This window comes from Streptomyces sp. Xyl84 (assembly GCF_059731885.1).
In genome coordinates, this window is sequence record NZ_AP029182.1 from 6998995 (window position 1) to 7211145 (window position 212151).

General features: G+C 70.7%; 194 protein-coding genes and 24 pseudogenes (1 of these 218 only partly in view). 102 read left to right on the forward strand and 116 right to left on the reverse strand.

The annotated features are described in order from the left end of the window. Nucleotides 1-333: the beginning of an aldo/keto reductase gene (locus AC6I72_RS30470; RefSeq protein WP_498004353.1), read on the reverse strand. It extends 657 nt beyond the left edge of the window; 333 of the gene's 990 nt are visible here — the first part of the coding sequence; it begins with the start codon at nt 331-333; its stop codon lies off the left edge, out of view. A 594-nt stretch (nt 334-927) separates the two neighbouring features. Here AC6I72_RS30470 and AC6I72_RS30475 point away from each other — a divergent pair. Further along, complete coding sequence (locus AC6I72_RS30475; protein ID WP_498004354.1) at nt 928-1455, forward strand: transglycosylase SLT domain-containing protein; 528 nt, start codon at nt 928-930, stop codon at nt 1453-1455. Between the two features lie 129 nt (nt 1456-1584). Here AC6I72_RS30475 and AC6I72_RS30480 read toward each other — a convergent pair whose 3' ends face one another. From AC6I72_RS30480 to AC6I72_RS30515, 8 genes are all read right to left on the reverse strand, one after another. Further along, a complete protein-coding gene (locus AC6I72_RS30480) occupies nt 1585-2235 on the reverse strand; it encodes a GNAT family N-acetyltransferase (RefSeq protein WP_498004355.1) in 651 nt (216 codons plus the stop codon). 182 nt (nt 2236-2417) lie between these two features. Further along, nucleotides 2418-3143, reverse strand: coding sequence for a shikimate kinase (locus AC6I72_RS30485; protein WP_498004356.1), 726 nt, complete (start codon nt 3141-3143; stop codon nt 2418-2420). 146 nt (nt 3144-3289) lie between these two features. Continuing rightward, entirely contained in the window at nt 3290-4474 is a 1185-nt protein-coding gene (aroC, locus tag AC6I72_RS30490; protein ID WP_498004357.1) for a chorismate synthase, read from the reverse strand. Beyond that, nucleotides 4471-6549 (reverse strand): anthranilate synthase family protein, encoded by a 2079-nt coding sequence (locus tag AC6I72_RS30495; RefSeq protein WP_498004358.1) that lies wholly within the window; start codon nt 6547-6549, stop codon nt 4471-4473. Before AC6I72_RS30495 ends, aroC begins: the two co-directional genes overlap by 4 nt. After that, entirely contained in the window at nt 6546-7223 is a 678-nt protein-coding gene (locus AC6I72_RS30500) for an isochorismatase family protein (protein ID WP_498004359.1), read from the reverse strand. Before AC6I72_RS30500 ends, AC6I72_RS30495 begins: the two co-directional genes overlap by 4 nt. A 213-nt stretch (nt 7224-7436) precedes the next feature. Continuing rightward, nucleotides 7437-8639 (reverse strand): 3-deoxy-7-phosphoheptulonate synthase, encoded by a 1203-nt coding sequence (locus AC6I72_RS30505; RefSeq protein ID WP_498004865.1) that lies wholly within the window; start codon nt 8637-8639, stop codon nt 7437-7439. A gap of 409 nt (nt 8640-9048) precedes the next feature. Beyond that, nucleotides 9049-10317 carry an IS701 family transposase gene (locus tag AC6I72_RS30510; protein ID WP_498004360.1) on the reverse strand — a complete coding sequence of 423 codons (1269 nt, stop codon included), beginning with the start codon at nt 10315-10317 and terminating at the stop codon, nt 9049-9051. 665 nt (nt 10318-10982) lie between these two features. Continuing rightward, nucleotides 10983-12368 (reverse strand): MFS transporter, encoded by a 1386-nt coding sequence (locus AC6I72_RS30515; protein ID WP_498004866.1) that lies wholly within the window; start codon nt 12366-12368, stop codon nt 10983-10985. A gap of 325 nt (nt 12369-12693) precedes the next feature. Here AC6I72_RS30515 and AC6I72_RS30520 point away from each other — a divergent pair, with 325 nt between their 5' ends. The 3 genes from AC6I72_RS30520 (at nt 12694) to car (ending at nt 18211) form a co-directional block, all read left to right on the forward strand. After that, complete coding sequence (locus tag AC6I72_RS30520) at nt 12694-13290, forward strand: TetR/AcrR family transcriptional regulator (RefSeq protein WP_498004361.1); 597 nt, start codon at nt 12694-12696, stop codon at nt 13288-13290. Between the two features lie 105 nt (nt 13291-13395). Continuing rightward, nucleotides 13396-14211, forward strand: coding sequence for an aminotransferase class IV family protein (locus tag AC6I72_RS30525; RefSeq protein ID WP_498004362.1), 816 nt, complete (start codon nt 13396-13398; stop codon nt 14209-14211). Nucleotides 14212-14701: 490 nt separating this feature from the next. Then, entirely contained in the window at nt 14702-18211 is a 3510-nt protein-coding gene (gene car, locus AC6I72_RS30530; protein WP_498004867.1) for a carboxylic acid reductase, read from the forward strand. 168 nt (nt 18212-18379) lie between these two features. On the opposite strand, the gene AC6I72_RS30535 is transcribed toward car, so the two are convergent. After that, complete coding sequence (locus tag AC6I72_RS30535) at nt 18380-19561, reverse strand: serine hydrolase domain-containing protein (RefSeq protein ID WP_498004363.1); 1182 nt, start codon at nt 19559-19561, stop codon at nt 18380-18382. Nucleotides 19562-19840: 279 nt separating this feature from the next. Beyond that, on the reverse strand, nt 19841-20704 hold the full coding sequence (locus tag AC6I72_RS30540) for an alpha/beta fold hydrolase (RefSeq protein ID WP_498004364.1): 864 nt from the start codon (nt 20702-20704) through the stop codon (nt 19841-19843). Between the two features lie 96 nt (nt 20705-20800). Here AC6I72_RS30540 and AC6I72_RS30545 point away from each other — a divergent pair, with 96 nt between their 5' ends. Further along, on the forward strand, nt 20801-21730 hold the full coding sequence (locus AC6I72_RS30545; protein ID WP_498004366.1) for a LysR family transcriptional regulator: 930 nt from the start codon (nt 20801-20803) through the stop codon (nt 21728-21730). A gap of 141 nt (nt 21731-21871) precedes the next feature. On the opposite strand, the gene AC6I72_RS30550 is transcribed toward AC6I72_RS30545, so the two are convergent. Next, nucleotides 21872-22312: a VOC family protein gene (locus AC6I72_RS30550; RefSeq protein WP_498004367.1), complete on the reverse strand. Its 441-nt coding sequence runs from the start codon at nt 22310-22312 to the stop codon at nt 21872-21874. Between the two features lie 631 nt (nt 22313-22943). Between AC6I72_RS30550 and AC6I72_RS30555 the strand changes: the two genes are divergently transcribed. Further along, nucleotides 22944-23165 (forward strand): hypothetical protein, encoded by a 222-nt coding sequence (locus tag AC6I72_RS30555; protein ID WP_037851448.1) that lies wholly within the window; start codon nt 22944-22946, stop codon nt 23163-23165. Between the two features lie 460 nt (nt 23166-23625). Here AC6I72_RS30555 and AC6I72_RS30560 read toward each other — a convergent pair whose 3' ends face one another. Then, nucleotides 23626-25095 (reverse strand): MFS transporter, encoded by a 1470-nt coding sequence (locus AC6I72_RS30560; protein WP_498004368.1) that lies wholly within the window; start codon nt 25093-25095, stop codon nt 23626-23628. Between the two features lie 148 nt (nt 25096-25243). Here AC6I72_RS30560 and AC6I72_RS30565 point away from each other — a divergent pair, with 148 nt between their 5' ends. Continuing rightward, a complete protein-coding gene (locus AC6I72_RS30565) occupies nt 25244-25810 on the forward strand; it encodes a TetR/AcrR family transcriptional regulator (RefSeq protein WP_498004369.1) in 567 nt (188 codons plus the stop codon). A gap of 179 nt (nt 25811-25989) precedes the next feature. On the opposite strand, the gene AC6I72_RS30570 is transcribed toward AC6I72_RS30565, so the two are convergent. Together AC6I72_RS30570 and AC6I72_RS30575 are read right to left on the reverse strand one after the other, a co-directional pair. Next, complete coding sequence (locus AC6I72_RS30570; protein WP_498004370.1) at nt 25990-26808, reverse strand: isocitrate lyase/PEP mutase family protein; 819 nt, start codon at nt 26806-26808, stop codon at nt 25990-25992. 473 nt (nt 26809-27281) lie between these two features. Continuing rightward, complete coding sequence (locus AC6I72_RS30575) at nt 27282-28400, reverse strand: FAD-dependent oxidoreductase (protein ID WP_498004371.1); 1119 nt, start codon at nt 28398-28400, stop codon at nt 27282-27284. A 53-nt stretch (nt 28401-28453) separates the two neighbouring features. On the opposite strand from AC6I72_RS30575, the gene AC6I72_RS30580 reads away from it, so the two are divergent. Further along, nucleotides 28454-29146: a TetR/AcrR family transcriptional regulator gene (locus AC6I72_RS30580; protein WP_498004372.1), complete on the forward strand. Its 693-nt coding sequence runs from the start codon at nt 28454-28456 to the stop codon at nt 29144-29146. Nucleotides 29147-29299: 153 nt separating this feature from the next. Here AC6I72_RS30580 and AC6I72_RS30585 read toward each other — a convergent pair whose 3' ends face one another. Both AC6I72_RS30585 and AC6I72_RS30590 read right to left on the reverse strand, forming a co-directional pair. Beyond that, entirely contained in the window at nt 29300-30223 is a 924-nt protein-coding gene (locus tag AC6I72_RS30585; protein ID WP_498004373.1) for a PhzF family phenazine biosynthesis protein, read from the reverse strand. Nucleotides 30224-30294: 71 nt separating this feature from the next. Beyond that, entirely contained in the window at nt 30295-31689 is a 1395-nt protein-coding gene (locus AC6I72_RS30590) for an MFS transporter (protein WP_498004375.1), read from the reverse strand. Between the two features lie 151 nt (nt 31690-31840). Between AC6I72_RS30590 and AC6I72_RS30595 the strand changes: the two genes are divergently transcribed. After that, the gene (locus AC6I72_RS30595; protein WP_498004376.1) at nt 31841-32602 is read left to right on the forward strand and encodes an ArsR/SmtB family transcription factor; all 762 of its coding nucleotides are present in this window, start codon (nt 31841-31843) and stop codon (nt 32600-32602) included. A 347-nt stretch (nt 32603-32949) separates the two neighbouring features. Here the strand turns inward: AC6I72_RS30595 and AC6I72_RS30600 are convergent, their stop codons facing one another. The 4 genes from AC6I72_RS30600 to AC6I72_RS30615 all read right to left on the reverse strand — a co-directional run bounded on the left by AC6I72_RS30600 (nt 32950) and on the right by AC6I72_RS30615 (nt 39169). After that, on the reverse strand, nt 32950-35097 hold the full coding sequence (locus tag AC6I72_RS30600; RefSeq protein ID WP_498004377.1) for a bifunctional serine/threonine-protein kinase/ABC transporter substrate-binding protein: 2148 nt from the start codon (nt 35095-35097) through the stop codon (nt 32950-32952). 1 nt (nt 35098) lies between these two features. Further along, complete coding sequence (locus AC6I72_RS30605) at nt 35099-37228, reverse strand: bifunctional serine/threonine-protein kinase/ABC transporter substrate-binding protein (protein WP_498004378.1); 2130 nt, start codon at nt 37226-37228, stop codon at nt 35099-35101. Further along, nucleotides 37225-37995, reverse strand: coding sequence for a hypothetical protein (locus AC6I72_RS30610; RefSeq protein ID WP_498004379.1), 771 nt, complete (start codon nt 37993-37995; stop codon nt 37225-37227). The genes AC6I72_RS30605 and AC6I72_RS30610 overlap by 4 nt, the downstream gene beginning before the upstream one ends. Nucleotides 37996-38284: 289 nt before the next feature. Next, complete coding sequence (locus AC6I72_RS30615; RefSeq protein ID WP_498004380.1) at nt 38285-39169, reverse strand: TIGR04222 domain-containing membrane protein; 885 nt, start codon at nt 39167-39169, stop codon at nt 38285-38287. A 770-nt stretch (nt 39170-39939) separates the two neighbouring features. Here AC6I72_RS30615 and AC6I72_RS30620 point away from each other — a divergent pair. Further along, nucleotides 39940-40608, forward strand: coding sequence for a Type 1 glutamine amidotransferase-like domain-containing protein (locus AC6I72_RS30620; RefSeq protein ID WP_498004868.1), 669 nt, complete (start codon nt 39940-39942; stop codon nt 40606-40608). 469 nt (nt 40609-41077) lie between these two features. Here AC6I72_RS30620 and AC6I72_RS30625 read toward each other — a convergent pair whose 3' ends face one another. The 6 genes from AC6I72_RS30625 to AC6I72_RS30650 form a co-directional block, all read right to left on the reverse strand. Beyond that, complete coding sequence (locus tag AC6I72_RS30625; protein ID WP_498004381.1) at nt 41078-41584, reverse strand: GNAT family N-acetyltransferase; 507 nt, start codon at nt 41582-41584, stop codon at nt 41078-41080. A gap of 62 nt (nt 41585-41646) precedes the next feature. Next, nucleotides 41647-43065: a sulfatase family protein gene (locus AC6I72_RS30630; protein WP_498004382.1), complete on the reverse strand. Its 1419-nt coding sequence runs from the start codon at nt 43063-43065 to the stop codon at nt 41647-41649. Nucleotides 43066-43291: 226 nt separating this feature from the next. Next, nucleotides 43292-43387 (reverse strand): putative leader peptide, encoded by a 96-nt coding sequence (locus tag AC6I72_RS30635; protein ID WP_420709875.1) that lies wholly within the window; start codon nt 43385-43387, stop codon nt 43292-43294. A gap of 126 nt (nt 43388-43513) precedes the next feature. Beyond that, nucleotides 43514-43717: a hypothetical protein gene (locus tag AC6I72_RS30640; protein WP_498004383.1), complete on the reverse strand. Its 204-nt coding sequence runs from the start codon at nt 43715-43717 to the stop codon at nt 43514-43516. 122 nt (nt 43718-43839) lie between these two features. After that, the gene (locus AC6I72_RS30645) at nt 43840-45162 is read right to left on the reverse strand and encodes a caspase family protein (protein ID WP_498004384.1); all 1323 of its coding nucleotides are present in this window, start codon (nt 45160-45162) and stop codon (nt 43840-43842) included. Continuing rightward, nucleotides 45159-45569: an effector-associated constant component EACC1 gene (locus AC6I72_RS30650; RefSeq protein ID WP_498004385.1), complete on the reverse strand. Its 411-nt coding sequence runs from the start codon at nt 45567-45569 to the stop codon at nt 45159-45161. The genes AC6I72_RS30645 and AC6I72_RS30650 overlap by 4 nt, the downstream gene beginning before the upstream one ends. A gap of 311 nt (nt 45570-45880) precedes the next feature. On the opposite strand from AC6I72_RS30650, the gene AC6I72_RS30655 reads away from it, so the two are divergent. Together AC6I72_RS30655 and AC6I72_RS30660 are read left to right on the forward strand one after the other, a co-directional pair. Continuing rightward, nucleotides 45881-46345: a hypothetical protein gene (locus AC6I72_RS30655; RefSeq protein WP_498004386.1), complete on the forward strand. Its 465-nt coding sequence runs from the start codon at nt 45881-45883 to the stop codon at nt 46343-46345. A gap of 581 nt (nt 46346-46926) precedes the next feature. Further along, on the forward strand, nt 46927-47409 hold the full coding sequence (locus AC6I72_RS30660; protein WP_498004387.1) for a TspO/MBR family protein: 483 nt from the start codon (nt 46927-46929) through the stop codon (nt 47407-47409). A 115-nt stretch (nt 47410-47524) separates the two neighbouring features. On the opposite strand, the gene AC6I72_RS30665 is transcribed toward AC6I72_RS30660, so the two are convergent. The 4 genes from AC6I72_RS30665 to AC6I72_RS30680 are packed head-to-tail and all read right to left on the reverse strand — an operon-like array spanning nt 47525 to nt 51790. Continuing rightward, nucleotides 47525-48532 carry a DUF5914 domain-containing protein gene (locus tag AC6I72_RS30665; protein ID WP_498004388.1) on the reverse strand — a complete coding sequence of 336 codons (1008 nt, stop codon included), beginning with the start codon at nt 48530-48532 and terminating at the stop codon, nt 47525-47527. Then, nucleotides 48529-49563, reverse strand: coding sequence for a phytoene/squalene synthase family protein (locus tag AC6I72_RS30670; RefSeq protein WP_498004389.1), 1035 nt, complete (start codon nt 49561-49563; stop codon nt 48529-48531). Before AC6I72_RS30670 ends, AC6I72_RS30665 begins: the two co-directional genes overlap by 4 nt. Continuing rightward, nucleotides 49560-51326, reverse strand: coding sequence for a phytoene desaturase family protein (gene crtI, locus AC6I72_RS30675; protein WP_498004390.1), 1767 nt, complete (start codon nt 51324-51326; stop codon nt 49560-49562). The genes AC6I72_RS30670 and crtI (AC6I72_RS30675) overlap by 4 nt, the downstream gene beginning before the upstream one ends. Beyond that, a complete protein-coding gene (locus AC6I72_RS30680) occupies nt 51323-51790 on the reverse strand; it encodes a hypothetical protein (RefSeq protein WP_498004391.1) in 468 nt (155 codons plus the stop codon). The genes crtI (AC6I72_RS30675) and AC6I72_RS30680 overlap by 4 nt, the downstream gene beginning before the upstream one ends. A 335-nt stretch (nt 51791-52125) precedes the next feature. Here AC6I72_RS30680 and AC6I72_RS30685 point away from each other — a divergent pair, with 335 nt between their 5' ends. From AC6I72_RS30685 to AC6I72_RS30695, 3 genes are read left to right on the forward strand one after another with little or no spacing between them, the layout of a single operon-like run. After that, nucleotides 52126-53409 carry a lycopene cyclase family protein gene (locus AC6I72_RS30685; protein ID WP_498004392.1) on the forward strand — a complete coding sequence of 428 codons (1284 nt, stop codon included), beginning with the start codon at nt 52126-52128 and terminating at the stop codon, nt 53407-53409. After that, on the forward strand, nt 53406-54134 hold the full coding sequence (locus AC6I72_RS30690) for a class I SAM-dependent methyltransferase (protein ID WP_498004393.1): 729 nt from the start codon (nt 53406-53408) through the stop codon (nt 54132-54134). Before AC6I72_RS30685 ends, AC6I72_RS30690 begins: the two co-directional genes overlap by 4 nt. Next, the gene (locus AC6I72_RS30695) at nt 54131-55753 is read left to right on the forward strand and encodes an FAD-dependent oxidoreductase (protein ID WP_498004394.1); all 1623 of its coding nucleotides are present in this window, start codon (nt 54131-54133) and stop codon (nt 55751-55753) included. The genes AC6I72_RS30690 and AC6I72_RS30695 overlap by 4 nt, the downstream gene beginning before the upstream one ends. Before the next feature lie 88 nt (nt 55754-55841). Here the strand turns inward: AC6I72_RS30695 and AC6I72_RS30700 are convergent. Then, a pseudogene (locus tag AC6I72_RS30700) lies at nt 55842-55986 on the reverse strand (DUF3140 domain-containing protein); the annotation flags it as partial. A gap of 86 nt (nt 55987-56072) precedes the next feature. Between AC6I72_RS30700 and AC6I72_RS30705 the strand changes: the two are divergent. After that, a pseudogene (locus AC6I72_RS30705) lies at nt 56073-57076 on the forward strand (IS5 family transposase). Nucleotides 57077-57095: 19 nt separating this feature from the next. Here AC6I72_RS30705 and AC6I72_RS30710 read toward each other — a convergent pair. Continuing rightward, entirely contained in the window at nt 57096-57608 is a 513-nt protein-coding gene (locus AC6I72_RS30710; protein WP_498004395.1) for a carboxymuconolactone decarboxylase family protein, read from the reverse strand. Between the two features lie 182 nt (nt 57609-57790). Here AC6I72_RS30710 and AC6I72_RS30715 point away from each other — a divergent pair, with 182 nt between their 5' ends. Next, complete coding sequence (locus tag AC6I72_RS30715) at nt 57791-58687, forward strand: RNA polymerase sigma-70 factor (RefSeq protein WP_498004396.1); 897 nt, start codon at nt 57791-57793, stop codon at nt 58685-58687. 229 nt (nt 58688-58916) lie between these two features. Here AC6I72_RS30715 and AC6I72_RS30720 read toward each other — a convergent pair whose 3' ends face one another. Next, the gene (locus AC6I72_RS30720; protein ID WP_498004397.1) at nt 58917-59300 is read right to left on the reverse strand and encodes a hypothetical protein; all 384 of its coding nucleotides are present in this window, start codon (nt 59298-59300) and stop codon (nt 58917-58919) included. Nucleotides 59301-59657: 357 nt separating this feature from the next. Between AC6I72_RS30720 and AC6I72_RS30725 the strand changes: the two genes are divergently transcribed. Then, nucleotides 59658-59954, forward strand: a complete 297-nt coding sequence (locus AC6I72_RS30725) for a hypothetical protein (protein WP_498004398.1) — start codon at nt 59658-59660, stop codon at nt 59952-59954. 137 nt (nt 59955-60091) lie between these two features. Further along, a complete protein-coding gene (locus AC6I72_RS30730; protein WP_498004399.1) occupies nt 60092-60259 on the forward strand; it encodes a hypothetical protein in 168 nt (55 codons plus the stop codon). 129 nt (nt 60260-60388) lie between these two features. Here AC6I72_RS30730 and AC6I72_RS30735 read toward each other — a convergent pair whose 3' ends face one another. Together AC6I72_RS30735 and AC6I72_RS30740 are read right to left on the reverse strand one after the other, a co-directional pair. Continuing rightward, a complete protein-coding gene (locus AC6I72_RS30735; RefSeq protein WP_498004400.1) occupies nt 60389-61603 on the reverse strand; it encodes a glycosyltransferase in 1215 nt (404 codons plus the stop codon). 116 nt (nt 61604-61719) lie between these two features. Next, nucleotides 61720-62304 (reverse strand): TetR/AcrR family transcriptional regulator, encoded by a 585-nt coding sequence (locus AC6I72_RS30740; RefSeq protein WP_498004402.1) that lies wholly within the window; start codon nt 62302-62304, stop codon nt 61720-61722. A gap of 139 nt (nt 62305-62443) precedes the next feature. On the opposite strand from AC6I72_RS30740, the gene AC6I72_RS30745 reads away from it, so the two are divergent. After that, on the forward strand, nt 62444-63310 hold the full coding sequence (locus AC6I72_RS30745) for a class I SAM-dependent methyltransferase (RefSeq protein ID WP_498004403.1): 867 nt from the start codon (nt 62444-62446) through the stop codon (nt 63308-63310). Between the two features lie 401 nt (nt 63311-63711). On the opposite strand, the gene AC6I72_RS30750 is transcribed toward AC6I72_RS30745, so the two are convergent. Next, the gene (locus AC6I72_RS30750) at nt 63712-64104 is read right to left on the reverse strand and encodes an ArsR/SmtB family transcription factor (protein ID WP_498004404.1); all 393 of its coding nucleotides are present in this window, start codon (nt 64102-64104) and stop codon (nt 63712-63714) included. Nucleotides 64105-64216: 112 nt separating this feature from the next. On the opposite strand from AC6I72_RS30750, the gene AC6I72_RS30755 reads away from it, so the two are divergent. The 5 genes and pseudogenes from AC6I72_RS30755 to AC6I72_RS30775 form a co-directional block, all read left to right on the forward strand. Continuing rightward, nucleotides 64217-66196, forward strand: coding sequence for a heavy metal translocating P-type ATPase (locus AC6I72_RS30755; RefSeq protein WP_498004405.1), 1980 nt, complete (start codon nt 64217-64219; stop codon nt 66194-66196). Beyond that, nucleotides 66193-66600, forward strand: coding sequence for a (2Fe-2S) ferredoxin domain-containing protein (locus AC6I72_RS30760; RefSeq protein WP_498004406.1), 408 nt, complete (start codon nt 66193-66195; stop codon nt 66598-66600). The genes AC6I72_RS30755 and AC6I72_RS30760 overlap by 4 nt, the downstream gene beginning before the upstream one ends. A gap of 661 nt (nt 66601-67261) precedes the next feature. Then, on the forward strand, nt 67262-68416 hold the full coding sequence (locus AC6I72_RS30765; protein WP_498004407.1) for a PLP-dependent cysteine synthase family protein: 1155 nt from the start codon (nt 67262-67264) through the stop codon (nt 68414-68416). Next, nucleotides 68413-69666 carry an MFS transporter gene (locus tag AC6I72_RS30770; RefSeq protein ID WP_498004408.1) on the forward strand — a complete coding sequence of 418 codons (1254 nt, stop codon included), beginning with the start codon at nt 68413-68415 and terminating at the stop codon, nt 69664-69666. Before AC6I72_RS30765 ends, AC6I72_RS30770 begins: the two co-directional genes overlap by 4 nt. Nucleotides 69667-70117: 451 nt before the next feature. Beyond that, nucleotides 70118-70426 (forward strand): annotated as a pseudogene (locus tag AC6I72_RS30775) (amidohydrolase); the annotation flags it as partial. Between the two features lie 48 nt (nt 70427-70474). Here AC6I72_RS30775 and AC6I72_RS30780 read toward each other — a convergent pair. Then, nucleotides 70475-70601 (reverse strand): annotated as a pseudogene (locus AC6I72_RS30780) (MerR family DNA-binding transcriptional regulator); the annotation flags it as partial. Between the two features lie 442 nt (nt 70602-71043). Between AC6I72_RS30780 and AC6I72_RS30785 the strand changes: the two are divergent. The 3 genes from AC6I72_RS30785 to AC6I72_RS30795 all read left to right on the forward strand — a co-directional run bounded on the left by AC6I72_RS30785 (nt 71044) and on the right by AC6I72_RS30795 (nt 73601). After that, on the forward strand, nt 71044-71781 hold the full coding sequence (locus AC6I72_RS30785; protein WP_498004409.1) for a dienelactone hydrolase family protein: 738 nt from the start codon (nt 71044-71046) through the stop codon (nt 71779-71781). Nucleotides 71782-72115: 334 nt separating this feature from the next. Continuing rightward, complete coding sequence (locus AC6I72_RS30790; RefSeq protein WP_498004410.1) at nt 72116-73030, forward strand: aminoglycoside phosphotransferase family protein; 915 nt, start codon at nt 72116-72118, stop codon at nt 73028-73030. A gap of 136 nt (nt 73031-73166) precedes the next feature. Next, the gene (locus AC6I72_RS30795; RefSeq protein ID WP_498004411.1) at nt 73167-73601 is read left to right on the forward strand and encodes a VOC family protein; all 435 of its coding nucleotides are present in this window, start codon (nt 73167-73169) and stop codon (nt 73599-73601) included. Nucleotides 73602-73655: 54 nt separating this feature from the next. On the opposite strand, the gene AC6I72_RS30800 is transcribed toward AC6I72_RS30795, so the two are convergent. Beyond that, nucleotides 73656-74054 carry a nuclear transport factor 2 family protein gene (locus tag AC6I72_RS30800; protein ID WP_498004412.1) on the reverse strand — a complete coding sequence of 133 codons (399 nt, stop codon included), beginning with the start codon at nt 74052-74054 and terminating at the stop codon, nt 73656-73658. Between the two features lie 314 nt (nt 74055-74368). On the opposite strand from AC6I72_RS30800, the gene AC6I72_RS30805 reads away from it, so the two are divergent. Further along, the gene (locus AC6I72_RS30805) at nt 74369-74794 is read left to right on the forward strand and encodes a hypothetical protein (RefSeq protein WP_498004413.1); all 426 of its coding nucleotides are present in this window, start codon (nt 74369-74371) and stop codon (nt 74792-74794) included. An 87-nt stretch (nt 74795-74881) separates the two neighbouring features. Here the strand turns inward: AC6I72_RS30805 and AC6I72_RS30810 are convergent, their stop codons facing one another. From AC6I72_RS30810 to rpmG, 6 genes are all read right to left on the reverse strand, one after another. Beyond that, nucleotides 74882-75631, reverse strand: coding sequence for a TIGR03943 family putative permease subunit (locus tag AC6I72_RS30810; RefSeq protein WP_498004414.1), 750 nt, complete (start codon nt 75629-75631; stop codon nt 74882-74884). After that, entirely contained in the window at nt 75628-76662 is a 1035-nt protein-coding gene (locus AC6I72_RS30815) for a permease (protein WP_498004415.1), read from the reverse strand. The genes AC6I72_RS30810 and AC6I72_RS30815 overlap by 4 nt, the downstream gene beginning before the upstream one ends. A gap of 237 nt (nt 76663-76899) precedes the next feature. Further along, nucleotides 76900-77130: a 30S ribosomal protein S18 gene (gene rpsR / locus AC6I72_RS30820; RefSeq protein ID WP_498004416.1), complete on the reverse strand. Its 231-nt coding sequence runs from the start codon at nt 77128-77130 to the stop codon at nt 76900-76902. Nucleotides 77131-77166: 36 nt separating this feature from the next. Further along, a complete protein-coding gene (locus tag AC6I72_RS30825) occupies nt 77167-78321 on the reverse strand; it encodes a CobW family GTP-binding protein (RefSeq protein ID WP_498004417.1) in 1155 nt (384 codons plus the stop codon). Next, nucleotides 78321-78575 (reverse strand): type B 50S ribosomal protein L31, encoded by a 255-nt coding sequence (locus AC6I72_RS30830; protein ID WP_498004418.1) that lies wholly within the window; start codon nt 78573-78575, stop codon nt 78321-78323. Before AC6I72_RS30830 ends, AC6I72_RS30825 begins: the two co-directional genes overlap by 1 nt. Nucleotides 78576-78616: 41 nt before the next feature. Further along, a complete protein-coding gene (gene rpmG / locus AC6I72_RS30835; protein ID WP_498004419.1) occupies nt 78617-78781 on the reverse strand; it encodes a 50S ribosomal protein L33 in 165 nt (54 codons plus the stop codon). A 67-nt stretch (nt 78782-78848) separates the two neighbouring features. Here rpmG and rpmB point away from each other — a divergent pair, with 67 nt between their 5' ends. The 6 genes and pseudogenes from rpmB to AC6I72_RS30865 all read left to right on the forward strand — a co-directional run bounded on the left by rpmB (nt 78849) and on the right by AC6I72_RS30865 (nt 80721). Continuing rightward, nucleotides 78849-79085 carry a 50S ribosomal protein L28 gene (rpmB, locus tag AC6I72_RS30840; protein WP_376366585.1) on the forward strand — a complete coding sequence of 79 codons (237 nt, stop codon included), beginning with the start codon at nt 78849-78851 and terminating at the stop codon, nt 79083-79085. Beyond that, complete coding sequence (rpsN, locus tag AC6I72_RS30845; protein WP_498004420.1) at nt 79085-79390, forward strand: 30S ribosomal protein S14; 306 nt, start codon at nt 79085-79087, stop codon at nt 79388-79390. Before rpmB ends, rpsN begins: the two co-directional genes overlap by 1 nt. A gap of 80 nt (nt 79391-79470) precedes the next feature. Further along, nucleotides 79471-79650, forward strand: coding sequence for a hypothetical protein (locus AC6I72_RS30850; protein WP_498004881.1), 180 nt, complete (start codon nt 79471-79473; stop codon nt 79648-79650). 43 nt (nt 79651-79693) lie between these two features. Further along, a pseudogene (locus tag AC6I72_RS30855) lies at nt 79694-79801 on the forward strand (hypothetical protein); the annotation flags it as partial. Nucleotides 79802-79859: 58 nt separating this feature from the next. Then, nucleotides 79860-80069, forward strand: a pseudogene (locus tag AC6I72_RS30860) (aminoglycoside phosphotransferase family protein); the annotation flags it as partial. Between the two features lie 262 nt (nt 80070-80331). Further along, on the forward strand, nt 80332-80721 hold the full coding sequence (locus AC6I72_RS30865) for a VOC family protein (protein WP_498004421.1): 390 nt from the start codon (nt 80332-80334) through the stop codon (nt 80719-80721). A gap of 649 nt (nt 80722-81370) precedes the next feature. Here the strand turns inward: AC6I72_RS30865 and AC6I72_RS30870 are convergent. From AC6I72_RS30870 to AC6I72_RS30895, 6 genes and pseudogenes are all read right to left on the reverse strand, one after another. Beyond that, complete coding sequence (locus tag AC6I72_RS30870; protein WP_498004422.1) at nt 81371-81541, reverse strand: hypothetical protein; 171 nt, start codon at nt 81539-81541, stop codon at nt 81371-81373. A 569-nt stretch (nt 81542-82110) separates the two neighbouring features. After that, nucleotides 82111-83034: a myo-inosose-2 dehydratase gene (gene iolE / locus AC6I72_RS30875; protein ID WP_498004423.1), complete on the reverse strand. Its 924-nt coding sequence runs from the start codon at nt 83032-83034 to the stop codon at nt 82111-82113. Further along, nucleotides 83034-83597 (reverse strand): hypothetical protein, encoded by a 564-nt coding sequence (locus AC6I72_RS30880; protein WP_498004424.1) that lies wholly within the window; start codon nt 83595-83597, stop codon nt 83034-83036. The genes iolE and AC6I72_RS30880 overlap by 1 nt, the downstream gene beginning before the upstream one ends. Before the next feature lie 22 nt (nt 83598-83619). Beyond that, a complete protein-coding gene (locus AC6I72_RS30885) occupies nt 83620-84726 on the reverse strand; it encodes a ferritin-like domain-containing protein (protein WP_498004425.1) in 1107 nt (368 codons plus the stop codon). 116 nt (nt 84727-84842) lie between these two features. Continuing rightward, a complete protein-coding gene (locus AC6I72_RS30890) occupies nt 84843-86756 on the reverse strand; it encodes a GMC family oxidoreductase (protein ID WP_498004426.1) in 1914 nt (637 codons plus the stop codon). Nucleotides 86757-87222: 466 nt separating this feature from the next. Beyond that, nucleotides 87223-87333: pseudogene (locus AC6I72_RS30895) on the reverse strand (IS5/IS1182 family transposase); the annotation flags it as partial. 344 nt (nt 87334-87677) lie between these two features. On the opposite strand from AC6I72_RS30895, the gene AC6I72_RS30900 reads away from it, so the two are divergent. Then, a complete protein-coding gene (locus tag AC6I72_RS30900; RefSeq protein ID WP_498004427.1) occupies nt 87678-88361 on the forward strand; it encodes an alpha/beta fold hydrolase in 684 nt (227 codons plus the stop codon). Between the two features lie 226 nt (nt 88362-88587). On the opposite strand, the pseudogene AC6I72_RS30905 reads toward AC6I72_RS30900, so the two are convergent. Then, nucleotides 88588-88796 (reverse strand): annotated as a pseudogene (locus AC6I72_RS30905) (IS5/IS1182 family transposase); the annotation flags it as partial. Between the two features lie 261 nt (nt 88797-89057). On the opposite strand from AC6I72_RS30905, the gene AC6I72_RS30910 reads away from it, so the two are divergent. Further along, the gene (locus AC6I72_RS30910) at nt 89058-89954 is read left to right on the forward strand and encodes an alpha/beta fold hydrolase (RefSeq protein WP_498004869.1); all 897 of its coding nucleotides are present in this window, start codon (nt 89058-89060) and stop codon (nt 89952-89954) included. A 5-nt stretch (nt 89955-89959) separates the two neighbouring features. Here the strand turns inward: AC6I72_RS30910 and AC6I72_RS30915 are convergent. Beyond that, nucleotides 89960-90064, reverse strand: a pseudogene (locus AC6I72_RS30915) (IS481 family transposase); the annotation flags it as partial. A 4-nt stretch (nt 90065-90068) separates the two neighbouring features. Between AC6I72_RS30915 and AC6I72_RS30920 the strand changes: the two are divergent. From AC6I72_RS30920 to AC6I72_RS30935, 4 genes and pseudogenes are all read left to right on the forward strand, one after another. Beyond that, nucleotides 90069-90897: pseudogene (locus tag AC6I72_RS30920) on the forward strand (APC family permease); the annotation flags it as partial. 353 nt (nt 90898-91250) lie between these two features. Further along, nucleotides 91251-91550, forward strand: coding sequence for a hypothetical protein (locus tag AC6I72_RS30925; protein ID WP_498004428.1), 300 nt, complete (start codon nt 91251-91253; stop codon nt 91548-91550). A gap of 190 nt (nt 91551-91740) precedes the next feature. Next, nucleotides 91741-92202 carry a DoxX family protein gene (locus AC6I72_RS30930; protein WP_498004429.1) on the forward strand — a complete coding sequence of 154 codons (462 nt, stop codon included), beginning with the start codon at nt 91741-91743 and terminating at the stop codon, nt 92200-92202. Between the two features lie 547 nt (nt 92203-92749). Further along, entirely contained in the window at nt 92750-93274 is a 525-nt protein-coding gene (locus tag AC6I72_RS30935; protein WP_498004430.1) for a hypothetical protein, read from the forward strand. 336 nt (nt 93275-93610) lie between these two features. On the opposite strand, the gene AC6I72_RS30940 is transcribed toward AC6I72_RS30935, so the two are convergent. The 3 genes from AC6I72_RS30940 to AC6I72_RS30950 form a co-directional block, all read right to left on the reverse strand. Then, complete coding sequence (locus AC6I72_RS30940; protein WP_498004870.1) at nt 93611-94576, reverse strand: endonuclease/exonuclease/phosphatase family protein; 966 nt, start codon at nt 94574-94576, stop codon at nt 93611-93613. A 423-nt stretch (nt 94577-94999) separates the two neighbouring features. After that, nucleotides 95000-95956, reverse strand: coding sequence for an aldo/keto reductase (locus AC6I72_RS30945; protein WP_498004431.1), 957 nt, complete (start codon nt 95954-95956; stop codon nt 95000-95002). Further along, on the reverse strand, nt 95953-97848 hold the full coding sequence (locus AC6I72_RS30950; RefSeq protein WP_498004432.1) for a DUF8034 domain-containing protein: 1896 nt from the start codon (nt 97846-97848) through the stop codon (nt 95953-95955). The genes AC6I72_RS30945 and AC6I72_RS30950 overlap by 4 nt, the downstream gene beginning before the upstream one ends. Nucleotides 97849-98021: 173 nt before the next feature. On the opposite strand from AC6I72_RS30950, the gene AC6I72_RS30955 reads away from it, so the two are divergent. From AC6I72_RS30955 to AC6I72_RS30965, 3 genes are all read left to right on the forward strand, one after another. Next, complete coding sequence (locus tag AC6I72_RS30955) at nt 98022-98840, forward strand: amidohydrolase family protein (protein WP_498004433.1); 819 nt, start codon at nt 98022-98024, stop codon at nt 98838-98840. Nucleotides 98841-98941: 101 nt separating this feature from the next. After that, the gene (locus AC6I72_RS30960) at nt 98942-99937 is read left to right on the forward strand and encodes an acetylxylan esterase (RefSeq protein ID WP_498004434.1); all 996 of its coding nucleotides are present in this window, start codon (nt 98942-98944) and stop codon (nt 99935-99937) included. Nucleotides 99938-99986: 49 nt separating this feature from the next. Next, nucleotides 99987-100745: a GntR family transcriptional regulator gene (locus AC6I72_RS30965; protein ID WP_498004435.1), complete on the forward strand. Its 759-nt coding sequence runs from the start codon at nt 99987-99989 to the stop codon at nt 100743-100745. A gap of 69 nt (nt 100746-100814) precedes the next feature. On the opposite strand, the gene AC6I72_RS30970 is transcribed toward AC6I72_RS30965, so the two are convergent. The 5 genes from AC6I72_RS30970 to AC6I72_RS30990 form a co-directional block, all read right to left on the reverse strand. Then, the gene (locus AC6I72_RS30970) at nt 100815-102788 is read right to left on the reverse strand and encodes a right-handed parallel beta-helix repeat-containing protein (RefSeq protein WP_498004436.1); all 1974 of its coding nucleotides are present in this window, start codon (nt 102786-102788) and stop codon (nt 100815-100817) included. Nucleotides 102789-102829: 41 nt separating this feature from the next. Further along, nucleotides 102830-103744 (reverse strand): carbohydrate ABC transporter permease, encoded by a 915-nt coding sequence (locus tag AC6I72_RS30975; RefSeq protein WP_498004437.1) that lies wholly within the window; start codon nt 103742-103744, stop codon nt 102830-102832. Between the two features lie 10 nt (nt 103745-103754). Further along, nucleotides 103755-104681 carry a carbohydrate ABC transporter permease gene (locus AC6I72_RS30980; protein ID WP_498004438.1) on the reverse strand — a complete coding sequence of 309 codons (927 nt, stop codon included), beginning with the start codon at nt 104679-104681 and terminating at the stop codon, nt 103755-103757. Beyond that, nucleotides 104660-105904 (reverse strand): ABC transporter substrate-binding protein, encoded by a 1245-nt coding sequence (locus AC6I72_RS30985; protein WP_498004439.1) that lies wholly within the window; start codon nt 105902-105904, stop codon nt 104660-104662. Before AC6I72_RS30985 ends, AC6I72_RS30980 begins: the two co-directional genes overlap by 22 nt. 179 nt (nt 105905-106083) lie before the next feature. Further along, nucleotides 106084-107385 carry an alpha-L-fucosidase gene (locus tag AC6I72_RS30990; RefSeq protein ID WP_498004440.1) on the reverse strand — a complete coding sequence of 434 codons (1302 nt, stop codon included), beginning with the start codon at nt 107383-107385 and terminating at the stop codon, nt 106084-106086. 182 nt (nt 107386-107567) lie between these two features. Between AC6I72_RS30990 and AC6I72_RS30995 the strand changes: the two genes are divergently transcribed. Continuing rightward, nucleotides 107568-108305, forward strand: a complete 738-nt coding sequence (locus tag AC6I72_RS30995; protein WP_498004441.1) for an RraA family protein — start codon at nt 107568-107570, stop codon at nt 108303-108305. An 83-nt stretch (nt 108306-108388) separates the two neighbouring features. On the opposite strand, the gene AC6I72_RS31000 is transcribed toward AC6I72_RS30995, so the two are convergent. Together AC6I72_RS31000 and AC6I72_RS31005 are read right to left on the reverse strand one after the other, a co-directional pair. Beyond that, complete coding sequence (locus tag AC6I72_RS31000; RefSeq protein ID WP_498004442.1) at nt 108389-109675, reverse strand: BNR-4 repeat-containing protein; 1287 nt, start codon at nt 109673-109675, stop codon at nt 108389-108391. Nucleotides 109676-109706: 31 nt separating this feature from the next. Continuing rightward, the gene (locus AC6I72_RS31005; RefSeq protein WP_498004871.1) at nt 109707-111050 is read right to left on the reverse strand and encodes an MFS transporter; all 1344 of its coding nucleotides are present in this window, start codon (nt 111048-111050) and stop codon (nt 109707-109709) included. A 173-nt stretch (nt 111051-111223) separates the two neighbouring features. Here AC6I72_RS31005 and AC6I72_RS31010 point away from each other — a divergent pair, with 173 nt between their 5' ends. Beyond that, complete coding sequence (locus tag AC6I72_RS31010) at nt 111224-113509, forward strand: FAD-dependent oxidoreductase (protein ID WP_498004443.1); 2286 nt, start codon at nt 111224-111226, stop codon at nt 113507-113509. 212 nt (nt 113510-113721) lie between these two features. On the opposite strand, the gene AC6I72_RS31015 is transcribed toward AC6I72_RS31010, so the two are convergent. Next, entirely contained in the window at nt 113722-114516 is a 795-nt protein-coding gene (locus AC6I72_RS31015) for an IclR family transcriptional regulator (RefSeq protein WP_498004444.1), read from the reverse strand. A 135-nt stretch (nt 114517-114651) separates the two neighbouring features. Here AC6I72_RS31015 and AC6I72_RS31020 point away from each other — a divergent pair. Then, nucleotides 114652-114789 (forward strand): annotated as a pseudogene (locus AC6I72_RS31020) (IS21-like element helper ATPase IstB); the annotation flags it as partial. A 328-nt stretch (nt 114790-115117) separates the two neighbouring features. On the opposite strand, the gene AC6I72_RS31025 reads toward AC6I72_RS31020, so the two are convergent. Next, nucleotides 115118-115981 carry a hypothetical protein gene (locus tag AC6I72_RS31025; protein WP_498004882.1) on the reverse strand — a complete coding sequence of 288 codons (864 nt, stop codon included), beginning with the start codon at nt 115979-115981 and terminating at the stop codon, nt 115118-115120. A gap of 278 nt (nt 115982-116259) precedes the next feature. Between AC6I72_RS31025 and AC6I72_RS31030 the strand changes: the two genes are divergently transcribed. Next, nucleotides 116260-116655 carry a group I truncated hemoglobin gene (locus AC6I72_RS31030; RefSeq protein ID WP_498004445.1) on the forward strand — a complete coding sequence of 132 codons (396 nt, stop codon included), beginning with the start codon at nt 116260-116262 and terminating at the stop codon, nt 116653-116655. A 258-nt stretch (nt 116656-116913) separates the two neighbouring features. Here the strand turns inward: AC6I72_RS31030 and AC6I72_RS31035 are convergent, their stop codons facing one another. The 3 genes from AC6I72_RS31035 to AC6I72_RS31045 form a co-directional block, all read right to left on the reverse strand. Next, a complete protein-coding gene (locus AC6I72_RS31035; RefSeq protein WP_498004446.1) occupies nt 116914-117690 on the reverse strand; it encodes an SDR family NAD(P)-dependent oxidoreductase in 777 nt (258 codons plus the stop codon). An 82-nt stretch (nt 117691-117772) separates the two neighbouring features. Further along, nucleotides 117773-119209: an MFS transporter gene (locus tag AC6I72_RS31040; protein WP_498004447.1), complete on the reverse strand. Its 1437-nt coding sequence runs from the start codon at nt 119207-119209 to the stop codon at nt 117773-117775. A gap of 112 nt (nt 119210-119321) precedes the next feature. Then, nucleotides 119322-119609, reverse strand: coding sequence for an Atu4866 domain-containing protein (locus AC6I72_RS31045; protein WP_498004448.1), 288 nt, complete (start codon nt 119607-119609; stop codon nt 119322-119324). A gap of 138 nt (nt 119610-119747) precedes the next feature. On the opposite strand from AC6I72_RS31045, the gene AC6I72_RS31050 reads away from it, so the two are divergent. Continuing rightward, on the forward strand, nt 119748-120599 hold the full coding sequence (locus AC6I72_RS31050; RefSeq protein ID WP_498004450.1) for a helix-turn-helix transcriptional regulator: 852 nt from the start codon (nt 119748-119750) through the stop codon (nt 120597-120599). A gap of 315 nt (nt 120600-120914) precedes the next feature. On the opposite strand, the gene AC6I72_RS31055 is transcribed toward AC6I72_RS31050, so the two are convergent. Further along, nucleotides 120915-121508 carry a TetR/AcrR family transcriptional regulator gene (locus AC6I72_RS31055; RefSeq protein ID WP_498004451.1) on the reverse strand — a complete coding sequence of 198 codons (594 nt, stop codon included), beginning with the start codon at nt 121506-121508 and terminating at the stop codon, nt 120915-120917. 101 nt (nt 121509-121609) lie between these two features. Here AC6I72_RS31055 and AC6I72_RS31060 point away from each other — a divergent pair, with 101 nt between their 5' ends. The 4 genes from AC6I72_RS31060 (at nt 121610) to AC6I72_RS31075 (ending at nt 126778) form a co-directional block, all read left to right on the forward strand. Further along, a complete protein-coding gene (locus tag AC6I72_RS31060) occupies nt 121610-122455 on the forward strand; it encodes an SDR family oxidoreductase (RefSeq protein ID WP_498004452.1) in 846 nt (281 codons plus the stop codon). A 1-nt stretch (nt 122456) separates the two neighbouring features. Continuing rightward, on the forward strand, nt 122457-123233 hold the full coding sequence (locus AC6I72_RS31065) for an SDR family NAD(P)-dependent oxidoreductase (RefSeq protein WP_498004453.1): 777 nt from the start codon (nt 122457-122459) through the stop codon (nt 123231-123233). Between the two features lie 536 nt (nt 123234-123769). Beyond that, nucleotides 123770-125347: a serine/threonine-protein kinase gene (locus tag AC6I72_RS31070; RefSeq protein WP_498004454.1), complete on the forward strand. Its 1578-nt coding sequence runs from the start codon at nt 123770-123772 to the stop codon at nt 125345-125347. Between the two features lie 249 nt (nt 125348-125596). Continuing rightward, the gene (locus tag AC6I72_RS31075; protein ID WP_498004455.1) at nt 125597-126778 is read left to right on the forward strand and encodes an alpha/beta hydrolase family protein; all 1182 of its coding nucleotides are present in this window, start codon (nt 125597-125599) and stop codon (nt 126776-126778) included. 36 nt (nt 126779-126814) lie between these two features. Here the strand turns inward: AC6I72_RS31075 and AC6I72_RS31080 are convergent, their stop codons facing one another. From AC6I72_RS31080 to AC6I72_RS31100, 5 genes and pseudogenes are all read right to left on the reverse strand, one after another. Next, the gene (locus tag AC6I72_RS31080; protein ID WP_498004456.1) at nt 126815-127066 is read right to left on the reverse strand and encodes a transposase; all 252 of its coding nucleotides are present in this window, start codon (nt 127064-127066) and stop codon (nt 126815-126817) included. A gap of 31 nt (nt 127067-127097) precedes the next feature. Beyond that, a pseudogene (locus tag AC6I72_RS31085) lies at nt 127098-127559 on the reverse strand (DinB family protein); the annotation flags it as partial. Nucleotides 127560-127644: 85 nt separating this feature from the next. Further along, entirely contained in the window at nt 127645-128532 is an 888-nt protein-coding gene (locus AC6I72_RS31090) for an NmrA/HSCARG family protein (protein WP_498004457.1), read from the reverse strand. Between the two features lie 83 nt (nt 128533-128615). Continuing rightward, the gene (locus tag AC6I72_RS31095) at nt 128616-129056 is read right to left on the reverse strand and encodes a MarR family winged helix-turn-helix transcriptional regulator (RefSeq protein WP_498004458.1); all 441 of its coding nucleotides are present in this window, start codon (nt 129054-129056) and stop codon (nt 128616-128618) included. Nucleotides 129057-129174: 118 nt separating this feature from the next. After that, nucleotides 129175-129859 (reverse strand): annotated as a pseudogene (locus AC6I72_RS31100) (phosphotransferase); the annotation flags it as partial. A gap of 27 nt (nt 129860-129886) precedes the next feature. Here AC6I72_RS31100 and AC6I72_RS31105 point away from each other — a divergent pair. The 4 genes from AC6I72_RS31105 to AC6I72_RS31120 all read left to right on the forward strand — a co-directional run bounded on the left by AC6I72_RS31105 (nt 129887) and on the right by AC6I72_RS31120 (nt 131886). Then, nucleotides 129887-130186: a hypothetical protein gene (locus AC6I72_RS31105; protein ID WP_498004459.1), complete on the forward strand. Its 300-nt coding sequence runs from the start codon at nt 129887-129889 to the stop codon at nt 130184-130186. Nucleotides 130187-130424: 238 nt separating this feature from the next. Continuing rightward, nucleotides 130425-131039, forward strand: coding sequence for a hypothetical protein (locus AC6I72_RS31110; protein WP_498004460.1), 615 nt, complete (start codon nt 130425-130427; stop codon nt 131037-131039). A gap of 66 nt (nt 131040-131105) precedes the next feature. After that, complete coding sequence (locus tag AC6I72_RS31115) at nt 131106-131504, forward strand: hypothetical protein (protein ID WP_498004461.1); 399 nt, start codon at nt 131106-131108, stop codon at nt 131502-131504. A 1-nt stretch (nt 131505) separates the two neighbouring features. Then, nucleotides 131506-131886, forward strand: coding sequence for a hypothetical protein (locus tag AC6I72_RS31120; protein ID WP_498004462.1), 381 nt, complete (start codon nt 131506-131508; stop codon nt 131884-131886). A gap of 55 nt (nt 131887-131941) precedes the next feature. On the opposite strand, the gene AC6I72_RS31125 is transcribed toward AC6I72_RS31120, so the two are convergent. Beyond that, nucleotides 131942-132127 (reverse strand): hypothetical protein, encoded by a 186-nt coding sequence (locus tag AC6I72_RS31125; RefSeq protein ID WP_498004463.1) that lies wholly within the window; start codon nt 132125-132127, stop codon nt 131942-131944. A gap of 968 nt (nt 132128-133095) precedes the next feature. On the opposite strand from AC6I72_RS31125, the gene AC6I72_RS31130 reads away from it, so the two are divergent. After that, nucleotides 133096-133299, forward strand: coding sequence for a cold-shock protein (locus tag AC6I72_RS31130; protein ID WP_498004464.1), 204 nt, complete (start codon nt 133096-133098; stop codon nt 133297-133299). A 49-nt stretch (nt 133300-133348) separates the two neighbouring features. Here the strand turns inward: AC6I72_RS31130 and AC6I72_RS31135 are convergent, their stop codons facing one another. Beyond that, on the reverse strand, nt 133349-134005 hold the full coding sequence (locus tag AC6I72_RS31135) for a reverse transcriptase domain-containing protein (protein WP_498004465.1): 657 nt from the start codon (nt 134003-134005) through the stop codon (nt 133349-133351). Between the two features lie 220 nt (nt 134006-134225). On the opposite strand from AC6I72_RS31135, the gene AC6I72_RS31140 reads away from it, so the two are divergent. Next, nucleotides 134226-137456: a TIM-barrel domain-containing protein gene (locus AC6I72_RS31140; protein WP_498004466.1), complete on the forward strand. Its 3231-nt coding sequence runs from the start codon at nt 134226-134228 to the stop codon at nt 137454-137456. A 351-nt stretch (nt 137457-137807) separates the two neighbouring features. On the opposite strand, the gene AC6I72_RS31145 is transcribed toward AC6I72_RS31140, so the two are convergent. Both AC6I72_RS31145 and AC6I72_RS31150 read right to left on the reverse strand, forming a co-directional pair. After that, nucleotides 137808-138500, reverse strand: a complete 693-nt coding sequence (locus AC6I72_RS31145) for an HNH endonuclease family protein (protein WP_498004467.1) — start codon at nt 138498-138500, stop codon at nt 137808-137810. Between the two features lie 300 nt (nt 138501-138800). Further along, a complete protein-coding gene (locus AC6I72_RS31150; RefSeq protein WP_498004468.1) occupies nt 138801-139721 on the reverse strand; it encodes a LysR family transcriptional regulator in 921 nt (306 codons plus the stop codon). A 70-nt stretch (nt 139722-139791) separates the two neighbouring features. Between AC6I72_RS31150 and AC6I72_RS31155 the strand changes: the two genes are divergently transcribed. The 7 genes from AC6I72_RS31155 (at nt 139792) to AC6I72_RS31185 (ending at nt 147131) form a co-directional block, all read left to right on the forward strand. Continuing rightward, nucleotides 139792-140769 (forward strand): amidohydrolase family protein, encoded by a 978-nt coding sequence (locus AC6I72_RS31155; protein WP_498004469.1) that lies wholly within the window; start codon nt 139792-139794, stop codon nt 140767-140769. 454 nt (nt 140770-141223) lie between these two features. Further along, complete coding sequence (locus AC6I72_RS31160) at nt 141224-142219, forward strand: GNAT family N-acetyltransferase (protein WP_498004471.1); 996 nt, start codon at nt 141224-141226, stop codon at nt 142217-142219. A gap of 217 nt (nt 142220-142436) precedes the next feature. Next, on the forward strand, nt 142437-142928 hold the full coding sequence (locus tag AC6I72_RS31165) for a nucleotidyltransferase domain-containing protein (RefSeq protein WP_498004472.1): 492 nt from the start codon (nt 142437-142439) through the stop codon (nt 142926-142928). A gap of 294 nt (nt 142929-143222) precedes the next feature. Next, nucleotides 143223-143681 (forward strand): DUF6924 domain-containing protein, encoded by a 459-nt coding sequence (locus tag AC6I72_RS31170; protein ID WP_498004473.1) that lies wholly within the window; start codon nt 143223-143225, stop codon nt 143679-143681. A 1140-nt stretch (nt 143682-144821) separates the two neighbouring features. Further along, complete coding sequence (locus AC6I72_RS31175) at nt 144822-145766, forward strand: SDR family oxidoreductase (RefSeq protein ID WP_498004474.1); 945 nt, start codon at nt 144822-144824, stop codon at nt 145764-145766. After that, nucleotides 145763-146188, forward strand: a complete 426-nt coding sequence (locus tag AC6I72_RS31180; protein WP_498004475.1) for an ester cyclase — start codon at nt 145763-145765, stop codon at nt 146186-146188. Before AC6I72_RS31175 ends, AC6I72_RS31180 begins: the two co-directional genes overlap by 4 nt. 25 nt (nt 146189-146213) lie before the next feature. Beyond that, nucleotides 146214-147131 (forward strand): NADP-dependent oxidoreductase, encoded by a 918-nt coding sequence (locus AC6I72_RS31185; RefSeq protein ID WP_498004476.1) that lies wholly within the window; start codon nt 146214-146216, stop codon nt 147129-147131. 971 nt (nt 147132-148102) lie between these two features. On the opposite strand, the gene AC6I72_RS31190 is transcribed toward AC6I72_RS31185, so the two are convergent. Further along, on the reverse strand, nt 148103-148723 hold the full coding sequence (locus AC6I72_RS31190; protein ID WP_498004477.1) for a TetR/AcrR family transcriptional regulator: 621 nt from the start codon (nt 148721-148723) through the stop codon (nt 148103-148105). Nucleotides 148724-148864: 141 nt separating this feature from the next. Here AC6I72_RS31190 and AC6I72_RS31195 point away from each other — a divergent pair, with 141 nt between their 5' ends. After that, nucleotides 148865-149575 (forward strand): zinc-binding dehydrogenase, encoded by a 711-nt coding sequence (locus AC6I72_RS31195; protein WP_498004478.1) that lies wholly within the window; start codon nt 148865-148867, stop codon nt 149573-149575. Here the strand turns inward: AC6I72_RS31195 and AC6I72_RS31200 are convergent. Continuing rightward, nucleotides 149553-150625, reverse strand: a protein-coding gene (locus AC6I72_RS31200; RefSeq protein WP_498004479.1) for an IS630 family transposase whose coding sequence is annotated in 2 segments (ribosomal slippage) — nt 149553-150115 and nt 150115-150625 — 1074 coding nt in all. Because the reading frame shifts where the segments join, the coding sequence is not laid out codon by codon here. The genes AC6I72_RS31195 and AC6I72_RS31200 overlap by 23 nt on opposite strands. A gap of 105 nt (nt 150626-150730) precedes the next feature. On the opposite strand from AC6I72_RS31200, the gene AC6I72_RS31205 reads away from it, so the two are divergent. After that, a complete protein-coding gene (locus tag AC6I72_RS31205) occupies nt 150731-150970 on the forward strand; it encodes a hypothetical protein (RefSeq protein ID WP_498004480.1) in 240 nt (79 codons plus the stop codon). A gap of 518 nt (nt 150971-151488) precedes the next feature. On the opposite strand, the gene AC6I72_RS31210 is transcribed toward AC6I72_RS31205, so the two are convergent. Beyond that, the gene (locus tag AC6I72_RS31210; RefSeq protein WP_498004481.1) at nt 151489-152568 is read right to left on the reverse strand and encodes a protein kinase family protein; all 1080 of its coding nucleotides are present in this window, start codon (nt 152566-152568) and stop codon (nt 151489-151491) included. Nucleotides 152569-154434: 1866 nt separating this feature from the next. On the opposite strand from AC6I72_RS31210, the gene AC6I72_RS31215 reads away from it, so the two are divergent. Beyond that, on the forward strand, nt 154435-154560 hold the full coding sequence (locus AC6I72_RS31215) for a hypothetical protein (protein WP_498004482.1): 126 nt from the start codon (nt 154435-154437) through the stop codon (nt 154558-154560). A 32-nt stretch (nt 154561-154592) separates the two neighbouring features. Here AC6I72_RS31215 and AC6I72_RS31220 read toward each other — a convergent pair. The 6 genes and pseudogenes from AC6I72_RS31220 to AC6I72_RS31245 all read right to left on the reverse strand — a co-directional run. Then, nucleotides 154593-154966, reverse strand: a pseudogene (locus AC6I72_RS31220) (ATP-binding protein); the annotation flags it as partial. Nucleotides 154967-155075: 109 nt separating this feature from the next. After that, nucleotides 155076-155279 (reverse strand): hypothetical protein, encoded by a 204-nt coding sequence (locus AC6I72_RS31225; RefSeq protein ID WP_498004883.1) that lies wholly within the window; start codon nt 155277-155279, stop codon nt 155076-155078. A 62-nt stretch (nt 155280-155341) separates the two neighbouring features. Further along, nucleotides 155342-155473, reverse strand: a pseudogene (locus AC6I72_RS31230) (hypothetical protein); the annotation flags it as partial. Then, nucleotides 155467-155643, reverse strand: a pseudogene (locus AC6I72_RS31235) (transposase); the annotation flags it as partial. The pseudogenes AC6I72_RS31235 and AC6I72_RS31230, both read right to left, overlap by 7 nt. Nucleotides 155644-155910: 267 nt before the next feature. Beyond that, entirely contained in the window at nt 155911-156303 is a 393-nt protein-coding gene (locus tag AC6I72_RS31240) for a VOC family protein (RefSeq protein ID WP_498004483.1), read from the reverse strand. 248 nt (nt 156304-156551) lie between these two features. After that, on the reverse strand, nt 156552-157562 hold the full coding sequence (locus tag AC6I72_RS31245) for a TIGR03564 family F420-dependent LLM class oxidoreductase (RefSeq protein ID WP_498004484.1): 1011 nt from the start codon (nt 157560-157562) through the stop codon (nt 156552-156554). 84 nt (nt 157563-157646) lie between these two features. Here AC6I72_RS31245 and AC6I72_RS31250 point away from each other — a divergent pair, with 84 nt between their 5' ends. Beyond that, on the forward strand, nt 157647-158213 hold the full coding sequence (locus tag AC6I72_RS31250) for a TetR/AcrR family transcriptional regulator (RefSeq protein ID WP_498004485.1): 567 nt from the start codon (nt 157647-157649) through the stop codon (nt 158211-158213). Nucleotides 158214-158275: 62 nt separating this feature from the next. Beyond that, nucleotides 158276-158566: pseudogene (locus AC6I72_RS31255) on the forward strand (Tn3 family transposase); the annotation flags it as partial. Between the two features lie 256 nt (nt 158567-158822). Here the strand turns inward: AC6I72_RS31255 and AC6I72_RS31260 are convergent. Continuing rightward, nucleotides 158823-159313, reverse strand: a pseudogene (locus AC6I72_RS31260) (IS110 family transposase); the annotation flags it as partial. A gap of 130 nt (nt 159314-159443) precedes the next feature. Here AC6I72_RS31260 and AC6I72_RS31265 point away from each other — a divergent pair. Then, nucleotides 159444-159845 (forward strand): annotated as a pseudogene (locus AC6I72_RS31265) (nucleotidyltransferase domain-containing protein); the annotation flags it as partial. 64 nt (nt 159846-159909) lie between these two features. Here the strand turns inward: AC6I72_RS31265 and AC6I72_RS31270 are convergent. Continuing rightward, nucleotides 159910-160701 carry an SDR family NAD(P)-dependent oxidoreductase gene (locus AC6I72_RS31270; protein ID WP_498004486.1) on the reverse strand — a complete coding sequence of 264 codons (792 nt, stop codon included), beginning with the start codon at nt 160699-160701 and terminating at the stop codon, nt 159910-159912. A gap of 109 nt (nt 160702-160810) precedes the next feature. Here AC6I72_RS31270 and AC6I72_RS31275 point away from each other — a divergent pair, with 109 nt between their 5' ends. After that, nucleotides 160811-161293, forward strand: coding sequence for a MarR family winged helix-turn-helix transcriptional regulator (locus AC6I72_RS31275; protein ID WP_498004487.1), 483 nt, complete (start codon nt 160811-160813; stop codon nt 161291-161293). A gap of 172 nt (nt 161294-161465) precedes the next feature. Here the strand turns inward: AC6I72_RS31275 and AC6I72_RS31280 are convergent. Further along, nucleotides 161466-161777, reverse strand: a pseudogene (locus AC6I72_RS31280) (Tn3 family transposase); the annotation flags it as partial. On the opposite strand from AC6I72_RS31280, the gene AC6I72_RS31285 reads away from it, so the two are divergent. After that, nucleotides 161773-162282 carry a hypothetical protein gene (locus AC6I72_RS31285; RefSeq protein WP_498004488.1) on the forward strand — a complete coding sequence of 170 codons (510 nt, stop codon included), beginning with the start codon at nt 161773-161775 and terminating at the stop codon, nt 162280-162282. The pseudogene AC6I72_RS31280 and the gene AC6I72_RS31285 overlap by 5 nt on opposite strands. A 162-nt stretch (nt 162283-162444) precedes the next feature. Here the strand turns inward: AC6I72_RS31285 and AC6I72_RS31290 are convergent, their stop codons facing one another. Further along, entirely contained in the window at nt 162445-163323 is an 879-nt protein-coding gene (locus AC6I72_RS31290; RefSeq protein WP_498004489.1) for a hypothetical protein, read from the reverse strand. An 86-nt stretch (nt 163324-163409) separates the two neighbouring features. On the opposite strand from AC6I72_RS31290, the gene AC6I72_RS31295 reads away from it, so the two are divergent. From AC6I72_RS31295 to AC6I72_RS31310, 4 genes are read left to right on the forward strand one after another with little or no spacing between them, the layout of a single operon-like run. Next, a complete protein-coding gene (locus tag AC6I72_RS31295) occupies nt 163410-163694 on the forward strand; it encodes a RapZ C-terminal domain-containing protein (protein WP_498004490.1) in 285 nt (94 codons plus the stop codon). 44 nt (nt 163695-163738) lie between these two features. Next, nucleotides 163739-164644: a site-specific integrase gene (locus AC6I72_RS31300; RefSeq protein ID WP_498004491.1), complete on the forward strand. Its 906-nt coding sequence runs from the start codon at nt 163739-163741 to the stop codon at nt 164642-164644. Continuing rightward, nucleotides 164577-164873, forward strand: coding sequence for a RapZ C-terminal domain-containing protein (locus AC6I72_RS31305; RefSeq protein WP_498004492.1), 297 nt, complete (start codon nt 164577-164579; stop codon nt 164871-164873). Before AC6I72_RS31300 ends, AC6I72_RS31305 begins: the two co-directional genes overlap by 68 nt. 44 nt (nt 164874-164917) lie before the next feature. Continuing rightward, the gene (locus AC6I72_RS31310; RefSeq protein WP_498004493.1) at nt 164918-166159 is read left to right on the forward strand and encodes a tyrosine-type recombinase/integrase; all 1242 of its coding nucleotides are present in this window, start codon (nt 164918-164920) and stop codon (nt 166157-166159) included. Between the two features lie 362 nt (nt 166160-166521). Here AC6I72_RS31310 and AC6I72_RS31315 read toward each other — a convergent pair whose 3' ends face one another. Then, nucleotides 166522-167250: a hypothetical protein gene (locus tag AC6I72_RS31315; RefSeq protein WP_498004494.1), complete on the reverse strand. Its 729-nt coding sequence runs from the start codon at nt 167248-167250 to the stop codon at nt 166522-166524. A 138-nt stretch (nt 167251-167388) separates the two neighbouring features. Then, nucleotides 167389-168039: a hypothetical protein gene (locus AC6I72_RS31320; protein WP_498004495.1), complete on the reverse strand. Its 651-nt coding sequence runs from the start codon at nt 168037-168039 to the stop codon at nt 167389-167391. 19 nt (nt 168040-168058) lie between these two features. On the opposite strand from AC6I72_RS31320, the gene AC6I72_RS31325 reads away from it, so the two are divergent. After that, the gene (locus tag AC6I72_RS31325; protein ID WP_498004496.1) at nt 168059-168661 is read left to right on the forward strand and encodes an integrase; all 603 of its coding nucleotides are present in this window, start codon (nt 168059-168061) and stop codon (nt 168659-168661) included. On the opposite strand, the gene AC6I72_RS31330 is transcribed toward AC6I72_RS31325, so the two are convergent. Together AC6I72_RS31330 and AC6I72_RS31335 are read right to left on the reverse strand one after the other, a co-directional pair. Further along, a complete protein-coding gene (locus AC6I72_RS31330; protein ID WP_498004497.1) occupies nt 168642-170003 on the reverse strand; it encodes a hypothetical protein in 1362 nt (453 codons plus the stop codon). The genes AC6I72_RS31325 and AC6I72_RS31330 overlap by 20 nt on opposite strands. 192 nt (nt 170004-170195) lie before the next feature. Next, the gene (locus AC6I72_RS31335; protein WP_402404551.1) at nt 170196-170690 is read right to left on the reverse strand and encodes a DUF4265 domain-containing protein; all 495 of its coding nucleotides are present in this window, start codon (nt 170688-170690) and stop codon (nt 170196-170198) included. A gap of 344 nt (nt 170691-171034) precedes the next feature. Here AC6I72_RS31335 and AC6I72_RS31340 point away from each other — a divergent pair. The 3 genes from AC6I72_RS31340 to AC6I72_RS31350 all read left to right on the forward strand — a co-directional run bounded on the left by AC6I72_RS31340 (nt 171035) and on the right by AC6I72_RS31350 (nt 173010). After that, nucleotides 171035-172113, forward strand: a protein-coding gene (locus AC6I72_RS31340; protein ID WP_498004872.1) for an IS630 family transposase whose coding sequence is annotated in 2 segments (ribosomal slippage) — nt 171035-171536 and nt 171536-172113 — 1080 coding nt in all. Because the reading frame shifts where the segments join, the coding sequence is not laid out codon by codon here. 253 nt (nt 172114-172366) lie between these two features. Next, the gene (locus tag AC6I72_RS31345) at nt 172367-172666 is read left to right on the forward strand and encodes a CBS domain-containing protein (protein ID WP_498004498.1); all 300 of its coding nucleotides are present in this window, start codon (nt 172367-172369) and stop codon (nt 172664-172666) included. 140 nt (nt 172667-172806) lie between these two features. Beyond that, nucleotides 172807-173010 (forward strand): hypothetical protein, encoded by a 204-nt coding sequence (locus AC6I72_RS31350; RefSeq protein ID WP_498004499.1) that lies wholly within the window; start codon nt 172807-172809, stop codon nt 173008-173010. 984 nt (nt 173011-173994) lie between these two features. Here AC6I72_RS31350 and AC6I72_RS31355 read toward each other — a convergent pair. Then, nucleotides 173995-174603 carry a sigma-70 family RNA polymerase sigma factor gene (locus AC6I72_RS31355; protein ID WP_498004500.1) on the reverse strand — a complete coding sequence of 203 codons (609 nt, stop codon included), beginning with the start codon at nt 174601-174603 and terminating at the stop codon, nt 173995-173997. 161 nt (nt 174604-174764) lie between these two features. On the opposite strand from AC6I72_RS31355, the gene AC6I72_RS31360 reads away from it, so the two are divergent. From AC6I72_RS31360 to AC6I72_RS31380, 5 genes are all read left to right on the forward strand, one after another. Next, nucleotides 174765-175772: a MerR family transcriptional regulator gene (locus AC6I72_RS31360; RefSeq protein ID WP_498004501.1), complete on the forward strand. Its 1008-nt coding sequence runs from the start codon at nt 174765-174767 to the stop codon at nt 175770-175772. 231 nt (nt 175773-176003) lie between these two features. After that, complete coding sequence (locus tag AC6I72_RS31365; RefSeq protein ID WP_498004502.1) at nt 176004-177263, forward strand: NAD(P)/FAD-dependent oxidoreductase; 1260 nt, start codon at nt 176004-176006, stop codon at nt 177261-177263. A 239-nt stretch (nt 177264-177502) separates the two neighbouring features. Continuing rightward, the gene (locus AC6I72_RS31370) at nt 177503-178720 is read left to right on the forward strand and encodes a lycopene cyclase family protein (protein ID WP_498004873.1); all 1218 of its coding nucleotides are present in this window, start codon (nt 177503-177505) and stop codon (nt 178718-178720) included. After that, nucleotides 178717-179457 carry a methyltransferase domain-containing protein gene (locus AC6I72_RS31375; RefSeq protein ID WP_498004503.1) on the forward strand — a complete coding sequence of 247 codons (741 nt, stop codon included), beginning with the start codon at nt 178717-178719 and terminating at the stop codon, nt 179455-179457. Before AC6I72_RS31370 ends, AC6I72_RS31375 begins: the two co-directional genes overlap by 4 nt. Next, nucleotides 179454-181022, forward strand: a complete 1569-nt coding sequence (locus tag AC6I72_RS31380; RefSeq protein WP_498004504.1) for an FAD-dependent oxidoreductase — start codon at nt 179454-179456, stop codon at nt 181020-181022. Before AC6I72_RS31375 ends, AC6I72_RS31380 begins: the two co-directional genes overlap by 4 nt. Nucleotides 181023-181035: 13 nt before the next feature. On the opposite strand, the gene AC6I72_RS31385 is transcribed toward AC6I72_RS31380, so the two are convergent. The 9 genes from AC6I72_RS31385 to AC6I72_RS31425 all read right to left on the reverse strand — a co-directional run bounded on the left by AC6I72_RS31385 (nt 181036) and on the right by AC6I72_RS31425 (nt 191355). Continuing rightward, nucleotides 181036-182046, reverse strand: a complete 1011-nt coding sequence (locus AC6I72_RS31385; protein WP_498004505.1) for a Rieske (2Fe-2S) protein — start codon at nt 182044-182046, stop codon at nt 181036-181038. Further along, a complete protein-coding gene (locus AC6I72_RS31390) occupies nt 182043-183038 on the reverse strand; it encodes a phytoene/squalene synthase family protein (protein WP_498004506.1) in 996 nt (331 codons plus the stop codon). Before AC6I72_RS31390 ends, AC6I72_RS31385 begins: the two co-directional genes overlap by 4 nt. Further along, nucleotides 183025-184596 (reverse strand): phytoene desaturase family protein, encoded by a 1572-nt coding sequence (gene crtI / locus AC6I72_RS31395; protein WP_498004507.1) that lies wholly within the window; start codon nt 184594-184596, stop codon nt 183025-183027. The genes AC6I72_RS31390 and crtI (AC6I72_RS31395) overlap by 14 nt, the downstream gene beginning before the upstream one ends. Then, entirely contained in the window at nt 184593-185735 is a 1143-nt protein-coding gene (locus AC6I72_RS31400; protein ID WP_498004508.1) for a polyprenyl synthetase family protein, read from the reverse strand. Before AC6I72_RS31400 ends, crtI (AC6I72_RS31395) begins: the two co-directional genes overlap by 4 nt. A gap of 136 nt (nt 185736-185871) precedes the next feature. Beyond that, nucleotides 185872-187368: a cryptochrome/photolyase family protein gene (locus AC6I72_RS31405; protein ID WP_498004509.1), complete on the reverse strand. Its 1497-nt coding sequence runs from the start codon at nt 187366-187368 to the stop codon at nt 185872-185874. Nucleotides 187369-187379: 11 nt separating this feature from the next. Then, complete coding sequence (locus tag AC6I72_RS31410) at nt 187380-188753, reverse strand: cryptochrome/photolyase family protein (RefSeq protein ID WP_498004510.1); 1374 nt, start codon at nt 188751-188753, stop codon at nt 187380-187382. Between the two features lie 48 nt (nt 188754-188801). Beyond that, nucleotides 188802-190373, reverse strand: coding sequence for an SDR family oxidoreductase (locus tag AC6I72_RS31415; protein WP_498004511.1), 1572 nt, complete (start codon nt 190371-190373; stop codon nt 188802-188804). Between the two features lie 47 nt (nt 190374-190420). After that, nucleotides 190421-190585, reverse strand: coding sequence for a hypothetical protein (locus tag AC6I72_RS31420; RefSeq protein WP_498004512.1), 165 nt, complete (start codon nt 190583-190585; stop codon nt 190421-190423). Continuing rightward, on the reverse strand, nt 190582-191355 hold the full coding sequence (locus tag AC6I72_RS31425; protein WP_498004513.1) for a hypothetical protein: 774 nt from the start codon (nt 191353-191355) through the stop codon (nt 190582-190584). The genes AC6I72_RS31420 and AC6I72_RS31425 overlap by 4 nt, the downstream gene beginning before the upstream one ends. A 165-nt stretch (nt 191356-191520) precedes the next feature. Here AC6I72_RS31425 and AC6I72_RS31430 point away from each other — a divergent pair, with 165 nt between their 5' ends. Beyond that, nucleotides 191521-192123, forward strand: coding sequence for a DUF4383 domain-containing protein (locus AC6I72_RS31430; RefSeq protein WP_498004514.1), 603 nt, complete (start codon nt 191521-191523; stop codon nt 192121-192123). Between the two features lie 334 nt (nt 192124-192457). Here AC6I72_RS31430 and AC6I72_RS31435 read toward each other — a convergent pair. Both AC6I72_RS31435 and AC6I72_RS31440 read right to left on the reverse strand, forming a co-directional pair. Beyond that, nucleotides 192458-192601, reverse strand: a pseudogene (locus AC6I72_RS31435) (winged helix-turn-helix domain-containing protein); the annotation flags it as partial. Nucleotides 192602-192625: 24 nt separating this feature from the next. Continuing rightward, nucleotides 192626-192976: pseudogene (locus tag AC6I72_RS31440) on the reverse strand (transposase); the annotation flags it as partial. Nucleotides 192977-193150: 174 nt separating this feature from the next. Between AC6I72_RS31440 and AC6I72_RS31445 the strand changes: the two are divergent. Then, a complete protein-coding gene (locus AC6I72_RS31445; protein WP_498004515.1) occupies nt 193151-194368 on the forward strand; it encodes a PP2C family protein-serine/threonine phosphatase in 1218 nt (405 codons plus the stop codon). A gap of 365 nt (nt 194369-194733) precedes the next feature. Here AC6I72_RS31445 and AC6I72_RS31450 read toward each other — a convergent pair whose 3' ends face one another. The 4 genes from AC6I72_RS31450 to AC6I72_RS31465 form a co-directional block, all read right to left on the reverse strand. Next, the gene (locus AC6I72_RS31450; RefSeq protein WP_498004516.1) at nt 194734-194883 is read right to left on the reverse strand and encodes a hypothetical protein; all 150 of its coding nucleotides are present in this window, start codon (nt 194881-194883) and stop codon (nt 194734-194736) included. Continuing rightward, nucleotides 194880-195050, reverse strand: coding sequence for a hypothetical protein (locus AC6I72_RS31455; RefSeq protein ID WP_498004517.1), 171 nt, complete (start codon nt 195048-195050; stop codon nt 194880-194882). The genes AC6I72_RS31450 and AC6I72_RS31455 overlap by 4 nt, the downstream gene beginning before the upstream one ends. Nucleotides 195051-195351: 301 nt before the next feature. After that, on the reverse strand, nt 195352-196179 hold the full coding sequence (locus AC6I72_RS31460; protein ID WP_498004518.1) for an alpha/beta fold hydrolase: 828 nt from the start codon (nt 196177-196179) through the stop codon (nt 195352-195354). 76 nt (nt 196180-196255) lie between these two features. Next, nucleotides 196256-197701 (reverse strand): catalase, encoded by a 1446-nt coding sequence (locus AC6I72_RS31465; RefSeq protein ID WP_498004519.1) that lies wholly within the window; start codon nt 197699-197701, stop codon nt 196256-196258. A 452-nt stretch (nt 197702-198153) separates the two neighbouring features. Here AC6I72_RS31465 and AC6I72_RS31470 point away from each other — a divergent pair, with 452 nt between their 5' ends. The 6 genes from AC6I72_RS31470 to AC6I72_RS31495 all read left to right on the forward strand — a co-directional run bounded on the left by AC6I72_RS31470 (nt 198154) and on the right by AC6I72_RS31495 (nt 202121). Beyond that, the gene (locus tag AC6I72_RS31470; RefSeq protein ID WP_498004520.1) at nt 198154-199293 is read left to right on the forward strand and encodes an alpha/beta hydrolase; all 1140 of its coding nucleotides are present in this window, start codon (nt 198154-198156) and stop codon (nt 199291-199293) included. A 222-nt stretch (nt 199294-199515) separates the two neighbouring features. Next, a complete protein-coding gene (locus AC6I72_RS31475; protein WP_498004521.1) occupies nt 199516-200115 on the forward strand; it encodes a sulfite oxidase-like oxidoreductase in 600 nt (199 codons plus the stop codon). Beyond that, nucleotides 200115-200858: a ferredoxin reductase gene (locus AC6I72_RS31480; RefSeq protein WP_498004522.1), complete on the forward strand. Its 744-nt coding sequence runs from the start codon at nt 200115-200117 to the stop codon at nt 200856-200858. Before AC6I72_RS31475 ends, AC6I72_RS31480 begins: the two co-directional genes overlap by 1 nt. A gap of 29 nt (nt 200859-200887) precedes the next feature. After that, nucleotides 200888-201175 (forward strand): DUF6510 family protein, encoded by a 288-nt coding sequence (locus tag AC6I72_RS31485; protein WP_498004523.1) that lies wholly within the window; start codon nt 200888-200890, stop codon nt 201173-201175. A gap of 182 nt (nt 201176-201357) precedes the next feature. Further along, nucleotides 201358-201753 (forward strand): fluoride efflux transporter FluC, encoded by a 396-nt coding sequence (locus tag AC6I72_RS31490; RefSeq protein WP_498004524.1) that lies wholly within the window; start codon nt 201358-201360, stop codon nt 201751-201753. Next, nucleotides 201750-202121 (forward strand): fluoride efflux transporter FluC, encoded by a 372-nt coding sequence (locus AC6I72_RS31495; RefSeq protein WP_498004525.1) that lies wholly within the window; start codon nt 201750-201752, stop codon nt 202119-202121. The genes AC6I72_RS31490 and AC6I72_RS31495 overlap by 4 nt, the downstream gene beginning before the upstream one ends. A 609-nt stretch (nt 202122-202730) precedes the next feature. Here AC6I72_RS31495 and AC6I72_RS31500 read toward each other — a convergent pair. Then, nucleotides 202731-203606: a sigma-70 family RNA polymerase sigma factor gene (locus AC6I72_RS31500; protein WP_498004526.1), complete on the reverse strand. Its 876-nt coding sequence runs from the start codon at nt 203604-203606 to the stop codon at nt 202731-202733. A gap of 84 nt (nt 203607-203690) precedes the next feature. Between AC6I72_RS31500 and AC6I72_RS31505 the strand changes: the two genes are divergently transcribed. The 3 genes and pseudogenes from AC6I72_RS31505 (at nt 203691) to AC6I72_RS31515 (ending at nt 205030) form a co-directional block, all read left to right on the forward strand. Then, complete coding sequence (locus AC6I72_RS31505; RefSeq protein WP_498004527.1) at nt 203691-204149, forward strand: carboxymuconolactone decarboxylase family protein; 459 nt, start codon at nt 203691-203693, stop codon at nt 204147-204149. Nucleotides 204150-204284: 135 nt separating this feature from the next. Further along, nucleotides 204285-204506: pseudogene (locus AC6I72_RS31510) on the forward strand (IS5/IS1182 family transposase); the annotation flags it as partial. 239 nt (nt 204507-204745) lie between these two features. After that, nucleotides 204746-205030: a RapZ C-terminal domain-containing protein gene (locus AC6I72_RS31515; RefSeq protein ID WP_498004528.1), complete on the forward strand. Its 285-nt coding sequence runs from the start codon at nt 204746-204748 to the stop codon at nt 205028-205030. Between the two features lie 328 nt (nt 205031-205358). On the opposite strand, the pseudogene AC6I72_RS31520 reads toward AC6I72_RS31515, so the two are convergent. Further along, nucleotides 205359-205814, reverse strand: a pseudogene (locus tag AC6I72_RS31520) (ATP-binding protein); the annotation flags it as partial. Between the two features lie 147 nt (nt 205815-205961). Between AC6I72_RS31520 and AC6I72_RS31525 the strand changes: the two are divergent. Further along, nucleotides 205962-206087, forward strand: a complete 126-nt coding sequence (locus AC6I72_RS31525) for a hypothetical protein (protein WP_498004529.1) — start codon at nt 205962-205964, stop codon at nt 206085-206087. Nucleotides 206088-206763: 676 nt separating this feature from the next. Next, nucleotides 206764-207015: a hypothetical protein gene (locus AC6I72_RS31530; protein ID WP_498004530.1), complete on the forward strand. Its 252-nt coding sequence runs from the start codon at nt 206764-206766 to the stop codon at nt 207013-207015. Nucleotides 207016-207026: 11 nt separating this feature from the next. Here the strand turns inward: AC6I72_RS31530 and AC6I72_RS31535 are convergent, their stop codons facing one another. Continuing rightward, nucleotides 207027-207827, reverse strand: a complete 801-nt coding sequence (locus tag AC6I72_RS31535) for an alpha/beta hydrolase (protein ID WP_498004531.1) — start codon at nt 207825-207827, stop codon at nt 207027-207029. Between the two features lie 191 nt (nt 207828-208018). Between AC6I72_RS31535 and AC6I72_RS31540 the strand changes: the two genes are divergently transcribed. Beyond that, nucleotides 208019-208564, forward strand: a complete 546-nt coding sequence (locus AC6I72_RS31540; protein ID WP_498004532.1) for a helix-turn-helix domain-containing protein — start codon at nt 208019-208021, stop codon at nt 208562-208564. A gap of 1328 nt (nt 208565-209892) precedes the next feature. Then, the gene (locus AC6I72_RS31545; RefSeq protein ID WP_497998431.1) at nt 209893-210123 is read left to right on the forward strand and encodes a hypothetical protein; all 231 of its coding nucleotides are present in this window, start codon (nt 209893-209895) and stop codon (nt 210121-210123) included. Nucleotides 210124-210213: 90 nt separating this feature from the next. On the opposite strand, the gene AC6I72_RS31550 is transcribed toward AC6I72_RS31545, so the two are convergent. Together AC6I72_RS31550 and AC6I72_RS31555 are read right to left on the reverse strand one after the other, a co-directional pair. Further along, nucleotides 210214-210507, reverse strand: a complete 294-nt coding sequence (locus AC6I72_RS31550) for a helicase associated domain-containing protein (RefSeq protein ID WP_498004533.1) — start codon at nt 210505-210507, stop codon at nt 210214-210216. Continuing rightward, nucleotides 210426-211457: a helicase associated domain-containing protein gene (locus AC6I72_RS31555; RefSeq protein ID WP_498004534.1), complete on the reverse strand. Its 1032-nt coding sequence runs from the start codon at nt 211455-211457 to the stop codon at nt 210426-210428. The genes AC6I72_RS31550 and AC6I72_RS31555 overlap by 82 nt, the downstream gene beginning before the upstream one ends. Nucleotides 211458-212151 lie beyond the last annotated feature (694 nt).

Sequence of the window (212151 nt, forward strand, 5' to 3'; positions counted from 1 at the left end):
GCCGTGGACCGAGCTGCGCACGTGCTCGGCGGAGCCGTCCTGGCGGCCGATGCTGCTCATGTCACCCGGTACGGCGTCGTCCATCCGGTAGTTGAACTTGGTGGCGATGACGTACTCGTCGCGATGCCCCCTGATCGCCTCGCCGACCAGGGACTCGTTGGTGAGCGGGCCGTACATCTGGGCGGTGTCGAGGAAGGTGATGCCGAGTTCGAGGGCCCGCCGGATCGTCGCGATGCCCTCGTCCTGGTCGGTGGTGCCGTAGAAGGCGGACATCCCCATGCATCCGAGCCCGATGGCCGATACCTGGAGGTCCCGCAGACTGCGCTCCCGCATGAGGGTCCTTTCTCGCACTCTTGTTCGTCGTCCGTCCGGCGCGAGGGCCTTCTCCCGGCCGGCGGCCGATCCCGCCCACCCGCATCCTGCGCGAGGCGCACGGCCTCCGGTGCCCCGGCACGCCGGACGACTGCGACGCTACGAGCTGAAGCGCGCTCGAAGTCAAACCGCACTTGGCGCCGCGTTCCCCGGGGGTGGGACCCAGGCCCGGTGCACGGCCTCGGGCGACACCGCGTTCTGCTGCTTCACGGTCGACCCGGGGTGGCGCAGGAGGGTTTCCGGAGCATGAGAGCGTGACGCCTGCCATGCGAGGGGGATCACATCCTAAAGAGGGTCGTATATCGGGAAGCCCCTCAAAAGGGCTTATGCATGGCTAGCGACCCCTTTGGGGCATTTCTCCGTAGGTGCGTAGTAGGTCACATCATTGCGTCCCGGGTCGGCCGCCGCTAACCATGGTTGTCGTCGCTGCGAGCCGGACGGCCGGACGCCGGCGACTCCCTGTGGGCCTGCTGCGTGATCGCGGCTGCCCCGACGCCGCCGCGAGCACGACAGCGGCCGGCACTGATGCTGCCCCCTACGGAAGGTTGCCTTCGCATGACCATGACCACCCGCACCCGCACCGCCCGCCTGCGCTCCATCGGTCTCACGGGCCTCGCCACGACCGGCGTCGCGGCCGTCGCCCTCACCCTGATGCCGACCGGCGCCCAGGCCGCCGACATGACGACGCGGGTGCCCGCCGCCACCGCGGCCAAGGCCTCCACCCACACCAGCCACTCCGCCGACCGCCAGAAGGCCGGCGCCGGCAACAATCTCGACGGCTGGATCACCGAGTCCTTGAAGGTCATGAAGGCCAAGGGAATCCCCGGCAGCTACGAGGGCCTCAAGCGCAACATCATGCGCGAGTCCGGCGGCAACCCGAACGCCCAGAACAACTGGGACGTGAACGCCAAGAACGGTGTCCCGTCCAAGGGCTTGCTCCAGGTCATCGACCCCACCTTCAACGCCTACCACGTCGCCGGTACCGCGCAGAGCATCACCGACCCGGTGGCGAACATCACCGCGGCCGCCAACTACGCCGCCCACCGCTACGGCTCCATCGACAACGTCAACTCCGCCTACTGACCAGGCCGTCCACTTAGGGCGTCCGGGCAAGGCCCGGAGGAAGACGGCCCTGACCGGCGGTCTGCCGGGCAGCCCGGGATTCGGTGCGCACCAGATGGACCGCACCGGAGGGGCCGCCCGGCCGACGTCCTACGACGAGGTGCCCGCCTCCCGCCTGCCGATCGGCTGAGTCGTACGGCCGAGGTAGGTGAGCGGTCCGGGATCGCCGACCGGCAGGACGGAGAAGCCGAGCCGGTCGTAGAAGGCGCGGGCGGCCGTGTTCGTGGTCAGCATTCCGAGATGGACCCGCTCCACACCGCCTTTGGCCAGCGCGGCCAGGAAGGTGTCCATCAACTCCCTCCCGTAGCCCGCGCGTTGATGGCTCGGTAGCAGGTCGATGTGCAGGTGGGCCGGATGGTCGGCGATCTCGGGCACGAGCATCCGCTCGGGAGTGTGCATCAGACGCAGCATCATCTCGGTGGGGGTGCTCGCCTCGCCCGCCGGGGCGGGATAGCGGTCGGCGAGCCGGGGCAGCCACTCGTCCCGGAAACGCCGTACGAAGGTGGGGGTGTCCGCTGTGCCGAGGACGTACCCCACCGCGCGGTCGCCGTCGTCCACGACGAACGCCAGCTCGGGCTCCAGCTCGGCGTAGGGCGCGGCGAAGATGTTGGGCAGCAGTTCGAGGTCCGGGTGGACGTGCCGGGAGTCGCCCCCGTTCTCGGCCGTCCGCACGCAGATGTCGAAGAGGGCGTCGCGGTCGCTGGGGCGGTAGGGCCGGATGAGTGCACGAGGCTTGGTCATGGGGGACATGCTGCACCGCACGGGAGCGCTCCCACAATGTGCTCCGGCGAAACCTCCCTGCTCACCGTCCCCCGGCGCGCTGGCCGGGCTGAAAGCCGGCCTGCGCAGGCGAGCGGAAGGTGACCCTGCCCCTCCCGGGCCGGAACCGGGCACGCCGTCAGTGACCGGCGACCTGTCGGACATCAGGTCACGCGCGTTCGCGGGGACCGCGGGGGATCGCCCGCCCAAGCCGTCCGAAGGACCTCACCGCCTCGGTGGCGAGCCTGTGCTCCGGTCCGGGGTCGCGTTCTGCGCTCACCACGCACCGCGCGGCGGTGCGGGACGCGCGAACCCACCACCGCGGAAGCCATCCGCCTCGCAGGGCGGACGGGCGGCTCACGGCTCCGGGAGGCGGCACTCCGCCGCGGCAGGGTCTCCAGGACGGCTGCCACCACCTGCGCGGGCGTGAGGCCGTCGGTTGGCACGGTGCAGGCCGCCACCTCCGCGTACAGCGGGCGCCGGGCGCGGGCCAGTGCGGCCCAGCGCCCTGCCGCGTCGCCCGCCAGCAGGGGGCGCGTCCCTTCGTCCGCGAGGCGCCGCACGGCCTCCGTCCCGGCCATGGACAGCCAGACCACGTGCCGTCCGGCCAGCAGCGACCGGGTGTCCTGCTCCAGGACCGCGCCGCCGCCGAGCGAGAGGACGCCGTCGTGCTCGGCCAGCGCCACCCGCACGGCTTCCTTCTCCAGCGCCCGGAACCCCGCCTCGCCGTACTCGTCGAACAGCTCCGCGACGCTCCGTCCCTGCCCGGCGACGAGGTCGTCGTCGGTGTCCCGGTGCGCCACCCGCAGCCGCTCGGCGAGCAGGCGGCCCACGGTGGACTTGCCCACGCCCATCGGCCCCACCAGCACCACCAGCGGTCCCGTGGCCACCGGCCGCGGCACTGCCCGTGGCTGCGGCCGCGGCTGCGGCTGCGGCACCGGCCGTGTCTCCGGCCGCGGCCGCCCGCCGTCGTGCCGCGTGCCCGCCCTCGAGGATCCCCCTTCGTCGTACGCTCCCGCCGGTCCCGGCCGGCCGCTCACCGCACCGTCATGCCGTCGAGATACGACCGCACGTTGCGGCGGGTCTCGGTGACGCTGTCCCCGCCGAACTTCTCCGCGACCGCGTCGGCCAGCACCAGCGCGACCATCGCCTCCGCCACGATGCCGGCGGCCGGCACCGCACACGCGTCGGACCGCTGGTGATGGGCCCGCGCCGGCTCGCCGGTGGCCACGTCCACGGTCCGCAACGCCCGCGGCACCGTCGCGATCGGTTTCATCGCCGCCCGCACCCGCAGCAGCCCGCCCGTGCTCAGACCGCCCTCCGTGCCGCCCGAGCGCCCGGAAGCCCGCCTGATGCCCTCCGGCGTGCTCACCATCTCGTCGTGCGCCCGGGAGCCCGGCACCCGCGCCAGGCCGAAGCCGTCACCGACCTCCACGCCCTTGATCGCCTGGATGCCCATGAGCGCCGCCGCCAGCCGGGCGTCCAGCCGCCGGTCCCAGTGCACGTGCGAACCCAGCCCCACCGGCACACCGTAGGCCAGCACCTCCACCACACCGCCCAGGGTGTCGCCCTCCCCGTGGGCCCGGTCGATCAGTGCCACCATCGCCTTTGAGGCGTCCGCGTCCAAACAGCGCACCGGGTCGGCATCCAGCACGGCCACGTCGGCGGGGGAGGGGTGAATGCCGTCGGGCGCCCTGGCTCCGCCCAGCTCGACGACATGGCTGACGATCTCGACACCGGCCGTCTCCCTCACATACGACCGGGCCACCGCGCCCAGCGCCACCCGCGCCGCCGTCTCCCGCGCCGAAGCCCGCTCCAGGACCGGGCGGGCCTCGGTGAAGCCGTACTTCTGCATCCCCGCCAGGTCCGCGTGCCCCGGGCGTGGCCGGGTGAGCGGAGCGGCCCGGGCGGACCCCGCCGGCACCTCGGCTCCGACCGGGTCGGCCGCCATCACCCGCTCCCACTTCGGCCACTCGGTGTTGCCCACCATCACGGCCACCGGGGAGCCCAGGGTCAGCCCGTGGCGCACCCCGCCCAGGAACGTGACCTCGTCCCGCTCGAACGTCATCCGCGCGCCGCGGCCGTGGCCGAGCCGCCGGCGCGCCAGGTGGTCCGCCACCGTCGCGGTGGTGATGGGCACACCGGCGGGAAGACCCTCCAGCGTCGCGACGAGTGCGCGACCGTGGGACTCGCCCGCGGTGAGCCAGCGCAGCCTGCTCACCGCTGCTCCCCTGCCAGTCCGGTGCGCGGGCTCCGGGCGGCCGCCGGGGAGGGCCGTGCGGGGCCGGTGCCGGGCCCGTCCTCCGGGCCGCCGCCCGTGGTGGCCCGGGGGGCGACGATGCCGCTCGCGAGCGTGCCGATCAGGCGGACGCCGTCCTCGGTGAGCAGCGACTCGGCGTGGAACTGCATCGAGGCGAAGTGCGGCCCGCGCAGTGCGTGCACCTCGTCGGTCCCCGGGTCCCGGCTCACCCGTACCGTGCCGGCCCCGGCGCAGTGGATCTCGTCGGCGGGGCTGCGGGCGGCGAACGTGTTGTAGCAACCGACGCGTTCACGGCCGCCGAAGAAGTCGATCTCCCGCTGGACGCCCTGGTGGGGGACGTCCCGGCGGACCAGCGGCAGGCCCAGCCGGGTGCTGAGCACCTGGTGGCTCAGACACACGGCGAGGAACGGGGTGCGGTCCCGGAGCAACCGGTCGACGGCACCGCGCAGATGGGCGATCTTCGGGTCTGCCGCCGCCCTGGGGTCGCCGGGTCCCGGGCCCATGACGACGAGGTCGTGGCCGGTGAGGGAGTGGGGTTCGTCGAAGCGGCGCACCGTCACCTCCAGGCCCAGGGAGCGCAGTTGGTGGCCGAGCATCCAGGTGAAGGTGTCCTCCGCGTCGACCACCAGCACCTTGCGGCCCGCCAGTTCGGGCAGCGGATGGTGCCGGGCGGTGTCCTTCGCGAGCCAGAACCCGGCGAGTGTCGCGTTGCGCCGCTCCAGCACCGCCCGGATCCGCGGATGCGCGGCGAAGCGGGGTCCCGCCGTCCGCGCACCGTCCGGCGCGGCCCCCACGGCGTGGGATGCGGCCGGGGTGCCGGAGCGCAGGGCGGCGAGCAGGCCGGCCGCCTTGGCCCGGGTCTCGGCGACCTCGGAGGCCGGGACGGAGTGGCGTACGAGGGTGGCGCCGACGCCGACCCGCAGCCGGCCCCCGGCGTCGATGTCGGCGGTCCGGATGAGGATCGAGGAGTCCAGCGCGGGTGCGCCGGTCGTGTCGCGTCCCAGGAGGGCGAGGACACCGCTGTAGTAACCGCGGCCGTGCGGCTCGTACCGGCTGATGACCCGGCAGGCGCTCTCCAGCGGGCTGCCGGTGACCGTCGGGGCGAACAGGGACTCGCGCAGGATCAGCCGCGGGTCCAGCGCACTGGTGCCCTCGATGAAGTACTCGGTGTGCGCGAGCCGGGCCATCTCCTTCAGCTGAGGGCCCACCACCCGGCCGCCGTCCTGGCAGATCCGGGCCATCATCTTCAGCTCCTCGTCCACCACCATGTACAGCTCGTCGGCCTCCTTGCGGTCGGCGAGGAAACCGAGGAGACCGGTCAGGGTGGGGCCGGTGGCCGGATAACGGTACGTGCCGCTGACCGGGTTCATGACGGCGGTGCCGTCGGTGACGCTGACGTGCCGCTCGGGGCTGGCCCCGACGAGCGTGCGCTCGCCGGTGTGGACGACGAACGTCCAGTACGCGCCCGTCTCCCCGAGCAGCAGCCGCCGGAACAGGGACAGCGCGCTGCGGTGGGTGTAGCCGGTGATGTCGGCCACGAACGAGCGCTTGACGACGAAGTTGGCGCCCTCACCGGTGCCGATCTCGTCCGCGACGACCCGGCGGACGATGTCCGCGTACTCGTCGTCGCGGACGTCGAAGTGCTCGCCGGTCAGCGTGATCGGATCGTCCGGCAGCCGCTCCAGCACCTCGGCGACCGGCAGGCGGCCCTGGCCCGTCACGGTCATCGCGAGGAGGGGGGCACCGTCGTCCACGTGGGCGAATCCGCGTTCACCGATCTGCCGGTAGGGGATCAGCGCGAGCACGTCGTGCCGGGCGGCGCCGGCGTCGCCGGCCGCCGGCCGGGCGGGGAAGGGGAGATCGGCGAGGGTTTCCGGGGCGGACATGTCGCCGACGAGCACGTCCAGGGTGGCCGGGCCGGTCGCCTCCGGCCGGTGCAGCAGTGCGAAGGCCGGCGGCCGGGAGGCGAGCACCCGGTCGAGCAGTTCCGCGGCCGATGCCTCCGTCCGGGCCCCGGACGTCCGCCGCGCGCTCACGCGGCCGCCTCACGGGCCGCGGGCGCCGGACGGACGCCGGCGGGCGGGGTGGCCGCGGTGAGCGAGTCGGTGGTGGTGACCACCGCGCAGCGCTGGGCCGCGTACTCCAGGGCGAGCCGGTGCCGGGCGGCGGAGAAGTCGCCGACCGCGTCCGCCACCAGGAACGGCTGGATGTCGTGGGTGAACGCCTCCACCGCGGTCATCAGCACCCCGACGTGCGCGTAGACGCCGCAGACGATGAGCTGGTCGCGGCCGTTCGCGTGCAGCCAGTCCAGCAGCCCGGAGCGGAAGAAGGCGCTGTAACGCCACTTGGTGAACACCGCGTCCCCCGGCGCGGGCGCGAGCGGCTCGACGACCTCCCGGTCGGCGGGGTCGACGCGCATGCCCGGCCCCCAGAAGTCCTTCAGCAGGCCGCGCTCGGGCTCGGTCATGCCGCCCGGCTGCGCGGTGTACGCCACCGGGAGGCCCAGCGCGACGGCCCGGCGCCGCAGTCGGGCGGCGTTGTCCACCAGCGGACGGCGGACGGCCTCGGGGAACGGGCGCAGGAAGTAGCGCTGCATGTCGTGGACGAGCAGGGCGGCCCGGCGCGGCTCCACGGTCCAGTGCGCGGTGTTGCCGGGCAGTTCGTGAGCCGAGGGCAGCGAGTAGGGCTCGATGGGGGGTATGCCCGCCATGAGGTTCCTTTCCTGGGACGTGCGGGATCCTGGGACTGCGGGGCGGTGCGGTGCGTGGCGCGCCGTGCGACGCGCGGGGGTGCCGCGACGCGACGTGCCGGGCGGGTGAGGCACCGGCGTCGGCGCGCGGCGCTGGGGCGGGGAGTCCACCCGGGGCCGGGGCACGGTGAGGCGGCGGAATCGGTGAGCGCCGGGGTCGGTGCGGCGCCGGAGTCAGGCGGCGACGGGCGAGACGCCCGCCCGGCTCGCAGACCAGGCGCCGACCGCCGCGAGGGCCTGGGCCGGGTTGAGCCGCGGGTCGCAGAAGGTGGTGTACGCCGTGCCGACCGTGTCGAGGGCGGACTCGTCCGCCACGCACTCGCTGACGTCGTCGGGGGTGGTCTCCAGATGCAGCCCGCCCACGACACCCCCCTCGGCCATGACCGCGGCCAGGAATTGTTCGATCTCCCGCGTGACCGTACGCACCAGACGGGTCTTGAGTCCGCCGGGAGCGGTGACGGTGTTGCCGTGCAGGGGATCGCTCAGCCAGATCACCGGGTGTCCGGCCGCACGCACCGCGGCGACCAGCCCGGGCAGCCGCTCGGCGACCGTGTCGGCGCCCATCCGGGCGATCAGGGTCAGCCGGCCCGGCGTGCGGGCCGGGTCGAGCCGCTCGCACAGCGCGAGCAGCTCCTCGGCGGTCATGGCGGGACCCACCTTGCACGCCACGGGGTTGGTGACGGAGGCGAGCAGAGTGACATGCGCGCCGTCGGTCTGCCGGGTCCGCTCCCCGATCCACGGCCAGTGCGTCGAGGTGAGCAGCAGACGTCCGTCCTCCCGCCGGCGCACCATGGGCAGCTCGTAGTCCAGCAGCAGCGCCTCGTGGCTGGTCCACACCGGTGCGCCGATGGGGGTGCTGCTGCGGGGGCCGTGCCAGCCGAGGTGGCGCATCACCCGGTGCGCGGCGTCGTAGCCGGTCAGGATGCGCAGCGGGTCGGGCCTGCGCGACTGCGCGTCCGGGACGGGACTGTTGACCATGTGCCCGCGGTAGGTAGGCAGTTCGAGGCCGCCGACGCGCTCGAAGGGCTGCGAGCGGGGCTTGCCGTACTGGCCGGCGATCCGGCCCACGCGCACCACCGGCCGGCCGCTCTCCATCTCCAGGGCACCGGCCAGCATGTTGAGCAGGCCCGTCTTGCGCGCCACGTCGTCGGCGGTGCTTTCCGCGAAGTCCTCGGCGCAGTCGCCCGCCTGCATCACGTGGGCTTCGCCGTCCGCCACCCGGGCGAGCAGGGTGTGCAGCCGGTCCACGTCCTCGGCCGCCACCAGCGGGGTGCGCCGCATGAGTGCGCCGCGGACCTCAGCCACTTGTGCGCTGTCCTCCCACGGCGGCTGATGAAGGGCCTTCTCGTCCTCGAGGTCGAGCAGTACGTCGTCCACTGGTTCTCCGATCACGGATCGTCGGCATGGACCACGGCCTTCGCGCGCCGTGTTCCATTCACGTGGGATCAAGAGCGGTGGACGGGGAAAAAGAAAAGCGAGCATGAGAGAACGGCGGTGACGCCGTGCTGGGACTACCCCCGTCCGAAGGCCGACTCTCATCGGCACGACTGATCATGTCGGTGTGTGAATGCCGTGCCAATGATTTGCGCCGCGATGTGTCAGGTGTTCCGTGATCCGTCAAGTCCGGCGGTGACGCGGGGGTGAACGGAAAAAGTCAGGCGGCCGAATGGGCCGCCTGACCGGCGACGAAATCAGATGGGAAATGCGGGGGGACACGGAAGGGCGGCCGAGGGAGCGGGGACCGGAAAGGCGGAAAGAGGGCGGGGACCGGTCGGGACAGAATCCTTCAGGACACCCTCCTGTGGCTTTCGACGCACGGCACCTGCCCGCGCTCCCTGATCCGGCCCGACGCGGACGAAGTCCCCTGGCGGGCGCGGCCGGCCAGGGACACGATCGCGTGCGCCGCCGAGGCGAGGGTGACGTGCCGGTGCCAGCCGCCGAAGGAGCGCCCCGTGAAGTCCCGGATGCCGACCTCCTCGGAGATCTCCGTGAAGTCCGTGCCCACCTTCTCGGTGAGCCCGGTCAGCCGCACCAGCAGGGCGGGCTGCACACCGGTCATGTTGGTCAGCCACAGCTGGGCCGGTCCGCGCCCGCGCGCGTCCTCCACACCGAGCAGGGCCAGTTCGCCCCGGCTCGCGGCCCACCCGCCCGGGTCCGGCAGGGCGACGCGGACGGTGGCGGCCAAGTGGGTGTGACGGGTGGTGTCCGCCCGCGCGTCGCCCCGGTGGGCGGGCCGCCGCAGGTCCCGGGCCATCCCCATGATCTGCTCCGCGACCATCGTCTGGCCCTCGCCCGCCGGCAGCAGCGGGTCGGTGACGGTCAGGGCCAGGCCGTCACAGGCCCGCACCAGCAACGGGATGCCCGACTCCGCGAACTCCCGAAAGAGCGTGGCCGCGTGCACCTCGTCGCTGTCCACGACGAGCGGGCGCGGGGGCAGGTTCCAGCCGAGGAGCGTCTCGGCGCAGACCCTGGCGAGGGACTCCGTCAGGGTCTCCGGACCGGCGCCGTCGGGTATGGCGACCTGGCTGCGGCGCTGGTGGTCCTTGAGCCAGGTCCCGGGCAGGTGCAGTCGCCAGTTGACCGGCGCCGTCGCCTCTTCGGACGCCGCCCACACCCCGATGGCGCGCTGCGCGTTGAGCACTTGGCCGAGTGACGGGAAGAAGTGCCGGCCCACGCCCACGGAATGACGGCCGGACTTCGGGATGATCATGAGCCGGGCCACCCAGGCCTGCGGGTGCGTCACGCCCGTCAGATGCTCCGCGAGCGCCCGCCGCATGGGCATCCAGTCCCATGTGGAGGACGACACGAAGTGGTGCAGGTTCTGTTCGGAGACGTCGTCGCCGAACAGTGCGGCGATGGCGCGGATGGACTTGCGCCCCTCGGCCTCCAGCAGCCCGCGTAAGTAATACAGAGCCTTGCGGTGCTGGTCGCTGCGGACCAGGGAGGCGAAGAGGCGGGGCGTCAGCTGGTCGAACACCACGTCACGCGGGTGTGGCGCCAGGGAAGGGAGAACAGCTCGTCCGGAGATCTCGGGATGCACGTCGACGTAGGTCATGGGTCTCCTTGGGATCCGGTTAAGACGCGCAAGACACGCACGCGAGTGCCACGGCGGGCAGTCGGGTACGGAATTCGGCGACCTGGGGGAGTCAGCGCCGTGGGCGGGGACATCGGGCGGACCGCCCGGCGCGCGCCGCGGGAGTCGCGCATGTCCGGGTTCCGGGCGCCCTTCGCTCGACGCGCGATGCCATCCCCGACCTCCGTGGACCGTCGTGACGCCCTCCCACGAGAGCCCTGCCGACTGTAATGGTCGCCCACGGTGAGGACCACTGTACGGAGAGAGAGTGTCAAGTCGTCGACGGGTAAATTGACTCTCAAGCGTCGGTCAAGCTGCTATCGCGCCAGTCTGATGGAGCGGCAGCCGCCCCGGTGTGGGCGCCGGACGGCCCGGGCGGCGGCGAGGATGCGCGCAGATGGTGGCCTGCGGTGTCACCCGCGAGCGGCTGCCCGCCGGCACCGTCCTGCCTCGCCGGCCGCCCGCGAGAGACGTGTCCGGTGCCCGCCACGAGCGCCGCCCGCCGCATACCACCGCCCGTCGTGCTCCGTCGCCCGCCGTGCCCCGCCCCGCCTGCCGCCGGTCGCCGTACTCGGCACATCCGGCGGTATGCCGCGCCCCGCTGGGGTGCCGCACCCGCCGGTACGCCACACCTGGCGGCGCGCCGCCTACGCGGCCGGCGCCTTCTCGCGCGGCACCCAGCGCACGGCGAGGTAGCCGAGCCCCAGCGAGAGCAGACTCGCGACGGCGATCGCCACGTGCATGCCGGAGACGAAGGCGTTCTTGGCGTCCTCGACAGCGGCCGCACTGACGCCGGGCCGCTCCAGGGTCTCCGGCAGCGTCCCCGCGAGGTCGGGACCGAGGAGCCGGAAGCACACGGCGGCCAGGGAGCCCAGCAGGGAGATGCCGAGCGCGTTGCCGAGTTCGTTGCTCATCTCGGCGATGGAGGCCGCCGATCCGGCCCGTTCGGCGGGCACCGCCGCAACGGCCGTCTCGGCGACGAGGCTGAAGGACAGGCCGTAGCCGATGCCCGCGATCACGGTGGAGGCGACGAACGCCGTGACCCCGCCGAGAACCCCGGTGAGCAGCATCAGGGAGAGGCCGATGCCCATGGCGAAGTGTGAGGTGATCAGGGCCGCGCGCTTGCCGACACGGTCGACGATCGCGGTGGTCCCGACACAGGTCACGGTGAGTACCGTCGCGCCGGGCACCGCCAGCAACGCCGCGCTCAGCACGCTGTGCCCGAGGACGGACTGGAGGTAGACGCCGCTGAGATAGCCGGCGGCGGCCCAGGCCACCAGGGAGAGCAGGCCGGTGAGGATCGCGACGGTGAACACCCGGTCGCGGAAGAGCCGCAGGTCCAGCAGTGGCTGCGGCAGACCGAACTGCCTGCGCACGAAGAGCGCCACGATCGCTACGCCGACGATGCCGGTGCCCAGCTGGGTGGGGGAGAGGCCCGAGGCGGCGGCCGACTTCACGGAGTAGACGGTCAGCAGGATGCCGACCGCGGACAGCAGCACGCTGAGCGCGTCCACCCGGCCGGGGCTCGACTCGCGCACGTCCTTGAGCAGGAAGGGCGCGAACGCGAGGAACAGGATGACGACCGGGATGTTGATGAGGAAGACCGAACCCCACGAGAAGTGGTTGAGCAGCAGTCCGCCGACGATGGGGCCGATCGCGAAGCCGGCCGCGAAGGTCGCCGCGAAGATGCCGATGGCCTGGGCGCGCTGCTTGGGGTTGAGGAAGAGGTTGCTGATGATCGCGAGGCCGGAGGGCAGCAGCGTCGCGCCGCCGAGTCCCATGAGCGCCCGGCAGCCGATGAGGACCTCCGGGGTCGGCGAGAGCGCCGCGCCGACTGAACCGGCCCCGAAGACCGCGGCGCCCGCCAGGAGGAACTTGAGCCGGCCGTAGCGGTCACCGAGATTGCCGAACGCGATGAGCAGCGACGCGACCACGAAGCCGTAGATGTCGAGGATCCACAGCGCCTGGTCCGTGGTGGGGGTGATCGCGGAGGTGATGCTCGGCATCGCGAGGTAGAGCACGGAGCCGTCCATCGCGACGAGGGCGACCGGGCCGAGCACGATCAGCAGGCCCAGCCAGGCGCGCCGGTCGGCGCGCTCCGCGACTAAGTCCAGGGAAGTCACAGGGAACCTTTCAGGAGGCGGTGCGCGGTGGTGCGCACCGTGGTCGTCTCGTTCGGCATACGGTGCGTACGATGTACGCACAAGGGTGCGCGAAGGGGAAGGGGGGTGCGATGCGCGTCGGGAAAGGCGTCCGGCGGGTGCCGGGCGGGCGTGTGTGCCGTACGCGAGACACGTTGCGTACGGTGTACGCGTGTGAGTGCGTACAGTGTACCCACGCCGCTGGTTAGACTACAGCATGGCCATCAAGACGCAAGGCCGTCAGGCGAGTTCACCAGGGCTCACCCGGCGCGCCATCATCAACGCCGCCATCCGCATCGCCGACGCCGAAGGCATCGCGGCGCTGTCCATGCGGCGGCTCGCGAACGACCTCGACTCGGGCGTCATGTCCCTGTACCGGCACATCGCCAACAAGGACGAACTGCTCACCGCGATCACCCGCGCGGTCTGCGAGGAGCACCCCTATCCGACCCCGGCGCCGCCGCAGTGGCGCGACGCGGTCCGGCTCGCGGTCGCCCTCGACCGCGAGGTCTACCGCAAGCATCCCTGGACCCTGGTCACCCAGGCCTCCGCCCGTCATTTCAGCGACACGACGTGTCTGGACTGGATGACGGACGCCCTGGCGGGCCTCACGGACGACCCGCAACTGGCCCGCACGCTGACGCTGACCGTGTGGTCCTACGTCCAGGGCGCCTCGATCCAGAGCGTCGCGCAGCAGCTGCTCCCCGGGGACGACGAGCCCGCGCAGTCACCGATCCGGCCCACCGAGGCCGATGTCGAGGCGGGTCTCGAGGTACTCCTCGACGGGCTCGAACGGCAGGCGAAGGGAGCGTGACCGGTGAGTGACACCGGAGAGGCAGGGGCCTGACGCCTAGTCAGGTCGCGTCACCCGTACGGCGCTTGATCGTGTCCTCCCGGAAAGGGCGTCGTTCTCCGGGACATGACCCGAACGACCCCCCGCCACCTCGCATGGCGAGACGGCGAGACGCCCACCGCCGCGGACCTCGTCCCGCTCGCCTTCATGGGATTCGCCCACTTCACGGCCATGCAGGTGCGCGACAGCCGGATCCGCGGACTCGACCTCCACCTGGAGCGGCTGCGCCGCGGCTCGCTCGAGCTGTACGGCCACGCCCTCCCCGACGACCAGGTCCTGGCCCAGCTGCGCGTGGCGCTGAAGGAGGCGCCCGCCGACACCTCGCTCGTGGCCACGTGCTACCTCCCGGGCGGCGAGTTCACGGCGGCCGGCCCGGAGACCGCTCCCGCCCTGCTCATCCGCACCGCACCGCCCTCCGACGGCCCCGAGGGGCCGCTGGCCCTCATGGCCGTACCGCACGAACGCTTCCTGCCGTCCGTCAAGCACGTCGGCGAACCGGCCAAGACGTACTTCCTGCGGCAGGCCGCCGCACAGGGCTTCGACGACGCCGTCTTCCTCGACCGCCGGGGACGGCTGAGTGAGGCCTCCATCTGGAACCTCGCCTTCTGGGACGGCTTGGCCGTGGTGTGGCCCGTCGCAGAGATGCTGGGCGGCATCACCATGGGCATCGTCCGGCGGCAGCTCGCCCTCCTCGGCGTCCCGCAGCGCGAGGCGGAACTGACCGTGGACGATCTGCCCGAGCTGGCCGGCTGCGCCCTGCTGAACTCCTGGACCCCCGGAGTCGCCGTGCACCGCATCGACGGCGTACGGCTGCCCCGGGCCCAGGCCTTCCTCGACCTCCTGCACGACGCCTACGGCCGCGAACCCCTCAGCGCCGTCTAGGGCGTGTTCCGAAAGTCCCGCCTGCCCCGCGACGCCTGGCACGCGCGCTCGCCGCGTTGTCGGGATCGTCCACGTACGCCCAGCACGAGGACGACCCTCCGCCTCGCGATCACAGCACCAGACGCCGCGGGGCCCGCCCTGACAGCGCCACTTTCGAAACACGCCCTGGCGCCCCGCCCCTTCTCCGTGTCCACCGGCCCAGGGCTCCCGCGCGGCCCGCCCGCGGGAGCCCCCAGCGGCAGCGGTGGGAGGAATCCGCCCGGACCTCCCGCGCGGCACGCCCCGGTAGCCCCCCGCCCACCGGCGCTTGCTTCGGCCCCCCGAGCCGACGTCCCACCGGACACGCGCCGTCACGGGAGGGCCGGGCCGACGACCTGACAGAACCTCACCGTCTTTCTCACCGCACCCGACTCCCCGCGCATAGCATCGCGCCAGGATCCCCGGTGCGGCGCCGCCCGCCCGGGCCGTTCCTCACACGACGCGCGTCCCCCTGCCTCGCACCCCGCGCCCCTTTCCGGCTTCTGTAACACGTCCGTGCACGCCCCACACGTCCGTCCACCTATGCGACGCGGAGACCACATTGCGACTCGCGCAAGTCATGGAAAACGTCTTTGAGCGCCACGCGGACCGGCCGGCGGTCGGTGAACGCTCCAGGGAATTCGTGCGCGACGCCCGGACCGGGCGCGTGTCCGCCCGATTGCTGCCCCGCTACGAAACCACCACCTACCGCGAGCTGTGGGACCGGATCCGCGCGGTGGCCGGCGAATGGCACCACCACCCCGAGCACCCGCTGAACGCCGGCGACCGCGTGGCCCTGCTCGGCTTCACCAGCCGCGACTACGCCACCCTCGACCTCGCCTGCATCCATCTCGGCGCCGTCACCGTCCCGTTGCAGACCAGCGCGCCCTTGGACCAGCTGGCGTCGATCACCGCCGAGACCGAGCCCACGCTGATCGCCGCGAGCAGCGAGCGACTGGCCGAGGGAACGGAACTGGCACTGAGGACGCCGTCGGTGCGCCGCCTCGTCGTCTTCGACCACCACCCCGGGGCCGACGACGAGAAGGAACGTTTCCTTGAGGCACGTGAACGCCTCACCGGCTCCGGCCGGAACATCGATGTCACCGCGCTCACGGACCTCCTCGACCGCGCCGAGACCCTGCTCCCGGCCCCGCTGTACACACCCGGCGACGACGAGGACCCGCTCGCCATGCTCATCTACACCTCCGGCAGCACCGGCACCCCGAAGGGCGCCATGTACACCGAGAGGCTGGCCCGGGCGATGTGGGGCGGCGCCTGGTCCAAGCTCTTCGCCGGCACCGACGTCGTCACCGTCAACTACATGCCGATGAGCCATGTCGCCGGCCACTCCTCGCTCAAGAACGCGCTGGTGCGCGGCGGAACGACCTGCTTCACCGCCTCCAGCGACCTGTCCACGTTCTTCGAGGACATCGCGCTCATCCGGCCCACCGAACTGTCCCTGGTACCGCGCGTGTGCGAGCTGCTGCACCAGCGCTACCAGAGCGAGCTGAGCCGCCGCGTCGACGAGGGCGCACACCCCGAGGCAGCGGCGGACGAGGTGCGCCGTCACCTGCGCGAGGACGTCCTCGGCGGCCGCGTCACCTGGGCCAGCAACAGCTCGGCCCCCCTGTCGGCCGGACTCACCGAGTTCACCGAGTCCCTGCTCGGCATCCCCCTGCACAACGTGTACGGCTCGACGGAGGCCGCCGGCATCTCCGTCGACGGCGAGCTGCTGCGCCCCCCGGTGACCGACTACCGTCTCGCCGACGTACCGGAGCTGGGATACTTCAGCACCGACACCCCCTACCCGCGCGGTGAGTTGCTGCTCAAGTCCGACTCCGTGGTCCCCGGCTACTACCGGCAGCCGGAGCTGACGGCCGAACTCTTCGACGCCGACGGCTACTACCGGACCGGCGACATCGTCGCCGAGCTGGCACCCGACAGGATCGCCGTCGTGGACCGCCGCAAGAGCGTCCTGAAGCTCTCCCAGGGCGAGTTCGTGGCGACCGCGCGCCTGGAGGCGGTCTTCGCCGCCGCCCCGCTGGTCCGGCAGATCTTCGTCCACGGCAACAGCGAACGCTCCTACCTGCTCGCCGTCGTCGTCCCCACCGAGGACGCCCTGGCCCGGTACGGCGACGACCCGCAGCGGCTCGAACAGCTCCTGGAGGCCTCCTTCCGGGACATCGCCCGCGAGCGCGGCCTGAACTCCTACGAGATACCCCGCGGCCTTCTCCTGGAGACCGAGCCGTTCAGCCAGGCCAACGGGCTGCTCTCCGACCACCGCAAGCTGCTCTGGCCCAGACTGCTGGAACGCTACGGCGAGCGCCTGGAGCGGCTGTACGCCGACATCGCCGCCCGCGAGAACGACGAACTGAACGAGGTCCGCCGCAGCGGCGCCACCCGGCCCGTGCTGGAGACCGTTCAGCGAGCCGCGCGAGCGGTCCTCGCCGGCACCTCGGCCGAGGTGAGCCCCGACGCGCACTTCCGCGACCTGGGCGGCGACTCGCTGTCGGCGGTGTCCCTGTCCGACCTGCTCCAGGGTGCCTTCGGATTCCGGGTGCCGGTCGACGTCATCATCAGCCCCGCGCACGATCTGCGGCAGCTCGCCGCCTACATCGAGGCCAAGCGCACCACCACCGCGAACCGGCCGGCCTTCGCCTCGGTGCACGGCGCCGGCGCCACCCACGTGCACGCCAAGGACCTCACCCTCGACCGGTTCCTCGACGCGCGCCTGCTGGACGCCACCCGCGAACTGCCGCGGCCCACCGGTGAGCCGCGCCACGTCCTGCTGACCGGCGCCAGCGGATACCTGGGACGCTTCCTCACCCTGGAGTGGCTCCAGCGGCTCGCCCCCGTGGACGGCCGGCTGACGGTCGTGGTCCGCGGCCGGGACGCCGTGTCCGCCCGCCGCCGGCTGACCGACGCCTACGGCAGCGCGGACGCGGAACTGACACACACCTTCAAGACATTGGCCGACGGACACCTGGAGGTCCTCGCCGGTGACATCGCCGAACCCGGCCTCGGACTGCAGGAGGCGGACCGGGAACGCCTCGCCGCCGACGTGGACCTGATCGTCCACGCGGGCGCACTGGTCAACCACGTACTGCCCTACGACCACCTCTTCGAGGCCAACGTCGTCGGGACCGCCGAGGTGATCCGGCTCGCCCTGACCACGAAGCTCAAACCGGTCACGTACATCTCCAGCGTGGCTGTTTCCACGTCCCCCGCCGGCGACCCGCTGGACGAGGACTGCGACGTACGCACCGAACTGCCCGTCCAGCCCGTCGACGACGGTTACGCCGGCGGCTACGCCACCAGCAAGTGGGCGGGCGAGGTGCTGCTGCGCGAGGCCCACGAGCTGCACGGCCTGCCGGTGACGGTGTTCCGCTCCAACATGATCCTCGCCCACAGCCGGTACGCCGGACAGCTGAACGTGCCCGACATGTTCAGCCGGCTGCTGTTCAGCGTCCTCGCCACAGGACTCGCCCCGCGCTCCTTCTACCGCACGGACGGCGACGGCGCGGCCCGGCCGCACTACGACGGCCTGCCGGTGGACTTCACCGCGGCCTCCGTGGCCGCCCTGGGCGGGGCCACCTCGGGGTACCGCACCTACAGCCTGGTGAACCCGCACGACGACGGGGTCTGCCTGGACACCTTCGTGGACTGGCTGGCCGCGGACGGCCACGGCATCGAACGGATCACCGACTACGACGACTGGCTGGTCCGGCTGGAGGCGGCCCTGCGCGCCCTCCCGGAGAGCCAGCGGCAACACTCCGTCCTGCCGCTGCTGCACGGCTACCGCACCCCCGAACGACCGTACCCCGGCTCGGTCATCCCCTCGGCCCGCTTCCAGGCAGCCGTCCGGCGGACCGGCGTGGGAACGGCCCACGACATCCCGCACCTGTCACCCGGCCTCATCCGCAAATACGCCACGGACCTCCAGCCGCTGATGAACACCCGGGCCCCCGCGGCACAGGACTGAAGGGAACCCCCGGACGAACCCATGACGCGTTCGGGGCGGCTCCCGCCGCCCGCCGCGGGAACACGCAGCCGAAAGGGGCCATGAGAGGCAGGGGCAGGCGGCGCCGATCCGCGGCACCAGGGGAGCGCCTCGCTGTGTTCACCGCCCACAGCGAGGACACCTCCGCGCTCACCGGGTGCCGGGGCTCCCGGCGCACAGTGCGTGGTCGATGAGGACGCCGGCCGCGTTCTCCTGCTCCAGGATGTGCTTCGGGGTGTCGCCGCGTGCCTCGGACATGGAGACGACAGCGCTTCGACGCCCGTCCTCGGTGACACCGTTGAGGGTGATGTAGCCGCCGTCCCCGCCCTCATGGCTCCAGTAGGTTCCTCCGCAGGTCAGAGGGCGCTCGACCAGACCGAGCCCGTATCGGCCGTGGGGCCAGAGCCGTTCCGCCTCCGCGCTCACGGGGCGGGTCTCCTTCATCTTGGCCAGCTGCCGTGCCGGTAGCAGGCGGCCGCCGAGCAGCGCGCGGAGGAAGCGGTTCTCGTCCCGAGTGGTCGTGACCCACGAGAGGTTCTCGTGGTCCACCGGTATCTGGTCGGTGACGTCCACCCGGGAACCGGGACCGAAGAACTGGTAAGCACGGGCGTGCGGCTGGGGCAGGGCGGGCGAGGTGCCCGTCCACCGGGTCTGGTCGAGACCCAGCGGGCGCAGGACGCGGTTGGCGATCTCTTGGCGGGCAGGGTGCCCGGAGGCCTTCTGGACGATCATGTCGAGCAGGACGTAGCCGGTGTTGGAGTACGCCCAGCCCTTGCCGGGCGGGAAGTCCGGCTCGTGGGCCATGGCGAGGTCGACCAGCTGCTCGGGTTCGTAGACGTCGTGGCGCTGCTGGTAGTACTCCTCCGGCGTGGTGTATCCGGGCAGGGCGTCGTGGATGCCACTGGTGTGCTGGAGCAGTTGGCCGAGGGTGATCCGACTGCCGTCGTTGCCGTTGCCCCGCACCACTCCGGGCAGCCAGTGGTCGACCGTGTCGTCCAGGGACAGCCGCCCCTCGGCCTCCAGTTGGAGGACCACGGTAGCGATCAGCGTCTTGGACGTGCTGGCCATGCGGAAGTAACCGCCGGAAGAGACCGGGCGGCCGGTCTTCAGGTCGGCGGTACCGCTAGTGGCGACCGACTGCCGGCCGTCGGGCGCGACCACGCGGGCCTGCACCCCACTCACACCGAGGGCGTGGATCGCCTCGGTGTCACGGCGTAGCCGCTCCGCGGGAGAGGGGCCGGCGGGCTGAGCGACGGCGGGGGCCACCCCGGCGGTGAACAGCGTAACGACACCGAGCGCCATGACCAGGTGCTTGCGCAGAGTCGAAGTCATGGCTGGACGCTAGTTCCGCCGCCCGACGGGGCGCGATCCGGCGCACCCCACGATCGGAACGGGGGATACCCCCAGCGTGGGCCGTCGCCGGTCCGGCCTCACCACATCGACCCCGGGCACGCGTACGCGAGGGTGTGCCGGACCGGCACGAGCCGCCCCGCCGGGACCCCCGCCCACGCCGGACTGGATGGCCGGAGCGGCGATCTGCGCGGTCGTGACGTCGAGCCCCTGCACCGAGGTGGCGCTCAGCCCGCACCGGCAGCAGGAAGCGGCGGCCGTTCACCGGACCAGGGCCTCGGCCAGTTCCCGCGGCCGGGCGGCGAACGGGCTGTGGCTGCCCGGCAGGGTGCGGACGGTGAACGGCTCGCCCGGCATGGCCCGGTCGGCCTCCGCGATCATCAGATCCTGTACGGCCGGCGTCAGCGCCCGGTCCTCCGCACAGCGCACAAAGGTGCGCGGGACACGCCCCCACCGTCCCGCGGTCAGGATCACGGGGGTCGCCGGTACGGCCAGCGGCAGGTCGGGACTGAGCGCGAGGCGCCAGCGGTCGAAGCGGTCGGCGGGCGTGTCGTGGTAGTGGGTCTGCCGCAACTCCTCGACGTAGGCGGGGTCCGGTGAGAGGGGGTCGATCCGTACGGCGCCCAGCGCGGCGGGATCACCGAGGTTGAGGCCCTGACCCCGTGCGGTGGAGTTCTCCGGGGCGCCGAGGTAGTCGAAGAACCGGGCGCGGGCGGCGGGGACGAACGCGGAGAGGTAGACGAGGCGGTCGACCAGCTCGGGCGCACGCTCCGCGGCCAGTGACGCGGGGCCGCCGCCCGCGCTGTGGGCGACGAGCACCACACGGCCGTAGCGGCGGACCCGGCGCAGCGTGTCCAGGACCGCATCGGCGCAGTCGTCCATCGTCACGTCGGCGAGCTGCGACCTCTCGGTCGGCAGCCCCGGCCGACCAGGCAGCAGGTACCCGCTGGGCACAGGAGCGTCGAAGCCGTGGCCGGGCAGGTCGACGGCCACACTCGCGGCCCCGAGTCCGGCGAGTGCGCGCTGCGTCGCCGCCCACTGCGACGAGCCGTGCCAGGCGCCGTGGACGAGAACGAAGACGGTGGTGTGCAGATCGGTGTCCGCGGTGTTCAGAGTGGGTGTCACGCCTCCCATCCCAGCCGGTGACGGCTGGGTCATCCAGCGGAAGAGATGACACACTGGGCGGCGATACTTTTTGTGTATGGAGGGTGGTACACGGTCGTGGAGGCGCGGCATCTTCGGTATGCGCTCGCTGTCGCCGAGCACGGACACTTCGGCCGGGCCGCCCGCGCGCTGGGCATCGCGCAGCCTCCGCTGTCCAAACAGATCGCCGACCTGGAGCGCGAGACCGGGGCCCGGCTGTTCGACCGTACGCGCCAGGGGGTGTTCCCGACCGCCGCGGGCGAGGCGTTCCTCGCCCGGGCGCGGCGGGCCTTGGAGGAGATGACGGCGGCCATGGCCGACGCAGGCCGGGCCGCGCGCGGCGAGACGGGCCGGCTGCGCCTGGGCTTCGTGGCCTCCGCGCTGCTCGACCCGCTGCCGGAGGTTCTGGGCCGGTTCGGCCGCGAGCGGCCCGATGTACGGCTGGAGCTGCACGAGATGGCATCCGGCCGCAGCGCCACCGCCCTCATCGCCGGAGAACTGGACGTGGCCGTCACCCTGGGACCGCCCCGCGGGGCCGGGGCCGAGCACCTGGTGTCCGTCCCGGTAGGGCACGACCGCCTGATCGCCGTCGTCAGCAGCGCGCATCCCTACGCCGGACAGGCGTCGGTGAGCGTGGACCAGTTGCGGCGGCAGCCGCTGATCGTGGCCGCCGGAGAGGACGAGCCCGCGGTCGCCGCGGGGTTGCGCACCCTGCTGGACGAGGACGCCGCCGCACTGGACGGTGCGACCACCGCCAGAGACGTGCACACCATCATCGGTCTGGCCGCCTGCGGGATCGGCGTGGGCCTCGGTCCCTCCCGCATGCTGTCGGCCCCGCGCCCGGGGATCTGGTTCTGTGAAGTGACCCCGCGCACGGCACTTCCCGACCTGGTCCTGTCCTTCGCCGACCGGGACCGCTCGCCCGTGCTGGGCGCCTTCCTCGACTGCGTCCGCAGGAACTGCCCCGACGTCGGTGCCGCGCTCGATCGCCGGTTGGACCGCCCGTGAGACCGGACACGGTTCCGCCTGCGCCCTTCGACCGGTCCACCGCACACCGCGACCGGTCCAGGCCCGGTGCCCGCCCACCACAGCCGGACCGGGAGGCCGTGGACGTCCGGCTGATGGATGAGCCGGGCCCTGAGCGAAGACTCAGCGCAGTTGTTGGGCCAGTCCCACGATGATGCCTTCCGGGCCCCGGAGGTAGCAGAGCAGATAGCTGTCCTCGAACCGGGCGATCTCGCCGAGGAGTTCGGCGCCGTGAGGCCGCAGGCGGGCAACGGTGTCCGCGAGGTCGTCGACGGCGAACATGACGCGGTGGGTGCCCAGGACGTTGTGCGGCCGGTCGCGCGGTTCGGTGCTGATCACCGCGGGGCTGCGGTACTTGGCCAGCTCGAGCCGGCTGTGACCGTCCGGGGTCCGGAGCATCGCGATGTCGCAGCGGACGCCGTCGAGTCCGGTGCACTGGTCGGCGAAGCGGCCCTCGACCTGCGCCCTGCCCTCCAGCTCCATACCGAGTTCCACGAAGAACGCGACGGCGGCGTCCATGTCCTCGACGACGATACCGACGTTGTCCATCCGCTGAATCGCCATGCTGGTTGCTCCTTCTTCTTTCGCGTGCGGCCGACGGCGGCCCCTGACGTGCGCGGGGACCTGGCAGGCGGTACGTCCTCGGCATCGTATGTCGACGACCGGAACGGCAGCCCGTCCACAAACTCCCCGTGCTCGATGGTCAAGGATGGCGCTTCTGCGCCTCACCGAGGGGGAGGGGGCACCCGGCTTGTGGTGACGCCTGACGCGCGGGCGCCACCGCACATCGGACGCCAGGCCCCCCGGCGGAGCGCGACGAGCGGCCGGGTCGTCGGGTGGCGCCGGCCGTCGATCCTCGTCATCCATGGAAGCCCCGGACTGCGGACGAGCGTGACCTTCCCTCACGCCGGGCCTTCTGTTCGAGGGGCGCCGGGGGATGGTGTGCCGGCCTTGGTCCGTTGCCCACGGTCCCACCGTCGGGGAATTCGCTCCCCGGTTCCCGTCGGGTGCTTCTCGCCCGACGGGCAGACTGCGGGCCACCCGTCCGTCACGGTCGACTCCGGTGGTTACTGGCCGAATTGGTTTGGTCCAGACCATTGCTCTTCGGTCGGGTTGTGGAGGAGGCTGCTCACCAAGCGCCGGATCACCACGACCGGAGCGCTCGTCACCGGGACAGGAAGGCAGCAACACACCCATGCGCAAAGCGATTTCGACCCTGGGCTTGACCGGACTGCTGGCCGCGGCCGCGCTGCTGCTCGCTCCTTCCGCGCAGGCTGCCGGATACGTCTACGTCGGCATGTACCCGAGCGCCGCCGCCTGCGACGCAGCGGGCAAGGCCTATGTGGCCGGGGGTCAGGCGGTCAGCTACTTCTGTGACGCCACTCCCACCACCGCCCGCCTCTCCATCTGGGTCTGACCGGCCTCAGCACCGGGCGTCGGCCTGCCTGGCAGTGAACGGGCCCGGCGGCCGTCAGGACTCCTGGCCGACGGCCCTCTTCCTCCACCCGCCGTCGACGGCCCGCAGGGGGCCGTTCGCCGAACGCACCCGATGTTCCGGTCGACCGAACCTGACCTGTGCCGCAGCCACCTGGCGCCGCCGGCCGTATCGTTCGGATCAGCCGGTCGGCGGTCCAGGTGTGCCGTTCGATGTGCACAGGTGTGCCGTTCGGTGCGCAGTGGGAGTGGATCGAGCCGTTACTCCTGGAGCGGACCCCGGAACGCACCGACCCGGCCTGCCACCGCCTCGATGCCCGCCGCAGCGGCTCCTCTCCGCACACACGGAGGTGGGGCCGCTCGGTGATGCTCGGTGAGGTGCGTGAGGGGGCGGGCAGCGGGAGACACGCAGGCGCTCCTCCTGGCCAGGGCGGTCGTCGGTGTCAACGGCCGTTCACGGAAGCCTTCTTCGAGATGCTGACCGCACTCGGATCGGTGGGACGTCGCGGGGCCGCGGAGCCTCCCATGGGCTCGGACCTCGTCAGCCACAGGCCGGTGAACACGGCGGTGGCCACAGTGACGGTGCCGGCAGCGAGGAAGGCGCTGTCGAGGCCGGTCTCGAAGGAGGCGCCCCCGGATTGCCGGGTGCGGACGATGGCTCCGAGCAGCGCCACGCCGAGCACCGCGCCGATCTGCCGGGTGGTGCTGCTGATGCCTGATGCGAGGCCGCCTTCCTGCGGGCTGACCGCTTGGATGGCGGCTCCCGTCAGGGGGGACATGGTCAGGGCGAAGCCGATGCCGGTGAGTCCCAGCCGCCACCACACGTTCCCGTAGCCCGTGTCGGCGTGCACCATGCCGAGCGTCAGCAGCCCCAGGCCGGCCAGGGCCAGGCCGGTGGTGACCACGATGCGGAAGCCGTACCGGGCGGCGAGCCGGCCCGCGTACGGGCTGACGATCACCATGGCGAGGGACATCGGCAGGGTCTGCAGGCCGGCACGCAGGATCGAGCTGCCCTGGACGTACACGAAGAACTGGGAGAAGAAGAACGACGAGCCCATGAGCGCGAACCCGACCACCACCATGGCGGTGTTGGACACGGTGAACAGGCGCCGCTGGAACAGCCGCAGCGGCAGCATCGGTGCGGAGCGACGCGCTTCGACGGCGACGAAGGCGGCGAGGAGGATCACCGCGGCGGCGAAGCTGCCCAGGATGACCGGTGAGGTCCAACCACGGGCACCCCCCTCGATCAGCCCGTAGGTCATCACCCCCACCGCCAGAACGGACAGCACCGTGCCCGGGACGTCGATGGCGGGGGCATTCGGGTTGCGGGACTCGCCGAGGTGGCGCAGGCCGAGGAGCAGCAGGACCGCGCCGATGGGCAGGTTGACCAGGAAGATGGCGGGCCAGCCGAAGGCCTGTGTCAGTACGCCGCCGGCCACGGGGCCCGCGGCCAGGCCGATTCCGCTGAGTCCGGCCCACAGCCCGATCGCCTTCATTCGTTCTTGCGGCACGGGGTAGGCGGCGGCGAGCAGGGCGAGTGAGGCAGGGCTCAGCGCCGCGGCCCCGATGCCCTGCAGCACCCGTCCGGCGACCAGCCAGCCGAGTGAGGGCGCGAGGCTGCACAGCAGTGACGCGGCGGTGAACACCGCCACGCCGGTCAGGTACACCCGCTTGCGGCCGAACCGGTCGGCGAAGACGCCGCCGGACAGCAGGAGCATGGCGACCAGCAGTACGTACGCGTCGACGATCCATTGCAGGCCGGTCAGCTGAGTGTGCAGCCGGTGCTGCATGTCGGGCAGTGCCGCTCCGACGATCGTGTTGTCGAGCAGGACCATGAACTGGCCCAGGCAGGTCACCGTGAGCAGCACGGCCCGGTGTGATCGACCGCCTGCGGTCGCATGCGATGCAGCCATGGAATCCCCTCGATCGTCCGTTGCGCCCGGTCGCGGTCGACGCGGGTGGCGACACACCTGAGCGCTCTAATGCAGTCAATGACTGCGTTAGGCGACTATAGGGAGGCCTTCTCGCAAACGCAAGTGCCGACTGCGTTAAGGTGGGGGCATGAACGAGCGACAGCGAGCCCGGCGGCCGGGCGGGCGCAGCGCCCGCGTCGGCGCGCAGGTGCACCAGGCCGTCACCGAACTGATCAGTGAGCGGGGCTACGGCAACTTCACCGTCGGTGAGGTCGCCGCCCGCGCAGGCGTGGCCGACAGCAGCATCTACCGCCGGTGGGGCAGCCTGGAAAGCCTGCTCAGCGACGTGGCGCTCACCCGTCTCAACGCGCGGTCGCCGATGCCCGACACCGGGAGCCTCGCCGGCGACCTGCGTACTTATGCGGCCCAAGTGGCCCGGGAGATCACCGGACCCGACGGTCCGGCGGTGCTGCACCTGGCCGTCGCCCTGTCGAGCAGCGGTCAGCAGGGACTGCAGGCCGGCGCCGACCTCCGCGCCGAACGCACCCGGCAGCTGCAGTCCCTGCTCGATCGCGCCCGTGACCGTGGGGAGCACGCACCCGACGTGTTCGACGTGCTGGACCACATCCTGGCCCCGATGTACATCCGCGTCCTGTTCGGCATGGTCCCGCTCACCCCGGAGTACGTCGACGGGCTGGTCGACCGGCTGCTGTGACCTCAGCCCGGTTCCCGCGATCAGCCCTCGGCCGCGGTGGCGCGGCCCCGCGAGGTGCTCGCGGGGCGGCTGCCGTCCCGGAGTCGAAGCTGCCCAGAAGACTTCCCGCAGCACCGCCCTGGACTCAGGTCCCGGGCGGACGGGGTGGTCCACGCCAGGGGGTGTGCCGAGCCTGGTGGTCAGTGGTGGCCGAGGAACAAGCCGTTCAGTTCGGAGAAGGGGATGGTGTCGGTGAGCGAGTGGTAGTCACCGGTGCCGTACAACTGCTGCGCGGTCAGGCGGGCGGCCGCGTAGGCGGCCTGGGCGACGCCTGAGCCGAGGCTGACGCGGGCGACGCCGAGGCGGCCCAGCTCGGCGACACCCGGTGCGCCGGGGCCGGCCATGATGTTCAGCGGTACGGAGATGCCCGCGGCCAGTTCCGCGATGGTGGCGGGATCGGTGACCCCGGGCACGAAGATGCCGTCGGCGCCCGCCTCCACGTACCCCCGTGCGCGTTCCAGGGTGTCCTTCAGCCGCGTGGCGGGGTCGCCGAGACCCAACAGGTAGGTGTCGGTGCGGGCGTTGAGGAAGAGGGGCACGCCTGCTCGCTCGGCCGCACGCCGGGCCGCCGCCAGCCGTGCCCTGAACTCGGCCGGAGGCCGGGTGCCGTCCTCGATGTTGACGCCTGCCGCGCCTGCTTCCAGCACCCGTGTGACGGTCTCGCCGGCACCGGCCGCGTCCTGTCCGTACCCGCCCTCGATGTCCGCGGTGACTGGTACCTCGACCGCCGCCACGATACGGGCGATCAGTTGCGCCACGTGATCGGGAGAAGAGGTCTCCCCGTCCGGATGACCGAGGGACCAGGCGATCCCGGCACTGGTGGTGGCGATCGCGGGAGCCCCTGCGGCCTCGATGACACGGGCACTGGCGATGTCCCAGGCGTTGGCGAGCGCGAGAGGGCTCGCGCCGTCGTGCAGGGAACGGAAGAGGAGGGCCTTGTCCATCTGCGTTGTGATCATGCAGTCAGCCAACCAACGATCCAGGGTCCTGTCCGGCAGGAATCCGACACCACGGTCACCCAGCCTCGGCCCCTCGCATTCGCCGGGCACCAGCCGCCGCAGTGGAAGGCGCAGCGGCATCACTCATTCCTGCCGACCACGGCGCTCTCCCCGCTCAAGAAGAACCTTCCTGGGCAGGGCCGGAAGAAGCTCGTCAGCCGGCGCGGTGCCGTCCTTCTCCGGTGAGCAGGCGGGTACCCGATCCGGTGAGTACGCGCCCGCACCTGGTGGTGTACGTCGTTGCGGCCGGTGACGATCAGGGTGAGGTGCCGGGAGGACCGGCGGTTGGGGGCGGCAAGCGTCCGCAAGGACCAGTTCGTCGAGCGTGTCAACGGCGCTTTCGTACGGCCCGCCTGACGACAGGAGAGCCGTCCCGCACGGACGGCGGCGGCCCCCTGCCTCCCTGTCGGCGCTGCTGCTCTCGCGTTCGGCAGTCAGGACGGCTGGACCTGGTCGAAGAGGGCGAGGGCTTCGGCGGGGTCCGGGCTCACGAGGCGTTCCAGACCGGCTGTCGTGATCTTCGCCCATCTGCCGGCCCGTGCCCACATCTGTTCCTCGAAGGCGCGGATGGCCTCGTCCAGGTCATCAGGGCCGGTGGCGATGGCCTCGGCGAGTTCGGCGCCTTCCAGCATCGCGAGGTTCGCGCCCGCCCCCAAGGGGGGCATCAGGTGGGCGGCGTCGCCCAGGAGAGTCACCCCGGAGACGTGGGTCCAGGTGTGGGACACCGGCAGGACGTAGAGGGGGCGGTGGACGAAAGCGGTGCTGTGGCGAAGGAGGTCGAGGACGGGAGCGGCCCAGCCGTCGAACAGAGCCAGCAGGCTCGATCGGACGGCCCCGACGTCGGCCGCGTCCAGGTTCGTGTGCCAGTCCCCCGGCGCGCGGAACTTGGCGTACACCTTGACGTGGCCGCCGCTGTTGCGCTGGGCGACGAGGGAGCGGTTCTCGCCGTACACCGCCACGGAACCGTCGCCGATCAGCCGGGCGAGGCCGGGGTGGCGGGTGTCGACGTCGTCGAGGGAGGTCTCGACCGAGGTGACGCCGGTGTACTGCGGCGTCGCGGACGATACCGCCGGGCGGACCCGGGACCAGGCGCCGTCCGCGCCGATCACGAGGTCGAACGTCTCCTGTCGCCCGTCCGCGAACTGGACCAGTACGCCGTCCCGGGTCCCTGGCACCACCTGGGTCACGCTCCGGCCCCACTGGACATCGAGAGGGCCGAGCAGCAGGTCACGGAGTTGCCCGCGGTCGATCTCGGGATTGGCCCGCTCGTCCGGACGGGGGCGCCAGTCGCGCAGGACGGTCCCGTCCGTGTCCAGGATGCGCATGGCCTGCCCCTCGGGACGGGACAGCGCCCGGAACTCCGCCAGCAACCCCGCCTTGTCCAGCGCGAGCTGGCCCAGACCTTCGTGCAGGTCCAGGGCGCCGCCCGGAGGACGGGCGTCGGGCGCGGGGTCACGTTCGAGGACGGTGACGGCGTGGCCGCGGCGGTGCAGGACGCGGGCGAAGGTGAGGCCGCCGGGACCGCCCCCGACCACTGCTATACGTCGTCTCATGGCGATACACCGTATCGATATGAGACGACGTATAGCAACAGTACGATGTCGCCATGACTGTGTGGGACCGGCCGGAGCCGTCGCCTCGCCCCGTGCCGCTCGACCGGGAGCGGATCGTCGCCGCCGCCATCGCGCTCGCAGACGAGGGCGGGCTGGAAGCGGTGTCGTTGCGCAAGGTCGCCGCCCGGCTGAACGCCGGCCCGATGCGGCTGTACGGATACATCTCCACCAAGGAGGAACTGTTCGACCTCATGATGGACCACGTCCAGGCCGAGATCCTCCCCGAGGAACAGCCCGGTGACTGGCGGGAGGCGCTGCGCGTCCTCGCCCACCGCACCAGGCGGACCGCTCTTCGTCACGAATGGCTGGCCGACCTGCTCGGCCGCCGCCCGGCCCTGGGCCCGAACGGCCTCGCCGTGACCGAGGCCACGCTGGCCGCCCTCGACGGCCTCGCCGACGGCGACACCGTCATGCGCGCTGTGGAGACTGTCAGTGCCTATTCCACTGGCGCGATCAGGCGCGAGATCGCGAACCTGCGGGCCGAGCGCGCCACCGGTCTGTCCAAGCGTGACTGGCAGCGCGCCTCCGGCCCGCATGTGACGAGGATGTTGGCCACGGGTCGCTTCCCGGCGCTGGCCAAGGCGGTGCACGACGGCACGGACGTGGCCGCCGAAGAGTCCTTCGCGACCGGTCTGGAGTGGGTCCTCGACGCCGTGGCCGTCAGACTCACCACGCCGCCACAGTGACGCTCGGCTCTTGCGCGAGCGTCAGTCGTCGGCATGATGCCGGTGGTGCTCCACCTCCTCCCCGGAACCCGGTCGGACAGGGAACTGGTCCGAGCGGCTGCCCGGCGACGGCGAGGGCGCCGTCGCCGTAGGGGAGGCGGCGGCGGGTTCTCCTCACTCTGCTCCCCGGAGCTGGCGCTCTTGCCGAATGCCGGTCGCCGCTCCGGTGACGCGTATCCGCGCATCGCCGGCGTGCAGGTCGACCTCCAGCAGTGACGGGCGGCCCATGTCGTGGCCTTGGTGGAGGGTGAGCCTCGCGTCCGCCGGGACGAGGGCCAGGTCGCGGGCGTAGGCGCCGAAGGCCGCGGCCGCGGCGCCCGTCGCGGGGTCCTCCACCACGCCGCCGACCGGGAACGGGTCGCGGACGTGGAAGACGTTCGATGTCTCCCGCCACACCAGCTGCACCGTCGTCAGGTCGAGACGTCGCATCAGCTTCATGAGCCGGTCGAAGTCGTAGTCCAGGTCGGCCAGTCGCTCGCGGGTCGCGGCCGCAAGCACCAGGTGGCGCACGCCCGCGAAGGCGATCCTCGGAGGCAGCGCGGCATCGAGCTCGCCGGGCTGCCAGCCGAGCGCCGCCAGGGCCTCCGCCACATCGGCCGGGGCGGCGTCGTGGACGGAGGGCTCGACGCTGGTGAGAGTGGCCTTCAGCGTGCCGTTGTCCTCGTGGACGGTGACGGGCACGTGGCCCGCGGCGGTGTGGAAGCCGAACTCGCCTTCGCCGAGACGTTCGCCGAGCGCCACCGCGGTGGCGACGGTGGCGTGGCCGCAGAAGCCGACTTCGGCCTTGGGGCTGAAAAATCGCAGCGTGAACGACCGGCCGTCGTCCGGGTCGGGTCCGGCGGTGACGAAGGCGGACTCCGAATAGCCGAGTTCGGCGGCGATCGCCACCATCTCGGCGTCGTCGAGGCGGGAGGCGTCGAGGATGACCCCGGCTCCGTTGCCGCCGGTCGGACCGGCGGGGAAGGCGGTGTAGTGCAGCACCTCGGAGGTGAGGGGGCGGGCCGGTCCGGTCGGCGTGGATTCCGTCGGGTGGGTCATGGTCGAGTGTCCTGTTCTGTGGGAGGTTCTTCCGGGTTCCTGATGAGGGGCTTCTTGCGGCCTGCCGGCCGTCAGACCGGCGCCGCCTCTTCCGAGGTGGGGAGGCCGGCACGGCGGCGGGCGGTGAGTGCGAGCACGCCGCCGGTCGCGAACGCGGTCGCGGCGAGGCCGGTGGACAGCCGCAGTCCCGCAGTGAAGTCGGACGCTGTGGTGGTGAAGGTACCGAACAGGGCCACCCCGACGGCGCTGCCGATCTGCCGGGCGACGTTGAAGACGGCGGAGGCGATGCCCGCGCCCCCGGCGGGTGCGGCGTCGATGATCGCGGCGGTGGCGGCGAGGGCCGTCAGCGTCTGGCCGAGGCCGGTGGCGACCAAGGCGAACAGCAGCACGGGATAGGGGGTGTGGGGACCGGCCGGCAGCCAGCCGAGGAAGCCGAGCGCGCCCAGTGCGAGGCCGGCGGTCATCGGCACGTACGGACCGGTGCGGGCGGTGAACCGGCTGAGCAGCGGGGCGGCTGTCAGCCCCATGCACACCGACGGCAGCAGGGCGAGGCCCGTGGCCAGCGCGCTGAATCCACGCTCCTGCTGGAAGTACAGGGTGGCCAGGAACAGCATGCCGTAATAGCCGAGGCTGATCAGCAGGCCGATGGCTGCGGTGCGGGTGAAGACAGGGGAGCGGAACAGGGACGGCGGGAGCAGCGGCGCACGCCGGCCCTCGGCGGGGACGCGTGCTTCGAGAGTGCGTTCCACGACGGCGAAGGCCGCCAGGGCGGTGAGGCCGGCCCCGAACGCGCAGAGCACCAGGGGCGAGGTCCAGCCGCGTGAACCCGCCTCGTTGAGGCCGCCGGCCAGTGCGATGAGGCCGAAGACGCCGAGGAGTTGGCCGAGCGGGTCCGCTTTGGGCGCCGTGTGCCGCGGCCGGGAGGAGGGCGGGTGGTGCCGCAGGGTGAGGGTGATCGCGAGGGCGGCGACGGGAAGGTTCAGCCAGAACACCGCGCGCCAGCCGCTGCCGGAGACCAGCAGTCCGCCGACGACGGGTCCGGCGCCGAAGGCCACCGAGGCGACCGCGCCCCAGATGGCGACGGCGCGGGCACGCACCGCCCGATCGGGGTAGGTGGCCTGGAGAAGACCGAGGGACGCGGGCACCAGGAGTGCCGCACCCGCGCCCTGGGCCAGCCGGCCGGCGATCAGCGGCAGGGGTGATCCGGCGAGAGCGCAGGCCAGCGAGGCGACGGTGAAGACGCCGAGTCCGGCCAGGAACGTCCTGCGGTGGCTCATGCGATCGGCGAGAGCGCCGCCGAGCAGCAGCAGACCGGCGAAGAGGGTGCTGTAGCCATCGATGATCCACTGCAGGGCGGTGGCGCCGGTGCCGAGTGAGGCGCGGATGTCGGGGATGGCCACGTTGACGACCGTGACGTCGAGCATGACGAGGAAATAGCCGAGGCTGAGCGCGATCAACGGAGCCATGACGAGCGTGGGCGGACGGGTGCCGGTGGGCCGTGCGGCTGCCGGCCTCGTGGCCGGCCCGCCGCGGGCGGCAAGGTGCGTTGCTCTCATGGAGAGATCATGCGAGTCGGATACTTCGTCGCACGTAAAAGTGTCGATGTATGCTGCGGTGATGATGGAGGAGCCGCCCAAGCAGCAGACCGACATCGCCCGCGCCGCGGCGCTGATCGCGGACCCCTCGCGGGCCCGGATGCTCAAGAGCCTGGCCGACGGCCGCGCCCTGCCGGCCGGCGTCCTCGCCGACGAAGCCGGTGTCAGCGCCGCGACCGCCAGTGTGCACCTGGCCAAGCTGATCGAGGGCGAATTCGTCACGGTCGAACGGCAGGGCCGGCACCGCAACTACCGCCTGGCCGGCCCGGACGTCTGCGCCGCCCTCGAAGCCCTGGCCCTGATCGCGCCGGCGCTGCCCGTCACGTCACTGAAACAGAGCAACCGTGCGGGCGCCCTGCACCGCGCCCGTACCTGCTACGACCACCTGGCCGGACAACTCGGCACCGCCCTGATGGGCGCGCTGCTCGACCGCGGTGTGCTGACCGGATACGACGGCATCCACCGCCCCGACGAGGCCCTGCGCGACCGGCCCGCCTCCTACGGCAGCGACATCAGCTACGAACTCACCGACAGTGGCCGGGCACAGCTGCGCGAACTGGGTGTCGACACCGACCGGCTGCCGCCGCGCCGCCCCGCGGTGCGCTACTGCGTCGACTGGAGCGAACACCGCCACCACCTCGCCGGCGGACTCGGCGCGAAGCTGACGGCCCGGCTGTTCGAGCTGGGCTGGGTGCGCTGGGGAGCGTCACCGCGCGTGGTCCACGTGACGGACGAGGGGACAGAAGGCCTGAAGGCCTCGCTCGGTCTGACACTCGCCCGGTAACGAGATGACCCGCCACCGACGACGACGCGAGTGATCCGGCCTGCCTTCTGGTCGAGAACGGCCGCACCGCCGAAGCGGTCACCACCCGACGCGCGTGCGGACTGTGCGAAGTCCTGCCCTCGCACGCCCCGCCGCGTCCCACAGTGATCGACGGCGAAGAGCCGGGAAAGGCTGACCGAACCTGCCCGGATGCGCCCCCGCACACGGTCGCGCCGCCACAACCCCGGAACACGTCGGCCCGGCCTTCTGCACGCAGGCCGGGCGTCGTGTCGAACGGCAGGACCGGACCCGCCCGGCCGACGAGGGCATGGGCGAGAACGAGGAACCGGTGGCCGCCGGCCCTTGGACTAGACCCTCACCTCCTGGTACTGGCCCAGGAAGAGCGGCGTCCCGTGCTCCACCCGCCACAGGAACAGCCCGGGTTCCTCCTTCACCTCCCCGGTACCGGTTCGGAAGGCGATCGTCCGGGTGATGCCCCGGTAGGACACGGTCCGCAGCCGGTGGGTGAGGCTGCTCCGGTCCACAGGGACCGTTCCGACGGTGGCCAGAACGTGCGCGACGAGACCGACGGCGTCGTACGCTTCGGCCGCTCCCCGACCGACGTTCCGTACGCCGTACCGTTTCTTGAACGACCGTACGAAACCGGCGGCCGATGTCAGACGGGCCGGGTCCACGAACGTCGCCGAGAAGACCCACCCCTCGGCCGCCGCGCCGGCCGCTCGCAGGAACTCGGGTGTGAGGACGGCCTGGGTCGCGGCGGGCGTGCCGGTGAACCCCGCCGCCCGCAGCGCCCGTGCGCAGGAGGCCGCGCGCCGCGAGGAGTCGCCGCAGTAGACGACGGCCTGTGCGCGTGCCGCGAGGGCGGCGGCGACGGCCGGACCGAAGTCACCGGTGTCGGCGGCGACCTGGTGCCGGGTGACCGTGCCGTGGGACGGAGGGTTCTCGGCCAGAGGACGGGCGATCAGCCAGCTGTAGTCCCCCGCCGCCTGGTCCTCGACGAGAAAGGTGCGGCGGGCCGGGCGCAGGCTCGTCAGATAGCGGACCAGGGGCGCGCCGATCGCGGTGTCGGAGGGGCGCAGCTGGAACACGGACGACGTGGGGTTCTCCGTGTCCACGGCGGCGTACAGCGAGTCCGAGCCCGCCCAGGCCGTCACCATCGGCAGCAGTGCCTTCTTGTACCGGTCCTGGGCCGCGAGGGCCGTGGCGTCGGACGTCGGCCCGATCACCGCGCACACGCGGCCGTCCGCGACGACGCGCCGGGCCACCTCCTTGGCCCGGCCGGCGTCTCCCGCGTCGTCGAGGACCGTGAGGACCAGGTCGAAGCGACGGTCCGCGCGCGCGTTGTGCTCCTCCACCGCCAGCCGGACACCGCGCTCGACCGAGGTACCGAGCGCCTTGCCGGAACCGGAGAGGTCGGCCTGCACGGCGACGGTACGGCGTGGACGGGAGGCGGCGGCGGACGGCCCGTTGCCGCGGCCGGTCAGCCAGGCGGTCGTGGAGCCGCCGGCGGCCAGCACGACGGCGGCCGCGCCGCCCAGGGCCAGCAGGCGCCGGCGGCTCGGCGCGGGCGGCTCGTCCACCAGGGTCCCGGGCACCGTGGGCCGCTCGGGCTCGGGCAGGTGCAGTACCTCGGCCGAGCGCTCGGCGATCACCGCGGGCAGCCCGGGCGGCAGCCAGTCGTCGGTGCCGAAGTCACCGAGTCCGGTGCGCAGTTCCGCCACGGTCGGGCGGACGGCCGGGTCCTTGGCGAGACAGCGGGCGACCAGGACCCGCAGGCCGTCCTCCGTGATGCCGTCGAGGCGGGGGTCCTCGTGGACGGTGCGGAAGATCACGGCGGGCACCGTTCCGCCGCCGAAGGGCGGCCGGCCGGTCGCCGCGTAGGCGAGGACGCAGCCCAGGGAGAAGACGTCGCTGGGCGGACCCACCTCCTCGTCGCGGGCACGGGCCTGTTCCGGTGAGAGATAGCCGGGCGTGCCGATCACCACGTCGGTCGCGGTCAGGGCCGTGGCTCCGCCGGCCCGGGCGATGCCGAAGTCGATGAGGCGGGGCCCGTCCAGGGCGAGCAGCACATTGCCCGGCTTGATGTCGCGGTGCACCAGTCCGGCCGCGTGGACGGCGGCGAGCGCCTCGGCGAGCCGCGCCCCCAGCGCCCGTACGGTGTCCGCGGGCAGCGGCCCGTGCTCTGCGACGGTCTCGGCGAGCGAGGGCCCGGGAACGAAGGCGGTCGCGATCCAGGGTTCGGCCGCCTCCGGGTCGGCGGCCGTGACGGGCGCGGTCCAGCGGCCGTCGACCCGCGCGGCGGCCTGCGCTTCGCGGCGGAAACGGGCCCGGAATCCCGCATCGGCGGCGTGTTCGGCGCGGATCACCTTCAGGGCGGCCAGGGCGCCGCCGTCGGAACGGGCGAGATAGACGACGCCCATGCCGCCCGCGCCGATCCGCGCGAGCAGACGGTACCCGCCGACCGAATCCGGGTCCTGTGCGGTGAGTGGACGCATGTCACTTCGCCTTCGGCTGCGGAGCCCTGTCAGGGGCGGGCCCCAGGTAGTGGAAGGCTCCGTCACGTACCTGGTGGACGAAGCTGGCGGGGGTGCTGAGCTGCAGGAGCTTCGGGTCGAAGGCGAAGTCCCGGGTGATGCCCCGGTACTTGGCGGCCTTCAGCGGAGCGAGCAGCTCCTGGCGCGCCGGGCGCTTGCCCCTGGTGGCGGTGAGCTGCCGTATCAGCAGGTTCGCCGCGTCGTAGCCCTCCGCCGCCCAGAACCCGGGCGGGCGGCCGTACCGCTTGCGGAACGCCTGGGCGAAGGAGCGGACCTGGGCCGCGCCGGGCCCGATCGCTCCGGCCACGACCGTCCAGCCCGCCGCGCTCTCCTCGGCGGCGAACCGGGGGTCGAGCGCGGGTTCGGCCGCGTATTTCGGTCCGTGGAAGCCGGCCAGTCCCTCGGCCGCCCGGATCGCCCCCTCCAACGGCCCCGCGTAGACGAACGCCTTGATGCCGGCGCCTCGCATCTCGTCCAGGACGGGCCCGAAGTCGGCCGTGCCGGCGGGAACGACGCGGGGGTGCGTGGCATCGCCGTACTTCCGGACGATGAGGTTGACCATCTGGACGGTCTGCCAGGACACGTCACCGGCGGTCCGGTCCAGCAGGATGCCGACGGGGGTGGCCGCACTGGTCGCTTCCAGGTGGAAGGCCAGCTTCATGGCGACGGTGCCGTGCAGGGGGCGGCCGCGGACGAAGGAGCGGGTGTTCTGGTAGAGGTTCTGCCCGGCGGACATGCTGATCACGGGCAGCAGGGCCGCGTCGTAGGCGGGCAGCGCGGCCTGGGTCGTCTCGTCGGTGCTCGAGCCGAGCACGGCCAGCACGTCCGGGTCGTCCGCGAGCCGCTGGGCCGCGGCGGCGGCACGGCCGGCCAGGCCCGCGTCGTCCGAGGTCTTCAGCCGGAGCGTGAACGGCTTGTCGCGGCGGGCGTTGAACTCCTCCACCGCGAGCCGTGCTCCCTGCTCCTGGGCCCGCCCGGCCGCCCGGCCGGCACCGCTGAGGTCGGCCTGCACGCCGAGCGCCCAACCGGGCGGTGCGGCCTGCTTCTTGCCGGTGCCGCCGTCGTGGCGCAGGGCGGCCCAGGCGGCCACGCCCCCGCCCGCGGCGAGCACGGCGGCACCGCCGGAGGCGACGGCGAGGAACCTGCGGCGCGACGGGGCGGCCGCGGGCGGTGCCTCGGCGAGCGTGGCCTCGATCTCGGGCAGGGCCAGCATCTCGGCCGACCGTTCGGCGACCATGCGCACGATGCCGGCGGGCAGCCACCCGGCGGTGCCCGAAGACGCGTCCTCCACCAGGGCGGCGTCCAGTTCGGCCGCGGTGGGGCGGTCGGCGGGGTCCTTGGCCAGACAGCGCAGCAGGACGGCCGCCGTGTCCTCGTCCACGCCGTCGAGGTCGGGGCTGTCGTGGACGGCGCGGTAGAGCAGGGCGTCGACGGCACCCCCGCCGAAGGGCGGCCGGCCGGTCGCCGCGTAGGCCAGCACGCACCCCAGGGAGAAGACGTCGCTCGCGGGCCCGAGGCGCTCGCCGCGGGCCGTGGCCTGCTCCGGGGACAGGAAGCCGGGGGAGCCGACGACGAGGTCCGCGGCGGTGATCGCGGTGTCGTCCAGCGAGCGGGCGATCCCGAAGTCGATGAGGCGGGGGCCGTCGGCGGCGAGCAGGATGTTGCCCGGTTTGACGTCCCGGTGCACCAGACCGGCGTCGTGCACGGCGGCGAGCGCGCGGGCCAGCATCTTGCCGAGCAGACGTACCGTCCGCGCGGGCAGCGGGCCGTGCCGGCCGACCGCGTCGGCGAGGGACGGGCCGGGCTCGAAAACGGTGGCCAGCCACGGCTGTTCGGCGTCGGGGTCGGCGCCGGTGACCTTGACCACCCACGGGCTGTCCACGCGTCGCGCGGCATCGGCCTCGCGGCGGAAGCGGGCGCGGAAGGCCTCGTCGTGCGCGTACCCGGCCTGGATCACCTTGACGGCGGCGAGCGTGCCCGACTCCGTACGGCCGAGGTAGACGACGCCCATGCCGCCCTCGCCCAGACGGGCGAGCAGGCGGTGGCCGCCGACGAACGACGGGTCGGAGGGGCGCAGGGAACGGTCGGTCACTTCTGGACCCCCAGTCCGGTGCGCACCTTGGTCTCCATCCCGGCCACCGCGCGTGCCTGGACGGTCAGCAGGTCGCCCTGGCCGAAGCCCTTGCCGCCCTCGACCACGACGGCGATCGTCACCGGGCCGAGCCGGACCTGGTTCCAGATGTAGTACGTCGACCCCTTGCCGAGCGCGGGATCGTCGTACGTGCCCATCTCGATGAGGTAGTCGTCGGCGGAGGTGTTGCCGTTCGTGCCGTAGCCGGAGCCCATCGAATTCAGGCCGCTGATCCGCTCGGTGGCACGCAGTTGCTGGTCGGGGCAGCGCAGCGCCTCCTCCAGCGTCTCGGCCATCTCCTGGTCGGCCTGCGCGGCGGTGCGGTGCAGGGTGACGGTGGCGGCGGTGCGCACCTCGCCCTTCGAGCCCGCCGCGGGCAGCCGGCTGTAGCGGGTGAAGGTGGCCAGGACGTCACCCGGCAAGGAGCTCTGCCGCCAGACGCAGTCGGCGCCGAGGACGGGCCAGGCGGCCGGGTCGCTCTCGTACGGGGGGCGCTTGACGTAGCCCGGGCCGTAGCTGTCCGGGCCCGCGGTGACGGCGCGGACCAGGTCGAGGGCGGCGGACGGGGTGGTGGGGACGCGCGCGGGGTCGACCGTGAAGCGCACGGTGGCGTCCCCCGTCCCGCGCTGTCCGGCCGGTGAGGACACGGCGGGGGAGGAGACGCTCGGACCGGCCCGGTGCGCGCCGTCGCTCGAGCCGGAGCAGCCCGAGAGCACTACCCCGCACACGGCCAGCACCGTGTATCCCCGCCGTGTGCGACAGCGCGTCGCCGCGTACCTCATGAAGCCCCCACTCACCATGCGTCCGTGCCAGTGTGCGACCGCAGCGAGTCTAGGGGACCTTGGTCAACTCGCCGGGCTCAGTAGGCGGTTGTCATGCCTGACGTTGCCCGGCGTGCGCCGGTGAGTCATCCGCCGGCTCCGTGAGCGCGGACGGCGGGGGACAGGCGCGGTCCCACGGGAATCGTCCCCGACGCCCGCCCGGGCCGCCGGCCGATGCCGAAACCCGGCCGGGCCGTCATCCGCCGCACCCTCCGCCGCCGCCACCACCGCACCCGCCGCCGCAGCTGCTGCCGCCCCAGCCGCCTCCGGAGGACGACGAGGACGAGGAGGACGAGGAGGAGGAGGACGAGGAGGAGAACCCGCTGAAAAGGGACGAGCGGAGTGTCGGGTCGGGGATGTTGATCCAGCCTGTCATGGCGACGGTGAGTATCGTGGCCGGCACCTTCGGACCGTCGCCGGCCGGTCCCCAGTGCACCGGGTGGCTCGACCTTCCGGAGTTGCGCACCGCGTACCAGCCCGCGGGGGTGATCCGGGGCGGGGTGCAGACGAAGACCGCCGCCACCACGAGGGAGACCAGTAGGAAGGTCACCAGCCAGCCCACCGGGCGGCCCAGGTGGACACCGTTCACCACCCGGGCGATGCCGACCCCGATCAGCGCCAGCATCGGCAGCCCGGCCAGCCGCCCGGCCAGACGGCGCAGGCGGCTGGGCAGCAGACCGAGCCTGCGCGCGTTGTCCCCGACCCGGCGGATCTCCGGCAGTCGCCGGGCGGCCTCGTGCACCAGCGTGGTGCTGGTGGCCTCCCGGCTCCGTGCGGCCTCCAGGACGGCCCGCTGCACCGGTTCGTCGGGGACGCTGCCGCAGAAGGTGAGGGTGCCGTCCGGGGCCGTGCGCAGATGGCCGCGCTGGCTGAGGGCGAAGAGGGCGGTGCGCACCACCTGGTACGCCCCGCCGACGATCCAGGCGATGGTGTAGACGTCCGGTACGAAGCTGGTGTCCGTGGCGGGGTGGAAGCGGCGGGCTGCTTGCCGTACGGCCATGCCGAGCAGCACGGCGACCGCGAAGCCTGCGGCGTACAGGCCGAGGAACTCGGGGCCGGTGAAACCCCAGGGGGCGTTCATCGCTGCCTCCTTGAACGGTGTCGAAGCGCTGTCGGGCGATACGGTGCGGGCAATGCCGTCGAACACGACGTCGACGGGCATGCGGGTGGTTCCCGCGCCGCGGCGGGTGAGCCGGATGCCGGGATGGGCGGCGCTCCGGGTCGGGCACCGCCCGCGCGGCGCGGAGCCCGGGGCGGAGAGCGAGGCCCTCTGCGACGTCCTGCGGGTCAGCGGCCCTGAAATCCTGGGTGGCCGTCCAGGACGTGGGGGACAGCGGGTCCGGCCGGGGCACTTCGTCGAGTATGCGGCGGACTGCCGTCGCCGAACGGCTGCTCCCCGGTGAACGGAGCGAACACGACGCTGCCGAGGGTGCGGGGTCGGAGCGTTCGTCACCCCGCTGGTCCCAGAACTGCTCCGGAGTTCCAAGTACTGGGCGGTGCCCAGCGGCCAGAGCACGCCGGCCGGCGCGACCGTGTGGGTGTGGGTGTGGGTGTGGGTGTGGGTGTGGGTGTGGGTGAAGCCCGCGATGCCGAAGTCCATGACCTGTCGCGCACCGCCACATCGACCACCCCGTCCTGCCCGCGTCCGGCTGTCACCCGCTACGGCGAAGGGGCGGCCCGGCCGCCACACGATGACCGGGCCGTCCCTTCGGCGTGTTCGCGGTTTGTGTTCAACCCACCCCAGAACGGCTGCCACGCGTGAGTGCGTGTTCCTGATGCGCCCATGCCATGACCGTGCTGGTGGATCCCAGGTTTGTTGCGCGGGCGCGTGCGTCGTGTTTGGCTCGCCCGATGGACTTTCTGTTGACGGCGAGCGGTCTGCGTAACGAGTCGCAGCGGGATGCGCTGCGGGACATGCTGGGCAGGCCGTTCGGATCGGCGAACGTCGTGTACGTTCCCACGGCATCGGTCGCCGAGCCGGGGGACCATGGGTGGCTCCTCGCGGACATGAACCGGCTGCACGGTCTCGGCTGGCGGGAGTTCGACGTCCTGGAGCTCAATGGCCTGCCCCGGCAGACGGTGCTCGACCGGCTGCTGCACGCCGACGTCATCTATGTCGGGGGCGGAAGCCACTACCACCTCGCACGCAGCATCACCGGCAACGGCCTGGCCGACGGCTTCCTGGAGGCGCTGGAGAGCCGGGTCTATGTGGGGTTCAGCGCCGGATCAATGATCTTCAGCCGTAACCTCACCGGACACTCTGCCGACGTCATCGGGGACACCACGGACCTCCACGTCCTCGGCGCGACGACCGTGGAGCCGCCGTTCGGCCTCTTCGACTGGTATCTCAAGCCTCACCTGTACTCACCGGATTTCCCCGAGCGGGACGACGCCTGGGCTGATCGCATCGCTGCGCGGGCGGACTTCCCGATCTACTTCATCGACGACGAGACGGCTCTTCGTGTCAGGGACGGCGAGGTGGACGTCGTTTCTGAAGGCCGGTGGCGGTTCCATCCGTGACTCAACGTGTGGTGGGGGCTTCGGACAGGGCGGTTCGGCGGCCAGGGGCCCACTGATGCGGAGCTGCCGGGGGAAGCACCTGCTCAGGCGGCTTGTGTGAGGTGGTCGCAGACCGCCGCGGAGACCTGGGCCGGCCTGCGCCGGCACCCCCACCCGAACCTGCCGGTCGGCACGGTCGGCTTCGCCGGCAGCAGGCCCTACGCCGACCAGCGCGGCCACGGTCACGAGATCGGGCGGGTGAGCTATGACGGCGGTGAGGTGCGGTCGGTGAACGTGTGCGGGCGGCCCGCGGGCAGCGAGGTGCCGCTCACCGCACCGCCCGGCCCCCAGGGAGCGGACCCGCATACTGTCTGCCGCCCTGCGCTGACCCTGGGCCGCCTCGGCGGTTCACGGGTGGTGCGGTGGCGCCGGGACGGCGCGGTGGGCCGAGCGGCAGCCCTTCTGCCCGCGGCGGCCGCCCCCCCCGGCGTCACAGATCTCTGCGCATGCACACGCGCGGCCACCGGTCCAGGCCGTGGGCCGCCTCGCGCTCCCGGATCTCCCGCAGGCCAGGTGTGAGCATGCTCTCGGCCAGGACCCGGAAGCCGCAGCGCGTGTAGTAGGAGGCGTTCCACGGGACGTCGGCGAACGTGGTGAGGGTCAGGGCGGGCGCCCGCCGGCTCCTGGCGTGGTCGGCCAGATGTTCCAGCAGGGACCTGCCCACCCCGCGTCGAGCGCTGCCCGGGTGCACCGAGACCTGCTCGACATGGAAGTTGCCGTCGACGCGGTCGGCGATCAGGTAGGCGACCGGCACGTCGGCCGCGTCGACCGCCACCCAGGCCCTCCCGTCGCGCTGGTACCGGGCGAGCTCGTCCAGCGCGGGCGGCTCGTCCTCGGCGATCTCCGGCATGCCGATGTCGTGGTACCGCTGACCGGCGGCCCTCTCGATGTCCTGGAGAACGGGCAGCTCGCTCACACGTGGGGATCGAATGTCCATGCGCTCATTGTCCGGGACGGGACGGGCGCTCCGGGTCGCGCTCCGCCCCCCGGAGCGCCCGGTCAGGCCGCCGCGTACGGCAGGAGTTCGCCGTCGATCCGCTCCCAGGCCGACTTGAGCTCGGCGAGCAGCGCGGGCCGGTCGGCGGCGAGGTCGGCCTGCTCGCGGGCGTCCGCGGCAAGGTCGTACAAGTGGTCCTTGCCCTGGGCGTCCTGGTAGTACTTCCAGCCGCCGCGCCGCAGCGCGCGGTTGCCGCGCACCCGCCAGAACAGGTCGCGTTGCGGGAGGTTCTCCCCGCGCAGCAGATAGCCGGCGAGGCTGTGCCCGTCCAGCGGGTACGCCGGGTCCGGCCGGGCCCCGCCCAGGTCCAGCAGAGTGGCGGTCCAGTCGGGGGAGTAGACGGGTTCGTGACTGACCTGGTGACCGTCGACGGCGGCCGGCCAGCGCAGCACGGTCGGCACCCGGATGCCGCCCTCCAGCAGTTCGGACTTGCCGCCGCTGAGCGGCCACTGGTAGGAGAAGCGCTCGCCGCCGTTGTCGCTGGCGAAGACGACGACGGTGTTCTCCTCCTGCCCGGAGCGGCGCAGCGCGGCGAGCACCTCGCCGATCGACGCGTCCAGGTTCTCCACCATCTCCCTGTACTTCTCCACCGAGCCGCCGTCGGTGTGCTGAAGGGCACCGAGGACGTTCCCCGCGCGGATCTTCGCGGCGATCCCGGCGGCCGTCTCCTTGTCCTCCTCGGTCAGCCACGGCCAGTGCGGGGTGGTGAAGTTGAGGTTCAGCAGCCAGGGCCGGTCGTGGCGGCGGCCCACGTAGTCCACCGCCCGCTCGGTCAGGACGGTGGTGTAGTAGCGCAGGTCCTTGTAGGTGGCGTCGCCCTCGTACAGGTCGTAGTCGCCGAGCTGGCCGAGTTTCGAGAAGTACTCCAGTGCGCCGCCGAAGTTGCCGAAGAACTCGTCCCAGCCGGACCTGGTGGGGCTGTAGTCCGGAAGCCAGCCGCAGTGCCACTTGCCGATCAGCGCGGTCGCGTATCCGGCCCGCTTCAACAGCGAGGCCAGGGTGGGGTGGTGGGGGTCGAGGCCCTGCGTTCTGCTGCCGATGGGCTCGGCCAGCCCGCCCTTGGTGCGGCCCGGATAGCGGCCGGTGTAGAGGCTGAACCGGGTGGGGGAGCAGGTCGCCGAGCCGGAGTAGGCGTCGGTGAAGCGCACCCCCTGGCGGGCCAGCCGGTCGAGGTTCGGGGTGCGGATGTGCGGGGCGCCGTAGCAGGAGAGGTCGGCCCAGCCCATGTCGTCGCCGAGGATGAACAGGAAGTTGGGCCGCCGTCCGGGCCGGTACCCGCTCCTGGCCCGGAAGGGCCGCTCGGCCTCCTCCCGCTCGGCAGCGGAGGACGCCGCGGCGGCGGGACCGGCGACGGCGGTGAGCGCACCGCCGCCCATCAGACCGCCGAAGGTGCGACGGGAAACACGTGATATGTCGGGCATGAGGCATCCTTGCTCGGGCGGCCCTCGTGGCGGGACGCGGATCAGCGGGCGGCACACCACCACGCACACCTCACGGCGCCGGCGGCCACACGGCCGCGCACGCACGAGGGACGCGGAGGGAGTGTGCGAAACAGCCCCCCGTGAGCGCGGCTCTCGGATCACCAGGGGCTATCCGGAGACTGGCTGGCCGTGGTTCCCCGGGGGGCCGGGGGGAAGCTGTGTGGGCTCAGCGACAGAGGGCGCTGGACTGCCGGCACAGGTCGACGTGCCGCCGCTCCACGAGCGTGGCGCGCGCACGTCGACGATCGGCGGGCAGTCTCATGGCCAGGGAGGCTGCCAGCGGGCGAAGCGCCGCGTCAAGCGATGTCCGCACAGTGGGACGTCCGGCCGAAGCGCGGAACCCAGGTCACGAGCGCATTGCACTCGTGACCTGGAACTCCCGTTCACGTCAGACGCGTTCCTCGTGAACCTTGCCCGGTTCGCCGAGGGTGCGGACGGCGAGCACATGGATCAGCATGACGCGGTGAAGGCACTGGAGGGTGTCGCTGTGGTGGTGGGCCGCCTGGCGGTCTTTCAGCGTGCTGAGTTCCGGCAGGGGAACGAGGCAATGACCGAGGTCGAGACAGATCCCGGGCGCCGTGAGTTCCTGCATTCGTTCCCGGACGGCTTCGGGCTCGTCGAGCAGGTGACGCCTGGCTCAGGCTCAGGACATGAGGAGACAGCGGGTGATCGGCACCATCGCGCCGTGGGCGGCCCCAGCGGGAGCGGGTGACGTCAACGCAGCCGTGGGTCCATCTCGAGGAGTTGCTGGTCGGTTCGGTAGACGCCGCCGGCGAAATGTTCGATGGCCGAGCGCAGGCGCACCGGGTCGGCTCCGTAGAGGGCCAGTGTTCCCACGACCACGTAGCGCTGGTCGGGAAGGTTCTTGTTGAGCCCTCTGCGGAAGCCTTGCGGGCGCGGTGCGCCGGCCTTCAGCCGAACGATGAGCGCGTTGGGGAAGACTGTCGTTCCAGGTGCCCGGCGTACGACGCCCACGCACTCGATGTCTTTCCAGGGCACGTGAGCGGAATGCGTGCCATGGTCGATGCCGAGGCCGTGCCCGTTGACGACGAGCTCGTGGTGGACGTCTCGCCGGAGGAAGTTCAGCAGGAGGACCAGCCCTACGAGCAGAGTCTCTGCGGCAACTGCGATCAAGGCCGTCTGCCATCCCCCGAACACCGCCATCAGCACCAACAGGGCCATGGCACCCATGCCCCATAGGCCGGCCTCCACGGTGTCCCGGCGGCTCCTGGCGGGCGGCCCGGAGAGCTGTTCACGGAAGCGGATCTCTTCCGCGCCGGTGCTCGGAGCGGTTCCGCGCACCGGGACGGGGCCGCGGGCCAGGGCGAGGTCTCCGGCGGCGTTGACGGAGCGCCTTTGCGGCCTGGGCAGCCCCGCGCCGTGCAGCAGGGTGTCGATGTGCTGGTGGATACCGTCCAGGGTGAGCGGCGTGGGCTGACTCAGTGCGTCGAGCAGGGCAGCGGTGAAGGCGGTGTGGCGCTGGCCGGGTGGCGCGTGTGAGGGGGCGGTGGCTGTGGTGGAGGTGAGCGTGTAGGTGCCGCTCACCTCGAGTTGGGCCGAGAGCAGGCTGCCGGATTCGGTCATGGCGGCTACCGCGCGGCCGGAGAAGCAGCAGTCCAGCACCAGGACGCGCAGGCGCGCCCGAGCCCGGCCGAGGTAGCGTTTGACCAGGTCGACAGGGACGCCGGTGAAGGCGGCGTGGGCAGGGTCGGTGGAGGACAAGGCGAGGTGGAGCAGCCCGTCCTCATCCAGCAGCCCGTGACCGGAGTAGTAGACAAGCAGCAGATCGTCCGCGTCGCGCGCCGCGGAGGCAAGTGCCATGCCGACGCTGCGCTGATCGGCTGGATCGGCCAGCAGCCGGCAGTGCTCGGCCGGCAGGATCCCGTGCGTCTCCTCCGTGAGCGCCGCCCGCAGGTCGGCGAGGTTGGACTTCACGGCGGGGATCGCCGGCAGCCCGATGTCGGCGAAGTCGCCGCACCCGATGAGGACCGCACGAGAAGCGGCACGGTCGGGGAGGCGGAGGCCGCCGTGGCTCACTCATCACCGCCGTCCAGCAGGTGACCGACCGCACGGATCACCGCTTGCGGATCCGTCGCCCGCTGGACCTCCACGGTGACCTCTCGCCCGTCCTGCCGAATGAGCCGCACAGTGACGTCCGCACGGCGCTGTACCAGCCAGGTCGACAAGGACTGGGCCAGCACGGCCCCCGCCCCGCCGGAGCCCAGCGCCACCGCCAGCACGTCGAGTGCGGATCCCATCTGCCCCGGCTGCGGCGCCTGGGCGCGCAGTTCCACCCGGCCACGCAGCGCTTCCTCCGCAGCGAGCCAATCCCGCAGCGAGACCAGACTCCTCTCGACGTCCACGCCCGGCCCGGCGCTCACCCGCACCATCAGCGTGCCCTGCCCGGAGGAATCTTCACTACTGCTGCCCCTGCACTTGTCCATGGGAACAGCATTCTGCCAACAACACGGCGCACACAAGCCAGTTGTGGTCATACTGCCTTCGCATCCCCTGATCCCCCGCTTGCGCGTCAGCAACGGGCAAACCTCGCGCGAGAGGCGTGCGCAGGTGGGCTGTTGTGGGGAATTCGGAGGAAGGAACCCGGTGGCCTGGCCCGAGGAGCGGTGACCGTCTTCCTGGATCGGGCCAGGGAGACCGTCACGGTGCACGGGACGTGTCCGCCGTGTGGGTGGAATCCCCCGGCCCGGGAGCTGACCGCTGGTGCGCGGTCCGCCGGGTGGGGGAGAGGTCAGGCATGAGCACTCAGCACGTTGACGGCCCCGACGGTGCGCACCGGCGCCCGCCGGGTGTGTCGGACACCCTTGTCCAGGCCCTGGGGGCGTTGTCGGAGGCGCTGGAGACGACCGAACGCGCCCGCGGGCACCTCTACTCCTTCCACCAGCTCACGGGAGGCGCCGACTTCACGCTGGACCGTGCTGTGGCGCTCCTGCGGGAGGCCGGCCAGCACGGGTGGGCGGAGCGGGTGGAGCGGGACATCCTGGGCCGCAACGTGATCCCCGGGCACTGGACGTTCCAGATCGTCGAGGCCTACGACGCCACCTACTACCAGCCGTTCAAGGACGTGGAGGCCCAGGCGCGGCAGGAGCTGGTGGCGGGCAAGCCCCACTTGTACGAGGCGGAGCTGAAGGAGAAGCGCCGTACGAGAGACCACCCCGACCACACCGCCCTCCCGGACGCTGTCCGCTCGCACGGCGTGTAGGCATGCCGGCCTACGCGCCGGAAGGGTCTGTCTCCTCTCCGGTGTGGTCGAAGCCGCGCAGCAGGGGGATGATCTCCTGCGCGCACCCGCACAGCGTGCACAAGCCGGGTACTCCGCGCCGATCAGAGCGCGCTCAGGCCGAGCACCGGGGCGCCGGACGGCACCTCTCTCATCGAGCGCGGTCGTCAACCGGCGCGGGGGTGATCTCCGGTCCTGCTGCCGAGCGATCGCCGGGGCCCGGCGCGGCCGGCCCTCACCCGCACCATCCGCTGGGTCATGAGCCCGCCTGCCTGACATCCCTCTTGATCGGTGGGGGCGCGGGTGCGGGAGCCGCGGCATGCCGCACGCGCATCGGCGGTGGTCCCGTAGGCCGTTGCAGCCGGCGACGTGCTGGGGCGCCGCGGTCTGCCCGGGGCGCCGCGGTAGCCGGGGTGACCGCCACGGCCGCCGTGACGAGCGGGTGCACCGACTGGAGCAGCAGGCTGCCGGTCCTGCGCCGGACCGCCGGATGATTCCCACGGTGAGGATGGCCGGGAACCGGGAAACCGTTGAACATGATGCGGAGAGGCGAGCGGGACGGCATGGAACGACCGGCCCCCGGGTGGCTGCGCTACGGCGTGGCCGCCGCGGCGGTGACGGGCACCGCCGTCACCGGAACCAGAGCCGTACGCCTGAGCAGTGCCTGGTACGCCGCCCTGCGCAAACCGTCCTGGCAGCCGCCGCCATGGGCGTTCGGCGCGGCGTGGACGCCGTTGTACGCGACGATCGCCGGGGTCGCCGGACACGCTTTCGGCAGGACGACGACGCGCCGGGAGGAGCGTGCGTTGGCCGCGAGCCTCGCGGTGAACCTGTCGCTGAACGCGGGCTGGAGCCTGCTGTTCTTCGCCCGGCGCAGTCCGGGGGCAGGGCTGGCGGGCACGCTGCTGCTGGACCTGAGCAACGCCGATCTGATCCGCCGGACCGCACGCACCGATCCGACGGCCGCCCGGCTCCTGATCCCGTACGCGGCGTGGTGCGCGTTCGCCACCGCGCTGAACGCCGCCATCGTCCGCCGCAACGCCTGATGTTCCGCAGCCCGCTCCACCGTGCCGTGCCGTGCTGAGGCCGGGAGCCGGCCCGCTTGCCGGCGCCGAGCCGGATCGCCGGGAGGGGAAGGTCCGCGGCCGCCTCGTGCGCTGCTCAGCCCGGGAAGCGGCCCGTGGAGCGGAGATGCCGGCGCCGCTCGGCGTAGGACAGGTCGTCGCGCCACAGCCTTGCGGCCGCCGCGCGGACCAGGGGCCGCAACAGGGGCGCGGCCCGGCGGACGGCGGCGAAGCCGGGGCGGTGCGACACGGCGACCACCGCCTCGGTGACGGCGGTGCGCGGCCGGCCGGCCGCGTCGGTGCCGAGCGGGGTCGCATGGGTCTCCACGACGGAGCCGGCGCCCTCGCCCCGGGTGATGCGCATGACGACCGTGCGTGGTTCGGGTGCGGTGAAGACCGCGCGGACCGGTACGACCAGCCGGCCCGCGACCTTGAAGGACACGTCGACGGTCAGGGAATCAGGGCCGTCGTCCACCGCGTCCACCAGGCCGCCGGGCGCGTCCACCACCGTCAGGTCGACGAAGGAGTGCGGGTGGAACCACCCCCCGTGCCAGGGATCGAGCCGGTTGGCCACGATGTCCTGCGGATCGCACACACCCACGTCCGTGTGGACGGCCGTCAGGGCGAGTGCGGGCCGGGGCCGCTGCGGTACGACCGGTTCGTCCGTCGGCTCCTCTCCGCCCACCGCGTCCAGGCGTGCCCACACCAGCACTCCGTCGTCGTGGACCGGCAGCGGTGACCAGCCCGCGTAGGGGCGGCCGTCCAAAGCCAGGCCGTGCCAGTGGCACACCAGCGTGCCGCAGCGCACGGGACTGTCGCGCAGCGGTGCCCCCAGGTGCGGGCAGACACCCGGGCCGCCGACGAGGCGCCCACCGGGGCCGCGCCACACCACGACCTCCTGTCCTGCCACGGTCCGTGCCAGCTTGCCGTCCCCGCGCAGGGCGCGGGAGGCACCGAGGACGTACCAGTTGCCGGACGGGAGGGCCTGTGCCCGCTTCAGGGCGCCGGCGATGACCGCGGGCCGCGCCTCACTCCAGGTGGGCCGTTGACGCTCCCAGGGCACCGCGGAGCGGCGCAGCGACAGCGGCAGGCGCCGGCGGTTCACACGACCTCCTCGGCCGGGCGCACGGCCGCCGGCGGCGCGAGGAGCGCGGTGCCGGGCAGGGAAAGGGCACGAACGGGCGGCCGGTGCTCCCGCCCGCTGCGCGAGCGCAGCCGGGCCGCCGCCAGCCGGGCCAGCCCGTCGGCAGCGACCACCGCCCGGCGCCGTCGCTGCACCACCGACCGCCGGTGCAGCACCGCGTAGCCGTCGCGGGCCACGGCGTCCAGGATGCCGCCGTACAGGACGGCCGCGGTGCGGATGCAGGGCCGCGCCACCGGGTCGAGCAGTTCGATGCCGGGCGTCGCCGTCGCGTACACACCGCGCGTCAGCGCCTCGAACTCCCTGAGCGCGGCGGTGATGCGGCGGTCCGGCCGGCCTGTCGCGCGGCTGTGGAGCAGCAGTTCCCTGTGCACGCCGTGACCCTCGAGCAGGTCGGCGGGCAGGTACACCCGCCCACGGTCCAGGTCCTCGCCGACGTCCCGCAGGAAGTTGCTCAACTGGAAGGCGACGCCCAGCGCCGCGGCGTACGGTGCGGCCTCCTCCCGGGGTACCACCGTGCCCAGCACCGGCAGCATCTGCAGTCCGATCACGGCGGCCGAGCCGTGCATGTACACGCGCAGGTCCGCGTAGGTGGCGTAGGACGTCACGACCAGGTCGGAGCGCATCGCGGACAGGAAGTCCCGGAAGTGGGCGTGCCCGATACCGTAGCGGCGCGCGGTGTCGGCGAGCGCGCGTACGACCGGCTCGCGGCTGACGCCCCGCCGCAGACCGTCCTCCAGCTCCTCCTGGAGCCGGATCAGCGCCCGCTCTCGCACGTCCGCGCCGGCGTCGGCGTCGAGGCGGTCGACGATGTCGTCGGCCCAGCGGGCGAAGCCGTACAGGGCGTGCACGGCGGGCCGGCGTTCCACGGGCAGCAGCCGGGTGGCGAGGAAGTAGGTCCTGCCGTGCCGGGCGTTGAGGGCGCGGCAGCGGCGGTAGGCCCCACGCAGTGCCGGATCGGTGATCCCCGCCGCGTCCAGCTCTCGATCGGTCATCCTGTCCTGCCTTCGCTCGTGGGGGCCGTCGGACCTGCGGGGGACCCTTCGGTCGCTCGGGGCCGCCGCGCGGCGCCGCGACGGTCCGGCGGGGAGGCCGGGGACCGCGGCACGGCGGCGGCGCGGTCGCGGGGTGCCGCCTGCCCCGGCGGTTCGGGCGCCGGATCCCGCCCGGCGGTCCGCCGCCCGCCCGGGGCCGGTGGGTTCCCGCCGGCCGGGGCCCCGGCCGGCCCCGGGCGCGCGGCGGACGCCAGGAGGCGCGAGCGGCCGGCCCCGCGCCCGGGCGGGCCCGTGACGCGGGCCGCGGCCAGTTTCCCCGACAGCAGCACGGTCGGCACACCGACACCGGGGGTGGTGCCGCAGCCCGCCAGGACGGCATTCTCCGTTCCGCGCACCAGGTTGCGCGGCCTGAACGGGCCGGTCTGCGCGAAGGTGTGGGCGGCGGAGAAGGGAGTGCCGGCGGCGTGGCCCTGGGCGTGCCAGTGGGCCGGGGTGATCAGGCACTCCTCCTCGATGGCGGCTTCGAAACCGTCCAGACCGCGCCGCTGCAGTTCCCGCAGCAGCGTGTCCCGGTAGCGGGGGCCGAGGTCGGACCAGGCGGCCGCGGGCGGCCCGGTCTCGGTGTTGGGGCAGGGGGCGAGGACGTAGTGCAGGTGGCGGCCCTGCGGCGCGAGTCCGGGGTCGGTGGCGGTGGGACGGGTGACGAGCAGTGACGGGTCGCTCATCAGCTCTCCGGTGCGGGTGAGCTGGTCGAAGGTGGTGCGCCAAGCCGCGCCGAAGGACAGTGTGTGGTGGGCGAGCTGGGGCCAGGTGCGGTCGGTGCCGGCGTGCAGGACGACGGCGGAGGGGGAGTGGCGCAGCCCGAGCGGTCTGCGCGGCCGGCGGCCGAGCAGCCGGTAGGCGACGGGCAGGTCCGGGGTGAGGACGACCGCGTCGCACGCGATGCGTTCGGTGTCGGTGACCACGGCGGTGACGCGCTCGCCCGACCGTTCCAGACGGGTCACCCGCCGGCCGAACCGCAGCTCCGCGCCCGCCTCTGCGGCCGCCTGCGCCATGGCCCGCGGCAGGGAGTGCATGCCGCCCCGCGGGAAGTACACACCGGCGACGGTGTCCATGTAGGCGATGACCGCGTAGGCGGCCAGTGCCCGCGCCGGGGGCACGCCCGCGTACAGCGCCTGGAAGGAGAACACCCGGCGCAGCCGCTCGTCGCCCAGGAAGCCGGAGATCCGGGCGTCGAGGCGGCCGAAGCCGCCGAGGGCGGCCAGCCGCGCGAGGTCGGCGTTGAGCAGACCGAGCGGCGAGTCGAAGTTGGCGTCGATGAACCGGCGCATCTGAACCCGGTACGACCGCTGGAGCCACCCGCGCAGCCGCAGGTAGCCGCCGGCCTCGGCCGCTCCCGCGAACCGCTCCACCTCCGCGGCCATCGCGTCCGCGCCGGTGTGCACATCGAGGCTGGTGCCGTCCGCGAAGCAGGCGCGGTAGGCCGGATGCAGGGGGACCAGCTCCACCCGCTCGTACAGGCTGTCGCCCACGGCGGCGAACGCCTCGTCGGCCAGTTCCGGCATGGTCAGCACCGCGGGCCCGGTGTCGATCCGGTAGCCGGCCAGGTCGAGGCGTCCGGCCCGGCCGCCGGGCCGGTCCTCGCGTTCGACGACGGTGACGCGGCGTCCCGCGCCCAGCAGGTGCAGCGCCGCCGACAGCCCCGCCAGTCCGGCGCCTACGACCACCACGTGGTCGGTGGGCCCGGACAGGGCGCGGGTCACCGGCCGGTCCCCGCGCTGGGGCGGGCGTGAGCCGTGCACGGACCTGGCGGGGGCCGCAGACGCAGGGAGACGTCCCCCGCCGGTCGCGCTCCGGCGGCAGCGAGCAGCAGCCGGCGCAGCGGCGCCGCCCCCTGCGCGTCGACCACCGCACCGCCGAAGTGCCGCAGGCCCTGCGCGTCGACCACGGCACCGCCGAAGTGCCGCAGTCTCTGCGCGGTGAGCCGGCCGGGCCCGCCTTCCACGGTGGAGCGCGCCCCCGTCCCGGTCAGCACGGCCCGCACCTCCCGCAGACGGTGCTCGGTGAGGTCGGCGTCACCGGGCCACCCGTCCGGCCCGGCCCTTCCGAAGCCCTCACCGTCGCCGGCCGCCCGGTCACCCGTGGGCGACCCCATGGCCGCCGACGCGGTCGGAGCCCCAGGCGGCACTGCGGTCGCCGGATGGGCCTTCGCCTGACTGGGACGCATCCCCGTTCCTCCGTCCTGTCCGTGCATGCCGTCACCCGTCTGCTGCGCCTCGGTCGGCGCGGACGGACGCGCCGTCGCCCCGTGCGATCGCGGCGGGTGCGGGGATCTGCCCCCTTCACCGTGCCGTGCCCGGCGCTCGTCCGCTCGCCGCCGGGGGGCGTCCTGCGCCCACTGGGGTACACAATCCGGAACACCGAGGGAATTCATCCGAAACCGGACCATCGCGCCGGCCCCCTGACCACCGGTCGCAGGCCCGGCACTGCGGAAACCGGCCGCGGCGAGTCGTCTCCGGACCGGATCGAGGACCGGGAACCCAGCGGGGAAGGGAGGACACCGTGCCGGAGACGGACGTGGCCGTCGTAGGTGCGGGCGCCGCCGGACTGTCGCTGGTCCACCGGCTCGCCGGGTGCGTTCCCGGCCTGCGCACACCGTCCGTGGTGCTGGTGGAGGCCCCGCCCGGACCGCTGCGCCCGCCACCGCGGACCTGGTGCTACTGGGCGGAGGGACCCGGCCGTTTCGACGCGGCGGTGCGGGCCGAATGGCGGCGGCTGAGGGTGCGCCCGCCCGCCGGCGCCCCGGTCGGTGGGGACGCAGGCCCCCTGCGGTACCGCATGATCCACTCCGAGGACTTCGAGCGTCTGGTCCTGCGGGACCTGGCCCGCAGCCCCGGTGTGCGGCGCCTCGAAGCGACCGTCGAGGCGGTGGAGGACGTGCCCGGCGGCGCACACGTCCATCTGAGGGACACCGCCGGCCGGGCACGGGTGCTCAGCGCCCGCTGGGTGTTCGACTCCCGCCCCCCGGGCAGTCTGCCGGCCGGCCGCACCACCCTGCTCCAGCACTTCCACGGCTGGTTCGTGCGCACCGCCCGGCCCGCCTTCGACCCGGCCACCGTGGAGCTGATGGACTTCCGTACCCCGCAGCCCGGCCACGGCCTGTCCTTCGGCTACGTCCTGCCCACCGGACCGTGCGAGGCCCTCGTGGAGTACACCGAGTTCTCCCGCGACGTCCTCACACCGGAGTGCTACGAGAGCGCCGTACGGCACTACGCCGACGAGGTTCTGGGACTGGGCGCACGGGAGGTGCTGGCCACCGAGACGGGCGTCATCCCGATGACCGACGCGCCGATCCCGCGGCAGACCGGAGCCTCGGTGTTCCGCATCGGGGCCGCCGGCGGAGCGACCCGTCCCGCCACCGGCTACACCTTCGCCGGGCTGCAACGCCAGACCCGGGCCGTCGCCGACGCCCTGCGCCGCGGGCGCCGTCCGGTACCGCCGGCCGCCCACTCGCGGCGCTCCCGGGCGATGGACGCCGTTCTGCTGCGCGCCCTGGACAGTGGCAGGGTCGACGGCCCGGAAGTGTTCAGCCACCTGTTCGACCGCGTGCCCGTGCCGCGGCTGCTGCGCTTCCTCGACGGGACCACCCGCCTGCTCGAGGACCTGTCCGTCGGCCTGCGCACGCCCGTCGGACCGATGCTCCGCTCCGCGGTGGAGCTGCCCCGCCTGCCCCGCCGCCCCTTCGACCTGCCCGCGCCGCCGCAACCGCCGACGCCCCGCGCCACCCCGCCGCCTGCCGCTCCAAACCCGTCCGTCCCGCTGCCGCCCCCGACGGAGACCGCATGACACTGCTGCGCGACGAACATCTCGCCGCCGCCTTCGACCACGCCTCGCGCAGCTACGACACGTTGGTGGCCGCCAATCCCGGCTACCACGCCCACCTGCGCCGCTCGGTGCGCCGGCTCCGCCTGCCCGGACCGGGACGCGGACTGCGCCTGCTCGACCTCGGCTGCGGCACCGGCGCCTCCACCGCCGCGCTGCGGTCCGTCCTGCCCGCCGCCCACATCACGGCGGTGGACGCCTCCGCCGGCATGCTCAGGCGGGCGGCGGCCAAGCCGTGGGCGGACGGGGTGACCTTCGTGCACGCTCCCGCCGAGCGGTTGCCCGAGGCCGGGGTCTCCGGCCCCTTCGACGCGGTGTTCGCGGCCTACCTCTTCCGCAACGTCACCGACCCCGACGCCGTCCTCGCCACCGTCAGGGCCCTGCTGCGGCCGGGCGGCCGGCTCGGCGTCCACGAGTACACGCTCCGCGGCCGGTACGCCGACCGTGCGGTGTGGACGCTGGTGTGCCGCGGGCTCGTACAGCCCGTCGCGACCCTGCTGGGGGACGGGCGGCTGTACCGGCACCTGTGGCGCAGCGTGCTGGACTTCGACACCGCCGGGCGCTTCTCGCGGCGGCTCGGCGCGGCCGGGTTCGACCAGGTCCGCGTCCTGCCGCTGCCGGGCTGGCAGACCGGCATCACCCACACCTTCGTCGCCCGCCGCGCGTACGACCAGGAGCCGGACGCATGAGGAACCCGCGCCGGGGCACCGCACGCCGGGGACGCGACCGGCGGGCCCGCGTGCTCCCCGCCCGGCCCGGTACCGACCGGGTCGGCGGCCCCCCGCCGTCGGTGGCGGTGGTGGGGGCGGGCATCGCCGGGCTGGCCGCCGCCACCGCACTGGCCGAGCGCGGGATGGCCGTCACCGTGTACGAGAAGCAGGCCTGGCTCGGTGGGCGGGCCGGCGGATGGCCGACCGGACTGCGCGACGGCACGACGGTGACCATGAGCCGCGGCTTCCACGCCTTCTTCCGCCAGTACTACAACCTGCGCGGACTGCTGCGCCGGACCGACCCCGGCCTGGAGCGGCTCACCGCCCTGCCGGACTACCCCCTGCTCAACGCCGACGGCCTGCACGACAGCTTCCGTCACCTGCCCCGCACCCCGCCGCTCAGTGCGCTCGGCTTCGTGGCGCTCAGCCCCACCTTCCGGCCCGCGGACCTGCCCGCCATGAACGCGCGGGCGGCCCTGCCCCTGCTCGACGTGCGCGTGCCCCAGGTCTACGACGACCTGGACGGCACCAGCGCCCAGGCCTTCCTCGACGCCGTGCGTTTCCCCGAGAAGGCCCGCCACCTGGCCTTCGAGGTGTTCTCACGGAGCTTTTTCGCCGACCCGCGGGAGCTGTCGGCGGCCGAGATGGCACTCATGTTCCACATCTACTTCCTCGGCTCCGCCGAAGGGCTGCTGTTCGACGTGCCCCGAGCGCCCTTCCCGGCCGCCCTGTGGGACCCGCTCGCCGGCTACCTGGCCCGCCACCACGCCGAGGTGCGCACCGGCACGGCCGTCGAGCACATCGCGCCCACCGGGCAGGGCCACCTCGTGGTCGCCACCGACTGTGACGAGCGCCGCCACGACGGAGTCGTCCTGGCCCTGGACAGCGCGGGGCTGCGCTCACTGGTCGCGCGGTGCCCGCAGTTGGGCGACGCGCCCTGGCGCGAGCGGATCGCACGGCTGCGCACCGCCCCGCCCTTCCTGGTGAGCCGGCTGTGGCTGGACCGGCCGGTCGCCGCCGACCGGCCCGGCTTCCTCGGCACCAGCGGCTTCGGGTCCCTCGACAACATCAGCGTGCTGGACCGCTACGAGAACGAAGCAGCCCGCTGGAGCGCGCGCACCGGTGGCTCCGTCGTCGAACTGCACGCCTACGCCGTACCCCCCACGGCCGCCCGCGACGTCGAGGAGAAACGCCTCCTCGGCCAACTGCACCGCGTCTACCCGGAGACCGGCCCGGCCACGATCGTCGACGCCCGCCACGAGTGGCACGAGGACTGCCCCCTCTTCCCACCGGGCGGCTACGCCGACCGCCCCACCGTCCGCACCCCCCACCCCCGGCTGGCGGTGGCCGGTGACATGGTCCGCACCGGCCTGCCCGTGGCCCTCATGGAACGGGCGGCGACCAGCGGGTTCCTCGCGGCCAACGCCCTGCTCGAGCAGTGGGGGGTGCGGGGCCAGACGCTGTGGACGGTGCCGGACCGGGGACGGAACGCGCTGCACAGAGCCCTCGCCGCCCGAAGGTGGACGCCCGCCGTCCCAGGGGCCCCGGTTGAGGGCCCTGGACCGGCGGCTCCCGGGCCGAGACGACTCCCCGGCTGACACCCGGGGCGGCGGGCCCCGCCGCTTCTCCGGCAGGGCACGCAGCACCGGTTGCTTCACGAACGCGGAGCGAGCACGGCGCTACCGCAGGGGCGTGGCCCCAGTTCATCAGCGAGTGCCGCCGACGTGACCCGCGCACGTCACCGGACGGTCGCCGCGCGAGGTGGCGGCGGATGCAACCGACCACCTTGCGCTTGTGTTCGCAGTCCGGCTCCTGACAGATCCGCCTTCTTCGCTTCGGACTAGGGCACGTATCGAGTCGTGATCAATCTGCGGGATGTGCCTTCGTGGCATGGTCTGGTCCGGTAGACCGTCGTACGTGACACGAGTGCAACTGACTGACCCGGAGTGGGAGTTCATCGAGCCGTACCTGCCGATTGGCGAGTACGGCCCGTACCCCGAGCGGCTGCGGCAGCAGTTCGAGGGAGTGATCTGGCGGTTCAAGACGGGCGGCCAGTGGCGGGAGATGCCGACAGAATTCGGTGCATGGTCGACCGTCCACAACCGCTTCCGGCAGTGGCGTGACGCCGGGGTCTTCGAGGCGCTGCTGGAGGGCCTGATCGCGGAAGCCGCGAAGCGCGGTGAGGTGGACCTGTCCTTGGTCAGCATCGACTCCACCACCACCCGTGCCCACCACGACGCGGCCGGGATGCACCTCGGTGAGGACGTTGTCACTGCCCTGGAGAAAGCCGCCGCCGAGGAGGAGAAGGCCAGGTCAAAGGGGGCGGCCTCGAAGAACAAACAGGGCAGGAGACCGAAAGCGGTCCCGCGCGGGAAGAACGACGACGCGTCCGGCGTCGGCACAAACTCCGGCTGAAGGCCGCCCTCCTCGGACGCTCCAGGGGCGGACAGACCAGCAAGGTCCACCTCGCCGCCGACCGCAAGTGCCGCCCGCTGGCGTTCATCCTGACCGCGGGCCAGGCAGCCGACAGCCCACAGTTCATCCCCGTCCTGAAGAAGGTGCGGGTGCGCGGGCCCGTCGGCGGCCCCCGCACCCGGCCGGACGCAGTCGCCGGAGACAAGGCTTACTCGTCTCGCGGCAACCGCGCCTACCTGCGCAAACGCCGTATCAAGGCAGTCATCCCGGAAAAGAAGGACCAGGCCGCCAACCGGAAGAAGAAGGGCAGTGGAGGCGGTAGGCCCGTCAGTCACGACACCGGGCTCTACAAGGAACGGAACACCGTCGAGCGGGCGATCAACAGGATGAAAGCATGGCGAGGCATCGCCACCCGCTACGACAAGACCCCGGCGAGCTACCTCGCCGGACTCCACCTCCGGGCCTCCGTGATCTGGATCAAGGACCTCACACGAGCAGCCCCTTGATCACAACCGAATACGCTCCCTAGTTCCCCGCCGTTGCTCCACGGGCGGGACCGGTGACGGTGGTCAGGTTGCCGGGCACGTAGGATCCGCCCTGGTTGTTGAGGATCACGCCGAGCCGGTTGGTCGCGTTGATCATGGCGACGAGGGAGACCAGAGCGATGGTCTGTTCCTCGTCGTAGTGCTCGCGTATGCGGGTCCATGTCTCGTCAGTGACTCCTGCGTATCCGTCGATGATGCGGGTGCCTTCCTCGGTGAGGGCCAGTGCCGCCCGCTCGGCTTCGGTGAACACGGTGGAGTGCCGCCAGGTGGCGACGAGGCTGAGCCGGGCCGCGTCCTCGCCGGCCGCGGTGGCGTCCTTGCTGTGGATGTCGACGCAGAAGCCGCAGCCGTTGATCTGGCTGGCTCGCAGCTGCACCAGCTCCTGGGTGGATCTGGGCAGCGGTGACTCCTGGATGACCTGGCTGACGGCGTAGATCCGCTTGCCGATCTTCATGCCGAGCTCGGTGCCGAACAGGTTCATACGGGTTTCCATCGGGGACTTCCTCCCTCGTGGGATCGTGTGGCTGACGCCCATGAGGCGCCGGTGGCCGCGCTTCTGTGACACGGGCCGGGTGTGACGTGGGCCACGGGGGACGGCTGTCACAGAACCGGGGTCAGCGGCGTCCCGTGTACGACACGCACCACACGTAGCGAGACGGAAGTCGGGAGCTGACGATGGCGGACAGGGATGCCGGTACCGATGCGCGGGCGGCCACGGCCACGGACAGCTTCGTCGCCCACCGTAATCTGCTGTTCACGGTGGCCTACGAGATGCTGGGCTCGGCGGCCGACGCCGAGGACGTCCTCCAGGAGACGTGGCTGCGCTGGTCGGCCGTCGAGCACACCACAGTCCGCGACCCGCGCGCCTTCCTGGTCCGCATCACCACCCGCCAGGCCCTGACCCGCCTTCGCACACTCCGCCGCCGTAAGGAGTCCTACGTCGGCCCGTGGCTGCCCGAGCCGCTGCTCACCGCGCCCGACGTGGCCGAGGACGTCGAGCTCGCGGACAGCGTCTCCATGGCGATGCTCCTCGTACTGGAGACCCTCGCGCCGACCGAGCGTGCCGTGTTCGTGCTGCGGGACGTCTTCGACCTGGACTACGACGAGATCGCGCAGGCCGTCGGCAAGACCCCATCCGCCGTCCGCCAGATCGCGCACCGCGCCCGCGCTCACGTCGCCGCGCGCCGCCCTCGCGAGACGGTCTCCCCGTCCCGGACCCGCGAGGCGCTCGCGGCCTTCCAACAGGCGGTGGAGACAGGAAACCTGACCGGCCTCCTCGACATGATCGCCCCGGACGTCGTCCTCCTGACGGACGGCGGCGGAGTCGTCCGGGCCGCCGTGGAACCGGTGGTGGGCGTGGCCGACGTGACCGAGGTCCTGGCCAGGCTCAGCGGCGCCCTGCTGCAACCGACCCTGGTCAACGGCCACCCGGCCCTGATCATCCGCCGCGACGGCCGGATCGACACGATCGTGGCCCTTCGTCTGGACGCCGGCCTCATCACCGGCCTCTACGCCGTCCGCAATCCCGAGAAGCTGTCACGCATGGACCACGAGACGGCGATGGCCCGCTGACGCCGGGATCACCACCGCAACGCGCGTGGCACCGCGGAGAACCGGAGGTCCGCTCCGCCGGTACGCCCGTGGGAACAGGACCAGCGCGTTCGCGTCGGCCCGCGGCTCGGTGACCGTCTCGCCGTCCTCCGTAGCGACCATGGCGTCCATCAGGGCCGCGACGCCTGGGCCCGCCCGGCCGAGGCGGATGTTTCCAAGCTGGTGGCCTGCCGGTCAGGCCGGTGGGACATCACACGTTGGGATACTCGATCCAGTAGTGATCGTTCGCAGCCGTCGTACCGAGCGAGGCGAACTTCCGCCCCGACGTGGTGGAACTCATCCAGATCTCAGCACCATTGCCTGCGGTTCTCATGAGGAAGGTGTCCCCGGAGGTGTTGTAGTGCCCTTCGACGGAGAACCTCCACAGGTTTCCGAAGTCAGGCACGGAAAGGGTCGCGCACTCACCGGGGTTGACCCAGCCGCCGTATGCGTTGCCGTACTGCGCGTTCTCGTAGAACCATCGTGAGGCGTAGTTGCCCTGTGAACAGAGCTGAATCCGTCCCGCTCCGATGGCGGCAGATGCCGGGCCGGCCGGCACGATCGCCACTCCGAGGCCGGCGGCCAGGACCGCCACCGCCGAAACCAGTCTATGTCTGCGCATTGAGAACATCCCCGACCTCGTTCAGAACATGTGTGTTCTTCCTGTGAACAGGTGTCACCGTAGTGTGCACAACATGTCTCACACAAGCCACTCTCTGCGGCCCGTCCGAAGGGTGTGTGTTCCCGTGGGGAACAACGTGGTTGACACCAGCCCCTTGATACTGAAGCAGAAGACGCGAACCTGTTTGCTGTGGAACACGTGCTGTCGACCGCGAACAACATCGTCGATGACCCGCCCACACCGTTCCCTGGAGGCTCGCCCAGGAGTCCCCCGGCCGGGAGATCTACGCCGGGCTGCACCATTGTGGTTCTTCGGGGTACACGGCCCGGCATGGCACCGAAGACCGAACGTATCCAGTTCCTGCGGGCCGTGCGGCAGTTGCACCGCATCCGCTCCTTCTACGCCGGGGGCGCCCTGCTGTGGGCGGCGTCTCTGGCCTGGACGGGCTGGCAGGCTCCCGGGAGCCGGCAGATGTGGGTGTGCGCCCTCCTTCTGGCCGTCTTCATCGGCCTCCTTGTCACCGCGGCTTTGTCCCTGCGGCGTCTGCCCGTTCCCGCGACGGGCCGGCCCGCGCACCACGCCGCCCCGCGCAGGACGGCGGCCAGCACTCGCCACGCCCCCGCCTGAAAAATCTGTCACCCCAACCCGCACGAGCCGTCGGGCTTCGCGCGAGGCGGGCGTGCGCGGTACCGGAGGTGCCGTCCGCGTCTACGGGGGCGGTGCCCGGGCATACGGACTTCACTTCCTTCGGAGAGGGGCTTGTCATGCTCGGCATAGTCGCGGCAGTGCTGTTCTTCATCGCGTTCCTCATCAACGCGGCCGACATCAGCACCGATCAGACGTTCTCGTCAGTCAACGTCATGCTCCTCGGCCTGACCGCCCTTGCCCTGCACGTTGCGGGAATCGGCAGCAGCCGGCCCCGCAGACGCTGACCCGCGCCAACTCCAGCCGTCCGTCTCGACGGTGGGTGCGCCGGAGGGTGGTCGTGGCCGCTCCGTGCCGTCTTTCGGCGGGGTGGCGTTCGCATCGTCCGCGCGTTTCGGCAGCCACCGGATGCGGCTTCACCCGGCATTCGTTGAGCCGATGTGGGCAAGCAGCGATGCGGTGCCGTCCTCTGTGGCGATGCCGCGGGCGAGTGCGGCCGCGCGGCGACGGTGGGACGGCTCGGACAGACAGGCCGTGATCGCGTCGCCGAGGGCTTCGGCGGTGAGTTTCTGGAACGGTACTGGCCGCGGGGCAACTCCCAGCGCGTAGAGGCGAGACGCCCAGAACGGCTGGTCGGCCATCACGGGAACGGGCACCGCGGGCACGCCGGCCCGCAGTCCGGCCGCGGTGGTGCCTGCCCCGGCATGGTGGACGACCGCGGCGGTGCGAGGGAACAGCCAGTCGTGCGGGACATCGCCGATGGTCAGGACATCGGCGCCGCGGCCGTTCAAGTCGGCCCACCCCGCCTGTACCACCGCACGCACGCCTGCCCGCTTCACCGCCGCTGCCACCAGCTCACTGAGCCGTTCCCCCTGCCCCGCCGCCATACTGCCGAATCCGATGAACACCGGGGGCGGACCGGCCTGGAGGAAGTCGACCAGTTCGGCCGGGGGTTGCCAGCCGTCCGGCCGTGCGGGCCACCAGTAGCCCGCCACTTCGACCCAGGAGGGCCAGTCCTCGGGGCGCGGCACCACCAGCGGGCTGAAACCGTGGAAGACCGGCCGGACGTCCGCCGGTGCCGAGGGCGCGCCCGCGGGCAGGCCGAGGCGCGCACGCAGGCGGGTCACAGCGCCGGCGAAGACGCCTTCCGCGCGCTTCAGCACATCCCGGCCGGCGGCGAGGTTGCCCTCCGGCCCCAGGTCATCGGCGCTCCGGGCGTTGGGCAGCGGGAACTGTCCGGTGGCGAAGGACGGTGCGAGGTAGGTACCGACGACGGGGATGCCGAATGCTTCGCCGGCCGTCCGGCTGAGCGGTGCCGGGCCGAAAGCAGTGAGCAGCAGATCGGCTCCGCCCGCCACGGCCTCCGCCACCCCATCGGCGAGCCCGTCCGCGTACGCCCTCGTCAGCGCCCGAGCCTCATCCCGCGACGCCGTCCGGGCCAAGTCCCGGATCAGCCCCTGCGGGTCTCCCGGCACAGGCCGGTGGTCGAGACCGCACCCGCCGACGAGGGCGGCGAAGGACGGGTGAGCGGCCACGGCGACCTGATGGCCCGCATCCGACAGACGCCGCCCCAGTCCCGTGAAGGGCGCGACGTCTCCGCGGGAACCGGCGGTGATGATCAGAATTCGCATGCAGCGATTCTCCTCGGCGAGTCCCGGCCGGTCACCTGGCTACCGTAACCGAGAGCGTGACCGTCGCTGCCGTACGTCTCTGGATCCGCTCCTCGCTTCGCCGGACACGACCGGACCTAGCCGTCCACCAACGCGGCCACCAAGCGCGTCATAGGGAGCCGTGGGTCAGGCGTGCCCGGCCAGCTGGTCATCAGGAGATGGTGGGCGGTGCCGACGATGGCGAGGCTCACCGTGCGCGGGTCGACAGTCTCCGCCACCCGGCCGAGCTCCTGCTCGTCCTTCAGGTAGCCGGCGAGGGCCTCCTGGATCGCGGTGAACCCGGGCGCCCCTCCTTCCAGGGCCTTGCGGATGCGCAGCGCGGCGGCGGGGCGTGTCAGGGCCAGGCCCGAGATGGCGGGTCCCCCGGAGTCGAACAGCGCGAGGGCGACAGCTTCGAGGTTCCGTGCCACCGTGCCCTGCCCGGCGAGCCCCGACAGTGCCTGCGCCTTCGCCGCCGTCCGTGCGAACCGGTCGAGGCAGAGTTCGGCCACGAACTCGTCGAGCCCCGCGAAGTGCGCATGCAGCAACCCCTTGGCGCAGCCCGCCTCGGTCGTGACGGACCGGCTGGTGAGCGCGCCGGGCCCGTCCCGTTCCACGACGCGCTCGGCGGCAGCGAAAAGCCGCTCGCGTACGTCCGGCGTCGCCACTCCGCGCGGTGACATGGGCCTCCTTCCGTTCCGCCTCAGCCGCCCTCACACGGCGCCACCCCTTGGATGGTAGCGGGGGATTGCCAGTATGGGCATACGCCCATACTGTTTGGGCAGATGCCCATTCTCGGTCGTCCGCCACCAGGAGGCACCCGTGCCAGACATCGTCAACACCGAGCAGGCCCAGGCGTGGAACGGCCCCGAAGGAGCCCACTGGGCGCGCAACCAGGACCGCTGGAACGCCGTGAACGAGGGTTTCAACAAGCCACTCCTCGACGCCGCCGGAATCACCGGGGATCACCGGACCCTCGACCTGGGCTGCGGCTCCGGGCAGACCACGCGCCTCGCTGCGCTCCGTGCGGCCCGAGGGCGCGCGCTGGGCCTGGACCTGTCCGGCCCGATGCTGGCCGAGGCCCGGGCCTGTGCGGAGCGCGAGGGCATCACCAACGTCTCCTTCACCCAAGGCGACGCGCAGGCGCACCCTTTCGAGGCGGGCGCGTTCGACGCGGCGATCAGCCGCTTCGGGGTGATGTTCTTCGCCGACCCCGTAGCGGCATTCGGCAACGTCGGCCGGGCGCTGCGACCCGGCGGGCGCCTGGCGTTTGTCTGCCCGGCCGATGCCGCGCTCAACGACTGGATGACGGCGATGGCCGCCCTGCGCGACGTCCTGCCGCTCGGCGGCTTCGGGCAGCCGGGGCTGCCCGGCATGTTCTCCCTGGCCGCACCGGACCGTATTCGTGACGTCCTCACCACGGCCGGATTCACCGGCATCACCATCAACCAGACGCACGCCTACGGGGTGTGGGGAGCGGGAGCCGAGGACGCGGCGGAGTTCCTGCTGGGAACCGGCCCTGGTCGTCACCTGATGGAGCAGGCCGGCGCCACTGCACGAGCCCTCGCCCGCCGCACCCTGATGGACCATCTGCGCGGCCACGAGGCGACGGACGGCACGGTCCGGCTGCGCAGCACGTCGTGGCTGGTGAGGGCGGACCGCCCGGCCGACTCATCGGACAGGCCCTGATCCCGCGATGTGAGGCCGGCGCGCACCTCGTTCATGGCCTGCTGCGCCTTGAGAGATCGTCGGGACAGGCGTACGTCGTCACGGCCCAGGAGCAGTTCGACCCGCCGACTGGTGTGCGGCGCACGGTACTTGGCGTGTCGGCGACGCGTCACTGCTTGTCAGCCCCGAGCGTTCCATCACGGAGGGCGGCGTTGTTGCCCGACAGTCGGCGGATTCGGAGTCGCGTGGGTACCAGGCCCCGGTGTGGAGGGGTGAGGCCCGGTCGTGCGCCACGTCAGCCCACGTTTCATGCACAGCTGCCGGTGGTCCGGGCGCCGACCCGATTCGGGCGGAGCAGTACGGACTCGAGGTCGTGTGGCTGTCTGCCGGAGCTTCGAGATGCACCGCGAGCCGGTGGGGGCTCAGTCGCTCGGGGCGGCGGCGGTCTCGCGCTCGGGAAGCGCGGTGTCGCTCAGGCCGAGGCGGAGGTGTTCGACGTGGTAGAGGGCCTGGTCGAGGAGTTCGGCGACGTGGTTGTCGTAGAGGGCGTAGACCACTGAGCGGCCCTTGCGGGTGCCGGTGACCAGGCCGAGGTTGCGCAGGAGCCGCAGCTGGTGGGAGCAGGCGGACTGCTCCATGCCGACCTCGGCGGCCAGTTCGGTGGCCGGCAAGGGGCCTTCGCGCAGGCGGGCGAGGATGAGCAGGCGAGAGGGGGTGGCCAGTGCCTGCAGAGTGGTGGCGACCCTGGCGGCGTTCGTCGCGTCCAGGGACGTGCGCGGGACGCTGTTGTCGGATGGTGCGGCTCCGTGACCCATGCCGTCATCGTACGCCGCCCATGAACACATGAATCGATGTTCAAGCATTCCTGTTACGGTGGTGGGGTTGGACGCTGTCCTCTCGTCGTCTGCGCAAAGGACCCCTGTCTCCATGTCTTCCACCCTGACCCGCCCGGCGCCTGCGGGCGATGCGGCCCTGCGTGACGCGGTGGCCCCCAGGCGGCGTACCCGGATCCTCGCGCTGCCCGAGGCCCGCTGGGCGGCAGCCGCCCTGGTGCTGTTCCTGATCGCGCTGCCGCTCCACCTTCTGGGAGCGCCGGCATGGTGCTGGGGACCGCTGTTCGCGCTCGCCTACGCCACCGGCGGATGGGAGCCCGGCTGGGCCGGACTGCAGGCCCTCAAAGACAAGACGCTGGATGTGGATCTCCTGATGGTCGTCGCGGCGCTGGGTGCGGCGGCGATCGGGCAGGTCCTGGACGGCGCGCTGCTGATCGTCATCTTCGCCACCTCCGGGGCCCTGGAGGCGATCGCCACCGCCCGCACCGCCGATTCGGTGCGCGGCCTGCTCGACCTCGCCCCCACCACCGCGACCCGCCTGGCCGGCGGCGGCACCGAGGAGACGGTTCCCACCGAGCGGCTGGTCGTGGGCGACGTCGTCCTGGTGCGGCCGGGGGAGCGGATCGGTGCCGACGGCCGGGTGCTGGAGGGGGCCAGTGAGGTCGACCAGGCCACCATCACCGGCGAGCCGCTGCCGGTGGCCAAGCAGGAGGGCGACGAGGTCTTCGCCGGCACGCTGAACGGCACCGGGGCCCTGCGGGTGAAGGTCGAGCGTGACCCGTCCGAGTCGGTGATCGCCCGGATCGTGGCCATGGTCGAGGAAGCATCCCAGACCAAGGCCCCCACCCAGCTGTTCATCGAAAAGGTCGAACAGCGGTATTCCCTCGGGATGGTGGCCGCCACGGTCGCGCTGTTCGCGCTGCCGCTGCTCTTCGGTGCGGCACTGCAGCCCACGCTGCTGCGGGCGATGACGTTCATGATCGTGGCCTCGCCGTGCGCGGTGGTGCTGGCGACCATGCCCCCGCTGCTGTCCGCCATCGCCAACGCGGGCCGTCACGGCGTGCTGGTGAAGTCCGCCGTGGTGATGGAACAGCTCGGCCAGGTCGACGCGGTCGCCCTGGACAAGACCGGAACGCTGACCGAAGGCACCCCGCGCGTGACCGACATCCGGCCGCTGGCCGCCTCCGGCCTGAGCGAGGAGGAACTGCTGCGGCTGGCGGCGGCCGCCGAGTACCCCAGCGAGCACCCGCTGGCCCGCGCGATCGTGGACGCCGCCCTCACCCGCGACCTGGACATCCCCCCGGCCCAGGACTTCACCTCCGCCCCCGGCACCGGCGTGACGGCCACCGTCGAAGGCAGGGCCGTCGCGGTCGGTAGCCCCGCACGCCTGCTGAACGGCCGCGACCACCCGGCCGTCGCGGTCGCTGCACGGCTGGAGGACGAGGGCCGTACCGCCGTCCTGGTCGAGGCCGAGGACACCCCGGTCGGGGTGCTGGGCATCGCCGACCGGCTGCGCGAGGAAGCCGCCGCCACCGTCACGGCCCTGACCGGCCTGACCGGAACCGCTCCCGTGCTGGTCACCGGCGACAACCCGCGCGCCGCCGCCCGCCTCGCCGAGGAGGTCGGCATCACCGACGTCCGCGCGGGCCTTCTCCCGCAGGACAAGGTCACCGCAGTCAAGGAGCTGGAGCAGGCCGGCCGCAAGGTGCTGGTGGTCGGCGACGGCGTCAACGACGCCCCCGCACTCGCCGCCGCCCACACCGGCATCGCCATGGGCCGGGCCGGCTCCGACCTGGCCCTGGAGACCGCCGACGCCGTCGTCGTCCGCGACGAACTGGCCACCGTCCCCACCGTCGTCGTACTCTCCCGCCGCGCGCGGCGCCTGGTGGTGCAGAACCTGGCCATCGCCGCGGTCTTCATCACAGGCCTGGTCAGCTGGGACCTGGCCGGAACCCTCCCGCTGCCGCTCGGTGTCGCCGGGCACGAGGGCTCCACCGTCATCGTCGGTCTGAACGGCCTGCGCCTGCTGGCCGACGGCGCCTGGCGCCGCGCCCGCAGCGGGAACGCCCGGTGAGCCGCCGCAGCCGCAAGGACGCCCCCGCGGGCGCGGGTGCGGCCCGCTGCACGGTCACCGTCTGCCGCGGCTGCTGCTGCGGCACGGCGAAGATCCCCGGCCTGGACCATCCCGCCCAGCTCGACCAGCTCCGCTCATCCCTCGCACAGCTCGCCCAGGTACGCGTCACCGGCTGCCTGGACGCCTGCGAGCACGCCAACGTCATCGTCATCCAGCCCTCCGCCGCCGGTCGCGCGGCCGGCGGCCGGCCCGTCTGGCTCGGCCTGGTCAACGACCGCGACGCCGCCGACGACATCGCGGCCTGGGTCGAAGCCGGCGGTCCGGGCCTGGCCGACCCGCCCGGCGTCCTCGACCTGTACGCCTTCAGCCCGTCCCGCCGCGTCCGCCAAGCCGTCGAACAGTGACCCGTGCGAAGAACGACCGGAGAAGATGCCGCCCCGACACCCTGATGAGAACTTTACGTAGTCCTTCGGCTACTTTGAGCGAATGATGATCGCTGCGGGGAATCGACGGCGCGCTTGGGCCTGCGCGTGGTCGGTGGTGCTCGCGGTGATGGTGCATCTGGTGGGCTGTGCCCACGGCCCCTTGGCGTCCGCTGCCGGACGGGTCGACTCGCTGGGAATCCAAGGGGCCGGTGCGGCGCCCCCTTCCCCGAGTACCGCACAGGTGGTCTCCCCGGGTACCGCACAGGTGGTCGCCGGGGACGGCGAGTGCGAGCGGCATCACGGTGGGACACACGCATGTGTGGGCCTCGACCAGCCGGTCGTAGCCCAGGCGGAGCCGGGCAAGGCGTTGCCGCCGCCGTGCGATGTGCCGAGGTGCGGGGCGGATGAGCGGCCGGGGTTCGTGCGCGGCCCACCGTCCGGCGAGGCGGTGGCACCCGGTGCGGCCAGGGCGCGGGCGGTGCTGCAGGTGTGGCGGAACTGACCGGGACGCCCGCTCCGGCCCCGCGGAGATCGATCCGCGTGGGTGGATGCCTCCGACCGTGTTCCTACCGCTTCGACCTGTGGACCGCCTTGCCGCGCCGGCGTGCTGCCGTGGCGCGCGGGTGGTGGGAGAGCCGTCATGAATCATCTGTCTTCTGTCCTTGCTGTCCCGTCTTCTCCTGCTCAGTTCCTGGCCGCGGGGGCGCGGTCGGCGCCGTCGCCTGCCGCGCTGGTGGGCGATACGCCGGTGTTGTGGGTGGGGGAGCCGTTCACCGCTGCGGGCCGGGGGTTCTGGGCCAAGCTCGAGGGCCACAACCCGGGCGGGATCAAGGACCGCACCGCGCTGCACATGGTGCGCGCCGCCCGCGAGCGCGGCCGGCTGCTGCCGGGGGCGCGGATCGTGGAGTCCACCTCCGGCACCCTCGGACTCGGGCTGGCGCTGGCCGGTGTGGCGTTCGGGCATCCGGTGTCGGTGGTCACCGACCCGGGAATGGAGCCCCAGGTCGCCGGGCTGCTGCGGGCCTACGGCGCCGAGGTCCACACCGTGACCGAGCCGCACCCGGCCGGGGGCTGGCAGCAGGCCCGGCGCGAGCGGGTGGCCGAGCTGCTGGCCCAGCACCCGGACGCCTGGTGCCCGGACCAGTACCACAACCCCGACAACGTGGCCGCCTACGCCCCCCTGGCGCATGAGCTGGTGGCGCAGCTCGGCCGGATCGACTGCCTGGTGGTGTCGGTGGGCACCGGCGGGCACTCCGCCGGGATCGGACGAGTGCTGCGCGCCTTCTTCCCCGGCCTGCGGGTGGTGGGGGTGGACACCTGCGCGTCCACGATCTTCGGGCAGCCGGCCGGGACCCGGCTGATGCGGGGGCTGGGGTCGAGCATCTACCCGGGCAACGTCGCCTACGACCTCTTCGATGAAGTGCACTGGGTGGCTGCCCCGGAGGCGGTCTGGGCGGCCCGGGCGTTGGCGCGGACCCGGTATGCCACCGGCGGGTGGAGCGTCGGTGCGGTCGCGCTCGTAGCGCGGTGGGTGGCGCGGTCCTCGCCGGTCGAGCACCGGATCGCGGCCGTCTTCCCCGACGGCCCGCACCGCTACGTCCAGACCGTCTTCGACGACGGCTGGTGCCGCCGGCACCGGCTGCTCGGGCACGTGCCGGCCGATGACCCGCAAGAGATCGGACGGGCGGCCGAGGCGGTCGTCACCCGCTGGACCCGCTGCCGCACCGTGGAGCGGCCCGCCGCCGCCGGCGGCGGGGAGAGCCCTGCCGGGCAGACGGCGGGGGCCGGCCGATGAGGAACCTGCTGGCCCAGACCCGCTCCTTCCCCGCGCCGGCGCGGCTGCTGATGGTCAACCAGTTCGCCATCAACCTGGCCTTTTACATGCTCATGCCCTACCTCGCCGCCCACCTGTCGGGCGAGCTGGGACTGGCCGCGTGGACGGTCGGGCTCGTGCTCGGGGTGCGCAACCTCTCCCAGCAGGGGATGTTCCTGATCGGCGGCACGATCGCCGACCGGTTCGGCTACAAGGCGCCCATCCTGGCGGGCTGCGTGCTGCGCACGTTCGGGTTCGCCCTGCTGGGCTGGGTGGACTCGCTGCCCGCCCTGGTCGCGGCGTCGGCGGCGACCGGGTTCGCCGGCGCTCTGTTCAATCCGGCCGTACGCGCCTACCTCGCCACCGAGTCCGGTGAGCGGCGGGTGGACGCCTTCGCCACGTTCAATGTCTACTACCAGGCCGGGATGCTGCTGGGCCCCCTCGTCGGGCTTGCGCTGCTGACGGCCGACTTCCGCCTGGTGTGCACGGTCGCGGCAGCCGTCTTCGCCGCACTCAGTGTGCTGCAGGCACGCGCCCTGCCCCAGCGCCGCGGCACCGGCGACAGTGCGCGCGAGGCGGGCGGAGTGTGGGCGCAGTGGCGCCAGGTTGCCGCGAACCGGCCGTTCCTGCTGTTCTCCGCGGCGATGATCGGCTCCTACGTGCTGACCTTCCAGGTCTACCTCGCCCTCCCGCTCGCCGCGGACGCGGCCCTGGGCGTGGACGGCACGAAGGTGACCAGCGCCCTGTTCGTCGTGTCCGCCGCCGTGGCAGTGGCCGGGCAACTGCGGCTGACCGGCTGGGCCAGGCAGCACTTCACCCCTCAGCAGGCCCTGATCGCGGGGCTGGGGGCGATGGGCGCAGCGTTCCTGCCCCTCGCCCTCGCCCCGTCCTCCTCCACACCGGCGGTGCTGGGAGCGCTCGTGGCCGCAGTCGCACTCCTGGCCGCCGCAGGCGCGGTGGTCTATCCCTTCGAGATGGACACCGTCGTCGCCCTGTCCGCGAACAGGCTGGTCGCCACCCACTACGGCTTCTACAACACCGTCTCCGGCCTGGGCATCACCCTGGGCAACCTGGTGTGCGGGGCGCTGTGGGACTACGCCCACGCCCGCGGAGCGAACTGGCTGGTGTGGCTCACCCTGACCGCGACCGGCGTCGGATGCGCGACCGCGGTCGCGGCCCTGGCCCGCACCGGACGCCTCACCCACCCCATGCCGCAGCCGTCCACGGCCTGACCCGCCACCGACGATCGAAGACGCGCACGCACACGTCGTCCCGGGCGCCGTGTTCTCGGCTCCTACGTCGGCTCATGACTGTCGGCGCATGCCGGGGCAGCAGCGCATCCGTACGCCGAGCTGCCCGGGCTCGCGAAATGGTGCGCTCGACCAGGGTGGTGGCCCACATCGCCGGGACCGGACCGCGGTGACGGAGGTGACCGTCGACTCGATTCGCCCGGGACGGTGCCGGCGGTGCCGGGCCCCCGTGCGCGGAGGGTACGGGCGCCGGTGCACTGCGGGCGCCGGCCCCGGACTCACCGCGGCGGCAAGAAGCACGGGCACGCGCCAGGGGAGCGGGCCGCCTGCGTGCGGGCCTGCCGGGTGGCCGACCAGACGCGCCCGCCCAAGCGTACGGAGCTGCTGTCACTGACCGAGTTGCGCAACCTCGCACGACTACGCCGCCACCGGCATCGGCACCGTCCGCGACACCAACACCTCCCTCGCCGACCTCGAAAGAATCCAACGCGTACGGGGCAGAGGTCAGTTGGGCTGCCGGGTGCGGGTGCTGCCGACCACGACGGGGTTCACGACCGTCGAGCAGGTCGAGGAGGTCCTCGACGGCATGGAAGCGTGGAAGTACGCCGCCGCCCCGGGGCTGAGAGTTTGGGGCGTGAAGTTCTGGATGGATGGCGGCATCGAGTCCGGCGCCCTGGACGATCCCTACTGCCCCGCACATCGGCCCACCCCCGGTTACACCGGCCAACTCGCCTGGGAACAGAACGCATTGGAGGAATCCGTGGAGCGCGTCGTGCGGCGCGGCTGGCGTGTCGGCATCGCCCGCCGAATATGCCCGGTACCCGGGCGGTCCGCGTCGACGGCCGAACGAGCCCGATCTGGTCATAGTGATGCAGCGTGCGGACGCTCACGCCGGCTCGATCAGCCACGCGTCCCACGGTCCAGTGATCTTCCACGGCACCGACTATGGAGCCTGACGCCACGTGAGGGTCAAGAGCCGGACGTCGATTCCGACCCGATGTCCGTCAGGGCCGCCTGCCAACCCTCACCACACGGAGGCCGAACCTCACACCTGTACGAGATGGACGGCGGGACAGGCCCGCCCCATCTCCCAGGCGGACCCTGTGGCGAGCACCACCGGCGACCCCGAGCAGCCCCCTTGACCAGGCCCAGAAGACCCCTTCCGCAGGCCCCCATCTGGAGGTGTCTATAAGGACGCGCGCCAAAGCCCACCAGCGCCTCGGGTCCCTCTGAAACACGAGGGCCGAGCGCTCGGGGCTTCGAGATCATCTCGTTGCCCCTTTGGCGGACACGCACCCTGTTCTGCCAGCGGCAGAACACCGACCGAACCGGGCTCGACGATCACTACAGTCCCGTCTCATGACGACGATCACGACGCGTACGGTCGAGTACCCGGCGGACGGGTTGACGATGATCGGGCACCTCGCGCTCCCGGCCGGTGTCGGTCGCCGGCCCGCGGTGCTGCTCGGACCAGAGGGCATGGGACTCAGTGACGTCGAGCGTCGCCGGGCCGATGCTCTCGCCGAGCTGGGATACGTAGCGCTGGCCTTCGACCTTCACGGTGGGCGCTATCTGGGCGACCCCGAGGAGATGCTGGCCCGTTGCATGCCGCTGCTCGCCGGCCCCGACCGGATGCGGGACATCGGCCATGCGGCACTCGACGTGTTGCGCACCGAACCGCGGACCGCCCCCGACCGGATCGCCGCCGTCGGCTACGGCACCGGGGGTGCCATCGGGCTGGAACTCGGGCGCGACGGCGTCGACCTGCGCGCGATCGGGACAGTCAACGCACTGACCACGGGGCGGCCGGGCGAGGCGGCACGCATTCGCTGCCCGGTGTGGGCCGGGGTCGGGTCGGAAGACCCGATCATGCCGCCCGCGCAACGGGAGGCGTTCACCGCGGAGATGCAGGCCGCGGGCGTCGACTGGCGCCTCGTGGTCTACGGCGGCGCCTTGCACGCCTTCCACCACCCGCCGGTCGACCACCCCGCGGTCCCCGGCGTCGGCTACCACCCGCAGCACGCGCAGCGAGCATGGCGCGACGTCGTCGACCTGCTCGCCGAGTGCCTGCCCGTGACGGAGGATCTGGGGGCATGACCCAGGCAAGCAGCCTGGCGCCGGGTTTGGTCCGCGGCGGGCACTGACAGTCGCCTCCCCTCAAGTCCGCACAACAGAAGGACATGAGGGCGGGCGCTCGATCGCGGAGACGCGTCCGTGACTGCCGCAGAAATACCGGATCTACTACGGCAGGCCCTCCTACCGTGATCATCGCGACCTGCGACGGGTTCTCCGGTCGCCGCAGGCGAGGTGTCCGCATTTGCTGCGGCGGCATCGGAGGGAAGGACGGGCGTGGCGATCGGCGGCTGGTCGAAGCGGCACAGAGTGCTGGGCGTCACGAACGACGAGCGCCGCCCGGCTACTGTGGCTGCGCATGACCCACACGGAGATCGAGATCACCGCAGAGCTGGTCCGGGACCTGCTGCTCGACCAGCACCCCGACCTGGCCCATCTCCCGGTAAGGCTCGGCGCGCGAGGCTGGGACAACCAGCTGTGGCGGCTCGGCGACGATCTCGCCGTACGGATGCCCTACGCAACGCAGGACGCGGACGATCTGCTGCGCAAGGAGCACGCATGGGTGCCCGATCTCGCCCCCCGCCTTCCGCTGCCGGTCTCCGTGCCGCAGCGTCTCGGCGAGCCGTCCGCACGGTTTCCGCGGCCCTGGATCGTCACCACCTGGGTGCCGGGCGATGCGGCCGACCGCGCCCCTGCCACCCGCGGTGAGGCGGCCGACGTCTTGGCCGCCTTCCTGACGGCTCTTCACCAGCCCGCTCCCACCGAGGCACCCGTCGGCCGGTGGCGTGGGGGACCGCTGGCCGACCACGCCGACGGCTTCGCCAAGGGGTTCGCCTCGTCGGCCGAGCTGCGGCTGATCCCCGACCCGGACGCCGTCCTCGCCATCTGGGAGGACGCCCTCGCGGCACCCGCCTGGAAGGGCCCACCACTGTGGCTGCACGGCGACCTGCATCCGGCCAACGTTCTCACCGCGGCCGGCACCTTCTGCGGGGTGATCGACTTCGGCGACCTCTGCGCGGGCGATCCGGCCTGGGACCTCGCCGCCGCGTGGATACTGCTGCCGGACGGCGCCGCCGACCGCTTCCACGGGGCGTACCGACCGACCCCGGACACCGCGACCCTGCGCCGCGCCCGCGGGTGCGCCGTGCTGAAAGCCCTCGCCTGTATCCACATCGGAGACGCCGGCGTCCACGGCCGCCCCGGTGGCAAGCCCACCTGGGGCCCACCCGGCCGGGCCGCGCTTCGACGCCTCATCGCAACGGCCGACCGCTGACCGTGCCCGCAGTTGGATTGGGTAGGCATGCCGGCCACAGCGCGTCCAGCAGTGTCCGACCGGTCAAGGGGGTATCAGCAGCCGTCTCTCCTGCGGCTCAGCCGCCACTGTCAGTGGTGGGCACTACGGTCCTGCTATGGCAGCCAGAATCGATCTGACCCTTGATTGCGCGGACGCGAAGCTCCTCGCCGAGTTCTGGAAGACGGCCCTGGGATACGTGGACGAGCCGCCGCCCGCTCCCTTCAGAACCCGTGAGGAGTGGCTCGCGCAGTTCGGCCTTCCCGAGGACGACTCCGCGGACGACGGCGCGTGGCTTTGTGATCCTGACGGAGCCGGTCCCCGGCTCTGCATCCTCAAGGTCCCCGAGCCGAAGACCGCGAAGAACCGACTCCACATCGACGTCCGGGTGCCGGCAGGCGGCAGCCCCGGTGAGAAGTGGGCGCGGATCAGGGCGGAGTCCGAGCGGCTGGTCAAAGCGGGCGGGGCCGTTCTGGAGGAGTTTGAGGGGCACCATATGGTGATGGCCGACCCGGAGGGCAATGAGTTCTGCGTCGCCGCCGCCTCGGCTTGACGTTGACCGGGTGCGGGATCACCCCGCCGCCGACCTTCCCGCGGGCTGCTGCGCTCAGGACCGGTCGTACCAGGAGAACGCCGCGATCCTCCAGCCCTCCGGGGTGCGGACGAACTGGAAGGTCTTGGTCCCGCCGCCCTCGAACGGCTTGCCGTCCAGGACGCCGGCCTTGCGGTACTCGCCGAAGCGCGAGGCGATGTCACCCGCGATCTCGGTCCGCTCGGATGTCTCCCACTCCGAGAACTCGACCAACCGGCCGTCGGAGAGCAGGCGTTCGCGAGGCTCGATGAACTCGTCCCTGGTGTAGACCGTGTACTTCGGCCCGGTCAGCACGATCACGCCACCCGGAATGACCAGTCGGCGGATTCGGGCCACGTCCGCGGCCTTGCTGCCGCGGTTGTCGAAGGCTCCGAAGAGCTCGGCGGTTATGGCGTCAATCTCGGTCTTGGACATCGTGCGACGGTAACACCGATAGGGGGCAACGGACATGGCGTCGGGGCAGCCTCGGTCCAGCACGCCCACGAGATCACGCGACTTTGCAACAGAACCTTGCCAGTCAGATGCGGGCTGGGCCTGCTGTGCTTCCGCCCGCGCCAAACCTGGCGGGTAAACCCTGGCGGTATCCACAACGCAACTTCTGACGTATAGGGAAGGCCCCTGGGCAGCGGTAGCGTGGCGACGCTCGCGGGGCGCGCACACGCCTCATACATGCACGGTTGCGCGGGGGTCACTCGGTATCGCGCGCCCCACCACCAGAGGAGGTAACAATGGTGAACGGACACACGAAGATGAAGGGTGCGGCGCGTGCCGCGGGAGTCATGCTGGCGGGGGCGGCCCTCGCGGTCAGCCTCTCCGGGTCGGCCCACGCCGCCGGAGGTAAGTACGTCGCCTACACGAAGACCCCGGAATGCGGTTACGCCATGGGGACGTACTACTGGAACTCGGTTGCTACGTACCAGGGGAAAAGGGCCTACAACACGCAGTGGAAGTTCCGAATCGGCCGCATCTCCTGCAACAACGTGTCCCTCTACGCCAAGTACAACAAGTGGGACAGCGGAAAGAAGAAGTGGGTGTCTCAGCGCTCGTACAAGCGCATCAACAGCTCCGGGACCGGTTCCGCTGTGGCTGATGTCCGTATCTTCGTCTGTGAAGTCGGCAACGCCAAGTCATGTGGTGAAATCCAGCCGGCGTAAGACGTTGCCTTACGGCGTCGGCACACAGTACCCGCTGAAACTCACGGCCGCGCCCCGCACGGTCCATTGCCTGGTCCATCGCTGTGTTCATCTCGTGGGGGTGAGCGGAAGGGCGTCGGTATACGCGTTCACCGGCTTGTCGATCCTCTCCACGGAACGGGCGTCGAGCGCGACGGGTGCGGAGTCTGTGCCCAGAATGCCGTCGGGGTGCCAAGTGCCGGTGACGGTCACCCAGGTGTCGGCGGACGGGGCTGGGGTGCCGTAGACCTTCACCTTCACGGACTGGGCGTCCGCCGCGCAGCAAGAGATGATGATCCGGTTCAGGAACCAGCCGTCGCCCTGTTCGCCGGCGGCGACGAAACCTGTCATCTGCACGGTGCGCGCCTTGATGGCCTGTGTGTGGTCCTGCTGCACGCGGCGGGTGAAGTCCGAGAGGGTGATAGGGAGTGGCGAGGTCGCGGGCAGCGGGTCGAAGTCGTCCTGGTGTGTGACAGCCTCGGGCGGCTGACGGGAGGCGGTGTACGCGCCGAGGGCGGGTGGGGCGTAGCACAGCAGGCTCAGCGCCGGAAGGAACAGCAGCCATGCGGCACGCGGTGCGCCGGAGTGGTGGTGCCCGTGGCCGTTGTCGCTGTGGTCGGGGTGCCCGTCGCTCTTGGGCCGTCGCGCGTAGGCGACCGCGTCCGCCGCTCCGAGCAGGATCAGCAGGGCGCCGGAGGCGATGAGCAGCGGGCGCATCCCCTCCTTGACGTACCGCAGGTACAGGTCGGTGAAGAGGGCGACGCGCAGCAGGCCGGCGCCGCTGAGGACGAGCAAGGCCGTCTGAAGCGGGCGTCTCACAGCAGGGTCCCTCCGATCAGCGCACTGGACAAGAGCGCCACGACGGCCGTGGCGGCGGAGAAACGGGTGGCGAAGGCCCGGCCGAAAGTGCCCGCCTGAAGAGCGATCAGCTTCAGGTCGACCATCGGCCCGACCACCATGAACGCCAGCCGGGCGACCGGCGAGAAGCCGCTCAGCGAGGCCGCCACGAACGCGTCCGCCTCCGAGCACACCGCCAGCACGATCGCCAGCCCGGCCAGGAACAACACCGACAGCCAGGGCGAGCCGGAGAACGCGTCCAGCAGCGAGCGGGGCACGGCCACATTGAACGTGGCCGCCGCCATCGCACCCACGACCAGAAAACCGCCCGCATGCAGGAAGTCGTGCTGGAAGCCGACCCGGAACTCCTGCCACCGGTTGCCGCGCGCCTGATGCCCGCTGTGCCGCACGACGGGCCGCAGCCACTCGGCCCGCCCCCGCCACAGCCACAGCCAGCCCATCACCGACGCCGTGACCAGCGAGGCCAGAAACCGGGCGATGACCATGCCCGGGTGACCTGGGAAAGCGACCGCGGTGGCCATCAGCACCACCGGATTGACCGCAGGAGCCGACAGCAGGAACGCGAACGCGGCCGAAGGTGTGACACCCCGGCTGATCAGACTGTTCGCCACCGGCACCGACGCACACTCGCACCCTGGCAGCACGACTCCCGCCGCACCGGCCACCGGCACGGCGAGTACAGGCCGCCGCGGCAGCACACGACTGAACACCCGTGCCGGAACGAACGCGTTGATGGCACCGGACAGGGCCGTGCCCAGCAGGAGGAAGGGCAGCGCCTGCACGGTCACGGCAAGGCATACGGTCCGCCACGCCTGCATCGCCGGCGTCTGCATCCACCGGCCCCCGAGGTAGAGCACCAGTCCAGGAACGGCGGCCGCCCCCAGCAGCAGAAGCGGCCACCACCGCGGCCAGCCAGAAGCAGCGTCGCTTTCCGCGGCTCCGTCCGCGTCGGTGACCTCGGCCTCCACGGCGCGTTCCTCGGTTGACCGCATGCAAGCTCCGCCCATCAGATGATCACGTCAACATACTGACTTCGGCTCGACAGGGTGAACTTTCACGAAGTCCGTGATGATCTCGAGTGGTGGCGTGAGGAGCCCCCTGCCGGCTGCTGCTCAGGAGCCGTACCGTCGCCGCTCAGGGCGTCATGGGACTGGCCGGAGAACCGGTACCGACGAGGAGGGCCCGTGCTCAGGGAGTGAGGTGCGGAGAGTTCGTGAATAGGGCTGTCGTTACCGATGGGGAAGGAGCGCCATCTCACGGGCGTTCTTGATCGCCGCGGCGATCTGTCGTTGCTGCTGGGCCGTGACACGAGTGACACGGCGGCTGCGGATCTTGCCTCGGTCGGAGATGAACTTCCGCAGCAGATCGGTGTTCTTGTAGTCGATGTAGGTGATCTCGGCCGCATCCAGCGGGTTGGGACGGGACTTCAGCGGCTTGCGTGGGCCTTGGCGGGGGGCCATGGTGCTCCTTCTGTGTCGGGGCGGACGGGACCGGTTCTACGCAACGGGGTCGAGGAGAGAGTCGAACGCGGCCGGGAGCTGTTTCCACGCTTCGGGGCCTGCGGTGTACTCGGCGTCGGTGAGCAGGCAGGACTCCAGCAGCCGCGCGAGCCCGTCGCGGTCCAGGCCGGGTGAGGTGAAGACGAGGTGCTGGCAGCGGTCACCGTGTTCGGGGTGCCAGTCCAGCGCGGCAGCCGCTCGGCGCACGGGCGGGACCATCTCCCAGGCGGCGTCCGGCAGCGAGGCGAGCCACGGGCCGGCGCTCTCCACACACAGGGCTCCGCCCGCGGCGTCCCAGGCGAGCAGGGTGTCGGGGCGGTCGGCGAGCCAGAACCGTCCGCGGCTGCGGGCCGCGGCGCAGCAGAGGTCTTCCAGCGCCTGGTAGAGGCGTTCGGGATGGAAGGGGCGGTGCCGACGCCAGACGAATGTGGTGACGCCTGCCTCGTCGGCTTCCTGGGGGAGCAGCGCGCAGGCAGGGTGCTGGGCTGCGGCGGCCGCTTCGGCGTCGAAGCCGGCGAAGGCCAGCCGGCCGAGCTCCGCGGAGTCGGCGCTCACCTGACGGGCGACGGGGTGGAGTTGGCTGAGGAGCACCCGGTCCTCGTCGTCGGCGTCCTCGCTCTCCACGACGGCGAGGACGGGGGCGTACTCCACTTGCCTGGCCCAGGTGTCGCCGACCGTGCGTTGGTCGCGGGCTGCGGCCGCGAGGCCCGCCTCGGTCAGGTCGTCGCCGTTGCCGAGGCAGGGGAGTACGAGAGCCGGGTCCACCGCCGTGATCACGTTGGTGAGCCGGACCGAGTCGGCGCCGTGCCGGACGACGACCTCGGCCATCCCCTTGGGTTCGACGGAGTCCCACAGTTCGACGACGGCGAGCCGGGTGAGGCCGGCGTCGGCGAGTCGTTCCAGCTCGGGCACGAGGTCTTCGCGCATCGCGCAGCACGCGCAGTCGTTGACCAGCGGGGCGTCGCCCCGGGACAACTCGCCCGAAGCATCGCGCACCTGGCGCAGGACGGTGCCGCCGGCCGCCGTGGACAGGTCGTGATGGAGGGCGACGCTGCCGGGTACGAGGCGCAGCAGGTGGTCCACTACCTGCCGGCGAGCCTCGGAGTGGAGCCCGGCGACGATGACGACGGGCAGTCCGGCCTCGTCCCGCATCAGTTGGCTCCGCGTCGGCCGTACCGGCGCTCGAAGCGCTCGACGCGCCCGGCGGTGTCCAGGACCCGGGCGGTCCCCGTGTAGAAGGGGTGGCTGACGTCCGAGATCTCGACGTCGATGACCGGATAGGCGTTGCCGTCCTCCCACTCGATCGTCTTGTCACTGGTCATGGTGGAGCGGGTGAGGAACGCGTGGTTCGCGGCACGGTCGCGGAAGACGACGGGACCGTACGCGGGGTGGATTCCGGGCTTCATGGGGCGTCCTTGGGATCGGGCGGCGGCGGAGGGGCGGGAGGTCAGCGTTCTTCGCGGAAGTCGACGTGGCGCCGGGCGATCGGGTCGTACTTGCGCAGCACCATGCGGTCGGGGTCGCTACGGCGGTTCTTGCGGGTGACGTACGTGTAGCCGGTTCCCGCCCTGGAGCGGAGCTTGATGATCGGGCGTACCTCGTTGCGTGCCATGGGGTTAGTATATGGCAATGATTTCCATTACCAAAAGCTGGTCGTCCGATGAGAGGTAGGTAAGACCTTGTCCGCCCACTGCCAACTGACCGGCGCCCAGCCGGGCTTCGGCAACACCATCTCCCACTCGCACCGGCGCACTTCGCGCCGCTTCGACCCCAACATCCAGCGCAAGCGCTACTGGCTGCCCAGCGAGGGGCGGCATGTCCGGCTGACGCTCAGCGCGAAGGCGATCAAGACGGTCGACACCATCGGCATCGAGGCCGCGGTGGCCCGCATCCGCGCCCGAGGGGGAAAGGTCTGATGGCCAAGAAGAGCAAGATCGCGCAGAACGAGAAGCGCAAGGCGACCGTCGCGCGGTACGCGGCCCGCCGTGCCGAGCTGAAGGAGATCATCCGCCGGCCGGCCTCCACCGACGCCGAACGCCGGGCCGCAGCGGAAGAACTACGACGCCAGCCCCGCAACGCGAGCGCTACCCGAGTACGCAACCGGGACGCTGTGGACGGGCGGCCGCGCGGTCACCTTCGGAAGTTCGGCCTGTCGCGGGTCCGCATGCGTGAGCAGGCCCACGCCGGCTTCCTGCCCGGGGTCACCAAGTCCTCCTGGTAACCGCGCCGCTCGCGCGACGGGTCCCCTCCGGCCGTGACTCGGCGGAGTCACGGCCGGAACCGGCCGCGGAGCGTGCGCGGATGTCAGCGCAGACGCGGGAGGCCGAGCCGACGGATCTCGGCCTGGGGGAAGCCGCTGCGCGGCGATGGCGGACACCGCCCCGGCGCGGGAAGAAGATCCGCACCACTCTCCGCGACGACGGCCACGAGCGGGCCGCTGACCTGGCCAGGCGCGACTTCACCGCGTCTCTGCCCGAATGAGCGGTGGGTCGCCGACTGCACCTGTGTCGCCACCTGGTCCGGGATCGTCTACGTCGCCTTCGTCGTGGACGTGTACTCCCGGGCGATCGCCGGCTGGTCGCCCGCCGCCACCAGCAAGCAGGCCAAGCTCGTCCTTGACGCCCTCGACATGGGGTTGTGGTGCCGTGACCGAGCCGGAACTCCTGCGGGACCAACTGCCGACCGAGGGGCCGGCCGGTGCCGACAGTGCCCGGATCACCGGTGTCGTCGACTGGGCGGCGGCCTCGTGGGGCCCGGCGGATCTCGACGTGGCGCACTGCTCCACCAGTCTCGCGCTGCTGCACGGCCCGGCGTGGGGCCTGCGGCAGAGTTCCCGCCAGGGGACGGCGACTTCCTCCGCGTTCGGGGCGAACGCCGGGGCATCGATGACCCGCCAGTACAGGTGCGGCGCACACGCTCGGCGAGGCGCCCGCCCGCGGCGAGGTACCGGTCCGCGAAGGTCATCCCGAGGGAGACCCCGTGGAGCAGGGACAGAGCCGTCGAGCAGTGGACCACATCTTGACTTCGCCGGTACAGCCGCAGTCCTCGTCAACTACGGTCGACTTCCCACGGGAACAGGACTACGATCTACGGCGACATCGCGTGTCGGTCACCGGCTGGGTGAGGCATGGAGGTGTCGGGACATGCCTTCGGAGGCATTCCTTGTCAGTCGAGTTGAACCACACGATCGTCCACGCCCGGGACAACCGGGAGTCCGCGGAATTCTTCGCGAACCTGCTCAACCTCGAGATCACCGCCGAATGGGGTCCGTTCATCGCGGTCGGCCTGAGCAACGGCGTCACGCTGGACTTCGCTACCGTCCCAGCGGACAGCATCACCCCCCAGCACTACGCCTTCTTGATCTCCGAGGAGGAGTTCGACGCGGCGTACACGCAGATCAGACAGCGCAGCATCGAGCACTACGCCGACCCCCACCGGAAACAGCCCGGCACGATCAACCACAACGACGGCGGCCGCGGCGTGTACTTCATGGACCCCGCGGGCCACGCCATGGAACTCATCACCGTGCCGTACGGCGGCTGGACGTCGTAACCACAGCACCGAGGGCCGCACCCCCAGTACGGAGTGCGGCCCTCCGTAGCCGCGCCCGGCCGGGCCCGTCCGGCAGCTTGGCAGGGAACGCGGGGAAACCCTTGCCCGGGCGCTGACCGATGGTGCGTGGTCCGCCGGGTGGGGGAGAGGTCAGGTGTGAGCACTCGCCGCGTTGTCGGCCTCGACGGTGCGCACCCAGCGCCCGCGGGCTGTTTCGGACACCTCGTCCGGGCTCTGGGGGCCGTGCGCTCGTTGGGCGCCCTCTCCACCGGGCACCCCGCGGTGCCCTCCGCTGATTCCCGTTTCGGTATCGGTTACCGGCCGCCCTTCACGCGGGCTGCGCCGCCAGCGCGGTGCGCGTCTCTCCCACGAGACGGCGCGAGCCGATGATCAGGCCGCCACGCTCGGTGAGTTCGGCAGCCCTGTGCAGCGCCGTCGTGGCGTTCCGGGCAGTCAGGCAGGGCCCCTGGCGGCGGGAGGAAAGCTGCTTGTGCAGGGTGACGCAGCTCGCGGCGCGCGAAGCGTCGGTGCGGGTGAGGACCCGGGATCAGTGAGCGGGGAGCGGGGAGCGGGGCGAGCATGCCGGCGGGCACGCCTGCCAGATCCGTTCTCAAAGCGCTGGCTGCGGTTTCTATCGTCCAGACCCTTCCTACCTGCCGGCGATCGAGGATGCCGGCAACAGCCTGCGAGCCGATCGGGAACGGCACTGGCGGATGTCGCGGCGGTACGTTTCCGGGCCGCTGCTGCCGAGGACGACGTGGGAGCTGTCCTCGCACACGCCGATATGCGGACTGCGCACGTCGGCGAGGAAGTCGAGCACGTAGCGCACCATGTTCGGGGCTGGTGTCTCCCAGTGGTCGACGGGTTCGATGGCGACCTGGACGCCCTTTTCCGCCGCGTATGCGCCGAGCCGCTCGAAGAGCGGCTGCGCGATACCGTACCGGGGCCGCAGCCAGTCCTGCAGCGCGTCGCTCCACAGCGGTCGGCCGTTGAGGGTGGGAAATACGGTGCAGGGGGAACAGGACGGGGCCCGCCATGATGGTGCCGCGCAGGGCCGCTGATGTCCACCCGGGACTTGAGGTAGACCAGGGGCGCCTCGCGTTCCTCGGGGATCAGCGATGTCGGATCGTAGGCCGGCGTCGTGGCCACGTTGGTGGTCAGCCCTACGTCCTTCAAGCCCGCTGCGTCGAGAGCCTTCCTGAGCTGTTCGTAGCGGGGTACGTCCGGTTGGGAGTCGCCCGCGCCGTTCGGGAAAACGGGCATGTCGAAGCCCGTGTACCCGATGTCCTGCAGTTTCCTCATGTGCCTGACGACGACCTCGGTGTACTGGGTGTCATCGGGTGCAGGTTGAGGTGAACATGAAGAAGCTGAGGTAGATGTCGCCTGCACTCATCGTTGCCATCCCAGGACTTCGACGAGGTAATCGTGGGCCATCTTGGCGTACTTCAGCGGGCATGCCGTCGCCGGGTTCTGTTCGGCCTCGACGACCAGCCATCCCTCGTAGCCGGCTTCCCCCAGCGTCGAGAGGATGGGCTTGAAGTCGACCACGCCTTCTGAGTCTCCGGGCACGGTGAAGACGCCCTGCAGGATTCCCTCCTGGAAGGACAGGTGGTCGCTCCTCACCTTGTCGGCTACGGACTGGCGGACGTTCTTGAGGTGAACGTGCTTGATCCGCCGCTTGTGCCGTTCCGCGGTCTCGAGCGGGTCGTCGCCCGCGAACTGGAGATGCCCGGTGTCGAACAGCAGATGCACGTGGTCGGGGTGGGTGTCCTCCATCAGCCTGTCGATGTCCTCGGCCGTCTGCACGCCAGTGCCCATGTGATGGTGGTAACAGAGCCGCATCTTGTTGTCCGCGGCCAGCTTACCGATTTCGTTGAGCCCGCTGGTGAGGAGATCCCACTCCTTGTCGGTGAACTCGGGGCGGTGCTCGAAAACCGGGATGGGCTGCAGGTGCGACGACAGCCCGAATTCTGCGACCACGATGTCCTTGCCGCCCACTTTCTCGAGGAACTTCAGTTGCCTCTTGAAATTCTCGACGGTCCGATCTCTATCGCCGATGGTGAAGTAGGTGCTCACCCAGGGCTCGGACACCTTCAGGCCGCGCAGGTCGAGTGCCTCTTTCAGTACGGCGGGGTCGGCCGGGTACTTGTGACCGATGCTGCAGCCCTGGAACCCCGCGAGCGCCATCTCGCTCACGCATTGCTCGAACGGGATCCCGATGTCGATCAGCGGAAAGTCGTCGTTCCACCACAGTGTCGGCGTTACGCCGAGCGATACCTTGTCGCGACCCAGGTTCGGGACCGTGCTCGTCATTACACTTTCTCCTCTTGCAAGTCCTCGAATACGGGCGGATTGGCCCACGACCCGTAGCCCGGCGCCTTCGCGCCGGACGGGTGGGCGCCGATCGCCCGCCACAACAGCCCCTCGGTGTAGGCGTCGGGGGAGACGACGAAGAGCGGTTTGCGTCCGTCTCCGCCGTGCGCGCGATCTTCCCCGGCCTGGTGTTGTCCGTACATGGCCCGCCAGGGCCGGCTTCCCTCGGGCTGGCTGTCGTCCGGGACGGCAGGTTTCGCTCCGCTCCGCCCGGGCGCCGTCCAGGCCGCCACGTCCATGCGTCCCGCCAGTTCCGGGCCGTACCAGACGCCGACATACCAGAGCTTGATGATGCTTCCCACCACTGGATCGGCGGGAACAACAGAGGGGTCGGAAGCCATCGCCTTCTCGATCGCATCCGGCCCTTCTTGATTCACCGCCGTCGTGTAGTACACCTCCGCCTGACCAGTTCCCCACAGGTCGAACTCGCTGAATCCGGTCACAGCGGCAGAGAACTTCACGAAATCGCGCAGCTTCTCTTCGGCGTCCGTGCTTTGCGTCATGATCCCGTCTCCTTCGACGGTCTTAGAGCTCGAATGTCGGGCCGGCATTCGCCCCTGGATGCCTTGTGAGCGGGTTGCGGAGGAGTCGGTTCATACTGTCGCGCATGCGGAACATCTCCCAAACCGCCTTGAGCAGAAGGTCGGGTTGACCGTTGTACGCCAGATTGATGCTGGTCAGGAAGGTGGCGTAAAACTGGTTGAACTCCTTGGCCGCCGCCAGGACTTCCGGGTCTCCCGCGAGGTCCGCCAGCTTGATGTCCGGCTTCACCGGATAGACGGCACCCCAGTCGACGTTCAGATCCGGACCGGAAGGCTCGCCCGGCTCATCGCCCTTCTGGTAGAACCTTCCCATGTCCAGCTGCTGGAACCTGTAGTAGTGGGCGATTTCATCCTGGCTGTCGAAGATGCCGCCGTGCAGCCCTTCGCCCTGCTCCGCGACGAGGGTGAGCGCCGCGACTGCGGTGTCGCGGCCGGTCACCTTGATCACGTCGCCGCCACCGGAGTAGAAGTACTCGGGAGTCACCTGGCGAGCGGGATCGCCGGTGAAAATCGTCTTCCCTGCCTTGCGGGCCTGGTCCTCCAGGTGGTTGATGCCCCGGATGATCTCCTCGTAGAACTCACCGATGCTCAAGAAACGCTTGGTGGGTTCTCCGGGGACGAGGCCGAGGACTGCCCCGGACTCCTCGAGTTCCGCCAGTTCCTCCGGTGGCGGCACCGCGCCGTCGGACGTCAGTCCGAGGGCCGCCCAGTCCATCGGTACGAACCTGCCTTCCTCGGTATCCGCCTGCGCGGGCTTCTCGATCTTCAAGAACGTGTCGAGAGCCTCGTGCGAGAACGGCCCGAGATGCACCTCGAAGTAATCGGGACCACACGGCAGGCGCGTCGGATAATTCGGCACGAAGTCCGGCTTGGTGAGGTCCGGCGTCCCGCCCACGGCGTTCATGACGTTGGCGACCAGGGTGAGGTGCAGCATCTCCTCGACGGCCACGACCCTGATGACATGCCAGGCATCCGAGTTCTTCCCCGGATGCAGGGAGTAGAGCGCGGTCAGGTAGGGCGGGAGCGTTGCATGCTCCAGCTGGAGCCCCTTGTAGAGGTACTCGTGCAGCTCCTCGATGGTCTGGATCATGGGAGCAGGATCTGATGCTGAAACGGACATGGTCCCCCGATCGTGGGCGGTGAGCGGTGAGCGGTGGGCGGTGGGCAGTGGACGGTGTCGCGTTCAATCCCCGGTAGGTAAGTCGTCTACCTGCGGACGGCGGCCGGCGCCTTCGCGGCGCGCAGGTGCCTGACGATGTGGGCCGCACTGCGGAAGGCGAGCGCCGCCATGGTCAGGCTGATGTTGGACGTCCCGATCGAGGGCATGCTGCCGGGCCCGACAAGGTAGAGGTTCTCGTGGTCCCACGAGTGCTGGGTGTGGTCGACCACAGAGTTCGCCGGGTCAGTCCCCATGATGTGAGTGCCCGCCAGATGGTTGCCGCCCACGATGTTGTACCACTGGCCGTCGTGCTCGACGGCGCTGTAGTGGTCCTTGTGGTACGCGGTCCTGTCCTCGGCACCAAGCTTCTCGAAGATGCCGGTCGCGAGCTTGCGGGCGAAGGCGGCGCCCCGCATGGTGTAGGGCGGGATCTTGAACGACACGACCGGCTTCATGTTGCCGAGGGCATCCCTGTATCGGTCGTCCACGGTGACCCGGTTGCTCCTGTCGGGCAGCAGGTCGATCATGAAGGCCAGCAGAAGCTGCCGGGAGATCTGGTTCCCGAGTGTCCTGCGCAACTCCGCCCCGCGCAGGCCCCGCTTGTCCACGAGTTCGACCAGGTCCGGGTAGGGCGAGCCGGTCGCCCACCCCCAGCCGTCGTTGTGGATGTCCACGCCGAATCCGGCCTGGGTTCCGCGGAATCGTCCGCCGCGCAGGTCGGTGATCCCGCTCGTGCAGGTGGTGCCTCGCATCGTGCCCGCCGGCTTGGGCAGCAGGCCCCAGGACAGCAGGTACGCATGGTCCATCAGGTTGCAGCCGATCAGCTTGCTGCGGCTCATACGCTGCATGTCGGAGGCCAGCATGAGCCGGGCGTTCTCGATGGCGTGCGCGCAGAGAATGTAGACGGCTCCCTTCACCGTGTACTTCTCGTACCTCTCGGAGTCGAGCGCCTCGTAATTCTTGATGGTGATACCGGTCACCCGTTGGTCATGCTCGTCGATCTCGACCTTGGACGCGACGGCTTGCGTCACGATCTTGACGTTTCCCTTGCGGAGCGCCTTGGCCAGCGTCTTTCCCGCGTGATATTTGGCCTGTACGGGGCAGATCGGGACGCAGTTGGTGTTGCCCTGACAGCGCTCGCCCTCTTCCACCTGGCTCGTGCTCACCGCACCGACCGGGACGAAGCCCTTGCCGCCGTCGTACGCGGAGTTCGGCACGCCGTTACGGGCCTGCGGAAAGCTCCGCACCCGGAGTGTGTAATCATCGTCCGCCAGGTTGACCCGCATGCCGTCCACGCCCCGGGCGACCACCTGGTCGAGATAGGACGGCGGCATGCGGTGCATCGGGAACACGTATCCCTCCGGGAAATGCATTCCCAGGTACGTCTGGTCCTCGACTTCGGCGGCTACGCCCAGTTCGGCCTCAGCCTGCCGGTAGTAGGGTTCCAGGTCGTCATAGCTGAGCGGCCAGTTCAGGCCCTGGCCGTACTTGGTGCGCAGGTCGAAGTCCTCGGGAAGCATGCGCAGCGCTTTCCCCTCCCAATGCATGGAGGTGCCGCCGAGGACCCGAGTGAAGGTGGTGTCCGTGCAGTACTTGTCCTCTTGCACGAGGTAGAAGTCGTCTCGGGGTGTGTCCGGACGCACCGGCATGGTGTCGGTGCTCCTCGGCATCCGTGCATTCGGGTTGAACGGGTACGGAGACTGGTTGTCCTTGATGACTGCGCCGTAGAACCGCGACAGGTACGACTCGTACTCGGCGAGGTCCAGGTCCTTGCCCGGGCCGGCTTCGAGAATCACTACCTTGTAGCCTGCCTGGCCCAGTTGCTCGGCGACGATGGAACCTGCCATGCCGCCACCGACGACAACGGCATCCCACTCGTCCTGCGCAGCCTCTGCGGCGCTGGTCTGCGTCGCGGCGCCGGCTGGAAAGATCACCTGGTCCGTACCGTCGTAAGACATCATTGATGCCCCTTGTCGTGTCTGGGGGTGACCTCACCCCGGTTATGGGCAGAACAGCCCGATGGCAGATCGGGCCAGTCGTCGGAACGGATGATGACCGAATGACTGTCGAAGGACCGCCGCTGCCACAGGCAAAAGAGAACCAGCTCAAAATCCGAGTTCAAAACTGGAGAACCAAGGCAAGCAAGCATCGCGGCGCTCACCGATGAACCGCTGAGGGCTTCCCGTGCTCCCAGCGGGTCCCACCGTTAACTGCGGCCGCGCACCGCATAGTCGGATCGTCCGCGTACGTCACATTCGAGGACCACCCTCCGCTTTGCGATTGACCACATCTGACGCCGCTCGCTGACCGCCTGGAGATCGGGGGAGGGGCCTCAGTACGAGGCTTGCATATGACGCTGTCATTCCGCTCTACCGCATCGGGCGTCTTGTCGGTAAACCCCCGTTCGGCCGTAATTAGTGAGCCTTTTCAGCGTTGCCTCTCCAGGGCGAGGACGGCCTTGGCGATGGCGGTCATGCGCTTGGGGCTGATGCGTGACCTGCGGAAGACCCGCCAGGACTTCAGCCGTGCCATGCCGCGCCGCGTTCGACGGGAGTCCGGGCCCATGTCCTTGAATGTGTGATGTCGTCACGGTCGCTGGCGTCGGAGGCCGGCGTCGGTGAGGCAGCCGTCGAGGACGTCGGGGCGGTACTGGAGCTGGCGTAGGCCGGGCCGCCGCGCTGGACTGCGCTGATCAGGCGTCGGGATCGGCAAAGGCGCGGTTGGCTGTGGTGGTGCGTTGCAGCACCGACCTGATGCCCTTGGCCGGTTGCAGCCGAATGGGAGGGCTTGCCCGGGTTGAGGTGGCCTGAGCCTGTTGTCAGAGCCTCCCGATAGCGTGCGGGCAGCCAGCTCTGCTCCAACTCCTCTTCGGGAGAACAAACATGGATATCCTGCTCATCGCCGGCCTGTGGCTCGACGGATCCGCATGGGAGGACGTCGTGCCCGAACTCACCGCACTCGGCCACCGTCCCGTGCCGATCGCCCTCCCCGGTCAGGGCGACGACACCGCCTCCGTGACGCTCGACGACCAACTGGCAGCAGTGCTCGCTGCCGTTGACGCGGCGCCCGGCAGACCCCTGGTGGTGGGGCACTCCGCCGCGTCGAGCCTGGCCTGGCTGGCCGCCGACGCGCGACCGGACAAGGTGGCCAAGGTCGCGCTGATCGGCGGCTTCCCCGCCGCCGACGGGCGGGCTTACGCGGATTTCTTCCCGATCGACAACGGCGCCATGCCCTTTCCGGGCTGGGGCCCGTTCGAGGGAGCGGACTCCGCCGACCTGGACGACGAGGCCCGGCACCGCTTTGTGTCCGCCGCTGTTCCTGTCCCCGAGGGGGTCGCCCGGGGAGTCGTGCGCCTGACCGACGAGCGCCGATTCGACGTCCCCGTCGTGGTCGTCTGCCCCGAGTTCACCCCCGCCCAGGCCAAGGAGTGGATCGCCGCCGGCGAGAGCCCTGACCTCGCCCGCGCCGCTCACCTTGAGTACGTGGATCTCGACTCCGGCCACTGGCCGATGGTCACCCGCCCCCGCGAGCTCGCCCGCGTCCTGGCGGAGGCCGCGAACTCGTAGTGCCGGGGCGGAGGTAGGCCGTCAGGCTGCTGCCCGTAGTGATCTGCCGCTCCGGAGGACCTTTCACCGCGGATGCGGGCCGGCGCAGCACGGCCGCTTCTGCACCAGGCTCGGTGCGGAGATCCCTGCTTCGTTCCCGGGCGGGCGACCGCGGCTGAAGACGCGGCTGCGGTCCCCGGCGGCGCGGTGGCAACGGACGTATCACCTGCTGGACGGGCCGCTGCTGGCCCTGGAAGACACAGGCTCTCTTGTCGTAACGGGTGGCGACCGCCCGGGAGTTCCTGGGCCGGTTGATGGTCCGCTCGACTTCGTTTCGGCGCCGGTAGTGCTCCTGGTCGAATCCGGCGGGCCTGCCGCCCGCGCTGTACTGCGCCGGCGGTAGTGCGCCTGGTCCCTCGGCTCCGGGGTCGGGTGCTTGATCCGGCGTCTTCGCAGGCAGGCAACTGCGGTTGCGGCGGGAAGGTGCGGGGGCGGTTGGGGCAGTCCGGGCGGTCCGGTCGCTCACGGCGCGGGTGGCGGGCCCTGTGAGCCGCGCGGCAGGGTGGTTCTGGGTCCACCCCTGTGGGGGTGCTGGACCGCTGGTGGGCCGAACGGGCCGTTCATAGCGTTGTGTTCATGATGGATGACACGAACGAAGAACGAAAAGGTGCCACCCGGCGGACTGCGCTGCGTGGGCTGGGACTCGCGGTGGGCGGCATGGCGCTGGCCACCGGGCTCGGCAGCTCGCCGGCCGAGGCGGCCCCGCGTCGCGGGCCCGGAACTTACGTGTTGGTGCACGGTACCCACAGCGCCGGCGCGTTCTGGATGCCGATTGCGCGGGAACTGGTGCTGCGCGGCCACCGCGTCGTCATGGTGGACCAGCCGCGGCACGGCGCGGAGGCTTTCGTGGCGGAGTCGTACCAGCGGCAGGACCTCACAGCGATGGCGGTCGAGCCCTCCCCGCTGAAGGGCCTCGGGCTGGACGACTACGAGGCGCGCGTGACGGGAATCGTGCGCCGGGCCGCACGGAACGGCCCGGTGGTGCTGGTCGGGCACAGCCTGGGTGGTGTGTCGGTCAGCCGTGTCGGCGACGCCGTCCCGCACCTGCTTCACCACATCTGCTACATGGCGGCCTTCTGTCCCAGCCGCGCCCTGCCCACGGCGGACGCCTGCACGGCGGCACCCGAGAACGCGAACGCCGTCAGCCCGGTGGAGCTGACGGTGGGTGACCCGGACCGGCTCGGGGTGTTGCGGCTGAACTTCCGTACAGGTGTCAGCAGTGAGTTGGCCCTCCTGAAGGAGATGATCTGCGCGGACTACCCCGACGCCGACTTCCGCCGGATACTGGCCGGCATGCAGACCGACGAGCCCGTCGCCGCCTATGCGGGCCGGGCGGTCGGCCGGGCCGGCACCTGGGGACGCATTCCCCGGACGTACCTGCGTTTCGGCAGGGACCGTACGATCGCCACCGCGCTCCAGGACAGAATGATCGCGGAAGCCGACGCGTCCACACCCGGCAACAGCTTCCGCGTGCACGATTTCCCGGGGGCGTCACACGTCGGCCCTCTGGATCCCACCCCTGTTGCGGACGTCCTGGACACGCTCGCAGGGTAGGGGCGCTAGGTGTGTTGTTCGGGCAGGTTGGTGACGCGGCTGGCTGGTGGTTGGCCGCCGGTGCCGGTGTGGGGTCGGTGGTAGTTGTACCAGTCCAGCCAGTCGGGGAAGGTGTGGCTGAGCCGGGCGATCGTCGTGCTCGTGCTGGCCGTTCTCACCGCCGTCGTGACGGTCGCACTGACCTCCGGCGCCGCGAGCCTCACGCATGTGCAGGGGGCCCCGCGCGTCGTTCGGCGGGGTGCTGCAGGCGGGCGGACTGCTGTTCTTCGCCTTCGCCGGCTACGCGCGGATCGCCACGCTCGGGGAGGAGGTGCGCGATCCGGCGCGGACCATCCCCCGTGCCGTCCGCCTCTCGCTGGGCACCACCGTCGTCGTCTACGCGCTCGTCGCCGCCTGCGCCCTGACCGTCCTCGGCCCGAGCCGCCTGGCCGAGGCTTCCGCGCCGCTGGTGGAGACGGTGCGGGCCGCGGGCGCCGGCCGGCTCGCACCCGGGTCCGGGCGGGCGCTGCGGTGGCGTCGCTGGGGTCGCTGCTCGCGCTCGTCCTCGGCGTCTCGCGCACGGTGCCGGCCATGGCGCGGGACCGGCACCTGCCCCCGCCCTGTCCGCCGTTCACCCTCGGTTCATGGTGCCGCACCGGGCCGGAGCGGCGGTCGGCGCGGTGGTGGCCGTCGTCGCCGCGGTGACCGACGTGCGCGGAGCGATCGGGTTCTCCTCCTTCGGCGTGCGGTCTACTACACCGTCGCCAACGCCTCGGCCTGGACCATGCCCGTAACCGGAGGCGGCCGGGCCAGGATCCTTCCCCCCCGGTGGGTCTGGCGGGCTGCCTGGCACTTGCTCTCGCGCTGCCCGCCGCCTCGGTGCTGAGCGGCGTGGCCGTGCCCGCCGTCGGCGCCGCGGCCAGGCCTCCGCCACGCCCACGCCGGCCGCCGGACCACCGCCTGAGCCGTGCCGCGGCCGCCCGCCCGGCGGCATGAGGGCCGCGCTCCGCGGCCGTGCCCGCCCTCCACGGGAGGTGCCCTCCTGCGGAGCGCTGCACCGGCGCACCGCGCAGGCGGCCCCGGCGGGTGGGACCGGGCCCCGCGTGCCGGTCCGCGCCGCGTCCTCCTGCGTTCCCTCCCCGGCCCGGACGTCCGTCCCGCACGAGACACGGACGGCTTCCCTGGCCGGGCCCGGGCCCGGCCACGGGCGCGCCCGCCGGCCGCGTCGTGCGGCAAGCCCCTGCTGCGGGACTCCGCCTGGTGTCGCCGGGTGGCCGACCGTGAACGCTCGGCCTTCGAGAAGCACCCCACCCGGCCATGCTGAGCACACGCGGGGACATCCTGGCGGACTGGCTGGTCGCGGGCCAGGCACTGGAACGCGGCCCGCTGGAGGCGGCCTCGGCCGGGCTCGCCACGTCCCCGACGTCCCATCCGCTGCAGAGCGCTGACCTGCCTCTGCTCGCCCGCGATCCCGCCGCCGGTCACGGTCGTGTCCAGATGGAGGGTCAGATGGTGCTGCGCCTCGGCCACGGACCACCGGGAGCGGTGCCGCCCCGCCGCCCCGCCGAGGACGTCCTCGAGGTCCTGGCTGGCGCAGAGGGCACGCCGGGCCGCTGAGCCCTGCTGGCCGCCCCCCCCGACGGCAGTGGTGACCGCGACTTCCCGGAATACCGGCTCAGAGGAAACGCAGAGCTTTCGAACACTGGTGCGGGAGAAGCGCACTGAGCACCATGGGACTGTCATGCCCATTGCCAGGAGCTCGCCGCGCCCGCGGTCAGGTTCCGGCGTACCCCGAGGAGCAACCCCCATGAACTTCTCATCGGCGCTGCCCTTACGCAGCGCGCGTCCGTTCGCCCAGGGCGTGTTCCGCCTGGTGACCGGCTTCCTCTTCGCCTGCCACGGCGCGGCGTCCTTGTTCGGTGTCCTGGGCGGGGCACACGGCGGCGGCACGGTGCCCGCCCTCCAGTGGCCCGGATGGTGGGCCGCCGCCATCCAGCTGGTCGGCGGAGCCTTCGTCGCCCTCGGCCTGTTCACACGGGCGGCAGCCCTCGTCTGCTCCGGATCCATGGCCTATGCCTACTTCAGCGTCCACCAGTCGCACGCCCTGCTGCCGATCGAGAACGGGGGTGAGCCGGCGGTGATGTTCTGCTGGACGTTCCTCCTCATCGCCTGCCTCGGCCCCGGTGCATGGGCGGCGGAGTCCCTGCTGAGAAGGAGGACGACCGCCACGGCGGACACCGACAGCCCGGCGCCCGTGCCCACCTCGTAGTCTCCTCTGCCGCACCGTCGCGGGCCCGGGCCCGTCACGATGGGGCCTGACGTGCCGCGGCGCCTTCCTTCCTCGTACGCTCACCGCACCGACGCCGACTGCGGCTGGTGGGACGGCGACCGCGGCCACGCGGGCGGCCGCTGATCGCCACACGCGTTGTCGGTCGCCGAGGCGGCGGCGGATGCAGGGCCGCCGGCGAGCACCCACGCACTCGGACTCGGGGAATGTTCTCCCCTGGCCAAGGCACTGGACCGGCGTGGGATGGAATCTGAAAGGCCGTCGCTTCCCCAGCGGAACATGGCTGTGCATTCAATACGATCGTGCCGACGGGAACCCCTGAGCCCGGATCCACCCCGAGTACTACGGCTACAACTCCCACACCGACGTCAAGACTCTGACCGACAGCGGTGACACCAAGGAGACCTACGGTTACACAGCCTACGGCTCCGACGAATAATCCGAATTCACCGGCATCGACAAGCCCGAGGTAACCTACCCGACGAAGCCACTTCAACCTTTCTTCTTCCGTCTCGGGAAGGCGTATTCAATGGTATGGGTAAACAGGATCGCTCAGCTTGCCGGGCATGAGCCGCTTGGCCTGAACAGCGATTGGGGAACCGTTGAGCAGGAGATTGGTGCGACGCTCCCGGCGGACTTCAAGCAACTGGTGGACACCTTCGGCATGGGGGTGTTCGGCGAGTACCTGTACCTTCTCGGGGACACTTCAGGAGAATTTAGCGTTTCCGGCAATTTGTCCATGCTCAGGCAGACGCTGATTCGTCATCCGGACGCGGCCAGTGTTTATCGCCCCCACGCGGTATTTGAACCCGGCAAGGAAGGGCTGCTTTCGTGGGCTCAGTCCACGGCGGGGGAAGCCGAGTTCTACTGGCTTGCTCAGGACGGAGGGAATTCGGACCGATGGCCGATCGTGGCACGCATCGATTCGACCGATGATTGGCGTCGTTTCGAGATGCCGGTGTCCGAATTCATTTTCCGGATTCTTACCGATGACAGTGTCCACCCGTTCGGTGTTCCGGCGGATCTGGGGTTGCTGCCGTTCAGGGCCTGGTGACATCGATGAGGCACGAGCCTCCGCGCGGTCCTGAGCCTTTCCGGCGTCCCGTGCATCCGGTGCAGGTCACTCACGCCGCACACGGTACGAATGGCGACGCTCGCGCAGATCAAGGCTCTGCTGGAGAACCCCGGTGGAACTGGTCCGATCCGGCTCCGTGGGAGGAGCCCTCTGATGTTCGAGCCGTCTCGCACACCCGGCCCGCGACGCCTCAACACCCCATCAAGAAGTCCTGCTCGAATACACTCCAGCCGTAGATCGTGATCGTGTTGGTGGAGTGAGCCGAAGCACGACAGGTGTCACATAGGCAGGCTTGTTGTCAGTGAGACCACTCCTTCAGCGCAGTCTGATCTGGGCGGCGATCGGTAGATGGTCGCTGCCTGTGGCGGGCAGGGTGCGGGTGTGGACGACGGTTGCCGAGCGGGCCATGACCTGGTCGATCCGGGCCAGCGGGAAGGCGGCGGGGAAGCTGAAGGCGAAACCCCGCTCCGCCACGTTCATCCGTGAGGTCAGCGGGGCCAGCCCGCGGTCGTCGACGGTGCCGTTGAGGTCGCCCAGCAGGATCACCGTTTTCAGCTCCTCGGCGGCGACGGCCTTGCCCAGCAGGCCCGCGCTCTCGTCACGCCAGGAGGATGCGAGGCCGCTCGCCCGGATGCGGACCGAGGGCAGGTGCGCGACGTATGCCGCGATCTCGCCGTGCGGCGTGTGGACCACGGTCCGCAGTCCGCGACTCCAGGGTCCTGCGATTTCCTGCGGTTTGATGTCCAGCAGCCGGGCATCGGTGAGCGGATGCTTCGACCACAGTCCGACGGTGCCCCGGACCGCGTGGTACGGGTAGTCGGGGGCGAGGGTCTTCTCGTAGACCGGCAGCGCCGGGGGCACCAGTTCCTGCAGCGCGATGAGATCGGGCCCGGCGTCAGCCAGGGCGCGGGCCGTGCCCGCCGGGTCGGTGTTCTCGTCGCTCACGTTGTGCTGCACCACGAGCAGGTCGTGCGGGCCGGCCTTCACCTCGGGCAGGAACAGCCCGCCGAAGAGGTACGTCCAGGCCGCCACCGGCAGGAGCAGGGCCACCAGGGCGATGGCTGAACGGCTCAGCAGGGCCAGACCGAGCAGCACCGGGACCACCAGGCCAAGCCACGGCAGAAAAGCTTCCAGCAAACTGCCCAGGCGGCCCGCAGAGTTGGGCACCGTCCGGTGGAACGCCAGCAGCCCGGCCGTCAGCACCGCGAACCCGGCGGGCACCCGCCCCCGCGTCCAGACCCACCGACGCCCTGCCGTACCCTTTCCGTCCTCGCCCGGCATCACCTGCCCGCCCCAGCGCCGCGCCCACCGGGGCACCGCTGTCTTTCCCGTCGACGTCACACCGTTGTCCGCCCGCTCCACCTGGCTTCCCATCCGCTCGGCTCGTTACCCGAGACGAGTCGCCAGGTGAATCAGTTCCGCTTCCCCGTCAGCGCGTGCCCATCCTCCTCCCGCACGGAGAGGACGAGCCACCACCTCCTGCGAGCTGGGAGAGGGAACCATCGCCTGGTTCTTCAAGGGCAACCAGTACGTGCGCTGCGGTCTGAAGACGGACGAGGGCGTCAGCGGCCGAGGCCGATCGCAGGCAACTGGCCGGGCCTGCCGGAGTCCATCACCCCGGGTATCGACGCCGTGCTGAACTGGCGGAACCAGACCGACGTCGGCTACCTGATCCCGGCGGGGGCGGGGAGAGCCCCGCCCGCCTCAGCCCTCCAGCAGCGACCGCGGCACGAACCCGGCGTCGGCCAGCCGCCACCACAGCTCGTCCGGCACGGGGAAGCGTGCAGCCGCCGCGTTCGCGCTCACCTCGGCCGCGGAGCGGCAGCCGACGACCACCGAGCCGACCGCCGGGTGCAGGAACGGGAACTGGACCGCGGCCGCGGACAAGGGCACCCCGAACCCGTCGCACAGCGCCCGGCACTCCTGCGCCCGGGCCAGCTCCCGCCGCGGAACCGGACGGTAGTTGAACATCGCGTCGGGCGACGGGTCCGCAAGCAGACCGGTGTTGAAGACGCCGCCCACGACCACCGCCGTCCCCGTCCGCGCGCACAGCGGCAGCAACGTCGACAGTGCCTCGTGGTCGAGCAGCGAGAACCGGCCCGCGATCAAAACCACGTCCACCTCGAACGCGGCCACGTACGCGGCCAGGGGCGCGCTGTGGTTCATGCCGAACCCGATCGCGCGCACCAGCCCCTCGTCACGCAGCTTGCGCACCGTCGGATAGGCCGTGCGCCTGACTTCCTCCGGGTGGTCGTCCGGGTCGTGCAGGTACAGGACGTCGACCGAGGACCGGCCCAGCCGGGCCAGGCTCGACTCCAGGGACCGGCGGATCCCGGCCTCCGTCCAGTCCGTGACGACCTCGCCCGGCGCACCGCCGGGACCGGTGCGCAGCAGCCACCCGGCCTTCGTGGAGATGACCGGCTCGGTGATCCCGGCCGGCGCCAGCAGCCGGCCGAGGCGCTCCTCGGCCTGGCCGTGCCCGTAGCGCGGCGCGGTGTCGAAGTAGCTGATCCCTGCCTCGGCAGCGGTGCGCAGTGTGGCGGCGGCGTCCTGCTCGGACACCTCCTCGAACAGCCCGCCCAGCGGCGCTGTCCCGATGCCGATGCGGGGGAGGGCGAAGGGTGTCCGGGACGCGGCCCGGCCGGTCGTGGACGCGGTCATCGCGCCTCCTGCCAGGGGGAATTGTACGCGGGCCGGCCGGCCCGCAGGGTCATGGTCAGCGTCAGCCGCACCCGCGTGCGGCCGGGCAGTTCCACACGGCAGTACGGGCCGTCCACCTCGTGCGCGGGCCCGTCGTCGACGCGGACGGTGTGCACGACGTGTTCGGCGAAGGAGCCCGCCTGCACGACCACCGAGCGCGCCGCGTCTCCCAGGTTGACCAGCTCCGCGACCGTGTGGTCCGGACGGATGTCCGTGACGAGTGCGGCGACGTCCGGCGGCAGCCCAGGGCGCCGTTCCTCGGCGTCGTGGTAGCGCAGATGAAGATGGGCGAGTCCGCCGTTGTAGAGGACCTGCGGAGAGCCGGTGGTCAGCTGCAGCAGTGCCTCGGTCAGCACCGGATTGAGGTGCTGCCAGTGGTGGATGCCGAGGGCGTCCGGCCCGACGGCCGGGTCCACCGGGTCCCCGGCGATGGCGTCGAGCCGCTCCTGGCACGAGGCGAGCGCGCTGCGCAGCATCCGTTCGGGGAAGTCCGGATTGCGGCCCTGCAGGAACTCGTACCAAGGCTCCTCGTGTCCCGCCTCGTCCTTGATGCGCTGGGTGTGCACCGTCGTCCAGTCCCAGTGCGAGCCGGCCCGCAGCGCCTCGATCCGCTCCCGGTCCGCCTCCGCCCGACTGAAGTGCCACAGGGACATGGGGAGTTGCCCCGGCATGACGGTGAAGTCGAACCAGCCGGAGTCGTTGTGGCGCTGCGGGACCATCAGGGTGCGGTCGGCGGTCATCGCCGCAAGCTGGGGGTCCCAGCGTTCGCCGAGGGTGCCCCGCTCGTCCGCGCCGCGCTGCTCGGCCCGGCGCAGCACCGCGTCCAGCGGGTTGCGGGCCAGGTCCAGGTAGGCCGCGTCGCCGGTCAGCAGAGTGGCGTTGGACGCGCCGACCAGGGTGCCGCTGGCGACCGGGGACAGTCCGTGCGGCCACGACCATCCGTAGTGCCCGCCGTACCACCGGCCGTCCAGGTACTCGCCGACCTGCCCGCTCAGCCCGGCGTTGTCCGGGACGACGTCGTGCCCGGTGAGCCGCTCGAGCCAGACGCCGGCGTACTCGGCCACCCAGTCCGCGTAGTGCGGACCGCCGCCGAGCAGAAACGCGTTGGTGGCGAGCCCGGTCGCCGCCAGGTTCACGATCGTGTCGCCGCGGCCCATCCGGTCCCACATCGCACGGCCGTAGGCGCGGGCCCGCTCGGGGGACGCCGCCAGCTCGTCGAAGGACGTCACGTCCGGAATCCCGTCGAGCGGCAGGCCGTAGGGGCGCAGAGCGAGGCTCCACGGGAAGTACGCGTCCTCGTCGCTGAACCCCCACCGGGGACCCGCCGACCCGTTGTGCGGCGCCCGGATCACCCGGTGCTCAGTGTCGTAGTTCGGGCCGTCCGGAAGGTAGAAGTCGGCGAAAGTGCGGGCCAGGTCGCGCAGTTGGGCATCGCCCGGATCGGCCAGGCACAGCCCGTAGAACAGCAGCAGCCCCTCGCCCTGGTGGAACCAGTCGTAGCCGCGCTCCAGGCCTCCTTGCAGCATGCCCATCTCGGTGAGCTGCGCGCTCACCCCGTGCCAGTGGCGGCGCGCCGCGGCCAGCAGCTCCGTGCTGCCGCCGAGGACGTACAGCGTCGGCCAGTTGAAGAAGGGCTCGTAGAAGTCGTCCACGCCGTCGCGGCCGTCCAGGCCCTGGCCCAGCGTGTCGCGGAACACGAGACGTCCGTCGCCCTCGGTGTACCGGTCGGCGAACACCCGCCACGCCTTGTCCTGGAGCGCGAACAACTCCCGCTCCAGCGCGGCCCATCGGGGGACGTCCGCGATGGGGCGGTCAGCTTGCAGGCGCGGGCCGGGCCCGGCCGCGGCCCTCATCGGCGCACCGCTTCCACTGTGTCCGCCAGCGCCGCTCTGCTCGGTCCCGTGCCTCACGTGCACCCACCTCTCGCAATCGCCCATCGATAGCCGATGGTTAGACTCACTGGCGCCAGCCGACGTGTCAATACTCCGGAACCACTCCGGAACGGCCCCCGAGGAGGCTGCCGACCGTGATCGACTGCCATATCCACCTGTGGGACCCGGCCCTGGGATTCCCCTGGATCCGCCGCGACAGCGCACACCACCGGACCTTCAGCACGGACGACCTGGCCGCCTCGGGGACGGGCCTGGGTCTGTCCGGGGCGATCCTCGTCGAGGCCTCCCGGGGCGACGCCGGCGAGACACGCGCCCTGCGCGAGGCGCGGCTGCTGCGGCCGGACCTCGTGGCGGGACACGTCGCGAACCTGCACGCCCACGCCGACGCCGGCCCGCACCGGCTGCGCGCCCTGCTGGACCCGGGCGAGACGCGCCCCAACGGGATGCGGCTCGGCGGGCCGCGCTGGACGGACACCCCCGCAAACGCCCGCGCCCTGCTCCCCGTCCTCGCCGACGCCGGTGTCGTCCTCGAACTCAACCTCCTGGCAGGCGCGTTGCGCACCGCCGCCGACGTGGCCGCCCGGCATCCGGCGCTCACCGTGGTCGTCGACCACCTCGGCAACCTGCCGAACCTGCGCACGGACCCGGGGGAGTGGTACGCGGACCTCGACCGGGCCGCCGCGGCGCCGAACGTCGTCGTGAAGATCTCCGGCCTGCTGACCCAGCAGCACGGTGTCCCGCACCAACGGGTCGCGGCCCTGGTCCGCCGCGTTGTGGACACCGTCGGCCCGCAGCGCTGCCTGATCGGATCCGACTGGCCGATCTGCCTGCCCCGCGGGAGCCGCGCCGACTCGCTGGCCCTGTCCCGGCTCGGCCTCGCCCACCTCACGGCGCGGCAGCGGGAGGGCGTCCTGCACACGAACGCCGTGCGGGTGTACGGGCTGCGTGGTTGACACGCCGCGAAGCGTCCTGCTTCGATTCCCTCGATGATCGATAGGCGATGACCGACTGCTCCGGCCCGGCCCGGCCGGCCCCGACTCCGCGGAGACGCTCCATGGCTTTCTTCGACCTGCCCCTGGACGAGCTCGAGAGATACCGCCCCGACCTGCCGGAGCCCGCCGACTTCGACGGGTTCTGGCAGGGCACCCTCGCCGAGCAGGAGCAGTTCGCCACCGCCGCCACGTTCGACCCCGTCCACAACGGGCTGGCCACGATCGACACCTTCGACGTGACCTTCGCCGGATACGGCGGGCATCCGGTGCGCGGCTGGCTGCACCTGCCGGTGACCCGCACCGGCCCCCTGCCCGCCGTCGTGGAGTACCTGGGGTACGGCAGCGGTCGGGGCGCCCCGCACGAGAAGCGGCTGTGGGCCTGCGCCGGATACGCCCACTTCGTCATGGACACCCGCGGCCAGGGAGCCGAGACCCCCGACCCCGACCCGGCCACCGGCGACACAGCGGCCCCCGGCTTCCTCACCCGCGGTGTCCTCGACCCGCACCGCTACTACTACCGGCGCCTCTACACCGACGCGGTCCGCGCCGTTGCCGCCGTGCGCACCCACCCCGCCGTCGACCCGGCGCGCGTCGTCGTCACCGGCACCAGTCAGGGCGGCGGCATCGCGCTCGCCGCGGCGGGCTTGGTTCCCGACCTCGTCGGCGTCATGCCGGACGTGCCGTTCCTGTGCCACTTCCCGCGCGCCACCACGCTCACCGACCGCCCGCCGTACGTCGAGGTCGCGCAGTTCGTGAAACTGCACCGGGAGCATGCGGCCACGGTCGCCCGCACGATGGCCTACTTCGACGGCGTCAGCCTGGCCCGCAGGGCCACCGCGCCGGCCCTGTTCTCGGCCGGCCTGATGGACCACGTCTGCCCGCCGTCCACCGTGTACGCGGCCTTCAACCACTACAGTGCCGAGCGCGTTCCGGCCCAAGCGGACAAACAGATCCGCGCGTACCCCTTCAACGACCACGAGGGCGGCGGCCCAGCCCACGAGGTCGTCAAGCTGGACTGGCTCGCGAAGCGGCTGGCGGACACCATCGATAGACGATGAGCGCGTATCATGGCACAACTGGCTCGCCCCGTCGCACGATTGGGAACTCATGGCATCGAATGCGTCGGCTGGATTCGTCTCCACGCTGGTCACCAACAAGGACCGCTTCCGCAAGACCCTGATCTCCGACCAGGTGTACGACCTGCTGCGCCAGGCCGTCGTGGACGGCGACCTCGCGCCGAACGAGCGCGTGGTCGAGTCGGAGATCGCGCGGCGCCTCGGCGTGAGCCAGGCTCCGGTGCGCGAGGCGGTCAAGCGGCTCGCCCGCGAGGGCCTGCTCATGCACGTCCCGCGCCGCGGGCACTTCGTCGTCGAGATCTCCTCGCAGGACGCCGAGTACGCCCGCCAGGTGCGCGAACCGCTGGAGCGGCTGGCCGCCCAGCTCGCCACCGAGCATCTCACCGACGACCATCTGCGTGAGCTCGACGCGCTGGTGGAGCGGATGCACGCCGCGGTCGCGGCGCACGACGTGAGCCGGTTCCGGGACGCCGACATCGAGTTCCACACGCTGGTCAGCCAGATCGCGGGCAACCCGTTCCTGGCCCGCATGTGGGAGGTCATCGAGCCCAGCCTGCGGACCCTGCGCGCCATCTCGGACCCGCTCTTCGAGGGCGACTGGAGCGCGATGGCCGACGAGCACGGCCGCCTGGTCGAACTGCTGCGTTCCGGTGACGCCGGGAAGGCGGCCGCGGCGTTCGCCGACCACGCCGCCGGCCGCGGTCCGGTCCCGGACGCCCGCGCGAAAAAGGCGCCCAGGGCGGCCGGGGCGGCGAAGAAGCCGCGGAAGGCCGCGGCCAAGAAGCCCTGACCACCCGACAGCATGACAACCGAGGCCCGAGCCGCACATCCCGGCTCGGGCCTCGGCCCTGTGGTCGGGCTAACCGCGGGCTCCCGCGGTCCACCGGGGCGCCCCGTACTGGTACGCGCCCAGGCTCGGCACCGGATCGGCCGACCCGTCGTTGATGCCGGGCAGTGCGATCGCCGCGTTGCGTGCCGGTGAGCCGGCCGACAGCCGGTAGTCGTGCGCCGCCGCGTCGACGAACAGCGGATCGGCGTCCGGGGGCAGGTTGTGGGACAGTACGAGCCCCCCGTCGGTCGCGCCGCTCAGCCCCCGGATCGTCCCGATGTTGTTGTAGATCTCCGTGCCGGTCGACTGCCCCGGCTCCTTGACGTAGAAGAGGGTCATCCCGCCGGTGTTGTTGGCGACCAGGTTGTCGTGCGACCCGGTCCCGAGCCCGTTGAGCATCACCGTGCCCTCGCGGTTGCCCCAGCCCACGTTGTTCGCGATGACCAGGTCGCTCTGCCCGTTGTCGGCGTAGATGCCCGAGATGCCGAACGTCGACGACTTGGTGCTCGGATCCGGGTCGTGCAGCACGTTGTGGTCGACGGACGAGCCCATCATGTACGCGCTGCAGCAGGTGTAGATCGCGGCGACGTCGAGGCTGAGCCGCGCGTACCCCGAGATGTCGTTGTACGCGATCACGTCCTTGCCGGGTTCGAGCCCCTCCACGGTGTTCCACTGCAGGTTGATGCCGCTGCGGCCGACCCGCGAGATCGTGTTGTGGGTGACCGTCTGGCTGTTGCCTTGCACGGCGATGCCGGCCGCGTACGTGCCCATGTAGTCGACATCGTGGATCACGTTGCCGGTGGCGGTGTTGTTCTGGCCGCGCAGCGCGATGCCGTTGCCCGCGCTCAGCGACAGATCACTGTTGATCACCCTGTTGCGGGTGCCGTTGATGATCAGGCCCGTGTCCGTGACGCCCCGCGTCACCGTCGTGCCGCAGTCCGTCGCGCCGCGCGTGATGTCCGTGTAGTGCGACAGGTACCGGCCCTCGATGCCGTCCAGCGTCACGCCCGTGCTCGTCGCGCCCGTCTGCACGGTCGTCGCGAAGAGCTTGATGCCCGACACCTTCGTGTGGCTGGTGTTCGTCAGGTCGAAGCCCAGGGTGCGCCGCTTGGCCTCCACCCGGTGGTTGTCCGGGTCGTCGTCCCCGTACACGTACAGCTTCTTGACCGTCGGGTCGTAGAACCACTCGCCGGGGTGTGCGAGTTCACCGATCCTCCCGGAGAGGGAGTACCGGGTCTCGTTCGGTACGACCTTGTGGACGCACGGCGGCGCCACGTCGAGGGTCACCGAGCCGACCGCTGAACTCTTCACGGTGCCGGTGGCCGAGACGTACCAGTAGCCGGTGAGGGCACGTGCGCCGTCCCAGTACCCTGCGGGGCGGGTCAGGGCCGCGTCGGAGATCGTGGCGTTCGCACTGCCCGCACCGGCGTACTGGAGCGTGGGTCCCAGCAAGTCCGGTCCCGGATAAGGCCATTGTGCCTCGATGTCCATCTTCTTGTCGGTGAACACCTGGACCGTCGCCACGTCCGAGCCGAGGTCCACGTCGGTGCTGTAGATGTGCCCGGCCGCCACCGCGTCGCTGAACTGCGAGCCGGCGGCGAACGGATCACTCTTCGCGATCTCGGTGACGTCGGCGGCGGTGACCGGGTCGAATCCGGACAGCCGCGAGGCCCCGTTCACCGTGACGTCGGCGCCCACCGCGGCCTTGTACGTGATCGGCAGCTCGGCGGTGCCGGACCGGGCCGGGACCACAGTCTCCTCGTACGAGCCCGAGACGATCTCGCACGTGTCGCCGGGCACCATGATGTCCGCGCACTTCTGGATGTGCCGGAAGGGGTACGTGGCGTCGGTGCCGGCGTTGGCATCGTCGCCGTACGGACCGACGTAGTAGGTCCGGCCCGCCTGGGACGTGGGCGGATGGGCCGCCGCCGGATGACCGGCCACGACCACTGTCAGCGCAGTGAGCAGGGCGGCCGCGGACAGATGTCTCCATCTCCTGGACACTCCGTGATCCTTTCCTCTGAGGCCGGCGGACAACGCGGAGGTCAGCCCTTCACGGCACCCACCGTGAGCCCACTGATGATGTGGCGCTGCATGTAGATGAAGAAGATGACGACCGGCGCGACGGCGAGCAGTAGGTTGGGGAACACCTTCGTGAGGTCCGTCGAGTACTGGCTGATGCCGGCATAGATCGCGGTCGTCACCGTGTAGTGCCCGGAGGACGGGCTGAGCAGGATCTGCGGGGAGACGAAGTCGTTCCAGATCCCGATCGAGTTGAGGATCAGGACCGTGACGACCGCCGGACGCATCAGGGGGAAGACGATGGTCCAGAACGTCCGGTAGCGGCCCGCGCCGTCGATCGTCGCCGCATGGTCGATGTCCACCGGGATGGTGCGGATGAACCCGACGAACAAGAAGATGCTCACCGGCAGCGTGGACGCCACGTCGTGCGCGATCAGACCGGTCACCGTGTTGGCCAGGCCGACCTCGCGCAGCACGTAGATCACCGGAATGATCACCGCGGCACCCGGGATGAACGTCCCGGCCAGGAAGTACAGCAGCACCAGCTGCGTACGCCGCTTGAGGCTGCGCGCGATCACGTACGCCGCCGGGCCCGCAAGCAGGACGCACAGCACGTCCACGACCACGACGAGGAACAGCGTGAAGCCGTACCCGCCGATCACGTTGAACTGCGGGCTGCTGATCGCCGCCGACATGTGCGCGAAGGTCAGCTTGCGGAGCGGGATCGAGAACGGGTTGTCGAGGATGTCCTGCTGCGACTTGAAAGCGTTCACGACGAGCAGATAGATCGGCACTGTCATCACGACGAACAGCACACCGAGCAGTACCCAACGCACGGGCGAGCGCGACTCCTTGCGCCCGGCGCCGCGCTTGCCGTCGGCGCTGTGCGCCGGCCCGGTCGTCGGCCTGACGTCGGGCTTTGCCTCTGCTACCACCACCACCGGCTCCTCAACCACCTGTCGCGGCCCGGTCCTGACGATTGCGCAGCGCCGTCACGAGGAGGGCGAGCACGGCGGACACCACCATCAGGAACACCGCCTGCGCGGTCGCGTAGCCGACCTTGGTGCCCTCGAAGGACCGGGCGAGAATGAGATACGTGAACGTCTGCGTCGACCCGGCCGGACCGCCACCGGTCAGGCTCACCACGATGTCATAGGCGCGGATGAGCCCCACCAGGTTCAGCACCGTCGCCACAGTCACCACGGGCGCGATCATCGGGATGACCACCCGCAGGTCGGCCTGGCGCCTGCTCGCCCCGTCGATCGCGGCCGCCTCGAGCAGCTCGGCCGGTACGGTCTGCAGCGCCGCCACGAACAGGACGACGTTGAAGCCGAATCCGGCCCACACGATGACGGCGATCAGCGAGATCAGCGCGAACTTCTCGTCGAAGAGGAAGCCGACCGGCGCGATGCCGAACTTCGCGAGGGTGTTGTTGATCGCGCCGTTCGTGCCGAGGATCGCCGCCCACAGATAGCCGAGGATCAGCGCGCTGATCACGTGGGGGAAGTAGGCGACGGCCCGGAAGAAGGAGTTCGCGCGCGACTTGGCCTTGAGCGCTAGCGCGTACACGAGCCCGAGGCCCACCATCAGCACCGTTCCGACCCCCGCGACGAGTGCGGTGACGTACCAGGCATCCGTCGAACCCGGGTCGTCGAAAAGGTGCTTGTAGTTGTCGAGCCCGATGAACGCGGCCGTCGAGAACCCGTCCCAGTCGCTGAGGCTGAGATACACGGCGACCCCGACCGGCACGACCGTCATCACCGTGTAGAGCAGGACGGCCGGGCCCATCATCCCGAGGGAGACGGCCGCCTCCCGCAGCCGGACCCGGCGCCGCCCGCGCCGCTGCGCCCCGCTCAGCCCTGCGAGTTCCACCACTTGTCCAATCCGTCGGCGACGGCCTCGGGGGAGGCGCCCGTGTACAGGGACTGGATCTGCTTGTTGAGCTCGTCGCTGAACCCGGCGACCGGCTGGTTCGCACCGGCCTTCACGATCACCGACGGAGCCTTGTCCAGGATCTTCTGAACCGACGTCCCCAGGCTCGACATCGGGTACGTGAAGCCGCCGCGCAGATTTCCGTCGGAGGCGAGCTGGCTCCTGATGGCCTCCGGGTCGGTGGTCGCCCACTTCACGAACGAGATGGCCTCGGCCTTGTGGCGCGACTTGTTCACCACGACGTACGGGTTGGAGATGTTGCCGAACTGGCCCGACGGGTACGCCCCGTCGGTCGGCATCGTGAACACGCCGATGTCGTCGCTCTTCTTCGCGGCGTCCGCGGCGGGCACGAAGAACGACCCCATGATGTACATCGCCGACTTGCCGTTCAGGAACGCCGTCTGGCCGTCTGTGTAGGTGAGGCCGAGCGCGCTCTTGTCGAGGTAGCCCTTGTCGATCCAGCCCTTGTAGTACTGGAGATAGGGCAGATAGCCGCTGTCGGCGAAGGACCCCTTGCCCTTGTTGCGCTCGGCCGTCCACTTCGGGTCGGCGGTGAGTACGCCCGCGTCGGCCATCATCGAGAACTGTCCCCCGGTGACCCACTGCCCGGCGGTCTGCAGGGGCTTGTAGCCGGAGTTCTTCAACTTGCCCATGACCGCAGTGAATTGGTCCATGGTCCGGATCGCACCGGCGTCCACCCCCGCCTTCTTGAAGACCGCCTTGTTGTAGAAGACGAGCGACTGGATCTGCTCGCCCACACCGACCACGTAGTGCTTGCCGCCGATCGCGTACTGGTCGGCCAGCGGCGTCCTCACGGTCCAGGGCTGGTCGGACAGGTCGGCGAAGAGCTGCGCGGTGTCGGCCGTCGGCGTGATCTGCTGCGCGACGTCCGGCGGATCGCCGGCGGCCAGGTCCTGGCGCAGCTTCGCGTCCGCAGCGACCGTGCCGGTCAGTTCGAGCTTCACCGTCACGCCGGGGTGCGCCTTCTCGTACCTCGCGAAGAGGTCGTTCCAGTACTTCTCCGTCAGGTTCGGCGTGATGTTCACGATGACGCGGAGGGTAGTGCCCTCCGCGGCCTGGTCGGACCCGCTGCCGCAGGCGACGGCGGACGCCATCACCAGCGGAGCCACGGCGAGCGCACGGGTCCGGCGCGACATTCCTCTCATGGGGCACGCTCCATTGCGTAGTCGTGAATAATCGATAGCTGACGTCGGGGCGGAGCTCGTGGCGAGCGACACGAGGGGACCGGCCGAAGGAAGGGGGCCGCGGGTGTGAGATGCGGCTGCCGGGCGAGCCCAGTAATCGTCTATCGATTACTGATGCTATGGGGGGCGCCCTGGCATGTTCAAGAGTGCTGCCGCAACCGCTTTCCCTGGTCCTCGTCGAGGAACAGTTCGATCACCGGCAGCAGCACATCGGGCCGCGCCACCGGGAGCGTCAGGGTGAGCGTGCCCGTTGGCCGGCCCGGGGGAGCCAGGTTGTTGTGCTCGTGCCGCGTCCCGTCGATCTCCTGGAGGTCGATCTCCGAGCCGTCGTGCAGGAGTTGCGCGTAGCGCACCTGGCCGGCGAGCCCGGGCAGATGGACGTGGCGCAGCGGCCAGGCGAGCAGATGGAGGTAGAGGCGGCGCCCTGACTGCGTGTAGAGGGCGTTCGCGGGTGCCTGGTACGGGCTCGGTCCCGCGCCGTGCACCGCCCGCCCGTGCAGCCGGGTCCACTCGCCGATCGCCCGCAGGGTGTCCCGCGCCCGCGGATCCAGCGCGCCACGGCCGGTGGGTCCGACGTTGAGCAGCAGGTTGCCGCCGCACGCGACCGACTCCACCAGCATCCGCACCAGCAGCGCCGGGTCCTTGTGGTCGTGGTTGTCCCGGTCGTACCCCCAGGAGCCGTTCAGGGTGTGGCAGGCCTCCCACATCACCGGGACGCCGTCCCGCTCCACGGGGCGGTCGGGCTGGTACTGCTCGGGCGTCACGTAGTCGCCGGGGACGCCGAGCCGGTCGTTCACGAGGATGCCGGGCGCCAACGCCCGTATCATGGCGAGCAGTTCGCGCGCACCCCACTCCTCGGGGCCCATCCCGGGATACGAGAAGTCGAAGAAGAGCAGGTCGACGGGCCCGTACCCGGTGAGCAACTCCCGTACCTGTGCCCGCAGATACGACCGGTAGCGTGCCAGGTCCCGCGGGTCGCCGGCGGCCCCGGTGCCGCGCAGCGGATGGTGCTCGTCCACGGGGAAGTCCGGGTGGTGCCAGTCCAGAAGCGAGTAGTAAAGGCCGACGCGCAGCCCCTCGGCGCGCATCGCGTCGCCGAACTCGGCCACCAGGTCCCGGCCCGCCGCACGCGTCGACGTGTAGTCGGTGTGTGCCGAGTCGAACAGGCAGAAGCCGTCGTGGTGCTTCGCGGTCAGTACGGCGTAGCGCATCCCCGCCCTGCGCGCCGCACGCGCCAGTTCCCGGGCGTCGAAGAGGTCCGGGTCGAAGTGCTCGAGGTAACGGTCGTACGAATGCTGGGACATGGCCTCACGGCTGCGCACCCACTCGTGCCGCGCCGCGAGGCTGTAGAGGCCGAAGTGGACGAACAGCCCGAAGCGTGCGGCCTCGAACCAGCCGGCGGGTGCGAGGGGCGCGGAGGGCGAGGGCGGAAGGGAGGGCACGGAGGACTCCTGATGGCATTGACATCACTAATCGATTGGCTGTTATCTACCATCGATAGGCGATGCTGTCACTGGCGTTGCGTGCGGGGAGCGCGCGGAGAGGCAAGTGAATGAACCCGAGTAGGGATCGAGGAACGCCGTCGGCGGGGGGGACCCGGATCTACGAGTCGATGAGGGCGCCGGTGCACACCGCGTCCTTCGCACGGCCCACCGCGCGCATGGTGGAGGCGCTCGAGGACGTGAGCGCGGCGACGGCCTGCGCGAAGCTACATCAGATGGGCATCACCCGGACGTTCATCGACGGCCCCGTGCCGCTGCACCGGGAGCCGGACGTCAAGGTCACCGGCGGCGCCGTGACCCTGCAGTTCCTGCCGCGCCGGGAGGACGTGTTCAACGGGGCCGAGCAGGAGGACGCCGAGCGCGACACCGCGCTGTGGGGCGTGCTGGAGTCCATCCGGCCGGGCGACGTGCTGGTGGTGTCGGCCCACGGCAGCCACTTCACCGGCTGCCTCGGCGACATGCTGGTGCGCTACTTCAAGCTGCGCGGCGGTGCGGGCATCGTGGTCGACGGGCGGGTGCGGGACGCGGCCCGGGTCAGGGCCCTCGGTGTGCCGATCTGGTGCACGGGCGTCACACCGCACTACGCCTCGCAGACGGAGCTGTTCCCCTCCGCGTTCAATGTGCCGGTCGGGGTGGGCGGCACGCTGGTCACCCCGGGCGATCTCATCGTGGCCGACGAGGACGGCGCGGTCGTGGTGCCGCAGCACAGTGCGATTGCGCTGGCTGACGACGCCCTGCTGCACCAGGACCGCGAGGCGTTCGCACGCCGCCGACTCGACGAGGGCGGGCGCCTGTCCGACTACTACCCCCTCACGGGCGAGGGCCTGGAGGAGTATCTGGCGAGCAGGCCTGCGACCTGAGGCGGCCCGGCCCGCGACGGCGCGAGCCCGCTGGATGGCCGGGCGGCGTGCCGTGAACACGCCGCCCCGGACTGGCCCCGAACTCAACGGCGCGCGTAGTAGAGGGAGTTGTGTGCGGTGTCCGGCAGATAGAGCACGTCCTGCCCGTCCGCGTCCCGCCGCACCGCGAGTCGGTCCGCAGTCAGGCCCGGCGTGATCGATGACGACGTCCAGGCACCGCCGGCCTCGGTCGCCGCGAAGACGCGGTCCACTCCCGCGGCGGTCACGTAGTAGACGCGCTTGCCCTCCGTCCCGTCCCAGGTGATGCCGATGGCGGCGGCGGTCTGGCCGCCCGCGTACACGGTCTGCCGCGCCCAGCCGCCGCCGCTCGGGTATGCGTAGTACACGCGGAAGTCGCCCGCGCTGTCGGCCGAGCGGTAGCGGAAGGCGACCTTGGGCGTCGAGCCGTCGAGGGTCAGTTTGGCGCTCTGCACCGCGGGCCCGGTGTACCCGGTGTTGTCGGTGCTCCACTCCTCGCCGGTGGTCAGGCCCTGGAGGACGTCCGAGGTGTCGGGGGTCGTGGGGACGGCGACGGCGGCACCGGCGTGGTCCGTGAAATCCCCGGTGGCCGGGTCGTAGCGGAGGTAGGAGAGCTGGTGGCGGAAGGCGGACGCGGGGGCCTTGGACCACTCGTACAGGAGATGGACGCGACCGGAGGCGTCGACCTGGAGGTCGTCGGGGTAGGCGGCACGGTTCAGGGCGGAACCGAAGGTGGCGACCACGCTCCACGTCGCGGTGGCGTTGTCCCAGTGATAGAGCTTGCCGGGGCGCTGGTCCGCGGCGCAGCCCACCCGAGCGGCCAGGTACAGGTCGCCGTCGGGAGCGGTCGTCAGCACGGGGTAGGTGATGCCGGCGCCCTGATCGGGCAGCTCGTCGGCGTGATCGGTCAGGGAGCCGCCGGCCACGTCGGAGCGGAAGTAGCGCCATGTGTCGCAGTGCATGGATGTAAAGACATGCAGCCGGCCGCTGCCGTCGCGGGCGACGGAGGGCTGGTTGTGGCCGTTGTCGTCGGTGAACTCGGCCTGCGTTCCGTCACCTCTGAGCAGCGGGAACCGGCTCCAGGTGCCGTCCGGGGCGCGGCGGGCGACGGCCGGACGGTGCGTGGCCCCCGTCGTGCCGGGCTCGTTGAACGCGAAGTACGTGTACTCGCCGTTCCCCTTGTAGGTGGCCGCCGGGGTCCACCAGGCCGCCTGGTTCGACGAGTCCATGGTGTACGGGACCTTCTCGACCACGGCCGTCGCGGTGGTGGCCTGGGCGGTCGCGGCCAAAGTGACCGCGGCGGTGAGGGCCGCGGCAGACGTGGTGAACGCGCGGGCGCCGGCGTTTCGCATGGATGACTCCTTCGGGAACGTGGTGGGAGCGTCAGGCGGCGGGCCGCAGCGGCGCGGTCTCGCGGGCCCGCAGCACGACGGTGCCGGAGACGAGGGCGACGACCATCAGGTAGAAGGCGGGGGAGAGGTCGTACCCGCTGGCGCCGATCAGCCAGGTCGCGAAGTACGGGGTCATGCCGCCGAAGAGGGCCGTGGCGATGTTGTAGGAGATGGCCATGGCGCCGTAGCGCACGCGGGTGGGGAAGAGTTCGGCGAGCGCCGCGGAGATGGCGCCGTCGAAGGCGGCGATGCACAGGCCGAGCACGATCATGGCTATCGCGGCGAGTGGCGCGTTGCCGACGCTGAGCAGCCAGAACGCCGGCCAGGACAGCAGCACGAACCCGGCGCAGCCCGCGATCAGCAGCGGCTTGCGGCCGACCCGGTCCGAGAGCGCGCCCATGAACGGCACCGCGACGGCCACCACGAACAGACCCGCGGTGGTGACGGCGAAGGCCTGGACGCGGCTGAAGTCCAGCGTGGTCTGCAGATAACCCGGCATGAAGGTCTGCAGCGCCCAGTGGCCGACGGCCTTGACGAGCATGAACCCGGTGCACAGCAGCATCGCCGTGCGGGCGGTGGCGAAGCTCTCCCGCAGTGGTGAACGGGACTGGTTGCCCTCGCTCTTGAGCTTGCGGAACTCAGGGCTGTCCTCCAGGCGCGTACGCAGATACACACCGGCGATGCCGAGCGGCGCGGCCAGCAGGAACGGCAGCCGCCAGCCCCAGTCGTCCATCGCGTCACCGGGCAGCGTGGCCGAGAGCAGCAGCACGATGCCGGAGCCCGCGACGAACGCGGCGAAGCCGGAGGCGTCGATCCAGGAGGTGACGAAGCCGCGCCGGCGTTCGGGGGCGTACTCGGCGAGCAGCGTGGTCGCGCCGGCGCTCTCGCCGCCCGCCGCGAACCCCTGGAGGAGCCGGCACAGGACGAGCAGTGCGGGGGCGAGCGCGCCCACCGTCGCGTGTGTGGGCAGCAGGCCCATCGCGAGCGTGGAGGCCGAGGTGGCGAGGACGACGATCGCCAGGGTGCGCTGGCGTCCTATCCGGTCGCCGAGCGAACCGAAGAACAGGCCGCCGAGCGGACGCATGACGAACCCGGCGCCGAACACGGCGAAGGTGGAGAGGAGTTCGGCCTGCGGATCGCCCGAGGGGAAGAAGTGGTGGGCCAGGATCACCGCGAGGGTGCCGTAGATACCGAAGTCGAACCACTCGACGAAGTGGCCGAGCCCCGCGGCCACCAGGACCTTGCGCAGCCCGGCGGCATCGACCGCTTGGCTTGTGTCGCCGGCGCCCTCCGCGTCGCGAGGACGTGCTCTGTGCTGCGTCGTCTCGTCGGTCATCTCGCTCACCCTGCCTTCTGCGCGGCTCTGTCCGGCACGCGGGGGCCGCTGTTCGCCCTTCGCTGCGGCGCGAACTTACATCAGATCCCACTGACTGAACAGGGATTGCACAATATGCATCTGATGTACGTTCATGGTTGCATCCGAGCGTCACACATCGAGGAGGCCGCACCGTGCGGGAAGAAGAGGCCCACTATGACATCGCCGTCATCGGCGGCGGACTCGCGGGAACGTGCGCGGCCGTCGCCGCCGCCCGGCTCGGGCGCCGCGTCGCCCTGGTCCACAACCGGCCCGTCCTGGGCGGGAACGCCAGCAGCGAAGTGCGCGTATGGGTGTGCGGGGCCACCGCGCACGGGGTGCACCGGTGGGCGCGCGAGAGCGGCATCATGGGCGAGCTCTACACCGAGAACCAGTACCGCAACCCCGAAGGCAACCCGTACTACTGGGACCAGGTCGTCCTCGACGCGGTCCTCGCCGAACCGCTCCTCGACCTGTACCTGAACACCGACGTCCGCGAGGTCGACGCCAGCGGCCCACATGATGCACGCGAGGTGCACTCATGCACCGGCTGGATGATGGGATCGGAACGCCGCATCACCTTCCACGCGCGCCAGTTCCTCGACTGCACCGGCGACGGCCTGCTCGGCCATCTCGCGGGCGCCCGCCACCGCACCGGCCGCGAGGCACGCTCTGAGCACGACGAGCCCTGGGCCCCCGAAGAGGCCGACGACGCTCTGCTCGGCTCGACGATCCTCTTCCACACCAAGGACACGGGCCGCCCGGTCAAGTTCGTACCGCCCGCCCACGCCAAGGACCTGTCGGCCACGCCGATCCTGCGCAACCGCGTCCTGCGCACCGGCGACAACGGCTGCGACTACTGGTGGATCGAATGGGGCGGCGAGCTCGACACCGTCCACGACAACGAGCGCATCCGCGACGAACTCCAGGCCGTCATCATGGGCATCTGGGACCACATCAAGAACTCGGGCGAGTTCCCCGACGCCGCGAACCTCACCCTGGAATGGGTCGGCAGCATCCCCGGCAAGCGCGAGTACCGGCGCTTCGTCGGCGACTACGTCCTGACCCAGCAGGACATCCTTCAGCAGCGGCCGTTCGAGGACCGGGTCGCCTTCGGCGGCTGGTCCGTGGACCTCCACCCCGTCCAGGGCATGTACGCCGACGAGCCCGGCGCCCGCCAGCGCTACGCAGACGGCGTCTTCCACATCCCGCTGCGCTGTCTGTACTCGGCGAACGTCACCAACCTGCTGTTCGCCGGCCGCAACATCTCCGCCACCCACATCGCCTTCGGCGCCACCCGCGTGATGGCGACCTGCGCCACGCTCGGCGAGGCCGCCGGGACCGCCGCCGCGCTCTGCGTCACCGAAGGCCTGACCCCGCGAGAGCTGGCGCACAAGCACCCCGAGAAGGTACGCCGCACACTCCTCAAGCAGGACGCCTCGGTCATCGGCATACGCGACGACGACCCCGCCGACCTCGCCCGCGCAGCCCGCGTCAGCGCCTCCTCCCACCTGAACCGCCTCGCCGCCGAGCCGACACCAGCCGCGCCCGGCGAGCCGTACCCGCTCACCCGCGACCTCGCGCTCCTCCTGCCGGTGGACCCCGCACTCGACACGGTTGACCTGCTCGTCCACGGCGCCCTCGACGGCTGCCGGGACCTCGCGGTGGAACTGTGGGGCACAGGGCGCCCCGAGAACGCCGTCCCGGTCGACCACCTGTCCACCACCACCGTCACCGTCCCGCCGGGCGGCCCCCACTGGGTCACCGCCCGCCTCGACCACCGCCCGGACACCCCCGGCAACGCCGTCCTGATCGTCCGCGCCTGCCCCGAGACCGCGCTGGTCCTGCTCCCCGAACGCGTCGACGGCGTCCTCGCCCTGCGCCGCAAGGCCGATGGTGACGCGGCCGTCGACCATGACATCCCCGAGGAGGAGGGTCAGCTGGTCCTGGAATGGCAGGCCCGCGGGCTGCGCCGCCACACGTTCTGCTTCCGGACCGCCCCCGACACCCGCGCCTTCACCCCCGAACGGGCCGTCGGTGGTTTCCAACGCCCCTACGCAGGCCCCCAGATGTGGTCCTCACAGCCGCTGACCGACCCCGAGCGGGCCGACGAATGGTTGCGCCTGGACTGGGACCACGAGCGGCAACTGGCCGAAGTACGCGTGGTGTTCGACGACGACGTCGACGAGTACCTCAACAACCTGCACCGCCACCGCACCCCGTTCGAGGTCATGCCGGAACTCGTCCGCGACTACCGCATCCAGGCCCTCGGACCCGACGGCACCTGGCACACCCTGCTGACCGTGACCGGCAACCGCCGCCGCCACCGCATCCACCGCCCGGACACCCCGGTGCGCACGAGCGCCCTGCGGCTGAGGGTGGACGCGACGCACGGCGCCCGGCACGCCCACGTCGTCGCGTTGAAGGCGTACGGGGAGTAAGAGCTGCGAACAAAAGTGGGCCCCGGCGGCCGGCGCCCGGCACGCGCCCTCGCCGTGTTGCCGGAAGGCCCTGGTAGCTCCGCTACAAGGACCTTCCGGCGCCTTGCGATCGCACGCACCGGACACCGCCCGCTGATCGGAACCCACTTTTGTTCGCAGCTCTAAGCCCCCTACCCGGCCGACCACTCCGCTGAGGGGCCGGCCGGGCCGGTTCACATGGCGCCCAGCGCCTGGCTGACGACGTCCGCGGCCTCGATCACCTCACGCGCCAGCGCCGTCCGCGCCTCGGGAACCCCCCGCGCGTCCTGCCCGCCGAGCACGGACGTAGGCCCCCACAGCGAGATCGCGGCGACCACCTCGCCCGACGCGTCGCGCACCGGCGCGGCAAGCGAGGCCCGGCCCAGCGCCCGCTCCTCGGCCTCGACGGCGTACCCGCTCCGGCGCACGGCCGCGAGTTCCTCGTCGAGCAGGTCGTGGCTGACGGTGGTGAACTCCGTGTGCGCCTCGAGCGGTTCGGTCAGCAGCTTGCGCCGCTCCTTGGGAGACAGCCCGGACAGCAGGCACTTGCCGATCCCCGTGGCGTGCAGCGGCGCGGTGTGTCCGGCCTGCGTGTACGACTTCGGGGCACGCGCCCCCTCGAAATTGCACAGGAACATCAGCACGTCCCCGCGGCGCACGGCGACATTCGCGCCGAGCCCCGTCCGCGCGGCCAGCTCCTGCAGCACCGTGCGCGCCGCGCGGTGGACCGGATGCCGGTTGACGGCGGTCGCGGCGAGCGGCAGCGTGCCGAGGCTCAGCCGGTACAGACTGCTCACCGGATCCCGCTCGACCATGTCGAGCCGCTCCAGGGTGGACAGCAGCCGGGACGCCGTGGAGGAACCCAGCCCGGTCAGTTCGGCGACGTCGGACACCCGCAGCTCGGCCCGCCCCGAATCCAGCGCGCGCAGCACCGCGACGGCTCGTTCCACACTCTGGTTCGTCCCCGCGTCGGTCGCCCGAGTAACCATGCCGCTCCTCTGTCTGCATGCGACTTGCACACTCTGCATCACCCTATCGCGACCGCGCGGTGAGGGGTCGTCCTTGGACCGCTACAGCGGGCGATCAGCACTGGACGGGCCCGGGGCATGTCCTTGGCGGTGGTGCTGGGCGGACTCGGCCCCGCCGCGGTGATGGCCGGCTTCCGGGGCCGCTACGGGCTCGCCGCCCACCTGGTCAACGAACTCGTCGAAGCTGCCGGCGAGAAGCAACTGACCAGGACCATCGCCCGCCACGGTCGCTTGACCTCCAAGGGCACGATGGGTTCTTGGCACGATGGGATTTTCCAAGCAGCCGTCGAGCGCGGCGCTCACACCTGGATGCGGTGGAGCGACGACGCCCTGGGCCCGGGCCCCGATGAGCGCGAGCCGGACCGGCCGGGTGGACGGAACCCCGTGATCATCCCTTGCAGATCTCCGAACCGGAAGTGCCTGCGAGGCCAGTGGCACCGATCGTGCCGCCGCACCGTTCCTTGTCTTCCCCGGCGTATGTGCGGTCTACGTGCGGTCGGCCATATGTCCTTGTCCAGCTCGCACCCACGGCACAGCTCGACCCAGCCATGTCCGGTCGAGCTCAGCGCTCGCGGTCCCTCGTCCCCGCAAGCCGGGCAGCTGGGCAGATCGGCGCCGTCCAGAAGCGAGTTCTGTCACCGGACGTACTCGGACAGTCGCAGCGATGGTTGGCGAAACGGGTCTTCGGACCATGTGCGTTCCGGGCTCTCCCACCAACTCCGCAGCCACCACGGCCGAGGGTTCGGCACAGCCCGCTGCCCGGCCTGCTTTCCGCCCGACGCTGCACGGCATACTCCTCTGCCCGCACGAGCCACGGCACCCGCGCCTCGTGCAGTTCCTCCACCGCCCGCGCCAGCGCGTTCGGTGCCGCCTCCAGCCGTCGCGGGATCCGGCGCTGAGCGTGAGGTGGTGGTATGTCGCCCGGAGGCCGTGAGGAGCGAAAACAGTGAGGCATGTGCGCAGTGCGCTGTGCCGCTGGTGGAGGGGCAGCCGGGCGTCGTGCACGCGCGCCCGGTGGGTCAGGAAACTGGTCACTGCGCGAGCTCCAGATCAGTGCCCGGGCCAAGACGGCCATGACGGCGGCGGCGTGTGTCGGCAGGTGTTGTTCGGCCCAGGTTCCGGCAAGGCTGTGGAAGTCCCGGGGGTCCGTCTCGGCACCGGTGACGAGCGCGCGCACCTGGTCCACCGGCAATTCGATTACCGGGCTTCCGTCCTTCGCATCGGCGCCGAGAGCCAGCCGGACGTTGTCGCCGACACGCTCGGCCGCTGAGGACGGGTCGTGGCCGAAGTAGCAGCCGGTGCCGTCGAGCACCTCCAGCCAGTCCCGCCACGTCTCCAGGCCGTTGCAGCAGCCCGGCTCGACGAAGACGGTGTCGGTGGCTAGGTCAGTCACCCGGAACCCGCCGGCGGCGAACAGGTCGGGCATGGTGAGCAGCCCGTGCAGGAATGTGCCGAGCGGGTCGGTCGGGCACGGCCCCTGTTGCTCCCCCGGCTCGAAGTTGTTGCAGTCAGCGACCCACCGGCCAGTTCAGTGAGGTGGAGGCGTACCTGAACAACCGACCCGGTGTTTCCGGCGTCCACCCGGCGCGTGAGGAGCCGGTTGCGAAGAGTTCACCGCCGTCCCGGGCGGGCCGGAGGGTCTTTCTGACAGCCCGGAAACCGTCTCCTCACGTTCCGGCAAGACGGCGGCGCGACGCTGGCACCATGACCGACACCATCTCCGGCACGCCGTCCGAAGCCACTTCCCCGACCCTCTTCGAGCAGCTAGGAGGAGAGGACGCCGTAGGGGCCGTCGTCGACATCTTCTATGGCAAAGTACTCAGCGATCCCGACCTTCAGCCGTACTTCACCGGAGTGGACCTGGACCGTCTCAAGCAGCACCAGCGGCGCTTCATCGGCCAGGCCCTCGGCGCCACCCGCCCCTACTCCGGCCGTTCCATGCGCAAGGCCCACGCACACCTGGCCATCACGGACGACGCCTTCGGCAAGGTCGTCGACCACCTCGCAGGCGCGCTCACGGAGGCCGGGGTGGACGAGGCGACCATCGGCACGATCGCCCAGGCCCTGCTGCCGCTCAAGGCGGACATCATCACCGCCTGACGCTCGCTACAGACAGACAGACAGCCGCGCCGCTGGCCCGAAGTGCTGCTGGAGCAGTAGAAGCTGCCGACTGGCGGCACTTGCTGCAGAACCTGACGGCCACGGTGGAGGAGACCTGCCGTCAGCACCGCGACCGCCTGCGCAGACGTGCCGAGGAAGAGAAGGGGGCCGAGGTGCCGGAGCCGCCCCCGATGCTGTCACCGCCCGCGGAACTGCCACGCACCCACGTTCTTTTCCCGGTGGTCCGCGGGCGGCGGATCAGGCTGCGGTGAAGCCGCCGTCCGCGGCGAGTACGGTGCCCGTGACGAAGGAGGATCGCGGGGAGGCCAGGAAGCACAGGACTTCCGCGATCTCACGGGGCTGTGCCACCCTGCCCAGGGGGTGGGCGTCCGCGAAGGACGCGAGATAGGCGCGGCTGTCGGGGCGGAAGGTGTCGAGGAAGTCGGTTTCGACGACGCCTGCGGCGACGAGGTTCGCGCGGATGCCCAGGGGGCCGCCCTCCAGGGCCAGCACTTTGGTCAGCTGGGCGAGCGCACCCTTCGACGCGCTGTAGGCGACCCCTTCGGGCAGTCCGACGGTGGACGCGTAGGAGCCGGTGCTGACGATGGCGCCGCCCCCGCGTTCCTCCATGGCGCGGAAGGCTTCGCGGGCGAAGAAGAAGGCGCCGCGGGCGTTGACGTTCATCACGCTGTCCCAGTCCTGTGCGGTGGTGTGCGTGACGGGCTTGTTCAGGGTGCGTCCGGCGTTGTTGACCAGGATGTCGAGACCGCCGAAGGCGTCGACGGCGGCCCCTACCGCGCGGGTGGCGGTCTCTTCGACGGTGACATCGCCGGTCACGGTCACAATCCCGGGAAACTCCTCGGTCAGCGAGGCCAGTTCGGGGCGCATGTCGAGGGCGACGACGTGTGCGCCGCGGGCAAGGAGGAGAGCCACGGTCTCCTTGCCGATGCCGCGTGCGGCGCCGGTGACGAGAGCTGCCTTTCCAGCGAACTCGGCAGCTGCGACGGCTTCGACGGACAGGGTTGTGGAGGTCATGCGGGTACTCCCTGACGGGGTGGTGGCCGGGTGTCGGTGCCCGGCGGCGGATGGCTTCGTGGTAGGGTCGAGGGCCCCTGCGTCAGTGGTTCCGGCTGTCGCCCCGGTGCCGGACGAGCAGGGCGACGCCCAGACCGGCGAGTACGGCGGCGACGATGACGGCAGTGCCAGGGGTGTAGCCCGCCAGAGGGCCGGAGCGGTCTGCCTGCTGTTCGGCTTCGACGACTGCGGTGACGAGGGCGAGGACGACAGCACCGCCGATCTGCATGAAGGTGTTGAGCAAGGCTCCCGCCAGCCCCTGGTCCCGGTCGGGCACCCCGGCCACCGCGCTCATGTTCAGCGCGGGGAACGTCGCGGCGGTGCCGATACCGTTGACGACCATGACGGGCAGGATCACGGTGAGGAAGGAACTGTCCGGCCCGATCCGGAAGAACAGCGTGTAGGACAGTGCGAGGAGCAGCATCCCGGCGGCGATCATCCTGTGCACGCCGAACCGGGCGGCGAGCCGGCCCGCGAACGGCGCCAGCGCACCGTTGGCGAGGCCCAGCGGGACAAAGGCACCGGCCGTCTGCAACGGCGTCCAGTCCAGCACGTTCTGCAGATAGAGCGTGGCGAGGAACGCGAAGGACGTGTAGGCACCCCACATCGCGAAGATCGTCAGGTTGGTGCGCGCGGTCGCACGCCGAGTGAGGAAGGACAACGGGACCAACGGCCTGCGTGAACGGGACTCGACGCGGAGGAACAGGGCGAGCAAGCAGGCGGCGGCGGAGAAGAGGACGAGAGTGCGGGCCGACAGCCAGCCGTGCGCCGGAGCCTGCGTGAGGGCGTAGACCAGGAGCATCAGAGCTCCAGTGGCCGTCAGCGCACCGGGAACGTCGATCTTCTCGCGGGTGCTGTCCCGGCGGTCCGCCGGGAGCAGGCGCAGCCCTGCGAGCAGTGCCGCCACGGCGATGGGCACCGGGAGCGCGAAGACGAGCCGCCAGGACAGTTCGGTCAGTACCCCGCCGAGGACGAGCCCTCCGATGAAGCCGCAGGCGCCGGCGGTGGCGTACCACCCGAGAGCACGTCCACGCCGCGGGCCCTCCGGCCAGTTGGTGGTGATCAAGGAGAGGGCCGCCGGGGCCAGGAAGCCCGCTGCGATGCCCTTCACCAGCCGCGCCGCGATCAGCAGGCCACCGGTCGGAGCGAGCGCTCCCAGCACACTCACCACGCCGAAGACGGCGACCGAGGCCAGGAAGGCGCGGCGTCGGCCGGACAGATCGGCGACCCGGCCGCCCAGGAGGAGGAATCCGCCGTAGCCGAGGGCGTAGGCGGACACGACCCACTGCAGGGAACCCGATGACATGCCAAGGTCACGCTGGATCGCGGGCAGGGCCACGCCCACATCGGACAGGTCGATGGCGTCCATGAAATGAGCCGCGCACAACACCAGCAGGGCCAGAGTGCCGGGTGACGGGGAAACCCCCGCAAGGGGTTCGGTTCCGACGGCGCCGATGGTGCTTTCGCCGGTCTGCTTCACTGCTCTGCCTTCTTCCGGGGACGGTTGAGCGGGACAGGGCCCGCACTGGGGCGGATCCCGTGTCCGCGGGCGTATCCGTGAGTACGAGGAGCGGGGACGCTGCCGTGCTCCCTCATGAGGGTTTCTCCGTCCGGTCCTCGCGGTAGAGCACAAGGTGTTCGTGGTGGAGCACGCCGTCGCGGATGTCGCCCGTGGCGGTGAATCCGGTGTCGTCGACGTAGTCGAGGTGGTCGCCGGTCACCGTGTACCGGCCGGTGTACGCGCTGCGCCGGTCTCCCCGGGCCTCGTCGTAGCGGCCGTCCGGCAGCAGCTCCTGGCGGATGTGGCCGTCCGCGGTCACCCACATGCCGACCACGTCGGCGTTCCCACGGTCCCGGTCGCTGCGCACGTCGCCTGTCATCGGGTTCCCTTCGTCGGTGAGTGTCAGCTGCGGTGCCCGACCGAGTCTGCGCAGCTCAGCGAAGGGCTACCAGGACCTTCTCTGCCTGGGTGCGGCACACCCAGGAAGCGTGCGCGGGCACCGTCTAGCCTGGGATCCATGGACGACAACCACCTCGGGCAGTTCCTCCGCGCGCGCCGTGGCCGCCTGCGGCCAGAGGATGTCAACATGGCCAGTCACGGCGTGCGCAGAGTCGCCGGACTGCGCCGCGAGGAGGTCGCCGTCCTGGCCGGAGTCAACGCCGACTACTACACCCGGCTGGAGCAGGGGCGCGAGCGCCATCCGTCGCCGCAAGTGCTGGATGCTCTCAGCCGCGCGCTCCTGCTCGACACGGACGCCCGCGCCCACCTGCACCGCCTGGCAGGGGTGTCACCGGACGGCCAAGGCTCCCTCCATGCCACCGAACGGGTCAGTCCCGCGCTGCGCCAGCTGATGGACGGCTATGCCCACACCCCCGCATTCGTCATGAACCGCACCCTCGACCTCCTGGCCGCCAACGCCCTGGCCGACGCCCTCTACGCCCCCTTCACCCCCGCGGACAACCTGGCCCGCATGACCTTCCTCGACCCGGCCGGGCGGGACTTCTACAGAGACTGGGACCGGGCCGCCCAGGCCACCGTCGCCAACCTGCGCCAGGCGAGCGGCTTCGACCCCGAGCACCCGCGTCTGCGTCACCTCGTGGACACCCTGACCGAGCACAGTGCGCAATTCCGGCGGTTGTGGGCGCAGCACACCGTGCGCGGCAAAACCCAGGACGCCAAGCAACTTCTCCACCCGGACGTCGGCCCTCTCTCCCTCACCTACCAGTCCTTCGACGTCCGCGACGCGCCGGGCCAGCAACTCGTCATCTACCACGCCGACCCGGGCAGCCCCTCCGCCCAGGCACTGGCCCTCCTCGGTACCCTGCACGCCAGCGGGAAGCGGACCCCGTCCGGTTCGGCCGGACAGTGAGCCCCGCGCGCACCGCTCGTCTGGGCAATTTGCGGCATTTAGGGGTTGATGCGGCTTTTTCTGCATGTAAGCGAAATCGGCTGGGTCAGAGCCCCCACCCTGAGGACCTGGAGACGATTCAGCCCTGACGCAAACTGGTTCCAGAGGGCCGCGCGGGGTCGGCTCAACCAGTCACCGACAAAGGGCCGGTATGGCCGGTGTCGGGAGCCTCGCATTCATGGAACGCGCCGAACGGGTGCACGGCATCGTCCCGGCGATGTCGTCCACTCCCGCACGATGTCATCCGCTCCTGAGAGCTTCGGCACGTCGCTGGTGTCAGCCGGTCCGTAGACCGTCGAGAAGAACGGTCAGCACGGAGTGGTGACCGTGTGCGGGCTCGGGCTCAAGTCCCAGCACACATCCCTGTACCGCTGGGGCGCCGGTCAGCCGCAGCACTTCCTGCCAGGCCAGATCCCGGCGAAGACGTCCCTGGTCCTGGGCGCGCTCGATGACCCTCCGGGCGAGGCCGAGGAGCTCGTGGCGCTGCTCGGCGACAACGGGACCGCCGTGCTGGTCCAGGGAGCCGGACAGTCCCGCGTTCTGCGCGGTGCGCAGGGCCAGGCCAGTGAACAGCAACGAGAAGCCCTCCCAGGCGTCATCGCAGTCCAGGGCCTGGTGCGCGGTCTCGATGAGTTCGGTGAGGATGTCGCTCAGCACCGCCGCCATGAGCTGGTCGCGTTCGGGGTAGCGCCGGTAGACGGTGCCCACACCGACGCCGGCCTCCCGGGCGATCTCGTGGTAGCTCACGTCCAGCCCGTGGGAGGCGACGGCACGACGCGCGGCCGCGAGCACCAGCCTGGCATTGCGCTGGGCGTCGGCGCGCACCGGCATCGCCGTCCCCTGGGTGGCCGCGGGCCGCTCCGTTTTCATCACTCCATCCTATCCATAAGTGGACAGCATCTGTCCGCCTCGCCTACTCTGAAGAAACGGACAACATTGGTCCGTTTGTATTGCTGGGAGAGGGGTCAAGCATGGGGTCCCGCGTGTGGCTGGTCACCGGCGCGTCCGGCGGGTTGGGCCAGGCCCTGGTCAGTGAGGTTCTGAGTGCAGGTGAACGAGTGATCGCGGTCACGCGCGACGATGAGCCGCTGCAACCGCTGACCGCCGCCTTTCCCGGGCGTCTGCGCACCGTGCGCATGGACATCACCGACGCCGGTGCGCTGCGTGCGGTACTGGATGATGCGATCACCAGGTTCGGCCGCCTCGACGTCGTCGTCAACAACGCCGGCTACGCGCTGGCGGGCCCCTTCGAGGAACTGGACGACACGGAGCTGCGCGCCCAGTTCGAAGTGAACTTCTTCGCCGCCGCCGATGTCCTGCGAGCCGCTCTGCCCCACCTGCGCGCGGCGAAAGCGGGCCGTGTGCTGCAGATCAGCTCGCTGGCAGGGCAGACCGGTGCCCCGGGGATGAGCGCCTACACGGCCAGCAAGCATGCCCTCGAAGGTCTGAGCGTCTCACTGGCCGCCGAGCTGACCCCGCTGGGCATCCGGACGACGATCGTGGAGCCCGGAGCAGCCCGCACCGGCTTCCGCGCCAACTGGGCGAGCCGGCTGTCCAGCAGTGCCGCCTTCCCCGATTACCTCCCCGTGCACGAAGCGCTGGCGCGCTCCGCCGGCGCCGCGGGAGGCCAGGTCGGCGACCCCGCCCGCATGGCCCAGGCCCTCGTCGCCCTCGCCGATCTGCCGAGCCCCCCGCTGCGCCTTCCTCTCGGCAGCGACGCCCTCGCCGGCATCGAGAACGCCCGCAGCGACCAACTCCAAGAGCTACGCCGGTTCGCGGCCCTGAGTGCTTCCACCGACCACACAAAGGCGATCTGACATGTCCGAGCACCGCACCACCAGCCGTTTCGCCGTCGTCACCGGCGGCAGCGAAGGCCTTGGCCTGGCCATCGCCGGTGCCCTCGCCCGCGACGGGGCGGACCTGATTCTTGTCGCCCGCAACCGCGACAAGCTCGAGACCGCCGCCAAGGAACTCGGCCGCCACGGCACCGTCGTGCACACAGTGCCCGCGGACCTCTCCGCGCCCGATGCCCCCGCCCGGATCGCCGAGCACGTCGGAAACCTGACCGACCGGGTCGACACCCTCGTCAACAACGTCGGCACCGCACACTTCGCCTCCCTCGCCGACACCACGATCGACGAGATGAACACCATGTGGCACCTCAACGTCCAGGTGCCGCTGCTGCTGAGCCGGCAACTCCTGCCCGCCCTCCTGAACGCTCGGGGAAACATCATCAACATCAGCAGCTACTGGGCCCGCAAAATGGTCGCCGGCCGTCATTCGGCCGCCTACTCCGCCACCCGCGGAGCGCTCAACTCCATGACCCGGGCGCTGGCCAGTGAACTCGGCCCCCAAGGAGTCCGTGTCAATGCCATCGCTCCCGGCGCCGTCCGCACTCCCAAGTACGAGCACTCCTACCTCGCCCCCATGACCACGGAGCAGCGCACCGCCCACGACGAGCACATCGAGCACTCCTATCCCCTGGGACGCCTGGGCACTGCCGAGGACGTCGCCACCGCGGCCGCCTACCTGGCCACCGCCCAGTGGACCACCGGCGCCATCCTCGCCGTCGACGGCGGCCTCACCATCCGCTGACTTCTGCAGGGTTCCTCGAAACTGTGTCAATCCGACGATCGTGTCTTGCTTGTCGAGTGGTCCTCACCACCGTCTACGCCCACGGTGAGACCGAATCCGACCAGGCCCAGCGGTTCCTGCGCCGCGTGAGGCCCGGTCACGCCCCGCTGCGGGGCACCGCGGTGGATCTGGTCGACGTGACCGCCACCACGAGCGCCACCGTTTCCGCCGCCGGCGGGAAGACGATCACCGGGAGCGGGTGGAGGGGTTCCCGCTGGTGGGCGGGGAGACGGGGAGCGCGCAATATGGAGCCAGGGCTTGGGAGGCACGGGTGCATCGGGTCTCGCTGTGGGTGACCTGCGTCTGAGGCTCGGCCTCGAAGAGCCCCGCGGCTGGCCAGGCGCGTCAGCCTCGTCCGAGCGGCACCAAACAGGAGTTACCGCCTGATGACGCCTTCGGAATCTCACATGTGGCGGGTGGCGCTCTGCGCCACGTGCCATGATCGAGGGGCTCGGGGCGATGGCGCACAGGTGAGTCCACGACGGGGAGGGCACGCGGTGGAGGGCCAGCTTCTGGGAGGCCGTTACCGATTGGTCCGGCAGCTCGGCGAGGGCGGCATGGGCGAGGTCTGGGAGGCGCGGGACGAGACGCTGGACCGGCAGGTCGCTGTCAAAGTGATCTCCCTTCTCGCCGGAGGGGAAAGCCGTGGGGATGAGGCCCGCGCCCGTTTCCTGCGCGAAGCACGGATCACCGCCCGGCTCCAGCATCCGTACATCGTGTCCGTCCACGATCTCGGCGAGAGCGATACGCAGAGAGGCACCGTGCCCTTTCTGGTCATGGAGTTGGTGCGGGGCGAAGGGCTCGACGTCAAGCTCCGCGAAGGCTCCGTCGACCTGGCCGAGGCGGCCCGGTGGGGCGCTCAGATATGTGACGCATTGGGTGACGCGCACGCTCACGGCATCATGCACCGGGACATCAAGCCGTCCAACATCCTCGTCACACCTTCGGGAACGGTGAAGGTCCTCGACTTCGGTGTCGCACGCGCCGCCGATTCCTACGCGACTGCTGACCGGCTGACCCAGACCGGATTCATCGTGGGCACGCCCCCGTACATGGCGCCGGAGCAGGCGCGCGGCCACCCGGAACCGAGGAGCGATCTGTACGCTCTGGGCTGCCTGCTCTTCGAGCTGGTCACCGGCAGGCTGCCGTTCCAGGCACCGGACACCGTCGGCTATCTGACGGCGCATCTGAGCCAGCAGCCACCCGCGCCCAGTTCCGTGGCCGCGGGTGTGCCAGAGGTCTGGGACGCTGTCCTGCTCAGACTTTTGCGCAAGGATCCCACAGAACGGTACGCGAGTGCCGCCGACGCCGCCCAGGCCCTGCGGAGGCTTGCGGACGCGACCGAGCCCGTGCCGGCGGCCACCGCACCGCTGACAGGGGCTTGGCTGTCGTCGCCCACCGGCGGCCCCTCTCCCCGGAAGCCCGGTGCGCCGCGGTCCTGGATCGCGATCGCGGCCTGGTTCCTCATCACGCTGGTGGCCACCACGGTGACCGCGGCCAATATCGACGGAGCCCATGACGGTCGCGACGTAGCCAGCGGCGTCGGCGCGGTCGCCATCGCCACTGTGGGGCTGATCGTATGGTTCGCCGTGCAGGCAAGACCCCGTTGGCAGGCACGCGTGGCCCTGCCGCTCCGGGTTCTCTCGTCGGCGCTCCTCTTCTGCGCCTACGCCATGGTGGTCGCGTCGGCCGCCGCGGCCGACAGCATCGACTGGGGCTACTGGCTGCTCCCTGGCGGGATCTCCACGCTGACGCTGGCGAGCCTCCTGGCAATGGCCGCGGCCCTCACTTCCCGGACGGAACGCCGGACGCGCGGAATCGGCTACGCCCTCGCCGGCGTCAACGCCGCCGCGGTATTGGGATCATTCACGCAGCTGGTCTCGGGAAGTCGGGTCTGGTTTCAGTACGTCGGTTTCGTCCAGCCGCAATGGGTCCCCCTCGCCATAGGCGTGTCGGCCATCGCGCTGTACTGCACGCGCGAGATCACAACGCGCCGGGCGGGTTCCGCATCGGGGTCTGGAAGAACACCGCCGAGCACGACGCCGAGAACTGGCTCTCCACGCTCATCTCGCTGATCGTCACGTGCCGTCGCAATGTGCCGGACGGCCCAGTTGCGCACCTCTGCCAAGGGCCCTGGGCGACAGTGACCGAGGGGGAGTGCGAGCCGGACCGAACCTGATCTGAGGTGCTCAACTCGCCCATTGGAAGGCTCAGTCACAGCCGGGCGGTGATACCAAGGTCTGACCGGGTCCGCCGACAGGGGTACAACCAAGTAATCCTGGAGCCGGACGTGTTGTGGAGAACCAGGGCCTAGCTTCGGCTGCATGATCCCCAGACATCGCAGCGCCGCTGTGGCAGGTCTGCTCACCCTGGCCCTGTCCGCGCCGCTTTTGAGTGCCACACCGGCCGGCTCCGTCAACGCCGCGCAGATTGCGCCCCAAGACCCGTACGGCAGCGGGTTAGAACTACCGTCCCCCACCGGTCCGTACCCCGTGGGCCGCCGCGTTCTGCACTTGGTCGACCGGAACCGCACCGACCCATGGGTGCCTACGGCCGGCAACCGGGAGCTGATGGTGACGGTGTCCTACCCAGCACGCTCGGCGAGTGGACTGCCGGCGCCATACATGACCGACGAGGAGGCGCAGCTCCTCTTGGAGGCGAGAGGACTGGACGGCGTCGTGCCCCACGAAACGGTTGCCGGGGCGCGTACCCACGCGCACCTGGGTACGCGCCCCGCAGCTGGGCATTTCCCCCTGGTGTTGCTCTCTCCGGGCTTCTCGATGCCGCGCACCACACTCACCTCGATCGCCGACGATCTCGCGAGTCGCGGCTACGTCGTCGCCTCGGTGGACCACGCGTACGAATCCGTCGGCACCGCCTTCCCCGGGGGCCGGATGCTGACCTGTGCGGCCTGTGAACAGGTCGACACTCCGCAGGAGCAGGCCGCCGTCGTGCGCGGCCGGGCCAGGGACATGCTCTTTGTGATCAGCGAGTTGACCGATGGCAGACGGGCCGGTGCACTGTCCCATGTGATCGACCCGAACCGGATCGGAATCGGAGGGCATTCGATCGGGGGCGCAACCGCGGCGGCAACCATGGCCGCCGACCGTCGTGTGCGGGCAGGGGTCGACCTGGACGGTGACTTCTTTCTGCACCCGGCTGCGGCAAGACTCGACGGGCGCCCTTTCATGATGCTCGGCGCCGAGTCCACCCACAGCCCCAGCAGCCCGACAACCGACTGGCTTGAGGCGTGGAAACACCTGAACGGATGGAAACGCTGGCTGACCGTGGCAGGCGCTGAACACTTCTCCTTCACGGACCTGCCGTATCTGGCCGGGCAGTTGGGTCTGACGGACCCTGCCGTACCGCTGTCCGGAGAACGCGGGTGGCGCATAACCCGCGACTATGTGTCAGCCTTCTTCGACCTTCACCTGCGGGGTATGTCGCAGCCGCTCCTCGATGGCCCCAAGGCCAGGCACCCCGAGGTCGCATTCCAGCAGCCGTGACCTGGCGCCCGATGACGGTGCCGGCGACAGCGTAGGTCAGCCGGGTTGATCGCCCCGCCGATCGCCGAGGTCCAGTCCACCTCGCCCCGGGCCACGACGCCACAGGCCGGCCTCGGTCCATACCGTGAAGCGGCGATGCGCGGTGGCGGTCGACGTGCCGAACATTGGCGGCAGATGCCGCCAGGCGCAGCCGCTGGGGAGCACATACACCACTGCCGTGAACACGGCCCGCTCGTCACATGGAGAGGTCCCACCACCTTGCGGACGAGCAGCGAACGACGGCAGCAACGGGGCAACATCAAGTCACGTGAGACGACCTCTACGCCTTGATGGGTGCGGCCGACCTGGCGGCCTGCTCGATCTTCGCGCAGTAGGCTGCACGGGTTTCCTCGTCGATCTGCTTCTCGTGTCCGGCGCGCAGCCCGGTCCGGCCGTCGAGGCCCTCGCGCAGGATACCGGCGTGCCCGGCATGCCGGACGGACTCGCCGAGGACATGGACCATGACGGCGAACAGGTTCGTGTCGGCATAAGGCTCCGGCCACCACGGCACGCGGCCGGGGGCGTCGAGGGGAAGCTCGTTGATCGTCGCGTCCGAGTGTTCCCACGTGCGCCGGTAGAATCCGATGATCTGATCGCGGGTCTCGTCCTCGGTCGCCCACAGATCGCTGCCGTTGGAGTCCTGCCACCGGGGCAGCGGTTCCGGGGAAGGGCGGTCGAAGACCTCGCCGAAGTACCTGGCCTCGACGCTGGCCACGTGTTTGACGAGGCCGAGGAGGTTGGTCCTCCGACCGTCGGCGGATGCGTTGCCGTGCCCAGAGCGCCGAGACCGTGGGCACGATCGCGGGGCGTTCATCGCGGCCGGAGGCTCAGGAACCAGCCACGTTTGCGGGCGCGGTCCAGCCGGTAGCTCGGATCCACTCGGCCAGGTCCAGGGTGGCCGGCTCGATCGAGCGTGCCGCGGGGTCCGAAGGGTGTTCCGCGGCCTTCGCGAACTCGCGGAACATCGCCTTGTCGAGGTCGTTGGGAAGCGCGCTCAGCGGGAGGACCTCGTACCGTGCCGGGAGCCCGGCGTGCGCGCCGAACGCCGCGGCGATCTGGGGGCCCGTCAGCTCGTCGCCCACGAGCTCGACAGCTCGGCTGGGCCCCTCCGCGGTGCCGAGCAGGAGCGCGGCGGCGACCCGGCCGATGTCCCTGACCGAGATCATCTTCAGGGCGACGTCCTCCGGCAGCGGCAGCCTCAGCACGATCTCCCCATGCTCCAGGCTCGGTGCAATCACGCTCGCGAAGTTCTCCATGAAGGCGGTCGCGCGAACCATCGTGGCCCGGAGGCCGGACTTCCTCAGGTGCTCCTCGATCGAGTGCTTCGAGTCGTGGTGCGGCACACCCGACTTCCGGTCCGCTCCGAAGACCGAGTTGAACACGACGTGCGGGACGCCCGCCTCGACCGCCGCGTCGACGAGCGCGGTACCGATACGGATCTCCGCCTCGACCTCTTCGAGGCTGTTCGCCTCCGGGGTCATGAAGTAGAACCCCTCGACCGTCGCCAGCGCGGCGGCCAGCGACGCCGGGTCGTCGGCCCGGATGGCCGCCAGCTCGACGCCGCGGGCGGCCAGCGCCTGAGCCCGGTCGGACTGCGGGTTGCGGACCAGAGCCCGCACCCGCGCCTTGTGGTCCAGCAGCGCGTCGACCACCGCCCCTCCCTGTTGCCCCGTCGCGCCGAAGACTGCGATCGTGCCGGTCGTCTGTGCGCTCATCGCTGCCACCCCTCACTAGTTCACGACATGAACGAAACTAGTTCACGGCATGAACCTCGTCAAGGTGCGGGTGTGGCGGGACCTCACGGTGTGTTGGGTTGGTTCGAGGTGGGCGAAGAGAGGTCCGAGGTGTCCACGATGGCGGTGGCCACGCGCTCGAAGTCGCGCTGGTCGTCGGCGTCGAGGTTCCTCGCGATCTCGGGCAGGCGCTTGGCGACCTCGGCGTAAACGGCCTCGCCGAGCACCTTCCCCGTGGGCGTCGCACTGAGCATGACAACCCGTCGGTCCTGCGCCGAGGTTGCCCGGCCGACCAAATCGCGCCGCGCGGTGCGATCGACCAGCTGGCTCAATGCGTTCTTGGTCATACCCAACGACGCGGCGAGGTCAGCCATCTGCCGCGGCTCGTTCCTGACTGCGCAGAGCAGCGTGGCCTGCGAGGGGGTCAGGTCGAATTCGGCGCAGATCTGCGCGTACTTGCGTTGAATCACAACCGAGAGCCAGAAGAGCTTGTCGCCATAGTCCACGCCGACCTCCCGGTCCGATTACGAACGACCAGCCTACTCGTCGCGGGCCGGCAGCCTGCACTGGGCGGCCTTCTGAACTCGGTCATTGGTATTCGTCCCGCAATGTGGGTGATGACCGTCAGCCCGACGCGTCCATCAGGGCGGTGACATTGGCATCCAGTCGCTCCTCCACGGCTCGTGTCGTCAGCTCGGTCCTCCCGGCCTCCCGCCACGTCTGCGACACCGACCGCACTTCTTCCGAGGCGGCCAGCGCGTCCCGCACCCGCCAGTACAGCCGCTCGCGCCCGCCCGCCGCCAGCACACCGCCGGCCTCCTCGTACGCCTCAGGGAATCGCAGACCCCAAGCCGGTCCGTGCAGCAGTGCCAGATTGACGGAGCAGTGCGCCACATCCAGATCGGCCGGGCCCCTGGCGGCTGCGGCCCAGTCGATGGCGCCGGTGATCCGGCCACCTTCCGAGTTCCGAGGCGGCACGTCGGACAACACGTTGCCGGGCTGAAAGTCACGGTGCAGGAAGCACCCTTCATAAGGCGGCGCGGGCCTGCGGATCACCTCGATCGCCGCGGCCCATACCGCCGCATCGGCACCCTTGGGAACAACGACGGTGTCGGCGGTCATCGACGTCTCGTGTTCACGGGGCCGCTCAGCGGGACGCACCGCGTGGATCGCCACGAGCTGACGGCCAGCAGGTGCACGCGCGCCTGCACTCCCTCATCTCGCACTGCGCGCCGGTCGGATCAATCGCGAGCAGTGAGGGAGCCAACGCGCCGGTCTCCGCGAGCGCGGTCGGAGCGCTGACCTTCCTCATCCCGCATCACTGACCGGCGCGGTGATGCCGAGCCAGGTCTACCTCCACTCGGCGGCAGGTGTGGACCGGCCGCTCGACGCACGGCAGACGGCCGCGGTGAACCAGGCGCTGGCCGGATCCGGCGCGCACGTCCAGACCTACGGCGCCTACGTGGAGACCCGGCGCGCGCACGCCGCCGAGCAGACGAACAACGCCGCGGTTGCGCGCGCCTCCTGCGCCCTGCGCGATGCCGACAGGACCGAGACCCTGACCAAGGCCCGGGAGGCCTCTCTGGCCGCCGACGAGCACCTGGTCGCACAAGCCGGACGCCTGCTCGGCATCTGACCCGCAGCGCCACGGCGAAGGGGCGGCGTCAATTCCGGTAATTCATCGAACTACGGGCAGGGCGGCGGACAAGGAACAGGAATCGTGGTGGAGTGGCGGACCGGCGAGTGGACCTTTGTTCCGGCCGGCCTGACCCACCGTCTATCGGCGCGCGGCTTCGCACGGGGTGCTGACCGTACGGTGGCCGCCCCTCGACGCGGGACTGCGTGACTTCCCCTCCGGATGCTTTGGCCTGCCCATGCTCGCGACTGTGTTCCGCGCCACGGACTGGCACTACGAAGGCACCGTCCGTCAGCACATCCAGAAGGTCGCACAGGGAGGAGATCACGGACACATCCCCGGCTCCTACGCCGCGGTACTCCTGGAGGACTCACAGCGACTGCTGGACTGCCCGCTGCCCGCCACCACCATCACCACGCTGTGGTGCGCCGCGACCAACCGCTGGCACACCACCGACGACTTCGACCGCGACGGGCGGCCCTGGCTCGAGCAGATCGCACGGCAGTGCCGCGCCTATCTGGCCGACGTCGACCCCGTCTACACACCGGTCGTGGCACCAGGCCGCACTGGTCTGGCCGAGCCAGTGATGCGGGAGATCCATGAGATCGCTCCGCTCTTTGCGGGCAGGGTCATAGGGGGCGGACCCACCCCCGACCAGGACGCGGTGACAGCTCTGCAGGCAGCGGCAACCTCCGCCGACCCCGACCTGGCTTTCCGCCGGCTCCTGGCCACTCTGGGCACGTATGGCGTGCCGGTCGACCCGGCCCGGCTCGCCCGCTACCAAGCCCTCGGACGACAGTTCGGCTACAGCGAGAACCACGTCGACGACGGGCTCATCCCCTGCTTTCCGTGACTTTATGTGCTGGCCGGGACGACGCCGGTTCTGGTCCACAACCCGAGCGGTTGCCCGAGCGGAACCATGGTGCTCGGCATCGGCGAGCACTCGGAGGCTCTGGCCAAGGAGATCAAGGGGGGATACACCTTCAACGATGACGCCTACGCGGAGGGGATCGGCCGGAGCAACGGAAAGCCGATCGCTCTGTGGATGGCCGAGGTCTCGAATGTCCTGCGCAACAACGGCATGGTGGCGGTCAGTGTCAAGAGCTTCGACGGGGAAACCCCAACCGAGCAGTATGCGAGCGCGTACAAGGCCTGGCGCTCCGGCGACCGGGCCGCCACCCAATGGGAAATGGGCCAGATCGGACTTCGGATCCAGTTGGAGAATTTCGAGTGGCGCAACATCACATTCTACAGTGAAGAGGGCAAAGTCGTGAACATCCCCGGACCCGACTGGGACATGCTGAACAGTGGGAGCTGAGGTGACGCCGGCGGCCACCGGCCCCGAGCTGTTCCGATCGGACAGATACTTCAAGGTCTGGCAGTACACCGTCGGCCATCGCAGGCTCCTCCTCCGCAGTAGCAGGGACAGGCCGCCGCAGACGCGCATCGACGTCCACTTCGCCAACGTCGACCTCATGGTCCTCCGCCCCGGCTACAACGGCTTGGCCATCCGCCGGGCCGACGACGAGGAATGCCGGACCGTCGGCCTCGACTACGGGGTGGATGTCCTTCCGGGCCGCCTGTTCGCCCTGGGCGACGGCCTGAGAAGCTTCGTCGTCTCCGCACCTCCGCAGTGGCACGAGGACGAGGGAGAGATGGACGATCCCTCATGGTTCGGCCAGATGCGAGGAACACGCTGAAGTGCTCGGTAGGCCCCCTCGCGAAGGGGCCTACCGACGGCTGACAGCAAGCTCCTCAACAGGCGGCTCCCTGGACACCCATAGAACGGCGCTCCCCCACGACCGTTGCGTGAGGGAGCGTCGCCGTCTCCGCCCGCTGGAGCCGGCATGCGGTGTTCACCCAGACCGCGACGGCGCTGCCCTTCACGTCGTCGGAGAGCGTCTGGAGACGGTTGTCGAGCAGGTGCTCCTCGTAGGTCACCCCCGCCCCCTTCGTCTCGTGCCCCAGCCATTAGAGCCAGCTCTCCTGCCTGATGGGCTCGGGCATTCGATGCCGGCCGCCGGGCTGAGGCCGGCTCTCGGGCGCACAAGGAGGCGAGAGGTCAGGCGGCTAGGGTGAGTTCGGCGCGGCCGCACAGGAGGGCGTAGCCGGAGGGGAGCTGGTGCAGGAAGCGGGTGAGCAGGCCGGGGCCGGCCAAGGCGGCGACACACATCCCACCGCCGACAACTGTCCGTGCGGGCGTTGTCCTGTCATGCGGCCGTGGGGGTGATGCGGTTGTGGATGCGGCCGGGAGCTGCCGGAGGTTCCGGCGCAGACCGCGGGGGTGGCCCAGGCGGCGTTCCCGCAGGGCAGTCTGGCGATGCGGGTGCGGGACCGGCTCGCGGAGGTCTTCGCGGACGAGCCGTTCACGGAGGCGTTCGGGGCGCGCGCGGACGCCCACTCCAAGAACGCCGCCGCAGAGCCCAGACCGCCCAGAACACCGCGGACCAGGCCAAGGGAGACGCCATGGAGGACTGCCGCACGCAGCCCATCCGCCAAGTACGCCGCCGACGCCCGCACCACGTTGGCGCGAATTGCCAACGGTGCGCCCAGCGTGACCAAAAGGATGGTGAGCCGGCCAGCTGGCAGGCGCTGGTCTTGGGGGCGGCGGCCGGCGGTCCCGTTCCCGCGCCGTGGTCTGGCCGAACCCGCCCTGGCCACCGAATCCGACCTGTCGGATCTGGCGCTGCCGCACCTCATCCCGCCCGCACCCGCCGCGCTGCGTCTCTCAGTCCTGGCCCCTCATGCCACGCCGGTCGGCCACCGGATCAGACTGCTTCCGAATCCGGGACGGATGATCGATTGGCGGGGCCCTGACTGGGGTAGGCCGGAAGCCGGGTGTCTTCCCACCGTGGGAGACCCCGCAACTCACCCAGGCCGGCACCCCCGGCGAGATCGAAGGACGCGGTATGGCCAGCGGCACTGTGAAGTGGTTCAACTCCGAGAAGGGCTTCGGTTTCATCGCCCAGGACGGTGGCGGACCGGACATCTTCGCCCACTACTCGAACATTTCCGGCAACGGGTACCGCGAGCTGGTCGAGGGCGAGAAGGTCACGTTCGACGTCACCCAGGGACAGAAGGGCCCCCAGGCCGAGAACATCGTCCGCGGCTGACGTCCTCCGGCTCTCAGGAAGAGGTCCGTTTCACGAACATCGAGCACCTTCAGGCTGACATGTGGCAGCCGCCCCTGAGGAGCCCGCGAGCCCCGGAACGACATGGTCCGGGGCTCGCTCGCGCCTCCGCGGGGGAGCGGACGTTCGAACGTGCCGGTTCACAAGCGCACCAGCGCTCGCCGCCCCGCTGCGCATGCGCCAATTGCGTGCGTACCGCGGCGCCCATTTTCTTAAGGGCGTCTCTGCTGACCGCGGGCAGAAAGCAGGGGAACGTGCCCCCGTGCTTGCTGCGTGCCGAGCGGGTGCGGAACCTGAATCCCCGGAACGTGAACCCCAGGAACGTGAACGACGTGTGCTCGTAGGAGCGTTTGCGGTTCGCGTCCTTGCAGTAGACGGTCCGGGGCTTGGCCGGGTGCAACCGCAGCCCGACTGCCTCCATCCTGTTGTTGCCGATCGCCTCGACCAGCATCCTGGCCCGGCGCTCGCTGACGCAGTGCACAGCCGCGTCGTCCACGTACCGTTCGAACTGGTCGCCCGGGAACTCCCGGGCCATCCGAGCTTCGAACGCGTAGTGGAGGAACAGGTTCGCCAGGACGGGCGAGACCGGCGCCGCCCCCTGCTGAGGGACCGTCCGTCGACCCACCTGCCCGGCGGCGCCGACGCATTGACGAAGTGCGGCGCGGTGGGTTGATATTGAAAGGAACATGATCAGAGGTACCGGTGCCGGTCGAGAGGCGGTCGCGGATGACTCGGACAACGTGTCCCGTCGGCAACCGCCTTACTCGTAGTCACACTTCGAGACGAGCCCCCGCACTTTCCCGCACCCTGGTGTGCGCGCCCCGGCTGCCGCTTCACCGATTCTTGACATCGTTGTCAGCGCAGGCGAAGTACCCCCTCCAGGAGATACCGAAGGAGTACCGGGTTCCATGACTCACAGATGGCGACAGCGTCGCAAACTCACGGCGGCCGCTGCCGCGGCCGGCGTTCTGGTGGCCCTGGGAGCCGCCGGGTCCCCCGCACAGGCAGCGCAAGGCGCGCAAGCGGCTCGCGGTCACAGCGCCGCGCGTTCTGAGGTCGTCTCGGGCGACGCCCGGTTCGAGGTCCTCTCCCCGACGCTCATACGCACCGAGTACGCGGGGGACGCGAAGTTCGTCGACGCGGCGACCTTCAACGCCATCGGCCGCGACACGTTCGGCAGGACCCCGTTCACGTCGTCGACGCGCCACGGCGAGCTGACGATCCGCACGAGCGCCATGACGCTGACGTACAAGGTCGGCTCAGGGAAGTTCACCGCGGACAACCTGAAGGTGACGCAGAAGGCCGGCAAGCAGTCGGTCACCGCCGCTCCCTGGCCCAACGCGCCGGTCTGCGCCGTCGGGACGCGGTGCGAGGCAGAGGACCAGACCCTCAACGGCGTCGGCGTCGCCATGGACCACTCCGGTTACACCGGCTCCGGCTTCGCGGCGGGCTTCCAGTCGACGGGCAACTCTCTGTCGTTCTCCGTGACCGTACCCAAGGCCGGCACCTACCAGGTCGCCACCCGCTACGCGAACGCCGTCGGCGGCGACGGCGGCGACGAGGACCGCACCCTGAGCGTGTCGGCGGACGGCGGCGCCGCGAAGACGCTGACGCTCCCGAAGACCGCGAACTGGGACACCTGGTCCACGACGTCGGTCACGCTCAACCTGTCGGCCGGCACCCACACCGTCACCTTCGCACGGACCGCGGCCGACTCCGGCAACGTCAACCTTGACAACCTTGCCGTCCTGACGCCGGGAGCGCCCTACCCGGACCCCGTGAATCCACCGGTCGAGGACTGCTCCTTCGGCACCGTCTGCCAGGCCGAGACCGCGGGCCTCGGCGGTTCCGCCGCGCTCAAGTCCGACCACAACGGCTACTCGGGCCGCGGGTTCGTGGCCGGTCTCGAGTCCTCGGGCGCGCGGGACACGCTGCACGTCGTCGACGTGCCCAAGGCCGGCGACTACGCCCTCCAGCTTCGGTACTCCAACGGCGACGCGAGCGGCGCCGCCCGTGCCATCTCCGTCAAGGTCGGCGCGGGCGTCCCCGTAAAGGCCTCGCTGCCCGCTACGAGTGACTGGGACGCCTGGCGCACCGCCACCGTGCCGGTGCACCTGGCCGCGGGGACCAACGACGTGACCGTCGGCTGCCCGGAGGACGACGGCTGCCGCGTCAACCTCGACACCGCAGCGGTGACCTCGCGCACCTCGCCGCTGCTCTCCCCGCACGCGCCGCTCGGCGGGTACCGCCGCAGCCTCGACGGCGTCAACGGCGAGGCGCCCACGACGCCGGGCCTGCTCTACCAGGACGGCTGGACGCTGCTCGACGACACCGCTTCGGCGATCTTCGACAACGCCACCCGGAAGGTCACGCAGCGGGGCGACCACGCGGGGAAGGGATACCAGGACGGGTACGTGTTCGGCTACGGACACGACTACCAGCAGGGCCTGGCCGACCTCGCCACCCTGACCGGGCCCTCCGCGCTGCTGCCGCGCTGGGCGTACGGCGTCTGGTACTCCGAGTACTACGACCGCAGCGCCGCGGACTACGAGAACACCATCCTGCCCAAGTTCCGCAAGGACGGCGTCCCGCTCGACGTCCTGGTGACCGACACGGACTTCAAGTCGCCCAGCACCTGGGACGGCTGGGAGATGGATCCGAAGAAGTTCCCCGACCCCAAGGCGTTCTTCGACTGGTCGGCCGCGCAGGGGCTGCACAACTCGCTCAACATCCACCCGAGCATCTCCGGTGACGACCCCAGGTTCGCCCAGGCGCAGGCCACGGCCAAGGGCAAGCTGAAGGACAGCGGCAACAACACCTACACCTTCGACTGGGGCGACCCCGACCAGCTCAAAGCGTACTTGGATCTGCACGAGCCCATGGACAAGGCCGGCGTGGACGTCTGGTGGCTCGACTGGTGCTGCGACGCGTCCGTCTCGTCCCTCGGCGGGGTGACGCCTGACGCCTGGATCAACCAGCAGTACGCCGACGACTCGGCGAAGAACGGCCAGCGCTCCTTCGCGCTCTCCCGGGCCTTCGGGGCGCTGCCGCAGGGCAACTACAACCCGCACGGCCTGCCGTCAGGGCCGTGGGCCGACAAGCGCACCACCGCACACTTCACGGGTGACTCCACGTCCAGTTGGGCCACCCTCAAGTTCGAGGTCGGCTACACCCCGGGCGAGTCGGCGTCCACCGGCCTGTCCAACGTGTCGCACGACATCGGCGGGTTCAACAACGACGGCACCCAGGCCAAGGGCGCGGAACCCGGGACCACGAAGCTGCCCGACGACCTGTACGCCCGCTGGGTGCAGCTGGGCACCTTCCAGCCGGTGGACCGCCTGCACGGCAACCACGCCGACCGGCTGCCCTGGCAGTACGGGCCGGCCGCTGACGCGTCCGCCGGGAAGTTCCTGAACCTGCGGGAGGACCTCGTCCCGTACACGTACAGCCTCTCCGAGCAGGCCAACCGCACCGGGACCCCCGTGGTACGGCCGGCCTACGTGCAGTACCCGGAGAGCCAGGACGCGTACGCGACGGCGGGCAGCGAGTACTTCTACGGCCCCGACGTGCTGGTCGCCCCGGTGACCACGCCCGGCGAATCGGCCACGACGTCCGTCTGGTTCCCGGCCGGCTCCTCGTGGACCGACTACTTCACCGGCAAGACGTACGCGGGCGGCACCACGCAGAAGATCACCACGGGGCTGGACTCGATGCCCGTCTTCGTCAAGTCGGGCGGCATCATGACGACGCGCACCGGCAACGTCGCCAATGATGTCCAGAACCCCCTCACCAAGGCGACGGTCACCGTCGCGCAGGGCGCGCCGGGGGCCACGAGCCTGTACGAGGACAACGGCACCACGGCCGACAGCAGGCAGAGCGCCACGACGGCGATCCGCTACGCCGAGCACGGCGCGAACCACACGGTCTCGATCGCCCCGGCGTCGCGATCGTTCAAGGGCCAGGTCTCCCGCCGCGCGTGGACGGTCTCCTTCATGAACGCGCACGCGCCGAAGCAGGTCTTCGTCAACGGGCGGCGGGTCTCCGCCGCCCACTGGTCCTTCGACGCGGGCTCGCGGACCCTGACCGTCACCGCTCCGGCCCAGTCGGTGCACCGTCCGCTGGAGGTCAGGTACAACTGAGGCAGACGGTCGAGCCCCGGCGGTAGCGCCGGGGCCGGCGGCGCTGCCGGTCAGCCGGCTCCTCCCGACGGGTGTGGCGCCGGAGCAAAAGCGCGGATTCCATCGATCGTCGCAACACCTTGATCGAGAGGTGGAGCGATGGGTGTCTTGGATCGGCGGCGGCCAGGGCGTCGATGACGAGATCGGTGCGCGTGTGATTCGCGATCGCCCAGCCGACGAGGCGGCCGCTCACCACCTGATCAACTGCAAGGGAAGCGTAACTGCCTCGGCGCGTCGGAAGCGGCGCGAGTCCAGCCCTCCACGGGCCCGCAGCGTTGCCGCGGGCCCGGCGGTCGACAGGAGGGTGCGGGACTATCGGGCGAGGGTGACGGTGATCGCGGTGTCGGGGCACTGTTCGAGGACCTCGGCCAGGGCGGTCTGTCCGGGGGCCCCGATGGTCGGGCTCCAGCGGGTTTTGTCTGTCATCCAGCCGGTGACGTAGGTGCAGTGGTAGCCGGCGGCCGGGGGCAGCCAGGTGGAGGGGTCCTGGTCGGCCTTGGACCGGTTGGAGGCGGCGGCCGAGACGGCGATCAGGTCGCGGTCGTCTCCGAGGTCGTTGGCGTAGGCCTCGCGTTCCGTTGGGGTCCAGGTGCGGGCGCCGGAGTGCCAGGCTCCGGTGAGGAGGACGAGGTGGTCGATGTCCAGGCCGCTGGGCCCGCTGATGTAGTGGTCGGGGGGAGTGCCAGACGCCCCCGGTGAGGCGGCAGTTCGGGCCTTGCTCGGGCGCGGTGACGGCCTCGGCCTCGAGGACCTCGGCGCGGGTGTTGCAGCCGTCGTGGTCCGCGTCGGTCCAGTACTTGAACTTGGACCGCTGGTAGCCGGTCCGGTCCTCCTCGCGCACTGGGGGCAGGGTGTCGCGGACGGGCAGCGTGACGGTTGCCCCGGCGGCCGCCCCTGTTGGTGCGGCACCGCAGTGATGTTGGGGCTGGTGGCCGCGGTGGCGAGCGCCGTGAGGAGCAGGCTGGTGAGGGAGGCGAGCAGGGCAGCGGGACGGGCAAGATGCATGAGAGTGTCCGCCGCTCTGGTCGCCTGAGTCGCCCGACGGGAAGTGCGCCGCACGTCCGCCGCCGACCCAGCGGCCGGTGACCCGGAGTCATGGGCGAGGACGGGCGCGCCGAACCACTGACCACCTCGCACCGCCTGCCGACGCGCGGGACGGACGCTCAGTGGAAGTCCAGAGGCCGCGGCCCACACCGCACCTGCGGCCAGGACGCCAAGGGCGGTGAGGTGCGCTGGGTCTCGGCCGCGAGCGATGGCCGTAACCGATGCCCGGCCGCCGCCTGCCCCACGGCCTGAACACCCGCCTCACTGGAGCTGCGACGCGGCCTCCGCGAGCAGCCCGCGCAGCCACGTGTGACCGGGGTCCGTGTCGTACATCGGGTGCCACCAGAACGCCTCTACGATCGGTACGGCATCGAACGGCGTGTCGACGATCCGCACGCCGAGCACCGGGGCGAGATCCCGGGCCAGCCTCTGCTGCATGAACGCGATCCCCCCGCTGCGGCGGACCATGTGCGGCATCGCCAGGAACGAGTCGGCGATCGCGCAGACCCGTGGCACGACGCCCAGCAATTCCATCTGCCGCCACGCCGGCGCTCTCCCGAGCGGGTCACCGAACGTGGTGACCCACGGAAGCCGTGACAGGTCGGCCATCGTCAGGTGCTCGCCGACATCCGGGTTGTCGGCCGCGACCACACAGATCCAGCGGTCGCGGAACAGGGTGAGGGAACATGGCAGGTCCAAGTAGCCGTGCGGCATGAAGACCCCGTCCACCGTGCGGGAGAACTCCCCGTCTCGGGCGAGCACTTCGGCGGTGACCGGGCTGAAGTGGACACTCACGTTCGGCGCGCGTTCTTCGAGCAGCGCGACGAGCCGGGCCCCGGCGATGCTCGTCCCGTAGTCCGAGGACACGATGGTGAACACGCGGTCAGATCCCGCCGGGTCGAACTCCGACTGCGCCGAGAACACCCGCTCGACCGCTGCGATCGCGACGCTCACCAACGGCTGCAACTGGGCGGCGAACGGGGTGAGCTCGTAGTGGTTGCCGACGCGCGTGAGAAGTTCGTCGCCGAAGTGGCGGCGCAGTCTGGCCAGTGCGGCCGACAGCGTCGGCTGGGTGCGCGAGAGCCGTATGGCGGCGCCGGTGACGCTTCGCTCGGTCAGCAACCCGTAGAGCGCGTACAGATGATTGTTGTCCAGGCCTTGCAGCCGGATCCCGGCGGACATAGATCAACTCTATAACGGACATGGGAAGTATGCGCTTCCTTGAGAGCGCTGAGCGGCGCAGGCTGACACCATGAGCGATACCTGGATCGACGTGCATGCCCACTACACCCCGCCGACCACCCCTGGACAGCGGGAGGCCACCTGGCGGGCGATGCGCGATGCCTGCTTCCTGGCGCCGGAGCCGTACCACTGGACCGTCGAGCGGACGCTCGAGCAGATGGACCGGACGGGCATCGGCATGCAGATGCTGAGCAACCAGCCCGACACGACCGAGGCCCTGCTGGCATCCAACGACTACGGGGCGGCCCTGGTACGGCAGTATCCCGACCGCTTCGGCCTACTGGCCGCCCTGCCCACCGATGACGTGACCGCGACGATGGCCGAACTCGACCGAGCGGCGGAACTGGGCGCGGACGGCTTCGCGGTGACCTGCCGACGCAACGGCGTGTACCTCGGAGACCCGAGCCTGGAACCGATGTGGGCGGAACTCGACCGCCGTGGCGCCACGGTGCTCGCGCACCCCGACGCGTACGCGGACGGCGTGCAGGGTCGGCCGGCACCATTGCTGGAGGTCGGTTTCGAGACCACGCGGACGATCGTCGACATGCTTTACGCAGGCGTGTTCCGCGAATACCCGAACGTGAAACTGATCGTCGCCCACTGCGGCGGCGGGGGCGCGCTGCCGGCCATGTCGGGCCGGCTCGGGCTGCTCGGCGCCCAGGCATGGGTCCCCAATCCGAAGGCCCTGAGCGCCGACGAGATCCGAGTCCAGTTGCGGCGGCTCTACCTCGACACCGCCGCAACCGGGTTCCCGTCCTGCCTGGCGGCGGCACTCACGATGACCACGCCGGACCACCTCGTCTACGGCTCGGACTCCGGGGTGCCCTGTAGCACCGAGGAGACCGTCGAAGCCAACCGGAAATCCCTGCTCCAGTTCGACGGCCTGACGCCGCGGCAACGCCAGGACATCGGACGCAACGCAGCCGTCCTGTTCCCCGGCGCCGCAGCCCGCCTCGACGGCGCCCGACCGGCGGACGTCACGGCATAGCCCGTCGAGCGCCGTCGGCCCATGGCCGTCACCGCCTCGCTCCCGAGGGGGCGGAGCGCCTGCGTGCGTCGTCCTTCACATTACTTTTCGGACGTCGGCTTCACCGGCTGCGGTGGGGAGCTGCGGCCTCGATGGGCGCCCTGGCCCTGCGTGCTCAGAACTCCGCCGGTCAACTGCTCAAGCGGGGTGTGGAGGTCGAGCACCACCACATCGGCCGTCCGGTCCTGCCCGCGTCCGGCTGACACCCACTATGCCGAAGGGGGCGGCCCGGCCAGTTAATTCATTGTCCCTGCCACGGACGCCTGGCAGGATCGCTCGCGGTCGGCGCGAGGTGCACCGGGCGTGATGCGCGAGTGGACGTCGGTGGCGTCCTGCTCGCGGTTCTCTCTCGTCTCCGGTCGTCCCGCCCGTGTGCTGTCGGCCGCTGTTTTCTCTCGCACTCGAAAGGTGCTGAATGACCTTCCTGAGCAGTACTGCTCCCCGTTTCTCCGCCATAGCGGGTCCTGGCGCGGAGCTTGATCAGATCTTGGCCTTGAGTTCCGTTGAGCCCGTGTGGCGGCTGCCTGCCGGTGCATACCGGGAAGAGGCCGCCCAGCGTATGTACCGCCCGGAGTGGACCTGGGCTGCCTGGGGGCCGGACGGCCGCGTTCTGGCTCGTGCTCTGTGGTGGGGACAGAGCGACAGCGTGCACCCGGTCGCCCTCGACTGTCTTGCCACAGCCGACGAGGTTCCCGTGGCCGAGCGCGCGGCACTGGCCGCCGCGCTCCTCGATGCGGGCCATCAGGCTTTCCGGGAGGCGGGCGCCGAGATGCCGCCGCTGTACAACCTCATGAAACTGCCCGCCTCGTGGCGCGGTGATCCTGAGCACGTTGCCGCCGTGGCCTGGCGTCGCGAGGCGGCTCACCGCGCGGGCCTGAGCGTCGAGGTGGAGCGGCTGCAGTTCGAGTGGACGCCGCAGGATCCGCTGCCCGCCGAGCCCGAGCATCTGGTGTTCTCCCCGGAACCGGACGACGAGGTCTTCCTCCAGGCGATGCTGCGGGTCGCCGAGGGAACACTGGACGCCCACACCGTCGAGAGCGAGGCGGCCATGGGACCGGAGGCCACCGCCCGCGAAAGCCTCCAGTTCTACCTGGACCGTCCCGGTAAGCGCGAGTGGTGGCGTCTGGCGCACACCCCGGACGGAGCCCTGGCCGGCCTCGCGATCCCGTCGGCCACTCCGTACAGCCGTAACGTCGGCTACCTCGGTGTCGTCCCCGAACTGCGCGGCCGCGGTTACGTGTCGGAGATCCTCGCCGCCATCACCCGCTTTCAGGCCGACGACGGCGCGGAACGCATCACCGCCACGACCGACCTCGGCAACCGCCCGATGGCGGCCGCCTTTACTCGCGCCGGATACCGCACGACGGAAGTCCGCTTCATCTTTTCTGCTCCGGTGGGCCAGCAGGGCTGAACCGAGGCCACCGCTGCCGGCCGTACCGAGGCTTCGGCGATGTCAAAGGCTGGTACCACGACGGACTCAGGGGCGACCCCGAGTCCGGGCTGCCAGTTGTGGGCAAGCACTTCAAGCACGCGGGCACCGCCGGCTGGGCCTGCCCGCGTCTCTGAACTGCCGTGACGGCACAACGGCTCGCCCTGGCCGGAGGAGAACCGCTAGCGTGCGCGGGGTGATGACGGCTGACGACGTGTTGTCCATCCTCGGCGTGCTGCGGAACGCGGGCCTCGATTTCTGGGTCGGGGGCGGCTGGGGTATCGATGCTCTGGTGGGGCGGCAGACGCGCCAACACCGCGACCTGGACCTGATGCACCGCAGCAGCCAGGAACCGGATCTCATGGCGGTTCTCAGGGGCGCCGGATTCGCCGGGACCCTCGACTGGCGTCCCATGCGGTTCGTCATCACCGGCCCCCGCGGGCGGGAGATCGATCTCCATCCCCTGGTCTTCGCGGCGGACGGATCCGCTGTGCAGGCATCGCCCGACCCGGAGCACCCCTTCGTCTATCCCGCCGCGTGCTTCGTCACCGGCACGATCTCGGCCACCACCGTCCCGTGCCTGTCACCGGAGCAGCAGGTCTACTTCCACCAGGGCTGTGAACCGGCTGACCACGACCGTCACGACATGGCCCAGCTCCGGCAGACGTTCGGCATCACCACCCACTTCTGAGCAGCCCGCCAAGCGCGCTTCCCCTCGTCTTGAACCCGACTCACCGCGACACCGCCTTGGACGGGGTCGCGGGAGCAAGCGCGCTGGGGAGTGGGAGTCGCCTGCCGACCGCCTCCGACGTGCTCGACACCGGCTGGTTCGCCGCTGTCGTGGTGGAGACCGGCAGCGGCCTGCGGTCGCCGCCCGCACGGACCGCCGTCGACGCCCCGGACGGGATCGGCCCGCCGCGAGCGTAAGCCCTGGTGGCGTGCGCACCGGCGTGACCTGCCACAACGGCTCGGAGGGTGGAAGAAGGTGCTCAATCCGCAGCAGCAGACCGGTTTTCCCCGCGCCGTTCAGGCTCTCTGCAGTGCAGCGGCCCGCGAACGTTGCGCCCAGCGCGACCAAGAGGATGGCGAGCCGGCCAGCTGGCAGGCACTGGTCTTGGGGGCGCCGGCCGGCGGTCCCGTTCCCGCGCCGTGGCCGGGTCGAACCCGCCCAGGCCACCGAATCCGCCGACGCGACAAGCGGGGCGCCTACACCGGCTTCACGCCCGGCCGGCTGCAGGAGCGGGTCGGCCGTGACGACGAGGACTGGCCCGACAGCCCCTTCCTCCTCATCGCCGACGAACAGGCCCTGGCCTCCGCGGAGTTTCCGTTGCTGGCCGTGAACAACCTGCCCGACGAGGACGACGCCCCGTTCAGGATCACCCTCGCCGCGGCCGGTTTCTTCATCGTCAGCCTCGGATCCGGTGCGGCCGGGCCGGGCGCCTGAACCGGCCGGCACTGTCCCGGGCGACGTCCACGGCCACCTCCAGCACCACCGCGAGCACGCGCTGCGTTCCCCAGCCCGCCGAGAACGTCCGCCCCTCCCACGGGTGCGCACCCGTCGGCGGAGCCATCATCTCGGCCAGGGTACGGCCCAGGGCCTGGCGGGACAGGGTGGTGCTGCGCCCGGTGTACTGAAGGCGGCCTGCTCTGTCGTAGCGGCCCCAGCAGCACCGTCCGGGGTTCGGCGAGGGACCCGGTGACGGCGCCGATGATGGCCTCGCTGGTGACCCGCACCTTGTACTTCCGCCACAGCCGAGCGCCTCCGACGTAGGGCTCGCTCAGCCGTTTGAAGCACAGCCCCTTCAGCCCGGCCGCCGTCCACTCCAGGCACCCTCGCGCCACAGCGGGGTCGGTCGGCGTGGTTGCTCTTGGTCGCCATGGCTCTGTTCCTCGTTCCTGGACCAGTTCAGCGCTGGGGAACGGTGTCCTTGGTGCGCTTGCAGCGATGGCGTGCCGACTCGGGGGTGCGTCGAGCTGCTCCGCTTCTCATGCAGCTGCTGCTGCCACTACGAATACGAGACCGGGTCGGCGGCCACGGATTGGCCCCTGGGTATGTCGTGCGGTGGGTGCGTGCTCGGCCCCTGGCCGGGCCTTTCAAGATCATCCGGTTTGTGCTGCTGTACATCGTGGGGCACCTCGATGACATAGCCGACTGGGAACATTTGCGGCTGAGCGCGGATCCCGGATCACTGCCTGGTTCAAGGGTGGTGATGCCGTCACCAGGGTGAGCGACGCCTTCTCGCACAGCCCGCCGCAGGCGATTGTTGATTCCGCAAGTTCGGGACCAGCAGAAAGGCACAACAGTCGTGGAGCCCAATCAGGTGGCGATCGTCACCGGTGCATCAGGGGGCCCGGGGGCGCGACCGTGGTGGGCCTGGCGGGTGCGGGGCTCGCCGCGCTTGTCGACCACCTCCGCGGCGATGAAGTCGGGGGCGCCGACACCACCGAAGCCGCCGCAGGCAAGGCACTCGCCGTGTCGGCGGCTCGGCGACCGTAGATCTCGCGGACCTCGTCGCCTACCGGCCTCTCCCGCCTCTGGACGGGGCAACGGCCAGCTCATCAGAACCAATGGAGGAATCGCCTGATGCCCACCACCACCGAGGAATCCGACAGCCTCGTCGTCATGGTCACCGGGGCCGGCAGCGGTATCGGCCGCGCCGTCGCGGTGGAACTCGCTCGCGCAGGTCACATCGTGTACGCCGGGATGCGCGACCTCGACGGGCGCAACAGCCAGCGGGCGGAGGAGCTGCGCGAGCTCGCATCCGCCGAGAAGGTGCGCCTGATGGCGCTTGAACTGGATGTGCTGTCCGAACCCGGCTGCCGCAGCGCCGTCGACCTCGTCCTTGGCGAGTACGGGCGGATCGACGTCGTGGTCAATAACGCCGGCATGCTGATGGCCGGCGTCGCCGAGGGGTTCACCCCGGATCAGTTCCTGCGGATCCTCGACACCAACGCGGTGTCCTGGCTGCGAGTCAACCGCGCAGTGCTCCCGGTGATGCGCCGCCAAGGCTCAGGGACGCTGGCCTACATCAGCAGCACGACCGCCCACATCGCCGAGCCGTTCATGGCGACCTACATCGCCAGCAAGGCCGCGGGCGAACTCCTCGCCGAGTCGATGGGCCTGGAAGTGGCACCTCTGGGCATCGACACCGTGATCGTCGTACCGGGCGCCTTCACCGAAGGTACTGAACACTTCGCGCACAGCAATCCGCCTGCGGACGCGGCCGTCGTCACCCAGTACGCCAGCCTGCCGGAGCGAGGCGCACAGATCCCCGAGCGTCTGCACGCCATCGACCTCGCGAACGACGGATCCCCCGCGCAGGTGGAGTCCGTCGGCCGGGCTCTGGCCGAGGTGCTCGAGAAGCCCCGGGGCAAGCGCCCCCGCCGGGTCGTGGTCGACGCGCAGCGCAAGGGCATCGAGGAACTCGACGCCGTGCGAGCAGCCAAGCAACTCACGTTCTTCCGCCAACTGGGCATCGACGACCTCCTCACGGTCGCCGTGCCCACCACCATTGAGGAGAAGCAATGACACGCACCATCGAAGACCTGATCGGAACCTTCTACGCGGCCTTCAGCGGCAAACCCGAGCTCCTCGACGACATCGTCGCCGACGACTGGGACGACATCCCGCTGGGTCCGGGCCAGCCCCCAGGCCGAGCCGGTGCCGCTTCGCTGATCAAGGGCGTCGGCGAGGCCTTCAGCGACTTCCGCATCGTGGTCCACCAGATCGTCGACGGCCGCGGCCCCGACGGCGACGGGTTCGTCGGCGTGCGCGGCGAGATGCGCGGCGTGCACAGCGGCGAGACCTTCGGCGTCCCGGCGACCGAGCGGGAGTTCCAAGTCCGGATCCACGAGTTCCACGAACTGGTCGACGGACGCATCGCCCGCACCTGGCACCTGGAGGACTGGCTCGAATGGTTCCGGCAGGTCGACGCCTCGCCTGCCCCCTGAAGCAACGACACGGAAGAGCACATCGATGAAGGCATTGCAGTACACCGCATACGGCCGCAACCCGGTCGTCAACGACGTTCCCGAGCCAGTCCCCGGGCCGGGCGAGATCCTGGTCCGGGTCGCGGGAGCGGCCCTGAACCCGCTCGACGTCAAGATCGGCGCGGGCCACGTTCAGGAGTATTTTCCGATCACCTTCCCTTCGATCGTGGGCACTGATCTCGCGGGTACGGTGGAGCGACTCGGATCCGGTGTGACGGGCTGGAGCATCGGCGATGCGGTGATCACTCGCACCGCCCCGACCGCCGGTGGAGCTGTCGCGGAATACGCTGTGGTCCCGGCGACGAGTCTGGTGGCCGCGCCGACCATGATTCCGCTCGACATCGCCGCCGGCCTGGCCACCGCCGCGGCGACCGCATGGCAGGCAGTCACCGAGATCGCAGAGCTGAAGTCCGGCCAGAAGGTGCTCGTGCACGCAGGCGCCGGCGGCGTCGGCAGCTTCGTCATCCAACTGGCCCATCGCACTGGTGCACACGTGGTGACCACCGCGTCCAGTGCTGCTGCCGAGATCGTCCGGAAGCTAGGGGCCGATGAAATCATCGACTACACCAGCGTCGACTTCCGCACTGCAGTATCCGATGTCGATGTTGTCGTCGACTCGGTCGGTGGTGAGACCGAGGCTCGGTCGCTCGATGTCCTCAAGCCGGGCGGTCTGCTGGTCAGCCTCCCCGTCCCGCCGGACTTCGAGCGTGCCGCCGCTCGCGGACTCCGCGCCGAGTTCGTCTTCCACGCCTCCGACGCCGAGCGACTGGCGAAAGTCGTCGCAATAGCGAACGAAGGTATCGACATCGTGGTCGACCGCACGGTCCGGCTCAGTGGTGCCGCGGACGCGTTCGACTACCTCGCCCAGGGCCACGCCAAGGGCAAGGTCATCGTCCAGCCATGACGCACCGTAGCCGTCGGGATGAGGGAGTCCCTCGTCCCGTCGGCTTTCCCCCTCCTTTCTGGGCCGGCAACGGCTGCGCCAAAGCGAGTGCTCCGGTCGAAGGACATGGAAGGGCCTGGGCCAGGTGATCGGTCCGTGACACGGCTGGCTGGGATCCTTCTTGACGGGTAAACGTTGCCTGCCGGGGCACCACGCCGAGTACGTCGTGGTGGACGAGAACCCGCTCGCGCCATTAGACAGACACCTTCCGCTGACCGCGGCAGCGGTTCCACCCCTGAGCGCAATCACGGCGCAGCAGAAGGCTGATACCAGACGACCGGGTCAGTCGTTTCCGTAGGCGATCATCTCCTGCGACTGGCTGCCGATCTGGGCTGAAGCGTGTCGGGAATGGGTTCGGGTCGGTGACCTCTCGGGCCAGAGTCGGGACGGGCGCGATGCGGCTCGTGCACGATTGCGGAGCCTAAAGGCCTACCTCGGCGATCCCCTTACGAGAGCAGCACCGCCTGTTCCGCTGCACGGAGTGCCGGATCTGCGAGGTGGCGGCCCGGGACACGGACGGACCGATCAAGCCGCGCACCGGCATGGTCGGCTACAGCGGCGAAACCGAGCGGGTCTACCCGCTGCTGCCCGAGGATCCGGCTCTTCAGTACGGCCACGCGGCCTTCCTGGCGACGAAGGTCCGCAGCATCGGCATCGGCCGGGCGCCGCGGTTCTCGAGGCGGGCCGGGAAACCGGCTTCCAGGGTCGTCGTCGAACTCGGCCGTCGGACCGAGCTGATCGCCCCCGCAATCGAATGCGCTGCGCGTGGGCGCTTCGACTTCGGCACCGAAGTACCTGAGCTGCGTGATCGGGGAGCTGTGCGATGCCGCTCAGTCGCGTCCTGCTGGAGATTGAGGCCGGGACTCCCAGTCCGGCCCAGGGGCGAGGGCCTCGGGGGGGCTCGAGAGTTGCGGCGGCGCGTCATTGCGGGCTCAGTGCCGTGCATGTATGCCGGAGGGTGAGAGGCCGAGCAGGGGTAGCCACAACGTGTCCACGATCTCGACGATCGCCTCGTCCGGCACTGCTCCCATAATCATCAACATGTCGTGGCGCACCAGGTCGAAGGGCAGGTTCACCAGGCGATCGGGTCGCGGTACGTCCGTAAGCTCGCCGCGTTTGACGGCGCGGTCGACGAGTGTCGCGAAGGGGGGCTGCTGGTCCGTGGGGGAGAGGCGGCTGCGCAGGTCTTGGAAGGTGGTGCCGGTCTCGCGGAAGTAGTCCGCCAGCTGGATGCGCATGAGTATCACGGTGCGGGCCCGCTCGGCGTTGACCGTACGAAGGAGGGCGAGGGCGTCCTGGCGCAGGCTGCCGGTGTCCGGGATGTCGAGTGGATGCCAGTGCCGGGCGAGCGTGGCGACGAGGAGGTCCTCCCGGTGCGGCCAGCGCCGGTAGAGCACCGGTTTGCTGGTTCCGGCGCGTGCTGCGGTGGCCTCGTAGGTGAAGCCGTTGTAGCCGTGCTCGACGAGTACGTCCCAGGCGGCATCGGTGATCGCCTTCTCCAGGGCGGCGCCCCTGCGCCGGGTGGGGGTGTCTTCTATATGCCGCTCACTCACTGCTACCCCCGTATGTCGATCTTCATGGCACTTCGCCATGCGATTGGATCCGCTTGCGTATCTTAACTTGCCGTCGTACGCTTGAGGCAATAAGAAACGCATCGGTATCTTAATAATTGTGCCGAGCAAGGGAAAACGTGCATGTCCATGATCAATGCCGCGCTGGTGGAGTCGTTCGACGAGCCGCCGCACTTCCGCTCCATCCCTGCCCCCGAGGCCGCCCCCGGCCAGGAATTGGTGGACGTCCTGGCCGTCGGCGTGCACCGTGCCACCAAGGGAATCGCTGCGGGCAAGCACTACACCAGCCCCAAGACGCTGCCTGCCCTGGCCGGTGCCGACGCCGTAGCCCGCCGGGCCGACGGCAGCCTTGCCTTCGTCATGCCGATGGGCGCGGGCTCCCTGGCCGAGCGCATCGCGATCGACCCGGCCACCGCCATCCCCGTCCCGGACGGAACCGACCCCGCACTCCTGGTCGCCACCATGAACCCGGCCTTGTCCTCGTGGGCCGCGCTGCGCACCCGAGTGCCCTTTCAGGCCGGGCAGTCGGTCCTGGTGCATGGCGCGACCGGCAACGCCGGATCGATGGCCGTCAAGGTCGCCAAGCATCTCGGAGCCGAGCGCGTGATCGCCGCCGGGCGCAACCGGTCCCGCCTCGACGAACTCACCGCCGAAGGCGCGGACGGCATCGTTCAACTCACCCCCGACCGGAACGCCACCGCAGCCGCGCTCGCAGAGGCCGCCGCAGCGGTCGACGTGGTCCTCGACTGTGTATGGGGACCTCCCACCGAACTCGCCATGCGCGCCATCCTCGAGGCACGTACTGAGGTTTTCAGGGCGGGGTCGGTGGGGTGATGGTCAGACCCGTGGCGGTGAGGCAGCCGTCGATCAGGTGGGGATGGAGCTGGATCTTGCGTAACTCGCGGCGAAGGATGCGGTCGAGGTCATCGGCTGTGTCGAAGGCGGTGTTGGCCATCGCCCTGCGTACCAGCGACCAGACGGCCTCGACGGGATTGAGGTCGGGTGCGTAGGGCGGGAGACGGACGGTGGTGAGCCAGTCGTGCTCGGCCTCGTACTGCTTCAGTCCAGCGGCCAGGTGGGTGTTGAGATTGTCCCAGACCACCACGATCGGGCCGTCGAGCTGGATGTGCGCGCGGACCAGCAGGTCGCGGTAGTCCTTCCAGGAGAAGCTTTTGCGTGTGCCCTTGAGGAGGAGATGGGTGCGGGGCCGGTGGATGAGACGGCTCTTCTCACCGGCTTTGTAGCAGCACAGGGCGGCGACCGAGGTCCGGCGACGGGACCTGCCACGAACGCGGATGACGGGTGTGTGTCCGCGCCGGCCCCAGGTGCGGGCCACCGGTGGCGTCATCGAGAAGCCGGCTTCGTCCTCGAAGACGATCCAGCCGTCACACGCCGCCGCGAGCCTTTTACCTGGGGCCACACCTCCTTCTTCCACAGCTCCACCGCGTGCTCGTCACGCTCGAGGGCTCTGCGGGCCGGTGCCTGCCAGGACCAGCCGTGCCGTTTCAGCAGCCGCCACACCGTCGCCACCGACAGGCTCACCCGCAGACGGCGGCGGATCACCGTCTGGACCCGGGCCAGAGTCCAGCGTTCGTCATCGAAGCCGTGCGCTGACGGACCCTTGCCGAGTTCCTCCTCGAGCACGGTGAACTGGGCATCGGTGACGGTCGGGGAGTTCGCTGGCCCCGCCGAGCGTAAGGCCTCCGCGCCGCCCTCGCGCCAAGCACGGCGCCACCGTTCCACCGACCGCACACTCACCCGCAGATCCTTCGCGATCACCTCCGTCTTCTCACCTGCCGCGAACCGCTGCGCGGCCTGAAGCCGGATCCCCTCACGAAACGCCCGACGCTCAGCGGTCAGGCCCCCACCCTCCGGATACCTCACCTCACCGGCATACCGCAGGGATCATGAACCGTCACCACCCGACGACAACCCGAAAACCTCAGTACCCAGCACACCCGCCTGCTCGACTGGGTGCAGATCGGCGGCATGGGCGGAGACACCATCACGCTGTCCGGACACGCCATGCGCTCCAACGCATTCCGCGTCCTGGGCAGCGGCATCGGAGCGGTCCCCATGGACGTCATGCAGCGGGAGTTCACTGAGCTCGTCGCCGCGATCGCCGAGGGAAGCATGGCCGTGCGCCCACACCCCTTCCCGCTCGAGCAGGTCGAGGCGGCCTGGGCCCACCAGGACGCACCCGGCGAACGCACTGTCATCCTCCTGTAACCCACCCGCCGCCAGCACGGGTACGGTGAGCTGCTGGTGCATTTCTGACTTCGGCTCGTCGGGGTGAAACTTCGCGAAGTCGCGCCGCCCGCCGGCGACGAGGCGGTCGCTTCGGTGATCGACGTGCCGGCCCCGCACCACCGCACTGTACGGTCCGAGGCAGCCCCGGCCGCGCGGCAAAATCCGGGAGACCGGCCACAGCGCGCGGCGCACGCCCTGCTCGGTAACCGGTCACCGTGCATGCCCGGGAGGCGCGCCGCCGCAGCTCCGGTCCGCGCCGCCCCGCCGTCCGGATGCCGGGTCGATGGCCCTTCCCGCGCTCTGCCCGCCACCGCGAGCGTGCGGTGTACCTTCGCCCGGCACGCCCTCGACGGTGCTGCCGCCCGCGCCGCTCTCCTCGGACTCGTCGTCGAACACATCACGAAGGACGTCTGGTCCGGAATCCCAGACCAGGCGTCCTTCATTGCGCCGTGCTCAGACTCCGATCGTGATTTTCTCGATTACTGTAAACGCCAAGCTCAGAGGGATGCCGCGACCGCAGTGCCCCAGGCCCGCCCGACCTCGGCGGTCGGAAATGGCGTCCGCTTGCTCTCGGTGAGCAGACGACGGGCGAATTCACCGAAGACCAGGGCAGCTCGGGAATGCCGGTCAATGATCGCGGCGATCTCGCCCGGGACGCCATCGGGCCGGTGGCAGGCGATCCACTCGCGCAGGAAGACTTCGTGTTCCATATCGCCGCGCAGACCATCAGGCAGATGGTGGCGGAGCAGATGGCTCACAGTGTGGCAGCGGTCATACGCGAGATGCCTGGCGAGGAACTCCGCCTCGGCCCCTGACAGTTCGAAGCCGGAACTCAGCGCGAGTCCGAAGTCCGCGAAGTACAGCAGCCGACCGTCGGTCAGGACATTGGCGAAGTGGGCGTCGCAGTGGACGAGCCCGTGCGAGCTCATGAAGGCGGTGCCGCGCGCCAGGGCTTGCTCCACCCACGGGTACGGCGAGCTCTCCCCGTCCTCCGGTGCGGCGGTCCGGTAGTCGTGCAGCCAGTCGCCGAGTGTCTGCGGGACGTGTTCCAAGAAGAGCACCAGGCTGGACGAAGACCGGCTGATGGCCTCCAGACGCTCGCGCACGGCCGATGAGCCCTCCCAGCGCGAGACCGCCCCGTGGAGGTCTCCGAACTCGTCGGCGAACCCTTCGGGAGGGGAGTCGGGCAGGATGCGCCAGTGGTACATCAAGGGAAAGCCCTCATACTCGTTCCCGAGGACCCAGTTGGTGGTCATGACGTGCACGGCCAGCTCTCGCCAGGTCCCGAACCCCGCTGAGCCCACCCCGTACTGGTAGAACAGCGGCAGTCCGAAGACGTTCGCCGTCGACCGCACGTTCTCTGGCCGCAACTCGGTGTCCGTCAGGGGCACCCGTTTGACGAACACCCGCGTGCCGCCGATGTCGAGCTCCGCCGACCTGCCGCCGATGCCGGACCCGAGCGGGTCGGCGGCGGCCACGACCTCACCAAGCCGACGGTCACTCAGAAGGGACAGGCGTGTGGCCATGGTCCCATACGTGGCGAGCCGCTCGGCATACCGCGGGTCCGGATGGTGCATCGACGACTCCTCGGTGCCCAGAACCAGGGCTGCGGTGATCTCTCGGACCTGGTCGAGCCTATCCGCCGGGGCTGTCGAAGGAGCAGGTACGGGAAGTCGCCCCCCCCTGGCTCCCGGATGGCGCCTCGTACGATGACGCGCCCTTGGCACCGATTTCCCACGGACGCGACCGCAAGCGTTCTACCTGCATAAACGGCACTCGTTCACCCGTGTGCCCCGGATGCGCTGTGGACCACCCGCTGCCTCAACGCTGCGACGTCGGTGCCGATGAGTTGAGGATCTCGCGGACGGCCGACGGGGGCGTCGGTGCTTCCCGGCGGTCGGTGGGGACCTGGTCGTAGTCGACGCCGTCGACCGGCCGCACGTGCTGCGGGGCTCGGCCTCAGACCCGGTACTCCGAGGCCCGCACGGCACCGTCTTCGCTGCCCTGGTAGGACGGCAGGCCCACCTGGAACACCCGCCGGTCTCGGTCTGCCGCCGCCTCCACAACCGGGCCACGGGCTCACGGCCCTTCCGTCAGCGCCGGGCTGGCCGCCAACGTGGTGCCTCGTCACCCGGACTGTCCAAAGAAGCGAAGTGAAACGGCACGCCAAGGTGGTCGGCCAGCGTCCGGCCTGCATCGGCGGCAGCTACGCCCGGCGGAGAGCCGTCAGGGCGGCGGTAGACGGTCGCCAGGTGGCTCTCCCCGTCTGGGGAGTCCAGAACCGCGACCAGGAGCACGAACCAGTCGTGCACGGTATCGCCGTCCCAAAACGCCTCCACCCGCCGCCACACGACCCGGGAGGACTGCGGCGCGCGCTGCCAGTGACAGGAGGCCGAGCGGATCGGGCGGTGTGCGCTGCACTCGGTCGTCAAGGGCCTCGTATCGCGCATCGACCAACCGCTCGGCCTCGTGCTGACCTGGTGGTCACCTACGAAGCGACCGACCGCGACCCGCGGTGGACAGAGACGTACGAGTCTAGGACGGCGCCGGCGGCAGGGCGCTGCGCCTCGTCGGCCACACCGCCTCGGATGATGCGCTGGCCGGATGGCTCGCCGGTCCGCCCGACCTGTACGGCGGTGACCCGTTCGATACGCCCTGGGTGGAGGCCGGCCCCGACCGCCTCGCCGTCCTGCGACGGCCAGGTCCTCCACCAGGGCCGCCACGCCCTGCTCCGCCCGGGCGCCGCTGACCCTCGCGTGACCATGGCGGTGGGAGGGGACGGCACCAGGGGATGGGCCGTGGTCCAGGAACGAGCGTGCACTCCGGCGGAAGCCGATGACCTGCTCGCCGGGGTCGTGACTCGGGCGCAGGAGATCGTCCGGGACCATCCGCGTCCGTAGACATCCAGCAGGCGGGAAGAGGGGCGGCCCCGGCCACCATGTGGTGACCGGGGCCGCCCCTGTGCCCCTTTCGGCAGCCCCGAGCCGTCCGGGCGTCGTGACGCATTTTGATCGCACACCAACCGAAAGTTTTATGGCTCATTTTTCTCCAGAGGGTGGTTTGGTTGGCTTCGTTCATCTCCAGGAACAGCGATTGTCGATCGGCTCTGGAGTCAGTTGTCGATCAGTATGCTCGCGAGTTTCGAAGAGAAATGACGGCACTGCGGAGTGAGTGAGGGGAAGGCGGGGCGACCAGCCGCCCGGCAGGGCGGCTGGCCGTCGAGGCAGGTAGCAGCAGGAGAGCGATGCTTATGTGGTGGACGCGGTGCTATGAGTCCAACAGTGCCAGCGCTTCCTTAGCGCTGTGTTCGGCGATCAAACGAAGGGGGCCGGCCACCAGTGAGAGACGCATCGCGAGCATGTAGAGGTCGAGCCGTGCCGGGATCGAGTCCGGGGCGGGAACAGAGCTGGGTACTGATCACCGAAACGAAGCTGCAGGAACACGTGCTCCCACTCGACATCGAAGAACATCAGGCCCTCGATGTCGATGAGGACGAGGTGGCCGGAGGGATCGACCAGGACGTGGTCGGGCCCGAGTTCGCCGTGGATCAGTCCGTGCTGCGTGCGTGAAGCCACTCGTGTGGCCAGCTCCTGGCCGCGACCGCGACCGCGAGCGCGACGGAGATGTGCGTCTTGCCGACCCCGGGAGGCCCGAGCAGGGCGGCATTCGCCTTGCCGTCGACGAACGAGAGGTGGCCAGGTCCTTGACCTTGCGCGGGTCGAGGTCGGGTTGGAAGGAGAAGTCGTACTCGTCGAGCGTCTTGTGGTGCGGCAGCCGGGAGAGCCGCAGGCCTTGACGGAAACGGCGGTCGTCGCGGACGGCGAGTTCCTCGGAGAGGACCAGGTCGAGGAAGTCGAGGTAGTCCATCTTTCTCTCGTCGGCCCGCCGGATGTACTCATTGATCGTTTCGGCCAGGTGGGGCAGGCCGAGCTTGCCGGCCGTGTTGCGGATGCGGGTGGAGGCCAGCTCGCTCAAGACGTTTCCCTCATGCTCGGACGGGTGGTGAAAGGACGGGTGCCGGTCAGCTCCTCATAGACCCACAGGGGACGGCGGCCGGCCTCGACGCGGGTGGCCGCGGCCCGGTTCAGCAGCGCCTGCAGAGGTCCGGCCTCCTCGCCCAGTGGACGTTCACGGCGAGGACCTCGCCGGTGGTGGTGCGGCGTCCCTTGCCGGTGGGCAGACCGTCCCAGTGGGCCTCTTCGACGACCCGGGTCCGCGGCCGATCGCCCGCGGGTGGGGCGGCCAGCAGCGTCTCGCCGCAGTCGGCTGCAATGGTGGAGTGCAGCATGACCTGCGATTCGTGGCCCGGATCTCCACCAGCTGACCCGGTCGGACCCTGCGGGCGGGCACCGAGTAGAGGTTGCTGCCGAAGGCGACCAGGCAGTCCTTGCTGACCGACCGCAGGTGCCGCTCGGCCACCGGATACGTAGTCCCGGCAGCGGTTTGAGGGCCATGTGGCCGCGGGCCGCTCGCCTCTTCCACGGACCGAAGCGTTCGGGCAGGTCACGCCACTGCACGCCGGTCCGCACGCCGTGCAGGATCCCGTCGATCACCTGCTGGTGATCCCGTCACCGGCCACAACGACCGTTGCTGACCGGTAGAAACGGCCGCATTCGTTCCCACTGGGCATCCGTCAGATCCCCTCGCCCCATGTCCACGTCAACGACTCGGAGGCGGGCCAGTCGCATGATCGGCCGAATAAATCCCGGGGTCTGTGCCGGTCCCGCTTTGCGATGCTTATCGCCGGTCCGGGGTCGGCCGCGGAATGATGTTCACGAAGACATCGGGGGCATCGCTGCTGCCCCCAGACGTGTGTGTCTCAATACTGGATGAGGGAGAACGGTATGGAGCCATTACTGTAACAAAAGCTGCTGATCATGAGTCACTCCCGCGGCTTGACGGATGACAGAAGCCCTCGGTCAGCAGTAGGGGTAGGGGGCGGTGATGAATTCGGTCAGAACCGTGCCGCCGGGATCGAGTGCATAGACCCCACGTCCACCGAACAGATGGTTTATCTCGCCCTCTTCGGACTTTTGCGGGTCTGCCCAGTATGTGATTGCCTGATCTTTCAGGCGCGCCAGGATGCCGTCGAACTCGTCGTCGGTCACGAGGAAAGCGAGGTGGCTTTCGTTGATGCGGTCCGGCGGGACCAAGGTGTCGGCGAAGTCGATGCCGACGTTGTTCGCTGTATCCACTTGGGTGAACAGACCCCAGTCGCACGGGGCCGGTCCTCCCAACAGTTCCGCCAGGAACGCGGCGGACTCCCGCCGGTCACGGCAGTGGACGATGATGTGGTTCAGCTCATTGGGCATTGTGTCTCCCTTGGGGAACGTGAGCGGCTCGGCACCGTTAATGATCTTGCTGGTGGGTCGGTGCACAGATTGCTTCCCGGCTGCTTGCGCGGGGCGATGCCGGGGATCGGCATCGTTGGGGCGGGACCGTTCAAGCCGGCATCGTGTCGGCGATGTTCGAGTGAACCGCCGTCCGTCCGGCCCCCACCTCAAGCCTGGTCGGTGGACCTTTGCCTTCCCGCGGGCGCGGTGGACGATGCGGTCCCGGGTCACAGGTTCCGGGCGATGGCCCAGGTGCGAGCGCGGGCCTGGGCGTCGAAGAGGTCGGTATGGGTGATCATGATTTCAGTGGCCCCGGCGTCGAAGTAGCGGCGCAGACCGGCGGTGACGGTGTCCTCGTCGCCGGCGATCAGCAGGTCCGCCGCGCTGGACAGTCCTTCGGTTGCGATGACCTTCCGGTAGGACGGGATGCTGTCGTAGAAGCCGAGGGCGGCCGAGACGCGGCTGCGGGCGGCCGCGGCGTCGTCGGTGACCACCGCGGGCACCCCGGCCACGATCTGCGGGGCCGGCCGCCCGGCCGCGGCGGCGGCTTCGGTGATGGCCGGCACGATCTGTCCGGCCAGGGTGCGAGGCCCGGCGAGGAAGGGAATCGTCCCCTCGGCCAGCTCGCCCGCCGCCGCGAGGGCCCGTGGCCCCATCGCGGCCACCAGGACCGGGACTTGCGGCACGGCCCCGGCCACAGCCGTCGGGCCGGCCGGGCGCGACGACAGCGTCTGTCCCACGAAGGCAGCATCGTCACCGGCCAGCAGCGGACGCAGCGCGATGAGGTACTCGCGCAGGTGCTTGATCTGCGGCGGATACGGCAGGCCGAACTGCGGCTCAAGTACCGTGCGCGCACCGAGCCCGACACCGAGCCGAAAACGCCCCGCAGTAGCCGCCTGCGCGGTCTTCGCCGCCGCCGCGAGCAGCAGCGGGTGGCGAGGATACATCGGCACGACCGAGGTTCCTACGCCGATTCTGGGTTCCGCCCGGCCCACCAGCGCGGCGAGCTGGGGCGCGTCGTAATCCGCCGCCTGCCCGAACCACACCGTGCACATCCCGGCGTCGGCCACCTCGTGCGCGAGTTCCACAGCCCGGTCCACGAGGTTGGCCAGGCCGGGGTCCTGCGCGAACGTGCCTCCCAGAAACACTCCCGTCCTCTTCCCGACAGTGTTCATCACGAGCCCCTTCGCCTGATCGAGTCCGCAAGCCTCCGTCGCCCTCACCACCGCGGCCTGCATCGTCCCGCAGCACCGCGGTGATTACAGGTTCTGCAATCACTGTACAGGTTGATTACAGGCTCTGCAGTCTCTACTGTGCGTGTCATGGCACGATGGCCGGGCGGCGCGCCGGAACGACTGCAGGAAGCCGCGATCGAGTTGTTCACCGAGCGCGGCTATGAACGCACGACCGTCGCCGAGATCGCGACGCGCGCCGGCCTGACCGAGCGCACCTTCTACAACCACTTTGCCGACAAGCGCGAAGTACTCTTCCCCGGACAGGACTCGTTCATCGCTGGGGTACGAGACGCGCTCAACAGGGCACCCGCCGAGCAGTCTCCGCTCGACGCGATCCGCGCGGTCTTCACTGCCGGCAGTGACTGGTTCGACCAGCGCCGGAACGCGGCACAGCGCCGCAGGAACATCCTCGACGCACACCCCGACCTGCGGGAACGTGAATGGGCGAAACTGGCGGCCCTCGCCGCTGCGATCGCTGGCGCGCTGCGCGCACGAGGCGTTCCCGACCCTGCTGCCACGCTGACCGCAGCCGTCTCCGTCACCGCCTACCACTGTGCCGCAGCCCGGTGGCTGGCCGATCCGCAGCACGGCACGTTCGGGCAACACCTCCACGCAAGCTTTGACGATCTGCACCGCACCGCACGCAACTGGTAACGTCACGGAACCGCGCGGACACGGCGGCGACTTACTGACTTCGGCTCGTCAGGGTGACGTCAGTGACGCGGCCGACCCGCTGGGACCTGATCGAGCAGCAGTACGACCAGATAGTGAAGGACGCCACCGCACTCCGGCTCGGGACGGCGGAAGCAGAGCAGGTCCTGCGGCGCTTCACCCGCAGCGGCCCCCAGCACCCGACCCACCAGGCTCTCGAAGAACTCGGCCGGGCAGTTCGTACGGTGTTCGCCTGCGATTACCTGGCCAGTCCTGGCCTGCGCCGCGAGATCCACGCCGGGCTTCAGGCCGTGGAGAACTGGAACAGTGCGAACACCGTGCTCCACTACGGCAAGGACAGCGCGCGGCCAGGGCGCGGGCGGCAAGCTGTAGGCCGAGTCCGGGGAAGCTCAGCAGGATCTTGGTGTCCGAACGCTGCGGGAAGGTCTCTTCGACTGCCTCGGCGAGGCTGTCGGCGGCGATGCAGGCCGCGTCCAATTGGATGAGGAGGGCGAGCATCTGATTGCCGAGCGCGTCCTCGACCAGCGCGGGCTGGTCGGGCCCACTCGCCTCGGAAGACCTCGCCGAGACGCTCGGCCTCGGCCTCGGGCCGCGCTGGCGATCTGCTCGCTTGAGCGCGGACTGGAACTGGGTGCGGGCCAGCTGTGCGCCGGGTGGGGTCGGCGCGGTCTTGAGCAGTTCGCGGGCCTCGGGCTGGCACAGCCCCTGGATCCACGTGGCGAAGGCGGCCAGGGCGGCGGGGTAGTACTCGCGCAGCAGAGAGCGGAGCTGGTTGGCGAGCTGCTGCCGGTTCCAGAGCGAGTCCGCCTGGGCGCGGGCCAGGACGGTGACCGCGCGGCGGAGGTCGGAGTCGTCGGGCAGGGGCCGGTGGGCGTGCATGCCGGTGCGGAGGATGTCAGCGAGACGAGGGCGTTGCCGAGGTCAGAGTTCTTGCGAGAGATGCTGTGACGATCGCGGTAGCGGGCGGCGGCCATCGGGCTGATGACGAACGCCTTGCGCTTGCCGGCCCGCAGCCCCGCGACCAGCAGGCCGCGGGAGGTCTCGATCACGACCGGGATCGGGTTCTCGGCGGTGTCCCGGTGTCCCCGTACTCAGCGAGCAGCTCCGGCAAGTTCTTTTAGCCGGCCGCTGTCGACACCGCATGGCGGCCCATGCAGTTTCTCTACACCCTCGATCCCACCGCTACCGGGACCACCTGATCCGCGGCGCCGTCTACTTGGCCGGATGACGTGTCGGCACCGCGACTCGGACCTGATGCACCGCAGCAGCCAGGAACCGGATCTCATGGCGGTTCTCAGGGGCGCCGGATTCGCCGAGACCCTCGACTGGCGTCCCATGCGGTTCGTCATCACCGGCCCCCGCGGGCGGGAGATCGATCTGCATCCTCTGGTCTCCGGGGCGGACGGATCCGCTGTGCAGGCATCGCCCGACCCGGAGCACCCCTTCGTCTATCCCGCCGCGTGCTTCGTCACCGGCACGATCTCGGCCATCACCGTCCCGTGCCTGTCACCGGAGCAGCAGGTCTACTTCCACCAGGGCTGTGAACCGGCTGACCACGACCGTCACGACATGGCCCAGCTCCGGCAGACGTTCGGCATCACCACCCACTTCTGAGCAGCCCGCCAAGCGCGCTTCCCCTCGTCTCGGACCCTAACGGTGGCCCGCGCCAGGGCGCGGCCTAGATCAGCGCCGTCAGAACGCCCCCGTCGGCTCGCACCGCGGCTCCGTTGGTGGCCGCCGACAGCGGGCTGGCCAGGTAGAGCGCGAGCTGCGCGATCTCGGACGGTTCGATGAAGCGTTGCAGGAGGGTGGTCTGGTTGGCGCCGATGATGGCGGCCTTCATGTCGTCGACCGGCATGTTCCGGGCCTGGGCGATGCCGGCGACCGTGTCCGCGACGCCGTCCGAGTAGGTGGGTCCGCCGAGGATCGTGTTGACGGTGACCTCGGTTCCGCGCGTGAGCTTGGCGAGGCCGTTGCCGAGGGCGATCATCGCCGCCTTCGTCACCCCGTAGTGCACCATGTCGGCGGGGATGTTCACGCCCGATTCGCTGCTGATGAAGATAATGCGGCCCCAGTTCCTCTCGAGCATGCCCGACAAGACCTGGCGGGAGAGCCGGACGCCGCTCATGACGTTGACGTCGAAGTAGCGCTGCCACTCGTCGTCGGAGACATCCTCGAAGCGGTCGAGGCCGAAGAGACCGACGTTGTTGACGAGGATGTCGAGATCGCCCAGTGATCCCAGCAGATCCTGGACCTGAGCGGCATCGCTGAAGTCGGCGACCCGTCCGGAGACTTCCGCATCCGGCAGTTCGGCGCGGAGGCGCTGCAGGGCGTCTTGAACGCCGGTCTCGCTGCGCCCGTTGATGACCACTCTCGCCCCCTCGCCGAGCAGTGCACGCGCGACGGCGAAGCCGATGCCTTGTGTCGAACCGCTGACGAAGGCGGTCTTGTCTTTCAGTCGCAGGTCCATGGATCTTCTCGTTCCTGTGGTGCCGTACTGGTCGCATTGACTTTCCTGAGCAAGTAAAACTAGAGCGGGATGACTTTCCTAGTCAAGTCATCAGGGGTAGGCTGGCGCCATGTCACGACTCAGCAGCGACGACCTCGAAACCTGGTCTGCCCTGGCAACCGTCCTGGAATGGCTACCGACTGCCCTCGACACGCAGCTGCAGCGGGACGCCGCGCTGACGCACTTCGAATACGGCGTGATGTTCGCGCTTGCCCATGCCGATGACCGCACCCTGCGGATGAGCACCCTGGCTGGCTACTCCAATAGCTCCTTGTCGCGCCTCTCGCGCGCGGTGGCCCGCCTGGAGACGAAGGACTGGATACGCCGGGCGCCCGACCCGACCGACGGTCGCTTCACTCTCGCCATCCTCACCGACGCCGGCGAGCGGAAAGTTGAACAGGCCACCCCCGGGCACGAGGCCACCGTCAACCGGCTGGTCTTCGATTCCCTGACCACAGCCCAGACGCGGCAACTGCGCGACATCAGCCGACGCATCACGACGGCCATCCGCAGCGAAGACGGCTGGACGCTGCCCCCCAAGGCCACCCCGTAAGCGGGTCGTCCTCCCGCTCGCGGGCCGGCTGCGGGGTGGAACGGTTCCCAGCTCGTCAGGGTGAGACGGGGGGCATGAGACGGAACTGCTGCCGCCGAGGACAACGATGAAATGTAGGACGGTGATACCGATGGCCGCCCTGTCCGGGCCAGACGGAGGTTGAAGGACAAGCTCAGTCCGCTCCGTCGCCGTCGTCGTCGAGCCCGGCGGCGTCCGGGTCCCGCAGGGGTCGCAAGGCCGCCGCGGCCAGGGTGGAGGCGGTGAAGCTGTTGCGGCCGAGCACGTCGAGGTTCGCGTGCTTGAGCGGGGAGAGCCGGGCGATGTCCTCGTCCCGCAGCTCGTGGCCCTCGGCGCGGAACTGGGCAACGGCGGCGTCGATGTACTTCGTGGTCCAGAGCACGATGGAGTTGAGGACCAGGCCGAGCGCGCCGAGCTGGTCCTCCATCCCGTCGCGGTACACCTGGTGGATGGTGCCGCGCTTGCCGGCTCCCATGCTGGAATCGCCGCGCAGCAGGGCCGAGGCCGCCAAGCACCGCCGGGACCCGGCAGGGGAGGTGGACGCTCTGCTCAGCGGGCGCGATGCCCTGACCGGTGCACGGTGGTGCCCGGGGCGGGCTGGTGACTGCCTGGTGGTCACCTACGAGGCCACCGACCGAGACCTGCGCTGGACGGAGACGTACGAGGTCCAGGGCGGCGCCGGCGGCAGGGCGCTGCGCCTCGTCGACCACACCGCCCCGGACACCTCCTTGGCCGGATGGTTCGCCGGCCCGCCCGGCCTGTACGGCGGCGACCCCTTCGAGACGCCCTGGATGGAAGCCGGCTCGGACCGTCTCGCCGTCCTGCGCGGCGGCCAGGTCCTCCATCAGGGCCGCCACGCCCTGGCCCGCCCGGGCGCCGCCGACCCCCGCGTGACCATGACGGTGGGAGCGGACGGCACCATGGGCCTGGCCGTGGTCCAGGAGGGCCGGTGCCCCTGCGGAAGCCGATGACCTGCTCGCCAAGGTCGTGACCCGGGCACAGGAGTTGGTTCGGGACCACCCGCGCCCGTAGAGCACTCAGCGCGCCGGAAGGGGGGCGGCCCCGGCTGCCAGGTGGTGACCGGGGCCGTCCCTTCGGTGTACCGGCCAAGGCCTCGGTCAACTGCGCTACGCTCACGGTACGTTGCGTGTCCGCCCGAGCACCCAGCGCATTCTGGGGGCGTGGTCCGGCAGCAGACGGACAGGAGACCGAGCATGGATGTTCTGCCCGCCCCCACCGCTGCCGGTGAGCTGCACATCGCAGACCTGCGGCCCGTACTCCAGCGTGTGCTGCCCCTGCTCGGCTTCTGCGCCGGCCGGGAGGGCGCGGACTCCCACCCGGAGCAGACCGCCCTGCTGCTCGGCGCCGCCGATGAGGTGGCGGACGTCCTGGCCCGCACCGCCCCCGTGTGACGCTCCGGGGCCCGAGGTGGAGGGGGGGCCGGTCACCACCAGGTGATGACCGGCCCCCTCTGTCTGTCCTGCACCCGATCGCTCCCGGTGCATGCTGGGGGCGGTCCATGCCGCGCGCTGCTCGTTGGTCAGTTTGTCGGTTGCGGGGCGGGTGTTGTCGACGACGGCGTGCAGCTTGACGGTCGTCTCGTCCGGCAGTACCTCTACCGTCTTCCGGGGTACCTGCAGGTGTCCCTCCCGCTCGCTGTACTGCCGGGCGGCTGCCAGGTTGACCGCCCGCGCCGCCTCCCGCCGCCCCACCGGCCGCGCCGCCTCGACCCCCGCCGGGGCGGGCTCCGGGCCCAGTGTCTCCGGGAGGTACTGCTGCGCGGACATGAGCCGCTCCCACCCGGCACGCTGCGCCGTCGCCCATGCTCCGAGGTCTTCGCCCTGGACGATGACCGCGCCTGCGGCCTGGGGGAGCGGCCCGCGGGCCCTCACGTGGGCCTGGCACAGCCGGTAGGCGCGTTGCCATCCCGCATCCCACACCGGACACCACCCGGCGTCGATGGCTTCCAGTGTCTCCATGCGGCTCTCGGACAACTCCCCAGTGCTGGGCACGCCCGTTTCCCCTGCCGCGTGCCTCCACCACGGTGCTGCCGTCGCCCTCCTCCTGCACACGGTGCCGCGCGTCATCGACCGGAACGGTGGAGAGGGGCACATCGGAGGGCAGGCGGCGCAACCCTGCCGATGACCCGGCCCTGCGCTGTCTGACCGGCCTGGACGCCGAGGTGTACGCACACGTCCTGGCCGCCCGCGGCGCCCGCGAGGTTGTCGCCCGGACCGCCGCCCAGCTTCGCGCCCTGGCCGATGAGGTGCCCCGGGGGTGTCTGGTCCGTCCGACCGGGGCGTGTCAGGGAGGCCGGCACCGACCTGTTGACCGGACTACGCGGGGACACGCCGGAGAGCACCGCATCCCTCAGCTGGCCTAGTCGGTAGATGTTGCGCCGTCCGATCGACAAGGGAGCGCAACGAGTTGAGCGAGTTCCGTGACGTCCGTGCCATCGAGCTGCCCCGCTGGGGGCGGGTCGCGCCTGATTCCGGGGTCGTGCCCTGGCTGGTCTTCGATGAGGAGGGGAGAGCTGTGCCGCCGGTCCGTACGTTCCTGATCGACTTCGTTGCCCGGGACAACCGGACTGGCAGCGTGCGCAGTTACGCCTACGACCTGCTGCGATGGTGGCGGTGGCTGCGGGTTGTGGACGTCGAGTGGGACCGGGCGACGTCGGCCGAGGTTCGTGACTTCGTGCTGTGGCTCGGCGCCGCAACCAAGCCCCGCCGTGCACCGAGGACACGTTCGGCGGCGACCGCCGGGACCACGAACCCGGTCACGAAGAAGCCCTACCTGGACGACCGGTACAAGCCCCGTACCGTCCGACACAGCAACGCCGTGATCCGCTCCTTCTACAGCTTCTGGATCGAGACCGGCGCCGGCCCGCTGGTCAACCCGGTGCCGCTGGCCCGCACCGACCGGCGCAGGCCGCATGCCCACCACAACCCGCTGGAGCCCTACCGGGCCGAGGGCAAGCTGCGCTACAACCCCAAGGTTCCGCGGCGCTGGCCCCGCCAGATGCCGGACGAGCGGTGGAACGAGCTGTTCGCCGCTCTGCGCTCGAACCGCGACCGGGCTCTGCTGGCGACGGCCGTCAGCAAGGGCGCCCGCGCCTCGGAACTGCTGGGCGTGCGCGGGGTGGACCTCGACTGGGGAGACCAGCTCGTGCGCGTCGTGCGCAAGGGCACCCTCGCCGAGCAGTGGCTGCCCACCAGCCCCGAGGCGATGCTCACCGACACCCCGCCCACGACAGGGGAACCCGGCCATGCACCCGATACGCCTGATCTCGTTCGGCTACCTGCACCTCAAGGGAGGCCCGCCGCCGACCGCTGACCGCGTCGAAGACGTCCGTGACCGGCTCCGCGACCCAGCCGCCGCCCGCGACATCCTCGACCTCGACACCCCCGGCGCCCGCGAACTGATCGCCAACCTCGCCGACTACGCGGAACTCCCCGCGGGCCCCCGGCGCATTGCCATCGGATGCGCCGGGGGCCGGCACCGAGTCGTTGACCGGACTACGGAAAGACACGTCGGGCTGGAGCGCATCCCCCGCCTGGCCTAGTTGGTAGACGTTGCGCCATCCGAGAACGAAGGAGCGCAACGGAGTTGAACGAGCAATCCCGTGACATCCGCACCATCCAGCTCCCGCCGTGGGGGCGGGTGGCTGCGGACCCCGGTGTCGTGCCCTGGCTGGTCCTCGATGAGAAGGGGAAAGTCGTGCAGCCGGTCCGCAGGTTCCTGATCGACTTCATCGCCCGAGACAACCGCACCGGCAGCGTACGCAGCTATGCCTACGACCTACTGCGCTGGTGGCGGTGGCTGCGCGTGGTCGATGTCGAGTGGAACCGTGCGACCTCGGCAGAGGTCCGGGACTTCGTCCTGTGGCTCCGGGCCGCGACGAAGCCGCGCAGGTCGGCGCGTACAGATTCCGCGTTGACCGCGGGCACCACGAATCCGATCACGAAGAAGACGTACCTGGACGACCGCTACAAGCCGCGGACGATTCGGCACAGCAACGCGGTGCTGCGCAGCTTCTACGACTTCTGGATCGAGACCGGCAGCGGCCCGCTGGTCAATCCGGTGCCGCTGGCGCGGTCCGATCGGCGCCGGGCGCACGCCCACCACAATCCGCTGGAGCCGTACCGGGGCGAGGGACGGCTGCGCTACAACCCCAAGGTCCCCAAGCGGCGCCCACGGCAGATGCCGGACGAGCGGTGGAACGAGCTGTTCACGGCCCTGCGCTCGAACCGGGACCAGGCGATCCTGGCCCTGGCCGTCAGCAATGGCGCCCGTGCCTCGGAACTGCTGGGCGTGCGCGGGGTCGATCTCGACTGGGGCGACCAGCTCGTGCGCGTCGTGCGCAAGGGCACGCTCGCCGAGCAGTGGCTGCCGGCCAGTCCGGAGGCGTTCATCTGGACTCGCCTCTACCTGGCCGAAGGCCCGCCGCTGGGCCCGCAGGCCCCGCTGTGGTGGACCCTGCGCCGCCGCGACCACGGCGAAAGACTGGCCTACCAGGTCATGAACTACGAGGCGCTGCGCGCAGTGTTTCGCCGGGTCAATGCCCTGCTGGGCACGAACTGGTCGATGCACGACCTACGGCATACCGCAGCCCTGCGCATGGCCCGGGACGAGAGCCTGTCGCTGCGGGACGTGCAGACCATCCTCGGTCACGCTCACCTGTCCACCACGGCGGACATCTACCTGGTGGAAGAGGAATCCCAGGTCATCCGTCGCGTCCAGGAGCATCTGGCCGAAGTGAAGGGCCGGGCGAAACCTCCGCCGCCGGCGGTGGCGAGCGGTTACGAGGCCAGCGACCTGGACGTGCTGTTCGGTGGTGGTCCGGCATGAGCCGCCGCGCCAACCGCGTGATGCTCGCGGGCACCGGGCCCACCCCTGAGCGTCGTTTGTTCGTCGCGCACGACGTGAAGGCGGGCGAGAAGCGCGTCGGCCTCCATGAGCATCCGGGCCGTGAGGACGTCCTGGCCCTGCTGCCGCTCTCCCCGGTCTGGCCGGCGCAGGACTACTCCAACGGCCGCGTGCTCGGCCGAAACCGCCTGATCGGGGCCGGGCAGGTCCTCGACTGGCTCCTGACGCACCCCGGGGACGGCTGGCAGGCCCGATGGAGGGCGGCCGGTGCCGACCGAGGCAAGGACTGGATCGAGCAGTTGCTTGCCCGGACAGACAACGGCCACAGCTACCAGGGGCGCCGCTCAACGCTGCTGAGCGGTCTGAACAGCATGTTCATCAGCCGCATCGTGCTGCCCGACTACGAGTTCCTGCGCGGTTACAAGGCCATGGCGCTGTTCAAGGACATCCAGCGCATGTTCCCGCCCGGGATGCTGGAGCAGATGCGCCGCCACGGCAGCGAGCTGGGCATGACCGGCCGGCACGTCGACGAGGGCCTGCGCGTGATCTCCAAGATGATCCTGTACACCGGCCGCGACCTCGGCCAGCTCACCGTCGAGGACGTCTTCGAGGCGCGGGCCTGGGGACGGCGAGCCATCGGCTACTCCTACGACGGCACCCCCAGCGCCTGGGACCTGCTGCGCGGCGCTGCGGTGATCCACTCCAAGGACACCCTCAAGGACGCGCTGCGGCACGGCCAGCGGCCCACCGCTGAACTGGTCGACTTCTACAACCTCCAGTGCACATCCGTGCGCAACCTGCTGGTCCGCTATCTCGAAGAACGTCGACCCGGCCTCGACTACGGCAGCTTCGTCGGCCTGGCCCGAGATCTGGCCGGCGTGTTCTGGGCCGACATCGAGGCCCATCACCCCGGCATCGACACTTTGCGTCTGCCCGAGGAGGTGGTCGACGGCTGGAAGGAGCGGCTGCTCACCTACGTCAACAAGAGCGGCGAGGTGGTGGAACGCCGGGGCCGCTACGACGTCATGATGCGCATCCGCGGCTTCTACCTCGACATCCAGGAATGGGCGCACGAAGATCCGTTCTGGGCCCCGTGGGCCTGCCCCAGCCCGATCCGTCGCGGCGATGGCGCGGGCCAGCACAAGGCTCTAGCACAGACCCAGGCCCGCATGCATCAACGCGTCCGCGAACGGCTTCCCCACCTCGGGCGCCTAGTCGAAGTTGCCGAGCGTGAGCGAAACCAGACTGCCGCGCTTCTGGCGGCCGCGAAGGCCACCGCATTCGACACCTACTTCGAGCACGAAGGCACCCGCTATCTGCGGGTCCTGCCCGCTGCCCACAAGGTCACCAGCCGTCCCGACCACGTCACCCCGCACGTGTACATCCAGGCCGAGGGCAGCACCAAGCGCATCAACCAGAGCATGGCCGAGGACGAGGCGTTCTGGGCCTGGGCCGTCATCGAGGCCCTGCGGCACACCGGAGTACGCGTCGAGGAACTCACCGAGATCACCCACCTCGCGCTGGTCTCCTACAAACTCCCTGACACCGGCGAGATCGTCCCGCTGTTGCAGATCGTGCCGTCCAAGAGCAATGAGGAACGGCTGCTGCTGGTCAGCCCGGAACTGGCCAGCGTCCTGGCCACGATCATCAAACGCCTGCGGGACGCCAACAGCGACAAGATCCCACTCACCGCCCGCTACGACGAACACGAACGCGTCACCGGGCCACTGCTGCCGCACCTCTTCCAGCGCCGGCACTACTGGCAGCCGCAGGTCATGGGCCAGAACACCGTCGCCCGCCTGCTCCGCAAGACCCTGGCCCGGATGGGGCTGCGACCAGGCCGGCAACCCCTTGCGCGTCACGCCTCACGACTTCCGCAGGATGTTCGCAACCGAGGCCGTCACTGGCGGACTGCCCGTCGACATCGCCGCCCGCATCCTCGGACACAAGACCCTGACGACCACCCAGGCATACCTCGCCGTCTTCCAGGACGACTTGATCCGGACCTACCGCGGCTTCCTCGACCGCCGCCGGGCCGAGCGGCCCGTCGAGGAATACCGGGAACCCACCGAGCAGGAGTGGCACGACTTCCAGCAGCACTTCGAACTGCGCAAGGTCTCCCTGGGCACCTGCGGCCGCCCCTACGGAACGCCCTGCAAGCACGAGCACGCCTGCATCCGCTGCCCCGTCCTGCAAATCGACCCTCGCCAGCGAGAACGGCTCATCGAGATCATCCACAACCTCCGCGAACGCATCCGCGAAGCCCGCGGCAACGGCTGGCTCGGCGAGGTCGAAGGGCTCCAGGTCAGCCTCGACGCCGCCACCGCCAAGCTGCACAGCCTCAAGCGCGCCCCCGCCGACGGCCGACCACAGCTGGTCGACCTCGGCATGCCCGTCTTCACCGACCCTGCACCGCCGCCTCCCCGAGAACCGGGAAAACCTGGGGCCTGGGCCTCTCGTGGGGTCACAAGCCAGCAGCGGTAAGGATCCGATACATCTGGGTCGGCCGCAGCACAGAGTTGGCAGCGGCGTCGTCGGCTACCTGGGGGTCCGGGTCACCGAGCAGCCGCTCCAGCAACACGTCCGTGACGTTGGGGTGACGGGCGACCCCGCAGCGCAGGAAGGGCTCGGTAGCGGCGGCGAGCTGCTGAAGGTACGGCAGGGGCAGTTCCGGGTCCTCCAGGGCGAGGTAGCGCACGTTCGGGCTTGGCTCGTCGACGAACGTGCGCAGCACGTCACGAGGGAAGTTGGGGTGGTCGACGAGCAGTGGTCGGATGTGCAATACGTCACCGTGAGCGCGGACCAGTCCTTCCAGAACCTCCGGTGGTGTGTTCGGCCGACGGGCGGCAGCACGGCGAACTACGAGTTCCGGGTCGCTGTCCAGCCGACGCCATGCCTCTTCAGGCAGGTCGTGACAGGAGGCCAGTACGCGCCGGAAGGGTGTGTACTGGCAGTCCAGGTAGGACATCTGCTCATCGAGAGGCGCCTCGCGCAGCCAGTCCGGTTCGGCGAAGTTCCAGCTCAGAGCCACTTCCGCCTCGATACTTCCGTCCGCGCGTTCGGCTTCTACGAGCGCATACAGTCGCTCCCGGGTTTCGGCGTCCACATGCCGACTCTGCGCAACCGCGACCCGCACGAGCGGGTCGTCGATGCCCAGGAGCTGGGCAACCATCTCTGCCGATAGATGAGGGTTACCGGCGACAGCCTGATAGAGCTCCTCTTCCTCGTGCCGCATGAGTTGCGCAAACTGTTCCGATGTGAGTGGGACATAGCGTGCCACGCTGGTGCGCACTGCGGGGTCGGCAAGGCGACGCTCCCTCCACTCAGGCGGGACACCCGGATTCCTGTGCTCGGTGGCGGCTGCACGGACCTGCGGATCCGGGTCAGCGAGTAGTTCCACTTGCACGGTGAGAGGCCGGTCGTACCAAGCTCGTGCGACCGCGGCACGCAGGCTCGGACTCGGCGCGCTGGCGAGCATCATCCGCGGCTGACCATAGGCTTCCTCTAGGGTTTCGATGCCGATCTGCACCTTGCGGTCAACCATGTCGCGGACAAAGTCTGTGAACGCGTTGCGGATCGCCGGATCGGGATGCTCGGAAATCCTTCGGCGCATCTCCGGGGAGATCCGGTCCCCGTGAAGGGCCACAGCGGTGTCGCAGTCGCCCTGCGTCAGCAGAGCATCGACAACGGCGTCCTCCAGCCGCCCGCGACGCTGCGATATCCCGTGTCGGCCAGCCTTGTGTGTAGCCAGACGTACCAGGACATCCTGAGGAGCCGACGGGTTCCGCCCCAACCCGGAGAGTTGGGGGTGATCAAGGCTTGTCATGCGCTCAACCTAGTCGGGCCGCTGCGTGCCAGCCTTCCAGCGGTCCTTAGTCCGGAAAAGGGCATCCGGCCTCACCGAAATCCTCGCCCGCGAACTTCGTGATCGTGGCCACCAGGTCGAGGTCGAGCACCTCCACGTCCACTTGCCCCGCGTCCTGAAGACGCCGCAGTGAGGCAGGCGCTGTCTGCTGGACTATGCCTCGCGCCATGCATCGGTGACACAGCCGACCTCGAAGTGCCACCACCCGTCCTCCACGCCGCGGACAAGCAGTGCCTTAATCCCGCTGAGATCTGCATCGGCTGGCACGTTGAAGGCGACCAAGGGGAACTCCTCGCTGAAGACCTCACCACCCAAGCCGAACGGCGACAGCCGCTCGTGAACAGCGTGAGCGCTTCGGCCCAGTGGACCGGACGGAACGGGCAGGACCCGGATGGTGCAGTTGCCCGACGCCTCCACCCGTTCCTTCGACCAGTGGAGACCGTCTGCATCCGTCACAAAGCGCACGATCTCTCCCTCGGCGACCCCGTTCTGCAGGAAGGGGACGTTCTCCACCCGGGCAGTATCGGAGCTCAGCCGCGTTGCCCACAGCCCCTCGGTGTCATGGGGAAGCCAGCCTTCACGCGGCACAAACCGGAACCACACCTTGATCCGGTTGTTCTCAGCGGCGAGGGGCTCGGACGGAGTCATCGAAGTCACGGTCCAGATGATCGCGCACTCGCCTTCACGCATCGAACGCAGGTCCGACTGCCCTTAGTCCGGAAAAGGTCCGTGGCGGTTGCTGAAGCGGTCGCGCGCCGCGTGTGGAGCGCGTGGGGCGGGGAGCGGGACGTGGAGGTTGAGCACCACCACATCGGCCGTCCGGTCCTGCCCGCGTCCGGCTGACCCGCGCTACGCCGAAGGGGCTGCCCGGCCACCACGGTGACCCGGGCCGCCCCCTTCGGCATGCCCGCCACTTACTGACTTCGACTCGTCAGGGTGAACTATGGCGAAGTCCCTGGTGGGTTCGGAGCGGCTCCTGTATCCCGTGGTGGCTGAGATACGCGGATGGGGGCGGGCTGACCTCTGCGGGACGGCAACGCCGGGAGACGGTGCGGATGCAGGCGGCCGAGCTGTTCGAGCAGAAGATCAAGCCGTTCGAGGTGGCACGGCGCCTGAGGGTGAGCCGGAAGTCGGCCTACCAGTGGCATCAGTTGTGGCGGGACGGCGGTCGTGAGGCTCTGGGCTCCCGCGGCCCGAGTGGATCCCGGTGCCGTCTTTCCCCGCGCTGCCTGGAGAAACTGGCCGCGTGTCTGGAGCAGGGTCCGGCCGCGCACGGCTGGGTGGAGGACCAGGTGTGGACCGCGTCGCGGGTGGCCACGCTGATCGGCAGGAAGTTCCACGTCTCCTACAGCGTCTCGGGTGCGACGAGGCTGATGCACCGGCTCGGTTTCAGCCCGCAGGTGCCCGCGCGGCGGGTCGCCGAACGCGACGAGCAGGCCGTGACCGCGTGGAAGGAGGCGACGTGGGCTGAGGTAAAAGAGCCCGGGCGGCCTGCGGAGGCTACGTCTGTTTCGAGGACGAAGCCGGGTTCACCCGCCGGCCGCCCCAAGGACGAACCTGGGGCCGGCGCGGCCACACACTGGTCGTGACGGTGAGTGGCCGCCGCTCGGGGCGCCTGTCGGTGGCCGGGCTGATCGCGATGCGGCCCGGTTCCCGGACCCGGCTGTGCCACCGCCTGCGCACCCACCGAGCGGGCAAGAGCACACGCCGCAGCATGGGCGAGCGGGACTTCATCGCGCTGATCGACGGCGTCCACCAGCTCGTCAAGGCGCCACTCGTGCTGGTGTGGGACCGGCTGAACACCCACATCTCCCGCGCCATGCGTGGGCTGATCGCCGAGGGTGAGTGGCTGACGGTGTTCCTGCTGCCCGCGTCCTCGCCCGACCTCAACCCCGTCGAGTGGGTATGGGCACACGTCAAGCGCAGCCTGGCCAACCTCGCTGTGGTCGCCCTCGACCGACTCGAGACCCTCGTCCGCAACCGGCTCAAGCGCCTTCAGTACCGGCCCGACACCCTCGACGGCTTCATAGCCGGCACCGGCCTGACCCTCGACGAACCACCGTCACCCTGACAAGCCGAAGTCAGTACAGGGTCGCTCAGGTCAGCAAGTGGTCAGCATCGGGTGTGGGAGTGTCCTGGCGTGCTGATCTCGCGGCCTCCGCAGCGGCGCTCTGGGCCCCGGATGCCTCGCTTCTGCCTGGGAGGTGCGTCACGTGGCTCGTCAGCTCGCTCGCGGTATGGGGGCGTTCTGCAAGGACCGCGGCCGTGCCAGGCCGATGCGCTGCCCGCACCCGTTCACGATCCGTTTCCGTGATGGTCGGCTGATGACCGCTCCAGCCGTCGGCGTGCACGCCGAGGACACCGTCGTGGAGGCCGCCCGCACCATGGTCGAGCACCGGGTGAACCAGCTCCCGGTACTCGACGAGGATGACCGCCTGGTCGGCGTCGTCACCCGGCATGACCTGCTCCAGACCTTCCTGCGCCCCGACGCGGAGATCCGCGAGGTGCTGCAACGCGGACTGTGGCTGGGCAACCGCAGCGTCGACGTCACCGTCACGCAGGGAGTCGTGACGCTGAAAGGGCAGCTGGAGCGGAAGAGCGAAAGCGAGCTGGCGGGGGCATGACCCGCAGGACCGACGGAGTCGTCGACGTCGTGGACTGACTCACCGCACGCTTGACGACTCCGGGTTCCGGGACGACACGCGCGTGCCGGGCGGCGTCGCGGACGACTGGTTGCGGCGCCTGTGAGAGGAGGCGGACCGCCATGGAGCAGAGGGTGTTGGTCGCCTACGGACCGGTCAACGGATCGACGGAGAAGACCGCCGAGGCCGTGGCCGAGGTGCTGCGGACGACGGGGATCACGGCCGAGGTGCTGCCCGCCCGGTCGGTGACGGACCTGGATCGCTATGAGGCGGTGGTGGTCCGCCCCGGCGTCGAACTCCCGATCAGTCCCCCGCACCGCCCCTGACCCGCCACCGCCGCGGCAGAAGGGTGGCGGTGGCCGGAGCGAGTCTGAGGAGACCCTCGACGGCGCGGTTCGTCCACCGGCGCCGCAGATCGCTGTCGTCGGCAGACCTGTGAGCGGGGCGTTGCCGAGGGCGCGGCCGTCTGTCGGTCTCCTGCAGTATTTCGAGCGCGATGCGCTGCCACACGTGCTCGGGCGGAGCCACTGTCTGGTCCGACTCTTCCGCGCTGCGCGCAGTGGTCACCACGCGGGTCAGCCGCAGCAGTTCCTCGCGGCAGCGCGGGCATGACGCGGCATGTCGCAGGGCGCCGACGTCCGCGTCGCCACTCGTGTGACCGAGGGCCAGTTCCACCAGGTGCGACGGGTGCACGTGACCCACAGCGCCCTCCTGCGTCTCGGGCTTCGTCGTCTTGGCCCGTACATGCTGTTGGGTGTCGGGCGGTGACTCTCCGGCGCGGGCGGAGGGGACGGCCGCCGTCTCCCGTAGCGAGGGCGCGAGTCGGGATCCCGGTTCCAGCGGCCGGACCGGAGCGGCGAGGACGGCTGTCAGCGCGCCAACCGCCGCCGCCGATCCGGTCAGACGTTCGCACGGCGTCAGTCACGTCGGCCGGTGGCTCGGTGGCACGCCAGTACGCCGGTCACCGCGATCGCCCCGGCGTCGCGGCCCGGGCCGCCCACTGGTCGGACGAGTCCGGGGGTGACTCAGTTCGTCGCCGTTGGCGCAGACGTCGACCGTCATGCCCGGGATGCCGTGGAAGACCGACACCAGGCCCGTGTCCTGCGCCTGTTCGCGAGCGGCCATGGCGGCTGGTGCGGTCAGGCCGAGGGCCGGGCACAGGCCCCGCCCGAGGCGGCGACGGCGATGGCCGTCCGGGTCATGCGGATCATTCCTCCGTGGGGAGCCTCCGCCTGCTGGCAGTCTCAGAGGCGTTTCGCGGGTGACCGGTGTCGTGGATGCGCCTTCGGGGCATCTCTGCTCCGCCTTGTTCAGACGCACGTGTCATGCGCGGTGACGGGGTCGACTGCCGTGCGCAGCCGAAGCAGGCCGCGGCGGGCGTGGCTCTTAACCGTACCCAGGGGAACCCCCGTGCGTTCCGCGATCTGGGCCTGTGTCAGGTCCTCGTAGAAGGCCATGCACAGCACCTCTCGCTGGGCCTGCGGCAAGCGGGACAGGGCCTCCACGAGCAGGACGCGGTCGAGTACCTCGTCCGGTGCCGGCCGGACGAGACGGGCGGGCGTGACGTCCTGTCCGGCCGACTCGATCAGGGACAGGCGCCGTGTCCTGGCCGCCAGCGCGTCGACGATCTTCCGGCGCGTGATGCCGACGAGCCAGGCGCTGAGTGTGCCCCGCTCGGGCCGGAAGCCGCGCCGCCCGCGCCACGCGCCGACGAAGACCTGCTGGGTCACGTCCTCGGCCTCGTGAGTGTCGCCGAGGGACCGGGTGGCCATGGTGTGCACGAGTGATCCCCAGCGCCGGTAGATGGCCGTGAACGCCTCCTCGTCGGCCTTGACGAGGCCCTGCGCCAGTTCCTCCTCGTACTGAGTCTCCTCCACGGGCGGGACCAAGTTGGTGGTCGGTCGTGTGCGCGTGTCCATGGCCGTTCCTCCTGCCGTGCGTCGTAGGGGGACGAGAGGGGCCGTCCGCCGAGCGGCACGTCGCCGGTCTGCCCTGCGTGGCTGACGGTTGCGTCGCTCCAGTGTTGGGCGCACGGACGACGCAAACAACATGCGTCGTTTGTGCGTCGTATAGTGGGAGTGTGAACGCGCACACGGGAGACAGTGACGCCCCGGTCGGCGAGGGCGGTCCGCGCCGGGGCGGGTGGACGACCGGGGAGGTGGCCCGGCGTCTGGGCGTGGCGCCCACCACGGTCCGCACGTGGGACCGCCGGTACGGGCTGGGACCGGACGCGCACACGGATGGACGGCACCGGCGCTGGACGGCGGCGGACGTGGCGAGGCTGGAGCGGATGTGCGCCTTGACGGCCACCGGGCTGCCACCGGCCGAGGCGGCACGGCTCGCGCGCAGTGAAGAGGTCCCGACGGCGGCGACCCGGCCCCGAGGTGCCGACGTGGCTCGTCGTGCTTTCGCCGGGCGCCGGAGCCGGGCGGGGAGCGGCCTGCGGTTGGGTGACGTACGACAGGAGTGCCGGGGGATCGCGAGGGCCGCCCTGCGCCTGGACGCCGCCGCCCTGGACGAACTGCTGCTCGCCGCGATCGCCGAACACGGACTGGTCGCCGCCTGGACCGAGGTGATCGTGCCGACGCTCCAGGCCGTCGGCCGCAAGTGGGAGGCGTCCGGCGAGAAGTACGTCGAGGTCGAGCACTTCCTGTCCTGGCACGTGTCGGGGGCGCTCCGACGCGCCACACCCCGAACGGTCGAGGACCGCCCCGGTGCCACCACGGTGCTTGCCTGCGTGCCCGGGGAGAACCACACGCTGTCGTTGGAGGTACTGTCGGCGGCACTCACGGAGCGAGGTGTCCCGGTGCGGATGTTCGGCGGTGCGCTGCCCGTCGAGTCGCTCGTCGCGGCGGTGCGCAGAACCGGGCCGGCCGCGGTGGGACTGTGGGCGCAGTCCCGCACCACCGCCAGCCGACCGCTGGCCCAGCACGTGGCCGCCATGGAGTGGGGCGTGCGCGGGGCCCGGCGGCGGCCCGTCGTCCTCACCCTGGGCCCCGGATGGGCGGGTCAGGCGGTGGCCGGTCTGGCGCGTCCGGCGGGGCTTGCCGAAGCGGTCGCCGCCCTGGAGTCGTCGGTGTATCCGTGACGTGTTGTCGTCCGGCCGTCCTTCGTCGTGGCTCCCGGGCATCGGCCGGGGGACGTGGTCCGCTGGCCCGGTGGTCGTGGCCCCGTCGTCGGCCGGCGGGCGTTTCGCCGCGACCCGCACCGGGTTTCGGCCCCGGTCCGTCCCGAACGGTCTGGGAGGTCGGCCGAGGCGGAGGGGCCGGCCGGCCTCCAGGCCTGGGCCGCACGGACACGACGTCGAGCGAGGAGACATATGAGCGACGGACATCGCAGGGCAGCGGACGCGGTCGTCGTCGGTGCGGGTCTGGCCGGTCTTGCGTGCGCACTCGACCTGTGCCGCGCCGGGTGGCGGGTGACACTGCTGGAGGCGTCCGACGGCGTCGGCGGCCGGATGCGCACGGACCGGCGGGACGGTTTCCTGCTGGACCGCGGGTTCCAGGTGTTCAACACCTCCTACCCGCAGGCGAAGCGGCGGGTGGAGCTGCAGGACCTGCGATTGAGACGGTTTACCGCGGGCGTCGTCGCGCACACTCCGAGCGGGCCCGTCCGCCTCGCCGATCCGACCAGGGAGCCCCGTGCGGCGGGGACGCTGCTGCCGGGGCGAGCCCTGTCGGCCCGCGACCTGACCGCGCTGGCAGCACTCACCGCACGAGACGCCGTACTGCCCGTGTCCGTCACTCGACGACGCCGGGACCGCTCCACCGCGGCAGCCCTGTCCGAGGCGGGACTGTCGGACGCCGCGATCGCAGGAATTCTGCGGCCGTTCCTGTCCGGTGTCTTCCTGGAGGACCGGCTGGAGACCTCCGCCCGGTTCTTCCACCTCGTCTGGCGGAGCATGGTCCGGGGGTCGCTGTGCCTGCCGGCTGAGGGCATTGGCGCCGTACCGGCACAACTCGCCGACGGCCTGCCCGACGGAGTCCTGCGCCTCGGTACGGCCGTCGCGGAGATCACGGACGCCGGAGTGCTGCTCGGCGACGGTGGCGAGGTGCCGGCCCGGGTGGTCGTGGTGGCGACGGACCCGGCGACCGCCGCCAGCCTGCTCCCGGACCTGACCGTTCCGGCCACTCGCACCGTCACCACCTACTACCACGCCGCCGACAGCCCGCCGACGGCCGGACCCATCCTCATGGTGGACAGCACCGGAGCGATCCTGAACACGTGCGTCCTCAGCCAAGTCGCTCCCACGTACGCGCCCCCCGGCACCGCATTGGTCTCCACCTCCGTGCTGGGCACGGACCTCCCCGGCAGGGCACAGACGGTGCTCCGGCGGCTGGCCGAGCTGTACGGCACCGACACGAGCGGCTGGGAGCAGGTGGCCGCACGCACCGTCGACGGCGCGCTGCCCGCGATGCTTCCGCCTTGGCCGCTGAGCCGAACGACCCGCCTCGGCCCCGGGAGGTACGTGTGTGGGGACCACCGGGCGACCGGATCCGTGCAGGGTGCCCTGGCATCGGGTACGCGCGCGGCGCGGGAGGTACGGGCGGACCTGGAACCGCAGGGGCGACGCCAGTGATGAAGTGGTGCCCGGCCGCATCCACGGACGGCCTCGGTCCCGAAGCCATGGCGACCGGACGGAACCGCTGTCCGTACTGAGGGGTGAAACGTGGATCAGAGGGGTGTGCTTGTCGCGCGTGTTCTGGTGGCAGGGGCGGCAGGGGCCTGTCCGGGCACGCCGGCCACCGGCTCCGAGGCGCACGCCGGGCTGTCGCACCCGGGCCCCGACGGAAGCCCGGTCGTCGAACGGCGACCGTGGTGACACCCCGCTCCACCGAGGAATCGGGCGTGCTCGTCATCGGTGGCGGTGCGGCCGGTCTCAGCCTCGCTCACCGGCTGACGGAGAACGGCACGGCCACCGCCGTCACCCTGGTGGAGCCGCCGGACGGCCCGCTGCGCCCCGCGGAGCGCACCTGGTGCTACTGGGGGGCGGGTACCGACGGCCTCGAAGAGGCGGTCAGCGCCTCCTGGTCCGTACTGCGTCTGTACGGCGCGGACGGCGGTTCGGTCACCGTCGATCCGGTCCCGTTCACCTACCGCATGGTGCGCTCCGCAGACTTCGAGCGGATGGTCCACGGCCGCCTGGCCCGCACGGAGGGAGCGCGCCTTCTGCGAGGGACGGCGGAAGCGGTGCGCGCTGTACCCGCGGGCGCGGAGGTCCGGTGCGCGCTGCCGGGAGGCCGGCCCCTGACGCTGCACGCCCGCAGGGTCTTCGACTCGCGGCCGCTGCCCGATCTGCCGCCGGCGCGTACGCGGCTGCTCCAGCACTTCCGTGGCTGGTTCGTGCGCACCGACACCGATCGGTTCGATCCCACGGTCGCGGATCTGATGGACTTCCGGGTTCCGCAGCCGGCCCACGGGCTCGCCTTCGGCTACGTCCTGCCGCTGGCGCCGGACCGGGCGCTCGTGGAGTACACCGAGTTCTCCCGCGACGCGCTGACCACCGCGGCATACGAGTCGGCACTCGGGCGCTACTGCCGCGACGTCCTCGGAATCGGCCAACTCACCGTGGAACGGACGGAGCAGGGGGTCATCCCTATGACCGACGCCCGCTTTCCACGGCGTGCCGGGCACGCCGTGTTCCGCATCGGCACCCCGGGCGGTGCCACTCGTCCCGCCACCGGCTACACCTTCGCCGCGGTGCAACGCGACAGCAGGGCCATCGCCGCCGCCCTGCGTGACGGACACGACCGCTTCCCGGCACCGCACGGGCTACGGGCACTGGCCATGGACGCGATCCTGCTGCGCGCCCTGGACACCGGTCGCATCGACGGGCCGCGCTTCTTCACCGACCTGTTCCGCCGCGTCCCGGCCGAGCGTCTGCTGAGGTTCCTCGACGGCACGACCTCGTTCCGGGAGGAGTGGGGCATCGGGCTGCGCACCCCCGTCCGGCCGATGCTGCGTACCGCGGCCGAAGTGCCCTTCCTCCCGCGCCGTTCCCGGCCCGCCGACCGAACCGGAGGACACACCCGATGACGCTCCTGCGCGACCACGACCTGGCCCGCGCCTTCGACCACGCCTCCCACACCTACGACCACCTCACGGCCCTCAACCCCGGCTACCGCACCGGCCTCCTGCGCTCGGCCCGACGTCTCGCGCTCCCGGACGACGGGGCCGGACTGCACCTGCTCGACCTCGGATGCGGCACCGGCGCCTCCACCCGGGCCCTGCTCCGGGCCGCCCCACGGGCCCGGATCACGGCCGTGGACGCTTCCGCCGGCATGCTGCGCCGAGCACTTGCCAAACCGTGGCCCGCACGCGTGCGCTTCCTCCACTTGACCGCGGAGGAATTCGCCACGGCCCGCGAGGACGAAGACCCCTTCGACGCGGTCTTCGCCGCCTACCTGTTCCGCAACATCACCGACCCGGACGCGGTCCTGGGGAGCGTCCGCGGACTCCTGCGGCCGGGCGGACGCTTCGCCGCCCACGAGTACAGCCTCAGCGGCTCACCGGTGCACCGGGCCCTGTGGTCGGCGGTGTGCCGCGGGGTCGTCATCCCCGCGGGCACGCTCACCGGCGACCGCACCCTCTACCGCCATCTCCGGCACAGCGTCGTCGCGTTCGACACCGCACCCCAGTTCGCCGCCCGGCTGACGCGGGCGGGCCTGACTTCCGTGCGCGTCGCCCCCGTCGCCGGATGGCAGACGGGCTTGGTGCACACCTTCCTCGCCCGCAACGGCGGGCCCGAGACGACAGAGGAGCGCGTCCGGTGACCGCCCGCCGCACCACCGCCGCCCGACGGGGCCGCGACCGCAAGGCCGAGATCGTCTTCCCCGCACCCGGCGCGGACCGATTCCGACGCGGTGACGAGCCGTCGGCCGCGGTGATCGGCGGCGGGATCGCCGGTCTGGCCGCGGCCACCCTCATGGCCGAACGCGGCGCCCGCGTGACCCTCTACGAGAAAGGTGACTCACTCGGTGGCCGGCTCTCCGGCCGGCGCACCACGCTGGCGGACGGCAGCGCCGTGACCATGACCCGAGGCTTCCATGCCTTCTTTCGCCAGTACTACAATCTCCGCGGACTGCTCCGCCGCACGGACTCCGGTCTGGAGCGCCTCACCCCGCTTCCCGACTACCCCCTGCGGCACAGCGGCGGCCTGACCGACAGCTTCGCCCGTGTCCCGCGGACCCCGCCGTTCAGCGCGCTCGGCTTCGTCGCGCTCAGCCCGACCTTCGGGTGGCGGGACCTCGCCGCGATGGACGCGCGGGCCGCACTGCCGCTCCTCGACGTGCGCGTGCCCGAGGTCTACGAACGCTTCGACACCGTCACCGCCACCGGCTTCCTTGAAGGCGTGCGCTTCCCTGAGGCCGCGCACCACCTGGCCTTCGAGGTTTTCTCCCGCAGCTTCTTCGCCGATCCGCGGCGGCTGTCTGCCGCGGAACTGCTGCTGATGTTCCACATCTACTTCCTCGGATCGGCCGAGGGTCTGCTCTTCGACGTACCGGACGAACCCTTCCCCCAGGCACTGTGGGACCCACTGGGCGACTACCTCCGGCGCCTCGGAGTGGACGTGCGCACCGGAACCCCCGTGCAAGGGGTCCTTCCGTGCGACGGCGGGGGAGCGGACGTGATCACGGACACCGGTGCCGACCGCCACCAGGCGGTGGTGCTGGCCCTCGACACCGCGGGGCTGCGACGGACCGTCGCAGCATCACCCGGCCTGGGCACCAACGGCTGGCGGGACGGCATCGCGTCCCTGCGCACCGCGCCGCCGTTCCTCGTCTCGCGGCTCTGGCTCGACCGGCCGGTCGACGCCGACCGGCCCGGGTTCCTCGGCACCAGCGGCTACGACGGACTGGACAACGTCAGCGTCCTGGAGCGGTACGAGGGCGAGGCCGCCCGCTGGGCCGCGCGGAACGGGGGATCGGTCGTGGAACTGCACGCCTACGCCGTGGACCCGGCGGCCGAACCGAAGCAGGTGCAGGACGAGCTCGTCGACCGGCTGCACCAGGTGTACCCGGAAACCCGTGAGGCGCGCGTCGTCGACGCCCGGCACGAGTGGCGCTCGGACTGCCCGCTGTTCGAAGTCGGCTCCCACCGGCGGCGCCCCACCGTGCGCACCCCCCACCCGTGGCTGACCCTGGCCGGCGACGGAATCCGCTGCGACCTGCCCGTCGCCCTGATGGAACGAGCCGCTACCACCGGCTTCCTGGCCGCGAACGCCCTGCTCGCCGACCGGGGAGTGCGCGGCCAGGTCCTGTGGACGGTTCCCCGGACGGGGCGTTCGCCCGTGCTGCGAGCGCTCGGGGCCGCCGCAGGGCGCCACTCGGCGCCCTGACCGGCGGCCGCCCTCAGCCGGGAAACCGACCGGTGCTGCGCAGCGCCCAGCGCCGTTCGGCGTAGGCCAGGTCGTCGCGCCACAGCCGCCTGGCCGTACGGCGCATCAGCGGGCGCAGTACGGGGGCGGCGGCCCGCGCCACGGCGAAGCCGGGCCGGTCCGAGGCGGCGACGACGGCCTCGACCACCGCGGTGCGGGGACTCTCGTGGTCCGGTCCGGTCAGTGGCGTCGCGTGCGTCTCCACCACGGACGTGGCGCCCTCCCCGTCGGTGATGCGCATGACGACCGTGCGCGGCTCCGGCGCGGTGAACTCGGCCCGCACCGGGACCACGAGCCGCCCCGCCACCCGGAAGGAGACGTCGACGACGAAGGCGTCGTCCTCGTCCCCCTGCGGCTCTCGCACCACCGAGAGGTCGACGAACGAGTACGGATGGAACCACGAGCCGTGCCACGGATCGAGCCGGTTGGCCACCACGTCCTGCGGTTCGCACCGCCCCACCGCCGTGAACACCGCGTCCACCCCACGGCCCGTTGCGGGCCGGGCGGGCACGACGGGCCGCTCGCCGGGCTCCTCGCCGCCCACCTCGTCCAGCCGCACCCAGACGAGTACGCCGTCGTCGTGCACGGGGAACGGCCGCCAGCCGGCGGACGCGGAACCGTCCAGGGTGAGCCCGTGCCAGTGGCAGACCAGTGTGCCGCACACCACCCGGCTGTCGCGCAGCGGAGCGCCCAGGTGCGGGCAGCTGCCCGGGCCGGCATGGGGCTCGCCGTCCTCCGACCGCCACAGCACGACCTCCACACCACCGACCGTCCGGCCGTAGGGCCGATCGCCCGCGCGCACGCTCCGGGAGGAGCCGACCACGAACCAGTTGCCGGACGGGCGGGCGGACGCCCTCTTGAGCGCGTCGGCGATGAGCGCGGGACGTGCCTGGCGCCACGTCGGGGTCTGAGCCGCCCAGTGGGGACCGAAACCACGTCGGCGCAAGGGTGGCGACCACCGCTTGCCGTTCCCTCGAGCACTCACCGCACCGGACCCTTCCGATCGACTGCCGACGCTCCTGCCCGTGCCACGCGGTGCTCCGTACGAGCACGCAACCGGGCACCGACTACGCGCAGCACCCCGGCAGCGGCCGTTGCCGCCCGACGCCGACGCGACACCACCGCACGACGATGCAGCACGCTGTAATCCTGCTCGGCGATCGCGTCGAGAATCCCGCCGTAGAGGGTGAACGCGGCACGGATGCAGGGACGCACCCGCGGATCGAGCATGGCGATGCCCGGCTCCGCCGTCCGGTACACGCGCCGCGTCATGGCCTCCGCCGCCATGAAAGCGGCCCGGATGCGGCGGTCGCGGCGCCCGGTACGTCTGCTCCACTCCAGCAGGGACCGGTCCACGCCGTACGCGGCCAGCAGATCACCGGGCAGGTAGACCCGCCCGCGGTCGAGATCCTCGCCGACGTCGCGCAGGAAGTTGGTGAGCTGGAACGCCACGCCGAGCGCCGCCGCGTGCGGCGCCGCCTCCTCCCGGGCCGTGACCGTGCCGAGGACCGGCAGCATCTGCAGGCCGATGACCGCCGCCGAACCGTGCACGTACTCCTGCAGATCGGCGAAGGTCGGGTAGTGGGTGACGGTCAGGTCGGACCGCATCGAGGACAGGAAGTCGGCGAAGAGCGCATGATCGATGCCGTACCGGCCGGCGGTGTCCGCCACGGCCCTGACCACGGGTTCGCGGCCCGCCCGGGCGAGCAGCCCGTCGGCCAGGTCGCTCTCCAGGCGCCGCAGCAACCGGTCGCGTTCCTCGGGCGTGCGGTGCCGGTCGAGGTCGTCCACGATGTCGTCCGCCCAGCGGGCGAAGCCGTACAGGGCGTGCACGGCGGAGCGGCGTTCGAGTGGCAGCAGGCGGGTGGCCAGGAAGTAGGTCTTGCCGTGCCGGGCGTTGAGCCGGCGGCACCGGGTGTACGCGGCGCGCAGCAGGGGATCGGTGATCCCCGCCGCGTCCAGTTCACGACGGCTCATCGGCACCTGCCGGGGCAGGGGCGGGAATCGCGGCGGTAACGGCCGGGGACCGACGCGTTCGGGCGGGCCGGGAGCGGGCGCCGCCGGTGATACGCGCGGCGGCGAGTTTGCCGCTGACCAGTACGGTCGGAACGCCGACACCCGGGGTGGTCCCGCAGCCCGCGAGCACCACGTTGTCCAGCCCCCGTACGAGGTTGCGCGGGCGGAAGGGGCCGGTCTGGGCGAAGGTGTGGGAGACCGAGAAGGGGCTGCCCGCCGCATGGCCCTGCGCGTCCCAGTCGAGCGGCGTCACCAGGAGCTCCTCCTGGACACTGTCCGCGAACCCCTCCAGTCCCCGCTTCTCCAGTACGCCTACCAGGCTGTCGCGGTAGCGCGGGCCGAGGTCACGCCATGCGACTGCCTCCGGACCGACGTGGGTGTTGGGACAGGGCGCCAGGATGTAGTGGAGGTGGCGTCCGGGCGGTGCCAGAGCCGGGTCGTGCGTGGTGGGGCGGGTGATCAGCAAGGAGGGGTCGCTCATCAGCTCTCCGGTGCGGGTCAGCTCCTCGAAGGTGCGCTCCCACGCGGCGCCGAAGGAGATGGTGTGGTGGGCGAGGTGCGGCCAGGTGCGGTCGGTGCCCGCGTGCAGGATCACGGCGGACGGCGAGTGCCGCAGCCGTGCCGGTCGCCGGGGTGCCCGTCCCAGCAGCCCGTAGGCGGCGGGCAGTTCGCACGTCAGCACCACGGCGTCGCAGGCGATGCGCTCGCCGGAGGCCAGGCGCACGGCCCGTACCCGGCCCGCGGACCGCTCCAGCGCGTCCACCTCGGCGGTCCAGCGCAGACCGGCACCTGCGTCCGCCGCCGCGTCGGCCATGGCTCGCGGGAGTGCGTGCATGCCGCCCTTGGGGAACCAGACGCCGGCCACGGTGTCCATGTAGGCGATCACCGCGTAGGCAGCAAGTGCGCGGGCCGGGGCCACCCCGGCGTACAGCGCCTGGAAGGAGAAGACGCGGCGCAGGCGCTCGTCGGACAGGAAGCGGCCGATGCGGCCGTCCAGGCGTCCGAATCCCCCCAGTGCCGCCAACCGGGCCAGGTCCGTGTGCAGCAGTTCGAGGGGGGAGTCGAAGTTGGTGTCGATGAAACGGCGCATCTGCACCCGGTACAGCCGTTCGAGCCACTGCCGCAGATCGCGGTAACCGGCCGCCTGCGCAGGTCCGGCGAAGCGGCGCACCTCCGCCTCCATCGCCTCGCCGTCGGTGTGCACGTCGAGTGAGGACCCGTCCGCGAAACAGGCCCGGTAGGCCGGATCCAGAGCCGTCAGCTCGACGCGGCGGTGGAGGCTGTCCCCGACGGCGGCGAACGCCTCGTCGGCCAGGTGCGGCATGGTCAGCACCGTGGGACCGGTGTCCATCTCGTAGCCGGCCCGCCGGACACGGCCGGCCCGGCCGCCGGGGCCGGCGTCCCGTTCGACCACGGTGACCCTGCGGCCCGCACCCAGCAGGTGCAGGGCGCACGCCAGCCCGGACAGCCCGGCTCCGACCACGACGACGTGGTCGGTCGGCCCCTGCACTCTCTTCACGCGACCTTCTCGTCGCCACGCGTAACCGCGCCCGTCGCACGCCCGACCAGCGCGGCGAACTCGTGCCGCGCATCCGGGCGCGCGCCACAGCGGTCGAAGTGCACGAGGCTCATGTCCGTCAGCTCCCCGATCTTCGCCTCAACCAGGTCCCGGGCACCGGTGCGCACCAGCGCGGACCGCACCTGCCGGACGGCCCTGTCGGACTTCGGGTCCGCGTCCGGAGCCAGTGCCGCGGCCGACAAGTGGTCATCGGCGGCATCGGCGAGTTGGACGGCGACGGCGAGCAGGTAGGTGAGCTTGCGGGAGCGCAGGTCGTCGTCGGCCGGTTTCCCGGTCAGTGCGGGATCGCCGAAGGCGCCCAGGAGGTCGTCGCGCAGCTGGAAGGCCAGCCCGGCGCACCGGCCGGCCGCCCGCAGCGCGTCCAGTGCCTCCCCGTCGGCTCCGGCCAGCACAGCTCCCAGCGCGAGGGGCCGCGCGACGGTGTACAGGGCACTCTTCAAGGTGGCGATGGTCAGCGCCTCGTCGACGCCGGAGGACCGTGCCGCCTGGGCGTGAAGGTCGCGGTACTGTCCGGCAACCATCTCGGTGCGCATCGCCCGCCACTCCTCGTGCAGGCGTGTGCCGTGCGGCGTACCGAGTGCCGTCTCGGTCAGTAGGTCGTCCGCCCAGGCGAGGGCCAGGTCACCGGTCAGGACGGCGGCCGAGGTGCCGAAGGACTCCGACGAGCCGTGCATACCCGCTGCCCAGTGCCTGCGGGCCAGGTCGACGTGCAGGGCCGGTGCGCCGCGTCGCTGCACGGATCCGTCCATCACGTCGTCGTGGACGAGAGCGCACGCCTGGAGCAGTTCGAGCGCGGCTCCCGTTCGCAGGACGGCCGTGGCGTCTCCCGAGCCGCCCGCGGCGCGCCAGCCGCAGTGGGCGAAGGCGGTACGCAGCCGCTTTCCGCCCCGCGCGGTCAGCGCCGCGAGACGGTCGGCCAGTTCCCGGGCGAAAACGGGGTCGACGGAACGGGAGTGCCGCAGTCGTTCGTCCAGTACCTCATCGAGGACGGTGCCGACCGCGTTCGCCGCGTCGGACGCGGTGAGGGGGGCGTCGACCCGTTCGGCCGGTGGGGCCACCATCGGCGGCAGTCCAGGCATGCGCAGCCCCTTCTCACTCTTAATTGTCCGCACGCCACTGCTTCCACCGGGTGCCCTGTTGCGGATGCACTGACTTCTGCCCGCTCCGGCGCCGGGTCCGGTACGACTTCACCCCGCCGGCGCAACGGCGGGAGGGTCAAGGCGGTGTGTCACCCCGCGTGTGCTCCTGTTCGAGTACCTCCGGAAGGTCGGCGAGCCGGTCCAACTGCCGTACCGGCCGTGCCACGCGCTGATTGCCGGCCAGCACTTCCCGGTGACGGTCGAGGAACGCCCAGTAGCCGGCGGTGTACGGGCACGCGTGCTCGCCGGTGCGGTCGCCGGGCCGGTAGACGCACGGGCCGCAGAGGTCGCTCATGCGGTTCACGTACGCGCCGCCCGACGTGTAGGGCTTGGTGGTCATCCGGCCGCCGTCGGCGTACTGGGACATGCCGACGACGTTGGGGAGCATGACCCAGTCGTAGCCGTCCACGAAGCAGCGGTGGAACCAGTCCGTGACGGCGGCGGGGTCCCAGCCCCGCTGGAGCGCGTGACTGCCGAGCACCATCAGCCGGGGGATGTGGTGCGTCCAGCCCGTGTCCCGTACCTGGGCCAGGACCGTGCGCAGGCAGTTCGCCCGCAGGGCGTCCGCGTCCAGGCCGCTCCACCAGCCCGGCAGCGGCGCGGTGTGCCGGAGCGCGTTGGAGCGTCGGTAGTCCTCGCCGAAGTGCCAGTACACCTGCCAGACGTACTCGCGCCAGCCGGCGATCTGCCGTACGAAGCCTTCCACGCTGTTCAGCGGCGCCAGACCTTCGCGCCAGGCACGCTCCGCCCGTTCGACGCACTCGGCCGGGTCGAGCAGGCCGAGGTTCAGGGAGGACGAGAGGAGGCTGTGGCTCATCGTGGGGTCGGCGGCGAGCATGGCGTCCTCGTAGGGCCCGAACGTGGCGAGCCGGTGTTCGACGAAACGCCGCAGTGCCCGTCGTGCCTCCGCCCGGGTGGCGGGGAACAGGCGGGGCCCGTCCCGTCCGACGAAGGAGACGTCCCCGTCGCGCTCCCAGCGGTCGAGGTCGTGGCGGACCTCTTCGTCGATGTCGTCCTCGCGGGGCCGGTACGGGCGGCCGACCTGGAGGGAGGTGGCCTCGCGGGGCGGTGGTTCCCGGTTGTCGTGATCGAAGTTCCACCGTCCTGCCGCGGGCTGCTCGCCGTCCATGAGAAGGTCGTGCCCGCGGCGGACCCAGCGGTAGAAGTCCTCCTGCCGCAGGCGCCTGCCGCCGTGACCGTCGGCCCAGGCGGCGAAGTCGGCCATCGGCACGAGGAAGCCGCGGGCGGGGCCCATCGTCACTCCGGGCAGGGTGCGCACCAGGCGCACGGCCGCGTGCGAGGTGGGGTGGTGGACGCCGACCGGGCGCCCGCGCGCCGCCCGTTCGAGGCCCTGACGGTAGGTGTCGGCACGCACGTACGTGACGCGGTCGCCCAGTTCGGCCGCGCGGTGGCGCATCGCGGACAGCACCAGGTGGGCCTTGGCCCGGTGGAATCGGCGCCGCCGGAATACGGAGCGCGCCTCGATCATGAGCAACGGGGTTTCCGGTCCGGGTCCCCCTTCGCCCGGCGTGAGGAAGTGCGGACCCAGTTGGTCACCGAAGAGCCAGTGCACGACGCGTCCCCTCAGTCCCGGCCGCGGGCGTGCTTGAAGCGCGCGAGCCCGTCGGCGAGGTCGACGAGCGGGTCCGGGTAGTCGAGTCCCGCGCGTTCCGCTGCTGCCAGGCGCCAGGGTTCGTGCACCCTCCTGCCGGTCACGCTTCTGAGTTCGGGGACCCAGCGCCGTACGTACGTGCCGTCCGGGTCGAACCGCTTGGCCTGGACGAGCGGATTGAGGACGCGGTGGGGGCGGGTGTCGGTGCCGGTGCCGGCGACCCACTGCCAGTTGAGCTGGTTGTTGACGACATCGCCGTCCACGAGGAGGTCCAGGAAGTGCCGGGCGCCGATCCGCCAGTCGACGTACAGCGTCTTGGTCAGGAAACTCGCCACCAGCAACCGTGCCCGGTTGTGCATCCAGCCCTGGTGACGCAGCTGGCGCATGGCCGCGTCGACGACCGGGTAGCCCGTCCGTCCGTCCCGCCAGGCGGCGATGTCCTCGGCGGCGTCCTCCTCGTCACGCCAGCGGTCGTGCCGGGTGCGGTAATCCGTCACCGACGCCTCGGGCCGGGCCGCCAGCACCTGGTGGTGGAAGTCCCGCCAGCACACCTGGCGGACGAACGCCTGAGCGCCGGGCCCGCCGTGCGAGCGGGCCCGGTGGACGAGTTCCAGCGGGGAGAGCGCACCGAAGTGGAGATACGGCGACAGCCGGGACGTGGCATCGTCCGCGAGGTCGTCGTGCCCGTCCTCGTAGCGGGACAGTCCGGAGCGCGACCACCGTGCGAACCGGTCGCGCCCGGCCGCTTCACCGCCGGCCGGAAGGCCGGGCGAGGCACCGGCCACGTCCGCGCGGTCGGGCAGCGGCTCGCCGGGGACCCCGTCCGGGACACGCACGGTGCGCGGAGCGGCCAGGGGCCTTCTCGACGAAACCTGCGACCAGCGGCGGAAGTAGGGAGTGAACACCGCGAAGTGGTCGGACCCCGAGGGCGTCACCGTCCCCGGGGCGACGGCGGTGATCACCGTCTCGTGCACGCGCAGTGCGACATCGGCCTCGCCCAGTTGCTCGCGCAGCCGTTCCTCGCGGCGCTGGGCGTACGCGGTGACACCCGCGGCCACGTGCACCTCGGCGGCCCCGCACTGGGCAGCGACCGCGCGGACCTCCCGGGCGACCGGTCCGTTGCGGACCACGAGCCGGCCACCGCGGTGGCGCAGCGAGGAGTCGAGGTCGCTGAGACAGTCGGCGAGGAAGGCCCTGCGGTTGGGGGCGTCGAACCCCGCCGCGTGGATGCCGGCGTCGAGTACGAACAGCGGCACCACCTCGTCCGCCGCCTCGAGCGCGGCGTGCAGAGGCGGGTGGTCGTGCAGACGCAGGTCCGAGGTGAACAGGACGACCGCGACGGTCATGGCGTCACTCCTGGCGCAGTGGTGCTTGAGTGGTGGTTGGACGAAGGCTCAGTGCTCCACACTTCGCGGGCTGCGTCGACGCCGGATGCGCCGCGATCGGTCATCACTCCCGCGGGTGGTCAGGCCCTTGGCGGCGGCCTGACCGATGTTGCGCGCCATGCCGCCGAAGACAACGGCGTGGAAGGGAGACACGGACCACCAGTAGGCGTGGCCGAGCAGCCCACGCGGATGGAACAGGGCACGCTGCCGATAGCGGGTACGGCCTTCCGCGTCCGTCTCGACGTACATCTCCAGCCACGCCAGTCCCGGCAGCCGCATCTCCGCACGCAGCCGCAGCAGCCGTCCCGGTTCGATCTCTTCGACCCGCCAGAAGTCCAGCGAGTCGCCGACCCGCAGGTGCTGGGCGTCACGCCGGCCGCGGCGCAGCCCGACACCACCGGCGAACCGGTCCAGCCAGCCGCGGACGGCCCAGGCCAGCGGGAAGGAGTACCAGCCGTTGTCCCCGCCGATGCCCTCCACCACCTTCCACAAAGCCTCCGAGGACGCGTCGACCCGCAGTTGCCGCTCGTCCTGGTACAGACTGCCGCCGGCCCAGTCGGGGTCGGTGGGCAGGGGATCACTGGGGGCTCCGGGGACCGAGGCGGACGACCAGCGCGTGGCCACCTGGGCCTCCCGGACCCGACGCAGGGCCAGCGCCAGGGCTTCGTCGAACGGCAGGGGCCGGCCGGGAGCGTCGGGGACGTACCGGGCGATGTCGTGCTCCTGGCACACCACCTCATGACGCAGGGACTCGGTCAGGGGTCGGGCGAGGGCGGCCGGGACCGGTGTGACGAGGCCGACCCAGTGGCTGGACAGCCCGGGAGTGAGTACCGGAACGGGCACGATGATCCGCCGCCGGAGCCCGCTCACGGTGGCGTAGCGGCGCATCATCTCGCGGTAGGTGAGCACGTCCGGCCCTCCAACGTCGAAGGCGCGGTCCACGTCGGCCGGCATGGTGGCCGACCCGACCAGGTAGTGCAACACGTCGCGGATCGCGATGGGCTGCGTGCGGGTGTGCACCCAACTGGGTGTCACCATGACGGGAAGCCGCTCGGTCAGGTAGCGCAGCATCTCGAAGGACGCCGACCCCGATCCGATGACCACCGCGGCCCGTAGCACGGTGGCGGGCACGGGTGCATCGAGGAAGATGCGGCCGACCTCGGCGCGTGACCGCAGATGAGGGGAGAGCGTGCGTTCGGGAACGCCCCGCGGAGTCAGACCACCCAGGTAGACGATCCTCCCCACGCCCGCCTCGTACGCCTGCTGGGCGAAGACGCGCGCCGCGCGACGGTCGGTGTCCTCGAAGCCGGAGCCCGACCCGAGGGCGTGCACCAGGTAGTAGGCGACGTCGACCCCGCGCATGGCCTCGGCGACGGAACGCGGGTCGGTGACGTCTCCCCGCACGCTCTCGACTCCGGATGCCCACGGCTGGTCACGGAGTTTGGCCGGGGTGCGGGCCAGACACCGCACCCGATGACCGGCCTCCAGCAACTCCGGCACGAGGCGTCCGCCGACGTACCCGGAGGCGCCGGTCACCAGACAGAGCAGTCGTTCCTCGTCCTGTCGTCCGTTCGCAGCCACGGCTCTTCCCTTCCGGTCCGTCCACCGCACCTCGCCGGGACTTCCGATCACCGGCTCCACAGCGTCACCGCGCCCGTCGCGGCGGGGCGGCCCGCGGCCGCGACCAGGAACCGGGACCCGCCCGGTTCTGCCGAGGTCTCGATCGGGGCACCGCGCGACGGCACCGGTGCGCACACGTCCGCCCGCAGCCCGATCACCGCGGCAGCCGTCATCCCACTCTCCAGCAGAACCGCCTGCCGCCCCGCCTCCAGAACCGCCAACAGGGGCATGCGCGCCGGCCGGCCAGGAGCACCGGGTGCCCTGGGTCGCGCGAGGCGGTCACCAGTCGTCCCCGAGGCGCCCGCGCCAGCATCACGCCACCGTCGGCCGTGGCACCGACCGCGGCTGCCGGAGGATGCAGCAGACCCGGAAGCGGTGCTTCCTCCGCGGGTGCCGCCGAGCCCGCCAGGCGGGCGAACCGCATGGTGCACGACCCGAAGGCTTCCCCCATGTGCAGGAACTCGGCCGTGACGCGGTGGGCGACGGGCAGGCCGGCCTCGGTCACCAGATCGCTCACGCTCATCCGCACGTCCACGTCGGTGGCGCCGCCCCGCTCCACGGGCCACGACCGCAGCCGCAGTCCCCGGCAGACCGAGACGGGTTCCAGCCGAGCACGAACCGCTCCCGGAGGACGGCCGTACTCCAGTGCGAGGGCGAGCTGCCGGGTGGACTCCGCCATGATCAGCGGATGGTGCGCCACCGCGCCCAGCGCGCGTTCGTTCAGCGGATACAGGCGGGGCCAGTGGCAACGGGCCGCGAAGCAGCGCCTGCCGAGGCGGGCGAAGGACTCCACCAGCAGCGACGCCATCGTGTCCAGACCCAGGCCGCGCCAGGTGAGCCGCACCTGCCGTGTCACCGGCTCCCGCTCCGGACGGTCACCGACGCCGTCGTCGTGCCGCCGGCCGCGCGCGTCGGGCGCCTGGTCCGTCGCCACCTCGTGCATGAGCGTCTCCTGCCGACAGGCCGGGCGGTGCGGCCGCTGCGCGCACCAGGTCGTCACTGCCCACTTCGCCCGCAGGGCCCGCGGCGGATGCACGCCTCGGTACCGGCCCGGGGCCCTGTCGCCGGACATGCATCCGAAGCGAGCGCACACGCGGAAACAACGGACATGAGGCTAAAAGACGAAATGCCCGTCGATCACCATCTGGCCACCGTCTACCGCTACGGTGCGGGCTTCTGCGGGCTGGTCCTGCTGGTCTTCGCATGCCTCGGCTTCGCGGACGCGCTGAGCCCGTTCGACACCGCGGGCGACACGATCGCCGGCATGACCACCAACGTCGCGCTCAGCGTGATCTCCGCCGTCGTCGGTCTGACGCTGCTCGCCGGCGCGGCGGTCGGCGGCAACTTCGCCTCGGTCCTCAACATGACGGTCGGCGCGCTCTTCGTCCTGAGCGGGTTCTTCCACGTCTTCGTACTCGACCGTCGTGCCAACGTCCTCGACTTCGGGATGACCAACGTGATCTTCAGCTTCGCCATGGGACTGGTCATCGCCACGTGCGGCATGTACGGGCGGGTGTCCAGCAAGCTGTCGCACGACAACCCCTACTGGCAGCGTCGTCATCCCGAGCAGGCGGCTCGGGAAGGGGAGGCGGCCGCCGCCCTGCCGGACGCGGAACGGGGCGGCCACGCTCTGCCCGCAGGACAGGACCCCGAGGGCACGAGGGCACCGCGATCACCCGCGCGGCGTCCGCCCAGGACCGGGATGCGCTGAGGGCCGGTCCGCGTGCGGGGCCGAAGCCCGGAGGGGACTGCGGAGCGTGGCTGCGTTGACGCGCGTGATGCGCCCGCCAGCGGTCGGTCGGCTGTGTCTTCATGTTGAACGCCCTGGTCGTGGCACGGTCAGCCGCTGAACCGCGGGAGGGCAGGAGGCCGATCTGGCGGCCCAGTTCGGCGCCGTCGAAGACGGTCCGGGAACGCCTGATGCGCCCAGTGCCGACTGCGACGAAGTCGACACCCTTCAGGGCGATGTGTTGTTTCGTGGAGGCGGGACCTGGGTACGGCGCTCCGTCGAAGGTACCGGTGCAGCGTATGAAGGCGCGGTCACCTCACTGGGGCGCCGGCTTCAGGACGTATCCGGCGCCCCGCATCGTGTGGATCATCGGGGCGTGGCCCGAGTCGATCTTCTTGCGAACGTACGAGATGTACAGCTCGACGACATGGGCACCGCCTCCGAAATCGGAGGACCAGACCAGACTTCAGCCCCCTGAGATGTCTTTGAGGGTCCGGACGTGAGGCCCGTCCACGGCGCAGTCGTCCAGGCCCAGCAGGCCGACGCGGCGCAGTTCGGCCGGCAGGGCGGCGTGCAGGCGTGGCCAGACGCCGGCCTCGGTTCAGTCCCGCAGCCGGCGCCAGGCCGTCACCCCGGAGCAGCCCACGGTCTCCGCCGGGACGTCGCGCCAGGCCACACCGGTCCGCAACACGTACATCACACCGGAGAGTGCCACACGGTCGGGAACACGCAACCGCCCGGGATGGCGGTGACGCCGTTCGGGAGCAGGCGGCAGCAACGGAGCAGCCCGCTCCCACAGGTCGTCAGGAACAAGATCAACACGCTCACCTGACACCCTGCCGACCAAGATCGTTGAGCACAAGATCCGCAGCACAACTCATTTTGAAACGATCAGTTGGCCGGGGCCTTGGCTTCCTGCTGGGGTTGTCGCCGGCAGAGGAGGGACCAGGTCTCTCTCAGATGGATGCCGGTAAGCGTAAATCACACTGTTTGTCCATATTCTGCGTTCATGATTATCGACTACGCGGCAGTGTTCCAGGCACTGCCGGGCGCGGTCGCCCTGCTGACTCCCGATCTGGTCTTCGCCGACGCCAACCTTGCGTGGCTGCGCCAGGCTGGACGCAGCCGCGACCAGGTGGTGGGCCGCTACCTCTTCGACGCCTTCCCCGGCGACCCGTGGGACCCGGCAGCCTCCGACGCCGCCCGCCACCTGGAGGCATCCCTGCGCGCGGTCCTGTCCAACCGCGAGATCGACATGGACCTGCAGCGCTACGACGTCGAATCCGCGCAACGCCCCGGCCATTGGGAGGAACGTTACTGGAGCTCGGTCAACGCGCCGCTCTTCGCGCCCGACGGCCACATCGCTCTGTTGATCCACCGCGTCGAGGAAGTCACTGAACTCCTGCGCGCCACCAGCCGGCCGGACGGATCACGCCAGCTCGAGGCCGAGCTCTTCAGCCGGATGCGGCAGCTGCACGAAGTCAACGAGCGCCTGCGTCGCGCCCACGCCCGTGAGCGTGAGGTCGCCCTTTCCCTGCAGCGCGCCATGCTCCCCGTCCCGCCCCCTATCGGACATCACCGGTTCGCCGTCCGCTACCGGCCCGCGGTCGGCTCCCTCAATGTCTGTGGCGACTGGTACGACCTGGTCCAACTCCAAGGCGGCGACAAGATCGCCGTGGCCGTCGGCGATGTCGTCGGCCACGGCCTGGGGGCCGCAGGCATCATGGGCCAGCTCCGCAGTGCCCTGTCCGCCACCTCCCTGGTCGCCACCGGCCCCGCACAGGCCCTTGAGGTCCTCGGCCGGTACGCGCATTGTGTCACCGGCGCCGAGTCGACCACGGCGGTGACCGCCTTCATCGACTTCAGTCGCCACCTCATCACCTACTCCAGCGCCGGCCACCCCCCTCCGGTCCTTCTTCGCGGCGACGGCACTGTGGAGTTGTTGGACCGGGCGACCGATCCGCCTCTGGATGCCGTCTTCGAGTCCAGTCCTCGGCCGGAAGCCACCACCGCCTTCACCGACGGCGGCGCCCTCCTGCTCTACACCGACGGCCTCATCGAACGCCGCCACCAGGACATCGACACCGGACTCAGCCAACTCACCGACACCTTGATCCGCCACAAGGAACTCACCAACCCCGAAGCACTCGCCGACGCCGTGATGAACGACCTGATCCCCGCCGATGGCGTCACGGACGACACCGCCCTGGTCGTCGTCAGCCTGTGAGGCGTCTCAGGGCTCGCACTGCGGGTCCTCGAGGGAGGTGCCACCGGCATCCCAGCCACTCATCTCAACCCGCCACTCTCTCCAACTCCTATCCCGTACGCCGTCGATCCGCACACTGTGGGGCACGAGTGGTTCCTGGCGTCCAGGTGGAGCGCGCCACTGCACGAACGACCTGGACGGGAGGTGGCTGCCGCGGCGGTGATCGTCGTGGCCATCGGACGGTGGTGCCCAGGCCGGCCACCGATCGCGGTGCCGCCCAGCGCGCCGTTACCGAAGGCGATCAGCACGAGCGGCAGGGCAGGGCTGTCCACGGCGGCGGTCAGCATCGGCTCGGGCAGGCTCCAGGTCACCTTCGATGCCTTCCATCACTGCTCGCGGCCGTTCGGGTGCCGTCGGGCTCGGTCCCACGCGCGGGAAGGACTTGTGCAGGGCCCCTGCCCGCAGTCGCACTCGTAGATCCCGGACCGGGGGACGATCTCGCCGGGGTGGTGCACCTTCTCGCTGCTCTCGCTCACGACGTCAGTGTCTGCAGAGGTGCCGGGCCCTTGGCGGCGAACTGGGCGCGCATCTCCTCCAGCGCTGCCGGGGCTTTGTCGTCTGGGTGGCCCGGGCCGCGGACCTTGCGTGCGATGTCGGCGCCTACCGCGTAGGCGCCCAGCCGGGCCTTGCCGCTCACTGGCATGGCGTCCTGGGACCGCAAGGTGGCCTCGGCCACCTCGTACTCAAGGTGCGCCCGGCCCTCCCACGGTTCCAGGAGCTGGCCGGGGGAGAGGACGGGCCTGTGTGCACGCGCAGGACACCGACGAACTCCACCACGGTGCTGCCGCCGTCCTCCTCCTGCACCCGGTGCCGCACCTCGTCGACCGTGACGTGATGGCAGAGGGGGCACACATATCGGAGGTTTACGGGGTGGCCGGTAATGAGTTTGTCCGGTGCTCCTCCACCAGGGGGAGCGCCGGACACGTCGTTCGGGCCGGTGCCGGTCAGCGGCGCAGGAACTCGATCAGGTCCTGGTTGAAGCGTTCCTTGTCGCCGGGGACCATGGCGATGCCGTGGGAGCCGCCCTCGTACACCTTGAGTTCGGCGTCGGCGATGATCTCGGCGGACTTGCGGCCGGTGGCGTCGATGGGGACGACCTGGTCGTCGTCGCCGTGGACGACGAGAGTGGGGATGTCGAACTTCTTGAGGTCGTCGGTGAAGTCCGTGTAGGCGAAGGCGTCCACGCAGCGCACGCCGCCTTCGATGGTCTGAGCCATCGCCATGTACCAGAAGGCGTCCTTGTTGCCCTGTGTGACCTTGTTGCCGGGGCGGTTGGCGGAGAAGAAGCCTTCCGCGGTGTCCTTCCAGAACTGCGAGCGCTCGGTGAGGATGCCGTTCTTGATCTGTTCGAACACCTCGTCCGGCACACCTGCGGGATTGCTCTGCGACTTCGCCATGATCGGCGGGACCGCGGACAGCAGTACCGCCGAGTGCAGGCGGCCGGTGCCGTGCCGGCCGATGTAGCGGGCGAGTTCGCCGCCGCCCATGGAGTGCGCGACCAGCGTCGCGTCGGTCAGGTCGAGGTGGTTGATCAGGTCGTTGAGGTCGTCGGCGAAGGTGTCGAAGTCGTAGCCGTCCCACACCGGTGTGGAGCGGCCGTGGCCGCGGCGGTCGTGGGCGATGCCGCGGAATCCGGCGTCAGCGACGGCCCTGAGCTGGTCCTGCCAGGCGTCGCCGTTGAGCGGCCAGCCGTGGATGAACACGACCGGGCGGCCCTGGCCCCAGTCCTTGTAGAAGATCTCGACTCCGTCGCGGGTGGAGCATACCGGCATGATCCGGTCCTTTCAGTGGAGGGTGCGGACGCCCCCGGCCATGAGCGGCCCGGAAGGCGGTGGCATGGGGGGCGCTTCAGGCGAAGGCGTCGGCGATGCGGCTGCCGGTCGTGGCGTCGATGTTCTTCCAGTACTGCAAGGCCCGCTCACGTACGGCGGCGGACACCCCGTTGCGCAGGTGGCGGGTGACGTTGCCGACGAGCCGGTCGCGCTGGGCGTCGTCCATGACCTCGCGGACCAGGTGGCCGGGCTGGGAGAAGTCGTCGTCGTCCGCGTGCAGGGTGTAGGCGGCGCGTACCATTTCCGCTGTCTCGACCCGCCAGCCGGCCGGGTGGTTGTAGCGGTCCTCGTCGGCGCTCGGGCCGCCGTAGCTGTTGGGGGCGTAGGGCCGGGCGACCTGCGGCTCGGTGAAGCGCATCGCTCCGTCCTTGGCGTAGGAACGGACGTCGGTGAGGGTCTGGTTGGGCGGCAGCTGGGTGTAGTTGGTGCCGACGCGGTAGCGGTGGGTGTCCGCGTAGGAGAACAGCCGTGCCTGCAGCATCTTGTCCGGTGAGGGGCCGATGCCCGGGATGAGGTTCGAGGGGTCGAAGGCGGCCTGTTCGATGTGGGTGAAGTAGTCCCCGGGATTGGTGTGCAGGGTCATCCGGCCGACCTCGGTGAGCGGGTAGTCGGCGTGGGGCACGGTTTTGGTGACGTCGAAGATGTTGTACCGGTAGCCGGGGGCGTCCTCGTACGGGATCAGCTGTACGTACAGCGTCCACGAGGGGTGTTCTCCGCGGTCGATGGCCTGCAGCAGGTCCCTGCGGTGGTAGTCGGCGTCCTGACCGCACAGTTCGGCGGCCTCGTGGTCGGTCAGGTGCTCCACTCCCTGGTCGGACTTGAAGTGGTACTTGATCCAGGTCCGCTGCCCCGAGGCGCTGATCCACATGTAGGTGTGCGAGCTGTAGCCGTTCATGTGGCGGTAGGTCCGCGGGATGCCGCGGTCGCCCATGAGGTAAGTGACCTGGTGGGCCGATTCGGGGGACAGTGTCCAGTAGTCCCACTGCATGTCGTTGTCGCGCAGAGCTCCGCGGATGTGCCGCTTCTGGGAGCGGATGAAGTCCTGGAACTTGCTCGGGTCGCGCATGAAGAAGATGGGCGTGTTGTTGCCGACCATGTCGTACACCCCTTGCCGGGTGTAGAACTTCAGTGCGAAACCACGCGGGTCCCGCCAGGTGTCGGGGGAGCCCTGTTCGCCCGCCACGGTCGAGAAACGGGCCAGCATCCTGGTCCGCCGGCCGGGCTGGAAGACATCGGCCGCCGTGAACTGCGTGACGTCGTTGGTGACCTCGAACGTCCCGTAGGCACCACTGCCCTTGGCGTGCACGACCCGCTCGGGAATCCGCTCCCGGTTGAACTGCGCCATCTTCTCGATGAGGTAGTTGTCCTGGAGCAGGATCGGCCCGTCCGCGCCGACGGTGAGCGAGTACTGGTCGCTCTCCACCGGAATGCCGGTGTTGGTCGTGGACACGGGATCGGCCATGACGGACTCCTTCACGATGACAGGGAACTCCGTGCCAGCGGCCGTGGCGGTAACAGCGAGCAGCGGAATTTGCGGCCGGCCGGTCAGGGGCACGCAGCGTCGGCGGGCAGGGCGCGCGCACGACCGTGTCCAAGGCGACGCTGTCGCTCTTCGGCCCCTTCCACTATCCGGGCTCGGCATCCGGGCGGCAATCCGGGCATTTCGCGAGTCGCTCGAGCTCCGGGTGCGGACGAGGTCGTTTCCTCACCAGCGGCACCATGCGGGCGCGGGCCACGCCGACGAACAGCGGGATCAGCGGCCAGATCCGAGAGGCGAAGACTCAAACCCGTTCTCGCCGGTGGCCACTCGGTCAACGGGCTCCGCTCACCCGAACGCCACGACTGCCGGGCGGTGGAAGGAACTGCCCGCAACGGTATGCGAAGGGGGCCAAGTTCACCCAGAAGGAGAAGTTGATGCGTGCAACCGACGGACACGCCGGCCGCAGGACCCTGTCCGCCGTGGCGGCGACCGTGGCCGCAGGCGCGGTCCTGACCGGCTACTGCGCCGCGCCCGGCGCCGCGTCCGCCCTTCCGGCCTCCCTCATCACCGGCGGCGGAACGAGCGACGGTGACACGTCCAACGGAAACGTCCCCTGCGGAATGCCGTCCGTCAAGCTCGACCGCACCACCCAGTCCTTCCTCAACCAGCTCGCCCACCAGGGCGGCAAGCCGCTGTTCGAGCAGACCCCCGCGCAGGCCCGCGGGGTCCTGGACAAGCTCCAGGCCCAACCCGTGCCCGAGCTTCCCGCGGACATCACCGAGAAGACGATCAAGGGCGGGCCGACCGGGCAGGTGTCCCTGCGCATCGTCCGTCCCGCCGGAGTCAAGGGAACGCTTCCCGGTCTCGTCTACATCCACGGCGGCGGCTGGGTGCTCGGCAACGCCAAGACCCATGACCGGCTGGTGCGTCAGCTCGCCAACGGAGCCCGCGCGGCAGTCGTCTTCGTCAACTACACGCCCTCCCCCGAAGCCCGCTTCCCCGTCGCCATCGAGCAGGCTTATGCCGCCTCCAAGTGGGTCGCCGAACACGGCAAGGAGATCGGCATCGACGGCAACCGGCTCGCCGTCGCCGGCGACTCCGTCGGCGGCGACATGACCGCCGCCGTCACCATGATGGCCAAGCAGCGCGGCGGAGTGAAGTTCCGCCAGCAGGTCCTCCTGTACCCCGTCACCGACGCCAACTTCGACACCGCCTCCTACAAGCGGTTCTCGGAGAACTGCTGGCTGACCCGCGCCAACATGGAGTGGTTCTGGGACAAGTACGCTCCCAAGGCCGCTGACCGCAGCAATCCCCTGGCCTCGCCCAACAAGGCCACCACCGCACAACTGCGCGGCCTGCCTCCCGCGCTCGTCGTCACCGACTCCGACGTCCTGCTCAACGGAGCCAAGACCTACATCGGCAAACTGCGCGCCGCGGGCGTCAACGTCCAGCACCTGGACTACCCGCACACCGTGCACGACTTCATGATGCTCAACGCCCTGCGCGACACACCATCCGCCAAGGACGCCGTCGCCAAGACCACCGCCGCCCTCCGTCAGGCACTGAACAGCTGACGCAGGCTGCCGCGCCCGGCCGGAAGCGTCACCGCACCCCCGGCCGAGCCCGGCCCGCACCGGGACCAGCGGACTGACCGCTCCTGCCGGCTCGGCGCCCTCGAAGCCGGTGGTCCAGCGACACTGCCGGGGCTGTCGAGACCCCACATGTTTCCCCCGTCTGCGCGCCGTGTCCGCAGCGAAGCCGTCCGGCGCGTACCCAGCAGGAGGAGGAGCGGCAAGATGACAGGCTTCTCACCGGGATTCCGGGGCCGGACCCACGCCTTCGAGGGACGTCTTCCGCCGGGCCAGTACCCGACGGAGTCCTTCCCCGTGCTGTCCGCCGGACCGACCCCGCACCTGGATACCGCACAGTGGTCCTTCACCGTCACCGACGAGACCGGACGCCAGCGTTCCTGGACGTGGGACGACATGATGAACCTGCCGCAACAGGAACCCACAGCGGACATCCACTGCGTCACCCGCTGGTCCAAGTTCGCCACCCGGTGGCGCGGCGTCTCCCTCGACGTCCTGCTGGATGACATCGATACGGCAGCCGGCTTCGTCGTTGCCGAGTCCTATGACGGATACACCGCGAACCTCCCGTTGGCGGACGTCACCGGCGGCAAGGCATGGCTGGTCCACTCCTACGACGGTTACGCCCTCTCACCCGAGCACGGCGGACCGGCCCGCCTGCTGATCCCGCACCTGTACTTCTGGAAGTCGGCCAAGTGGGTCAAGAACCTGCGCCTGACGCTCCAGGACGAACCGGGCTTCTGGGAGTCCGTCGGCTACCACAACTACGGAAACCCGTGGCGCGAGCAGCGCACCTGGAGCGACTGATGAGCACGCCCGACGCGCCGGGCCGCCCGGCCACGCCCGCGCGGCCGGGGCGATGGTATCCGGCCCGGCTCGTGGAGCGGGAAAAGCAGACGGAGACCGGACGCTCTCTCCGGTTCGACGTGCGCCCGTGGCCGGGCCACCTGCCTGGGCAGCACGTCGACGTCCGCCTCACCGCTGACGACGGCTATCAGGCGGTGCGCAGCTACTCCCTGGCCCGTCCCGCCGACGGCGACGTGGTCGAACTGGGCGTCCAGGCGGTGCCTGACGGCGAGGTGTCGCCGTACCTCGTCGGTGACCTGCCGGTGGGCGCGCGGATCGAGATGAAGGGCCCGCTGGGCGGGTGGTTCGTGTGGGACGGCGCAGCCGACGCTCCGCTGCTGCTCGTCGCCGGCGGCTGCGGGGTGGTGCCGCTCATGGCCATGCTGCGGGCCCGCCGCGAGACCGCCGCCGCAACACCCTGCGCCCTCCTCTACTCCGTACGCGATCCCGACGAGGTCTGGTACGCCGACGAACTCGGCACACCGCGGCCTCACGAGGCAATACGCGTGATCCACACCCGCCGGGCGCCCAGCGGAGCGAGCCGCCCGGCCGGCCGCATCACCCTTGACGACTTGGGAGGCCTGCCACCACCGGGCGCCCGCTGCTACGTCTGCGGTCCCACCGGCTTCGTCGAGCACGCCGGCGATCTCCTGCGGGCCGCCGGACACCCGGCCGACCGGATCCGGACAGAACGCTTCGGCTGAACCGCCCCCGCACCCGTCAGGAGAAACCCGTGAACCAGCCATTCCCCCGCCACCTCGACGGAAACGCACTGGCCGGGCCGCTCGCCGACGTATTCACCGTCGATCCCACCACGGCCTGGCGCCTGTGCCCCACCTGCCGCCTGTCGGCGACCCTCGGGCAACTGCATGTGTACGGCCCAGGCCCCGGTCTCACCGGACGCTGTCCCGGCTGCGCCGACATCGCTGTCCGGGTCGTCTCCCAGCCCGGCTTCCTCTGGCTCCAACTGGGCAACGGAGGCGGAGCGTTCCGCCTCAGCGTGCCGACGGCCGCGCCGTGACCCGGCACCCGGTGACGCCGCGGAACCCGGTCGGTCGCAGAGCGCGTCGCCTCCTGAAGGGCGGGCCGACCGCCGGGAGCGGTCCCTCCTCGGCACAGGCCGCACCGCCCCGCGAAGACCAGACGATGCTGTTCCCACGACTGTTCCCGCGCCCGCACCACTGCGGCACGACCAGAACACGTATGACGCTCCTGGTGGCGGCAGGGGGAGCGGCCGGAGCAGCGGCGCGCACCGCAGCCGACCTGACAGGCCCCGCGGCCGGCACGGGATTCCCGTGGACGACATGGGCCGTCAACCTGGCCGGCTGCGCGCTCATGGGCATCCTGATGACCAGCCTGAACCACAAGCCCGGCCGCCGCCCGATGTGGGCCGGCCCGGTGCTGGGCAGTGGATTCCTCGGCGGCTTCACCACCTTCTCGGCCTTCTCCGCCGACGTCCAGCGCCTGTTCACCGACGGCCACGCACCCACCGCGGTCCTCTACGCCGCCGCCACTGTCGCGGGCGCATTGGCCGCCACAGCGGCGGGTGCGGCACTGACGGCGGGCCTGCTGGACCGGAACACCCGGGGTGACCGGTGAACGCCGCGGACTGGGCCTGGCTCGCGCTCGGCGCGTCCGTCGCCTCACCGGTCCGCTACTGGGCCGGCGCCGCCGCCAAGTCGACGCATCGGCGTCCCTTCCCGGCCGGCACCTTCACCGTGAACTGCGCCGCGTGCCTCCTGCTGGGAATCGCACTGGAGATGCGGGTCCCGCGGGCCTGGGTACAGTCGCTCATCGCAGCCGGCGTCTGCGGCGCCCTATCCACCTGGTCCACGCTGGCCTGGGAGACGACCGGACTGGTGCGCACCGACCGACTCGGCACAGGCGCGCTGTATCTCGCGGCGAGTCTGCTCGCGGGCGTCACACTGGCCTGCGCCGGCGCCATGGCCGGACGCTGGATCTGGTGAAACCGCCACTGCGCGGGCGATGCGTGGTGTGAGTAGTACATCGTCCTGACGGCGTAGGCGCGTGGTTTCCGAGGCCGGAGCCGCGGTGACCGCGCGGCCTGCGGAGCCGCGTGAGGTGATTTTCGGAGTGGGGCGGAGCGTGTCGACCAAGATCACTGTTCGGCGGGAGCTCCGTTGGGTGCCCAGTCCGTCATCTCTCGTGAGGTTGTCGATGCTGCGGAGGCCTTCGCACGGCACCCGGGCATCCGACTGACCCGTCCCCGCGGTCCAGCACAGGGGGCCGGAGCCACGGGCATTGGCTCCGGCCCCCTGCGACGTGACTGTAACCGGGCCGCTTCCCGGGAGCACCGGGTACCGGGCCTACCCGATGGGCGCTCCCACCACTACCTCCCTGGAGGCACCGCCGTGATCGCTACCGTCATCGCCATCGCCGGGACGCTCGCCGGTGCACTGCTGTCCGGACTCCTGTCCGACAGGCAGACCCGCGCCGCGTTATGGCGATACAGCCAGACCGCAAAGCAACTGAGGCTTTCTCAGAGGCTGACTTCAACGTCTCTGCGGACCAGGCGCGGGCCACTTCGAGTACGCGCGGCCTTCGCCGGTTAGGAGTCACACCGGGTCCGGAAGGTCTATGAGCGCGAGTTTGGCGGGGGCGACCACGGCGGTGATCTCGGTGATGTGGCCGTCGGCGACGGTGAAGGCGAGGAGGGACAGCGGGGTGCCGTCCTCGCTCCAGGAGATGACGCCGGGGCGGCCGTTGACGATCGCCGCGTGTCCTCGTGCCGCGCTGCCGGCCACTCGCGCGCGGGTGGCGACTTCGGTTGCCCCGAGCGACACGAACGTGCCGTTCGTGGTGTGGACGGTGAACTCCACTTCGGGGTGGAGGACCTGCAGCAGCTGTTCGAACCGGCCGTCGCGGGCTGCGGCCAGGAAGGCTTGGACCACCTCGCGTTGTTGTCGTCCGGCGCTTGCCGGCTGCTGAGCGGCCTGTACTTTTCTGCGGGCGCGGCTGGCAAGCATTTTGGTCGCGTCGGCGGATTTGCCGAGAATGGTGCCGATCTCCGCGAAGGGCACGGCGAACACGTCGTGCAGTACGAACGCCAGTCGTTCGTCAGGGCGAAGCGAGTCGAGGACCGTGAGGAGCGCGAGGCCGACGGAGTCCCCGAGTGCCGCGAGGTCTTCCGGAGCGGGAGCGTCGTCGAGCGTCACGGTGAATTCGGGTGGCTGGTCGTCGAAGGAGACTTCTGGGCGCGTCCGGCCCGACCGCAGGACGTCGAGGCTGATGCGGCCGACCACGGTGGTCAGCCAGCCGCCGAGGTTGTCGATGGTGTCGATGTCCTGGCGCGACAGACGCAGCCACGCTTCTTGGACCACGTCTTCCGCGTCGGCGTGTGATCCGAGCATGCGGTAGGCGACGGCGCGGAGCCGGTCACGGTGGGACTCGAAGGCATCGGCGATCGGGTCCGCGGGGTGGGTGCCGGCCATGTTGTTACCTCCGTGGAAGCTGCTCCGTCATAGGGATGACGCGCACAGGCTCCGAAACGTAACCCGATGAAGGAGAGCACCCCCATGGAAAACCGGCTCAAGAACAAGAACACGAACAACCCCGATGTGTGGACCGCGATCCAGCACCTGCAGAAGGCGATCGCCGCCGGCGGTGTCGACCCGAAGCTGCTCGCGCTGGTGCACCTGCGCGCCAGCCAGATCAACAGCTGCTCGGCGTGCGTCTACGCCAGTGTCGCCGGGGGGAAGAAGGCCGGTGACAGCGACGAGCGGCTGCACAACGTAGCGGCCTGGCGTGAAGCGCCGTTCTACACCGACGCGGAACGGGCGGCACTGGCGCTGGCCGAGGCCGCCACCCGGCTGCAGGACGGTGCGCCGGGCGTCACCGACAAGATCTGGGAAGAGGTCAACGCCCACTTCACCGAGGAGCAGATCGGCGCGATCAACCTGGAGATCGCGCTGACCAACTTCTTCAACCGGATCAACCGCACCATCAAGGAACCGGCCGGCAAGTCCTGGGGCTGAGCCCAGCGCGGCTCTTACCCACTGAGGCGTCGCCAACGAAGTGATCTCCGGGTGAGGCCGCGAAGCAGGGCAGGCGTGAAGCCCTGGTAGGACTGGTTTGCCGAGATCATGTCCGCTCGAACCAGAGGCTTCACGTTGGTTACCTATGCTGCCGTGCTCGACGTCCCACGCCACATCGCGGAGTTCCTCCCCCGGTTGTTGGCCGCCCACCGGCGCGGGATCGGCACGCCGAAGGGCTCTCGCGCCCTGGGCCCGTTCCGCCAGGCGGTACTGGTACTGCGCTGGTTCCGAGAACACGGCTGCGTGCACTGCCTGGCCCGGGACGCCGGGATCTCGCAGGCCACCGGCTACCGCTACGCCCCGCGCTCCGACTGTGCCGTCCGCCGCCCCGCCGTCGGTCGGCCCCTGCCCGCGCCAGTCCTGCATCCGCCGTGACGGGCCGCTGGCCGTGCAGGCCGTGCCTCCCTCCCTGCACGGTGCCCGTCCACCGCCAGGGCGCCCCCTCCGGCCGCGCCCTGGTCAGCCCTGAGTCTTGTTCAGAGTGGGCAACGGGCAACTCCTGTCGCTGTCTCTGGCGGGTCGGGATGGTGGTGGGTATGGAGAGCACATACCTGGACGGGCTGGGTCCCGTCGCTGCTGTCATCCGCTCGGTCGGATTCCGTCATGACGGCGCTCACCATCTCGTCACCGACGGTCTGTATCTCGACCTGCGGCGGGGGCTGCGCAACCCGGCCGATGACCCGGCCCTGCGCTCTATGACCGGCCTGGACGACGAGGTGTACGCACATGTCCTGGCCACCCCCGGCGCCCGCGAGGTCGTCGCCCGGACCGCCGCCCAGCTCCGGCCGATGAGGTGCCCCGGGGACGACTGGCCCGTCTGACCGTGGCGTGCCATGCAGGCCGGCACCGGTCAGTGGCGGTCGCCGAAGCGGTCGCACGCCGCGCGTGGGGCGGTGAGCGGGGCGTGGAGGCCGAGCACCACCACATCGGCCGCCCGGTCCTGCCCGCGTCTCCCTGGTCGGCGAGACCACGGGCGCCGTGGTGACGGCCTGGCCCAAGGAGCCGTGACCGTCGCCCCGGATCCGATTCAGTACCTGACGCTGTCGGGGATCTTGGTTGAGCGGCCTCGTGTGCCTCAAAAGCCATGGGGAGAGCGGTGAGTGGCGCCCTCCGGCCTCGGGGGCGGGTCAGGAGGGCTGCCGACCGGCCGGGGTCTCCGCCGGGGTCGTCGGCCAGTTCGATGACGGCGGTGATCCGCTTGCCCACGGGTTCCCGGTGGACACAGAACGTCTGGGACACCGCCATGGTGATCTCAAGGCCGTGATGACCGATCCGTTCCGGGTCGGCCGCTTCGATGGACGGCAGGGTGGTGCTGCTGTCCCACACGCTGATCTCGACGGCGCCCTCGACGATCTCCAGGTCCAGCAGACACGGGCCTGGCGCGTACTTGCGGGCGTTGGTGACCAGCTCGCTCACGACCAGCTGCACCATGCCCATCGCCCGCGCCGACACCGGCAGCCCGTGCACCGCCTGAACGGAGGTCAGGAAGTCGCGGGCCATGTCCCGGGCCTCAGCAATCTCCGAACTGCCCTCGAACGCGGCACCGGCCCTGATCGGACGGTCGGCCACCGGGTCCGGACCCTCGTTCTGGGCAGCAGCATCCATGGACCCGCCCTCACTTCCGAAGCGCCGTGCAGTGCACACCCCCGCATACCCCCGAAACACCGCAACACCCACGCACTGGCGAGGTCTGTTTCCAGAAACATCTTTCGGATATTCCCACCCGGGCAGAGCTGGAAGGGCGGGCGGATCGTGAGCGAGCAGGCCGGGCAGTGGCACTTCCTCACCGACCGTGCCCGGGTGCTGTTCGCCGTCGCCCGCGACCCTGCCGCCCGGCTCCGCGACATCGGCCGTCCGGTCCTGCCCGCGTCCGGCTGACCGCCGACAGACGAAAAGGGGGGAGGCCGGTCACCGCCAGGTGGGACGCTGTTGGCGAATCCAACAGCGTCCCGCCAGGTAGTGACCGGCCCCCCCCCCCTTTCGGTGTGCGGGGAGCTACAGCAACTCCACGGGTGGCACGCGGCGGGCGGAGGTCATCCACCCGGCCCGCGCGTTCAGCGCGGTTTCCATTTCGGGGCCGGTGGGGTGGTGCAGGTGGGGGACCAGACCACCGCCATCTGCGCGCGCTGCCGGGCGAGATCCCACCACAGGGCACGGAGGCTCGGCCAGCTCCGTCACGACGTGGACGGCGCCGTCCTCGCCGGGCTTTGAGCGCCAGGACCACGGCGCCGGTCTGGTCCTGCCAGAAGTGCCACGGCCCCCCCGTCCGCAGGAGCCTGCCCGGTGAGCGGGGCCAGGGAGGCGTACTGCGGGAAGGCATCGATCCCGTCCTGCCCGGCGCCGCGGTAGGGAGAGAGCGCGACCGCCGCCATCAAGGCGCCGGCGACCGAGCGGGACATACTCCGCAAGGCGGCCAAGTATTTCGCAAGCACGCCCACCTGGTCCTGGGCCGCCACCCCGTCCTGCTGCCTCCACGACTCGCCGAGCTCCTGCGGCACCTCGCCGAACAGCCCCGGCTTCGGGCGCAGCTCTCGCGAGTTCACCCAGGCCCTCGATGGCTCTTCCCGTGCATGGTTCCGGGCAAGCCGATCTCGGCGCACGGCATGACTCAGAAACGGTTCGCACCGCGCGCAACGCGGCGCTGGCAGCCCTCGCCGCTGATCTTCCCAGCCCGATCCTCGCCGACGTCACCGGGATGCACCGCCACACCGCACTCCGCTGGGTCGCCTACGCCCGACGGGACTGTGCCGAGTACCTCGCCGCCCGAGCCGCGGGCGAGGCCAACAAGCGGGTGAGGAAGGAGTGATGGAGCATGCGTCACGCTGCTCTGTCGAGGAGGTCAGCGATCGCCTGGAACACGGCGTCCTGGCGCTCCTCGTGGAGCCAACCGTGGCCGGCATTCTCCAGGACCCGGTGCTCGCCGCGCAGGACCGAGGAGGCCAATTGCGTGTGCAGCGTGGTCTTGGCGTCGTTGATCTCGCGCAGCACTCCTTCCGGCCACAGATGCGCCTGTGCCGCGTCGTACCCCAGGGCGGTGAGCACGATCAGCGGCACATCGGGCAGGTCCGATGCGTGCCGCAGCTCACCGGAGACCACGTCGTAGAGGTTCCGGTCCTCGTACAGGCCGGCCTTCCACGCCGCCGTGACGTGGTGCTCGATGAGCGGTCGGCGGACAGCGACGGGCCACTTCGCAAAGAGTGGTGCGGCCAGGTCCCGGGCCTGCTGCAGCTGTTCCCGAGTCAGCTGCGGAATCTTGTGAGCGTGCAGTTGCGCCAGCTTCTGTCGCGCTTGCCGGGGTGCGCGGTCGTGGAGGTCCTCGTGGAAGGGGTCCATGAGGAGCAGTCCAGCCGTCTCGTCGGGGAAACGCTGGGCGAAGTGGCGTGCGTAGGCTCCGCCCAGGGAATGGCCCACCAGCAGGTACGGGGCAGGTACGCCGGCGGCGCGCAGCAGGTCGCGGAGTTCATCGGTGACTTCCGCGGCGGTGCGCGGCAGTTGGGCCCCCTGGCTCCAGCCGGTGCCGGCACGGTCGTAGATCACGCTGGTAGTCAGCTCCGCCGCCCGGTCGTGGATGTTCAGGTAGTCGAGGCCGACCTGCCCGGCTCCCGGCAGGAACACCACGGCCGGGCCCCGGTACCGGTGCGGTGCAGCATCAGCCGCCGTCCCCCGACTTCGTACAGGTGCCCCAGCGGAGGCTCGGCCAGGGCGGCTTGGGGACCGGGAGTGGGTGACGAGTGCGACATGGTCGGTGACCTCATTATTCTGGGGGGTCTCAATTTTGAGAAAGGTATTGAGACTGAGAATATACATCCATGGACACGGTTGAGCTCCTTCTGCACCCGGTACGGATGCGCATCGTGCACGCCATGCACGACGGGCGGACACGCACGACCACTGAGCTCTGCGCCCTGCTGCCCGACGTCTCGAAGGCCACTGTCTACCGGCACGTCGGCCTCCTGGCCGACGGTGGACTGTTGGCCGTGGAGGGCGAACAGCGGGTGCGCGGCTCTGTCGAGCGCCGCTACCAGCTGCATCGCGACCGGGCCGTGATCGACGCCGGAACGGCCGCGTCGCTGTCGCCGGAGGACTACCGGCGGGGCTTCGCCGTGGCGATGGCCACCTTGCTTGCCGAGTTCAACGCCTACCTTGACCGAGACGGGGCCGACCCGGTCGCCGACTTGGTGGGTTTCCGCCAGCACGCACTCTGGCTCAGCCGAGACGAACTCATCGAGATGATCGGCGAGATGCGCGAGGCAATCACGGCCCGTATGAGCCACGGCCCCTCACCGGAACGCACCCGCCACCTGCTCAGCCCGATCCTGTTCCCCGCCGAGACGCAGCTCCCGCGTAACGACTGACTGACCAGCAAGAAAAGGCTCGGACTCCCGGCTCTGCCGCAACCCCTCGTTGAAGTCTGCGGCAAGTGGGGAGGCGAGCATGCCTGAGGATTCATTCTCGATGTCGAAGGAGGGGCTCTTGGTAGTTCGGGGGTGCGACCCCATCCGTGGATGACCGCGGCCTTCATCAGGACCTCGGCCCGGAGCATCGAGCCGATCAGCGGTCCGAACTCGTCGATCACCCTCGCTCGCGACCCCCCACTCGACGACCGCCGCGGAGGCGTCGCCGGACCCGGTGCCGACAGGTACTCGCGGACTGTCTTACGGTCCAGGCCGGTCTCCCTGGTGATCTCCGACAGGCTCATCGCCCCGGACTCCAGCAGGCCGCGAAAGCGCCGGAGCTCCAGCCAACGCTGCGGATCCAAGACCGCTGCCAGCCCCCTCCGCCGCCCGAATCGGCCAAGCAGCAGAGTGTCGAGCCGCAGGTCTCACCGCATCAGCAACTGTCCCTTTTCTTTCGTACGAGCTGGGGCCGTTCACGTGTACGCCGACAGGCCGGATCAGCGTAGTGACCGGAGCGGTCGGCGAAGGCCTGCACCAGCCAGCCGTCGACCACCAGGTGGTAGTCGCCCCGGGACCAGGACCTCGCGGGCGGCCTCGTCTCCCGGCAGGATCTCCACGGCCCGGTCGAGTCGGCCGGCTCGCATGTGCGCGGAGAGTTCGACGGCGCGGGCGGCGAGCTGCTGCTTCTGGAGGCGCTGCTGCTCGGCTTCCTCGGCACGCTGGTCGGCGGTGAGCTCGTCCTGGACGACGGCATCGGTCTCCGGGCCGTAGACGCCGCCGGCGGTGACGAGCAGCTGCGTGATGCGCGGTGCCTCCCAAACTCATCAACACCACCCGTCCGTGGAACGGGGCGCCTCCCAAACTCATCGACAAGCGACGTCACTACTGATCGATAGAGCCACTGGCCCGCAGTACGAGTTTCGCCGACCGCGCTGTGATGGCCGCGTTGTGGGAGGGAATCTGCCGGATCGCGTATGCCTCCGTGGCAGCCCCCTCACGCACCCCACGCTAGTCGCCGCATGGGTGATCGCACCTTGGGCGCAGCTCTCCCGGATTGCCCCCCACTCCAGTTCCACGGACGGGCGTCAGCTCACCCAGCTCGGCCTCGACCGCAGCCAGCTCATCCCCACGACCAGCACGGCGGACCAGGAGAAACCTGACATACAGCCGGCGCCGGGCAGGACGGGATCGATGCCTTCTCGCAGTACGCCTCCCTCGCTCCGCTCACCGGGCAGGCTTCTGCGGACGGGGGGCCGTGGCACTTCTGGCAGGACCAGGCCGGCGCCGTGGTCCTGGCGCTCAACAAGCCGGGCGAGGACGGGGCCGTCCACGTCGTGACGGAGCTGCCCGAGCCCCCCGGCCCTGTGGTGGGATCTCGCCCGGCAGCGCGCGCAGATGGCGGTGGTCTGGTCCCCCACCTGCACCACCCCACCGGCCCCGAGATGGAAACCGCGCTGAACGCGCGGGCCGGGTGGATGACCTCCGCCCGCCGCGTGCCGCCCGTGGAACTGCGGTAGCCCTCCCCGCACGCCGAAAGGGGGGCCGGTCACCACCTGGCGGCCACCAGGTGGTGACCGACCCTCTTCGTCTCGTGCCCTGACCGTCTATCAGTGCATGTCGAGGGCGGTCCATGCCGCGCGCTGCTCGTCGGTCAGCTTGTCGGCGCGGCGGCGGGTGTTGTCGATGACGGCACCGAGCTTGATGGTCGTCCCGTCCGGCAGTACCTCCACGTGCTTGCGCGGCACCCGCAGGTGTCCCTCGCGCTCGTAGAACTGCCGCACCGCCGCGAGGTTCACCGCCCGGGCGGCCTCCCGCCGCCCTACCGGCCGCGCCGCCGCCTCGGCCCCGGCGGGCGCGGGCTCCAGGCCCAGGGTCTCCAGGAGGTATTGCTGTGCGGGCATGAGCCGGTCCCGCCCGGTGCGCTGCCCTGCCGTCCATGCTCCGAGGTCTTCGCCCTGCACGATGACCTGGCCCGGAGCGTCAGGGAGCGGGCCGCCGGCGCGGACGTGTGCCTGACACAGCCGGTAGGCCCGCTGCCATCCCGCATCCCACACCGGGCACCACCCCGCGTCGATCGCTTCCAGCGCCTCCCTGCGGCTCTCTGGCAGCTCCCCGTACTCGGCACGCCCGACTCCCCTGCCGCGCGCCGAGCGGCGTTCACAGCCGCCTTCCGGGCCGCCTGCCGCTGGTTCTTCGCCCACGTGCCGATGGGCTGCCCTTCCCACACGGCGGTGGCTGGAGGGACGAAGTGCCCGTGCGCGGCGGCGTAGGCGCGGGCGACGGCGAGCATGCCGTCCCACTCGGTGTAGACCGACCAGACCATGCCCAGCGTCTCCAGCTCGACCACGCGCTCGGCTTCCAGCGTCCCGGCCGCGTAGTACCGGCGCTGATCCGCCAGCCACGCCCCCAACGGGTAGGAGGGCCCGGGCCCTGTCCAGGCCTGCGGGGTCCAGTAGGCGACCGGCACCGACAACATGACCGACCTCGTCTCCCGCAGCCACCGCTGCGCGGCTGCGATGTCGCGCCGCCGGTACGCGTGCTCGGGGTCGATGACGCGCAGCCGTACGAACGCGGCCACCGTCGCGGGGTCGCGCTCGGTGCTGAACCGCAGCACACCGGCCGCCGCCGCACTCACCCGCGCCGACCCCTCGTCCTCCTGCTCCTGGCCCTCAGCGCCGATCTCGCCCCCGTCGCCCAACTCGCCTTCGTCACCGGTAAGTCCGGCTCCTGCCGGCCGCTGCGCGGCCTCGGGTCGGCCAGCGCTTCCACGGTGTCCGTGTCGTGCGCCCGCAGCCCCCGAGGACCTTCGCCAGGGTCCCGTAAGCGTCCGACGTGAGCATTTCGTTCTCATCCTCGTCCGGGCCGAGGAATACCGGCACGATCAGTGTGGCCAGTTTCCCGTGCCCGGGACACTCGCACTGGGGGATAGCGAGGTGCGTTGCCGATTCAGTTACTTGATGTTGTTGGCGGTGAAAATCTTCCTGAAATCAGCACTCACACATCGCATTTCGACAACGAGTAGCGCTGCACAACGAAACAGGACATGAAAGGTCCTCAGGGTATGCCGCGCATGGTGAGTTGACCTTGCGCCGGCCACAGGACCCCGGAGAGGCCGCTGCGCCCCCTGGAGGCATCGACTCCCGCAGGTCGCCAGAGGGGCTGTCAGACCCCGTCTCGGCGGCGCAAGGTCGAAGTGATCGGCCCCTGGTAGGGGTAGCGCAGGCCCGCAGGAGCGCGCTATGGTTCCCGTGTTCTAAAATTGAAGAGCGGGCGCGGGAAAGGGCCGGCCGAGAGGCCGGGCCCGTCAATTTCGCCAAGGCGTGACTAAATTGACGGGAGCTCAGGAATGCGGGAGAGTCGAAGGACCGCACCCCACCTGTGGCCAGCCGAATGGAATTCGCGGAGCGAATTCCATTCCAGTCCGAATCGCGGAGCGAATTCGGACCTCGGCCAACGGAGTTGGCCGGGTATTCCGGCGGAGCCGGAATACGGAATTGCGGAGCAATTCCCTGGACCGCCGCGTAGCGGCGGCGCGTCGTGTCTGC

Bases quoted from the DNA above. Each gene is read 5' to 3' on its own strand.
- AC6I72_RS30885 (WP_498004425.1), bottom strand. From the start codon at position 84,726: ATGATCCAGACCATCGAGGAGCTGCACGAGTACCTCTACAAGGGGCTC.
- AC6I72_RS31455 (WP_498004517.1), bottom strand. From the start codon at position 195,050: ATGCCAGTGAGCGGCAAGGCCCGGCTGGGCGCCTACGCGGTAGGCGCC.
- AC6I72_RS30710 (WP_498004395.1), bottom strand. From the start codon at position 57,608: ATGGAAACCCGTATGAACCTGTTCGGCACCGAGCTCGGCATGAAGATC.
- AC6I72_RS31375 (WP_498004503.1), top strand. From the start codon at position 178,717: ATGACGCTCCTGCGCGACCACGACCTGGCCCGCGCCTTCGACCACGCC.
- rpsN (WP_498004420.1), top strand. From the start codon at position 79,085: ATGGCCAAGAAGAGCAAGATCGCGCAGAACGAGAAGCGCAAGGCGACC.
- AC6I72_RS31390 (WP_498004506.1), bottom strand. From the start codon at position 183,038: ATGAGCCGTCGTGAACTGGACGCGGCGGGGATCACCGATCCCCTGCTG.
- AC6I72_RS31500 (WP_498004526.1), bottom strand. From the start codon at position 203,606: ATGGCCGGCACCCACCCCGCGGACCCGATCGCCGATGCCTTCGAGTCC.
- AC6I72_RS31210 (WP_498004481.1), bottom strand. From the start codon at position 152,568: ATGCACCATCCGGACCCGCGGTATGCCGAGCGGCTCGCCACGTATGGG.
- AC6I72_RS30940 (WP_498004870.1), bottom strand. From the start codon at position 94,576: ATGCCGGGCGAGGACGGAAAGGGTACGGCAGGGCGTCGGTGGGTCTGG.
- AC6I72_RS30520 (WP_498004361.1), top strand. From the start codon at position 12,694: ATGGCCATCAAGACGCAAGGCCGTCAGGCGAGTTCACCAGGGCTCACC.
- AC6I72_RS30925 (WP_498004428.1), top strand. From the start codon at position 91,251: ATGCTGAGCACACGCGGGGACATCCTGGCGGACTGGCTGGTCGCGGGC.
- AC6I72_RS31445 (WP_498004515.1), top strand. From the start codon at position 193,151: ATGATTATCGACTACGCGGCAGTGTTCCAGGCACTGCCGGGCGCGGTC.
- AC6I72_RS31250 (WP_498004485.1), top strand. From the start codon at position 157,647: ATGGCACGATGGCCGGGCGGCGCGCCGGAACGACTGCAGGAAGCCGCG.
- AC6I72_RS31475 (WP_498004521.1), top strand. From the start codon at position 199,516: ATGACAGGCTTCTCACCGGGATTCCGGGGCCGGACCCACGCCTTCGAG.
- AC6I72_RS30815 (WP_498004415.1), bottom strand. From the start codon at position 76,662: ATGCGGTCAACCGAGGAACGCGCCGTGGAGGCCGAGGTCACCGACGCG.
- AC6I72_RS31505 (WP_498004527.1), top strand. From the start codon at position 203,691: ATGGAAAACCGGCTCAAGAACAAGAACACGAACAACCCCGATGTGTGG.
- AC6I72_RS30950 (WP_498004432.1), bottom strand. From the start codon at position 97,848: ATGAGGGCCGCGGCCGGGCCCGGCCCGCGCCTGCAAGCTGACCGCCCC.
- AC6I72_RS31330 (WP_498004497.1), bottom strand. From the start codon at position 170,003: ATGACAAGCCTTGATCACCCCCAACTCTCCGGGTTGGGGCGGAACCCG.
- AC6I72_RS31165 (WP_498004472.1), top strand. From the start codon at position 142,437: ATGACGGCTGACGACGTGTTGTCCATCCTCGGCGTGCTGCGGAACGCG.
- AC6I72_RS31025 (WP_498004882.1), bottom strand. From the start codon at position 115,981: ATGCCCGACCTGTTCGCCGCCGGCGGGTTCCGGGTGACTGACCTAGCC.
- AC6I72_RS30800 (WP_498004412.1), bottom strand. From the start codon at position 74,054: ATGTCCAAGACCGAGATTGACGCCATAACCGCCGAGCTCTTCGGAGCC.
- AC6I72_RS31550 (WP_498004533.1), bottom strand. From the start codon at position 210,507: ATGCCCGCACAGCAATACCTCCTGGAGACCCTGGGCCTGGAGCCCGCG.
- AC6I72_RS31015 (WP_498004444.1), bottom strand. From the start codon at position 114,516: ATGGTTACTCGGGCGACCGACGCGGGGACGAACCAGAGTGTGGAACGA.
- AC6I72_RS30755 (WP_498004405.1), top strand. From the start codon at position 64,217: ATGTCTTCCACCCTGACCCGCCCGGCGCCTGCGGGCGATGCGGCCCTG.
- AC6I72_RS30680 (WP_498004391.1), bottom strand. From the start codon at position 51,790: ATGCGTCCCAGTCAGGCGAAGGCCCATCCGGCGACCGCAGTGCCGCCT.
- AC6I72_RS30880 (WP_498004424.1), bottom strand. From the start codon at position 83,597: ATGACGCAAAGCACGGACGCCGAAGAGAAGCTGCGCGATTTCGTGAAG.
- AC6I72_RS31135 (WP_498004465.1), bottom strand. From the start codon at position 134,005: ATGTTCCTTTCAATATCAACCCACCGCGCCGCACTTCGTCAATGCGTC.
- AC6I72_RS31160 (WP_498004471.1), top strand. From the start codon at position 141,224: ATGACCTTCCTGAGCAGTACTGCTCCCCGTTTCTCCGCCATAGCGGGT.
- AC6I72_RS30570 (WP_498004370.1), bottom strand. From the start codon at position 26,808: ATGATCACAACGCAGATGGACAAGGCCCTCCTCTTCCGTTCCCTGCAC.
- AC6I72_RS30985 (WP_498004439.1), bottom strand. From the start codon at position 105,904: ATGAGAGGAATGTCGCGCCGGACCCGTGCGCTCGCCGTGGCTCCGCTG.
- AC6I72_RS30660 (WP_498004387.1), top strand. From the start codon at position 46,927: ATGGAACGACCGGCCCCCGGGTGGCTGCGCTACGGCGTGGCCGCCGCG.
- AC6I72_RS30595 (WP_498004376.1), top strand. From the start codon at position 31,841: ATGATGGAGGAGCCGCCCAAGCAGCAGACCGACATCGCCCGCGCCGCG.
- AC6I72_RS31400 (WP_498004508.1), bottom strand. From the start codon at position 185,735: ATGCCTGGACTGCCGCCGATGGTGGCCCCACCGGCCGAACGGGTCGAC.
- AC6I72_RS31270 (WP_498004486.1), bottom strand. From the start codon at position 160,701: ATGGACCTGCGACTGAAAGACAAGACCGCCTTCGTCAGCGGTTCGACA.
- AC6I72_RS31420 (WP_498004512.1), bottom strand. From the start codon at position 190,585: ATGACGGCTGCCGCGGTGATCGGGCTGCGGGCGGACGTGTGCGCACCG.
- AC6I72_RS30890 (WP_498004426.1), bottom strand. From the start codon at position 86,756: ATGATGTCTTACGACGGTACGGACCAGGTGATCTTTCCAGCCGGCGCC.
- AC6I72_RS31240 (WP_498004483.1), bottom strand. From the start codon at position 156,303: ATGCCCAATGAGCTGAACCACATCATCGTCCACTGCCGTGACCGGCGG.
- AC6I72_RS30825 (WP_498004417.1), bottom strand. From the start codon at position 78,321: ATGCGGGACGAGGCCGGACTGCCCGTCGTCATCGTCGCCGGGCTCCAC.
- AC6I72_RS30935 (WP_498004430.1), top strand. From the start codon at position 92,750: ATGGTATGGGTAAACAGGATCGCTCAGCTTGCCGGGCATGAGCCGCTT.
- AC6I72_RS30580 (WP_498004372.1), top strand. From the start codon at position 28,454: ATGACTGTGTGGGACCGGCCGGAGCCGTCGCCTCGCCCCGTGCCGCTC.
- AC6I72_RS30735 (WP_498004400.1), bottom strand. From the start codon at position 61,603: ATGCGAATTCTGATCATCACCGCCGGTTCCCGCGGAGACGTCGCGCCC.
- AC6I72_RS31540 (WP_498004532.1), top strand. From the start codon at position 208,019: ATGGACACGGTTGAGCTCCTTCTGCACCCGGTACGGATGCGCATCGTG.
- AC6I72_RS30930 (WP_498004429.1), top strand. From the start codon at position 91,741: ATGAACTTCTCATCGGCGCTGCCCTTACGCAGCGCGCGTCCGTTCGCC.
- AC6I72_RS31115 (WP_498004461.1), top strand. From the start codon at position 131,106: ATGGTGCTCGGCATCGGCGAGCACTCGGAGGCTCTGGCCAAGGAGATC.
- AC6I72_RS31410 (WP_498004510.1), bottom strand. From the start codon at position 188,753: ATGACCGTCGCGGTCGTCCTGTTCACCTCGGACCTGCGTCTGCACGAC.
- AC6I72_RS30690 (WP_498004393.1), top strand. From the start codon at position 53,406: ATGACACTGCTGCGCGACGAACATCTCGCCGCCGCCTTCGACCACGCC.
- AC6I72_RS30480 (WP_498004355.1), bottom strand. From the start codon at position 2,235: ATGACCAAGCCTCGTGCACTCATCCGGCCCTACCGCCCCAGCGACCGC.
- AC6I72_RS30945 (WP_498004431.1), bottom strand. From the start codon at position 95,956: ATGACCGCGTCCACGACCGGCCGGGCCGCGTCCCGGACACCCTTCGCC.
- AC6I72_RS30630 (WP_498004382.1), bottom strand. From the start codon at position 43,065: ATGCCCGACATATCACGTGTTTCCCGTCGCACCTTCGGCGGTCTGATG.
- AC6I72_RS31005 (WP_498004871.1), bottom strand. From the start codon at position 111,050: ATGACCGACGAGACGACGCAGCACAGAGCACGTCCTCGCGACGCGGAG.
- AC6I72_RS30750 (WP_498004404.1), bottom strand. From the start codon at position 64,104: ATGGGTCACGGAGCCGCACCATCCGACAACAGCGTCCCGCGCACGTCC.
- AC6I72_RS30525 (WP_498004362.1), top strand. From the start codon at position 13,396: ATGACCCGAACGACCCCCCGCCACCTCGCATGGCGAGACGGCGAGACG.
- AC6I72_RS31055 (WP_498004451.1), bottom strand. From the start codon at position 121,508: ATGAAAACGGAGCGGCCCGCGGCCACCCAGGGGACGGCGATGCCGGTG.
- AC6I72_RS31305 (WP_498004492.1), top strand. From the start codon at position 164,577: ATGCACCCGATACGCCTGATCTCGTTCGGCTACCTGCACCTCAAGGGA.
- AC6I72_RS31460 (WP_498004518.1), bottom strand. From the start codon at position 196,179: ATGCCGGTATGCTCCACCCGCGACGGAGTCGAGATCTTCTACAAGGAC.
- AC6I72_RS31365 (WP_498004502.1), top strand. From the start codon at position 176,004: ATGAGCGACGGACATCGCAGGGCAGCGGACGCGGTCGTCGTCGGTGCG.
- AC6I72_RS30805 (WP_498004413.1), top strand. From the start codon at position 74,369: ATGGTGAACGGACACACGAAGATGAAGGGTGCGGCGCGTGCCGCGGGA.
- AC6I72_RS30965 (WP_498004435.1), top strand. From the start codon at position 99,987: ATGGCATCGAATGCGTCGGCTGGATTCGTCTCCACGCTGGTCACCAAC.
- AC6I72_RS30795 (WP_498004411.1), top strand. From the start codon at position 73,167: ATGGCAGCCAGAATCGATCTGACCCTTGATTGCGCGGACGCGAAGCTC.
- AC6I72_RS31090 (WP_498004457.1), bottom strand. From the start codon at position 128,532: ATGAGCGCACAGACGACCGGCACGATCGCAGTCTTCGGCGCGACGGGG.
- AC6I72_RS30740 (WP_498004402.1), bottom strand. From the start codon at position 62,304: ATGTCACCGCGCGGAGTGGCGACGCCGGACGTACGCGAGCGGCTTTTC.
- AC6I72_RS31335 (WP_402404551.1), bottom strand. From the start codon at position 170,690: ATGACTCCGTCCGAGCCCCTCGCCGCTGAGAACAACCGGATCAAGGTG.
- AC6I72_RS31180 (WP_498004475.1), top strand. From the start codon at position 145,763: ATGACACGCACCATCGAAGACCTGATCGGAACCTTCTACGCGGCCTTC.
- AC6I72_RS30725 (WP_498004398.1), top strand. From the start codon at position 59,658: ATGGCACCGAAGACCGAACGTATCCAGTTCCTGCGGGCCGTGCGGCAG.
- AC6I72_RS31480 (WP_498004522.1), top strand. From the start codon at position 200,115: ATGAGCACGCCCGACGCGCCGGGCCGCCCGGCCACGCCCGCGCGGCCG.
- AC6I72_RS31470 (WP_498004520.1), top strand. From the start codon at position 198,154: ATGCGTGCAACCGACGGACACGCCGGCCGCAGGACCCTGTCCGCCGTG.
- AC6I72_RS30715 (WP_498004396.1), top strand. From the start codon at position 57,791: ATGGCGGACAGGGATGCCGGTACCGATGCGCGGGCGGCCACGGCCACG.
- AC6I72_RS31530 (WP_498004530.1), top strand. From the start codon at position 206,764: ATGGCTCTTCCCGTGCATGGTTCCGGGCAAGCCGATCTCGGCGCACGG.
- AC6I72_RS31105 (WP_498004459.1), top strand. From the start codon at position 129,887: ATGCCGAGCCAGGTCTACCTCCACTCGGCGGCAGGTGTGGACCGGCCG.
- AC6I72_RS30765 (WP_498004407.1), top strand. From the start codon at position 67,262: ATGAATCATCTGTCTTCTGTCCTTGCTGTCCCGTCTTCTCCTGCTCAG.
- AC6I72_RS30770 (WP_498004408.1), top strand. From the start codon at position 68,413: ATGAGGAACCTGCTGGCCCAGACCCGCTCCTTCCCCGCGCCGGCGCGG.
- AC6I72_RS30625 (WP_498004381.1), bottom strand. From the start codon at position 41,584: ATGGACATTCGATCCCCACGTGTGAGCGAGCTGCCCGTTCTCCAGGAC.
- AC6I72_RS30785 (WP_498004409.1), top strand. From the start codon at position 71,044: ATGACGACGATCACGACGCGTACGGTCGAGTACCCGGCGGACGGGTTG.
- AC6I72_RS31140 (WP_498004466.1), top strand. From the start codon at position 134,226: ATGACTCACAGATGGCGACAGCGTCGCAAACTCACGGCGGCCGCTGCC.
- AC6I72_RS30500 (WP_498004359.1), bottom strand. From the start codon at position 7,223: ATGGCGGGCATACCCCCCATCGAGCCCTACTCGCTGCCCTCGGCTCAC.
- AC6I72_RS31515 (WP_498004528.1), top strand. From the start codon at position 204,746: ATGGAGAGCACATACCTGGACGGGCTGGGTCCCGTCGCTGCTGTCATC.
- AC6I72_RS31130 (WP_498004464.1), top strand. From the start codon at position 133,096: ATGGCCAGCGGCACTGTGAAGTGGTTCAACTCCGAGAAGGGCTTCGGT.
- AC6I72_RS30640 (WP_498004383.1), bottom strand. From the start codon at position 43,717: ATGCAGGAACTCACGGCGCCCGGGATCTGTCTCGACCTCGGTCATTGC.
- AC6I72_RS31155 (WP_498004469.1), top strand. From the start codon at position 139,792: ATGAGCGATACCTGGATCGACGTGCATGCCCACTACACCCCGCCGACC.
- AC6I72_RS30635 (WP_420709875.1), bottom strand. From the start codon at position 43,387: ATGAGACTGCCCGCCGATCGTCGACGTGCGCGCGCCACGCTCGTGGAG.
- AC6I72_RS31145 (WP_498004467.1), bottom strand. From the start codon at position 138,500: ATGCATCTTGCCCGTCCCGCTGCCCTGCTCGCCTCCCTCACCAGCCTG.
- AC6I72_RS30510 (WP_498004360.1), bottom strand. From the start codon at position 10,317: ATGACCTACGTCGACGTGCATCCCGAGATCTCCGGACGAGCTGTTCTC.
- AC6I72_RS31075 (WP_498004455.1), top strand. From the start codon at position 125,597: ATGATCCCCAGACATCGCAGCGCCGCTGTGGCAGGTCTGCTCACCCTG.
- AC6I72_RS30615 (WP_498004380.1), bottom strand. From the start codon at position 39,169: ATGAACGCCCCCTGGGGTTTCACCGGCCCCGAGTTCCTCGGCCTGTAC.
- AC6I72_RS30565 (WP_498004369.1), top strand. From the start codon at position 25,244: ATGAACGAGCGACAGCGAGCCCGGCGGCCGGGCGGGCGCAGCGCCCGC.
- AC6I72_RS30695 (WP_498004394.1), top strand. From the start codon at position 54,131: ATGAGGAACCCGCGCCGGGGCACCGCACGCCGGGGACGCGACCGGCGG.
- AC6I72_RS30620 (WP_498004868.1), top strand. From the start codon at position 39,940: ATGGACTTTCTGTTGACGGCGAGCGGTCTGCGTAACGAGTCGCAGCGG.
- AC6I72_RS30650 (WP_498004385.1), bottom strand. From the start codon at position 45,569: ATGGACAAGTGCAGGGGCAGCAGTAGTGAAGATTCCTCCGGGCAGGGC.
- AC6I72_RS31175 (WP_498004474.1), top strand. From the start codon at position 144,822: ATGCCCACCACCACCGAGGAATCCGACAGCCTCGTCGTCATGGTCACC.
- AC6I72_RS31185 (WP_498004476.1), top strand. From the start codon at position 146,214: ATGAAGGCATTGCAGTACACCGCATACGGCCGCAACCCGGTCGTCAAC.
- AC6I72_RS30730 (WP_498004399.1), top strand. From the start codon at position 60,092: ATGCTCGGCATAGTCGCGGCAGTGCTGTTCTTCATCGCGTTCCTCATC.
- AC6I72_RS31195 (WP_498004478.1), top strand. From the start codon at position 148,865: ATGTCCATGATCAATGCCGCGCTGGTGGAGTCGTTCGACGAGCCGCCG.
- AC6I72_RS31325 (WP_498004496.1), top strand. From the start codon at position 168,059: ATGTTCGCAACCGAGGCCGTCACTGGCGGACTGCCCGTCGACATCGCC.
- AC6I72_RS30655 (WP_498004386.1), top strand. From the start codon at position 45,881: ATGAGCACTCAGCACGTTGACGGCCCCGACGGTGCGCACCGGCGCCCG.
- iolE (WP_498004423.1), bottom strand. From the start codon at position 83,034: ATGACGAGCACGGTCCCGAACCTGGGTCGCGACAAGGTATCGCTCGGC.
- AC6I72_RS30590 (WP_498004375.1), bottom strand. From the start codon at position 31,689: ATGGCTCCGTTGATCGCGCTCAGCCTCGGCTATTTCCTCGTCATGCTC.
- AC6I72_RS30900 (WP_498004427.1), top strand. From the start codon at position 87,678: ATGGATATCCTGCTCATCGCCGGCCTGTGGCTCGACGGATCCGCATGG.
- AC6I72_RS31490 (WP_498004524.1), top strand. From the start codon at position 201,358: ATGACGCTCCTGGTGGCGGCAGGGGGAGCGGCCGGAGCAGCGGCGCGC.
- AC6I72_RS31065 (WP_498004453.1), top strand. From the start codon at position 122,457: ATGTCCGAGCACCGCACCACCAGCCGTTTCGCCGTCGTCACCGGCGGC.
- AC6I72_RS31030 (WP_498004445.1), top strand. From the start codon at position 116,260: ATGACCGACACCATCTCCGGCACGCCGTCCGAAGCCACTTCCCCGACC.
- AC6I72_RS31150 (WP_498004468.1), bottom strand. From the start codon at position 139,721: ATGTCCGCCGGGATCCGGCTGCAAGGCCTGGACAACAATCATCTGTAC.
- AC6I72_RS30550 (WP_498004367.1), bottom strand. From the start codon at position 22,312: ATGGCGATTCAGCGGATGGACAACGTCGGTATCGTCGTCGAGGACATG.
- AC6I72_RS31275 (WP_498004487.1), top strand. From the start codon at position 160,811: ATGTCACGACTCAGCAGCGACGACCTCGAAACCTGGTCTGCCCTGGCA.
- AC6I72_RS31110 (WP_498004460.1), top strand. From the start codon at position 130,425: ATGCTCGCGACTGTGTTCCGCGCCACGGACTGGCACTACGAAGGCACC.
- AC6I72_RS30960 (WP_498004434.1), top strand. From the start codon at position 98,942: ATGGCTTTCTTCGACCTGCCCCTGGACGAGCTCGAGAGATACCGCCCC.
- AC6I72_RS31350 (WP_498004499.1), top strand. From the start codon at position 172,807: ATGGAGCAGAGGGTGTTGGTCGCCTACGGACCGGTCAACGGATCGACG.
- AC6I72_RS31430 (WP_498004514.1), top strand. From the start codon at position 191,521: ATGAGGCTAAAAGACGAAATGCCCGTCGATCACCATCTGGCCACCGTC.
- AC6I72_RS31000 (WP_498004442.1), bottom strand. From the start codon at position 109,675: ATGCGAAACGCCGGCGCCCGCGCGTTCACCACGTCTGCCGCGGCCCTC.
- AC6I72_RS30585 (WP_498004373.1), bottom strand. From the start codon at position 30,223: ATGACCCACCCGACGGAATCCACGCCGACCGGACCGGCCCGCCCCCTC.
- AC6I72_RS30830 (WP_498004418.1), bottom strand. From the start codon at position 78,575: ATGAAGCCCGGAATCCACCCCGCGTACGGTCCCGTCGTCTTCCGCGAC.
- AC6I72_RS31555 (WP_498004534.1), bottom strand. From the start codon at position 211,457: ATGAGAACGAAATGCTCACGTCGGACGCTTACGGGACCCTGGCGAAGG.
- AC6I72_RS31465 (WP_498004519.1), bottom strand. From the start codon at position 197,701: ATGGCCGATCCCGTGTCCACGACCAACACCGGCATTCCGGTGGAGAGC.
- AC6I72_RS30910 (WP_498004869.1), top strand. From the start codon at position 89,058: ATGGCGCTGGCCACCGGGCTCGGCAGCTCGCCGGCCGAGGCGGCCCCG.
- AC6I72_RS30535 (WP_498004363.1), bottom strand. From the start codon at position 19,561: ATGACTTCGACTCTGCGCAAGCACCTGGTCATGGCGCTCGGTGTCGTT.
- AC6I72_RS30670 (WP_498004389.1), bottom strand. From the start codon at position 49,563: ATGACCGATCGAGAGCTGGACGCGGCGGGGATCACCGATCCGGCACTG.
- AC6I72_RS31245 (WP_498004484.1), bottom strand. From the start codon at position 157,562: ATGCAGGCCGCGGTGGTGAGGGCGACGGAGGCTTGCGGACTCGATCAG.
- AC6I72_RS31205 (WP_498004480.1), top strand. From the start codon at position 150,731: ATGGGCGGAGACACCATCACGCTGTCCGGACACGCCATGCGCTCCAAC.
- AC6I72_RS31355 (WP_498004500.1), bottom strand. From the start codon at position 174,603: ATGGACACGCGCACACGACCGACCACCAACTTGGTCCCGCCCGTGGAG.
- AC6I72_RS30600 (WP_498004377.1), bottom strand. From the start codon at position 35,097: ATGCGTCCACTCACCGCACAGGACCCGGATTCGGTCGGCGGGTACCGT.
- AC6I72_RS31060 (WP_498004452.1), top strand. From the start codon at position 121,610: ATGGGGTCCCGCGTGTGGCTGGTCACCGGCGCGTCCGGCGGGTTGGGC.
- AC6I72_RS30515 (WP_498004866.1), bottom strand. From the start codon at position 12,368: ATGGACGGCTCCGTGCTCTACCTCGCGATGCCGAGCATCACCTCCGCG.
- AC6I72_RS31045 (WP_498004448.1), bottom strand. From the start codon at position 119,609: ATGACAGGCGACGTGCGCAGCGACCGGGACCGTGGGAACGCCGACGTG.
- AC6I72_RS30560 (WP_498004368.1), bottom strand. From the start codon at position 25,095: ATGGCTGCATCGCATGCGACCGCAGGCGGTCGATCACACCGGGCCGTG.
- AC6I72_RS31035 (WP_498004446.1), bottom strand. From the start codon at position 117,690: ATGACCTCCACAACCCTGTCCGTCGAAGCCGTCGCAGCTGCCGAGTTC.
- AC6I72_RS31050 (WP_498004450.1), top strand. From the start codon at position 119,748: ATGGACGACAACCACCTCGGGCAGTTCCTCCGCGCGCGCCGTGGCCGC.
- AC6I72_RS30555 (WP_037851448.1), top strand. From the start codon at position 22,944: ATGCGCAAAGCGATTTCGACCCTGGGCTTGACCGGACTGCTGGCCGCG.
- rpsR (WP_498004416.1), bottom strand. From the start codon at position 77,130: ATGGCCCCCCGCCAAGGCCCACGCAAGCCGCTGAAGTCCCGTCCCAAC.
- AC6I72_RS31425 (WP_498004513.1), bottom strand. From the start codon at position 191,355: ATGCACGAGGTGGCGACGGACCAGGCGCCCGACGCGCGCGGCCGGCGG.
- AC6I72_RS30475 (WP_498004354.1), top strand. From the start codon at position 928: ATGACCATGACCACCCGCACCCGCACCGCCCGCCTGCGCTCCATCGGT.
- AC6I72_RS31225 (WP_498004883.1), bottom strand. From the start codon at position 155,279: ATGCTGCACTCCACCATTGCAGCCGACTGCGGCGAGACGCTGCTGGCC.
- AC6I72_RS30575 (WP_498004371.1), bottom strand. From the start codon at position 28,400: ATGAGACGACGTATAGCAGTGGTCGGGGGCGGTCCCGGCGGCCTCACC.
- rpmG (WP_498004419.1), bottom strand. From the start codon at position 78,781: ATGGCACGCAACGAGGTACGCCCGATCATCAAGCTCCGCTCCAGGGCG.
- AC6I72_RS30850 (WP_498004881.1), top strand. From the start codon at position 79,471: ATGTCAGCGCAGACGCGGGAGGCCGAGCCGACGGATCTCGGCCTGGGG.
- AC6I72_RS31345 (WP_498004498.1), top strand. From the start codon at position 172,367: ATGACCGCTCCAGCCGTCGGCGTGCACGCCGAGGACACCGTCGTGGAG.
- AC6I72_RS30790 (WP_498004410.1), top strand. From the start codon at position 72,116: ATGACCCACACGGAGATCGAGATCACCGCAGAGCTGGTCCGGGACCTG.